The sequence below is a fragment of the Chryseobacterium gambrini genome (genome assembly GCF_900156825.1).
Taxonomy (GTDB): Bacteria; Bacteroidota; Bacteroidia; order Flavobacteriales; family Weeksellaceae; genus Chryseobacterium; species Chryseobacterium gambrini.
The window spans coordinates 288,357-519,042 of record NZ_FTOV01000002.1 but is presented as its reverse complement, the minus strand read 5'-3'; the positions used below and the strand labels follow the sequence as shown (position 1 = coordinate 519,042).

Annotated in this window: 215 protein-coding genes, 2 tRNA genes and 1 pseudogene (2 of these 218 only partly in view); 140 read left to right on the top strand and 78 right to left on the bottom strand. The window is 35.7% G+C overall.

Annotated features, from left to right (window positions below; translation table 11 throughout):
* On the bottom strand, positions 1 to 948 hold the start of the coding sequence (gene katG, locus BW951_RS05940; protein WP_076390941.1) for a catalase/peroxidase HPI. 1,332 nt of this gene lie to the left of the window's left edge; the window shows 948 of its 2,280 coding nt (coding positions 1-948); the start codon lies at positions 946 to 948; the stop codon falls past the left edge of the window.
* Between the two features lie 333 nt (positions 949 to 1,281).
* On the opposite strand from katG, the gene BW951_RS05935 reads away from it, so the two are divergent.
* Positions 1,282 to 1,743: a heme-binding domain-containing protein gene (locus tag BW951_RS05935; RefSeq protein ID WP_076390940.1), complete on the top strand. Its 462-nt coding sequence runs from the start codon at positions 1,282 to 1,284 to the stop codon at positions 1,741 to 1,743.
* A gap of 11 nt (positions 1,744 to 1,754) precedes the next feature.
* Complete coding sequence (locus tag BW951_RS05930) at positions 1,755 to 2,168, top strand: thiol-disulfide oxidoreductase DCC family protein (RefSeq protein ID WP_076390939.1); 414 nt, start codon at positions 1,755 to 1,757, stop codon at positions 2,166 to 2,168.
* Between the two features lie 83 nt (positions 2,169 to 2,251).
* Here BW951_RS05930 and BW951_RS05925 read toward each other — a convergent pair whose 3' ends face one another.
* A complete protein-coding gene (locus BW951_RS05925) occupies positions 2,252 to 3,688 on the bottom strand; it encodes an alpha-amylase (protein WP_076390938.1) in 1,437 nt (478 codons plus the stop codon).
* 191 nt (positions 3,689 to 3,879) lie between these two features.
* On the opposite strand from BW951_RS05925, the gene BW951_RS05920 reads away from it, so the two are divergent.
* Positions 3,880 to 4,548: a DUF4290 domain-containing protein gene (locus tag BW951_RS05920; RefSeq protein WP_076390937.1), complete on the top strand. Its 669-nt coding sequence runs from the start codon at positions 3,880 to 3,882 to the stop codon at positions 4,546 to 4,548.
* A gap of 2 nt (positions 4,549 to 4,550) precedes the next feature.
* On the top strand, positions 4,551 to 5,858 hold the full coding sequence (gene murA / locus BW951_RS05915) for a UDP-N-acetylglucosamine 1-carboxyvinyltransferase (protein WP_076390936.1): 1,308 nt from the start codon (positions 4,551 to 4,553) through the stop codon (positions 5,856 to 5,858).
* Positions 5,859 to 6,228: 370 nt separating this feature from the next.
* Here the strand turns inward: murA and BW951_RS05910 are convergent, their stop codons facing one another.
* The 7 genes from BW951_RS05910 to BW951_RS05880 form a co-directional block, all read right to left on the bottom strand.
* Positions 6,229 to 6,540: an NIL domain-containing protein gene (locus tag BW951_RS05910; protein ID WP_076390935.1), complete on the bottom strand. Its 312-nt coding sequence runs from the start codon at positions 6,538 to 6,540 to the stop codon at positions 6,229 to 6,231.
* 611 nt (positions 6,541 to 7,151) lie between these two features.
* Positions 7,152 to 7,811, bottom strand: a complete 660-nt coding sequence (locus BW951_RS05905) for a YiiX/YebB-like N1pC/P60 family cysteine hydrolase (protein WP_084196362.1) — start codon at positions 7,809 to 7,811, stop codon at positions 7,152 to 7,154.
* Entirely contained in the window at positions 7,786 to 8,244 is a 459-nt protein-coding gene (locus BW951_RS05900) for a DUF1801 domain-containing protein (RefSeq protein WP_076390934.1), read from the bottom strand. Before BW951_RS05900 ends, BW951_RS05905 begins: the two co-directional genes overlap by 26 nt.
* 458 nt (positions 8,245 to 8,702) lie before the next feature.
* The gene (locus tag BW951_RS05895) at positions 8,703 to 9,551 is read right to left on the bottom strand and encodes a GLPGLI family protein (protein WP_076390933.1); all 849 of its coding nucleotides are present in this window, start codon (positions 9,549 to 9,551) and stop codon (positions 8,703 to 8,705) included.
* Between the two features lie 76 nt (positions 9,552 to 9,627).
* Entirely contained in the window at positions 9,628 to 9,900 is a 273-nt protein-coding gene (locus tag BW951_RS05890; RefSeq protein WP_076390932.1) for a hypothetical protein, read from the bottom strand.
* A gap of 1,445 nt (positions 9,901 to 11,345) precedes the next feature.
* Positions 11,346 to 12,770, bottom strand: a complete 1,425-nt coding sequence (locus BW951_RS05885; protein ID WP_076390931.1) for a hypothetical protein — start codon at positions 12,768 to 12,770, stop codon at positions 11,346 to 11,348.
* Positions 12,771 to 12,780: 10 nt separating this feature from the next.
* Positions 12,781 to 13,965: a hypothetical protein gene (locus tag BW951_RS05880; protein WP_076390930.1), complete on the bottom strand. Its 1,185-nt coding sequence runs from the start codon at positions 13,963 to 13,965 to the stop codon at positions 12,781 to 12,783.
* A 199-nt stretch (positions 13,966 to 14,164) separates the two neighbouring features.
* Between BW951_RS05880 and BW951_RS05875 the strand changes: the two genes are divergently transcribed.
* The 4 genes from BW951_RS05875 (at position 14,165) to proC (ending at position 17,832) form a co-directional block, all read left to right on the top strand.
* Entirely contained in the window at positions 14,165 to 15,370 is a 1,206-nt protein-coding gene (locus tag BW951_RS05875; RefSeq protein ID WP_076390929.1) for a pyridoxal phosphate-dependent aminotransferase, read from the top strand.
* Positions 15,371 to 15,386: 16 nt separating this feature from the next.
* Positions 15,387 to 15,866 (top strand): hypothetical protein, encoded by a 480-nt coding sequence (locus BW951_RS05870; RefSeq protein ID WP_076391010.1) that lies wholly within the window; start codon positions 15,387 to 15,389, stop codon positions 15,864 to 15,866.
* A 4-nt stretch (positions 15,867 to 15,870) separates the two neighbouring features.
* Positions 15,871 to 16,884, top strand: coding sequence for a UDP-N-acetylmuramate dehydrogenase (gene murB / locus BW951_RS05865; protein WP_076390928.1), 1,014 nt, complete (start codon positions 15,871 to 15,873; stop codon positions 16,882 to 16,884).
* Positions 16,885 to 17,028: 144 nt separating this feature from the next.
* Positions 17,029 to 17,832: a pyrroline-5-carboxylate reductase gene (gene proC / locus BW951_RS05860; protein WP_076390927.1), complete on the top strand. Its 804-nt coding sequence runs from the start codon at positions 17,029 to 17,031 to the stop codon at positions 17,830 to 17,832.
* Positions 17,833 to 17,963: 131 nt separating this feature from the next.
* Here the strand turns inward: proC and BW951_RS05855 are convergent, their stop codons facing one another.
* On the bottom strand, positions 17,964 to 18,386 hold the full coding sequence (locus BW951_RS05855) for a VanZ family protein (protein WP_076390926.1): 423 nt from the start codon (positions 18,384 to 18,386) through the stop codon (positions 17,964 to 17,966).
* A 55-nt stretch (positions 18,387 to 18,441) separates the two neighbouring features.
* On the opposite strand from BW951_RS05855, the gene lnt reads away from it, so the two are divergent.
* The 6 genes from lnt (at position 18,442) to BW951_RS05825 (ending at position 22,347) form a co-directional block, all read left to right on the top strand.
* Positions 18,442 to 20,076, top strand: coding sequence for an apolipoprotein N-acyltransferase (lnt, locus tag BW951_RS05850; protein WP_076390925.1), 1,635 nt, complete (start codon positions 18,442 to 18,444; stop codon positions 20,074 to 20,076).
* A gap of 192 nt (positions 20,077 to 20,268) precedes the next feature.
* Positions 20,269 to 20,511 carry a 50S ribosomal protein L28 gene (gene rpmB, locus BW951_RS05845; RefSeq protein WP_002976757.1) on the top strand — a complete coding sequence of 81 codons (243 nt, stop codon included), beginning with the start codon at positions 20,269 to 20,271 and terminating at the stop codon, positions 20,509 to 20,511.
* Positions 20,512 to 20,514: 3 nt separating this feature from the next.
* Positions 20,515 to 20,697 (top strand): 50S ribosomal protein L33, encoded by a 183-nt coding sequence (rpmG, locus tag BW951_RS05840; protein WP_027379950.1) that lies wholly within the window; start codon positions 20,515 to 20,517, stop codon positions 20,695 to 20,697.
* A 20-nt stretch (positions 20,698 to 20,717) separates the two neighbouring features.
* A complete protein-coding gene (locus tag BW951_RS05835; protein WP_065722020.1) occupies positions 20,718 to 20,867 on the top strand; it encodes a DUF4295 family protein in 150 nt (49 codons plus the stop codon).
* Between the two features lie 193 nt (positions 20,868 to 21,060).
* The gene (gene ftsY / locus BW951_RS05830) at positions 21,061 to 22,014 is read left to right on the top strand and encodes a signal recognition particle-docking protein FtsY (protein ID WP_076390924.1); all 954 of its coding nucleotides are present in this window, start codon (positions 21,061 to 21,063) and stop codon (positions 22,012 to 22,014) included.
* Positions 22,015 to 22,077: 63 nt separating this feature from the next.
* Complete coding sequence (locus BW951_RS05825; RefSeq protein WP_076390923.1) at positions 22,078 to 22,347, top strand: GlsB/YeaQ/YmgE family stress response membrane protein; 270 nt, start codon at positions 22,078 to 22,080, stop codon at positions 22,345 to 22,347.
* A 78-nt stretch (positions 22,348 to 22,425) separates the two neighbouring features.
* Here BW951_RS05825 and sppA read toward each other — a convergent pair whose 3' ends face one another.
* Positions 22,426 to 24,183 carry a signal peptide peptidase SppA gene (gene sppA / locus BW951_RS05820; protein WP_076390922.1) on the bottom strand — a complete coding sequence of 586 codons (1,758 nt, stop codon included), beginning with the start codon at positions 24,181 to 24,183 and terminating at the stop codon, positions 22,426 to 22,428.
* Positions 24,184 to 24,202: 19 nt separating this feature from the next.
* Between sppA and folK the strand changes: the two genes are divergently transcribed.
* The 5 genes from folK (at position 24,203) to fmt (ending at position 30,331) form a co-directional block, all read left to right on the top strand.
* Complete coding sequence (folK, locus tag BW951_RS05815) at positions 24,203 to 24,622, top strand: 2-amino-4-hydroxy-6-hydroxymethyldihydropteridine diphosphokinase (protein ID WP_076390921.1); 420 nt, start codon at positions 24,203 to 24,205, stop codon at positions 24,620 to 24,622.
* Positions 24,623 to 24,639: 17 nt separating this feature from the next.
* Complete coding sequence (locus tag BW951_RS05810) at positions 24,640 to 25,755, top strand: outer membrane beta-barrel protein (RefSeq protein WP_076390920.1); 1,116 nt, start codon at positions 24,640 to 24,642, stop codon at positions 25,753 to 25,755.
* A 41-nt stretch (positions 25,756 to 25,796) separates the two neighbouring features.
* Positions 25,797 to 27,257, top strand: a complete 1,461-nt coding sequence (locus BW951_RS05805) for an OmpA family protein (RefSeq protein ID WP_076390919.1) — start codon at positions 25,797 to 25,799, stop codon at positions 27,255 to 27,257.
* Between the two features lie 79 nt (positions 27,258 to 27,336).
* Positions 27,337 to 29,238 (top strand): RecQ family ATP-dependent DNA helicase, encoded by a 1,902-nt coding sequence (locus BW951_RS05800; RefSeq protein WP_076390918.1) that lies wholly within the window; start codon positions 27,337 to 27,339, stop codon positions 29,236 to 29,238.
* 145 nt (positions 29,239 to 29,383) lie between these two features.
* Positions 29,384 to 30,331 (top strand): methionyl-tRNA formyltransferase, encoded by a 948-nt coding sequence (gene fmt / locus BW951_RS05795; RefSeq protein WP_076390917.1) that lies wholly within the window; start codon positions 29,384 to 29,386, stop codon positions 30,329 to 30,331.
* Between the two features lie 120 nt (positions 30,332 to 30,451).
* Here the strand turns inward: fmt and ribB are convergent, their stop codons facing one another.
* Both ribB and BW951_RS05785 read right to left on the bottom strand, forming a co-directional pair.
* Complete coding sequence (gene ribB / locus BW951_RS05790; RefSeq protein ID WP_076390916.1) at positions 30,452 to 31,573, bottom strand: 3,4-dihydroxy-2-butanone-4-phosphate synthase; 1,122 nt, start codon at positions 31,571 to 31,573, stop codon at positions 30,452 to 30,454.
* 122 nt (positions 31,574 to 31,695) lie between these two features.
* Positions 31,696 to 32,064: a winged helix-turn-helix transcriptional regulator gene (locus tag BW951_RS05785; protein ID WP_076390915.1), complete on the bottom strand. Its 369-nt coding sequence runs from the start codon at positions 32,062 to 32,064 to the stop codon at positions 31,696 to 31,698.
* A gap of 124 nt (positions 32,065 to 32,188) precedes the next feature.
* Here BW951_RS05785 and BW951_RS05780 point away from each other — a divergent pair, with 124 nt between their 5' ends.
* Together BW951_RS05780 and BW951_RS05775 are read left to right on the top strand one after the other, a co-directional pair.
* Complete coding sequence (locus BW951_RS05780; RefSeq protein WP_076390914.1) at positions 32,189 to 32,983, top strand: SDR family oxidoreductase; 795 nt, start codon at positions 32,189 to 32,191, stop codon at positions 32,981 to 32,983.
* Positions 32,984 to 33,009: 26 nt separating this feature from the next.
* A complete protein-coding gene (locus BW951_RS05775) occupies positions 33,010 to 33,324 on the top strand; it encodes a hypothetical protein (protein WP_076390913.1) in 315 nt (104 codons plus the stop codon).
* Between the two features lie 151 nt (positions 33,325 to 33,475).
* On the opposite strand, the gene BW951_RS05770 is transcribed toward BW951_RS05775, so the two are convergent.
* A complete protein-coding gene (locus BW951_RS05770) occupies positions 33,476 to 34,486 on the bottom strand; it encodes an LLM class flavin-dependent oxidoreductase (RefSeq protein WP_076390912.1) in 1,011 nt (336 codons plus the stop codon).
* A 234-nt stretch (positions 34,487 to 34,720) separates the two neighbouring features.
* Between BW951_RS05770 and BW951_RS05765 the strand changes: the two genes are divergently transcribed.
* From BW951_RS05765 to BW951_RS05745, 5 genes are read left to right on the top strand one after another with little or no spacing between them, the layout of a single operon-like run.
* Positions 34,721 to 35,227: a hypothetical protein gene (locus tag BW951_RS05765; protein ID WP_076390911.1), complete on the top strand. Its 507-nt coding sequence runs from the start codon at positions 34,721 to 34,723 to the stop codon at positions 35,225 to 35,227.
* A 16-nt stretch (positions 35,228 to 35,243) separates the two neighbouring features.
* A complete protein-coding gene (locus BW951_RS05760) occupies positions 35,244 to 35,699 on the top strand; it encodes a hypothetical protein (protein ID WP_076390910.1) in 456 nt (151 codons plus the stop codon).
* A complete protein-coding gene (locus BW951_RS05755; RefSeq protein ID WP_076390909.1) occupies positions 35,696 to 36,388 on the top strand; it encodes an endonuclease/exonuclease/phosphatase family protein in 693 nt (230 codons plus the stop codon). The genes BW951_RS05760 and BW951_RS05755 overlap by 4 nt, the downstream gene beginning before the upstream one ends.
* 60 nt (positions 36,389 to 36,448) lie before the next feature.
* Complete coding sequence (locus tag BW951_RS05750) at positions 36,449 to 37,249, top strand: hypothetical protein (RefSeq protein WP_139326108.1); 801 nt, start codon at positions 36,449 to 36,451, stop codon at positions 37,247 to 37,249.
* A 59-nt stretch (positions 37,250 to 37,308) separates the two neighbouring features.
* Complete coding sequence (locus tag BW951_RS05745) at positions 37,309 to 37,746, top strand: hypothetical protein (protein ID WP_076390907.1); 438 nt, start codon at positions 37,309 to 37,311, stop codon at positions 37,744 to 37,746.
* A 57-nt stretch (positions 37,747 to 37,803) separates the two neighbouring features.
* On the opposite strand, the gene BW951_RS05740 is transcribed toward BW951_RS05745, so the two are convergent.
* Positions 37,804 to 38,175, bottom strand: coding sequence for a hypothetical protein (locus BW951_RS05740; protein ID WP_076390906.1), 372 nt, complete (start codon positions 38,173 to 38,175; stop codon positions 37,804 to 37,806).
* A 130-nt stretch (positions 38,176 to 38,305) separates the two neighbouring features.
* Positions 38,306 to 40,432 (bottom strand): helix-turn-helix domain-containing protein, encoded by a 2,127-nt coding sequence (locus BW951_RS05735; RefSeq protein WP_076390905.1) that lies wholly within the window; start codon positions 40,430 to 40,432, stop codon positions 38,306 to 38,308.
* Between the two features lie 82 nt (positions 40,433 to 40,514).
* On the opposite strand from BW951_RS05735, the gene BW951_RS05730 reads away from it, so the two are divergent.
* The gene (locus tag BW951_RS05730; RefSeq protein ID WP_076390904.1) at positions 40,515 to 40,955 is read left to right on the top strand and encodes a hypothetical protein; all 441 of its coding nucleotides are present in this window, start codon (positions 40,515 to 40,517) and stop codon (positions 40,953 to 40,955) included.
* A gap of 151 nt (positions 40,956 to 41,106) precedes the next feature.
* On the opposite strand, the gene BW951_RS05725 is transcribed toward BW951_RS05730, so the two are convergent.
* Positions 41,107 to 41,643, bottom strand: a complete 537-nt coding sequence (locus tag BW951_RS05725; RefSeq protein WP_076391009.1) for a gamma carbonic anhydrase family protein — start codon at positions 41,641 to 41,643, stop codon at positions 41,107 to 41,109.
* Between the two features lie 153 nt (positions 41,644 to 41,796).
* Here BW951_RS05725 and BW951_RS05720 point away from each other — a divergent pair, with 153 nt between their 5' ends.
* Both BW951_RS05720 and hemH read left to right on the top strand, forming a co-directional pair.
* A complete protein-coding gene (locus BW951_RS05720; RefSeq protein ID WP_076390903.1) occupies positions 41,797 to 42,675 on the top strand; it encodes a NifU family protein in 879 nt (292 codons plus the stop codon).
* A gap of 62 nt (positions 42,676 to 42,737) precedes the next feature.
* On the top strand, positions 42,738 to 43,760 hold the full coding sequence (hemH, locus tag BW951_RS05715) for a ferrochelatase (protein ID WP_076390902.1): 1,023 nt from the start codon (positions 42,738 to 42,740) through the stop codon (positions 43,758 to 43,760).
* Between the two features lie 82 nt (positions 43,761 to 43,842).
* Here hemH and BW951_RS05710 read toward each other — a convergent pair whose 3' ends face one another.
* Positions 43,843 to 45,789 (bottom strand): M4 family metallopeptidase, encoded by a 1,947-nt coding sequence (locus BW951_RS05710; RefSeq protein WP_175608792.1) that lies wholly within the window; start codon positions 45,787 to 45,789, stop codon positions 43,843 to 43,845.
* 461 nt (positions 45,790 to 46,250) lie between these two features.
* On the opposite strand from BW951_RS05710, the gene BW951_RS05705 reads away from it, so the two are divergent.
* Together BW951_RS05705 and BW951_RS05700 are read left to right on the top strand one after the other, a co-directional pair.
* Positions 46,251 to 46,478: a hypothetical protein gene (locus BW951_RS05705; protein ID WP_076390900.1), complete on the top strand. Its 228-nt coding sequence runs from the start codon at positions 46,251 to 46,253 to the stop codon at positions 46,476 to 46,478.
* A 1-nt stretch (position 46,479) separates the two neighbouring features.
* Positions 46,480 to 46,731 (top strand): hypothetical protein, encoded by a 252-nt coding sequence (locus tag BW951_RS05700; protein ID WP_076390899.1) that lies wholly within the window; start codon positions 46,480 to 46,482, stop codon positions 46,729 to 46,731.
* A 65-nt stretch (positions 46,732 to 46,796) separates the two neighbouring features.
* Here BW951_RS05700 and BW951_RS05695 read toward each other — a convergent pair whose 3' ends face one another.
* Together BW951_RS05695 and BW951_RS05690 are read right to left on the bottom strand one after the other, a co-directional pair.
* Positions 46,797 to 47,849, bottom strand: a complete 1,053-nt coding sequence (locus BW951_RS05695; protein ID WP_076390898.1) for a hypothetical protein — start codon at positions 47,847 to 47,849, stop codon at positions 46,797 to 46,799.
* An 8-nt stretch (positions 47,850 to 47,857) separates the two neighbouring features.
* Positions 47,858 to 49,069 carry a type IX secretion system plug protein gene (locus tag BW951_RS05690; protein WP_076390897.1) on the bottom strand — a complete coding sequence of 404 codons (1,212 nt, stop codon included), beginning with the start codon at positions 49,067 to 49,069 and terminating at the stop codon, positions 47,858 to 47,860.
* Between the two features lie 130 nt (positions 49,070 to 49,199).
* On the opposite strand from BW951_RS05690, the gene BW951_RS05685 reads away from it, so the two are divergent.
* The 6 genes from BW951_RS05685 to BW951_RS05660 all read left to right on the top strand — a co-directional run bounded on the left by BW951_RS05685 (position 49,200) and on the right by BW951_RS05660 (position 55,840).
* A complete protein-coding gene (locus BW951_RS05685; RefSeq protein ID WP_076390896.1) occupies positions 49,200 to 49,838 on the top strand; it encodes an MBL fold metallo-hydrolase in 639 nt (212 codons plus the stop codon).
* Positions 49,839 to 49,977: 139 nt separating this feature from the next.
* Positions 49,978 to 50,973 (top strand): phosphotransferase, encoded by a 996-nt coding sequence (locus tag BW951_RS05680; protein WP_076390895.1) that lies wholly within the window; start codon positions 49,978 to 49,980, stop codon positions 50,971 to 50,973.
* A 396-nt stretch (positions 50,974 to 51,369) separates the two neighbouring features.
* Positions 51,370 to 51,702, top strand: a complete 333-nt coding sequence (locus BW951_RS05675; RefSeq protein ID WP_076390894.1) for a hypothetical protein — start codon at positions 51,370 to 51,372, stop codon at positions 51,700 to 51,702.
* 78 nt (positions 51,703 to 51,780) lie between these two features.
* Positions 51,781 to 52,971 (top strand): hypothetical protein, encoded by a 1,191-nt coding sequence (locus tag BW951_RS05670; protein WP_076390893.1) that lies wholly within the window; start codon positions 51,781 to 51,783, stop codon positions 52,969 to 52,971.
* 130 nt (positions 52,972 to 53,101) lie between these two features.
* Positions 53,102 to 53,389 (top strand): hypothetical protein, encoded by a 288-nt coding sequence (locus BW951_RS05665; protein ID WP_139326107.1) that lies wholly within the window; start codon positions 53,102 to 53,104, stop codon positions 53,387 to 53,389.
* Between the two features lie 21 nt (positions 53,390 to 53,410).
* A complete protein-coding gene (locus tag BW951_RS05660; RefSeq protein ID WP_076390891.1) occupies positions 53,411 to 55,840 on the top strand; it encodes a fibrobacter succinogenes major paralogous domain-containing protein in 2,430 nt (809 codons plus the stop codon).
* A gap of 250 nt (positions 55,841 to 56,090) precedes the next feature.
* Here BW951_RS05660 and BW951_RS05655 read toward each other — a convergent pair whose 3' ends face one another.
* From BW951_RS05655 to BW951_RS05645, 3 genes are read right to left on the bottom strand one after another with little or no spacing between them, the layout of a single operon-like run.
* Entirely contained in the window at positions 56,091 to 58,529 is a 2,439-nt protein-coding gene (locus tag BW951_RS05655) for a TonB-dependent receptor (protein ID WP_076390890.1), read from the bottom strand.
* 28 nt (positions 58,530 to 58,557) lie between these two features.
* Positions 58,558 to 60,036 (bottom strand): trehalase family glycosidase, encoded by a 1,479-nt coding sequence (locus BW951_RS05650; RefSeq protein ID WP_076390889.1) that lies wholly within the window; start codon positions 60,034 to 60,036, stop codon positions 58,558 to 58,560.
* Between the two features lies 1 nt (position 60,037).
* On the bottom strand, positions 60,038 to 61,267 hold the full coding sequence (locus BW951_RS05645; RefSeq protein ID WP_076390888.1) for an MFS transporter: 1,230 nt from the start codon (positions 61,265 to 61,267) through the stop codon (positions 60,038 to 60,040).
* A gap of 123 nt (positions 61,268 to 61,390) precedes the next feature.
* On the opposite strand from BW951_RS05645, the gene BW951_RS05640 reads away from it, so the two are divergent.
* Entirely contained in the window at positions 61,391 to 62,296 is a 906-nt protein-coding gene (locus BW951_RS05640) for an AraC family transcriptional regulator (RefSeq protein ID WP_076390887.1), read from the top strand.
* 176 nt (positions 62,297 to 62,472) lie between these two features.
* Here the strand turns inward: BW951_RS05640 and BW951_RS05635 are convergent, their stop codons facing one another.
* Positions 62,473 to 63,027 (bottom strand): thioredoxin family protein, encoded by a 555-nt coding sequence (locus tag BW951_RS05635; RefSeq protein ID WP_076390886.1) that lies wholly within the window; start codon positions 63,025 to 63,027, stop codon positions 62,473 to 62,475.
* A gap of 300 nt (positions 63,028 to 63,327) precedes the next feature.
* Between BW951_RS05635 and BW951_RS05630 the strand changes: the two genes are divergently transcribed.
* The 4 genes from BW951_RS05630 (at position 63,328) to BW951_RS05615 (ending at position 70,547) form a co-directional block, all read left to right on the top strand.
* Positions 63,328 to 63,924: a TetR/AcrR family transcriptional regulator gene (locus BW951_RS05630; RefSeq protein WP_076390885.1), complete on the top strand. Its 597-nt coding sequence runs from the start codon at positions 63,328 to 63,330 to the stop codon at positions 63,922 to 63,924.
* Between the two features lie 359 nt (positions 63,925 to 64,283).
* Complete coding sequence (locus BW951_RS05625) at positions 64,284 to 65,444, top strand: efflux RND transporter periplasmic adaptor subunit (RefSeq protein ID WP_076390884.1); 1,161 nt, start codon at positions 64,284 to 64,286, stop codon at positions 65,442 to 65,444.
* A gap of 214 nt (positions 65,445 to 65,658) precedes the next feature.
* Positions 65,659 to 68,841: an efflux RND transporter permease subunit gene (locus BW951_RS05620; RefSeq protein WP_076390883.1), complete on the top strand. Its 3,183-nt coding sequence runs from the start codon at positions 65,659 to 65,661 to the stop codon at positions 68,839 to 68,841.
* A gap of 293 nt (positions 68,842 to 69,134) precedes the next feature.
* The gene (locus BW951_RS05615; protein WP_076390882.1) at positions 69,135 to 70,547 is read left to right on the top strand and encodes an efflux transporter outer membrane subunit; all 1,413 of its coding nucleotides are present in this window, start codon (positions 69,135 to 69,137) and stop codon (positions 70,545 to 70,547) included.
* Between the two features lie 335 nt (positions 70,548 to 70,882).
* Here the strand turns inward: BW951_RS05615 and miaA are convergent, their stop codons facing one another.
* Entirely contained in the window at positions 70,883 to 71,803 is a 921-nt protein-coding gene (gene miaA, locus BW951_RS05610) for a tRNA (adenosine(37)-N6)-dimethylallyltransferase MiaA (RefSeq protein WP_175608791.1), read from the bottom strand.
* Between the two features lie 185 nt (positions 71,804 to 71,988).
* On the opposite strand from miaA, the gene BW951_RS05605 reads away from it, so the two are divergent.
* The 13 genes from BW951_RS05605 to BW951_RS05545 all read left to right on the top strand — a co-directional run bounded on the left by BW951_RS05605 (position 71,989) and on the right by BW951_RS05545 (position 84,151).
* Positions 71,989 to 72,846, top strand: coding sequence for a YicC family protein (locus tag BW951_RS05605; protein WP_076390880.1), 858 nt, complete (start codon positions 71,989 to 71,991; stop codon positions 72,844 to 72,846).
* A gap of 100 nt (positions 72,847 to 72,946) precedes the next feature.
* On the top strand, positions 72,947 to 73,513 hold the full coding sequence (gmk, locus tag BW951_RS05600; RefSeq protein WP_076390879.1) for a guanylate kinase: 567 nt from the start codon (positions 72,947 to 72,949) through the stop codon (positions 73,511 to 73,513).
* A 106-nt stretch (positions 73,514 to 73,619) separates the two neighbouring features.
* The gene (nadA, locus tag BW951_RS05595) at positions 73,620 to 74,639 is read left to right on the top strand and encodes a quinolinate synthase NadA (protein ID WP_076390878.1); all 1,020 of its coding nucleotides are present in this window, start codon (positions 73,620 to 73,622) and stop codon (positions 74,637 to 74,639) included.
* A 324-nt stretch (positions 74,640 to 74,963) separates the two neighbouring features.
* Positions 74,964 to 77,408 carry a bifunctional aspartate kinase/homoserine dehydrogenase I gene (gene thrA, locus BW951_RS05590; RefSeq protein ID WP_076390877.1) on the top strand — a complete coding sequence of 815 codons (2,445 nt, stop codon included), beginning with the start codon at positions 74,964 to 74,966 and terminating at the stop codon, positions 77,406 to 77,408.
* 10 nt (positions 77,409 to 77,418) lie between these two features.
* Positions 77,419 to 78,342, top strand: coding sequence for a homoserine kinase (locus tag BW951_RS05585; RefSeq protein WP_076390876.1), 924 nt, complete (start codon positions 77,419 to 77,421; stop codon positions 78,340 to 78,342).
* Between the two features lie 10 nt (positions 78,343 to 78,352).
* On the top strand, positions 78,353 to 79,654 hold the full coding sequence (gene thrC, locus BW951_RS05580) for a threonine synthase (RefSeq protein WP_076391008.1): 1,302 nt from the start codon (positions 78,353 to 78,355) through the stop codon (positions 79,652 to 79,654).
* A 5-nt stretch (positions 79,655 to 79,659) separates the two neighbouring features.
* Positions 79,660 to 80,022 carry a dihydroneopterin aldolase gene (gene folB / locus BW951_RS05575; protein ID WP_076390875.1) on the top strand — a complete coding sequence of 121 codons (363 nt, stop codon included), beginning with the start codon at positions 79,660 to 79,662 and terminating at the stop codon, positions 80,020 to 80,022.
* A gap of 32 nt (positions 80,023 to 80,054) precedes the next feature.
* Entirely contained in the window at positions 80,055 to 81,419 is a 1,365-nt protein-coding gene (locus BW951_RS05570) for a DUF4403 family protein (RefSeq protein ID WP_076390874.1), read from the top strand.
* Between the two features lie 21 nt (positions 81,420 to 81,440).
* The gene (locus BW951_RS05565) at positions 81,441 to 81,950 is read left to right on the top strand and encodes an RDD family protein (RefSeq protein ID WP_076390873.1); all 510 of its coding nucleotides are present in this window, start codon (positions 81,441 to 81,443) and stop codon (positions 81,948 to 81,950) included.
* 56 nt (positions 81,951 to 82,006) lie between these two features.
* Positions 82,007 to 82,077, top strand: a tRNA-Cys gene (locus BW951_RS05560).
* Positions 82,078 to 82,233: 156 nt separating this feature from the next.
* Entirely contained in the window at positions 82,234 to 82,743 is a 510-nt protein-coding gene (locus BW951_RS05555; RefSeq protein WP_076390872.1) for a hypothetical protein, read from the top strand.
* 83 nt (positions 82,744 to 82,826) lie between these two features.
* The gene (locus BW951_RS05550; protein WP_076390871.1) at positions 82,827 to 83,327 is read left to right on the top strand and encodes a hypothetical protein; all 501 of its coding nucleotides are present in this window, start codon (positions 82,827 to 82,829) and stop codon (positions 83,325 to 83,327) included.
* Between the two features lie 596 nt (positions 83,328 to 83,923).
* A complete protein-coding gene (locus BW951_RS05545) occupies positions 83,924 to 84,151 on the top strand; it encodes a hypothetical protein (protein ID WP_076390870.1) in 228 nt (75 codons plus the stop codon).
* A gap of 404 nt (positions 84,152 to 84,555) precedes the next feature.
* Here BW951_RS05545 and BW951_RS05540 read toward each other — a convergent pair whose 3' ends face one another.
* Positions 84,556 to 89,019, bottom strand: coding sequence for a GEVED domain-containing protein (locus BW951_RS05540; RefSeq protein WP_076390869.1), 4,464 nt, complete (start codon positions 89,017 to 89,019; stop codon positions 84,556 to 84,558).
* 435 nt (positions 89,020 to 89,454) lie between these two features.
* On the bottom strand, positions 89,455 to 89,889 hold the full coding sequence (locus BW951_RS05535) for a hypothetical protein (protein WP_076390868.1): 435 nt from the start codon (positions 89,887 to 89,889) through the stop codon (positions 89,455 to 89,457).
* A gap of 230 nt (positions 89,890 to 90,119) precedes the next feature.
* On the opposite strand from BW951_RS05535, the gene BW951_RS05530 reads away from it, so the two are divergent.
* The 9 genes from BW951_RS05530 (at position 90,120) to BW951_RS05490 (ending at position 100,283) form a co-directional block, all read left to right on the top strand.
* The gene (locus tag BW951_RS05530) at positions 90,120 to 90,662 is read left to right on the top strand and encodes a YMGG-like glycine zipper-containing protein (RefSeq protein WP_076390867.1); all 543 of its coding nucleotides are present in this window, start codon (positions 90,120 to 90,122) and stop codon (positions 90,660 to 90,662) included.
* Between the two features lie 56 nt (positions 90,663 to 90,718).
* Positions 90,719 to 92,353, top strand: coding sequence for an LIC_10190 family membrane protein (locus BW951_RS05525; protein WP_076390866.1), 1,635 nt, complete (start codon positions 90,719 to 90,721; stop codon positions 92,351 to 92,353).
* Between the two features lie 51 nt (positions 92,354 to 92,404).
* On the top strand, positions 92,405 to 93,475 hold the full coding sequence (gene aroC / locus BW951_RS05520) for a chorismate synthase (protein ID WP_076390865.1): 1,071 nt from the start codon (positions 92,405 to 92,407) through the stop codon (positions 93,473 to 93,475).
* A 17-nt stretch (positions 93,476 to 93,492) separates the two neighbouring features.
* Positions 93,493 to 94,056, top strand: coding sequence for a thioredoxin family protein (locus tag BW951_RS05515; protein WP_076390864.1), 564 nt, complete (start codon positions 93,493 to 93,495; stop codon positions 94,054 to 94,056).
* A gap of 1 nt (position 94,057) precedes the next feature.
* Positions 94,058 to 94,810, top strand: coding sequence for a hypothetical protein (locus BW951_RS05510; RefSeq protein WP_076390863.1), 753 nt, complete (start codon positions 94,058 to 94,060; stop codon positions 94,808 to 94,810).
* A 14-nt stretch (positions 94,811 to 94,824) separates the two neighbouring features.
* Positions 94,825 to 95,364: a TlpA family protein disulfide reductase gene (locus BW951_RS05505; RefSeq protein WP_076390862.1), complete on the top strand. Its 540-nt coding sequence runs from the start codon at positions 94,825 to 94,827 to the stop codon at positions 95,362 to 95,364.
* A gap of 83 nt (positions 95,365 to 95,447) precedes the next feature.
* Positions 95,448 to 95,795, top strand: coding sequence for a YkvA family protein (locus tag BW951_RS05500; protein ID WP_076390861.1), 348 nt, complete (start codon positions 95,448 to 95,450; stop codon positions 95,793 to 95,795).
* A gap of 237 nt (positions 95,796 to 96,032) precedes the next feature.
* Positions 96,033 to 97,412 carry an orotidine-5'-phosphate decarboxylase gene (pyrF, locus tag BW951_RS05495; RefSeq protein ID WP_076390860.1) on the top strand — a complete coding sequence of 460 codons (1,380 nt, stop codon included), beginning with the start codon at positions 96,033 to 96,035 and terminating at the stop codon, positions 97,410 to 97,412.
* Positions 97,413 to 97,466: 54 nt separating this feature from the next.
* Entirely contained in the window at positions 97,467 to 100,283 is a 2,817-nt protein-coding gene (locus BW951_RS05490; RefSeq protein WP_228427504.1) for a gluzincin family metallopeptidase, read from the top strand.
* Positions 100,284 to 100,383: 100 nt separating this feature from the next.
* Here BW951_RS05490 and BW951_RS05485 read toward each other — a convergent pair whose 3' ends face one another.
* Positions 100,384 to 101,247, bottom strand: a complete 864-nt coding sequence (locus BW951_RS05485) for a T9SS type A sorting domain-containing protein (protein ID WP_076390859.1) — start codon at positions 101,245 to 101,247, stop codon at positions 100,384 to 100,386.
* Positions 101,248 to 101,346: 99 nt separating this feature from the next.
* Complete coding sequence (locus tag BW951_RS05480) at positions 101,347 to 102,087, bottom strand: T9SS type A sorting domain-containing protein (protein ID WP_076390858.1); 741 nt, start codon at positions 102,085 to 102,087, stop codon at positions 101,347 to 101,349.
* A gap of 187 nt (positions 102,088 to 102,274) precedes the next feature.
* Here BW951_RS05480 and BW951_RS05475 point away from each other — a divergent pair, with 187 nt between their 5' ends.
* Positions 102,275 to 105,487: a hypothetical protein gene (locus BW951_RS05475; RefSeq protein WP_076391006.1), complete on the top strand. Its 3,213-nt coding sequence runs from the start codon at positions 102,275 to 102,277 to the stop codon at positions 105,485 to 105,487.
* A gap of 186 nt (positions 105,488 to 105,673) precedes the next feature.
* A complete protein-coding gene (dusB, locus tag BW951_RS05470) occupies positions 105,674 to 106,672 on the top strand; it encodes a tRNA dihydrouridine synthase DusB (protein WP_076390857.1) in 999 nt (332 codons plus the stop codon).
* A gap of 64 nt (positions 106,673 to 106,736) precedes the next feature.
* Here the strand turns inward: dusB and deoC are convergent, their stop codons facing one another.
* The 5 genes from deoC to BW951_RS05445 form a co-directional block, all read right to left on the bottom strand.
* A complete protein-coding gene (deoC, locus tag BW951_RS05465) occupies positions 106,737 to 107,480 on the bottom strand; it encodes a deoxyribose-phosphate aldolase (RefSeq protein WP_420866224.1) in 744 nt (247 codons plus the stop codon).
* 6 nt (positions 107,481 to 107,486) lie between these two features.
* Entirely contained in the window at positions 107,487 to 107,957 is a 471-nt protein-coding gene (locus BW951_RS05460) for an Lrp/AsnC ligand binding domain-containing protein (RefSeq protein ID WP_076390855.1), read from the bottom strand.
* Positions 107,958 to 107,989: 32 nt separating this feature from the next.
* Positions 107,990 to 108,925: an endonuclease/exonuclease/phosphatase family protein gene (locus BW951_RS05455; protein ID WP_076390854.1), complete on the bottom strand. Its 936-nt coding sequence runs from the start codon at positions 108,923 to 108,925 to the stop codon at positions 107,990 to 107,992.
* A gap of 375 nt (positions 108,926 to 109,300) precedes the next feature.
* Positions 109,301 to 109,972, bottom strand: a complete 672-nt coding sequence (gene trmD / locus BW951_RS05450) for a tRNA (guanosine(37)-N1)-methyltransferase TrmD (protein ID WP_076390853.1) — start codon at positions 109,970 to 109,972, stop codon at positions 109,301 to 109,303.
* The gene (locus BW951_RS05445; RefSeq protein WP_076390852.1) at positions 109,969 to 111,231 is read right to left on the bottom strand and encodes an NAD(P)/FAD-dependent oxidoreductase; all 1,263 of its coding nucleotides are present in this window, start codon (positions 111,229 to 111,231) and stop codon (positions 109,969 to 109,971) included. The genes trmD and BW951_RS05445 overlap by 4 nt, the downstream gene beginning before the upstream one ends.
* Before the next feature lie 76 nt (positions 111,232 to 111,307).
* On the opposite strand from BW951_RS05445, the gene BW951_RS05440 reads away from it, so the two are divergent.
* Complete coding sequence (locus BW951_RS05440; RefSeq protein ID WP_076390851.1) at positions 111,308 to 112,159, top strand: glycoside hydrolase family 25 protein; 852 nt, start codon at positions 111,308 to 111,310, stop codon at positions 112,157 to 112,159.
* Between the two features lie 143 nt (positions 112,160 to 112,302).
* On the opposite strand, the gene BW951_RS05435 is transcribed toward BW951_RS05440, so the two are convergent.
* Positions 112,303 to 113,433, bottom strand: coding sequence for a peptidogalycan biosysnthesis protein (locus BW951_RS05435; RefSeq protein WP_076390850.1), 1,131 nt, complete (start codon positions 113,431 to 113,433; stop codon positions 112,303 to 112,305).
* A 46-nt stretch (positions 113,434 to 113,479) separates the two neighbouring features.
* Entirely contained in the window at positions 113,480 to 113,995 is a 516-nt protein-coding gene (locus BW951_RS05430; protein ID WP_338076375.1) for a DUF1761 domain-containing protein, read from the bottom strand.
* 271 nt (positions 113,996 to 114,266) lie between these two features.
* Between BW951_RS05430 and BW951_RS05425 the strand changes: the two genes are divergently transcribed.
* A complete protein-coding gene (locus BW951_RS05425) occupies positions 114,267 to 116,162 on the top strand; it encodes an ABC-F family ATP-binding cassette domain-containing protein (RefSeq protein WP_076390849.1) in 1,896 nt (631 codons plus the stop codon).
* Positions 116,163 to 116,367: 205 nt separating this feature from the next.
* On the opposite strand, the gene BW951_RS05420 is transcribed toward BW951_RS05425, so the two are convergent.
* Entirely contained in the window at positions 116,368 to 117,423 is a 1,056-nt protein-coding gene (locus BW951_RS05420; protein ID WP_076390848.1) for a Gfo/Idh/MocA family oxidoreductase, read from the bottom strand.
* A 179-nt stretch (positions 117,424 to 117,602) separates the two neighbouring features.
* On the opposite strand from BW951_RS05420, the gene BW951_RS05415 reads away from it, so the two are divergent.
* The 3 genes from BW951_RS05415 to BW951_RS05405 all read left to right on the top strand — a co-directional run bounded on the left by BW951_RS05415 (position 117,603) and on the right by BW951_RS05405 (position 121,244).
* Entirely contained in the window at positions 117,603 to 119,891 is a 2,289-nt protein-coding gene (locus BW951_RS05415; RefSeq protein WP_076390847.1) for a TonB-dependent siderophore receptor, read from the top strand.
* 89 nt (positions 119,892 to 119,980) lie between these two features.
* Positions 119,981 to 120,496 (top strand): hypothetical protein, encoded by a 516-nt coding sequence (locus BW951_RS05410; protein WP_076390846.1) that lies wholly within the window; start codon positions 119,981 to 119,983, stop codon positions 120,494 to 120,496.
* 157 nt (positions 120,497 to 120,653) lie between these two features.
* On the top strand, positions 120,654 to 121,244 hold the full coding sequence (locus BW951_RS05405; RefSeq protein WP_076390845.1) for a hypothetical protein: 591 nt from the start codon (positions 120,654 to 120,656) through the stop codon (positions 121,242 to 121,244).
* A gap of 113 nt (positions 121,245 to 121,357) precedes the next feature.
* On the opposite strand, the gene BW951_RS05400 is transcribed toward BW951_RS05405, so the two are convergent.
* The gene (locus BW951_RS05400; protein ID WP_076390844.1) at positions 121,358 to 121,993 is read right to left on the bottom strand and encodes a peroxiredoxin; all 636 of its coding nucleotides are present in this window, start codon (positions 121,991 to 121,993) and stop codon (positions 121,358 to 121,360) included.
* A gap of 99 nt (positions 121,994 to 122,092) precedes the next feature.
* Here BW951_RS05400 and BW951_RS05395 point away from each other — a divergent pair, with 99 nt between their 5' ends.
* Positions 122,093 to 122,974, top strand: coding sequence for a mechanosensitive ion channel family protein (locus BW951_RS05395; RefSeq protein ID WP_076390843.1), 882 nt, complete (start codon positions 122,093 to 122,095; stop codon positions 122,972 to 122,974).
* 52 nt (positions 122,975 to 123,026) lie between these two features.
* Here BW951_RS05395 and BW951_RS05390 read toward each other — a convergent pair whose 3' ends face one another.
* The 6 genes from BW951_RS05390 to BW951_RS05365 form a co-directional block, all read right to left on the bottom strand.
* On the bottom strand, positions 123,027 to 125,234 hold the full coding sequence (locus BW951_RS05390) for a reprolysin-like metallopeptidase (RefSeq protein ID WP_076390842.1): 2,208 nt from the start codon (positions 125,232 to 125,234) through the stop codon (positions 123,027 to 123,029).
* A gap of 17 nt (positions 125,235 to 125,251) precedes the next feature.
* The gene (locus BW951_RS05385) at positions 125,252 to 125,629 is read right to left on the bottom strand and encodes a hypothetical protein (protein ID WP_076390841.1); all 378 of its coding nucleotides are present in this window, start codon (positions 125,627 to 125,629) and stop codon (positions 125,252 to 125,254) included.
* Between the two features lie 151 nt (positions 125,630 to 125,780).
* Positions 125,781 to 126,272: a hypothetical protein gene (locus tag BW951_RS05380; RefSeq protein WP_076390840.1), complete on the bottom strand. Its 492-nt coding sequence runs from the start codon at positions 126,270 to 126,272 to the stop codon at positions 125,781 to 125,783.
* Between the two features lie 112 nt (positions 126,273 to 126,384).
* Positions 126,385 to 127,575 carry an ADP-forming succinate--CoA ligase subunit beta gene (gene sucC / locus BW951_RS05375; protein ID WP_076390839.1) on the bottom strand — a complete coding sequence of 397 codons (1,191 nt, stop codon included), beginning with the start codon at positions 127,573 to 127,575 and terminating at the stop codon, positions 126,385 to 126,387.
* A 193-nt stretch (positions 127,576 to 127,768) separates the two neighbouring features.
* Positions 127,769 to 128,719 carry a hypothetical protein gene (locus BW951_RS05370; RefSeq protein ID WP_076390838.1) on the bottom strand — a complete coding sequence of 317 codons (951 nt, stop codon included), beginning with the start codon at positions 128,717 to 128,719 and terminating at the stop codon, positions 127,769 to 127,771.
* Positions 128,720 to 128,809: 90 nt separating this feature from the next.
* Positions 128,810 to 129,733: an alpha/beta hydrolase gene (locus BW951_RS05365; RefSeq protein ID WP_076390837.1), complete on the bottom strand. Its 924-nt coding sequence runs from the start codon at positions 129,731 to 129,733 to the stop codon at positions 128,810 to 128,812.
* 167 nt (positions 129,734 to 129,900) lie between these two features.
* Between BW951_RS05365 and BW951_RS05360 the strand changes: the two genes are divergently transcribed.
* The 4 genes from BW951_RS05360 to BW951_RS05345 all read left to right on the top strand — a co-directional run bounded on the left by BW951_RS05360 (position 129,901) and on the right by BW951_RS05345 (position 135,555).
* A complete protein-coding gene (locus tag BW951_RS05360; RefSeq protein ID WP_076390836.1) occupies positions 129,901 to 130,578 on the top strand; it encodes a TetR/AcrR family transcriptional regulator in 678 nt (225 codons plus the stop codon).
* A gap of 10 nt (positions 130,579 to 130,588) precedes the next feature.
* On the top strand, positions 130,589 to 132,262 hold the full coding sequence (locus BW951_RS05355) for a peptidase domain-containing ABC transporter (RefSeq protein WP_076390835.1): 1,674 nt from the start codon (positions 130,589 to 130,591) through the stop codon (positions 132,260 to 132,262).
* Between the two features lie 5 nt (positions 132,263 to 132,267).
* Positions 132,268 to 133,584, top strand: coding sequence for an HlyD family secretion protein (locus BW951_RS05350; RefSeq protein WP_076390834.1), 1,317 nt, complete (start codon positions 132,268 to 132,270; stop codon positions 133,582 to 133,584).
* Between the two features lie 417 nt (positions 133,585 to 134,001).
* A complete protein-coding gene (locus BW951_RS05345; protein WP_175608789.1) occupies positions 134,002 to 135,555 on the top strand; it encodes a TolC family protein in 1,554 nt (517 codons plus the stop codon).
* A gap of 326 nt (positions 135,556 to 135,881) precedes the next feature.
* On the opposite strand, the gene BW951_RS05340 is transcribed toward BW951_RS05345, so the two are convergent.
* From BW951_RS05340 to BW951_RS05330, 3 genes are read right to left on the bottom strand one after another with little or no spacing between them, the layout of a single operon-like run.
* The gene (locus BW951_RS05340) at positions 135,882 to 136,268 is read right to left on the bottom strand and encodes a DUF423 domain-containing protein (protein ID WP_076390833.1); all 387 of its coding nucleotides are present in this window, start codon (positions 136,266 to 136,268) and stop codon (positions 135,882 to 135,884) included.
* Between the two features lie 27 nt (positions 136,269 to 136,295).
* Complete coding sequence (locus BW951_RS05335; protein WP_076390832.1) at positions 136,296 to 136,958, bottom strand: energy transducer TonB; 663 nt, start codon at positions 136,956 to 136,958, stop codon at positions 136,296 to 136,298.
* 4 nt (positions 136,959 to 136,962) lie between these two features.
* A complete protein-coding gene (locus BW951_RS05330; RefSeq protein ID WP_076390831.1) occupies positions 136,963 to 138,294 on the bottom strand; it encodes a hydroxymethylglutaryl-CoA reductase, degradative in 1,332 nt (443 codons plus the stop codon).
* Between the two features lie 311 nt (positions 138,295 to 138,605).
* Between BW951_RS05330 and BW951_RS05325 the strand changes: the two genes are divergently transcribed.
* The 10 genes from BW951_RS05325 (at position 138,606) to recA (ending at position 147,891) form a co-directional block, all read left to right on the top strand.
* A complete protein-coding gene (locus BW951_RS05325; protein ID WP_076390830.1) occupies positions 138,606 to 139,865 on the top strand; it encodes a putative DNA modification/repair radical SAM protein in 1,260 nt (419 codons plus the stop codon).
* A gap of 101 nt (positions 139,866 to 139,966) precedes the next feature.
* Positions 139,967 to 140,203, top strand: a complete 237-nt coding sequence (locus BW951_RS05320; protein WP_076390829.1) for a type II toxin-antitoxin system ParD family antitoxin — start codon at positions 139,967 to 139,969, stop codon at positions 140,201 to 140,203.
* The gene (locus tag BW951_RS05315; protein WP_076390828.1) at positions 140,196 to 140,495 is read left to right on the top strand and encodes a type II toxin-antitoxin system RelE/ParE family toxin; all 300 of its coding nucleotides are present in this window, start codon (positions 140,196 to 140,198) and stop codon (positions 140,493 to 140,495) included. Before BW951_RS05320 ends, BW951_RS05315 begins: the two co-directional genes overlap by 8 nt.
* Positions 140,496 to 140,572: 77 nt before the next feature.
* A complete protein-coding gene (locus BW951_RS05310) occupies positions 140,573 to 141,331 on the top strand; it encodes a TIGR03915 family putative DNA repair protein (protein WP_076390827.1) in 759 nt (252 codons plus the stop codon).
* 161 nt (positions 141,332 to 141,492) lie between these two features.
* Entirely contained in the window at positions 141,493 to 142,479 is a 987-nt protein-coding gene (pfkA, locus tag BW951_RS05305) for a 6-phosphofructokinase (protein ID WP_076390826.1), read from the top strand.
* Positions 142,480 to 142,507: 28 nt separating this feature from the next.
* The gene (gene gap / locus BW951_RS05300; RefSeq protein ID WP_076390825.1) at positions 142,508 to 143,518 is read left to right on the top strand and encodes a type I glyceraldehyde-3-phosphate dehydrogenase; all 1,011 of its coding nucleotides are present in this window, start codon (positions 142,508 to 142,510) and stop codon (positions 143,516 to 143,518) included.
* Between the two features lie 80 nt (positions 143,519 to 143,598).
* On the top strand, positions 143,599 to 144,222 hold the full coding sequence (locus BW951_RS05295) for a hypothetical protein (protein ID WP_076390824.1): 624 nt from the start codon (positions 143,599 to 143,601) through the stop codon (positions 144,220 to 144,222).
* A 319-nt stretch (positions 144,223 to 144,541) separates the two neighbouring features.
* Positions 144,542 to 145,318, top strand: coding sequence for a response regulator transcription factor (locus BW951_RS05290; protein ID WP_076390823.1), 777 nt, complete (start codon positions 144,542 to 144,544; stop codon positions 145,316 to 145,318).
* Positions 145,319 to 145,434: 116 nt separating this feature from the next.
* Positions 145,435 to 146,619, top strand: coding sequence for an oxygenase MpaB family protein (locus BW951_RS05285; protein WP_228427502.1), 1,185 nt, complete (start codon positions 145,435 to 145,437; stop codon positions 146,617 to 146,619).
* A 270-nt stretch (positions 146,620 to 146,889) separates the two neighbouring features.
* Positions 146,890 to 147,891, top strand: a complete 1,002-nt coding sequence (gene recA / locus BW951_RS05280; protein ID WP_076390821.1) for a recombinase RecA — start codon at positions 146,890 to 146,892, stop codon at positions 147,889 to 147,891.
* Positions 147,892 to 147,957: 66 nt separating this feature from the next.
* On the opposite strand, the gene BW951_RS05275 is transcribed toward recA, so the two are convergent.
* The gene (locus BW951_RS05275) at positions 147,958 to 150,855 is read right to left on the bottom strand and encodes a S9 family peptidase (protein WP_076390820.1); all 2,898 of its coding nucleotides are present in this window, start codon (positions 150,853 to 150,855) and stop codon (positions 147,958 to 147,960) included.
* Positions 150,856 to 151,138: 283 nt separating this feature from the next.
* Between BW951_RS05275 and htpG the strand changes: the two genes are divergently transcribed.
* Complete coding sequence (htpG, locus tag BW951_RS05270; protein WP_076390819.1) at positions 151,139 to 153,031, top strand: molecular chaperone HtpG; 1,893 nt, start codon at positions 151,139 to 151,141, stop codon at positions 153,029 to 153,031.
* Between the two features lie 97 nt (positions 153,032 to 153,128).
* Here htpG and BW951_RS05265 read toward each other — a convergent pair whose 3' ends face one another.
* On the bottom strand, positions 153,129 to 153,932 hold the full coding sequence (locus BW951_RS05265) for an alpha/beta hydrolase family protein (protein WP_076390818.1): 804 nt from the start codon (positions 153,930 to 153,932) through the stop codon (positions 153,129 to 153,131).
* Between the two features lie 102 nt (positions 153,933 to 154,034).
* Entirely contained in the window at positions 154,035 to 154,331 is a 297-nt protein-coding gene (locus tag BW951_RS05260) for an MGMT family protein (RefSeq protein WP_076390817.1), read from the bottom strand.
* 59 nt (positions 154,332 to 154,390) lie between these two features.
* Here BW951_RS05260 and BW951_RS22660 point away from each other — a divergent pair, with 59 nt between their 5' ends.
* Positions 154,391 to 154,537: a hypothetical protein gene (locus tag BW951_RS22660; RefSeq protein WP_175608788.1), complete on the top strand. Its 147-nt coding sequence runs from the start codon at positions 154,391 to 154,393 to the stop codon at positions 154,535 to 154,537.
* Positions 154,538 to 154,550: 13 nt separating this feature from the next.
* Here the strand turns inward: BW951_RS22660 and BW951_RS05250 are convergent, their stop codons facing one another.
* The 3 genes from BW951_RS05250 to BW951_RS05240 form a co-directional block, all read right to left on the bottom strand.
* On the bottom strand, positions 154,551 to 155,642 hold the full coding sequence (locus BW951_RS05250) for an acyltransferase family protein (protein WP_076390815.1): 1,092 nt from the start codon (positions 155,640 to 155,642) through the stop codon (positions 154,551 to 154,553).
* A 265-nt stretch (positions 155,643 to 155,907) separates the two neighbouring features.
* Positions 155,908 to 156,882, bottom strand: a complete 975-nt coding sequence (locus tag BW951_RS05245) for a deoxyhypusine synthase family protein (RefSeq protein WP_029295769.1) — start codon at positions 156,880 to 156,882, stop codon at positions 155,908 to 155,910.
* 27 nt (positions 156,883 to 156,909) lie between these two features.
* Positions 156,910 to 157,554: a hypothetical protein gene (locus tag BW951_RS05240; protein WP_076390814.1), complete on the bottom strand. Its 645-nt coding sequence runs from the start codon at positions 157,552 to 157,554 to the stop codon at positions 156,910 to 156,912.
* 392 nt (positions 157,555 to 157,946) lie between these two features.
* On the opposite strand from BW951_RS05240, the gene BW951_RS05235 reads away from it, so the two are divergent.
* From BW951_RS05235 to BW951_RS05225, 3 genes are read left to right on the top strand one after another with little or no spacing between them, the layout of a single operon-like run.
* On the top strand, positions 157,947 to 158,669 hold the full coding sequence (locus BW951_RS05235; RefSeq protein ID WP_076390813.1) for a hypothetical protein: 723 nt from the start codon (positions 157,947 to 157,949) through the stop codon (positions 158,667 to 158,669).
* A 5-nt stretch (positions 158,670 to 158,674) separates the two neighbouring features.
* Positions 158,675 to 159,430, top strand: a complete 756-nt coding sequence (locus BW951_RS05230) for a hypothetical protein (RefSeq protein ID WP_076390812.1) — start codon at positions 158,675 to 158,677, stop codon at positions 159,428 to 159,430.
* A gap of 8 nt (positions 159,431 to 159,438) precedes the next feature.
* Positions 159,439 to 160,242 (top strand): hypothetical protein, encoded by an 804-nt coding sequence (locus tag BW951_RS05225; RefSeq protein ID WP_076390811.1) that lies wholly within the window; start codon positions 159,439 to 159,441, stop codon positions 160,240 to 160,242.
* A gap of 7 nt (positions 160,243 to 160,249) precedes the next feature.
* On the opposite strand, the gene arfB is transcribed toward BW951_RS05225, so the two are convergent.
* Genes arfB through BW951_RS05210 form a run of 3 tightly spaced genes read right to left on the bottom strand, consistent with a single transcriptional unit; the run spans position 160,250 to position 162,126 of the window.
* Positions 160,250 to 160,642 (bottom strand): alternative ribosome rescue aminoacyl-tRNA hydrolase ArfB, encoded by a 393-nt coding sequence (arfB, locus tag BW951_RS05220; RefSeq protein WP_076390810.1) that lies wholly within the window; start codon positions 160,640 to 160,642, stop codon positions 160,250 to 160,252.
* Positions 160,643 to 161,104: a hypothetical protein gene (locus tag BW951_RS05215; RefSeq protein ID WP_076390809.1), complete on the bottom strand. Its 462-nt coding sequence runs from the start codon at positions 161,102 to 161,104 to the stop codon at positions 160,643 to 160,645.
* Positions 161,101 to 162,126 (bottom strand): AMP-binding protein, encoded by a 1,026-nt coding sequence (locus BW951_RS05210; protein ID WP_076390808.1) that lies wholly within the window; start codon positions 162,124 to 162,126, stop codon positions 161,101 to 161,103. The genes BW951_RS05215 and BW951_RS05210 overlap by 4 nt, the downstream gene beginning before the upstream one ends.
* A gap of 100 nt (positions 162,127 to 162,226) precedes the next feature.
* On the opposite strand from BW951_RS05210, the gene BW951_RS05205 reads away from it, so the two are divergent.
* Positions 162,227 to 162,297 (top strand) — tRNA-Gln (locus BW951_RS05205).
* Between the two features lie 159 nt (positions 162,298 to 162,456).
* On the opposite strand, the gene BW951_RS05200 is transcribed toward BW951_RS05205, so the two are convergent.
* A complete protein-coding gene (locus tag BW951_RS05200) occupies positions 162,457 to 162,747 on the bottom strand; it encodes a helix-turn-helix domain-containing protein (protein ID WP_076390807.1) in 291 nt (96 codons plus the stop codon).
* Between the two features lie 185 nt (positions 162,748 to 162,932).
* Here BW951_RS05200 and ccoN point away from each other — a divergent pair, with 185 nt between their 5' ends.
* The 5 genes from ccoN to BW951_RS05175 all read left to right on the top strand — a co-directional run bounded on the left by ccoN (position 162,933) and on the right by BW951_RS05175 (position 174,719).
* Positions 162,933 to 165,212: a cytochrome-c oxidase, cbb3-type subunit I gene (gene ccoN, locus BW951_RS05195; protein ID WP_076390806.1), complete on the top strand. Its 2,280-nt coding sequence runs from the start codon at positions 162,933 to 162,935 to the stop codon at positions 165,210 to 165,212.
* Positions 165,213 to 165,228: 16 nt separating this feature from the next.
* The gene (locus tag BW951_RS05190; protein WP_076390805.1) at positions 165,229 to 166,116 is read left to right on the top strand and encodes a cbb3-type cytochrome c oxidase N-terminal domain-containing protein; all 888 of its coding nucleotides are present in this window, start codon (positions 165,229 to 165,231) and stop codon (positions 166,114 to 166,116) included.
* Positions 166,117 to 166,412: 296 nt separating this feature from the next.
* Positions 166,413 to 171,443, top strand: a complete 5,031-nt coding sequence (locus BW951_RS05185) for a translocation/assembly module TamB domain-containing protein (RefSeq protein ID WP_084196360.1) — start codon at positions 166,413 to 166,415, stop codon at positions 171,441 to 171,443.
* Positions 171,444 to 173,771: a translocation and assembly module lipoprotein TamL gene (gene tamL / locus BW951_RS05180; protein ID WP_076390804.1), complete on the top strand. Its 2,328-nt coding sequence runs from the start codon at positions 171,444 to 171,446 to the stop codon at positions 173,769 to 173,771.
* A 12-nt stretch (positions 173,772 to 173,783) separates the two neighbouring features.
* Entirely contained in the window at positions 173,784 to 174,719 is a 936-nt protein-coding gene (locus tag BW951_RS05175; protein WP_076390803.1) for a YihY/virulence factor BrkB family protein, read from the top strand.
* Between the two features lie 39 nt (positions 174,720 to 174,758).
* Here BW951_RS05175 and argS read toward each other — a convergent pair whose 3' ends face one another.
* From argS to BW951_RS05150, 5 genes are all read right to left on the bottom strand, one after another.
* Positions 174,759 to 176,873 carry an arginine--tRNA ligase gene (argS, locus tag BW951_RS05170; protein ID WP_076390802.1) on the bottom strand — a complete coding sequence of 705 codons (2,115 nt, stop codon included), beginning with the start codon at positions 176,871 to 176,873 and terminating at the stop codon, positions 174,759 to 174,761.
* A gap of 108 nt (positions 176,874 to 176,981) precedes the next feature.
* Positions 176,982 to 178,355 carry a SusD/RagB family nutrient-binding outer membrane lipoprotein gene (locus BW951_RS05165; RefSeq protein ID WP_076390801.1) on the bottom strand — a complete coding sequence of 458 codons (1,374 nt, stop codon included), beginning with the start codon at positions 178,353 to 178,355 and terminating at the stop codon, positions 176,982 to 176,984.
* A 2-nt stretch (positions 178,356 to 178,357) separates the two neighbouring features.
* Positions 178,358 to 181,273, bottom strand: a complete 2,916-nt coding sequence (locus BW951_RS05160; protein ID WP_076390800.1) for a SusC/RagA family TonB-linked outer membrane protein — start codon at positions 181,271 to 181,273, stop codon at positions 178,358 to 178,360.
* Between the two features lie 404 nt (positions 181,274 to 181,677).
* Positions 181,678 to 183,231, bottom strand: a complete 1,554-nt coding sequence (locus BW951_RS05155; RefSeq protein WP_076390799.1) for a SusD/RagB family nutrient-binding outer membrane lipoprotein — start codon at positions 183,229 to 183,231, stop codon at positions 181,678 to 181,680.
* 26 nt (positions 183,232 to 183,257) lie between these two features.
* Positions 183,258 to 186,278, bottom strand: coding sequence for a SusC/RagA family TonB-linked outer membrane protein (locus tag BW951_RS05150; RefSeq protein ID WP_076390798.1), 3,021 nt, complete (start codon positions 186,276 to 186,278; stop codon positions 183,258 to 183,260).
* 118 nt (positions 186,279 to 186,396) lie between these two features.
* On the opposite strand from BW951_RS05150, the gene BW951_RS05145 reads away from it, so the two are divergent.
* Positions 186,397 to 186,981, top strand: coding sequence for a ribonuclease HII (locus BW951_RS05145; RefSeq protein ID WP_076390797.1), 585 nt, complete (start codon positions 186,397 to 186,399; stop codon positions 186,979 to 186,981).
* 71 nt (positions 186,982 to 187,052) lie between these two features.
* Here the strand turns inward: BW951_RS05145 and yidC are convergent, their stop codons facing one another.
* Both yidC and BW951_RS05135 read right to left on the bottom strand, forming a co-directional pair.
* Positions 187,053 to 188,873, bottom strand: a complete 1,821-nt coding sequence (gene yidC, locus BW951_RS05140; protein WP_076390796.1) for a membrane protein insertase YidC — start codon at positions 188,871 to 188,873, stop codon at positions 187,053 to 187,055.
* A 183-nt stretch (positions 188,874 to 189,056) separates the two neighbouring features.
* Positions 189,057 to 190,664 (bottom strand): CTP synthase, encoded by a 1,608-nt coding sequence (locus BW951_RS05135; RefSeq protein ID WP_076390795.1) that lies wholly within the window; start codon positions 190,662 to 190,664, stop codon positions 189,057 to 189,059.
* A gap of 92 nt (positions 190,665 to 190,756) precedes the next feature.
* On the opposite strand from BW951_RS05135, the gene BW951_RS05130 reads away from it, so the two are divergent.
* Positions 190,757 to 191,185: a hypothetical protein gene (locus BW951_RS05130; RefSeq protein WP_076390794.1), complete on the top strand. Its 429-nt coding sequence runs from the start codon at positions 190,757 to 190,759 to the stop codon at positions 191,183 to 191,185.
* A 64-nt stretch (positions 191,186 to 191,249) separates the two neighbouring features.
* On the opposite strand, the gene BW951_RS05125 is transcribed toward BW951_RS05130, so the two are convergent.
* The gene (locus BW951_RS05125; protein ID WP_076390793.1) at positions 191,250 to 191,819 is read right to left on the bottom strand and encodes a YceI family protein; all 570 of its coding nucleotides are present in this window, start codon (positions 191,817 to 191,819) and stop codon (positions 191,250 to 191,252) included.
* A gap of 55 nt (positions 191,820 to 191,874) precedes the next feature.
* Positions 191,875 to 192,294: a hypothetical protein gene (locus BW951_RS05120; RefSeq protein ID WP_076390792.1), complete on the bottom strand. Its 420-nt coding sequence runs from the start codon at positions 192,292 to 192,294 to the stop codon at positions 191,875 to 191,877.
* Between the two features lie 59 nt (positions 192,295 to 192,353).
* Here BW951_RS05120 and radA point away from each other — a divergent pair, with 59 nt between their 5' ends.
* From radA to BW951_RS05100, 4 genes are read left to right on the top strand one after another with little or no spacing between them, the layout of a single operon-like run.
* Positions 192,354 to 193,706 (top strand): DNA repair protein RadA, encoded by a 1,353-nt coding sequence (radA, locus tag BW951_RS05115; RefSeq protein ID WP_076390791.1) that lies wholly within the window; start codon positions 192,354 to 192,356, stop codon positions 193,704 to 193,706.
* A gap of 23 nt (positions 193,707 to 193,729) precedes the next feature.
* The gene (locus BW951_RS05110; protein WP_228427500.1) at positions 193,730 to 194,398 is read left to right on the top strand and encodes a class I SAM-dependent methyltransferase; all 669 of its coding nucleotides are present in this window, start codon (positions 193,730 to 193,732) and stop codon (positions 194,396 to 194,398) included.
* Positions 194,395 to 195,102: a VanW family protein gene (locus BW951_RS05105; protein ID WP_084196359.1), complete on the top strand. Its 708-nt coding sequence runs from the start codon at positions 194,395 to 194,397 to the stop codon at positions 195,100 to 195,102. Before BW951_RS05110 ends, BW951_RS05105 begins: the two co-directional genes overlap by 4 nt.
* The gene (locus tag BW951_RS05100; RefSeq protein WP_076390789.1) at positions 195,099 to 195,692 is read left to right on the top strand and encodes an acyl carrier protein phosphodiesterase; all 594 of its coding nucleotides are present in this window, start codon (positions 195,099 to 195,101) and stop codon (positions 195,690 to 195,692) included. Before BW951_RS05105 ends, BW951_RS05100 begins: the two co-directional genes overlap by 4 nt.
* 3 nt (positions 195,693 to 195,695) lie before the next feature.
* Here BW951_RS05100 and BW951_RS05095 read toward each other — a convergent pair whose 3' ends face one another.
* The gene (locus BW951_RS05095; RefSeq protein ID WP_076390788.1) at positions 195,696 to 196,196 is read right to left on the bottom strand and encodes a DUF6702 family protein; all 501 of its coding nucleotides are present in this window, start codon (positions 196,194 to 196,196) and stop codon (positions 195,696 to 195,698) included.
* Between the two features lie 164 nt (positions 196,197 to 196,360).
* Complete coding sequence (locus BW951_RS05090; RefSeq protein ID WP_076390787.1) at positions 196,361 to 196,612, bottom strand: hypothetical protein; 252 nt, start codon at positions 196,610 to 196,612, stop codon at positions 196,361 to 196,363.
* 69 nt (positions 196,613 to 196,681) lie between these two features.
* Here BW951_RS05090 and BW951_RS05085 point away from each other — a divergent pair, with 69 nt between their 5' ends.
* The 8 genes from BW951_RS05085 (at position 196,682) to BW951_RS05050 (ending at position 204,132) form a co-directional block, all read left to right on the top strand.
* Complete coding sequence (locus BW951_RS05085) at positions 196,682 to 197,260, top strand: HupE/UreJ family protein (RefSeq protein ID WP_076390786.1); 579 nt, start codon at positions 196,682 to 196,684, stop codon at positions 197,258 to 197,260.
* Between the two features lie 68 nt (positions 197,261 to 197,328).
* Complete coding sequence (locus BW951_RS05080) at positions 197,329 to 199,713, top strand: M1 family metallopeptidase (RefSeq protein ID WP_076390785.1); 2,385 nt, start codon at positions 197,329 to 197,331, stop codon at positions 199,711 to 199,713.
* A 54-nt stretch (positions 199,714 to 199,767) separates the two neighbouring features.
* Positions 199,768 to 200,490 carry a DUF3108 domain-containing protein gene (locus BW951_RS05075; protein ID WP_076390784.1) on the top strand — a complete coding sequence of 241 codons (723 nt, stop codon included), beginning with the start codon at positions 199,768 to 199,770 and terminating at the stop codon, positions 200,488 to 200,490.
* Between the two features lie 148 nt (positions 200,491 to 200,638).
* Positions 200,639 to 200,917 carry a co-chaperone GroES gene (locus BW951_RS05070; RefSeq protein ID WP_029295711.1) on the top strand — a complete coding sequence of 93 codons (279 nt, stop codon included), beginning with the start codon at positions 200,639 to 200,641 and terminating at the stop codon, positions 200,915 to 200,917.
* Positions 200,918 to 200,964: 47 nt separating this feature from the next.
* Positions 200,965 to 201,321, top strand: a complete 357-nt coding sequence (locus BW951_RS05065; RefSeq protein ID WP_076390783.1) for a four helix bundle protein — start codon at positions 200,965 to 200,967, stop codon at positions 201,319 to 201,321.
* Positions 201,322 to 201,395: 74 nt separating this feature from the next.
* Positions 201,396 to 203,021 carry a chaperonin GroEL gene (gene groL, locus BW951_RS05060; RefSeq protein WP_076390782.1) on the top strand — a complete coding sequence of 542 codons (1,626 nt, stop codon included), beginning with the start codon at positions 201,396 to 201,398 and terminating at the stop codon, positions 203,019 to 203,021.
* Between the two features lie 443 nt (positions 203,022 to 203,464).
* Positions 203,465 to 203,809, top strand: coding sequence for a hypothetical protein (locus BW951_RS05055; RefSeq protein ID WP_076390781.1), 345 nt, complete (start codon positions 203,465 to 203,467; stop codon positions 203,807 to 203,809).
* A 14-nt stretch (positions 203,810 to 203,823) separates the two neighbouring features.
* A complete protein-coding gene (locus BW951_RS05050; RefSeq protein ID WP_076390780.1) occupies positions 203,824 to 204,132 on the top strand; it encodes a hypothetical protein in 309 nt (102 codons plus the stop codon).
* A 254-nt stretch (positions 204,133 to 204,386) separates the two neighbouring features.
* Here the strand turns inward: BW951_RS05050 and BW951_RS05045 are convergent, their stop codons facing one another.
* The gene (locus BW951_RS05045) at positions 204,387 to 204,617 is read right to left on the bottom strand and encodes a helix-turn-helix domain-containing protein (protein ID WP_228427498.1); all 231 of its coding nucleotides are present in this window, start codon (positions 204,615 to 204,617) and stop codon (positions 204,387 to 204,389) included.
* Positions 204,618 to 204,920: 303 nt separating this feature from the next.
* Here BW951_RS05045 and BW951_RS05040 point away from each other — a divergent pair, with 303 nt between their 5' ends.
* The 3 genes from BW951_RS05040 (at position 204,921) to BW951_RS05030 (ending at position 206,874) form a co-directional block, all read left to right on the top strand.
* The gene (locus BW951_RS05040) at positions 204,921 to 205,103 is read left to right on the top strand and encodes a SymE family type I addiction module toxin (protein WP_076390779.1); all 183 of its coding nucleotides are present in this window, start codon (positions 204,921 to 204,923) and stop codon (positions 205,101 to 205,103) included.
* 301 nt (positions 205,104 to 205,404) lie between these two features.
* Positions 205,405 to 206,313, top strand: coding sequence for a hypothetical protein (locus BW951_RS05035; protein WP_076390778.1), 909 nt, complete (start codon positions 205,405 to 205,407; stop codon positions 206,311 to 206,313).
* A 105-nt stretch (positions 206,314 to 206,418) separates the two neighbouring features.
* Positions 206,419 to 206,874 (top strand): hypothetical protein, encoded by a 456-nt coding sequence (locus BW951_RS05030; RefSeq protein ID WP_139326104.1) that lies wholly within the window; start codon positions 206,419 to 206,421, stop codon positions 206,872 to 206,874.
* Positions 206,875 to 207,033: 159 nt separating this feature from the next.
* Here BW951_RS05030 and BW951_RS05025 read toward each other — a convergent pair.
* Positions 207,034 to 207,228: pseudogene (locus BW951_RS05025) on the bottom strand (helix-turn-helix domain-containing protein); the annotation flags it as partial.
* Positions 207,229 to 207,297: 69 nt separating this feature from the next.
* A complete protein-coding gene (locus BW951_RS05020; protein WP_076390775.1) occupies positions 207,298 to 207,555 on the bottom strand; it encodes a hypothetical protein in 258 nt (85 codons plus the stop codon).
* A 315-nt stretch (positions 207,556 to 207,870) separates the two neighbouring features.
* On the opposite strand from BW951_RS05020, the gene BW951_RS05015 reads away from it, so the two are divergent.
* The 4 genes from BW951_RS05015 to BW951_RS04995 all read left to right on the top strand — a co-directional run bounded on the left by BW951_RS05015 (position 207,871) and on the right by BW951_RS04995 (position 210,731).
* Positions 207,871 to 208,047: a SymE family type I addiction module toxin gene (locus BW951_RS05015; RefSeq protein ID WP_228427496.1), complete on the top strand. Its 177-nt coding sequence runs from the start codon at positions 207,871 to 207,873 to the stop codon at positions 208,045 to 208,047.
* 558 nt (positions 208,048 to 208,605) lie between these two features.
* On the top strand, positions 208,606 to 209,352 hold the full coding sequence (locus BW951_RS05005) for an SDR family NAD(P)-dependent oxidoreductase (protein WP_076390772.1): 747 nt from the start codon (positions 208,606 to 208,608) through the stop codon (positions 209,350 to 209,352).
* A gap of 70 nt (positions 209,353 to 209,422) precedes the next feature.
* Positions 209,423 to 209,911, top strand: a complete 489-nt coding sequence (locus BW951_RS05000; RefSeq protein ID WP_076390771.1) for a manganese efflux pump — start codon at positions 209,423 to 209,425, stop codon at positions 209,909 to 209,911.
* Positions 209,912 to 209,921: 10 nt separating this feature from the next.
* Entirely contained in the window at positions 209,922 to 210,731 is an 810-nt protein-coding gene (locus BW951_RS04995) for a helix-turn-helix domain-containing protein (RefSeq protein ID WP_076390770.1), read from the top strand.
* A 179-nt stretch (positions 210,732 to 210,910) separates the two neighbouring features.
* Here the strand turns inward: BW951_RS04995 and BW951_RS04990 are convergent, their stop codons facing one another.
* The gene (locus BW951_RS04990; protein WP_076390769.1) at positions 210,911 to 211,753 is read right to left on the bottom strand and encodes a tyrosine-type recombinase/integrase; all 843 of its coding nucleotides are present in this window, start codon (positions 211,751 to 211,753) and stop codon (positions 210,911 to 210,913) included.
* 257 nt (positions 211,754 to 212,010) lie between these two features.
* Here BW951_RS04990 and BW951_RS04985 point away from each other — a divergent pair, with 257 nt between their 5' ends.
* Together BW951_RS04985 and BW951_RS04980 are read left to right on the top strand one after the other, a co-directional pair.
* Positions 212,011 to 212,874, top strand: coding sequence for a hypothetical protein (locus BW951_RS04985; RefSeq protein WP_076390768.1), 864 nt, complete (start codon positions 212,011 to 212,013; stop codon positions 212,872 to 212,874).
* Positions 212,875 to 213,031: 157 nt separating this feature from the next.
* Positions 213,032 to 214,051 carry a hypothetical protein gene (locus tag BW951_RS04980; protein WP_076390767.1) on the top strand — a complete coding sequence of 340 codons (1,020 nt, stop codon included), beginning with the start codon at positions 213,032 to 213,034 and terminating at the stop codon, positions 214,049 to 214,051.
* A gap of 152 nt (positions 214,052 to 214,203) precedes the next feature.
* Here the strand turns inward: BW951_RS04980 and BW951_RS04975 are convergent, their stop codons facing one another.
* The 3 genes from BW951_RS04975 to BW951_RS04965 form a co-directional block, all read right to left on the bottom strand.
* On the bottom strand, positions 214,204 to 214,428 hold the full coding sequence (locus BW951_RS04975) for a helix-turn-helix domain-containing protein (protein ID WP_076390766.1): 225 nt from the start codon (positions 214,426 to 214,428) through the stop codon (positions 214,204 to 214,206).
* 42 nt (positions 214,429 to 214,470) lie between these two features.
* Positions 214,471 to 214,704, bottom strand: a complete 234-nt coding sequence (locus BW951_RS04970) for a helix-turn-helix domain-containing protein (RefSeq protein WP_076390765.1) — start codon at positions 214,702 to 214,704, stop codon at positions 214,471 to 214,473.
* A 431-nt stretch (positions 214,705 to 215,135) separates the two neighbouring features.
* Positions 215,136 to 215,354 carry a helix-turn-helix domain-containing protein gene (locus BW951_RS04965; RefSeq protein ID WP_076390764.1) on the bottom strand — a complete coding sequence of 73 codons (219 nt, stop codon included), beginning with the start codon at positions 215,352 to 215,354 and terminating at the stop codon, positions 215,136 to 215,138.
* Between the two features lie 97 nt (positions 215,355 to 215,451).
* Here BW951_RS04965 and BW951_RS04960 point away from each other — a divergent pair, with 97 nt between their 5' ends.
* The 18 genes from BW951_RS04960 (at position 215,452) to BW951_RS04870 (ending at position 226,986) form a co-directional block, all read left to right on the top strand.
* On the top strand, positions 215,452 to 215,631 hold the full coding sequence (locus BW951_RS04960) for a SymE family type I addiction module toxin (RefSeq protein ID WP_076390763.1): 180 nt from the start codon (positions 215,452 to 215,454) through the stop codon (positions 215,629 to 215,631).
* A gap of 141 nt (positions 215,632 to 215,772) precedes the next feature.
* Positions 215,773 to 216,375, top strand: coding sequence for a short chain dehydrogenase (locus BW951_RS04955; protein WP_076390762.1), 603 nt, complete (start codon positions 215,773 to 215,775; stop codon positions 216,373 to 216,375).
* Between the two features lie 616 nt (positions 216,376 to 216,991).
* On the top strand, positions 216,992 to 217,408 hold the full coding sequence (locus BW951_RS04945; protein WP_139326103.1) for a hypothetical protein: 417 nt from the start codon (positions 216,992 to 216,994) through the stop codon (positions 217,406 to 217,408).
* A 26-nt stretch (positions 217,409 to 217,434) separates the two neighbouring features.
* Complete coding sequence (locus BW951_RS04940) at positions 217,435 to 217,959, top strand: hypothetical protein (RefSeq protein ID WP_076390759.1); 525 nt, start codon at positions 217,435 to 217,437, stop codon at positions 217,957 to 217,959.
* A 43-nt stretch (positions 217,960 to 218,002) separates the two neighbouring features.
* Complete coding sequence (locus BW951_RS04935) at positions 218,003 to 218,233, top strand: hypothetical protein (protein WP_076390758.1); 231 nt, start codon at positions 218,003 to 218,005, stop codon at positions 218,231 to 218,233.
* 545 nt (positions 218,234 to 218,778) lie between these two features.
* Complete coding sequence (locus BW951_RS04930; RefSeq protein ID WP_139326102.1) at positions 218,779 to 219,312, top strand: hypothetical protein; 534 nt, start codon at positions 218,779 to 218,781, stop codon at positions 219,310 to 219,312.
* A 34-nt stretch (positions 219,313 to 219,346) separates the two neighbouring features.
* Positions 219,347 to 220,093 (top strand): hypothetical protein, encoded by a 747-nt coding sequence (locus BW951_RS04925; RefSeq protein WP_076390756.1) that lies wholly within the window; start codon positions 219,347 to 219,349, stop codon positions 220,091 to 220,093.
* A gap of 25 nt (positions 220,094 to 220,118) precedes the next feature.
* Complete coding sequence (locus BW951_RS04920; protein WP_076390755.1) at positions 220,119 to 220,424, top strand: hypothetical protein; 306 nt, start codon at positions 220,119 to 220,121, stop codon at positions 220,422 to 220,424.
* Positions 220,425 to 220,474: 50 nt separating this feature from the next.
* Positions 220,475 to 221,032, top strand: a complete 558-nt coding sequence (locus tag BW951_RS04915) for a hypothetical protein (protein ID WP_076390754.1) — start codon at positions 220,475 to 220,477, stop codon at positions 221,030 to 221,032.
* Between the two features lie 212 nt (positions 221,033 to 221,244).
* Entirely contained in the window at positions 221,245 to 222,090 is an 846-nt protein-coding gene (locus BW951_RS04910) for a metallophosphoesterase family protein (RefSeq protein WP_076390753.1), read from the top strand.
* Between the two features lie 22 nt (positions 222,091 to 222,112).
* Positions 222,113 to 222,460: a hypothetical protein gene (locus tag BW951_RS04905; protein WP_076390752.1), complete on the top strand. Its 348-nt coding sequence runs from the start codon at positions 222,113 to 222,115 to the stop codon at positions 222,458 to 222,460.
* A 16-nt stretch (positions 222,461 to 222,476) separates the two neighbouring features.
* A complete protein-coding gene (locus BW951_RS04900; protein ID WP_076390751.1) occupies positions 222,477 to 222,836 on the top strand; it encodes a hypothetical protein in 360 nt (119 codons plus the stop codon).
* 68 nt (positions 222,837 to 222,904) lie between these two features.
* The gene (locus BW951_RS04895) at positions 222,905 to 223,708 is read left to right on the top strand and encodes a DUF1963 domain-containing protein (RefSeq protein ID WP_076390750.1); all 804 of its coding nucleotides are present in this window, start codon (positions 222,905 to 222,907) and stop codon (positions 223,706 to 223,708) included.
* 56 nt (positions 223,709 to 223,764) lie between these two features.
* The gene (locus BW951_RS04890) at positions 223,765 to 224,316 is read left to right on the top strand and encodes an HD domain-containing protein (protein ID WP_076391000.1); all 552 of its coding nucleotides are present in this window, start codon (positions 223,765 to 223,767) and stop codon (positions 224,314 to 224,316) included.
* Positions 224,313 to 224,720 (top strand): hypothetical protein, encoded by a 408-nt coding sequence (locus BW951_RS04885; RefSeq protein ID WP_076390749.1) that lies wholly within the window; start codon positions 224,313 to 224,315, stop codon positions 224,718 to 224,720. The genes BW951_RS04890 and BW951_RS04885 overlap by 4 nt, the downstream gene beginning before the upstream one ends.
* A gap of 36 nt (positions 224,721 to 224,756) precedes the next feature.
* A complete protein-coding gene (locus BW951_RS04880) occupies positions 224,757 to 225,296 on the top strand; it encodes a hypothetical protein (RefSeq protein ID WP_076390748.1) in 540 nt (179 codons plus the stop codon).
* Positions 225,297 to 225,346: 50 nt separating this feature from the next.
* Entirely contained in the window at positions 225,347 to 226,372 is a 1,026-nt protein-coding gene (locus BW951_RS04875; protein ID WP_076390747.1) for an RNA ligase family protein, read from the top strand.
* Complete coding sequence (locus tag BW951_RS04870; RefSeq protein WP_076390746.1) at positions 226,369 to 226,986, top strand: hypothetical protein; 618 nt, start codon at positions 226,369 to 226,371, stop codon at positions 226,984 to 226,986. The genes BW951_RS04875 and BW951_RS04870 overlap by 4 nt, the downstream gene beginning before the upstream one ends.
* A 95-nt stretch (positions 226,987 to 227,081) precedes the next feature.
* Here the strand turns inward: BW951_RS04870 and BW951_RS04865 are convergent, their stop codons facing one another.
* The 3 genes from BW951_RS04865 to BW951_RS04855 form a co-directional block, all read right to left on the bottom strand.
* Positions 227,082 to 228,194: a hypothetical protein gene (locus BW951_RS04865; RefSeq protein WP_076390745.1), complete on the bottom strand. Its 1,113-nt coding sequence runs from the start codon at positions 228,192 to 228,194 to the stop codon at positions 227,082 to 227,084.
* 84 nt (positions 228,195 to 228,278) lie between these two features.
* Positions 228,279 to 228,635: a hypothetical protein gene (locus BW951_RS04860; RefSeq protein WP_076390744.1), complete on the bottom strand. Its 357-nt coding sequence runs from the start codon at positions 228,633 to 228,635 to the stop codon at positions 228,279 to 228,281.
* Positions 228,599 to 229,036: a recombinase family protein gene (locus tag BW951_RS04855; protein WP_076390743.1), complete on the bottom strand. Its 438-nt coding sequence runs from the start codon at positions 229,034 to 229,036 to the stop codon at positions 228,599 to 228,601. The genes BW951_RS04860 and BW951_RS04855 overlap by 37 nt, the downstream gene beginning before the upstream one ends.
* Before the next feature lie 348 nt (positions 229,037 to 229,384).
* Between BW951_RS04855 and BW951_RS04850 the strand changes: the two genes are divergently transcribed.
* On the top strand, positions 229,385 to 230,395 hold the full coding sequence (locus tag BW951_RS04850) for a helix-turn-helix domain-containing protein (RefSeq protein ID WP_076390742.1): 1,011 nt from the start codon (positions 229,385 to 229,387) through the stop codon (positions 230,393 to 230,395).
* A gap of 85 nt (positions 230,396 to 230,480) precedes the next feature.
* A protein-coding gene (locus tag BW951_RS04845; protein WP_076390741.1) for a T9SS type A sorting domain-containing protein crosses the window boundary here: on the top strand, positions 230,481 to 230,686 show its 5' end (the start). 796 nt of this gene lie beyond the right edge of the window; the window shows 206 of its 1,002 coding nt (coding positions 1-206); it begins with the start codon at positions 230,481 to 230,483; the stop codon falls past the right edge of the window.

Sequence of the window (230,686 nt, the reverse complement as noted above, 5' to 3'; positions counted from 1 at the left end):
CTGTGCTTCAATTCCTGCTGCTTCCGGCTCTTCTCCTACATGATCTGCAGGTCCTGCTCCGTGCGTTTTACCAAATGTGTGACCTCCCGCAATTAAAGCAACGGTTTCTTCATCATTCATTGCCATTCTTCCAAACGTATCGCGAATATCTTTTGCTGCTGCAATAGGATCAGGATTTCCGTCCGGACCTTCAGGATTTACATAAATAAGTCCCATCTGTACCGCAGCCAAAGGTTTTTCTAAATTTCTGGTATGGATATCTCCGTCTGCATTATCATCAGTAGGAAGAACTCCTCTGTTTTCTACCACTCCGTCTGAGCCATGTGCATAGCGAAGATCTCCGCCCAACCATGTTTTCTCTGTTCCCCAATACACATCCTGATCCGGTTCCCAAACATCTTCACGACCTCCTGCAAATCCGAACGTTTTGAATCCCATAGATTCTAAGGCAATATTCCCGGTAAGGATCATTAAGTCTGCCCAGGAAATTTTCTTCCCGTATTTTTGTTTAATGGGCCAAAGAAGTCTTCTCGCTTTATCCAGACTTACGTTGTCCGGCCAACTGTTCAAAGGGGCAAAACGCTGCTGTCCTGCTCCTGCTCCGCCTCGCCCGTCACCTACACGATACGTTCCTGCGCTGTGCCAAGCCATACGGATAAACAAAGGTCCGTAATGTCCGAAATCTGCAGGCCACCAATCCTGAGAATCCGTCATTAGGGCATGAAGATCTTTTTTTACTTCTTCCAGATCCAGACTTTTAAAAGCTTCTGCATAATTGAAATCTTTCTCCATCGGATTAGACAGATCAGAATGCTGACGAAGAATATCTACTCTTAACTGATCCGGCCACCAATCTATATTTTTAGTACCACCTCCTGCTACATTTTCTTTTTTCATCGTTCCGTTGTGAAAAGGGCATTTGCTGATGTCTCCTGAAGTATTTTCCATATTGTTTAAATTTTTATGTTGTTTTACGTTTTACTGAATGAACAATGCAAACTTACCATTGTTATTATATAAATACAATCTATTGAAAATATTTTTACGATAGTTAAAAACAATAATTAAAATCAAAATACTGTTTTGCAGCTATTTACAATTCCAAAAAATTAATCATTCAATTAAGTTAAGCATTTTTTACTTTAATTTAAATAATCTTCAGCCGTTAAAAATCATATTTAGAACAATTCAAGACAGTGGTGAGATTTCCTGAATTTTATCCTTTTTATTTATCTGAAATTTAAGTACCTTTATCTATTCAGAAAACATAAAATTTTAGCAATGAAAAAAATATTGGTTGTAATTCTTGTCGCTTTTATCATCATCCAGTTTTTCCCAATTGATAAAACCAATCCGGCTCCGACTCCCGGAATGGATTTTTTAAAGATCAAAAACACACAGTCCGAAGTGGCACAACTGATTAATAATTCCTGCTACGACTGCCATTCCAACGAGTCCAGATATCCGTGGTATTCTAATATTGCTCCTGCCTCATGGATTCTAAAAAACCATATTGATGAAGGAAGAAAAGAGCTTAATTTCTCTACTTTTGCGACTTATCTTCCCAAACAGCAGGTTCATAAGCTTGATGAATGCATAGAGATGGTCGAAAAGAAAGAAATGCCTCTTGAATCGTATTATATCGGACATCAGGATGCGAAACTTACCGATGCGCAAAGAAAAATATTAGTAGATTACTTCAAAAAAGAAAAAGCGGAAACCGAAAGAAAAATGGCTCTTTAAAACCAAAAATCATGGAGGAAAAATGCATGGGGAAACATATTGTATTTTTTGACGGCGATTGCGGAGTCTGCAATTTCTGGGTACAGTGGATTCTTAAAAGAGATCACAACAACAGATTTCTTTTTGCTTCCCTGCAATCGGATTTCGGGCAACAATTCTTAACCGAAAGAAAACTAAATACGGAAGTCTTCAACACGCTTTATTTGTGGAAACCAAATCATTATTATCTTGAAAAATCCAATGCGGTTCTGCAAATTGCCAATATTTTAGGCGGAATTTATAAACTTTCAGCCATCGGAAAAATCATTCCCGGATTTTTCAGTGATATAATTTATGATCTGATTTCAAAAAACAGAATGAAACTGGCAAATCAGAAATGTTATCTGCCGACTCCGGATGAAAGGAAAAAATTTATTGAAGTTTGATTTGTATTTAAGTTACTTTTCTCACGAATAAACAAAGACTGCCTTTTCAAAAAAGCAGTCTTTTCATTTTAAATTGTCGAATCCTACTGGTTCAAAGACCAGACAGAATAAGACTTCGGAGCGCATTGAATTTTCACCCATTTGTCGCCCTGAGTTGTAGGATACCAGCTTGAACTTCCTGTAAAATCTTTAATCTGCTGACTTGCCCAGTTCGTCTGAATCCATCTTTCCTGCCACGTCGAAGAATTGTTGATGTAAACTACCAATCCCGGATTTCCGTTGTAGCCGTTTCTTCTTGCGATATACTCATCATTATCGGTATAAAGAATAGAAGTTGTACCGGTAGCTTTGTTATTGTGAATCCAGATCAGATTGTTTAATCTTTCTTTGTTCAGCCATTCTTCATAATCTCTGTAGAAAATCGTAGGATATCCTTCATGGGTTAAGATATAAGCATATGCCAACATTTTATTGTAAATGATGTCTGTATCGTGATTGGCAACAAAAGTAACCGCTTTAAAAGGATTTCTTTTCCACATCATATCATCATTCAAAGCATTCAAATTATTATTATCAAATGCTTCATCCATTTTATAATAGGCTGCAAAATCAAAAACCGAACTGTTGGCATTATTTGCCCACCATTCCAGCGTATTTACATTAGAATCCCATAATTCTCCCACAGAAAATCCGCCTACATTCGCATTCCATTTATTCACCACCCATGGTCCGAAACCTTTTACATAATCGAATCTCCATCCGTCAAACTTCATAACGTTTTTGTAATACTTAGCAACAGAATCATCTCTTTCCCAAAGCCAGCTCTGCACATAAGGATTGGCATGGCAAAGATCCGGAAAACCGCCAAAAGCACCTTCATCATTATTACCGTAAGAATTTTTGTAAAAATCGTTGTAATTTCTTGGAAATTTTCCCGATGCTACTCCCGAAAAATTGGTCCAGGTACTGGTTCCTGTGTAAGGATTCGCTTCCGACTGACCACCACTGTTGTGATTGATGACAATATCGGCGTACACCTGCATATTTTCGTCATGAGCTTTTGTAATCAGAGCTTCCAGTTCCGCTCTTGATCCGAAACGTGTTTCCACACTTCCGTTCTGGTTAAAATTTCCGAAATCGTAGTAATCCGTCGGATCGTACCCCATAGAATAGGCTCCGTTCTGGGCTTTTGAAGACGGAGGAAGCCATATCGCTCCAATTCCTGCATTCGACCAGTCGGTTACTTTGGTTTTTACGGTATTCCACCAGTTTCCGCCATCGGGAACATCCCAGTAAAATCCCTGCATAAGGACGCTTCCACCCGGTCCGGCAACAAATTTTGAGGTGGAAGAAACTCCCGCTCCTGTACTGAAAGGGCGCCCGTCATGATTGGTGACATTCACAATTTTATCATGAATCTCTAACTGTTTAGAGTTTTCATTGACGATCTCATCATTGTTCTGGCAAGAACTCAAAATGCCTAAAGCCAGCAATGAGAGTAAAATGTGTGTTTTTTTCATGTTAAAAATTTTAAATTATTAAAGTATCAACTAAAATACAATTTTATTGAAATAAATTCTAAACCAAGTGAAATAATTTTAATATTATCCAACAAATCCCTTCAAATCGTTATTCGGAAGATTCATTAAAAAATCATAAACTTTTAAGATTTTCGGTACAATTTTTCCATTATTCCATATATTTGCAGACTATGGAATACAATACCCAAAAAACTCAGCTTCATTTGCCGGAATACGGCAGAATTATACAACAGTTGGTTGAACGTTGTAAAGAGCTTCCTACAAAAGAAGAGAGAAGCGAAATGGCAATGGCGATCATTGATTTTATGGGTCAGAGAAACCCGCAGCTGCGAGACGAAGAAAATTATAAACATAAACTTTGGGATCATCTCTATATTTTAGCTAATCATGAATTGGATGTAGATTCTCCCTACCCTTTTCCTACGAAAGAAGAACTTGAAGAAAAACCGAAGAGAATGGAATATCCAAAACTTCAGGGTGATTTTAAATTTTACGGGAAAAGTATTCTTCAGTTAATTGAAAAAGCCATCGAACTTGAACAGGGCGACGAAAAAGAAGCTTTGATCGAGGTGATTGCCAACAATATGAAGAAATCTTACAATGTCTATAATAAAGAACACGTAACGGACGATGTAATCTTCCGTCACCTGAAAGAACTTTCGGAAAACAGGCTGGATCTTACCGGAATAGATTCTCTTGAGAAGAGCAAAATCTATTACACGACCAATAATAATAACCGAAATAATAACAATAACAACAGGAATAACAACCGAAACAACCAAAACAACAAAAGAAGGCACAACAACAATAACAACAACAATCATAATAAAAGAAAGTAGACATGAGTGGAACATTTCAAATAAGAGGAGGAAAAAGACTGCAAGGTGAAATTACTCCACAGGGAGCTAAGAACGAAGCTCTTCAGATTCTTTGTGCTGTTTTGTTGACAGATGAGGAAGTCAGAATTAAAAATATTCCCGATATCCACGACGTTAATCGATTAATTGAGATTCTGGGCGACTTTGGTGTACAGGTTACCAAAAACGGACACGGCGATTATACTTTCAAAGCTGATAAAGTAAATTTTGATTATATAAAATCAAACGAGTTTAAAAAAGACGGCGCAAAACTGAGAGGTTCGATCATGTTGATGGGACCAATGTTGGCGAGATACGGTGAAGCGTATATGCCGACTCCGGGAGGCGATAAAATAGGAAGAAGAAGATTAGACACTCACTTTCAGGGACTTGTAGAACTGGGTGCCGAATTTCATTATGATGAGGAAGAATTCTTTTATTCATTAAAAGCGAAAGAACTCAACGGTAAGTTTATTCTGCTTGAAGAGGCTTCTGTAACAGGAACAGCCAACATCGTGATGGCTGCCGCTTTGGCAAAAGGAAAAACCAGAATTTATAACGCGGCGTGCGAACCGTATCTTCAGCAGCTTTGTAAAATGCTGAACAGAATGGGAGCTAATATTTCAGGAATCGGGTCCAACCTGTTAACGATTGAAGGGGTTTCGCATCTACACGGAACGGAGCATACGATGCTTCCGGATATGGTGGAAATCGGTTCATGGATTGGTCTTGCTGCGATGACGAAATCTGAAATTACCATTAAAAACGTAAACTGGAATCAGCTTGGTGTTATTCCGAATACGTTCAGAAAATTAGGCATTCAGCTTGAGCAGAGCAATGACGATATTTTTATTCCAGCTCAGGAAAATTATAAAATTCAAAAATTTATCGACGGATCTATTTTAACGATTTCCGATGCACCTTGGCCAGGATTTACTCCGGATTTGTTATCGATTATTCTGGTGGTAGCAACTCAGGCAAAAGGAAGTCTGCTGGTTCATCAGAAAATGTTTGAATCCAGATTGTTCTTCGTAGATAAACTGATCGATATGGGAGCGCAGATCATTCTTTGCGACCCGCACAGAGCAACGGTAATCGGGCTAAATCAGGAAACTCCGCTGAGAGGAACGACGATGGTTTCTCCTGACATCAGAGCAGGAAATGCACTGTTAATTGCTGCCCTTTCCGCGGAAGGAAAATCTATTATTCACAATATTGAACAGATTGACAGAGGTTATGAAAATATCGACGGAAGACTGAAAGCAATCGGAGCGGATATTGAAAGAATTTAATTTTTATTTTAAAATACAGAGACCACTTTTTGAGTGGTCTTTTTTTAGCTTTAGAAACTGTTTAAATTTGATTAAATATTCAGAAATCATCATTCCTTTTTTAACGAAGATTATATTTACATTACTTGTTATAAAGTGAGCAAAGAGTAATCAACAAGTTGATTTGATCAAACAGCGTTTTCAGGTTTCATGAAGCAAATTTTATTTGCCTTTGCTTTCTGAAAATAAGATGTAAAAAAGTGAATTAAACCCTGCGTCAAAAAATAATTATAAAAATTTAAAAAGGTTCTTAATTTTCAACAAAAAATAAAAACGACCGGTCACAAAAAATGTAATGGTCGTTTGTTGTAATTAAAACTATATGAATCTCTTAAGTATATTTTCTACAGGTATATTCTACCGTGGTACTCAAAAGCTTATTTTTTTCCAGATAAAATTCTAATTGCTTAAAATCTTCTGAGCTTACATTAATATAAAGCTGAACTGCGCCGAAACTTCTTCCGTCTACATATTCTACGTTAGCCGATAACACCTTATGACAGATCCCGAACTGATGATAAATGGTATTCATTAAATGTTCAAATTTCATTTTACCATTCAGCTCTATTTCCAGTATCCATTCTTTTTTGGGCAGGTTTAATTGATTTTGTAAAACCTGTAGTCCCGGATTTGGTGTTACCATAACTCAACATTTTAGGGTTAAACTTTCAGAGAAAACTTTTTTCAGATTTAATATTCTGTTGCTCTGTGCTAATTGTCTGACAAAAATATAAAAAAATATTAGTCTACCAAATTAGTAGGGTAATGTTTTTTTAATTTTAAGCAAATTTTTTCTGTGATGTTTATTTTTCGGTTAAAACCATTTGATTTTTCCAATAACAAAAAAGGCTAAAGCTCTTTTAATTTTAAACATTGCAAAGGCGCAAAATATCATTAAATACTACATCGTCTTAAGACGCAAAGATTTTATCTGCGATAAAATTAAGCATGAATCCTTATTGGAAATCTTTGATTTTCCTGCGCTTTAAAGATTTGAGACGAATAAAAATCCTGCGTCATTGCGTTTTCAGATAAGAATATTTTTATTTACAAAAAAGTTTAAACAAAATTTGGATTTAAATGGATTCAAATGCTTCGTTTTCAAAATAGATCTATAGCAGAAAACAAAGAAAATAGTAATTTGAAATACTATTAAGCCAGACTATGCTAATTCGCTTGTCTAACTAACACAAAAGTTTTCATATAAGGTTTCGCTTCTTATATCCTTATATCAACTTTAATATAATTTATGTTTTATTTAAGTTCCATCACTCTTTCCAGTTTTTGAGAAACAGCCAGACCATTCGGATTGCAGCCTAACTCTCCTTCGGGAACTTTCAGATTTTTCTTTTGATAAAATTCTTCCCAAAAAGCATTTGTTTTTCCTGTTTTCGGATCGATGAAGGTCATTGGTTCCAGCTTAAAAATATGATCTTCCCGAAAAGTTCTTTCTATAAAATCTGAACAGTAATACGAGTTTTCATCCAGAATATAATTGAAGTTATACGGTTTCCCTAACATGGAATTTGCCTTTTCAAGCGCGGAAGGAATCGATTTTTGGTATTCGGATTTCAGACGGTAAACTATAATCCGCTGTCCTTCTTCCGACTGATCTTTCAGGAAATCCTTCATTTCCTGCTTCTGCGAACCGCCTTTTGGAGCGGCGTGAAGTACGAAAATTCCGTCCTTACCTTTTTCCACAATACCGATGTGGTCGAAAGAAGCATTTTCCTGCTTTTGGGTGACATTATTAATGGCTCCTGAAAGTCCCGTTTGTTTTGCGGTCACAAAAAGCAAATCTCCATTCTTCAAACCTGAAATCTGTGAGTTTTTACACCCCATTATCAGGACAAAAAGGGAAAAAGCCGTAAAAACTTTCAGTAAAAAATTATTTCTTTCTAAAATTGGTTTCATAAATATCAATCCATTCTTCAACAGTCATTTTCCGGCTCATTTCTGCCAACAATTCCATCGGAATATCTTCCATTTTTTTGAAGCGCACACAGGATTTGCCCATATCCAGCTTCTTTTTGGAATGTTTCGGAAATTCTTCTACAAACCAGTTCAGCAGTTCGGGTTTCGCATACATTCCCATGTGATACAACGCAACGAAATTTTTCTGGGAAGCAATGCTGATGAAAGGCAAAGGCGATCCGGGTGTACAGTGATAACCGTCGGGATACGTTTCCAGAGGAACTGCCCAACCGATCATTCCGTAGCTTGACCCCTGCGTAAAACCTTCGGGTAAATTATCGTTAATTGTCTGATACATTTTTCTGAATATTTCCTGTCTTTCTTCGGGAATCTGGGAAATATAATCATCAACGGAAACGGATTGAATCTGCATATTTTTCAGTTTTAATAATTCTTCAAATTAACAAAATTTTAGTGGAACAGGATTTTAAATGAATAAGTTTGTTTTAATTTTTTTGATTCGCAGGTTTTAATCATGATGCTTAATTGAACACAAAGCGCACGAAGGATTTTTAATTATGAAACGTTTTTAGGTTCACAAAGCCGTTACACTTAACAATGAATAAGGGAATTTTTTTTAACTTTTGATTCGAAGGTTTTAATCATGTTGCTTAATTGAATACAAAGCTCACGAAGGATTTTTAATTATGAAACGTTTTTAGGTTCATAAAGCCGTTACACTTAACAATGAATAATGGAAAGTTTGTTTTAATTTTTTTGATTCACAGGTTTTAATCTTGATGCTTAATTGAACACAAAGCTGAAGAACGATTTTTAACTGAATAAAGGCTATCATTTTGAATAATAAGACAGGATTCCTGTTTTATTATACTAATTTAATTCTATAGGGTTATCTCCCTTTTTCCTTAACTGCATTTCTTTCTGTCTTTCCATGATGATTTTTCTTTGTTCCGGAGTAACACTTGTTCCAAGACTTTCCAGTATTCCTAATGAATTTTCTCTGAAATTTTGTAACGTTTTTTCTAATTCTGTTTTAGTTGTTTCCGTTGAATTAGTGTATCTGTTTTCGTATATATTTACCAATCTGTCTTTCAATTTAGAATTAGATACAGATCTTACCAGCTCAAAATCATAATCCCCTTTATCATCAGTTATTTTTATGATTAATCCCGGCAATCCACTGAATTTATAAGGACCATAAGGCAATGGAATTTCTGCAGAATACCATGCAGTCCAATTTCTGCCTTTATATGAAACCTTTGCTTTTTTGCAATTAATTGTATTTATTATTTTTGTTTCATCAATAAGTTTCCAATCTTTTATTACCGATTCTTTATATGATAGTAAAGACATGGCAACTCTTTGAAAATACTGTATATTTTCATTGGTTTGTATGATCGTATAAGAAAACTTTGTTTGTGGCATTGACGTCCCTCTGAAATCAAAAACCCCTCCACCATTATTAATTGCTTTTCTTGAAACAATACCGGCTACAGAATCTCTTTTCAAAGAATTAAGACTACTAAAAAATATACGATAATCAGCTACCTGAAGTGAGAATAGTTCTTCATCTGTCTGATTAGGATTTAACGTATTTAATTTAGCTTTCAATAAGTAAATGAACTCTCCTCGCAATGAATCTTTAGTATTCAATTGAGAATAAAATAAAATACTGTAAAATAAAACGAATAGTTGAAATAGTTTTTTATGATAAGACATTGATATTGCTTTTTATTATGAAAAATTGCACATATAAAACCATATGTGCAAATGAAGATTTGTTATTTCTTAACTATTAATAACCGTGTCCACAATAAATTGCTTCAACCATGTTGGCCCAAATTTGTCCTTGTTCGTTAGTCCAGTCCTGAGTAGTGGTAGCAGCTACACCACAAGAAGTATAAGTAACAAAAGTACTCTTGAATTTAGCCGTTTTTTTTGTCTTTTTTACCACTTTAGTACTTACTATTGTTTTTGCAGCCTTAAGATTTAAGTTTTTTACAGGTGTTCCTTTAGCACTAACAAGACCCGTTACACCAAGCATAGCGACAAAAAATACTTTTTTCATAATTGTATATTTTTTTAAAATTGAACAGCAAATATATGGCTATAAATCAAACAAAAGAGAAAAATTTTATTATGTTAACCCCCTGACAGAAGCCGTTTTAAAACATTATTTTATTTTACTGCTAACTTTTTATGAGAAGTTTATCTAACCGCAAAAGTCACAAAAGATGAACTAAATGTTTATTTAAAGTTGGTGATTATAAATAAGAGGATCACAATAGTTTTTAAAAATCTTTGATTTTTATTCTTTTGAGCACTTTGATTATTCTGGAAATTCGCTTTATTATTATCTTTTGCATCTTTTGCGGTTAATTCCGAAATTAATTTAAAGAAGTTCCTAAAATATGCTCACTCTGGCATTTTAGCTTCGGAGGTTTCCGAAATCATATTTCTTTTGGCGAGATGATTTCGGGAGTTCCCGATAGTATGTAACCTTGGGCGGAATACCCTCGGAGAGCTCCGAAAATTTGCTCCTCTTGGCGAGATGGTTTCGGCAGTTCCCGAAAGCGTCCTCCTTTCGGCGGTGGCTCTGGAAAGGCGATTGCTTAATTGAACACAAAGCTCACAAAGGTTTTTTAATTATGAAATCTGTTTACACTTTTTATTTAACCGCAAAAGGTTCAAAAGATTATCTAAATGTTTATTTAAAGCTGGTAATTATAAATAAGAAGATCACAATAGTTTTTAAAAATCTTTGATTTTTATTCTTTTGAGTGCTTTGATTATTCTGGAAATTCGCTTTATTATTATCTTTTGCATCTTTTGCGGTTAATTCCGAAATTACTGTAAACAAGTTTTATTAAACGTTTTTAGGGTCACAAAGCCGTTACACTTAACAAAGAATAAGGGAATTTTTTTTGATTCGCAGGTTTTAATCATGATGCTTAATTGAATACAAAGCTCACGAAGGATTTTTAATTATGAAACGTTTTTAGGTTCACAAAGCCGTTACACTTAACAAAGAATAAGGGAACGTTTGTTTTAATTTTTTTGATTCGCAGGTTTTAATCGTGATGCTTAATTTAACACAAAGCGCACGAAGGATTTTTTAATTATGAAATCTGTTTACACTTTTTATTTAACCGCAAAAGGTTCAAAAGATGAACTAAATGTTTATTTAAAGCTGATGATTATAAATAAGAAGATCACAATAGTTTTTAAAAATCTTTGATTTTTATTCTTTTAAGCGCTTTGATTATTCTGGAAATTCGCTTTATTATTATCTTTTGCATCTTTTGCGGTTAATTCCGAAATTACTGTAAACAAGTTTTATTAAACGTTTTTAGGTTCACAAAGCCGTTACACTTAACAATGAATAAGGGTTTTGAGAATATTCGATTTTATGGTTTTGCAACGATTTCTCATCTTCAAACTGAAACTATTTTAAATCAAAAAAATCAGCCCTAAAAATTTAAGGCTGATTCTTTCAATATTATTTTGATTAAATTATTTTACAAAATTGTAAACGCTGAACATCTGAACGTCTTTCCCGTTTTTGTCCAGAAACAACAATTTATTGTTTGCAGGAACAAACTGTACTAAGTTTCCGTCTGTAAAACCATAATTCTGGAAGAAGTTTCTTCCTTTATAATCGAGTGTAAGTTCTTTCGGAGCCAGACTGCCAAAATCAAAAGATTTCATGGAGAAACCTGTATTCCCGAATGCTCCTTTCGGATAGAATGCGGAAACATACAGATTGTCTCCGGATTCAATCACCTGAACTCTTCTTCCCGAAGGATTGCTTCCAAGCGGTACAAACTGCTTTACTTCTCCTTCTTTATTGAATTTCATTAAAACACCCACATCAAGCTTATATTCAGGATCCGGAAAACGGTTCATTGCAGTCGGCATCGGTCTCGAAATTGTTTCCTGCTGCACCGCCATTAAAACCTCATCTCCTTTTACGATGGTTTTAATTACTTTCACATCGTTCATATCTTTCGCTCCCGCAAGATTGGTACTGCTGATTACTGCTTTTCCGGATTTGATGTCGTAAAACATCACTGTTCCGAAGGTACTTCCGCCCATCGTAACTGCCTGATTTTTTCTTCCGAAAGTTACCAGATAATCGCTGTCGTTTTTGCTGATCGCGTATAATTTTTCAGGAATGTATTTATCATCAAAAGGCAGATCTTTATCTTCCGTGTTGGAAACCATCTCTATTTTATAAGATTCTTTCCAGCCCGCAGCTTTACGAAGCAACACAATTTTTCCGGAGTTGGTTAAGGTTAATGATTTTTCCACATAATCGCTGCTTAAAGAAATTTCTTTGTTCCAAAGCGGCGTTAATGTTCTTAAATCGAGAACCAGAGCATCATTGATGTTGTCTGTTTTTTTCGTGGCATATCGGTCGTTGAAAACGGCTGCATATTTTCCGTTCTCAGAAAAAACTACGTAGGTCGTTCCCGATTTGTTGGTAGATTCAATCGTATATTTTGCGATACTTTTTGTGGTAAACGTTCCCGATTTTTTACTGAAAACGTGCTGAAAAACCTCTTTTCTGTTTTCTTTTCCGAAATATTCTTCCGTAAATGCCACAAAACGGTCTTCATCTATCTGCTGAGAACCCAGATAGTTGTGAAGAACACCGTTGGTTTTATTCGCATAATCCTGAATGTAAGTATCTACAAGACTTCCGTTCTGATCGAGTTTTCTCATCAGCAGTTTTTTATGCGGAAATACGTTTCTCATTAATCCGTCGATATTAATCGCGCTGAACATATAAGAATTGTAATCGTCTGCCAAAACCAGTTTTTCGTCGGTTTCAAGATTGGCATCGGTTGTAAATTTTGTTCCCTCCACCACTTTTACCTGAGCAAATGCGCATACAGAAGCGGTAATCATTACAGAGGCAATAATCTGTTTAATCATATTATTTTCTTTAGTTATTATAAATTTTTTCTTCTAATCTTTTTAATTCGAGGTTGGCATCGTAAGACAGTTTGATGTCTACCAAATGTTCCTGAAGTTCGTTTAAATATTTTTCCGCTTCTGTGTAATTTCCCAAAGCAAGATTCAGCCTTATTAAATTGAAATACAGATACTCTCCTATTTTTTGGTTGTACAGTGCTTTTTTATCGTTGTAATTAACTTTTCCAAGCGCAGCTTTCCACATCTCGATTCCCTTCTGCATATTTTCCATGGCAACTTTATTGGGCGCGTAATCGGATTTTGCCTGAAGTTTCTTAAGATTGGTCGTTACATAGATATATGCTTTTTCCAGATCGTCGTAATCCCCTTTATTTTTTACCGTTTCTAGAGTAACCGATGAATTGATGGTCTGATATCCGAAATGATCATTGATGATATTTCTTGTACGGTCCATTGTTCTCTGCAGATATCTTTTTTCGTGGACATTGAGGTTGATTTCATTTGTGGGTACACTTGCAATTTCGGCAAAGTCTGAAAAATAGGTTTTGTCTAATTTAACCACTCCGTTCTGTTTTCCGACAATTCTCACCGGCTGATTGGCGAATGTTTTCCCCTGATTGTCCTGAAAATTCGTTCTTTCCATTTCAACAAGCACATCAAGATGATTCCCTCCTTTTGAAAATCCGGCAACATCCATCTGAGAAGCGAGAATTTTATTATCGACAATTAGAGCATCTTTAAGGTCGGGCTGTCTGTAAACCGGCATCGGCGGAATATTGAGGACAGGTCTTGAAGGCAGTCTTAAAATTGGCGCTCCGTTTACAGCGGCAATTTTTTCGACAGCAGATAATTTATTGTACTCAGCAGATTCAAGCTTGAATTTTTCCTGAAGCTTTTTTACTTCTGCTTCGTAATCTTTCAGCCTTTCCTGATGTTCGATCTTTGCTGTTTCTACATTGGTCTGATAATTATTTACCTGATTCTGATGCTCTTCTTTAGACATCCTTAAAACATCATCTTTCGTAATATTATAAGGGGATTTTACCGTGATGGTGTAATTTCTGTTGGCAAGATCTGTTGTAAAAACAGGCTCTTTCAGCAACTGAAAACTGATGGTTTCTTTATCAATTCTCTGCCCGAAAACAGACTGAACCGAAAACAAAACAACCGGAAAAAGTAAATTTAATTTCTTCATATATCTATTTAAGTTCCGGGCAAAAGTAAAATAAATTATTAATAAAACACTTTTTGTATCTATTATTAAGGAAATATTCACTTTACAGGAGTTCTTAAAGCAAATCATTCAACTCAATCTGTTAAAATTCTTTCTTTACAAGCTTTATTTTATTATTGAGAAATTATATCTTATTTTTGCCATACAAATTTTTTGAACAATGCCAAATATTTCAAACAGAGCACTCCACATGCCGCCATCGCCGGTAAGAAAATTGGTTCCTTTCGCCCTAAAAGCGAAGCAGAAAGGGACAAAAGTTTATCATCTTAATATCGGGCAACCGGATATTGAAACTCCGGAAACGGCACTTAATGCTTTAAAGAATATTGATTTAAAAGTATTGGAATACGCACTTTCTGAAGGAAATATCGACTACAGAAAAGCACTTACAGAATATTATCACTCTTTGGATTTCACAGATCTTACACCGGATAATTTCATTGTAACCAACGGAGGATCAGAAGCTTTAAATTTCGCCATCTCTACTTTGTGCGATGATGGTGATGAAGTAATTATTCCTGAACCTTATTATGCCAATTATAACGGATTTACAAGTACTTTCAATGTAAATGTAGTGGCAATTCCTTCTACCATCGATACTGGTTTTGCGCTTCCTCCGGTTGAAGAATTTGAGAAAAAAATCACTGAAAAAACAAGAGCTATTGTCATCTGCAACCCCGGAAATCCTACCGGTTATCTTTACACCCGTGAAGAACTTCAGAAATTAGCAGAGATTGCTTTAAAATATGACATCGTTGTTATTTCAGACGAGGTATACAGAGAGTATGTTTACGACGGAAAACAGCAGGTTTCTATGCTGGCTTTTCCTGAGCTGGCAGAAAACTGCATCATTATCGATTCAGAATCAAAACGCTATTCGATGTGCGGCGTAAGAATCGGATGTATGATCACGCGTTCTAAAAAAATCCACGATGCGGCGATGCTTTTCGCACAGGCAAGATTAAGTCCTGTTTTACTGGGACAGATCGCGGCAACGGCGGCTCACCAAAATGACGGCGCTTACATCAGAGCGGTAAGAGAAGAATATACGCACAGAAGAAATGTTCTGGTAGATTTACTGAACGCCATTCCGGGAGTAATCTGCCCAAAACCGAAAGGCGCATTCTACTGCGTTGCGGAACTTCCGGTAGACGATACTGAAAAGTTTGCACAATGGCTTCTGGAAAGCTATTCCCACAATAACGAAACCATTATGGTGGCTCCTGCAGGAGGATTCTACAGCAATCCGGAACTGGGGAAAAAGCAGGTAAGAATTGCTTACGTTCTGAAAGAGGAAGATTTAAGAAGAAGCGCAGCAATCCTTAAAGATGCTCTTGAAAAATACAAATCAGAATTCAGTCTTTAATTTAAACGAACATAATATGTCAGCAATAAAATATCATAGTTTGAAATTGTTCTCACTATTTATTTTATTGCTGATATTTTTTTCATGTAACAGCAAAAAGGAAGAAAATTATCCCGGAAACCCCAACGAAATTATTTCAATAAGCTATTCGGATATCGGCGGAGATCTCGGAAATTACAAAATCGTAAAAATTAACAAGGATTCTGTTTTTGCAGAACAGGGAATTTCAGCAAAGAAAATCCACAAAGAATGGAAATCTGCAATAACACCTCAAATCTGGAAAAGAGTAACAGCGTCTCTTAATGTAAAAACGTTAGACAAAATCGAAAGCTCTCCCAGCAAACAGCCGGTTGACGGTTTTGATGAAACTTTCCAGATCAGAACACCGAAAAAATACCATGTTTATGTAAATTCGTATTCAGATACTATTTATTATCAACAGCTTCAGAAATTAAAAGACCAGATTAACGCCCTCCTTCCAACAGAATATAACTAAAATAATGCACGAAAATTATTCACTAAAGCCATACAATACTTTCGGGGTAGATGTAAAAGCAAGATATTTCACCGAAATACATACCGTTGAAGAACTGAAAGAAGCCATTAGTTTCTCCCGCTCTCATTCGCTTAATACTTTATTTTTAGGAGGCGGAAGCAATGTTCTATTTACAAAAGATTTTGACGGACTGGTGATTAAATTAAACCTGAAAGGAATTTCCGTGCAGCCTGTAAATGAAAACGAAGTTCTGGTTACGGCAAAAGCAGGCGAAAACTGGCACGAATTCGTGATGTTCTGCCTGGATAAGAATTTTGGCGGACTGGAAAATCTTTCCTTAATTCCGGGGAACGTAGGAACATCGCCGATGCAGAATATCGGAGCTTACGGAACTGAAATTAAAGATGTTTTTTATGACTGCAAGGTTTTAAATCTTGAAACGCTGGAAATTGAAACTTTTGATCTTGAAAAATGCAGATTCGGGTACAGAGACTCAATTTTTAAGCAGGAAGGAAAAGGAAAATATGTGATTTTAGAAGTTTCGTTCAGACTTACCTTCCGAAATCATAAAATTAAAACAGAGTACGGCGCAATACAATCCGAACTTGAAAGTTCAGGTATTGAGAATCCTACGATTCAGGATGTTTCCAGAGCGGTTATCAATATCCGGCAAAGCAAATTACCTGATCCGAAAGAAACAGGAAATGCGGGAAGTTTCTTTAAAAATCCGACGATTCCTTTGGCTCAGTTTGAAGCATTACAGCAGAAATTTGAAAATATTCCGGGATATCCGAACGGAAATTCTGTAAAAGTTCCTGCAGGATGGCTGATCGAACAATCCGGCTGGAAAGGAAAACAAATCGGAAACGTTGCCTCTCACAAATTACAGGCTCTTGTTATCGTTAACACAACAGGAAACGCAACCGGAAAGGAAATTTTTGATTTTTCAACAGAAATTATTAATTCCGTGAAAGAAAAATTCGGGATTGAACTGGAAAGGGAGGTGAATATTATTTAAAAATATTTCTAAAATGACCTTTTAATTTGCCATAAGAAATTAATCACAAAAACTATTTAAAATCCAACCTTTTGTGATTTTCGTGATTTTAAACAATTTTACTAACTTTAGAACTAATTATCAGAATAATAAAAACACACAAATATGAAAATAGCGATTCTCGGAGCCGGAAATATGGGCTTATCCTTTTCAAAGTCTTTTTTGAAATACGAACTGATAAAGCCTGAAAACCTTCATTTAATTACAAGAAACCAGTCTAAATTTTCAAAAATCTCGGAAGAATTTCCAAAGTCTAAGATCTCTACTTTCGATGAAGTGAAAGATTTAGATGCAGATTTAATTATCATTGCCGTAAAACCTCAGGATTTTCAGCATGTAGCGGAAAATTTCCGGTTTCAGTTAAAAGAAAACCAGATGGTTTTATCGATTATGGCAGGAATTAAAATCGAGAAAATTCAGAAATTATTAAATCATCCATTGGTTGTAAGAGCCATGCCCAACTCTCCTACTCTTCTCGGAATGGGAATTACAGGCTACACTTCTGCGGAAGGAATTTCTTTCAGCCAGTTAATTAGTATCGAGAGACTATTAAATTCTACCGGAAGATCTGTTTATCTGGAAAATGAAGAACTGTTAGATAGTGTTACGGCGCTTTCGGGAAGCGGACCTGCCTATTTTTACTACATTATCGATGCGATGATAAAAGCAGGGGTAGAAATGGGAATCGAAGAAAATCTTTCCCAGCTTTTTGTGAAACAGACGATGTTGGGAGCGTATCATTTAATCAACAATTCGGATAAAAGTCTGGAAGAACTCATAAAAGATGTGGCTTCCAAAGGCGGAACCACTGAAGCTGCCCTGAAATCATTTAATGAAAATAATTTAAAAGAAATTCTAAAAAGCGGTATCCTGAATGCAGAAAAACGTGCGAAAGAACTGAATGGATAATCAGACTTTTTCAGAGGATAAATAAAAATCGACTTTAGTCAGAATTTATACTAAGTTTTGGCTAAAGCCGATTTTCTTTCTTATTATTAAATTGGGCTAAAACTATTTCCAGTGATGTATTCTTAAATATTTCAGATCATCCAGTTTGGAAATCGTTTTTCGATAAAATTCTTCATCAAAAAGCCTAGAAATACACCAAAAGTATTCAGAATAATATCATCCACTTCAAAAATTCCCATTCTGGAAAAGTACTGAATCGCTTCCACAATGGTAATTGCCGAAATAAACGTAAAAAGGAGATTCTGTAAATCCTGAAGTCTGGGAAAAATCCAGCCGAGAAATCCGAAGGGAATAAACATCACCACATTTCCCGCAACAATAGTCACTATTTCTTTCCATGAAATACATCCTTTAATGAAATTGATGGTAGAAAATATCGGCTCTATGGTTAACAGATTATCTTCCATCTGCGTTCTGCCCATCCCGAAAAACATGAGGTACAGCAAAAACAGCGTATAAGGAACGATAATGATTTTATAAGATTTCTTTAACATCGTTTGCAAATTTATTCATTTCAAAAACATTAAATTTGTATGTTAAATCAATTTAATGAAATACGTTTTACTTACGCTCATTTCAGCGATGCTTTTGTCCGTTTCGTGGCCTACTTACGGCGTTCCGTTTTTTATATTTTTTGCGCTTGTTCCGCTTTTGATGATGGAACACGGCGTCTCCAAATTTTCAGATTACAACAGAAAAAGCTGGGTGGTTTTCGGACTTTCCTACCTCTGTTTTGTGATCTGGAATGTAGTAACAACAGGATGGCTTTATGGTTCAAAAAATCCGGACGGAAGCCATTCTATGATGGCGGTTGTATTTCCGGTATTGGTCAATTCTTTCCTGTATTCATTGGTTTTTCAATGTTATCACTGGTACAAAAATGCACAGGGAACCTATTGGGGTTTAGGATTTCTGATCGCGATCTGGATGAGCTTTGAAAAGTTCCATTTAGGCTGGGAATTAACTTGGCCATGGCTGAATCTGGGAAATGTTTTTTCCGATTATCCTAAACTTATCCAGTGGTACGATACTTTAGGAGCGACCGGTGGAAGTTTCTGGATTTTATTAATTAATGTCCTGATTTTCTACACAATCAGAATCTGGGAAGCAGGGAGAAAAAGAAAAGAACTCATTAAAAATACATCCATTGTTGCAGCTTTAATCATTATTCCGATGGTTATTTCTGTGGTGAAATATAATAATTTTGACGAAAAACCAATCGGAAATGTCAATGTACTGATGCTTCAGCCTGATCTGGATCCGTATGCAGAAAAATACACGCAGGACAGCTTAACGATTGAAAACGATCTTCTAAGCCTTGCAGAAAGAAATTCCAAAACAAAAATAGACTATTACATCGCTCCCGAAACTGCGCTTCCGGGAAGAGGTTCTATTTCGGAAACCGCTTTTGAAAAGAGTGTTATTTTAAACAATCTTAAAGGATTTTTAGCCCAACATCCGGGTTCGGTTTTTGCAACAGGAATTTCTTCGCATCGTTTTTTTACAAATGAAAACAATCTGCCGAAAGAAGCCTACCAGATTCATACGGGACTTTGGGTGGAAAGTTTCAATTCGGCGGTGCAGGTTATTCCGAATCAGAAGGTAGAAGTCTACCACAAAGGAAAGCTGGTTCCGGGCGTGGAAATCTTCCCTTATATGAACTATTTGAAGCCTCTTCTGGGCGATGCAATGATTAATCTGGGCGGAACGGTAGCTTCTTTGGGAACCGACAAAGAAAGGGTTGCTTTTTCAAATCCTTTCAACAAAGGAAAAATGGCTCCGATCATCTGTTATGAAAGTATTTACGGAGAATTTACGGGAGAGTATGTAAAAAAAGGAGCGAACTTTTTAGCCATTATGACGAACGATTCTTGGTGGGGCGTTACAGAAGGACATAAACAGCTTCTTTCCTACGCAAAATTAAGAGCCATTGAAACCCGAAGAGAAATCGCAAGAGCTGCAAACAGCGGAATTTCTGCCCATATTAATGCGAAAGGGGAAATCATGGAAGATACTTTTTACGGCGATAAAACTGCTTTATTTTCTAAAATAAACCTGTATGACGGGATGACTTTTTATACAAGATCAGGAGATCTTCTGTCGAGATTTTCTGTTTTTGCTTTAGGATTTCTGCTGTTTTATTTTTTAATCCGATGGTTTCAGAGAAAGACAAAGAAGGCTTAAAAATTATTATTTCGGGAATATGAAATATATCATTCCTGAAGCCAATGCGTACTGTGAGTGATATTAACATGAAATCTGAATGATTAATGCATAAGTTATTTATAAATAATTTTGTAAAAGATTTGTCTATCTGAAAAATTCTTCGTTATTTTGCACACTCAAATATTATAGTACAAATAAGAACATCGAGATATGTCAAGAATTTGCCAAATAACAGGAAAGCGTGCAATGGTTGGTAACAACGTTTCTCACGCTAATAACAAAACGAAGCGTCGTTTTGAAATTAACTTATTAGAGAAGAAATTTTACCTTCCGGAGCAGGATAAGCACGTAACACTGAAAGTATCAGCTCATGGATTGAGAGTGATTAACAAAATTGGAATCGAGGAAGCTATTGAAAGAGCGACTAGAAACGGATTGATAAAAAAGAACTAAATCATGGCAAAAAAAGGAAACAGAGTTCAAGTAATCCTTGAATGTACAGAGCACAAAGAGAGCGGTATGCCGGGAATGTCAAGATACATTTCTACTAAAAATAAAAAGAACACTACAGAGAGATTGGAATTGAAAAAATACAATCCTGTTCTTAAGAAAGTTACAGTTCACAAAGAAATCAAGTAATTTATAAAATATAATTTACCATGGCAAAGAAAGTAGTAGCAACCCTACAAACCGGGTCTAAAAAAATGACCAAAGTTGTGAAAATGGTGAAGTCTTCTAAATCAGGAGCTTACGTTTTCGAAGAAAAAGTAATGAATGCAGACGAAGTTGATGGTTATTTGAAAAAATAATCTCCACTTTATTTACAATATAAAAAACTACTCATATTTTGGGTAGTTTTTTTGTTATCTTTGCTTTTAATCTAGCTGGAAGGTCAGAAGCCGGATGCTCGAAGTTCGCCATAAAACTTAAAAATCAGGTTTTAAACTTCAGGTCTCCATCTCCTTACTTCCATCATAAACATTAAATTCCATAATTCATAAGATGAGTTGGTTTAAAAATATTTTTAAAAAAGAAGAAAAAGAAACGTTAGATAAAGGATTGGAAAAATCCAGCCAGGGTTTCTTTGAAAAAATGACGAAAGCCGTAGTCGGCAAAAGCAAAGTAGATGATGAAGTTCTTGATGATCTTGAAGAAATCCTGATTGCTTCCGACGTTGGCGCATCTACCACCATCAAAATTATAGAAAGAATTGAAGAGCGCGTTGCAAGAGACAAATACGTCGGCGTAAACGAACTTGATAAAATCCTCCGTGAAGAAATTTCAGGTCTTCTGCTTGAAAATCCTCACGCCGGAACCGGAAACATCGATGCCTCCAAGAAACCTTACGTTATTATGGTTGTCGGCGTAAACGGGGTAGGAAAAACAACCACTATCGGAAAATTGGCGCACCAGTTTACAACGGAAGGAAAGAAAGTGGTTTTAGGCGCTGCAGACACCTTCAGAGCCGCTGCGGTGGATCAACTGGTAATCTGGAGTCAGAGAGTCGGAGTTCCTATCGTAAAGCAGGAGATGGGCTCAGATCCGGCTTCCGTTGCTTTTGATACGGTACAGAGTGCCGTTGCCCAAAATGCAGACGTGGTTATTATTGATACGGCAGGAAGACTTCACAACAAGATCAATTTAATGAATGAGCTTTCTAAAATCAAGAGAGTAATGCAGAAGGTTATTCCGGATGCGCCTCATGAGATTTTACTGGTTCTTGACGGTTCTACCGGACAGAATGCTTTTGAACAGGCAAAACAGTTTACAGCCGCTACGGAAGTTAATGCTTTAGCGGTAACCAAACTCGACGGAACTGCGAAAGGAGGAGTTGTGATCGGGATTTCAGACCAGTTCCAGATTCCTGTGAAATATATAGGTGTCGGAGAAAAGATGCAGGACCTGCAGTTGTTTAATGGTACGGAGTTTGTAGATTCATTTTTCAAAAAAAGATAACAGCTCATATTTTTTTATAAATTAGCTGTATCTATTAACACTAATTTTAAAAAAATAATTATTATGTTCACATTTATTCTTTGGATTATTTTCGGACTGGTTGTAGGTGCTTTGGCTAAAATGATAATGCCTGGCAAACAAAATATGGGTTGGCTAATGACCTGTATTTTAGGAATCATCGGAGCTTTTGTCGGCGGGTTTATTGCCAATGCTATATTTGGCGGCGGCGGAGCAAGCGATGAAAGAATGTTTCACTTTTGGCCCATTATTTTTTCAGTGGGAGGCGCTTTAATCGTTCTGTGGATTTACGGAATGCTTACGAAGAAAAGCTAAGTTTGATTAGCCATAAAAAATTAAAACGGCGGATTTGAAATTCAAATCCGCCGTTTCTTTGTACAATATATAATTTAGTTAGTTGATTTTAATCTGGTAAGGCATTTCCATTTTCACTTCAGACTGTAGTTTTCTTTCTTCCACGATCTGCTCTAAAAGCTCATAATTTGCTTTTCCAATTTTGTTTTTTACCACTCTTGCAGAGATATCCTCTTCATTAAGATCTTTAAAAATCTGCTCGAAAGGCGTCATGCTTTTAGGATAAGAAGAAACTCCGTAAGACTTTAAACCGGCTTTCTGAGCGGCAAATTTCACAGCATCATTCAATGTTCCCAATTCATCTACAAGACCGATTTGTTTGGCTCTGGTTCCGCTCCATACTCTTCCTCCACCTACACTGTCGATCTGTTCAAACGTCTGTTTTCTGTTCTGCGTTACAAAATGCACGAATCTTTTATAAGTACCTTCCACACTTCTGGTAATTAAGCTTACTCCGTAAGGCGTAACTCCGTTTAAAGAAGAATAATATTGAGAATTCGCATTGGTAGAAACAATATCGGAACGGATTCCGTTTTTATTCGCAATATCCTTGAAGTAAGGAATCACTCCGAAAACTCCGATAGAACCAGTAAGCGTGTTTGGCTCAGAATAAATTTTATCTGCCGCCATTGCGATGTAATATCCTCCTGAAGCGGCATAGTCACCAAAAGATACAATTAATGGTTTTTTCTTTTTCAACTGCTGAAGTTCAAATAAAATCTCATCTGAAGCATTTGCGCTTCCTCCCGGAGAATTAATTCTGAAAACAACCGCCTTTACCTTATCGTTATCCTGAAGTTCCTTGATGTATTTAATGTATTTTTCCGAATGGATATCATTATAATCGTCTCCTCCGTTAATGGAACCTGAAGCATACAAAACCGCTACTCTGTCTCCCGATTTTTCATCATCAGAATAAGAAGCAATGTATTTTCCTAAAGAAATTTTATTCAGCTTATCTTCTCCTGCTAAATTTAATTTCGATTTAATTAATTGATCGTATTCTGTTTTCTGAATTAATTTGTCCGCCAGTTTATACTTTAAACTTAAATCAGGAATCATTCCGTACAAACTGTCGACCACCGTTCTGAACTGAGCCGTATCCATCTTCCTGGAAACCGCCATTCTTGAAGAAGTGTTTTTCCAGATATCATTTAAAAGTGTGCTTAGCTGTTCTTTATTTTCCGGAGAAATATCGTTTCTTAAAAAAGGTTCAACCGCAGATTTAAATTTTCCGTGACGGATAACTTCAATCCCGATTCCGTATTTGTCGGCAAAATCTTTATAAAAAGCGACTTCTGTTGCCAAACCTTTAAGCTCGATCATTCCCGAAGGATTAAGATAATACTGATCTGCAACCGATCCTAAATAATAAGCTGCCTGAGAAACCGTATTTCCATAAGCATACACAAATTTTCCGCTCTTTTTAAAATCCTGAATAGCATTTCTGAGATCATCAATCTGTGTAATTCCTGCATTCAAGTAATCGGCTTCAATACTTATTCCTTTAATATTATCATCCGTTTTTGCTTTTTCGATGGCTTCAATGGCATCATAAATCAAAACATTTTTAGTCTGATCGCTAATATTAAAAAGCCCTTTCTGTTCCTCTGTAGGACTGTCTATTATATTGGTTTTTAAATTAATGGTAAGGACAGAATTTTTCTTTACAACCACAGATTTCTCACTTCCCATCGCGCTGAACACCAGCATAATGATGAAAAAGAAGAAAAACACAGCGCCTAAAATGACAATAGCCACTATATTTGCCAGTACATTTTTAAAAAAACTTTTCATAAATCAATCATTTTACGATATGTCGCAACATAAAGTCGTTTTGTTACTCGGAAGTAATCTTGGAGATCAAAAAAAAAATCTGGAAACAGCCATAGAAAAACTGCAAACCGGTGAAAATGAAATATTACAATTAAGTGAATTTTTAATATCTGACCCCGTAGAATTTGCCAGTTCTAATATTTTTTGTAATATTGCACTGATAATGTTTACTCGTCTTTCGCCGATTCAACTGCTTGATTTTGTTAAAAGTATTGAAAAAGAAATGGGAAGAGCTAACGATTCTAAAGCTTCAGGAGGATATTCTGATAGAGTAATAGACATAGATATCGTTACGTACAATGAATTAAAATTTGTCTCAGAAAGATTGGAAATCCCTCACAAAAAGCATCTTTTTGAAAGAGAATTTTCAAAAATATTATTAAGCAATTTTATCAAATAAAACATAAAACATATTGTATGAAATTAGGTTTATTATTATTGGCTACGTTGCCTATTGCTGCTTACGCACAAGATAGTATAGCTGTTACTTCAAATGATAGGTATCCCAATACATTTTCTTCAGGTTCTGCCAATGTTCAACCTTTCGACACAAAAGCTAAAAGATTCAACGACTGGTCTGTATCAGTAGGTGGAGGTGCAGCTTTTATGGTGCATTCTGATCTGAAGTCTATTACAGATAAAAAAATCAACTGGGGATACAATTCATATGTAAGTTTAGACAAACAGATTACCCATGTTGTAGGAATCAGCCTTATCTATCAGAGAGGGGAAACCAATCAGAGAGGACAGCTGGAAGGAGCTGCAGGTGTAGCTGCCGGAGTTGCAGAAGCAAAAACGAAATATAACCAGATTGCTTTAATGGGAGATGTAAACTTTTCTAACCTTTTAAGAAGAGTAGACAATCATTCTCCTTACAGATGGGCACTACATGGTTATGCAGGTGTTGGTTTAATGAATTTCAATACTTCTTTGTATGATAATAATGAATTCAGATGGAGCACTACTCCCGCAAGAATTCCTTTATTCATCAATCAAAAGTTAGACATCAACTCAATCTATTATCAGATTGGTGCAGGTTTGAAATATAAAGTTTCAAAACTTATCGACATAGAAGCAAGAACAATGTATATCATCAGTGGAGACGACGAATTCGACGGTGGCGGTAATGCAGGTCCTGCAGATTATGATGTTACTTCAAAAGTTTCAAAGTATAATATGCTTGATAAAAGAAGATCTGATAACGCATGGACGGTAAACCTGGGAGTTTCTTTCAAATTGGGAAAACACAATTCTCACCTTGCTTGGCATGATCCTTTACAGGAAGCTTATTACAGAACCAATGTTTTGGAAAACAAAAGCACAGAACTTGTAGTATGTGAAAAAGGTGATCTTGATAACGACGGTGTTTGCGACGATTGGGACAGACAGCTTGATACTCCTGCAGGGGCAAGAGTAGACGGAGCCGGAGTTGCTTTAGATATGGATCTGGATGGCGTAATCGATTTATACGATAAGTGTGTAACGGTTCCGGGACCGGTTGAAAACCAAGGTTGTCCTACTACAACTAAATAACGATAACTAAATCATTTAATTAACTAAATAAAAAATACACTATGAAATTAAGTTTAGCAATTGTTGCATTAGCACTTACTGTTCCTACAGTTGCCTTTGCACAGGACTCAACTGCAGTAGTTTCAAACGGACAATATCCAAATACGTTTTCTTCGGGCTCTGCAAATGTTTCCCCGTTTACCAATAAATCTAAAAGATTTAACGATTGGGCAATCTCTTTCGGTGCTGGTGTACCATTAGTTCAATCTGCAGACTTAACATCTATAAAAAGCGGAAACGGTAAAAACCTTTTTGGTTATTCTGCATATGTAAGTATTGATAAAGCCATTACTCATGCTTTCGGTCTTAATTTACAATACGACAGAGGAGAAACAAGACAGGGATGGTTTAATACAAAAGATTCTGCGCCTTCTGACGCTTCAGCGTATCAACGTGTAGCTGCAAGAACGCAATATGATGCAATCTCATTATTAGGAGACATTAACTTCTCAAACCTATTCAGAAGAGTGGATAACCATTCTCCTTACAGATGGGCCTTACATGGATATGCAGGTATCGGAACTTTAGCCTACAGAGCTTATCAGAAAGATGATAAAGGACAAAGATTGGCAACGGAAATAAAGCCGTTCCAACTTGGATCTATGTTTGCTCAGGCAGGTGCCGGTGTGAAATTTAAAGTAAACAGAAGAATCGATATCGAAGGTAGAGTAATGTATGCCGTTACCGGTGATGATGAATTTGACGGTGGAGGAGACAAATACAGCACGATCAACCAACGTGAAGAGCAGGTTTCTGATAACTTCTTCAACGCTACTTTAGGGGTTTCTTTAAAACTTGGAAAACACGAATCTCATTTAATGTGGCACGATCCGCTTCAGGAGATCTATTATAAATTAGATGTTTTGGCTAATAAAAATCAGGATATCGAAGTTTGTAAAAAAGGAGATCTTGATAACGATGGTGTTTGCGACGATTGGGACAGACAGCTTGATACTCCTGCAGGTGCAAGAGTGGACGGTGCGGGTGTAGCTCTTGATACTGATCTTGACGGTGTAATCGATCTATATGATAAGTGTGTAACCGTTCCGGGACCGGTTGAAAACCAAGGTTGCCCTACAACAGCTCCTACTCCGGTTGGACCAGTTGATGAAAAAGAGACAAAATTAGATGGAATTGAATTTGATCTGAATTCAGACAGAATTTTACCTTCTAACACTCCAATTCTTAACAACGCTGTAAATTACATTAATTCTTCTAGTGGATCTTACACTGTAGTTGGAGCAACAGATACGAGAGCTTCTGATGCATACAACCAAAAACTTTCTGAAAGAAGAGCGAACAACGTAAAAGATTATTTAATTAAAAACGGAGTTCAGTCCGGTAAGCTTAACGCAGTAGGTAGAGGTGAAAAAGACCTTAAATATCCTGAATGCGACCCTGCTACTAAATGTCCAGAATGGAAAAACAGAGCAAACAGAAGAGTTTACTTCGAAGCTAAATAATAAAAATTTATTATTAAATATATAAAAGCCATGCATTGCGTGGCTTTTTTTGTCAGAATACTTTTATTACTTTTATCCTATGATTTCTCAGCAAGATTTTCAAGAGCTAAAATTTAAAACCCTGAAACATTTTTGGGGATATGATGGTTTTCGTGATTCTCAGGAAGCGATTATCGATTCTGTTATAAACGAAAAAGATACTCTTGTCCTGTTGCCAACCGGAGCCGGAAAATCTCTTTGTTATCAGCTTCCTGCTTTATTAAAAGAAGGAACCTGTCTGGTTATTTCCCCTTTACTCGCCTTGATGAAAGATCAGGTAAACCAATTGAAATCAAGAGGAATTGAAGCAGAATATCTTTCTTCGGAACTGGATGAGTATGATGCAGAAAATATCTATGACCGATGCAAAGAAGGACTAACAAAAATGCTGTATGTCTCTCCTGAACGAATCACCAACAAGCAGTTTCTCCAGAATATTGAAGAAATTGAGCTGTCTTTCATCGCGGTCGATGAAGCGCACTGTATCTCAGAATGGGGACAGGATTTCCGCCCGAGTTATCAGAATATCAAAGAATTCAGAAAAAATAATCCTAAAATTCCATGTCTGGCTTTAACGGCAACCGCTACGCCAAAAGTTTTGGAGGAAATAAAATTAAAACTGGAATTAAAAAATCCGCAGGTTTTTCAGAAAAGTTTTAAAAGAGACAACATCAAAATTTTCATGGAAGAAGTTTCGGATAAATTTCAGAAAGTATATGATATTTTAAAATTCTCGAATGAAGCAGGAATTGTTTATGTGAGAACAAGAAAAGAAGCCGAACTCCTCAGTGAATTTCTGAAAAAAAATCAGCTTAAAAATGTAGATTATTTTCACGCTGGTTTATCCACGAAAGAAAAAAATACGAAACAGGAAGTATGGAACAGAAGCAATAATCATGTCTTAATTTCCACCAATGCATTTGGGATGGGAATTGATAAAGATAATGTACGCTTTGTACTTCACTACTCTCCTGCTCCTTCCATTGAAAATTATTATCAGGAAATCGGGCGTTCCGGAAGAGACGGAAAAGAAAGTTTCGCATTTTTGCTTTGGAATAAGCAGGAAATTTTAAACTTTGACCAAATTTTAAAAAACCAGATTCCCAATAAAGCCGAGTTTTTAAAGATCGTTACTTACCTCTACTCTATTTTTCAGGTTGCCGAATTTGAGCTTCCGGAAAAAGTTTTTCAACTGAATATCAATGGAATTTATAATTTCACGAAACTTTCGAATGCGAAGATCAGAAATGTTCTCAATTTTCTTCACAATCAGGAAATAATTTATTTCAACGAACATAAAAGTCTTTCATCGCTTCAGTTATTGATGGAAGCCCATGAAATTGATCAGTTGCCCAGAAAAGATGCCTATTTTTTAGAACTGATGCTCCGTACCATTTCCGGGATTACTACTCATAAAGTGATGTTTAGCGAACAGCAGGTAAGTGGAAAAATAGGATCCAGTGTGGAATTGATCAAAGAAAGATTAAAAGAACTTCAACAAAAAGGCTATGTGGAATATATTGACGGTGCTTTATCGAGCATTAAATTTTTAAAACCAAGAGACGAAAGATTAAACGGATCCATTTACTGGAAACTTTTTGAACATATTCAGAAAAATAAAATCCAGAAGTGGGAAGAAATGAAATTTTACATCGAAGATGATAAATACTGTAAAATGAAGCTCATTTTGAACTATTTTGGTGAAAAAAATGCTAAAAACTGCGGGCAATGTTCGGTATGTGAACGAAACAAACAGTCGATTTTCGGGAAAAACATTTCCCAGCAGATCCTCAATTTGCTGAGTAAAAGACCGGCAACGATTGAGGAACTCTCTATTCAGCTCAGCTATCATTCCAAAGAGAATATTCTGGAAAATTTAATTTTTCTGCTGGATACCGGAAAAGTAAAAATGCTGAACTTCAGAACGTATGCTTTGGCGTAAGATCTTTTCTCATCTCTTAAAAATAATGGAATTGGCATTTTAACTGAGATACTTCGTTGAGTTCAGTATAACATTTTTCTGATACCAACTCTCAATTTTAAAACCAAATCTTTCAATCCTTCATCAAAGACCTTATCTTTGCAGTATGAAATCATTGAAAGTTGTATTTTTAGGAACTCCGGAGTTTGCCAAAGCATCTCTGGAAGCGATTCATCGTTCTCATCATGAAGTTGTAGGTGTCGTAACGGTTGCGGATAAAGCGAGCGGACGCGGACAGAAAATCAATCAGTCTCCGGTAAAAGTTTTTGCCGTAGAAAATAATCTTCCTGTTTTTCAGCCTGAAAAACTGAGAAATCCCGAATTTTTAGAGGAATTAAGAAAACTGGAAGCCGATGTTTTTGTGGTGGTCGCTTTCAGAATGATGCCGAAAGTTTTATTTGAAATGCCTAAAATGGGAACATTCAATCTTCATGCTTCCTTACTTCCCGATTACAGAGGAGCAGCGCCGATCAATTACGCAATTATCAATGGAGAAGAAAAATCCGGAGCTACAACGTTTTTTATCAACGAAAAAATAGACGAAGGAAATATTTTATTACAGGAAGAACTTCCCATTTTACCGGATGAAAACGCAGGAAGCTTTCACGACAGACTCATGGAAATGGGCTCTGAACTTGTGGTAAAAACGTTAAACGGATTGGCAGAAAACTCAATCACCGAAAAACCGCAGCCGGAAGTTGAGCATCCGAAAAATGCGTTTAAAATTTTTAAAGAAGATACAAGAATCGACTGGACGAAAAATTCGAAAGAAATTCATCAGTTTATTTTGGGAATGTCTCCTTATCCTGCGGCATTCACCACTTTAAAAATAGGCGAAGAAGAAAAAGGACTTAAAATTTTCGGTGGAAAATTTGAAATTTCAAATCACGGAAAAACTGCCGGAAGTCTGGAAATTTCTAAAAATGAATTTAAAATCTACACCCAAGACGGAGAATATTTTCCATCAGAATTACAACTTGAAGGAAAAAAAAGAATGAATATCAAAGATTTTCTGAACGGTTTCAGAAATTTCGACGAAATAAAAATGGCTTGATTTCTCAAGCCATTTTTATTTCGTCGAAGTGAATTGTCAACAGTGAATTCATTTCATTATCAATTTTAACATTGTAAAAATTCACTTGCAGAGCAAAATTGACCATTCACAATTCACATTTTATAGTTGCACCATTTCCGTTACCTCAACGTCATATCCGCCAACCTGCGGTTTTACATTAGGATTCTGGGTGATTACTTTAAATTTATTAATTCCCAGATTTTTCAGAATCTGAGTTCCGATTCCGTAATCTCTGTAGTTGAATGCCAAAGTCGGATGTTGCTGTTGTCCGTCCTGATAATTCAGGAATTGCTGAAGCTTTCTTAATGTATTTTCAGAGCTTGAAACATTATTAATGAAAACAATGGCTCCTTTTCCAGCTTCGTTAACCATTGAGGTTACTTTTTCCAACTGAGGTTTTTCGCCGTTATTCAATCTCGTTAACACATCAAAATAAGAATCTGATGACTGAACTCTTACCAAAACAGGCTCATCAACCGTCCAGGAACCTTTGGTTAAAGCAAAATGGATCTGATCGTTGGATGTTTCTCTGAAAGCGAAGAAATCGTAATCTCCGTAAGCCGTTTTTACTTTTCTTTCTTCAATTCTCTCAATAAGATTTCCTTTTTTAAGCTGATAATGAATTAGATCTTCAATGGAAACAATTTTCATATCGTGTTTCTGTGCAAAAGCATAAAGCTCCGGCAAACGCGACATCGAACCGTCTTCATTCATGATTTCACAGATTACGCCTCCTTCTTTTAAACCGGCAAGACAAGTTAAATCGATTGCCGCTTCTGTGTGTCCTGCTCTTTTCAGAACACCTCCTTTTTTTGCTCTTAAAGGGAAAATATGACCAGGACGCATGAAATCTGTCGGTTTAGATTTTTCATCCATCAAAGCCAGAATGGTTTTCGCTCTGTCGCTTGCAGAAATTCCTGTGGAAGTTCCGTTTCCTAAAAGGTCTACAGAAACGGTGAAAGCTGTTTCTTTCGGATCGCTGCTTCGGCTTACCATTACTTCAAGACCAAGCTCATCACATCTTTTTTCGGGAAGCGGCATACAGATAAGCCCTCTTCCGTGAAGCGCCATAAAGTTGATAATTTCCGGTGTTGTAAGTTCTGCTGCACAAAGAAAATCGCCTTCGTTTTCTCTGTCTTCATCATCCACTACTATGATTATTTTACCATTTTTAAGGTCTTCTATCGCCTCTGGAATAGTATTTAACTTAATATCAGACATTTTTACTTTTTAAATTTGTGCAAAGATACTCATAAAAATAAGCATCGCCAATAATATAAACTCTTTATTATCTGCCGAACACAGAGTTGTAAATATTTCCGGATTTAAGTTTAAAAAACACACTATTTATTTTCGGAGTTCAAACGCTTTAAAATAACTGATCGTAAATGCTCTTCATTCCTGTCTCCCCAATTTCCCAATGCAGAAATTACAGGAATCAGCGTTTTTCCCAGTTCAGTAAGGCTGTATTCTACTTTGGGCGGTACAACAGGATAAATTTTTCTGGTAATTAATTCGTGCTCTTCGAGTTCTTTTAACTGAATATTCAACACCCTTCTTGTTGCATCGGGTATTTTGCGCTGCAGTTCACTGGGACGCAAATGACCTTCATTAATGAACCACAGCAAACGGATTTTCCATTTGCCGTACAATACTTCGCCAATAAGATCCAAACCACAATTCAGATTGGGTAAAATTTTTCTCTCATACATTACACAAAGTTAAGCCTATGTTCCAAAATGAACAATAGGGGAAAAATTTATCCCTATGTGAATCGTAATTCCGTACTTGTAAGGACTGTACATAAGTCTGAACTTTGTCCTAAAGATTTTAGCAATGAAACAGGATTTTAATTTCAATAACGAATTATCAGGTAAAACGGCCTTGGTAACAGGAGGAACAAAAGGAGCCGGAAAAGCGATTGCAGAACGGCTTTCAAACGCAGGTGCAAAAGTAATTATCACAGCAAGAAACCCACCGGAAATCTCTGATGACAACCACTATTTCATTTCAGCAGATTTAAGTACAGCAACAGGAACCGAAAAAGTGGTGGAAGAAGTTTTAGCAACATTTGGAAGGCTGGATATTCTGGTTAACAATCTGGGTGGTTCCGAAACAAAAGCCGGTGGTTTTGCGGTTCTGAACGATGAAGACTGGGAACTGTCTATTCAAACCAATTTATTGGCTCCCGTCCGTTTAGACAGAGGATTTCTACCGAAAATGCTTGAGCAAAAAAGTGGTGTGATCATTCATATTGCTTCCATACAGGGCAGATTGCCGCTTTACGAGTCTACTTTGCCTTATGCGGCGGCAAAAGCAGGATTAATTAATTACAGCAAAAGTTTATCCAATGAAGTTGCGGCAAAAGGAGTAAGGGTTCTGACCGTTTCACCAGGCTGGATCATGACTAGCGCTTCCGAAAAAATGATGGAACGTATTGCAGAAAGCTCTAACATTACAAAAGAACAGGCAACACAAAGTGTAATGGACGCATTGGGCGGGATACCTTTTGGCAGACCTGCACAACCCGAAGAAATTGCCGAACTGGTTGGGTTCTTAGTTTCACCAAGAGCAGGGTATCTTACAGGAACTGAATTCGTAATTGATGGCGGAACCATTCCTACTATTTAATATAATCATCATAAAAAATAAAAAAAATGAATTTACCAAAAGTAATCACCGATTTAGTAAAAGCACAGGACAATTTTGACAGTATAGCTTATACCAACTGCTTTACCGAAACAGCCGTCGTTTTTGACGAAGGAAAAACATATCACGGGAAAATAGAGATCGAAAACTGGATAGATAAAGCCAACAAAGAATTTCAAGCAACTATGAAACCTTTAGACTATTCAGAAACCAAACAGGAACTGAAAGCCGAAGTCTCGGGCAATTTTCCGGGAAGTCCGATTGTTTTGACTTACCATTACGAGTTTGAGAACGGATTGATTCAATCGCTGAAAATCGTATAAAAGCTACAATAATAAGCTCTTACATAAAACCAAGAGATTGAAAAGATCATCCGTAAGGAATTCAAGAAAAACGATAAAAAAAGTCCGTTCTCATACACTCTGAGACGGACTCTTTTTTATTTTCTGTTAACCTATTGAAGAAGTTTTTATGCTAGTTCGCTTCGACCAATAGAGAATTTTTAGCTTTTCTGAAAATGCTGTACGATTCCAGTCTTTTCTGATGATCGTAAATGTGAGAATTAATCATCAGTTCATCCACATTAAATTTTTCCTGAAAACTTTTCAGCTTTTCTTCGATTTCACTCTGATTTCCGATAAAAGTATATCTCAGTTTCTGCAAAACCATAGATTTTTCCATGGGCGACCAGATGTCATCCATATCGTCAATCGGCGGTGCAAAAGGTTTTCTGTCGTTTCGTATAATATTAATAAAAGCCTGAAACAATGTTGTGGACATTTTATGAGCTTCTTCAGAAGTTTCTGCTGCAACTCCGTTTACACAGGCAATGATGTAAGGTTTGTCTAAGTATTTTGACGGTTCAAAGTGTTCTCTGTAAATATTGAAAGCCATTTCCATCTGCTCCGGCGCAAAATGCCCCGCAAAAGCATAAGGAAGTCCCAATTCTGCTGCCAAAAAAGCACTGTCTGTACTCGAACCTAAAATATACATCGGAATATCCAGTCCTTCTCCCGGAATTGCACGAACCAAAGCATCACGGTTTTCTTCGGAAAAATATTTCTGTAATTCTAAAATCTGTCTTGGAAACTGCTGATTGATCATTGCAGGATTTCTTCCTAAAGCCTGAGCGGTTAAACCATCCGTTCCCGGTGCTCTTCCCAAACCAAGATCAATTCTTCCGGGAAATAGGGATTCAAGGGTTCCGAACTGTTCGGCAATCACTAATGAACTGTGGTTCGGAAGCATAATTCCTCCGGAACCAACTCTTATTTTTTTTGTTCCGTTGGCGATAAAACCAATCAGAACGGAAGTTGCAGAACTGGCAATGCTTTCCATATTGTGGTGTTCGGCAAGCCAGAATCTTTTATAATCTAAATTTTCAGCATGGCTGGCTAAAGATAAGCTGTCCTGAAAAGTATCATGAACAGTTTTTCCCTGCTTTACAGGGGCAAGATCCAATACTGATATTTCAAAATTTTTCATATCGGGATATTCTGTTTAGACAAAAGCATTTCATAAACTTTTGTCGGTTTCATTATTTTAAATTTTTACACAACAAAGATAAGACTAATAAACTGCATTAGTTACTTTTTGTAATCGATAGGATTAATGGTGAGGTTCAGGGAAAAACTATGGGAAATCAGGCTAATATTAAATCGCTTTTTTGAATAATCACTTTTTGTATATTTGGTATTGATTTCAATTCAAAATTTAACCATGAAAAAACTCTTATTTCTTATTATCATTTTAATTTTTACAGGAAAAATATTTTCTCAAAAAAAACTGAATATTCCTACTACATTTCCAACCGAATATGGAATATTTACTTTTCCTTTAGGTTCAAAAATTATTTTAGAACTGAAAGAAAAGGGCAATAAATATGAATACCGCGTTTTGAGCATGGAACCTTATAAAGAATATTATCCTTTAAGTAAGGAGAAGAATATTTTCTCAAAAGATATTAAAGAAAATACGATTGAAGTTTTTTTCACAGGAGCTTACTATAACGAAGGGAAGGAAGATAAAGACTGGAAATCTCTTTTATCTTTAAAAAGCAATGTAAAAACATCTTTAATCTATAAAGCAGATATAAAATATTATTTCAAGGATGAATTTGAAAACACCTCTATTTCAGGAGTTTTTCCCAAGGCGAAAATGAATGAAATATGGGGTCATAAAATTGATTTCATTACTTTATATGACTTTGAGAAATTAAAAAGATAAGATCAATAATTGAAACATGAAATCAAAAATAAGATATATCGAAAACAAATCTTCCGGTCATCACGGATCTGCGTGGATTGGTTTGGTTGAATTTTCAAAATCCGGACAAACGGTATATTTCAATAATAAGGCTCTTAAAAAACTTAAAATTCCCGGCATTTCGGGAAATCATTTTGATATTGAAACAGGCGAAGAATATTGGGTTTCCGGAGTAAAGAAAAATGGACAGGACAGACATCAATTTGGCGGCGGAAAGATTATGATCGACAGAAAATCTGTTCCTGAATATTTAAAACTCGTTGATTTTACTGTTTTAGATGAAAACACATTTACGGTGATTGATTTTGCAAAAACCGATAAGCAAAGATTTAATGAAATAGAAAATGAAGAAATATCTTTCAAAGATACAAGTCGTCATGCAAGTTATTATGACAACAATCAACGGAAATTAATTTTAAACAGAGACTATTGAAAATTGCAACCCTCAACATCGATTGGGCAAGAAAAAAGAAATTTTCAGGAACCGCGGAATTTCTTAATCAGTTTGATTTCGATTTCCTTATTCTCACGGAAGCCGTCAATCTTGATCTTCAAAATTTCCCGTATAAATATCTCTGTTCGTCAATTCCTGAGAACACCGTTTATGAAAATCTTAATTATTCAGAATATTTAAATGGAGAAAAAGCTTTCCGGACAGTTTTATACTCTAAAATTCCCTATTCGAAAAAATATGCTGTGGCGGATGATAAAACCAATCTCGCTTTGGAATTCGAAACAGAATTGGGAAAAATTGTTTTCTATTGTACGATTATCGGAACTTGGTTTAACCGAAAACCTTTTGTGGATACCGAATTGCAGAATACCATCCACGACTGTCGAAAAATTTATGCAGAGAACAAAAATATTTTTATCGTTGGGGATTTTAATACATCATTCAGAAAAGGTGAAGAACGATTTTCAATCAGTTCCAGCATAACAGAAACTTTAAAAAGTCTATTTAAAGAATTAAACTTAATCAATTCTACCTCAGAAATTGAAGAAAATATTGATCATATTTTGATTCCGAAAGGTTTTTCAGACGATACAGAATACGGAATTTTTGTGGATAAAAATGTGGTGAGTGATCATAAAGGCGTTTTTATTTCGGTTGAAAAATTTTAATTCTCTACTATTTAATATATACCTTTTATGTTATATCTTTATTATTCTAAAAACTAAACGGTGAAAAAGAAAAGTGTAATCTTACTGCTTTTATTCATGATAAGCTGTGAAAAAAACAAAATTGTAAAAGAAACAACTGAAAACAGAGATTCACTGACTACAAACACAAATATTTTTTCAAAGATTGCTGAAGATAAACAGAAAAAATATGAAAGTCAAAAAATAAAAAATTTAAATTCAAAATATTATACAAAGTTCGATACTGTACTGATAAATAATGAAAATGATTTTTCATTAAAACTCAGCAAGCAGGATTTCAACAAAATAGTCGATAATCACCCTGAATTTTTCGATGAATTAATCCAAAGTCCAGATATTACTTACCGAAATTTCGGTGCTGATTTTAGCAGTGAAGCCGGACAAGATCAATACTATAATCTGTATGCTTATTTTCTGGCACAAGAGAACGGAGTAGAAAAGAATGCCCGACATCGCAAAAAATTAATAAGAATTTACTCTGCTATCAATTCGATATTTGCTTATCTCGCGAATGGCGGAACTTTTTTCGGGCATCAGCAATCCCGCCTTGTTGCAGATGCTGAATATGCTGTCTATCTTCATTCTGAATCAGATAACAATCAATCCAAAGATGAATATGATGTTTCAAAACAAAAGAAGCTTTACATACAGTCTCTGAGACAAATGATCGACGACGAAGTTAAAATTGACAAAGAATCCACAGAGCAGGAAAAAAAGGAGCGAATTCAGAAGTTAAATGAATTTGTTAACGAAGCTGACCTCTTAATTACAAATCTATTTTATCTTCGATGTGCACAGCATTTTCAATATCATTACTATTAAATTTTCAAAAAATTAAACATAAGAAAATCACATATAACGATTAAAAAAAATAATTTAAAATGAAAAGTATTTATCTACTTCTTTTATCCTTTCTGTTACTAAGCTGTAACTTCAACCAGTTCTACAAAGACCGGGAATCCGACAAAGCCGATGGTGAAAAAGTGCCGCAGAAGTTCTATTGGGAAATCCGATACGGTGGAAATCAGGACGACATTTATAAGCTGTTTGGAGAAAAATTTTTCAGTGTAACGAGTAAAGAAAAACTTATAGAACTTTTAAATGTAACAGGGCAAATAGGTCCGGTTGAGGAGTATAATCTTTCTCACTGGGAAACACTGGTTGTAAAAGGCAGCAATCCCAAAAGTGAATATCTTTTTGTTTACGATGTGAAAAGAGGTACTGAAAAAACACAGGAAACCTTCACTCTGGAAAAAGATGAAAACGGCGATATCAAAATTGTAGGCTATCGTGTAAATCAGGATATGCTGAATAAATAAAAAACGGTCAGTAATTTTATCAATTGCTGACCGTTTTTAGTTCTTCTCAGAAAACTTTTATTTTTCTTCGGTATACCGTTTAAATACCTGTTTTTCTTTACCTTCCATTTTATTCTGAATCACCAAAACATCTTTAGTCAGTTCCTGAATTTCAAATGTTTTTTCTTTTCCCAGTAACGTAATTTTCAGATTTCCTTTGGCTTTTTCAATTTTATAAGGACCAGTCATTCCGCCAATCATTCCGTTGGAAGCCTGATCGATCATTTCAAGACTTGCCGTACTGTCTTTTTTAAAGGTGAATATTCCGGTGGAATTGCTGTTCGCAATGGATTTCTGCGACCATGAACCAATGAGGAGATCGTAATTGAATTTAGAATCGTGATCTGCATTCAGCAAGAATGCAAACAAAAAAGTAAATAGATATTTCATTGTGATGAGGATTTAACACCTAAAAATACAAAAATTCATCAGGAATTTATTCTTCCAAAAAAAAATTATGATAAAAAAACCTCACAGGTTTTAAAAACCTGTGAGGTTGTGATTTATACATCAGCAATATTTATTGATTCTTCTCCTTCAGATAATTAAAATGATTGATCAGAATCCTGATTTCATTAAATTCAAAATCACTCGGGAGAACATTTTTCCACTCCGTTAAAGTTTCTTTGGGATCTTTGTAGAAAATATCTTCAAAGGCTTTTATTTTATCTGAAGTGACCACTCTTGAAATATCGAGCAATCCCTGTTCTGCAAATTTCGCGAGATGACCAATCACGGTTTCTTTCACCAAACCTCTTTCCAGAGCGATTTCCCCGATGGTTTTTCCCTGCTCAAACAACTGGAACGTGAGAACCTGAGACGGAACTTTTGCGACTTTCATAGTCACTTCCTTGTTGTTGATTTCATCCAGAAGCTTGGTTTCCAGCAAGTGAATTTCCTTTAAACTGTTTAAATATTCTTCAATATCTTCCAGCCAAACCCGGAAATCTTCGTTATACTGTTTCAGACCTTTTGTTCCTTTAATTTCAGCATAAAAATCTTTCAGCGGACTGAAAACCTTATCTCTGATTTCAGTAAAAAAGAAATTCACCGCACCTTTGGTTTTGCTTTCAATTTCAGACCATTCTTCTTTCTGCTCAATGAAATTATTCACCTTTTGGGAAATAACCCTTTCCAGTTTTTCGAATATCTTGCCGAGATTAACGATTTCAGGTTTTAACTGGTTATACAATTGCTTTGTTTTAAGATGATCCAGACTTTTCGTTACGATTGAAAGATTGTTCCAGTCTTCAATTTCCTTTAAAAGCCATTGAGAATCGACTGCACGAAGCACTTTCCTGATGCTGTAATCGTATTTTTCGTTATTTAAAATCCCTTCTACCTGATCATTGGCAACTGTATCAGAATGAAAATGAAGGATTCTGTTGTCTTTGAAAATAACTTCAGGCGTAATTTTAGATTTCAGAACAATCCCTTCCAAAGTACGGCAACGCGATAAAGCAACATATACCTGTCCCGCTGTAAAGCTCTTTCCGGCATCAATAATCACACGGTCAAAGGTTAAACCCTGACTTTTATGAATGGTAACCGCCCAGGCAAGTTTTATCGGGAACTGTTCAAAGCTTCCCAAAACTTCCTCCTTGATGTTCTTATCGGTATCCAGAAAATATTTTTTCTGTTCCCAGACTTCACGCTTTACGGTAATTTCCCTTTCGCTTCCGTCGAGAATTACTTTAATTTCGTTTTCGTCCAAAGCAGAAATTTCACCCAGTTTTCCGTTGAAATATCTTTTTTCTCCGGAAATATCATTTCGGATAAACATGATCTGCGCTCCGATTTTCAGGTCTAAAAACTGTTCGTTCGGGAACTGGTTTTCTTTAAATTCACCGAAAAGTTTCGCTTCGTAGGTTTTGGACGTTACTTTTATTTCGTCGAGCTTTTCCTGATTGATATCGTCCGCCATTTTATTGTGCGAACAGAGATAAACATAAGGTTCATCCCCGGAATTAAAATCCGGATCATATCTTTCATTTAGCCTTTCAAAATCTATATTCGCAGTATCTCCGTCTCGGATCGCATTAAGAATGGCAAGAAAATCTTCATCCGACTGACGGTAAACTTTGGTTAACTCTATCGTAATCAACGGAATTTCCTTAATCGCATGACTATCAAAAAAGAAAGGCGAATTGTAGTACATTTTAAGAATATGCTCATCCCTCACAACCGGCGGAAGCTGATACAAATCCCCGATGAACAACATCTGAACCCCTCCAAAACGCTGATTATTTCTACGGATAAACCTCAGAGAAAAATCCATCATATCCAGGACATCGGATCGAAGCATGGAAACCTCATCAATAATAATCACCTCTACTTCCCGCAAAAGTTTAAGCTTATCTTTTCTGTATTTGAAATGAGGCATCAGGTCAGCAATATTATTTGCCAGACTGGTATCAATTCTTTCCGTAGTTGGTAAAAACGTTCTCAGCGGCAGCCCAAACATAGAATGAATGGTTACGCCACCTGCATTAATGGCTGCAATTCCTGTAGGAGCAACAACGATGTGTTTTTTTCGGGTACGTTTTACAAAATCGTTGAGGAAAGTCGTCTTTCCTGTTCCTGCTTTTCCCGTTAAAAATACGCTTCGGTTGGTATGTTCTATTAAGTCAAAAAAATGATTGTTCATCGCTGTCAAAATTACGGAAATGAAACTTAAAATCCTTATCTTGGCATAAGTTTTGAAAATTTTGAAACAGAAAAAAGTTATTATGCTAAAACCTCTTTCTTATATTTCTGCTGTCTTATTCAGTGTTTCGGTAGTATTTGTTTCCTGCGGAACCGCAAAAGAAGCAAATGCAAATCTTCCTCAGGATATCGCAGAAAGACCTGCCGATGAAAGCAGCCAGAAATACGATCAGGCACAGCTCGACAGAATTCGGGTTTCCATTGAATCTGAAGTTACGAAAGAAAAATGTACGGATGCAACTGAATGGGCTTTCGCTCCGATGGGCGCAAAATCCTGCGGCGGACCTCAACTGTACATTGCCTATCCTAAAAAAATGGAGAAAAGTATTCTAAGCAGAATTGATGATTATACTGAAAAAGTAAAAGCATTTAACCAGAAATACGGAATTATGTCTGACTGTATGATGGTGAATCCTCCTACTGCAATTAAATGTATAAAAGGTAAAGCCGAACTGATTTATTAAAAAACTATTATAAAATTCTATCAGGAATTTCACTAAGGATAAAAAAGCATTACTGAAGATTTCAGCAATGCTTTTTATTTTTATGAACTTAAATCTACTGTGAAAAATTTACTTGCGAAGCAAAATTCGCCATTCACCATTGAATTAAAGTTTATCCTTCAACGTTTTTCACGTTTTCTTTATACCATGAAGAATATTTCACGTAATTATCTGCTATTCTGTTCACTTCTCCTTCCAGAAGCTGCGAATTGATATCTTTAATTTTTCTTGCCGGAACACCGCCCCAAACTTCTCCTGATTTCACGTGGGTTCCCTGCGTTACCACAGAACCGGCACCAATGATTGAGTTTTCTTCCACAAGACAGTCGTCCATTACAATTGCTCCCATTCCGATAAGCACATTGTCTTTAATAGTACATCCGTGCACAATCGCATTATGACCTATAGATACATTGTTTCCGATATTCAGAGGATGTTTTTGGTACGTACAGTGTAACATTGCATTGTCCTGAACATTTACCTTGTTCCCCATTTTGATGTAGTGAACATCTCCTCTAATCACCGCATTGTACCAAATGCTGCAGTCTTTTCCCATCGTAACATCTCCGATAATGGTTGCTGTTTCTGCTAAAAATGTATTTTCTCCTATTTGTGGGGCTTTCCCTAAAAGTTCTTTTATAAGTGCCATATTTTTTATTTTGAAAATTTTATAATGCGCCAAGTTGAAAATGATCGATTGAAATCATAGATTGTAAATTACAGTGATAGCAAAAATCTAACTCCCAACTTCCGGCTTCTTAGTTCTAATTGCGTATTTTTGTATCTCAAATTTAAAGAAAAAATGCGTACGATACTTATAGAGCCAACCGAAAACCCGAAAGTGATGAAATTTGTAGCAGATTACAATCTCATTCCGGGATCTTTGGAGTTGGACAGAGATTCAGATATTTCAGAAATTCCTATTGCTCAGGAGCTTTTCAATTATCCGTTTGTGGAAAGAATTTTCATCACAGCAAATTTTGTGGCAGTTGCAAAACAGGATACGGTAGAATGGGAACACGTGGAAGAAAGCCTTAAAAATGTAATTGAGGATGAATTGCTTGCAAACCCGAGAATTTATCTTCAGAAGAAAAAAGAAATGTACCAGATCTATGCGGAAATGACTCCGAACCCGAATGTAATGAAATTTGTTTCGAACAAATTACTGCTTGAAGGTTTTGTAGAGGTAAAATCAAGAGACGCTGCGGAAGGTGTTCCTTTAGCTCAGGCAATTTTCAATGAATTTGATTTTGCGAAGGAAGTTTTTATCTCAGATAATTTTGTGGCAGTTACGAGAGATAATTCTGTAGAATGGCATCAGGTAATGATGACGGTTCGTGCGTTAATCGCAGAATACCTGCAAAACGGAGGCGAAATTTCAAATATTGAAGCCCAGAAGCATGAAAATCCGGTTGAAAAAATCATCAACAGAGAATATACAGACGACGAACAGAAAATTTCAGACATTTTAAATGAATACGTGGCTCCTGCAGTAGAAAACGACGGCGGAAAAATTTCTTTAATGGAATATGACAAAGAAAACAAAACCGCAAAAATGCTTTTACAGGGCGCCTGTTCCGGATGTCCAAGCTCAACAGCTACGCTAAAAGGCGGAATTGAAAATATTTTGAAACAGTTTGTTCCGGATTTAGTAGAAAAAGTAGAAGCTGTAAACGGATAAAAAACATAAGCAATCAGTAATATTTTAATTATTCGTTACCCATTGCTCATTATTTATATTTTATGAAAGGAATTTTATTAGTAAATCTTGGTTCGCCGAAATCTACGGCAGTAAATGATGTAAGAGAATATCTGGATGAATTCCTGATGGATGAAAAAGTGATCGACTACCGCTGGTTCTTCCGCGCGCTTCTGGTACAGGGAATTATCCTGAACACAAGACCGAAAAAATCTGCGGAAGCTTATAAAACGGTTTGGACGGACGAAGGTTCGCCGCTTATCGTGATCACAGAAAAAATTCAGAAGAAACTTCAGAAAGTAGTGGATGTTCCTGTGGAAATAGGGATGAGATATGCACAGCCGAGTATTGAAGCCGGAATTCAGAAACTGGTAGATCAGGGAGTTTCCGAGATTGTACTTTTCCCGCTGTATCCTCAGTATGCGATGAGCACAACAGAAACGGTGGTAGAAAAAGCAGAAGATGTAAGAAAACAGAAGTTTCCGAAGGTAAAGATCAATTATATTCAGCCTTTTTACGATCGTGATATTTACATCAACTGTTTAGCGGAAAGCATCAGAGAAAAACTTCCTGAAAATTTCGACGCTTTGCAGTTTTCTTATCACGGTGTTCCGGAAAGACATATTTATAAAACCGATCCTACGAAAACGTGTAATCTGAATGACTGCTGTTCCAGAGAAAGCAATCCGAGTCATACGTTTTGCTACCGTCACCAATGTTTTAAAACAACCAATCTGGTAATTGAAAAACTGAAACTTCCGAAGGAAAAAACCATTGTTTCTTTCCAGTCGAGATTAGGAAAAGACAAATGGATCGAACCTTACACCGATGAAACGCTTGAAACCATTCCTAAAAAAGGGGTAAAAAACCTAGCCATTGTCTGTCCGGCTTTCGTTTCAGATTGTCTGGAAACACTGGAAGAAATTTCCGTAGAAGGAAAGGAGCAGTTTTTACACGGTGGTGGAGAAAGTTTCCATTACATTCCGTGTCTTAATGATGAAGACCGATGGATTGAAGTGGTAAAAACACTTTGCGAGGAAAAACTTCATGAGTTTTATTTGGTATAGTACCTTTTAAATCTCAAGAACAATAAAGAAGACCACAGAAAAATTTCTGTGGTCTTGCTTTTAAAAATATTATGGTATACTATTATTTTTTAATTAAGTTCCCTGCTTTTTGTCCGTTTACGGTTACTACATAAATTCCCGGAAGCATGTTACCCGGAAGCTGAATTTCCACTCTGTTTGCTCCGTCTGTTAATTTCACTTTCTCGGAAATTTCTCTTTTGCCTGTTAAGCTCATCAGTTCTACCACTCCGCTTCCTTCTTTACCTTCAAATGAAACGGTAAATTTATCTGTTGCCGGATTTGGACTGATGGTGTATAACAATGCATCAGAAACCGCTGTTTTTCCTGCTGCAGAAGTTCCGCCTCCTACACCTACGGCATTCCATGCATTGGTAACCTGAGTAACTTCAGCACTTCCTGCACCGTATAAGTCTGCAGCAGCCTGAAGAGAATATGTTCTTGCATTCAGGAAAGTAGATGAAGAAGATAAATAGGTAGTCAGCGTTCTGTAAGCAATTGCTGCTGCTTTATCCAGACCTATTGCTGTAACGTTGTAAGCAAATCCTTTATCATTGGTTCCGCTTCCTCCGGTTACCAATAAATAATACCAGAAATTAAGAACTCCCGAATTGGTATGAACCCCACAATAGTCATTGGTTTGAGAAGGAGTTACACAACCTGTTGTCGTGGTTGCTTTCCAGTATGTTCCAAGATAGGTATCCGGCTGTCCGTAAGCATTCGGGTTTGCCATATCTCTGATCACGTAGCTGAAATCTTCTCCTAATTTCCAACTATTCTGTGTAGGTCTTGCCCAACGTTCTATTGAATTTCCAAAGATATCGGAGAAACCTTCATTTAATGCTCCGGATTCTCTCTGGTAAGCAAGGTTTGCTGTTTTGGAAGTCATTCCGTGAGCAATCTCATGTCCGCAAACGTCTAACGCTGTAAGAGGTTTTCCTCCATTGGTAGATGAACTTCCGTCACCATAGGTCATTCTGCTTCCGTCCCAGAAGGCATTAAAATAATTGGTAGAGTAATGTACATAAGATTTTATTGCAAAATGATTGTTATCAATACTCTTTCTTCCGAATTTTGTATACAGATAATCCAGCGTCATTTCCGCTCCCCAATGTGCGTCAGTCGCATATTGATCTTTGTTGGTATTAACGTTATTCCATGTGTTATCCGCATCTGTAAAATCTACCGCTGAAGCATAGCTGGTTCCCTTTTTCAGGTTGAAAGTCTGTACAGCAGTTCCGCCATTTCTTCCGGTTTCTCTTAATCGGTAGCTTCCGTTGTAAGAATCTGTTACGATGCTTCTGGTTCCGCTGTACCCTGTAACGGCCGTTCCCGGAGCATTTACATCATGGATGATAGCATCAACCCCCAATACTTTTCCGTCTTTTGCATCTACGAAAACATATTGTCTGCTTAAAGGTTTCTCTGCATAGATATCAAATTTGTAGGCTAACTTTAAGTCGTTCATTTTTTCATCCGATGGATCAGAGTAATAAACAACTTCACCTTTAGGAGCAAAAGAAGCATTGGCATCATTAGATTCTTTTTTAATGAATTCTTCTTCTTCTTTATTCTGCCATTTGTAAGATTCAGCCCCTACAAATGCCATTGCATTCTGTAAAGCGATGTTTTCTGAAATTTTTGCGCTTTTCTCTAAATTTTTCGGAGTTTTAACGATCCATTTTCCGGACTCTCCTACAATCTTGCCGTCTTTTGTCTGTACAGCCATCATTCCGTATTCTACAGGAATACCATCGATGGTCTGCTGAAATCTGTGTGTTTCAAATCCCAACTGATCTTTTTCAAATCCCAACTTACGACCTTGAGCCTGAGAAAGTCTCTGCGAAGCTTCATCAAACAAAACGGGACTGCCCTGAAAAGCAGGTCTGTCTTTTTCGAATCTCATAAAATCTGCATGCAATCCGTCTTTCGCCGGAATTAATTTTGAAGGAACATTTTGCCCGAAAACAAAAGAACATACAGCAACACTTGACACTAGGATAAATTTCATTTTCATAATAAATATTTAATGGTTTTAAATTTAATTAACATAAACTCTACACCAAATTAACGAAATAAATATTAATTATTCAATAGAAAATATTTATCAAAGAAAAAATCATAATTACGATTTTATAACAATTAACATTATTAATGTAAAATTTTATCTCAAAACAGATTTTATGTTAAAATATTTAATATAAATCATGCATTCTTGAATTAAAATTTTTCACTATGTAGTGCATTATAATTCAAAGTTGTTTGAATTATATACAAAAACTTCACTATTCTACAAAAACAAATAATCAATAAAATAAACAAATACCCCTATAAAAAATGCAAAATGATAAAAAAAATATTAAATAAACAAAACACACCCCCTTAAAAATTAAATAAATTTTTAAAATAAAATAATTTTTCATTACCTTTACCCTATCAAATAAAAAGTTCAATCTCTTAAATAAAGAAATGATGAATGCAACTGTAGAAATTCTGAAAAATAAAATTGAGAACTTAAATTCTGAAATGCTGGAAGCTTTTGCACAAATGATAGAAAATTTTGAGACAGAAAGAACAGCAGAAATACCACAATTCTGCATGGATGAAATTCTATACAGAATTCAGTTTCATAAGGAAAACCCCAAAACCAAACTGGATTTCTATGAAAACATTTCTGAGCTGAAAAAGTTTTGTGCTTAAAATGAATATACTGCTCTCTTCTATCGCCAAAAACGACATAAGACTCCTTATGAGAGTTTTTAATGCCGAAAAACAAAATAAAGGCATTGATTTTTTAGAAGAACTAAAAGAATGTGTAAACGCAATTTCAGAAAAAGAGAAAAAAAGATTTCAGGAAACCCTTGTTGAAACAATGCAGGGCTATCCCGTAAACATTCATTATCTTTTTGAAGATGAAAAAAATATTCTGATTACAGCCGTATTCAAAACATAGATTTATGCAACTTCCAGACTATTATTATATGCAAATCTCACGGATTTATCTGTGAGGTTTTTTAATTAATACATTTGCCATTTTTGCTGATTTCCTGCTCGTGTTTCATTTGTAATCTCAGAAATCAACGATTTCAAATCACAAGGATTCATTTCTTTTTCAATTTCTTTTATTAAAGGATCATAAACAGGAGTGTAATGAATTTTAAGAGCTTTCAGAACATACGTTTTGTTAGCAGGAGGCCAGAATCCTTTATTTATATAGGTGTTATTTTGTGCTATATAATTTAGAATTTCCAAAGCCTCTGAATTTTTATAGGCAGCAACAGCTTTTACAAAATAAAGCACATTATTGTCTAAGTTCTTCTTTTCCGAGAGTTTATCTTTAATATTATCTTGAAAATAACTTTTTAATAAAGGAAAAAATACAGCATCCGGAAATATCTCGATACTTTTAAAAATATTCTCCAGACAATAACCATTAATATTTTGCTCAAAAACAGACAGCAAAAGCTTACCATCCTGTTTCTTTCTAAATTTACTTAATGCATAGCATGAAGTTAGCTGATTGCCACAGTCCTTACTTTTAGTTTTTGCCCGTTCTTTAATCAAATGATAATATTTTTTATCAGGATCAATATCCTGAATCATCCAGTTGGAAATATCTAAATAAGAATGCTCTAATAAAACCCTCTCCGTCAATACTTTTTTCTGAATTGGTGACAATCCGTTTTTATCAAAAGCTTCTCTTATCATTACATCTGAAACTGAAAAATAACTTCCTGCATCTTCATAATACCACCATGCTACTTTAGCGGTATCACTTAGATGGTTGATCAGCAGATCAAAATATTCAGGTTCACTTCTGTTGATAATGGCTCTGTAAGCCACCACTCTTAACAGCGGTTTCTTCGCATCCATCAGTTTTATCAATTCTTCTTTAGATGCATTTCTTTCCAGAAATTTTTTTGCAACTGTATCAGAAACAGGGATTGCTTTCTCTTTAGAAAGCCTTTCAAGATAAGGTTTTAAATTTCCACTGAAATCATTAACGTCATATTCTTTTCTACATGATAAAGAAAGAACACAAATGGAAAGTGATAGAAATATTCTTTTCATTGAGAAGATTATCTCACCGGCGTTCTGAATTCACCATATCCCATTAATCCGTCATAATTTCTTCCGAAAGGAGCATAATATAAAAATGCCTGATAAAGATTTTCCGTCTGCCAGAAATTCCCGTTCACTTCACCGAAATTCAGCGTTCCGTCAGGATTTTTTGTTGCCAGAATATAGTTGTAAAAACCTTGCTTCAGATATATTTTTGCTACATATTTTTTTGAAGCTTCATCATACTGCATCTGGTTTTCTTTACTTGGCTTAAAATTATTAAAACCTCCCAAAACAAAAATTTCTTTGTCCGTAGGTTCAGAATCGAGATAAAAATGCACCCATGAATAATCTGCCTCTCTTGTGGCATCTCTTTCTCTTCCCAGATCATTTCTTCGGTAATACCAAGCTCCGTTTACATCCGGCTGATACTGATAGTTCAGCGGAAAAGCCCAGACCGGATGAAGATAAGTCTGGTTGACTCCTTCCAAAAGTTCGGTTGCACGAACCATATCTGCTGCCATATTCATATTTTTATTATCGAAATAATAAAACTCGTTATTCCCGGGAAAAACCAATGACAACTGCTGAAAAAGAAGCTGATTCCCCAATGTGGCACTTGGTTTTAAATTATTTATTGTAACATTAGGATTATTGTTCTGCATTACATTCAGCGTCATGGAATTGACATTTGATGCCAAATCTCCGCCTTTTGGAACGGCTTTCACTTCTACCCTTTGGTTGGCATCAGGTTTTCTGGCATCAGCAAATCTTGAAATCCCCAATGCTAAAGTTGCCGCATCCTCCACCACATAAAATCTTCTTTTAAAAAGAGGCTTCTCTGCAGAATCTTTATAAACGATCAGTTCAAAATTTCCTGAAATTTTTGGCTGCATTTTTTCATTCGGAAAGTTAAGTGTGTAATGGGTGTACGATTGAAGTGTGTTGAAAGAGTACTGAAATTTATCCAGTAAACCGTTTAAACTTCCGTTGGCAAACTCGGTAAAAAACAGATTATCGTCTTCCCAGTTTCTGTTGTAATGCTTTATGGTGTATCTGTAAATTTCACTTGCGTTGGTAAGATCATCGAAACTTAAAACCAACTGCTGATTAAAATTAATAACCGGTGTTTCGTCATTCGTCTGTGGATTGAACAGTTGAATGCTCTGGATGTTCTGTCCAAAAACCAATCCGCCCAGAGAAAGTAAAAGTAGCTGCAATGTTTTCATTATGACGAAGATAACGAAAAATCGTTTTTAAACATACAATATGGGAATCTTTATCAATTAAAAATTTATTAAAACTTTTAAACAAAAACTTTTGTAGCTACCTTTGTTTTAATAAAAAAATATTCAGAATATGCTTCAGATTCAAGGTTTCGTATTCAATTTTGCAAGCGAAAACACTTATATCCTTTATAATGAAAATAAAAAAGCATGGTTATTTGATCCCGGAAATATGAACGGACAGGAAACCAAAGCGATCGAAAATTTCATTTCAGAAAATGAACTGAAAATTGAAAAAATTCTTTTAACGCACGCTCATATTGATCATGTTTTAGGCTTACAATGGGCTTTTGACACGTATAAAGTCCCTGTTCTGATGCACAGAGAAGATAAGGAAGTGTTGGATATGTTCCAGATCAGCGGAATGAGGTTTGGTTTTGAGCTGGATCATATTCATGTGGAAATTCAATATATTAATGAGGGTGACGAACTGGATTTTGACGGAGAAAAGTTTAAAATCTATCATGTTCCGGGGCATTCTCCGGGAAGTGTGGTTTATCATAACGAAAATCAGAAGTTTATTGTTTCCGGAGATGTTCTGTTTGAAGGCAGTATTGGAAGAACCGATCTTTATAAAGGAAACTACGAACAATTAATTGACGGAATTAAGACCAAACTTTTCATTTTGGATAACGACACTCAGGTTTTCTCCGGACATGGAAATCCTACGAAAATCGGGTTTGAGAAGGAGTATAATCCGTTTTTTAAGTAAGAGTGTTTGAGTGTGGATGAGCTAAGAGAGTTTAGAAGCAAACAGTTTTGTTTTAAACTACCTCATTTGCATTTGCTTAAAACAAGATTCTTTCATATAAAGTACTGTTCACTCACGATTAAACAGAAATAAAGAATTAATGACAGAAAAATTCCCTACCATAAACAGTACGCTTGATCCCGTGTATCTCGGATATCTTATTCAACAAAAATACGGACTGAGCGCTAAAACCGAGTGCCACATCTTTCGGCTTGCCATGAATCATTTGTACATGGTTCATGATGAGGAAAAGAAATTTGTTTTCAGGGTGTATACTCATCATTGGCGGACAAAATCTGAAATTGAGGAAGAACTAAAGCTTCTTCTTCATTTAAAAGACGCAAACCGGCAGGTTGCTTTTCCTATTGCAGACAAATTTGGCAACTATATTCAGGAAATTGAAGCACCGGAAGGAAAAAGGTTCGGCGTTTTATTTTCCTATGCGAAAGGCATAAAGACAGCAAAATTTTCACCAGAAACAAGTTTTCTGATCGGACAGGCTTTAGCCAGAGTTCATCAGTCGGCAGAGCATTTTGAACTGAACAGGATTTCTTATGATGCGAAAAATCTGCTTATAAATCCTGTTGAAAAAATAAAAAAATTCTTTAACGATGGTAATTCCGAAGTTATTTTTCTGGAGAAATTATCTGAATTTTTAAGCCTTAAATTCGAAACTTTCGACAGACAAAAAATAAGATACGGAAGCGTACATCTTGATGTCTGGTTTGATAATCTGCATATTGATAATGAAAAGGAAGTTACTTTTTTTGATTTTGATTTCTGCGGAAACGGCTATTTATGTTTTGATATTTCCTACTTCCTGTTTCAGCTTTTGGCAACCAACCTGAACGAGGAAGAATATCGGGTAAAATCAGAAAGTTTTTTACAGGGTTATGAAATGGCAACAGCAATCAGCAACGAAGAAAAAAAGTTCTTATCTTACGCCTGTTTAGCTGTCATGACGTATTACATCAGTGTGCAGTGCGACAGATTTGAATTCTGGACAAATATCTTCCTGAATGAAGATCATCTGAAAAGGATGGTTGGAAATTTAAAACGATGGATGGCTTATCATTCTATTGAAATACATACTTGATCGCGTCAAATATTCTTTTTCTACTCCTTACTAAAAAATACTAGCAGATATTATCTTAGTCATAACCTGCCTAAAAATCACCTTTTCCACAAGAAACTTTTTCAATATATTTTGATATATTATCAAATTAAGCATTAATTTATTTATAACATAATAAAAAAAATAAACTTTTTTTATTATTTTAATAAAAAATAATTAACTTTAATTGCACTTATAAAAACATAATTTTTATTACTTTTTCAACAAATAGGTGATGAAAAATAGAAAATTAAAATATAATTATATCATTTTAGTTACAAAAAATGTTGCGGCTTTTACTACTTGTTACAGCACAACACAGTAGCTTTTTCACTTTTTATTTCATCGCTGAATCATATAAAAACAAATACTTAAATCATGAAACAAATTGTCTTAATTACATTTTTTTTTACAGGTTTGTTGTTACCCGCCCAAGTAGGAATTAACACAACAGATCCTAGAGGCACATTAGACATAGTTGGGGTTGCAAACTCCTTAACAACTATTGACGGGGTTATTGCTCCCAGATTGACTCGAGCACAGCTAACTGCTAAAGGAAACATATTGTATGGTACAAATCAAATAGGTGCAATAATATATGTTACAGATATCTCTGGCGGAGATACATCATCCCAAAGGATCAATATCACACAGATTGGATATTATTACTTTGATGGCGCGCTTTGGCAATTCATACAAGGGGATGATTGACACACTACTGGAAATACAGGTACGAGCTCTGCTACCAATTTTATCGGGACTAAAGATGCACAAGACTTAATATTCAAAATGAATAACGTTAATTCAGGAAGAATCAATACATTCAATACCTATTTTGGCTATGACGGACCAACAGTTGCCAATAACTTTGCCTATAATACAGCTTTCGGTACTTCCGCACTAAAATCTGTTACTACCGGAAACTTAAATACGGCTATAGGCAGGTCAGCCTTAGCTGCATCAACTACCTCTGGGCAAAATACAGCTGTAGGAGCTAATTCATTATCATCATTGGCAACTGGAAGCAGTAATGTAGCAATTGGTTTAGGAACCCTATCCTCTATGACAACAGGATCTGAAAATGTTGCGGTAGGTACCAATGCTTTAAACTCTAACACAACCAGTGGGCCCAATACAGCAATTGGTCATTTAAGTTTAGGAGGAAGTACCACAGGAACAAATAATACGGGAGTAGGACATCAAGCCGGGCAGCAAAATACAGCAGGATCTAACAATGTATATTTAGGTGGTCGGTCCGGTAATAATAATACTTCAGGTTCTAATAACATATTCATTGGATATCAGGCGGGTTATAGGGCAGTATCTACCGCCATGGGTAACAGGAATATTCTGATAGGTACAGTTAACCTTCCCAATGATGCGGGTGACGACCAGCTTAATATTGGTAACCTAATTTATGGAACCGGCATGTCAGCAGCTAGTAATACATCAACTCCATCCGCATCTGGAAAAGTAGGGATAGGAACCAATAATCCACAAACAGCATTTCATGTAATTGGTACTATTAGAAACCCTACTGTACTTACAAATACTTACGCTAATACAGACTCTTTTGTTACCGCAGATGCCACCACTGGAGATTTAAAATCCACTCCATTTATACCAGTAAGGATTGGTCCAGCGTTAACACTTAGCGGGACAACTGATATGTCAGCATTTATCCCTTCACAATTAGCGGATTTTTATTTTGTAGATAGAATACATACACTCACCTTGCCAACACCTACTACCGCTTTTGCCGGAAAATTAATACGTTTTTATCTGTTTGGAGGAAATCCGCCTAATTTTATTATAAATGGAGTTTCTACTGCAGACATGTCAGCCGCAGGTACACTGCCTTCTGGTGTCACTAAACCTACCGGAAGTAATGTGTTAACCATCACCGGAAATAACATGAGATTTCAGTTTATTGATATTATTTGTGATGGCTCAAATTGGTGGCCTAATATGATAGAATAAATTATAATAAATTAAACAACAAAGTATGAAAAACACAAAATTATTTTCGTTAAAGCAAGTGAATGTTAGAAGTATTAACACACATGCTAATCATTGTAATGCTTTTATAAGAAAGCTGATTAATAGGATTTTGTTATTAGCCTTTACTCTTGTAGGTATTGGGACATTTTCCCAGATGGGAATCAATACTCCTACACCAGAAACTACTCTGGATATAAGGGGAACAAATCATCTGGGAGCGGTGACAGCTAAAGACGGCATACTGGTACCCAGAGTAAACGATCTTACTGTTAATGGAACGGTAAACGGACAGCTGGTTTACCTTATTGCAGATGCGGGTTCTTTCTCTAAAGGATTCTACTATTGGAATGGGAGTATTTGGTCTTCTATGGGAGGAGATAAGACAGATGATGCTTGAATAAATGATCCTGGTAATATTTTGGTAAAATTAGGAACCAAATCGGATGGAGCGACAGCAAGAGATGTAGGAACAGATTTTGTCGCAAAAGACAATGGGAATGTTGGAATAGGAACAGATTCCCCTCTTGTTTCTGCTATTCTAGATCTCACCTCTGAAAACAAAGCTTTGCTAATAACCCGTGTTCCCAATACTTCAGCAATTGCAGTTCCTGAAAATGGAATGTTGATCTATGATATTGCTAATAAATGTATAAAAGTCTATCAAAGTAATTCTTGGTCTGATTGTTTAGGAACACTTACTAGTCCCATGATTAGTGGATTAAACTGTGCTTCTGCTACACAGACAGGATCTGTGGTTTCAGGCTCTTCTGTAAATGGGGTATACATATCTGTTCCTTATACAGGAGGTAACGGTATAGCATACAGTAGCCAGCTAATCAACAGTACAGGAGTAACAGGATTAACTGCAGTTCTTAATTCTGGTATTCTTACCAACGGAAATGGCGGAAATTTTATTTTTACAATTTCTGGAACTCCTATTGGCTCTGGAGTAGCTTCTTTTCTCTTTGCTTTTGGCAGCTATAGCTGTACTTTTACGATTAATGTTAACGGTGCAGGTGCAGTATCTGTTTTAGATTGTGCAGGAAGTACTCCGACTGGTACTTTAACGGCAGGTGTTGCTTCTTCCGGTGTTTCCCAAACAGTAAGCTATACCGGTGGTAATGGAGGGGCATATCCTTCTCAAAGTGTTTCATCTTCTGGCGTTTCAGGACTTACAGCGTCTCTTAGTGCTGGTTCTGTGAATAATGGTTCAGGATCAGTCGTTTATATCATCTCTGGAACACCGAGCTCTGCCGGTACTGCTCAATTTGCCATTACACTTGGAGGAAGTAGCTGTAGTTTTACCAGAACGGTAAATTCGCCCTCTGCTACTGTAACTTCTCTTAATTGTTCTTCCGGAAGCTATAGCCCGTCAAGTGCTAACCAGAATGTTGCCTATACTGGTACCGCTACTATCCCTTATACCGGGGGTAATGGAAATTCTTATTCTGCAGGTGCGGGTATATCTTCCACTGGCGTTACTGGGTTAACTGCGACTTTACAGGCAGGTACGCTTAATTCTGGTGCTGGTAACCTTACTTATACTATCTCCGGTACACCTATTGGTAGTGGTACAGCAAACTTTGCTATTACGTTTGGCGGACAGAGTTGTACTTTTTCTCTTCCCGTAACTGCAGCTATTACTATTCCTACATCTATAACATTGGCTCAGAATAGAGTACATCTGATAGCTTCTATATATGATCAGGATTATTTACCATATACTGCGCCTACAGTTCCTGCTTCTACAAATGTACAGGCTGCTGATGGCAGCAATGAGGCCATTACAATAAATGTACAAGGTACTCTGACTACAACAGGTGTTACAGTAAGAATACCGGTAACAGCTACGGCAAGTAATACCTTACCTGCATATTCTACTACAGTAAATGTACCTGCTAATCTTACAGAAGATGGGATAAGCAGAAATGTTACTCTTTCTTGGACATCACAGGCATATACTTCTGCAACCAAATATATTACAGCAACGATAGCATCTGTAGGAGGTGTGCTGAACGCTAAAAAATTAGACCTTAATGCCGGTCTTGGTAATGATACTTTAGGAGTTCTTTTAGCAAGTTTGGTATATCCTTATAACAATGCGTACAATACCACGACTTATCAGGTAAGAGATATTTCTGGAATTCCTGATAAGATGTTTGGTATGGCAGATAATACAGGTAATAGTACTTCGCATAATATGTTATACCTGCCGGTAACAGGAGAAGACGGCAACACTTGGCTTAATAATAATTTAGGAGCTCATTATGCAGATACTAACCACGCAAGCTTTAACCCTGCACAGCAGGCTACAAGCGCTACAGACCATTTGGCTTATGGAAGCTTATTTCAATGGGGTAGAAAACCTGATGGACATGAGTTGATAACAAGAACTTCAGCTACTACGTCAACAACTGTTAACGGAACTACTTTTACTCAAAGTGCTAATCCTACCGATGCTTTATTTATTAAATACGGAGGTGGATCCGGTAATTGGGGGAATGGTGACAGAACAATTTGGACAGGTGTAAATGCAGTTAATAATCCTTGCCCAAGCGGATATAGAGTACCCACCACTACTGAGTGGTCTAATTATGTTACCTCCGCGGGCATTACAAACTTAACTACAGCGGCTAATTCTATTTTGAAAATTTCTGCAGGAGAAAGAAGAGAACCTGATTCGGGGACTATAGGTGTTGTAGGAAGAGGACTGTATGGAACAAGTAATGATAATTTGTCAAATGGATGGGGTTATTACAGATATTTTAGTGATACGGTTTCCCCACTTACACAAACTTTAGATTATTATAAAACCACTGGTACAAGTATGCGCTGTATAAAAAATTAAGAATCTTTTTACTATACCAAAGAAAGTTTTCTTTGGTATAGTATTGCCAAAAGAACTCTTTAAAGAATTATAATAACAAAAAATTATTTACCACAAAAAGAGATAACGAGATATTGGAATTTGAAGGAAAGTGGAGTCATTAGAAAATAGATCAAATTTTTATTCCATGCCTTTGTAAAACGTTCGTAAATAACAAAAAACCGTCAGAAAAATTCCTGACGGTTTTATCAATTATATGAAGAAATAAATTTTAGAAATCCAGCGTAATGGAAGCTCTTACCGCAGCACCCATAATTGGTCTTGCCATAATAATTCCGTCTCCCGATGGAGATCCGGCTCTTGGATCACCTTCTGTAATTCCGATGGTATTAAAGATATTGGTTCCGTCCACCGCAAAACGGATTTTGCCTAACTGATAAGAAGTTCCCGCTCCAAATTCTGAGAAAGAAGGCAGAGTCTGCGCATTTTTCTCATCCTGAAAACGTTTTCCGTAGTAATTCATGCTTACATAAGCTCTCCATTCTTTGGTAAGATTTACCGCAGGAGAAATATTAAAGTAGAATTTCGGCATTCTTCTCACGGTATTTCCGTCATAATTGAATGTAGATCCGTCTGCATTTCTTCCCGTGAAGTCTTTGTATTTCGGACTTTGGATCGTTCCGTTGAATGTTACTTCAAACACGTTGTTGAATAATCTTGCGTATCCTTCCAGCTCAACTCCTAAGTTCGTGGTATTTGCAAATTTGTTCTCTGAGCTTCCGTCTGAATACACATCGGTAAACGAAAGATTTTTCAATGTAGAATAGAACGGAATTACCGCCACATCAAACGTTCTTGAGTAGTACTTATACCCCACTTCCAACTGATTGGTTGTTACCGGCTTTACAACAGATAAATTATTCATATTGTTGTAGTACGCTTCCTCATTCGGCGATCTGAAACCATTGGAGAAACGGGCATACACTGCATTTTCTTTATTGATTTTATAATTCAGCGCCGTTGTGAAAGAAACTTTATTCACATCAAAATTCCAGTACGTGTATTTATTGCCTAAAACAGACATATTTTCGTCCGCAGTGGTTGTTGCAAAACTGTGCGTTCCGTCAGTAGTCAATCCGGAATTGTTAAGATTTCCGCTCGTCGTGTTCACCCCGTAACCTTTATAGAAATCTCGGCTGTAACGAATTCCTCCGTTAAAACTAAGATCATCGGTAATGTTGTAATCCAAATTCAGATAAAGATCATTCAGACTTCCCTGAATCTGAGAATCTCTCAACAGGAACGACATATTGGTAACCCCATTGTACGTTTTAGAATAACCTACACTGTTTGGCGTTAATGAAGTATCCACCAAATTCAGCAATTCCGGTTTGTCTGAAGCGGTAGTTAAAATATTGCTCCAGTTCCAGTATTGATGGGATTTCCAGTTAGATTTGTAGAAACCAGCCGTTACATTCCCTTTATCAAACTTATAACTGAACTGCAAATCGTTCACAAAATTATTCATCTGCTTATCGATTGCCCAGAATCCTAATTTCTGAACGTAGCCCGGATTTACCACCGCTCCGTTGCTTACCATTGAATATTGGAATGTATTTCCTGCAATTCCTGCCCCTTTAGCAAAATCAGCCGCACTTTGAGGTCCGCCTGCAGGGAAAATTCCCGTATAATTCATATTGATATTGGTATATCTTGTCTTGTTTAAAACAGAGAAATTGCTACCAAGATCATATTTGAATTCCGCTCCCAGAACATCAACTTTCGGATGAATTCCATCCTCTAAATTTCTGCTGAAAAATCCTCCGCCTACTTGTGGAATATTCAACTGACTGATGTTTCTGTAACTGTACGTTCCGTAATTGGCATCAAAACCGGAAAACTCTTTCAGATCATTTCCGTTCTGTACCAAAGGAATCGGAAGGAAAAATGTATTTCTGTCATCCAGTTTTTTGTAATAGATTTTGGCATAACCTTTATCGAAAACATATTTCAGATTCATTCTGATCTGTCCGCCCTGATTGGCTTTAAAACCTGTTTTTCTGATTCCGTCATCCGTTCTGTAAAAACCTCCTACATTGAAGAATAATTTATCCTGAACCAAAGCTCCTCCTACATTTACATCAGTACGCATCAAACCATAAGTACTGGTTTCCAGTTTTGCCGTTCCTCTGAAATCGTTTCCGCCTTCTTTGGTAATAAAGTTAATTAAACCTCCCGGAGAATTGTTCGCAAAAATAGAACCTGAACCTCCTCTCAAAGCTTCTAATCTGCTTACCGAATTGTCTACACGGAAGAAATTATCTGCATTCGCAAACTGTAATGCTCCGTCTTCAAACACGGGAAGACCATCTTCCTGAACCTGTACAAATTCATACGCTCCCGCAGAAGGAATACCTCTTGCGAAAAGGTTGTTTCCTACTTCACCACCGGAAGTTTCTACCGCAAAACCGGGAACACGCTGTAGCAAAGCTGCCGCACTGATCGGGTTTTGTTTCTGGATTTCTTTTGCTGTAAAAGTAGAAATCGCCGTACTCGATTCTATTTTCTTCTTCGGGTTAGAGTTACCCGTAATAACCACCTGTTCGATGAAAGCCGATCTCGTGGAATCTTTAGGAGTTTCCTGAGCGTATGCGTTGTTGTAATACAAGGTTGCAATACCGGCAAGTAAAAACATCGATCTTTTTTTCATAGCCTTATTTGATTTTTATTTGTTAGTTTTAATTCTTTTTTAATTTGAGATACACTCCGTTTGTCCATCCGAAACCATCCTGATTAGGATATTCTCCGCCTCCTGCAACGGTTTCGATGTCTAAAGCATTGTATTTTTCCATCAGTTTTCCGGTGTTTTTGTATACCCTTTCCACATTGCTGCACCAGTTGTTTTTAATTTTTTCAGCCAGATCATCAAAACCGTAGTTTTTCATCGACTGATAACCCAACCATTGATACGGCGCCCAAGCGTTTGGAAAATCCCATTGCTGACCTGTGTTTTGAGTAGTCGTTACCAAACCTCCCTGATACAGAAATTTTTCTTCAATATTTTTCGCAACTGCCTTTGCCTGATCTTCACTCGCGATTTTCAGGAATAAAGGATAAAGAGCAGCAATATGTTCAGACGCTGTGTTTGTGTTTTTTTGAATATGATAATCCTTGTACGTTCCGGAAGTTTCGTCCCAGAAATACTGATCTATTATTTGTCTTCGCTTTGCTGCTCTTTCAGAATAATCAATTTCTTTTTCATTTAATTTTTGAAGCGATGAGGATTTTGCGAGTGTTTTTTCCAAATGCCATAAAAGGCAGTTTAGATCAACTTCGGCAAGATTCAACGTTTCAATAGTCTGTATATGTTCTCCGTCTGCAAACCATCTGCTGGAAAAATCCCAACCCGATTCGCAGGCGCTTCTGATGTTTCGGTAAAATTCTTCTCCCGCATTTTCACTGTCTTCAATATCAATTAAATAACTTTCAGGACGCGGTATGTTTTCAGCATCATAATACCTGTTCAATACATCTCCGTGAATTGTTTTCACCACTCTATTTACCGCCGAACCATTTTCCAGTTTTTCAGCTCCGCTCATCCAGAAAGCATATTCCTTTTCTAAAGTGTCATAGTATCTGATGTAGTTATTTTCGTCTTTTGTTGTTTCGAAAAGCAGATCCAGCATCAACGAGAAATAGGGCGGCTGAGAACGGCTTAAGAAATGAGTGCGGCTTGCATTCGGTACAAATCCTAAATTTTGAATAAGATAAGAACAGTTTTCAATAATGTTTTCCATCATTTCCACCCTTCCTGAAACCTGAAGTCCCAACATGATGTAATAACTGTCCCAGTAGAAAAATTCGTTAAAACGCCCTCCCGGAACCACATACGGTTTTGGAAGTTTCAGCAAAGTTCCTTTTTCCTCATAGGCTGTTCTTGTCAGTTCATCCCATAATTTTTCGATGTGTTCCTCAATCGGAAGATGATTCTCCCTCTGAATCGAAATTTTAGCTCCTAAAAAATCGAAATTTGACAGGACAAATTCTTTCAGATCAAAATTTTCCGACTGCTTTTCCGCTTCATATTTTGCATTAATTTCTTCGACCGGAAACAAAGGAACCGCATCCGTCATCATCTTCTGATCTTCAAAAACCTCTGATCTCTGTACATCATCAAAAAGAGCCTGAATTTCATGTATATATAATTGCTTGTTCATTTTATTTTTTAGGATTTATTTTTAATTTGTTCATAATAACTGCTGAAACAATCAACAGTGAAAGCGGTATTAATGAAAGGTAAAATGCCTGCTGTCCGCTGAGTTCCTGAAACACAAAACCTGTAATAATCGATCCGATGGTTCCTCCGATTGCAGAGAAAACCACAATTAAACCCGACATTGCGCTGTGTAAATATTTGGGAATAGATGCTAAAATCACCGAGTTGATACTTGGATAAATCGGAGCCAATAAACCGCCCATCAAAGGAAATAAGTAAACAACCAAAGGAGCATTTAACCAGGTCGTTCCCGCATCAATGCTAATATTGTGAGTTAAAGGTAGAACCAATAAAATACTTATGGCAAAACCTACCACACAAAAAGAAACCACGTAAATCCAACTGAATTTTTTAGAGAAAAAACCCGAAAGAAATCTCCCCAGTGCGAAAGCTCCCGCCAAAACGGCTCCCGCCTGAATACTCATGGAAGTCGGAACTTTTAAAATTTCCTTGTAAAAAGTCGGCGTCCAGGTCTGGAAACTCTGCTCTACCAAAACAAAAAGGAAAGCACACAGTAAAAAGAACAGGACTTTTTTATAGCTGAATAAACTCACGCTGTTTTTCAGATCTCCCAGCAAATCTGTTTTTTCACTTTTCGCTTCGTTTTCATTTAATCTGGTAAAAAACAGGAACAGAAAAGACAGAGCCGAAAGTCCTCCTAAAACCCAATATACATTCAGCCAATGGGTCGATCTCGGATTGTGGTCGTCTATGAATAAGCTGAATAAAACATTTCCCATTAATACGCCGATCATAAAAAAACCTTCCAGATAACCCATAAAACTTGAATGCTCTTTATCTGAATCCGTTACCAAACCAATGGAAGTGAAAACGGAAATTTTAATTAACGCAAAAGAAACCCCGACGATGGTAAACAGCAATTTGAAAAACCAGAATTCGTTGGCAAAAGGCATTACAAAACACATACAGCTTACCAAAAGCAAAGCGATCAGCATCGATCTTTTGATTCCTATTTTGGGTAAGAACGAAGCCAGAATGAATGAGCAGATCGCAATCGGCAGATCTTTAAAACCCTCCAGAACACTTGCTGAAGATTTGGAGATCCCGAAATTTTGCTGCATCTGTAAAATTACTGTTCCCACTGAATTCAGAAGAATCGCGAAAACAAAATAATTTAAAAATAAAACTGCCTTAATATTGAAATTTTTCATTCATATAATTTCTTGTGGGCTAAGATATATTCATTTGCCTTAACATTAATTTAACATCATAAATGAATATTTGAACTATATTAATATAATTATTATTTTAGGCTTCAAAATATGATTAACTAAATGAAAGTCACTTTTGAACGTGTTGTCCCCGATGAAAAGAGCTCTTTTCGCACCATTCACAACAATTCTCCCATCTCGGAATTTAAATGGGAATACCATTATCATCCCGAAATTGAGCTCGTCTGTATAGTTTCCGGGAGCGGAACAAGGCATGTTGGTTATCACAAAAGCAATTATACGAACGGAGATCTTGTGTTAATTGGTTCCAATATCCCCCACTCCGGTTTTGGACTGAATTCTATCGATCCGCATGAAGAAATTGTTTTACAGTTTAAGGAAGAAATCCTGCAGTTTCCACAGCAGGAAGTTGAAGCCAGATCAATCAAAAATCTTCTGGAACTGTCAAAATACGGAATTCATTTTCATGATGAGGTTCATATCAATATGCTTCCGAAACTAAAGCTGATGTTGAAATCTGAAGGCTACAAAAGATATCTTTTATTGCTGGAAATTCTTTTTGAGCTTTCAAAATGTGATGATTACGAACTTCTGAATAAGGAAATCATGCCTTACACGATTATTTCCAAAAACAAAACAAGACTGGAAAATATTTTCACCTACGTGGAACATCATTATGATAAAGAAATTGACATTGAGGACGTCGCCAAACTTGCCAATCTTACTTTACCTGCATTTTGTAATTTTTTCAAAAAAGCAACTCAGATCACTTTCACCGAATTTGTGAACCGGTACCGAATCAATAAAGCCTGTTTACTGATGGCACAGGATAAAAGTATTTCAGAATGCAGCTATAGCTGTGGTTTTAATAACGTAACGTATTTCAACAGAATGTTTAAAAAATATACAGGAAAGACCCCTTCCGAATTCATGAAAAATTTTGCACAGAACAGGGTGAATGTAGATTTAAAAGTTGAAGAAAAAGTAAAAGTGAAAGCCAGTTTTTAGCAAAATAAATTGTGGATAACTCTGTGGATAAAATTGTGGATAACTTTTCTAACTAAAATTAATTAACTCATTTATAAATCATTACAAAACAAAAAAAGCTGTTCAAAAAGAACAGCTTTATGTATTTGAATTGCAAAGCCATCAACTGACAGCCCGCTATTATTATCAGCCAAAAATTACTTCCACTTGATATTGCATCCCATGCTCGGTTTCTGAATTTCTTCCTGAGGTTCTCCCAACAAAAGATTTTCGAAAGCAATAATCAGATCTTCTCCTGTTACTTCTTTGTGATTTCCCGGTCTGGAATCATCCATCTGTCCTCTGTAGATCAGATCCAGTTTTTCATCAAAGAAAAAGAAATCCGGTGTGCAAGCTGCATCATACGCTTTTGCGATTGCCTGACTTTCGTCGTATAAATAAGGGAAATCAAACTTTCTTTCAATCTGGAATTCAATCATCTTTTCAGGAGAATCTGCGGGATATTTTTCCACATCATTCGAGTTGATGGCGATAAATTCAATTCCTCTTTCGTTGTAATCTTCATACAGTTCGGTTAATTTATCAATGACATGAAGAACAAACGGACAGTGGTTGCACATAAAGATCACCAAAGTTCCTTTTTCGCCTTTCAGATCATCCAAAGACTGAATTTCGTTACTTTTTGACGGGTTCGGAAGCTCAAAAAAAGGAGCTTTTGTACCCAGTTCGATCATATTTGAGGGAGTATTCATAACTTTTTTATTTGGTTACAAAGATATAGAATTTCTTGATTATTATAGTATGGAGGATGGATGCGAGAAGATGGAAGTCTCAGAAATTACCATCGATTGAATGGGACTATAAACTATATTAATTTTTACAATAATTAAACAAATATTATCTAGAAATAACCTCCAGCTCACATCCTTCCGGCATCCAGCCAATGTACAGACATCTTCAAAATCTTACTTTAAAAGTTAAAGCGTAAAATTTGTTTGGAAGATATCCTCAAAAGTTTGTAGTTTTGCTAACACTGTTAGTAATTAAAAATCATGGGTCTGCACGAACGTCGGCAAAGAGAGAAAGAAAATATACGCGCCAGTATTCTGGATGCGGCGTTTTCTTTGGCTAAAACCGAAGGATGGGCATCCCTTTCCATGAGAAAAATTGCTGATGCCATAGAATACAGCGCACCGGTGGTTTATGATTATTTTGAAAACAAAGAAGCGATTTTGTACGAAATTTCGCTGAATGGTTTCAACTGTTTACACATAGAATTACTGAAAGCCCAGAGAGAATATGAAGCTCCGGACGAACAACTTAAAGCTATTGTGGATGCTTACTGGAAGTTTGCATTTAAAAACAAAGAGTATTATCAGCTAATGTTCGGATTGGGAATGCAGTGCAGCGGAAAAGGAATGATGAAGGAAGAATTTTCTTCTTTCCAGAATATGCTTTACGAGTGTACATACGAGATTATTAAGAAAAACGGATCCAATCCTGATAACGCCTGTCATATGTCACACGCCTTATTTTCAGCAGTTCATGGCTTGATTTCGATCATGATGATGCGTAATGACGATATTCCTTCTACCATGAACAAAACGACTTTAGATGAAACAGTTTCTGCTTTCATTAAGTCTTTATAAATTTTTTTGAACTAAAAATTAACACCGTTAGGAATATTAACATCCATTAATGTAAATTATTCATTTAAACCGAATTAAAAATTAAAAAAACAATCATGCAGAATGTAAACAATTAATTATTGATCTTTTTTTACTTTAACAATTAACACCGTTAGCAAAAGTAACACACTTCACACCTCATATAAGTCATATCTAACCACATTAAAAATTTCAGCTATGAAAACAACGATCTGAAAGTCGACATTAAGAATTCTATAATTTTTTTTGAACTAAAAATTAACACCGTTAGAAAAAATAACAGAATTCAAATTAAAAACATCACTACTTAATCTAACACTTCATTAAAAATTAAACTCAAAATGAAAATATTTGGAAAAATAAGATTCATTGTACTTCTCTCAGGAATTATCCTTTTACAAAACTGTACAAAGGCTGCAGAAGGAGCCAACGCTGCTCCACCCGCTCCGGAACTGCCCGTTTATACCGTCATTACATCTCCTGCAACAACCTATCAGGAATTTCCTGCCGCTTTGGAAGGAAAAAACAACGTGGAAATAAGATCTCAGGTCGACGGATATTTAGATAAAATCTACGTGGAAGAAGGCGCATACGTAAGAGCCGGACAGCCATTATTTAAAATAGATTCAAGAGCTTACGGAGAGCAGATGAATATGGCAAATGCCAATTTACAGGTTGCCAATGCCAATATCCAGAAAGCTAAAGTGGAAGTTGACAGATTAGAGCCTTTGGTTGCTGCAAAAGTCGTTTCTGAGGTACAATTGAGAACGGCAAAAGCAAATTACGCCGCTGCAGTTGCCGCCGCTTCACAGGCGAAAGCATCAGTTGGAGGAGCAAAAATTAATATCGGATTTACAACCATCACGGCTCCGGTAAGCGGATACATCGGAAGAATTCCTCACAAAAAAGGAAGTCTGATCTCCAGAACAGATGCGAATCCGCTGACTTTACTATCAGACATCAGCGAGATTTACGCCTACTTTTCTTTAAGTGAACTTGATTTTATCGCTTTCCAGAATAAATATGAGGGCGCAAGTTTAGAAGAAAAACTGAAAAATATGCCGATGGTGGATTTAGTGATTGCCGACAACAGTGTTTATCCACAAAAAGGAAAAATGAGCATCGTAGACGGACAGTTCGACAAATCTACAGGAGCAATCAGCGTTCGTGCAGTTTTCCCCAATACCAACGGAACGTTGAGAACAGGAAATACAGGCAGAGTTCGTATGCCTCAATTGATATCGAATGCGGTAGTTATTCCTCAGGAATCTACGTTTGAGATTCAGGATAAAACCTATGTTTATGTGGTGGGCAAAGACCAGAAAGTAACCGGTAAACCTGTAAAAATTTCAGGAAAGACTGAAAACTATTATTTTATTTCCGAAGGAATACAACCGGGAGAAAAAATCGTATTCACCGGAATCGGAATGTTAAAAGATGGTGCTTCGATTAAGCCGAAAGCGATTTCATCCGACAGCTTACTGAAAGCAAAACCATTATAACCGCTTAAACTTCTTTAACCACAAAAGTTTTTAAACACTTAAGTTATTGTAAGTTAAAAAGCAATCGCTTAATAAGTACATATAAGGTTTTGAAAATCTTTGATTTTCAGCTAAAGTGAACTGCATGCAAAGTTTTTAAATAAACTAAAAGCTACTTAAGTGTTTAAAAATTTAAAGCTAAAAAGTTTAAACCACATTAAAAAATAAACTTCTTATGTTAAAACAATTTATAGAAAGACCGGTACTCTCTACCGTGATCTCCATAATACTTTTATTATTGGGGGCGCTCTCCCTCTTTAATTTACCCATTGCCCTCTTTCCGGATATTGCTCCGCCGAGTGTTCAGGTAACGGCATTTTATCCGGGCGCAAATTCGGAGGTTGTTGCACGTTCTGTAGCTACGCCTATCGAAGAAGCAGTGAATGGGGTTGAAAACATGACGTACATGACTTCCAACTCCAGTAACGACGGTACGATGACGCTGAATGTTTTCTTCAAGCAGGGTTCTGATGCAGATAACGCAGCAGTAAACGTACAGAACCGAGTATCGAAAGCAATGAGCCAGCTTCCGCAGGAAGTTGTTCAGGCCGGAGTTTCTACGCAGAAAGTACAAAACAGTATGATCATGTTCATGGGATTATCCAGTAACGATCCTAAACAATATGACGAACTTTTTTTACAGAATTATCTGAAAATTAATATCATTCCCCAGATTCAGCGTATTCCCGGAGTGGCGCAGGCGCAGGTTTTCGGAACGAGAGATTATTCCATGAGACTTTGGCTGAAACCGGACAGATTAGCAGCAAACGGACTTTCGCCACAGGAAGTTCTGAACGCGGTGAAAGATCACAATTTAGAAGCCGCTCCGGGTCGTTTGGGACAGGGAAGCAAGGAAACTTATGAATATATTTTAAAGTATAAAGGGAAATTAAACAAGAACGAAGACTACGAAAACATTGCTATTAAAGCCAATACAGACGGTTCATTTTTAAGATTAAAAGATGTGGCAAGAGTAGAATTCGGATCTTATACCTATACAGCAGCTAACAGAGTGGACGGGAAACCGGTAGCCGGATTTGCGATTATGCAGACTGCCGGTTCCAACGCCAACGAGATCTTAACGGAAATTGAAAAACAGGTAGACCAGTTCAAAACAACGCTTCCAAAAGGAGTGGAACCGATCATCATGTACAATTCTAAAGATTTCCTAGACGCGTCTATTCATCAGGTTGTTGAAACTTTAGTGATCGCATTTATCCTGGTATTTATTGTAGTGTATATTTTCCTTCAGGATTTCAGATCTACTTTAATTCCTGCCATTGCCGTTCCGGTTGCGATTATCGGTACCTTCTTCTTCTTACAGTTATTTGGTTTCAGTATCAATATGCTGACTTTGTTTGCTTTGGTACTCGCCATTGGTATTGTAGTGGATGATGCGATTGTTGTTGTGGAAGCGATTCACTCCAAAATGGAACATACCGGAATGCCTGTGGAACAAGCCACCACAAGTTCGATGAGTGAAATTTCCGGAGCGATTATTTCCATTACTCTGGTGATGTGTGCCGTATTTATTCCGGTTGGTTTCATGCAGGGACCTGCAGGAGTTTTCTACAGACAGTTTGCCTTTACACTGGCAATTGCCATTATGATTTCTGCGGTGAATGCCTTAACATTAAGTCCGGCTCTTTGTGCTCTATTATTAAATGATCCTCAGGGAGAACACGGTGAACATGGGAAAAAAACAGGTTTCGGAGCGAGATTTTTCAATGCTTTCAATACAAGCTTTAATAATTTAACGAAGAAATATATTTACAGTCTTAAATTTTTAATTAAAAACAAATGGGTTGCCGTCGGAGGACTGGTTTTACTAACTGCCGCAAGTGTTTTCTTAATTAAAAAAGCACCGTCAGGATTTATTCCTACCGAAGATCAGGGTTTCATTTTGTATGCAGTGAATACTCCTCCGGGAAGTTCATTGGATAGAACACATAACGCAACAGAGCAGATTGATAAAATCATCAACGGTGAAAAAGCGAAAAAAAATCTCTGGGTTGCAGACGGTCTGAATTTCATCAGTAACGCCAACGCTTCTCCGTATTCCGCAGGTTTCATTAAACTAAAAGACCATGATCAGCGAGGTGAAATCAGCGATCCCGATCAGATTGCAGCAGGATTAACAGGGAAGGTTTCGCAGGTGAAAGATGCCAATGCATTCTTCTTCAACTTCCCTACCGTTCAGGGATTTGGTAACGTTTCCGGTTTTGAATTTATGCTTCAGGACAGAACGAACGGCTCTTTGGAACAATTAGGAACCAATACTCAGGCTTTCATCGGAGAATTAATGAAACGTCCGGAAATTGCCTTCGCGTTTACAACGTATGCAGCAGGAAATCCGCAATTCACGATTGAGGTGGATAATGATAAAGCCAATCAGTTAGGCGTTTCAATTACAGAATTAATGCAGACGATGCAGATCTATTACGGAAGCAGCTTTGTTTCAGATTTCAACCGATTCGGAAAATACTATAGAGTAATGGCTCAGGCAGATATTCCTTACCGTACCGATGCGAATTCTCTGGAGGGAATTTATGTTAAAAATAAATCCGGCGAAATGGTTCCTGTAAAAACATTGGTGACTTTAAAAAGAAGTTTCGGACCTGAAACGGTGACCAGAAACAACCTTTTCAATGCCGTAACAATCAACGGAACACCGAAGCCGGGTTACAGCACCGGAGATGCGATTAAAGCAGTGGAAGAAGTAGCCCAGAAATCACTTCCGAGAGGTTATGGGTACGAATGGACAGGAATCACCCGTGAAGAGATTAAAACAAGCGGACAGACTACTTTTATCTTTATGTTAAGTATTTTGTTTGTCTATTTCTTACTGGCAGCGCAGTACGAAAGTTACATTCTTCCGTTTGCCGTTATTTTAACGATTCCTACAGGTATTTTCGGAGTATTCGCCTTCACGGGACTGGCTGGAATTGATAACAACATTTACGTTCAGGTCGGATTGATCATGCTGGTCGGATTATTGGCGAAAAACGCAATTCTGATCGTAGAATTCGCCGTCCAAAGAAGAAATGCAGGAAGATCATTACTGGAATCTGCACTTCAGGCTTCGAGATTACGTTTGAGACCGATCTTAATGACCTCGTTTGCCTTCATCATCGGGATGCTGCCGTTAGTTTGGACTCAGGGAGCCTCTGCGAAAGGTAACCATTCGATCGGGATGAGTACTGTGGGCGGAATGTTAACAGGAGTTGTATTCGGAGTGTTCATTATTCCTGTGATGTTTGTGATTTTCCAGTATTTACACGAAAAAATGCCGAGCAGAAAAAAGAAAAGACTTCAAAGACAGAAACTGGAGGCAGAACTTTTAACTCCGGCTCATTAATATAATGATTGACAAAACTTTGAGAATTTAAATATAATTTGAACCATTAAGATTTTGATTAAGGAGTTTAGAATATTAAGTGAGCTGCGCTTTAGCAGAATATTTATTAAAAAATCTATTTGATTTTTCTTAATTAATCTTAACTACTTAAATGCTTCTTAATGGTTCAAATAAAAAAATAGAGAAGAAACTATTCAAACTAAAATCATAAAAAGCAAAGTATTTTCTCCTACTAAAGACTGCTTGGAAACAATTTCTCAAAGTTTTGTAATCCATTAAAAATTTAAACCTTTATGAAAAGAATAAAAAATATCATCATCACTTTTGGACTGGCTTTGGTTTCAGTCTCCTGTGTGTCGAAACTGGCATACAAGGAGCCTGAACTGGAGCTTCCCGAAACCTTTAAATATACAGCAACAGCAGATACCGCAAGTGTGGCAAACCTGGAATGGAAACAATTTTTCAGCGATCCGATGCTGCAAAACTTAATCGAAAAAGGAATTAAAAACAATTACGATTTACAGATTGCTTTGAAGCAGGTTGCTTCATCACAGGAAAAACTGAAACAGGCAAAGTATCTTCAATATCCTGATGTTGGTTTCGGAGTTTCCGCACAGATTTCCAAGCCTTCCAAAAACAGCATGAACGGACAAAGTTTGAACTTGTTTTTAGGAAAAAGCTATGTTGAAGATTACAATGCAGCATTCAACCTTTCATGGGAAGCTGATATTTGGGGGAAAATTAAAAATCAGCAGGAAGTTTCTAAAATGCAGTATCTGCAGACTTATGAAGCAACAAAAGCAATTCAGACGCAGGTTGTTGCAGCCATTGCTCAAGGGTATTACAATCTGCTGATGCTGGATAAACAATTGCAGATTGCCCAATCTAATCTGGAACTCAGCAACCGTACGCTTTCTCTTACAGAAAAATTATGGCAAAGCGGTGACACCACTTCTTTAGGCGTTCAGCAAGCAACCGCTCAGAAACAATCAACTGAATTATTGATTACGCAACTGGAGCAAAACATTGCGATTCAGGAAAATGCATTGAGTATTCTGGTGGGTGAAAATCCAAATAAAATCGACAGAACAATTGAAATGTCTGATACTTCTTTACCACAGGATATTTCGGCAGGACTTCCTGCAGCAATGGTAAGCCGTCGTCCTGATGTCCGTCAGCAGGAATTGGTTTTGCTGGAATCCAATTCTATGGTGGGAATTGCGCAGGCAAACATGTACCCTTCCTTAAAAATTACGGCAAATGGCGGTGTCAATTCATTTAAAATTGATAACTGGTTTCAGATTCCGGCTTCATTGTTCGGGTCTGTTTTGGGAGGTCTGACTCAGCCGATTTTCCAGAAAAGACAATTGAAAACAGATTTAAATGTGGCTAAAATTCAGAGAGAGAAAAACGTATTGGCGTTCCGTCAGTCGGTTTTAAATGCAGTGGGAGAAGTTTCTGATGCTTTGGTTTCCAATGAAAGTTTAAAAGTTCAGGAAGAAAAAGCAACGGAACAGGTGGCAACTTTAAAAAACGGAATCAAAAGTGCCGAAATGCTGTACAAAGGCGGAATGGCAAATTATTTAGAAGTGATAACAGCTCAGGGAAATTCGCTGCAGGCCGAACTTAATCTGGCGTCTGTAAAAAGGCAGAGATTAAGCAGTATTGTAGATTTATACCGGGCTTTAGGAGGCGGTTGGAAGTAGTAAATTAAAATTATATTGTTATGGGATGCAGTCTTTAGGGGCTGCATTTTTTTGTTTAAATTAAATTTTTTAACCGCTCGCGTTGTCATTCTGGACATAGACTAAAAATCTACGAACGTAGTTCAGAAATGGAGTGAAGAATCTATAATATCTTCGTAGAGATTCTTCCTTCGTCAGAATGACAATCTGCGAAAATTTTGAACCATTAAGAACATTTAAGGAGTTAAGTTTAATTAAGAAAAATCAAATAGATTTAATAAACATAATATACTAAAAGCGAAGCTCACCTTAATATTCTTCACCTCTTAATTAAAATCTTAATCGTTCAAAAAGATTTATTTTTGAAATTCCTCATTAATATACCCAATCAAACCATCAAAATCCTCCTGCGAATATCCCAGTTGCAGATAATGAATATCATTCGCTTTCCGATACCAAGTCAATTGTCGTTTTGCGTATCTCCGGCTGTTTTTTTTAATTTCGGAAACCGCAAAATCCAGATCCCATTCTCCATCAAAATATTTAAATAATTCTGAATAGCCAACCGTATTCAAAGCGGTAAGATGTTTAAATTTCTTCAAGCTTTTTGCTTCTTCCAGCAAGCCTTTTTCCATCATGATATCCACTCTCCTGTTAATCCGGTCGTACAAGTCTTCTCTCGGTGCTTCAATTCCGATACGGATGGTTTTAAAATCTCTGGAATCCTGCGAAACAGCAATTTGTTCAGAATATTTTTTATTTGTCTGCCAAATCACATCAATGGCTCGTAAAAGTCTTCTGTGATTGTGAAAATCGACTACCGCAAAATATTCGGGATCGAGTTCTTTCAGGATTTCCTGAAGTTTTTCGATTCCTTCTTTTTCGAAAATTTCCTGCAATTTTTTCTGATTGTTTTCATCCGCTTCAGGCAAATCATTCAACCCTTCAATCACCGCTTTTTCATACATCATGCTTCCGCCCACCAAAATAACGGTTTCATATTTTTCAAAAAGTTCATTGAGCTTTTTTAAAGCATCTTCCTCATATTGCCCGATCGAATAATATTCTTCCACCGAAAGGTTTCCGATAAAATGATGAGGTGCTTCGGCAAGTTCTTCAGCAGACGGTGAAGCTGTTCCGATTTTCATTTCCCTGAAAAACTGTCTTGAGTCACACGAAACAATCTCTGTGCTAAAATGTTTTGCCAGATCAATTGCCAGTCTTGTTTTACCAATTCCGGTGGGTCCTACAACAGAAATTAATTTTTTCTTTTTCACCGCGCTAATTTACGAAAATGAGTTTATTTAATTGGCTGGAAGATTGGAAGAACGAAGATGAAAGTTAAAATAGTTATTCAATAATATACACAACAATCTTCCCGCTTCCTTCTTCCCTCTTCCAGCTTTCAACACTAGCAAAACTATAGACTTAAATGTTTATCTTTGTAGGACAATAAAAAACTATGATTTTATCAATGACCGGCTTTGGTAGAGCCGAAGACGTTTTTGAAGGTAAAAAAATTACCATCGATATTAAATCCCTGAACAGCAAGAGCTTCGATTTAAATATCAAAATTCCTTTGAGATATAAAGAAAAGGAATTTGAGGTAAGAAAAATTCTTAACGACAGAATAATCCGTGGAAAAGTAGACTGCTACATCAATATAGAAAATCTTGAGGAGTCCAACGATGTGAAAATCAATAAAAGTTTAATTGATTCTTACATGAAGGAGCTGAAAAACATCGCTTCAGACGGACCCGATTTCGAATATCTGAAAATGGCAGTGAGGCTTCCTGATGCGATAACTTCAAGACCGGACGAATTATCCGAAGGCGAATGGGAAGCTTTGGCAAAAATTGTGAATGCTGCGGTTGACCGTTTTGAAGAATTCAGAAGAACGGAAGGTAAAATTTTACATGAAGAGCTTGAAAGAAATATTCAGAATATTGATAAATACTTAGGTGAAGTTATTCCGTTCGAAGAAGAAAGAATTTCGGCAGTGAAGGAGCGTTATCAGAAAACTTTAAAAGAGTTTGAGAATGTAGATGAAACGCGTTTCTATCAGGAAATGGCTTATTTTACAGAAAAACTGGATATTTCAGAAGAAAAAGTAAGACTTTCCCAGCATCTGAAATATTACAAAGAAGTAATGGACAATGAAGATTTCAACGGTAAGAAACTTGGATTTATTTCTCAGGAAATTGGTCGTGAAATCAATACATTAGGCTCTAAAGCCAATCATTCGGAAATTCAGAAACTTGTGGTGATGATGAAGGATGATTTAGAGAAGATTAAAGAACAAACGTTAAATGTGCTTTAAATTCAACGTTTAATGTTTAAAATTCAATGTAAAAAAAACTTTGGATAAGCATAATAATTTTGAATAATAGATTTTAACTTTAAACCATAAACTAAAAACTTTGAATAATAAAGTTATCATATTTTCAGCGCCTTCTGGAAGCGGAAAAACAACATTGGTAAAGCATTCTCTGGAGGTTTTCAATGAATTGCAGTTTTCGATTTCGTGTACAACGAGACAGCCGAGAGGCAGCGAAGTTCATGCAGTGGATTATCATTTTTTAACGCCCGATGAATTCAGACAGAAGATTGCGGAAGATGCTTTTGTAGAATTTGAAGAAGTGTATACCGACAAATATTACGGAACATTAAAATCTGAAGTAGAAAAGATCTGGAATCAGGGGAAAGTGGTTATTTTTGATGTTGATGTAAAAGGCGGAATTTCCTTAAAGAAGTATTTCGGAGAACAGGCTTTGTCAATTTTCATTGAACCGCCTTCCATCGAAGAATTGGAACGAAGATTGATCTCAAGGAACACAGATGATGCAGAAACCATCAAAACGCGTGTTGCAAAGGCAGAAGAAGAAATGTCTTACGCAAAGGAATTTGATAAAATCGTCATCAACAGCGATCTGAGCGAAGCAAAAAAAGAAATAGAAAGTTTAATAAAAAATTTTATTGGAAGTTAAAGACCGGATGATGGAAACAGGAAGCTTGAGGTTTATTATACAACGTCAAAATTCTAATTTTTAATTCCTATTTTTTAATTTCTGATTCTAAAACATTGAGGTTGATATGAGTACCGAAACATTAGAAAAAGCTAAATCTGCGATCCCTGTAAGAGGATTTCTGGATATAAAAGATATAGCAATTCCTCAAGGAGAAGAGCTTGTACAGGCAATTCTTAAATTGAAAGAAGAAAAAAACGCCGTTATTCTGGCGCATTATTACCAACCCGGAGACATTCAGGATATTGCAGATTTTCTGGGAGATTCTCTGCAACTGGCAAGACAGGCAAAAGATACGGATGCGGACATGATTGTTTTCTGCGGAGTTCATTTCATGGCGGAAGCGGCTAAAATCCTCAACCCGACTAAAAAAGTGGTTCTTCCTGATACAATGGCTGGATGTTCATTGGCAGACGGATGTTCAGGAGAAGGTCTGAGAAAAATGCGCGAACAGCATCCAAATGCTTTGGTGGCAACCTACATCAACTGTAACGCAGAAACGAAAGCTGAAAGTGATATTATTGTTACCAGTTCAAACGCTGAAACAGTAATTGAAGCTTTACCGAAAGACCGACCGATAATTTTCGCACCGGATAAAAACTTAGGAAGATATTTATCTCAGAAAACAGGACGCGATATGATCCTTTGGGACGGAAGCTGCATTGTACATGAAGCTTTTTCTATGGAAAGAATTGCGAAGCAACTGGCTGAGAATCCTGATGCAAAATTAATTGCACACCCTGAAAGCGAAGAAGCTGTTTTAAAGCTGGCTCATTTTATAGGTTCCACTTCTGCCCTGTTGAATTATGTTGAAAAAGACGACTGTCAGAAATTCATCATCGCTACAGAAGAAGGAATTCTTCACGAAATGAAAAAACGCGCTCCTCATAAAGAATTAATTCCTGCTCTGGTTTTTGATGAAAGCTGTAACTGCTCGGAATGTTTCTACATGAAGCGTAATACCATGGAAAAATTATATTTATGTATGAAATATGAGCTTCCTGAAATTATCATCGACGAAGATTTAAGATTAAGAGCGCTGAAACCTATTGAAGCGATGCTTGATCTTTCAAAAAGCATAAAATAAATAAAAGCACTGTTTTTGGCAGTGCTTTTTTGTTCGTCATAATATTGATAAGCATTGTTTATATTAAATTCAAAATAAAAGCTTATTTAATTTCAGATTTAAAAAAAATTTGTACATTTGTTCATACAGCAATGAATTTTTTAATAAACATATCAGATATTTCCACTCCGATTTTCTCTATTTCGGATGTATCTTTTGTTTCTGTTATTGCTACAACAACTACAACTACCCCATAACGGGGTGTATTTTCACATATCATTATAAGCCTACGTACTCTTTTTCCTAAAGAGTAAAATTCAATTTTCTATAATTAAAAAACAAATAATGAAAGTTTTAAAATTCGGGGGCACTTCGGTTGCCCATTCACAAAATATAATGTTGGTAGAAAACATTATTAAAAAAGAATCTCAGAACAACAGAATTATCGTTGTCGTTTCAGCACTTCAAGGGGTTACAGATCAATTGATAAAAGTTGCAGAAGCCGCTTCTCACAACAATGAAAATTATATTCACATCCTTAAAAATCTTGAAGAAAAACATTTAGACCTTGTTAAAGATCTTATTCCTTTTGCAGAACAGAGTTCATGGCTCAGTTTCGTGAAAAAGCATTTTAATGATATTGAGGACATCTGCAACAGCATTTTTATCCTAAAAGAGTTTACAGACAGAATCAAAGATAAAATTACATCGTACGGCGAATTTCTTTCTTCAAATATTATCACAGCAAGACTGAAATCAAATGGTTTGGATGCATTATGGATGGATTCTCACATCGTTACAGACAGCAATTTCACCAATGCAAAAGTAAATTTTGAAGTTACAGAAGATAATCTCAGCCAATTTCTGAATGAAAATAAAAATCAGATCATTATCACTCCCGGATTCATTGCTAAAGATGCAAAAGAAAATGCCACAACATTAGGCAGAGGCGGTTCAGATTATACGGCATCAATCATCGCCTCTATAATCCATGCAGATGAACTTCAAATCTGGACCGATGTAAGCGGAATGATGACTTCAGATCCGCGATTGGTTTCCCATGCGAAACCTATTGCTGAAATTTCATACTCCGAAGCAATGGAACTTTCTCATTTTGGGGCAAAAGTTCTGTATCCTCCCACCATTCAGCCGGTAATGGTGAAAAATATCAACCTGAGAATTAAAAATACTTTCGATCCGGAAGCTCAGGGAACACTAATTTCTCATCATGTAAAAAAATCTCATCTAGAAAATGAACAAATTGCTGTCGGTGTATCCAATATGAGCCACATTGCTCTGCTTACTGTAGAAGGAAGCGGGATGATAGGCATTCCCGGAGTTTCCGCAAAACTATTTCAATGCCTGAGTCAGGAAAAGATTAATGTCATTTTAATTACTCAAAGTTCTTCAGAACACTCTATCACAATTGCGATCAGCGAAAAAGATATTTTCAATGCAAAAAGTACCATTGATTCTGCTTTTGAAGATGATTTAAAGCTCAAAAGAATTGATCCGGTAAAAATTGAAACAGATCTTGCGATTGTTGCTTTGGTGGGAGAAAACATGAAAAGCAGAAGCGGTGTGAGTGCCAAAATGTTCGGTTGTCTGGGAAATAACGGCATCAATATCAGAGCAATTGCTCAGGGATCATCAGAAAAAAATATCAGTATTGTTATTTCAGAAAAAGATATTACAAAAGCGGTTAATGTTTTACATGAAGAATTTTTTGAGTCCGAAATTAAACAGGTACATCTCTACATCTGCGGAACAGGAAATGTGGGAATGAAGTTAATTCAGCAGATCTATAGCCAGAACGACTATCTTAAAGAACACCTTTCAGTTAATTTAAGAATTGCAGGACTGTCCAACAGCCGTAAGATGATTTTCTCAGACAAAGGGATTTCAGAAAATGAATTTACCAACTTCGATCAAAATGGTCAGGAAGCTTCTGCTGAAAAATTTGCGCAGGAAATTATTTCAAGAAATCTAAGAAACTCTGTTTTTGTAGATGTTACCGCGAGTTCCGAAGTTCCGAATATCTATGAGCAACTTCTGAAGAAAAGTGTAAATATTGTTGCTTGTAATAAGATTGCCGCTTCTTCTGATTTTGAAAATTATAAAAATTTAAAAAATACAGCCAGAAACCACAGTTGTCAATTTCTATTTGAAACCAATGTGGGAGCAGGATTGCCGATTATCGGAACAATCAATGATCTTATCCGAAGCGGCGATAAAATTACTTCGATTCAGGCGGTTCTCAGCGGGACTTTAAATTTTGTGTTCAACAATTACGACGGAAGCAGGAAATTTTCTGAAATTGTGGCTCAGGCTCAAAAAGAAGGTTATACAGAACCCGATCCCCGACTCGATTTGGCGGGAACTGATGTTGCCAGAAAAATTCTGATTCTTGCCAGAGAAGCCGGTTATTCCATTGAATTTAACAGTATTGAAAATGAAAGTTTTCTTCCTGCAGAATGTATGAAAGGAAGCGTAAACGACTTTTATGATGCACTTTCCAAGTATGAAGATCATTTCAGGAATCTTTTGGAGGAAGCAAAAAATAAAGGCAAAATTTTAAAATATGTTGCTGAATTTAAAGAGGGAAAAGCAAAAGTAGGACTGAAACATATTGCTCCGGAAAGCGATCTTTTTCATCTGTATGGAAAAGATAATATCGTAATTTTCAAAACGCTGAGATATTATGAACAGCCTCTTGTTGTAAAAGGAGCTGGAGCCGGTGCAGAAGTTACAGCAAGTGGTGTTTTCGCAGATATTCTCCGTTCTGTTTAAAAATTGAGTTATGAAAAAAGTTAAATTAAAAGTTCCTGCTACCATTGCCAATCTGGTTTGCGGATTCGATATTTTAGGAATGGCAATCCATGAACCGTTTGATGTAATGGAACTGAAACTGCTGGAAACCTCTGAAATCATCATCAGACACACAGACGATTTCGGACTGCCGGAAGAAACGTCAAAAAATGTTGCCGGAAAAGTTTTATTGAAAATTCAGGAGGAATTAAACCTTAAAAACGGCTTCGAGGTAATCATTCATAAAAAAATAAAACCCGGAAGCGGATTGGGATCCAGTGCGGCAAGTGCAGCAGGAGCCGCTTTTGGAGCCAACTATTTACTGGGAAACATTCTCTCTAAAGAAGAAATGATTTATTTTGCCATGTTTGGTGAAGAATTAGCTTCAGGGGTGAAACATGCAGACAATATCACGCCCTGTATTTTCGGCGGAATTACTTTAATCAAATCTTCAAATCCTGTTGATATTATTCCACTGAATGCACCGGACTTATTTGTAACGGCTATTCATCCGCAAGTCGAAGTAAAAACTTCCGATGCAAGACAAATCCTGAAGAAAAATATTCTTCTGAAGGACGCCATAGAGCAATGGGGAAATATCGCAGGACTGGTTGCCGGAATCCAGAATAATGATTTCGGACTGATCGGAAGAAGTTTAAAGGATGTGATTGTAGAGCCTGTAAGAAGTATTCTGATTCCTAAATTCGATGAAATTAAAGAAAAAAGTCTCGGTTTAGGCGCTTTGGGCGGAGGAATTTCAGGTTCAGGACCTTCCGTTTTTATGCTTTCCGAAAACGAAAAAATTTCATACGAAATAGCAGAAATGATGAAATCTGTTTACCGTACAATTGACATTGAAAGTTTCGCTTATGTCTCTAAAGTAAACCCTAAAGGAATAGAAATTATTGAAAAATAAAAATCAGCCTATGAAGTATTATAATTTAAAAGATAAAGAAGAAGTTGTTGATTTCAAAACAGCTACCATAAAAGGACAGGGAAAAGAAAAAGGACTGTTTTTCCCAGAATACATCCCATTATTTGAAAAAGATTTTATTGAAAATTTAGACCTTTACAGCGATGTAGAAATTGCCTACCGATGCATGAAAGATTTTGTGGGCGACGAAATTCCTTCGGAGATTTTAAAAGAAATTGTTTCGGAAACCATCAATTTTGAAATTCCGTTGAAAAAAATCAATGAAAACATCTGTTCTTTAGAGCTTTTTCATGGTCCGACTTTAGCCTTTAAAGATGTGGGAGCCCGATTTATGAGCCGCTGCCTCTCCTACTTTCTGAAAAGTGAAAATAAAAAAGTAACGGTTTTGGTTGCTACATCGGGAGATACAGGAGGAGCCGTTGCGAATGGATTCTATAAAACTGAGAATATTAATGTAGTTATTCTCTACCCAAAAAATCGGGTAAGCGAAGTTCAGGAAAAGCAGTTAACCGCACTTGGCGAAAATATTTCTGCTTTAGAAGTTGATGGCAGTTTTGATGATTGCCAGAATTTGGTAAAGCAGGCTTTCTCGGACGCAGAAATTAATTCAAAATTATTTTTAACGTCTGCCAATTCCATTAATGTCGCAAGATGGCTTCCTCAGCAAATTTATTATCTGCTCGCGCTGAAGCAATGGAAAAAAACAGAAAATGGAAAACCTGTTATTGCCGTCCCAAGCGGAAATTTCGGTAATCTGTGTGCCGGAATTCTGGCTTATTTCCGGGGACTTCCTGTAGAACATTTTATTGCTGCGTGTAACGAAAACGATGTTATTCCCAACTATTTAAAAACAGAAAAACTACAGATAAAAGAAACTGTAGCTACGCTTTCTAATGCAATGGACGTAGGAAATCCGAGTAATTTTGTAAGAATTTTAACGCTTTTTGAAAATAAATTTCAGGATTTAGCGGATATGATTTCAGGATATTCTGTGGATGATGAAAAAACATTGGCTGTCATTAAAAATGTGTATGAAAATTACTATCATCTCCTCGATCCTCACGCCGCAGTCGCATACGCTGCCATGGAGAAATATTTTGAAGACAATCCTAAAAAAGGCTTAATTCTGGGAACTGCACATCCCGTAAAATTTCCTCAGGCAGTAGAGAAAGCCATTCATATTTCAGCAGATTTGCCCAAATCTTTAGAATTATTGATGAAAAAAGAGAAAAAAAGTATTGAAATTAGTCCCGATTTTGCAGAATTAAAACGATTTTTGCTTACAGAAATTTAAGAGTTATGAGCAGGATTTATTTAGAAAATGTAAAAATATATGCTTACCACGGTGTTCTTCCGGAAGAAAATATTGTTGGTACCTATTATATTGTAAATGCAGAACTTCATACCGACCTCTGGAATGCAGCAGCTTCTGATGATCTGAAAGATACGATCAGTTACGCAGACATCAATGATATTATTCATGATGAGATGAAAATAAAGTCTAAATTGCTGGAACACGTCGCAGGAAGAATTATCTTTAAAATTCATGAGACATTTCCGCAGGTGGATTATATCAAATTAAAAATAACGAAAACAGCTCCACCGATGAAAGGCGAAATGACAGGAGCAAGTATTGAGCTTGAAAAAAGTTTTAAGCCTTAAATTCTGATATTCATTTATAAAAAATCACACAATTGAAAGTTGTAAAATTAATATTTCTTCTGTTTTGTACGGCTGTTTCCGCACAGACCACGATGAGTTCTGAAGTTCCGAACTATAATTTTCCGAAAGTAAAATCCAGTATTACGATGCCGGTTGCCATTCCGCTTTCAGAGATCAGCAATCTGATTAATGCATCGGTAAAGGATCTGATTTATCAGGACGATTCTTACACGGATAATGACAATGACCAATTTAAAGTAAAAGTCTGGAAAACCGGTCCTATCCGTCTTGCAGGAGGAACCAATCAAAACATACTGATTGAAGTTCCTTTAAAAGTCTGGGCAGAAAAAGGCATCGGAACGCTGGGAATTTACACGTATCAGAACACCACTTTTGAAACGGTGATGTCCTTTAATGCGGTATTAAATTTTCAGAATAACTGGACCATCACAACCAATACAAAACCCAATGGTTTTCGATGGGTAACCAAACCGGTTCTGGATTATGGAAGAATAAAAATCCCGATCACTTCTCTGGTGGAAAAGAGTCTGGTGGAACAACAGCAAAAGTTCTGTAAAACCATCGACAGCCAAATGGCAACCCAGCTCAACTTTCAGCAATACGCCGTAATGGCGTGGAATGTTTTCGCACAGCCTTTTAATATTTCTGAAGAATACAAAACGTGGCTGAAAGTTTCTCCGGTAAAGGTAAACATCACTCCTCTAAAATTTTACGCCAACCAGATTGATACCAACATCGGAATTGATGTATTTTCTGAAACATTTACGGGAAATCAGCCGGGTTCTGCTCCTGCGATAAAATCGGCTCCGGGTTTCACATTTATTCCGACTTTGGGAAATCAGTTTCTGCTTCAGACAACCGCCAATATTCCGTTTACAGAAGCGACCAATATTGCGAGAAATATGTTTTTGAATAAGGAATATGATGTAAGAGGTTCATCCGTAAAAATTAAAGACATTAAAGTATACGGCGTTGATGATAAGGTAATGATAGAAGCGGAAACCGAAGGGTATGTAAACGGAAAAGCTTTCATTTCCGGGATTCCGGTGTATGATGAAGCCAAAAAGAAAATTGTATTGTCTAACACAAAATTCAACCTGAAAACGGCAAATTTCCTTCAAAAAACAGCGACGCTCCTTTTCAAAGGACGAATTGTAAAAATGATCGAGGAAGAATACGGAATTCCTACCCAAGAACTGGAAAACAGTTCAAAGAAAAGCATCGAAGAAGCATTCAATAAAGAATATTATAAAGGCTTAAAAATGAACGGAAAAGTATTCAGCCTCAAACCCAGCAAAATCCTCCTCAATCCTTATGGAATTACTGCCGTGATTGATACTAACGCCACTTTAAAATTAACACTAACAGGAATTTAAAATTATTAAAAACTAATACACATGAGAAAGTACCTTAAAATTGTGGATATCCACAGAGCAACGAAATGGCAAAGATTTGCAAATCTTTTTATTGATAAACTGGTGATGAATCTGTTCTTCTTCCTTCTCGGTATTGCTTTAGTTTTTATTGATAATGTTTTTGGAATGTATTATTTCACTCCAATGATTTATAAACTATCCGGAATTGGGCGTCTTGCCGATATTATCCTTACTTCGGTTGTATATTTTCTATATACTTTTCTTATGGAATATTTTACAAAAGGAAAAACAGTAGGCAAATACATTACAGGAACGAAAGTTATTATGACAGACGGTACATCTCCTACTTTACAGGATTATTTTATACGGAATATTTCAAGACTTGTTCCTTTTGATGTACTTTCTTTTCTTGGCGAAAACGGGTGGCACGACAGCTGGAGTGATACAAGGGTAATTCATACCAAAAATTATGAGACTGAAAGACAGGCAAAAAGCGAAATAGAGAGCATTGGCACGAAAGAAATTGCTTAAAAATTTTTGTTCGAAAATAAATTTTACTATATTTGCACACCTCAAAAATGGTAAATGGTACTTTGGCCGAGCGGCTAGGCAGTGGTCTGCAACACCATCTACAGCGGTTCGAATCCGCTAGGTACCTCTTTAAAATCCCTAAATTGCTGTTTAAGCGTTTAGGGATTTTTTTATTTATCTTTTCTCCCCAACTTTTGGCTATGATCCGATCCCTTTTCTTCTGTTGAGGCTTTCCGTAATAGAAAATTACAAAGATTTTATATATTGCGGAAAATTTTTAACTATGAAAAAAACACTATTCACTTTAACAATATTATTATTGTTTTCTTGCGGAAAAAAGCAAGAATACTCTCCGGAAATTGAAGCTAAAGCAGGTAAAATAGTTGATAGCATTATGGCTTCAAATCAACAAAAAGCAAATTTAGATACAAAAGAAAGTTTTTTAGATAAAGAGTTAACTAAAAATTCCCCTGTTCAAGTTTTAAAATACAGATTTGTAGAAAAAGAATATTCTACCTATAAAGACGTTGCATTAACATATAAAAACGTCTCTGACAAAACAATTTCAGCAATTCGGTTTGAATGGTACGGAGAAAATTCATTTGGTGAGCCTGCTGATATGGGAGTTTCAACTGGTACAGGTGGAGGCTTTACTGATGACGCACTAAAGCCAGGCAAAACTGATTCTGGACAATGGGATATATTAAGTAGAGATGGAAAAAAGCTTATTGGTGCAAGAGCCTATGAAGTCGCTTTTGAAGATGGGACAAAGTGGAAATTAAATAATAATTAGAAAAAATGAGAAAATTAATAATTTTTGTTTTGTTTTCGAATTTAGCTCTTAGTCAGAATATTATAAAATATAGCTCCTACTCAATGGAAAATCCTAAAAAGAGTTATAATATTATGCTTGACTATGATAATGACCCTATTGTAGAAAATATATTAATTGATGTTGAATCAGATGATCCTATTTTTAAAAAATCATCATTTATATTAACCAGACACGAGTTTTATGTCTTCTTAGACTATCTGAAATATATAGCTGAAAAGAAAAATGAATGGCATAAAATAAATATAGCCAATAAAATCACTTCAGTTGATAAAAAAATTGAATGGTATAATAAGAATTTAAAAGGCAGCTGCGTTTATTTGAATGGTCCAATAATTTCACAAACTCCTTTTTATGCAGATTATTATTATAGAAAAGGAAAAAGTTATATCATTATTAAAAGTAACAGAAGTGACGAAGTCGATTATTCATTTATCTTATTCCCTTCTTCAAAACACCTAGAAATGTTAATTGAAAAATTAAATATTGACAAATTTAATCTACTAATAGAAGAAGATATTAAAAAGAAAAATTTATTAAAATAACAAACCTCCAAACAGGACTTTGTTATTGTTTTATTTGTTTACTACAAAAACAACTAAAAACGTCAAAAAGACACGAAATAAACAGATGATAACTCCATCAAATATTTAAATAGCTTCATAAAAGCATTTAGCATTAAAGCATTTAGCATTTTTGTTTACTTTTCCCGACTTTTTCCTGACAATTCATTATTTAGACTTTCACATTCGAAAACAAAAAACTTCCCAGAAAAACTGAGAAGTTTCTAAAACTGTTTAAAAACGAATGGAAATTGAAGTTTTAAAGCTACAATAAAACCATTCTTTACCGTATGATCTGAGTCATAATAAAAAACCTCTCACGAATGAGAGGCAAACTTACTGAGATATTAAAACATTTAAATGTTATATATTAAATTTAGTTATAACTATTTCTATATTTTATGACCTAAATCATAGAAATAATTCTATTAAAAATGAAAATACAAATTATTAAATTAATGATAATCAATATTTTATATATTTATTTTCGAAAAAAACTAAATATTGCATACAAAATTTCTTCATTAGAGTGCTGTTTTTTTCACTTAATAATGATTAAATTTGCATAAACTAAAATCATGACATTTAACGAAGCATTAAAACACAAGAAGAACATTTTAAAAAATTCCAGCGAGTTTACAAAAACGCTGTATGATTACATTATTATTCCAAGTATAGACGAAGAAGGTCTTAAGTACATTGAAGAGTTTAAAAAATCTCCTGATTTGTTTATGGATGAAAGCTGTAAAAGATACAGCAGTAATGACAGGTTTAAAGTGTTCTTATTTGCGAAAAACCAAAATTAAAGCTTCTATTCTTCTTTCTCTCTTGCTATTTTTTCTTTGTACAATAAAAAATCCCCGTATTTCTACGAGGATAAAAACTAATAACCATGAAAACTCAAATTAAACATGAGTGACTGCAAATTTATGAAATGTTAGTTTTAGATACATCTATATGAAATATTAATTTCATCAATTAACAATTTTTATCAAAGATTAAAAAACTGTTAATTTCATTATAACAGGATATATTTTCTTTTTTATACCTGCTAACTTTCTTTTATTGCTGTAATTACCGGCATATGACAAATTAAACATTCTATTATCGTCGAATTTTTTCTATAATTCACATTTTAACATTTATTAAGAAAACAAAAAAAATAAGCCTCCATTTCTGAAGGCTTATTTGGTGTAAATTATTAATTATTTTATTCTTTAATGAACTTTTTCTGTACAGTTCCTTTAGAATCTTCAATATCGATTACATAAACGCCGTTTATTAATGTATGAACATCAATTTTGTTGTTTAAGATAATACCGCTTGATACCACCTGTCCGGCTGAATTATAGATCTTATAATTCCCTCTCGGACTGATGTTCTTAACATTTAATACTGTGCTAACCGGATTCGGATAGATCAATATATCAGACTGATTGATCGAGTTAGGAACCGGAAGCTTAGAAATTCTTACCGTGTAATCTTCTACTTCTCCATCTGGGAAGTTGGTACAATTTACCGGAATAATATCTTTGCCCATTGCCACTCTCATCACTACATATTTGTAGTCTACCAGACTGATGAACGCATCTGCAGGCACTGTAAACGTTGTACTTGCTGTAGGATTCGTATTTGGTCCGTCCGCAAGGATTCTTTCGTTGATATCGAAATATCCGTTTCTGTTGAAATCGATCCATACTGCAACACCCGCTTTATTGTTTCCTGCTAATTTTTTATCGATCACGATCTTGTTGTCCGTAGATCCCTGAATCAGGTCGATAAATTTAGTTGTAACTCCTGTATAATCTGTATAGTTAGATCCTACGGAAGTATTCGTCATCTGAGGTTTGCCATTTGGCGTTACCGTTACTTTAGAAATATATTCTGAAGTTATAGCCCCTGTAGATGCCATCTGACAATACACAATAGTTGGCGTTGTGAAGAAATAAGGCAGTGTATACGTTCCCGGAGTTCCGCTACAAACGTTTGCTACCTGCATTTCATATTTAGTCAGCTCCAATAAACCTGTAAGGGTAATCGTATTGGTATTAGACGGTACCATTGTCCAGCTCGGAATTCCTACTTTTCTGTATCTTAAGATATAAGTAGCTCCCGGAAAAGGATCCCATGTTACTTGTGCCGTAGTCGGTGTAATCGCTGTAATGGTAAGTCCCGGAGGAGGTAACTGACAAGTTCTTTCCGTAGTAAATACTTTAGGATTAGACCAAGTGTTAACAGTCGTTTCACCGTTACAGATATTTGCCACCTGTACTTCATATGTAGTATACGGAGTTAATCCGGTAATTGAATATGTATTTAAAGGAGGTGCAGTGATATTCACAGTAGTCCATGTTCCTGTACCTACAATTCTATATCTGATTACATAAGTAGCACTCGCCACAATAGGAGCCCAAGTTACGATTGCAGAGTTTGTAGTAATATTACTTATGGTTACATTCGGAGGGGTTGGATCACATCTTGTAGTAAACACAGCCGGTGTAGCAGTACCTTCAGTATTGTTACAAACAGCAACTACCATTACATCATATTTTGTAGCAGGATCTAAACCTGTATTGATTGTATACGCTGTTGCCGGCGGCGTTAATACAACTGATGAATTTACCCATGGTGTTGTTCCGTTCTTTCTCCAGTATACTTTGTAACCAAGGTTATCAGGAGAAGGAGTCCAGTGTACAGTCGCTGCATTATGAGCAATTGCATCCACATATACATTCGTAGGTGCTGTTGTAGAACATGGCTTAATGATAAATGTAAAATCTACATAATTACCATAAGGAGCCGGTCCGCAAGGAGTTACCGTACCGATATAAGACGCTGCAAATCTTGCTCTATAAGAACCTGAAGGACGACCTACAGAACTTATCGGAGCGTTAGCAACAGAATTTATATAACCTCCGGAATAATACACCTGCTCAGTAGCCGGATCAAATACTAAATCATTATTCCAGTCGATCCAGATATAATAGTAATATGTACTTGTTCCTGCATTCATCGAAACGTTAGCAATTCCTCCAGGCAATACAGAGAAACTTGTTGCCGAATTATTTACATACGCACTGTAAGTTGTAGCAGTGTAATTCAGATTCGTAAACCCGTTTGTTGATGTAATCGTTTTTAAATAATTGGTTGTCGATGATGAACCACCTGTAGGAAGACAATAATTGGTGTAAACCGTACGAGGTCCGGACCAATAACTAATATCTGAACTGCTACATCTTGCTCTTACCCAGAAATAGTACGTTGTGCTTGAAGCTAATCCCGATACCAGTTGGCTAGGTCCCGGAACTCCAGTGAACTGAGGAACAGTTGCTGCTGTAGGAGCAACTCCAGTAGTATTGTAATAAACATCATAACCATTTGCCGGTGGTGTCGCCGGAACCGTCCACTGTATTGTTGCACTTGACGTTGTCGCATTTGCAATCACAAGACCAGTCGGAGGAAGACACGTCGGAGGCGCTACCACAGATAAGGTAAAATCTACATAGTTTCCATATGCAGCAGGTCCGCAAGCCGTATTTGCACCAATAAATGATGATGAAGTACGAACCCTGTAGTTCCCTATCGGCTGTCCCGCAGGAATCGCAATATTTGCTGTTGCCGTTGCAGTATAAGTAGTCGTTGCTAAAATAGTTTCTCCCGGATCGTTAAAGTCAAGATCATTATTCCAGTCTACCCATACATAATAAAAATAGGTACTTCCACCGGATGTCGCCAAGTTGGTCGTTACTGTAAATCCTGGAGAACTCAAAACAACACTAGGAGAATTTACATATGCCTGATACGAAGAAGCAGTATAAGCTAAATTGGTCCATCCACCTGTAGTTGTAATATTATTCAGATAATAAGTTGTTGAAGATGAACCTCCCGTAGGAACACAGTAATTTGTGTAAACCGTACGAGGTCCGGACCAATAACTAATATCTGTACTGCTGCATTTCGCTCTTACCCAAACATAATACGTTGTACTTGTAGCCAAACCGGTAATCAACTGGCTAGGTCCCGTTACACCGCTATATTGAGGAACTGTTGCCGCTGTAGGAGCAACTCCTGTAGTATTATAATAAACATCATATCCATTTGCCGGTGGTGTTGCAGGAACTGTCCACTGTATTGTAGCACTTGATGTTGTTGCCGTAGTGATCGTAAGACCAGTAGGAGGCAGACACGTTGGAGGAGCTACAACAGATAAAGTGAAATCCACAAAATTTCCATACGGAGATGGTCCGCACGAAGTATTTGCACCAATAAATGATGATGATGTACGTACTCTGTAGTTTCCTACCGCCTGTCCTGCAGGAATAGCAATATTTGCCGTTGCAGTTCCTGTATAACTAGTCGTTGCTAAAATAGTTTCTCCCGGATCATTAAAATCAAGATCATTATTCCAGTCTACCCATACATAATAATAATAAGTACTTCCGCCCGATGTCGCTAAGTTGGTTGTTACAGTAAATCCCGGAGAGCTTAACACCACTCCCGGAGAGTTTACATAAGCCTGATAGGAAGTAGCTGTATATGCAAGGTTAGTCCATCCACCTGTAGTTGTAATATTATTCAAATAGTAGGTTGTAGAAGACGTACCGCCTGTAGGCGTACAATATCCTGTATAAACAGTAATAGGTCCTATTAAAGAACTTTGAGCGGTTGAACTACATTTTGACCTGATCCAAACATAATAAGTTGTATTGGCAGCTAAACCAGGAATTGTATAACTTGTAGCCGTTCCCGCAATACCCGTGATTTGAGGTGTAGCAGGAGCCGTAGTCGTTGTACTGTAATATATTTCATACCCGTTCGCCGGAGGTGTTGATGCTGCAGCCCATGTAACAGTAGCACTGTTGGCCGTAACCCCTGAAGAAGCAAAACCTGAAGCACCAAAACAAGATGGCGGAGTCCATGTATAGATAAGACCATCTGAAGGCATTCCCGGAGTTGCAGCGGTTGTATTGAAAGATTGAGTGCTGCTGTTCGCTGTTGCCAAAGTAGAAGCCGTAAACAAAGCAGTGGTAGCATTCAGCCTGTGATTAAAATCGGCATTCGTAGCCCCTCTTAATCCCGCCTGAATCGTTCCGCTTACAGACGTAGTACCCGCAAGGTAACTTCCTCCCTTATAAACTACGGCAATCGTATTTGTAGTTTCTCTAAGTCTTATCTGAAAAGAAAAAGTATAAACACTCGTTGTAGAAGTAGAATAAGAAGGTCTGAAGTCTGACCACTGTACTACAATCTCTCTGTTAGGCGCTGTTCCTACAACAGCCCAACTGATGCTTCCTGTTTTAGAAGCAATATTAAAAACAGAATTTAAATCCCTACCCCATGCAGAAACAGCCCCTGCATAAGTTTCCGTACTGGAAATCGGGCTGTAGGTAGCAGTTCCCGGAGCGGTTGCTCCGAAAGTAATAAATCCGTTTGTTGAAACATTGATGGAAGAATAATTACTTCCGTTAAATGAAACCGGAAAAGGAAGAGTAACCGGATAAACAACATTATCTAATGATGCCGCTCCTGTGTTCCCTGTTGCAGTTGCCAAGACCGTTGCCGTACTTGGCAAAGCTGTATAGCTTCCCGTAGATTGTGAAAAACTATAAGAATTTACCTGTGCACTCAGTATATACGAAAGTGCCAAGAAAAAAAACAATAGATATTTTTTCATATTAATAAATATTAGATCCTCTTAGGATATGAAAGTTATAAATTTTGCTTAAGAAATTATATCTCGAATAAGGATTATCCAAGATATTGAGTTTGTGATAAAATTGAAAAAAAGTAAAATAATTCACCATAGGCTAGAAATTTGTTGTTGTACTGCAAATCTAACTCGTTTTTTGATAATATATAGTATAAATTACAATCTTTTTGCAGAAAATGCATTAAATTTTAACTATATAAATCATTAACGTAGCCAAATTTGTGTTTTTTAATAACGTCATCTTTTCTGTTTTATTATAAACGATTTTATCAAATTGTAAACTCAGGCATCCCTATCATAAATTCGATCTGTAAAAAAACAACGCGTTATTGCTTTAAATAAAAAAGCCCCCTTACTCAGGAGGCTTAAAAGACAGGCTAATTTGTAAATAAGTTTAAATTATTCTTCCCAGGCAATAGGAACATACACCGTAACATAACCATCTGCATCCACTTTCGCCTCAGAAACTTCTGCCGTCACAGAACCGTAGCCTACCCATCCTCCCTGTCCCTGTGTGGCAGTGAAGGTATAATTTCCCTCAGGAAGACCATCAAAATACTGAGGCAAAGACTGCATTCCGCTTCCGCCATACGTTTCAAAAGTTTCTCCGGTTACGGTATTTGTTGCTACAAAATTTCCAAGATCATAACTTCCTGAAAGTGTTTTAGAACCATTCTGATTCTGTAGTCCAAAACGGATTTGATAGGTTTCTGTCTGAGAAATGTTTTTAGATGGTGAATATTTTTTTTCAGAATCACCTTTAATTGCCGAAAAAGAACTTACGACAGCAATTACGCCTGTAAAAAGCATAATTTTTACAATTGATTTTTTCATAATACTGTAATTTGGTAATCCAAAGATAAAGAATTCATATTAATTAGATTTTAAGTAAAAATCAACAATTTTTAACACCTTAAAACCATTTATGAATAAAGGATTTACATCATAATTTTAAGATTCATTTAAAAAATTTAACATTGCTTAACTGAATTTTGGCTTCATAATTGGAAACAGAATTAACATCGAAGTTGGATTGACTTAAAATCCTTATAAAAATTTGAGTTATGAAAAGTATAGTATTAACAGGACTGATGTCGGTATTTTTACTGACCGCCTGTAAAAAAGACGATCAGATAGCCCAGCAATCTTTGGAACAGCAGAAAATGGAGTTCCAGATGAGACAGTTGGAAATTGAAAAACAAAAATTAGCCATCGAGAAAGAAAAAATGGCTTATGAAGCACAGAAAAAAGCGGATAGTGTAGCTGAAGTACAAAAAGCGAAAACAGCAGCAGCAAACGCGAGACCGCAAGTGATAAGAGAAACACGTACCGTTTATAGAGACAGACCAAGCCAAAGCTCAGGTTCCAGCAACGGAACTTATGCCAACAATGGAAGTTCTTCGCAGACAACCGCCAAGAAAAAAGGGATGAGCGAAGCGGCTAAAGGTACCATCATCGGTGCTGTAGGTGGAGCGGCTTTAGGAGCTATTGTTAATAAGAAAAGTCCGGGAGCCGGTGCAGCCATTGGGGGTGTAATCGGGGGTGCGACAGGATATACTTTGGGTAGAGCGCAGGACAGAAAAAGCGGTAGAGTACAGCCAAGATAAAATTATATTTTCATCATAAAAGAGAAAGATTGCTTATTTTTAGGCAATCTTTTTTTATGATTCTACTTTTGCTTTCCACACTTTTACTCATTCCTGTTTTAATGGGAACAGGGAAAATTGTAGAAAATTTTTCAGGAAAATTAATTGAAGGAATATCCAGAAAAATTCTTTTAGGAATTCTTGGAATAAGCTTGTCGTGGACAATTCTTGCATTTTTTATTCCTTTAAACCGTTATGTAGAATTTTCTACTATTGCAATAGGACTGGTTTATTTTTTTAAGGATAAACTTTATAAAGATTTTACAGCCTTTTCAAAAAAAGATTTTTCGCTGATCTGCTTAGTTTCATTAATTATTTTATTCAGCGGATCTTTTTATCCCTATATTTTAGACCATTTCGGATATTATGTTCCCACTATAAAATGGCTGAAAGAATTGGGTTTGGTAAAAGGAATATCCAACCTCGATCTCACGTTAGGACAAATGTCGGTTTGGCATATTTTTCAGGCCGGATTTTCCAATTTTTCCGATCCGTTTTTAAGAATTAATTCAGTTGTACTGATTATTTATACCTTATATATAATAGAAAAGAAAAGCTGGATTCAACTTTGTTTTATTCCGGTTTTACTATTGTTCTGCCAGTCACCAAGTCCGGATTTGCCTGTTATTGTTTTTTCACTCATCATTTTAAATGAAATTTTAAAACAAAATAAACAAACCTCTCTCCTGTTCGCTTTTTCAGTTTTTGTTTTTATCATCAAACCTACTATGATCTGGCTGCCGGTTTTGAGCTTTCTCTACTCTGTTTTTATTTTGAAATCAGCCTTAAAAAATTTAATCTTCGGAATTTTAATCGGTTTCCTGTTTTTCATTAAAAATATTTACACATTCGGATATCCCGTTTTCCCTGTTTCAATAATAGATTTAGGAGTAAGCTGGAAACCCAATCCTGAAGTTTTAAAAATATCTTCTCAGTTTGCCATTCAGAAAACATATGATATGCAGTATTCGTATGAAGAAATTCAGAAATTTTCTGCCATTGATTACATCAGAAACTGGCTTTTTCTCAATGGAATCAAAGCAAAAATAAATCTTCTTTTTATTGTAAGTCTGATCATTTTCGTTGTTTTTACCTTCATCAAAAAAAACAGAATTATTACTTTCATCTGTATCTCGCTTATCATTAAAAGTGTTTTGGTTCTTCTTTTTTCAGCGCAGTACAGATTTTTTATGGATGTCTTTTTCGTGATCTTCTTTATCCTTTTCAGAGATTATTTTAACCAGAAGAAATCGGTTGCGGCATTTTCTGTTTTAAGCATCATTTTTATCGGATTTTTAACTTTCCCAAATATTTTGCAGACGTATTTCCCAAGTTTCAATCCGGGAAGTTTTATGGGAAAACTTGAAAAAGAACAATTGTACAAACCTTCGGTCTATGAAAGCACAAAGTTTGATTCTTTCAGGGTTGGTAATTTAAAATTTAATGTTTCGGAAAATTATCCTTTTAATTACGATTCTAAACTACCCGCTATTTCCGCAGGCTACGTTTCACAGGATGAAAAACTCGGGATATTTCCTCAATTAATTGATGATAAAAACCTGAAAAAAGGATTCGTCTGGAAAAAATTAAACAATCAGGAAAGAAAACAGGCAAAATCTGTTATTTATACTATCAATCCTCTCGGTAAATAGATCATATTTCGGGAGCCTTTTTATCTGAAGAAAAAGCCTTAAATTTGTAGTATGTTAAATACTTTAGGTAATCTTCTCAGTCTTACAACATTTGGAGAAAGTCACGGTCTGGCTTATGGTGGAATCATCAATAATTTTCCGGCAGGTTTAACGGTAGATTTCGATAAAATTCAGTACGAATTGGATCGCAGAAAACCGGGACAGTCTGCCATCGTAACCCAAAGAAAAGAAAGTGATACAGTGAAATTTCTTTCAGGAATTTTCGAAGGAAAAACAACCGGAACTCCGATTGGCTTCATTATCGAAAACGAAAATCAGAAATCAAAAGATTATGATCATATTGCAGAATCTTATCGTCCGAGCCACGCAGATTTTACTTATGATCAGAAATACGGATTGAGGGATTATCGCGGCGGCGGAAAATCTTCTGCAAGAGAAACCATCAACTGGGTGGTTGCCGGAGCTTTAGCAAAACAGTTTTTATCAGATATCGAGATCAACGCATACGTTTCTTCCGTAGGCGAAATTTTCTGTGAAAAACCTTATCAGGCTTTGGATTTTTCGAAAACCGAAAGCAATGAAGTGCGTTGTCCGGATGCGGAAACGGCAGAAAAAATGATCGAAAGAATCAAAGAAATCAAAAAAGAAGGAAACACGATTGGCGGAACGATTACCTGCGTGATTAAAAATGTTCCTGTAGGAATCGGCGAACCTGTTTTCTCAAAACTTCAGGCGGAACTAGGCAAAGCCATGCTCAACATTAATGCAGCAAAAGGTTTTGAATACGGAAGCGGTTTCTGCGGTGCTAAAATGACGGGGAAAGAACACAATGATCTTTTTAACGAAGATTTTACCACAAAATCAAATCTTTCAGGAGGAATTCAGGGCGGAATTTCCAACGGAATGGATATTTATTTCCGTGTGGCTTTCAAACCTGTGGCAACGATTTTAAGACCTCAGGAAAGTGTGGATAAATACGGAAATCCGGCAATTGTAGAAGGAAAAGGACGTCACGATCCGTGCGTTCTTCCAAGAGCAGTTCCTGTGGTGGAAAGTCTGGCGGCGTTTGTTCTCGCAGATTTATTCCTCATCAACAAAACAAGAAACATCAATAATTTTTAAACATCATAATTTTAGCAGTGAAAAATTACTGGGAAAAAGGCATCTCTTTCGAAGAGTATGTGGAAATCGGAAAACAGAGATTAGAAAACCCTTCCAATCAGCAGGAGGCAGATTATAAACCTTATTACGAACTTGGACTTCAGAGAATTGACAGAACGTTAAAGAAGTATGTGGCGGATGAAGAACAGCTAAAACAGTTAGAATCTAAAAATTTTGACGGTAAGATTTTAATTATTTCTGAGGTTTGGTGTGGTGATGCAAGTGCAACCGTTCCTGCTTTGGTTAAATTTTTCGAAGGTAAAAATGAGGTTCGTATTTTCCTGAGAGACAGCGACAAAAGTTTAATCAGTCAGTTTTTAACGAACGGAACCGAATCCATCCCGAAAGTGATTATTCTGGATAAAGATTTTAACGTTAAAAATTCATGGGGACCGCGTCCGAAATTCGGAACAGAACTTCTGATGAAATACAAAGCTGATCCTGAAGTATATACAAAAGATCATTTCTATAACGATCTTCAGGTGTATTATGCGAAGAACAGAGGAAAAGATGCCGTTCAGGAAATTTTAGAATTGTTGTAATATGTCGAAATTTTTCAGATTTTTTGTTGCAATTCTATGCATTTCGAATTTTTTGAATGCTCAAAATTCAAAGCTTGAAAATAAAGAACTATTTTTCTCAAAAGAATATGAAAAATTTTCTCAGAATGACGACTATGATGTTAAAGAATCTCAGTCTTTACATTTTTCTGCAGAATTCAAGAAATTCATTTCCGAAAATCCTGAAACGCTGTTGTATAACTTTAAAAATTTAAATAACAAAGTAAGCATTATTACCTCCGAAGATAAAAAACTCAGATTTTATGTTTGGGATACAGAACTGGGAGGAACAATGAAAAGTTTTGATCAGATCATTCAATACTCCTCAAATGGAAAAGTAAAAACCATTTATAATAAAGAACAGTCTGATACTCCTTATTTTATTTCTGAAATTGTAAAAGTTCCTCTTAATAATCAGATGTATTATCTTGTTATTTCTAACGGGATTTTCTCTACGAAAGATATGGCTCAGGCAATTCAGGCATTTACAATCCGAAAAGATCAGTTAATTGATTCTGATAAGATTTTTAAAACAAAAACAACAACTCTCAATAAAATTCAGGTTGATTTTGACTTTTTCAGCGTTGTTGACAGACCGGAACGTCCGCTGAAACTGATTACATTTGATAAAGACAAATTGTATATTCCAATTGTTGATAAAGACGGTGTTGTTTCAAAAAAATTTCTGATTTATCAGCTTAATAATAATTACTTTCAATATATTGGGACAAAATAAATAATATAGATTTAATGAAAAAAAATATAATTTACATTGTACTGATCGCAGTTATTGCCGTTATCGCATTTATTCCGGGAGTGAAGGAAAAACTGCAGGAAGCATTTTTTCCGGTAGCCACCATTGAAAACGCGGTACACATCAGCGAAGAAGATTATGATATCGATCTGAAGGGAATTAATGTTCCGAGTACCAATCTTAAAGCTTTTAAAGGAAAGGCGGTTTTCCTTAATTTCTGGGGAACATGGTGTCCTCCGTGCCGAAAAGAATGGCCTTCGATCCAGAAACTGTATGATACCAGAAAAGATCATGTAAATTTTGTTTTAATCGCCATGGAAGATAAAGAGGATGCGGTAAGAAAATTTCTGAAAGAGAATAATTACAACGTTCCTGTATACATTGCGCAAAGTCCGATCTCGGAGAAAATCCTTCCGAAAGTGTTTCCTACAACCTATTTGCTGGATAAAGACGGAAGAATTTTAATCAAGGAAGATGCTTCAAGAGACTGGAACACAGAATCTACCCATCAGTTTATAGATAATATTATTAAATAATTTTAACTAAATTTTGTAAATTATTGGTACAGAATTTGCGAAATTTACAGAGTTAAAAAAAATTATTTAAACCTAAACACAAAATGAAGTATTCTAAACTGAATCTGGCAAAAGAAGCGATAAACCACAAAGGTTTCGTAAAAAAAATCCCTGATATTTTCAGAATGATAAAAATGTGGAGAAAAGGAGAATATCCTATGAGATCCATCGATATTATTCTGCCGTTGTTAGGATTGTTATACGTGATCTCCCCGATAGATCTTCTGCCGGAAGTTGCCGTCCCTGTAATTGGCGTTTTGGATGATCTTGCTGTTTTATCACTTGCAATTCCAAAGCTGATAAAAGAGGTAGATAAATTTCTTCTCTGGGAAACCGAGCAAAAATATAATTCAGGCACCACGAAAGTAATTGATGCCGAAATTGTAAAATAATTTGAAAATAATATTTATAAGCCATTCGTCGTACGAGTGGTTTTTTTATGGAGAAATGCTAAAGGTGAATCCTAATTTTTAATCTCGCAGATTTTATTGATTTCGCAGATTAATTTTGTGTTATCCGTGAAAACATTCGTGTCATTCGTGTCATTCGTGTTTGAAAAAAAACGGAGTAAAATTCACAATTGACATTTAACATCATTTCCTTAAATTTGCAACATCTAATAAAAAATAATGGAAAGTAAAAAAGAATTCTTTTTGGAGTGCTACAAACTGGGCATCATTAAATTCGGAAGATTTACCCTGAAAAGCGGAATCGAAAGCCCTTTTTATGTAGATTTAAGACCTTTGGCTTCAGATCCGAAAATTTTAAAAAATTTAGCCAATTATTTACTGGATATGCTTCCTCTGGATAATTTTGATCTGATCTGCGGAGTTCCTTATGCAGCACTTCCGATGGCTACAGCGATGTCTCTGGAAAGCTATATTCCGTTAATTATTAAAAGAAAGGAAGCGAAAAACTACGGAACTAAAAAACTGATCGAAGGAATTTACCAGAAAGGACAAAACTGTCTTTTGGTGGAAGACGTCATTACCTCCGGAAAATCTTTAATTGAAACCATTGCAGAAGTTGAGCAGGAAGACATCAAAGTTGCAGATATTGTTGTGGTTTTAGACAGAGAACAGGGCGGAAAAGAGCTTCTGGAAAGCCGTGGTTACAGAGTTCACACCCTATTCAATATTTCTGAAGTCTGTACCATTCTTCGTGAAAATGGCGAACTTACCGATGATGAAGTAAAGAGAATTCAGGATTTTTTACAGGGAAACCATATTCAGTTTGAAGAAAAAATAAGACCTTCTTACGAACAGAAATTAGAGACCGCACAACATTCCGTTTCCAAAAAATTACTGGAAACTGCTTTAGCAAAACAGTCTAATTTAATCGCTTCAGCAGATGTTACCACCACTCAGGAATTATTAGATTTAGCTGAAAAAGTGGGGCCACACGTTATTGCTTTAAAAACTCACATCGATATTATTTCGGATTTTGAATACGAAAAAACCATTACTCCGTTAAAAGCTCTTGCTGCAAAACACAATTTCCTTTTAATGGAAGACAGAAAATTTGCAGACATCGGAAACACGCAGGAACTTCAGTTTACAAGCGGTGTTTTTAAAATTACAGACTGGGCAGATTTTGTGACTTCACAGGTGATCGGAGGTTTTGAATCTTTAGACTGCTTCAAAAATGTAGGCGTTGTAGCCATCATCGGAATGTCTTCGAAAGGAGCGTTAACAACAAGTGCGTATCGTGAAGAAGCGTTAAAAATAGCTTCATCGCACCCGAATGTTATCGGAGGTGTTTCTCAGAATATGCTTCCTGAGGAAATGTTATTATTCACGCCGGGTGTAAATTTAGCCGATTCAGGAGACGGAAAAGGACAGCAGTACAATACTCCGGAACACGTATTCAAAACACTTCATACAGATTTCATTATTGTAGGAAGAGGAATTTATAAAGCTGAAAATGCAGAGCAGGCAGCTCAGACTTATAAAAGCGAAGGCTGGAAAGCATATTTGAATTCTTTAGAAAAAAAAGAAGTTCAGCACTAAAATCTTTGCGGAATCTCTGCAAAATAAGTTATATTTGATACTTTATCAGGAATTTTGAAAAGAATCAGTATTTGTCTTATTTTGTTTTTGGGTGTTGCAGAAGTTTCTGCACAGAAAGATAGTATTTATATCGGAGCTAAATTATCTCAGGATAAAAAGATGCTTGATGTAATCGAAGAAATTGTGTATTTCAACAATTCGGAGAAAGATCTCAACACCATTAAGCTTTTGAATTGGGTCGCCGCTTACAACAGGCGCGGAACTTCTCTGGTCTACCGAAAACTGGAAGACAGAAATACCGATCTTCATTTTGCTAAAAAAAATGAATTGGGTAAGCTGCTGAATTTACAGGTTAAAAATTCAGGCGAAGAAATTCCTGTAGCAGAAACTTCTCAGGAAAATATTTTTCTTCCTTTGAAAGAAACTCTGAAACCCGGAGAAAAAGTAAAACTTCAGCTGCAATATCAGATTCAGCTTCCTGATAAGAAATTTACAGGATACGGAACTTCTGATACCAACGTAGCGTTAAAATATTTCTTTATTGTTCCGGATCGCTTTGATCCGGACAATATTTCCAAAAGAGATTATGCCGATATCGAAGAAACCGTAAGTTACAATACGTTCTGGAGGGTAAACTTTGATCTTCCGGTTAATTATTTTGTAGAAAGTAACCTTTTACAAACGCAGATCAATTCTTTCAACGGTTATCTGGATTCTGATCCTGAGTTTCTGATTTCACAAAATGAATATACTTCCATTAATATCAATACCAACGATATTCATACGGAAATTAAATTCGGTTACAATTTAAAGCCTGAAGAAAAAGAAAGTCTGGAATTTTATCTTCCGTTACATTTAAAATTCATCAAAGAAAGGATCGGTTCTGTTCCTGAAAGAATTTTCATTTCAGATAAATTCAGAAATAAAGAAGATTTTTTCGGAAATAATGATATTGCTTTCTGGAAATTCAGATTCCAGCTTTTTACCGATGCCGAAAAAACAGATCTTGACTATTTCGGAATTGTTGCCAAAAAAGTTTTAGATGAAATCACCATTACCGATAAACAGGATCATCACTGGTTCCGAAACGGACTGAAATCTTATCTGGAAATTCAGTACCTCAAAAAATTCTACGCAGATACTAAATTGCTGGGAAATTTACCTGAAACGAAAATTTTCGGGGTAAAACCTTTAAAATTATTTCATGCTTCGGATGTAAAACTAACCGAAAGATACGGTTTGGCGTATCAATACATCATGTCTCAGAATCTGGATCAGAAAATTGATGAAAATTATTCTGACCTGAGTAATTTTAATGACATGGCGATCAGTAATTTTGAAACTGGAACGCTTTTCAATTATTCTGCCGACAAAATGGGTTACGGAAATTTTGAAGCTCTTGTAAAAGATTTTATTGCCAAAAATACCGACAAAGAGATTGATCCTGCTGATTTTTTAAAAGAATTAGCAGAAAAAGATAAAAGAACATCTTACCTTCCTGAATTTCTTGAACATAAAAACAGGGTAAATTTCAGACTGAGAAAATTTAAAAGAGAAGGCGATTCTCTGAATGTAACCATCCAGAAAAATACTTTTGCAAACATTCCGGTAAAATTACAGACGACGTCAAAAAACGGAGAAATCACAGAATATTGGGTTGAAACAGACGAAAATAAAAAGGAAAAAAAAATCTCAATTCCGGCTTTAGATACCTATAAAATAACGCTGAATGACGATTACATTTTCCCGGAAGACAATTACAGAGATAATTTTTTGTATGCAAAAGGTTTCTTTTCCAATATGCGGAAAATAAAGCTTAAACTGATTAAAGATATTCCGAATCCTGAGTTCAATGAAATATACATCAATCCGAGGGTACGTTTCAGCAATACGTATGATAAATTTCTGATCGGATTTAACTTTAAAAATCAGTCGTTTTTCGATCAGAAGTTTCTGTATTCCATTACTCCGACTTACAGTACCGGAACAGGAAAGCTTACGGGTTCAGGAGCGATTGCCTATTCTTTCCTTCCTGCTGAAAGCATCATCCGAAGTCTTACTTTCGGAGTTTCAGGCTCTTATTTTCACTATGATTATGATCTCGCCTACCGAAAAGCTTCCATTTATTCGAATTTAAATTTCCGAAAAAACCCGAGAAGTACGGTAAGCAGAAGCTTAGGTGTTTCTTATAACTATTTTGAAAGAGACCTTAATGCGTTGATGATTGCCAATAACGACTATGACCGGTATAATCTATGGAGCGTTGGATATGGATATAACGACAGCCAGAGTATTCACGAAAAAAGTCTGGGTGTAAGTACACAGTGGATGGAAGATTTTCATAAAGTAACCGCAGAAGGATTTTACCGATGGGAATTTGCGCCAAGACAAAAACTGAGTGTACGTTTATTTGCAGGATATTTTATTAAAAACAATACAAGAAACAATACCTTCAATTACGGAATTTCCAGAGTTTCAGACTACTCTTTTTCCTATAATTTATTGGGACAGAGCGCAACAGGCGGAATTCTTTCCCAGCAGTATGTTTTGGCAGACGGAGGATTTAAATCGTTCATTCCCGGAAGTGTAAATAAATGGATTACTTCAGTAAACGTAGATACAAGTGTATGGAAAATTTTCCACGTCTATGCAGATGCAGGAGTTTATGACAACAAAAACCAATCGACGAAATTTATCTGGGACAGTGGCGTAAAAGTGAGAATCATCCCCGATTTTCTTGAAATCTATCTTCCGGTGCAATCTTCTTTAGGTTTCGAACCCGGCTTTAAAGATTACGGAAAAAGAATACGATATACTTTAATTCTTAATCTGAGTTCTATTATTAATGCGGCAAGAAGAGGTTGGTATTAAAACTGACAAAAAAAATGACTATAAAAAAAGCCTCAGATTTCACATCTGAGGCTTTAATATTATGTATTAATTCTTTATTACAGAACCAAATTATTAATCTTTAGTCTTTCAGGATTTTTTGAGAAACCGGCTTATTGTTTACTGTACCAGTTACGATATAATTTCCTTTTTGTAATTCAGCAACGCTTACAGACTCATTTTCTTTTACAGAAGCTGTTTTAACGATCTGTCCTAGCATGTTGTACACTTTTATATCTTTAGCATCAGCTCCGAAAGTAATCTCATCATTTTTAACAAAAGTATTTTTAACGAAGTTACCTCCTTTTACAGTAGATAAATCAGTAACAGCTAAGGTTCCTGATGTAGAATTTTGTGGAGTTGGTGCACCCGCAGCAAAATCAGTATTATTATTATTCGTATCTCCTGAAATTCTTGCTACAGAGTTTGTATTTGAGGGAGCCGGAGCGGGTCCTGAACCTTCATACTGGCTTGCTGTTGTTCCAAATCCAACAAAATCAAGCACATTACCATCAGTAGGCGAAGTAACCTGTGTTGCATTACTTGCCAAAGCAACTTTTCCTGCCGTTGCTGACATTGCAAAACCAGCAGTAGTATTAGTTCCTGTTCCGAAATTTGTAGGAATAGGAGCAATATAATCGGGAGTTGGAAGGTTTGTTGTTCCTGCGTTACCCAACGCTTCCTGAACAAGATAAGTTTTACCAGGTGCTAAAGTAATATCGGGTAAAGTATGATACTGCGCAATAGCATTAGCAGCCGATCCATACTGTAAAGTTGCACCGCTTAATGTTACAGTTGTTGATCCAATATTCTTTAATTCAATAAAATCATTCTTATAAGTAGAGCCACTATTTCCTCCACCACCGTAGATTTCATTAATTACAATCTGGGCGTTCGCTAAAGCTGTTATCCCAATAATACTCAAAAAAGTAAAGATCTTTTTCATTGTTTTAAAACTTTAATTATTAATATTTTATACGAACAAATTTACAAAAAAACCACCATTTAAATTAAATGGTGGTGAGTATTTAACAAATTATTAAAATTATTTTTTAATAATTTTCTCAGAAACTTTTTTACCGTTTAGTATTCCCGTTACAATATAGTTCCCTTCTTTTAGTTCAGAAACATTTACAGATTGATTCTCTTTTACTGAAACAGACTTTATCATTTGTCCATTCATTGTATAAATTTTCACCTCTTTAGAGTCTGCTCCGAAAACAATTTCATTATTTGTTATTAAAGAGTTTTTAACAAAAGTCTCTTTTGCTTTAGATAAATCGTTAGCAGATAATGTTCCTCCCAATTGCGTCCATGAAACATCATCTAAAACAATCTGTCTACTTCCTGTTGATCTAAATTCTATAACAACATCTCCAGGAGTATTTACGGTTACAGATCTTGTATAATTCGTATCCATTGCTGCTAATGAATAATTATCTACCTGAATATTATTAACATACACAGCCATCGTTCTGTTAGCACCAGTTCCTGCAGTAAAATAAGATCTTACAGTATAAGTAATTGTACCCACTCCGTTTGCTCCTGAATTGGCTTTTACATTTCTTGTTCCACTTGAGTCAAACCCAACGGAAGTTCCTGTAACGTTATCTGTAGAGGTAACTTTTCTTGCTCCTGAATATGTCCAAGTAACTCCATTATCTCCAGAATAACTTCCCCCGACATATGAACTTGCTGATGCATTTAAATTTGTAAATGATTCAGACCCTTGTGCAAAAGTTAATCCTGAAAAGCCAATTAAGGCTAAGAAATAAAGTTTTTTCATGACTTAAAAAATTTAATTATTAATAATTTACAGGCCAAAAGTACACCATTTTTTTTTAGTAATGCAATAATTGGGTTAATTTTCTGTTAATAATACTAAAACCCTTTCCATAAAGTATTTTTAAGTATTTTTACGCTTTATTTTTAGAGATTTGCGAAATTTTATTCTGATATTCGTGTTGTTGTTCGTGGGCATATTTTCAGGAAATGCTCAGGTATTTACATGGAAAAATCCCAATCTTCCGCAAGACACTCTTAAGAATGACAGTCTTAAGCAGGACAGCATTCTCGCAGCCAGATTTGAGCAGGATATTTTCGCAAAAGATACCCTCGATTTTGTTAAAACTAACAACCGCATCATTGTAGATGAAGGAGTTTTGGCTAAAAATGATAAAAAAAGATTTTTAGGGGAATTAAATTCCAAAGGATCCATCATTCGCGGGATTACGTTTGGTAACAATCAGGGGCAGTCTGTACAAAGTTCAATGGATTTACAAATTTCCGGAAGACTTTCAAAAGACGTAACCATTCTTGCAAGTATTTCGGATCATAATCTCCCGATTCAGGCAGATGGATATACACAAACGCTTGAGGAATTCGACAAAATTTATATGCAGCTTAATATCAAAGATAAATCGATATTGAGAGCGGGACATCTGGATTTGGTGGAAGCTAAAAATTATTTCGCTAAATATCAGCGAAGAAGCATGGGACTCGAATTTCAGACGGAATTCGGGAAAGAGAACAAAACCTTTGTGGATGTTTCGATGGGGGTTGCACGAAGTGAATTTCACAGAATCCGTTTTCAGGGAGTGGAAGGAAATCAGGGTCCTTACCGTTTAACCGGAAAAAACGGCGAACAGTTTATCACTTTAATTTCAGGTTCTGAACAGGTTTTCATCGACGGAATCTTGATGAAGCGTGGTGAAAATCAGGATTATATCATCAATTACAATACCGGAGAAGTTACTTTTACCAGTTTCCGACCGATTTTCCAGCAGAATTTCATTACGATATCTTATAATTATACCAACAGAAATTATTCCAGATATTTATTTACCGGAAAAGTTGAGCATAAAAGAGAGAAACTGAAGCTCGGACTGAACTGGTTTATGGAAAACGACAATAAAAATGCACCGCTTTCTTTAAATCTTTCACAGGAAGATCAGCAGATTCTTGCAGATGCCGGAAACAATCCGAATTTAATGTATGCTCCATCAGGTGTGGTTACAGAATATGATGTCAATAAAATCTTATACAAACTGGTTCAAAGTTCGGGAGGAAATTATTATGAGTTTTCAACCGATGCCACACAAACATTGTACAGCGTTTCTTATACGTATTTCGGGGCTAATTTAGGAGATTACAAAATTACGCAGACTACGAATAACGGTCGTGTTTTCGCATACGTTGGTCCCAATATGGGAGATTATCGTGCCGTAAGGAAACTTCCTTCACCGGAAAAATCTCAGGTATATTCTGTAAATTCAGAATATTTATTGAAAGACGGAAAAATTGGAGCGGATATTTCTTTGAGCAATTATGATGTCAATTTATTTTCATCAAAAGATTCTCAGCAAAATATTGGATATGCATGGAGAGTTTTCGGAAACAAAACCTTCACCAAAAACAACTGGAAAGGAACTCCGAATTTCGAATATCAATACATAGACAAGCAGTTTCATATTTTAGACCGAATTAATGATGTGGAATTCTCAAGAGATTTCAATCTGGCGCAGGAATTCAGCGGAAGAACGCAGAACAGATTTATTTTCAGCTTTTTGAATAAATGGAATAATAAATCAACATTAAATTACCGAATCAACTATCTTGATGAGCAGGAAACATATAAAGGAATAAAGAATGATCTGGATTTTGGGTGGATCAGCGGTAAATTTTTCACAAAAGGAAATTTATCCTATCTGAATACCAATGCTGTACTTCAGGACACCAAATTCATCAGAGGCGGGGTTTCCACTGAGTTTACCGGCAAAAAGGGAAGCTGGGCGATTGGCGGAAGCATGGAACACAACGAAAAGAAGTACAACGATACTCAGCTTATGGATGTTACCAGTTTCAGCTGGAAAGAAATTTTTGTTCAGAAAAAAATCGGAGACAGTACAAGAACCAAACTTTTGGCAAAGGTTTATATGCGAGATAATGATTCTGTGCGGGACAACCGACTTCAGAACATGAATAATATTTTGGGAATTATGGCAGAAAGCCAGATCATCAAAACAGAAAAAACAACGTTAAATGCCCTACTCCACTACAGAAAGTTCTTTTATCAGAATCAGGATGTGGATCTTTCGAGAAACAATGACTTCGTTGTCGGAAATATTCTTTATAATCAGCAGCTTTTCAAGAACGGAATGCGTTTGCAGGCTTTCTATGAACTTGGGAACGGACAGGAAGCACAAAGAGAGTTTCAGTATATTAAAGTAACGGACGGACAGGGAATTTACAAATGGACGGATTACAACGGAGACGGTGTTCAGCAGCTTGATGAATTTGAAATTGCCGAATATTCCGATTTGGCGCAGTACATTAGAATCTACACGAATTCCGTACGTTATATACCTTCCAACAAAAATAAAATTCAGCTCGCGTTATTTGTGAATCCATCGATTGTTTTTAATTCTGAAAATAAATTTTTAAAACGCTGGAATTTCAATATTTCATTAAACTCACAAAATTCATTCTTCAAAAAAGACAAAGTTCTGGTTTTGAATCCTTTTGAGAAGAGTGATGACATGATTCTTAAAAATCAGAATATTCTGGCTTCCGCACAGTTCAGTCCGACCGACAAATCCGGCTGGAACGGAAATTACCGTTTCATCTCCAATGATAACCTCATCAATGCGAATTTCAGTAATGAGGAGCGCGAACAGGTTTCGCATTTCCTGAATATCGGCTATTGGTTTAATAAAGAATTCCGTATCGACTGGGAAAATTCGGTTCATGATATTCAAAATTCTTCACAGTTATTTTCTACAAGAGATTACCGTCTGAATAATTTTGAAACAAAACCAAAGGCAACCTATAAGTTTACCGATGCCATTCAGGCTGAACTTTCTTCGGCATTCCGCCAGAAACAGAGAGTGGATGGAGAAGAATTGCTGAAAGCTTTTGACGTTACGGGAACGATTCAGTGGGAACGAAGAAAAACGTCCATCAGAGGAAATTTCTCGTTCATCAATAATAATTTTAACGGTAACAATTTCAGTATTGTCGGAAACCAGATGTTGGATGGTTTAAAACCGGGGAAAAATCAGGTTTGGAGTGTTTTCATTCAGCAGGCGATTAATTCTTTCCTTCAGCTAAATTTAAATTACGAAGGCAGAAACTCCGGAGACCGCACGATTCATATCGGAAGTATGCAGGTGAAGGCCAGTTTTTAGAGTCGGAGGATTTTTGAGTTGGAGAGTTTTTGAATCGGAGAGTTGGAGGGTTTGAGGGTTTTAAATTTCTTGCTTAGTATTATAATTTACCTGAGATTTTCGTTTTTTACACTGCTTATTTGACAGCAATTACATTAATAGAAATTATCAAATTCTGAAATGCTCAGAAATTCGTAAATTTGCACCATGATAAAAATTGGCAATATAGAACTGCCGGAATTTCCGCTTTTGCTTGCACCGATGGAAGATGTGAGTGATCCGCCGTTCAGAAGACTTTGCAAAATGCACGGAGCAGATTTAATGTATTCGGAGTTTATCTCTTCGGAAGGATTAATTCGTGATGCCATCAAGAGCAGAAAAAAGCTTGATATTTTCGATTATGAAAGACCTGTCGGAATTCAGATTTTTGGAGGTGACGAAGAAGCGATGGCAATGTCTGCAAGAATTGTGGAAACGGTAAATCCGGATCTGGTTGATATCAATTTCGGATGTCCTGTAAAAAAAGTGGTCTGTAAAGGAGCAGGAGCAGGAGTTTTGAAGGATATTGATCTTATGGTTCGTCTTACCAAAGCCGTAGTGCGTTCTACAAGCCTTCCTGTAACGGTAAAAACGCGTTTGGGTTGGGACAGTACTTCCATTAATATTGATGAAGTGGCAGAACGTCTTCAGGAAACAGGCATCAAAGCATTAACCATTCACGCGAGAACCCGCGCGCAGATGTACAAAGGGGAAGCTGACTGGGAACATATTTCAAGAATTAAACAAAATCCTAATATAGAAATTCCGATTTTCGGGAACGGTGATATCGATTCTCCTGAAAAAGCATTGGAGTACAAACAAAAATATGCGTGCGACGGTATTATGATCGGTCGTGCAGCGATTGGTTATCCCTGGATTTTTAACGAAATCAAGCATTTCTTTAAAACCGGAGAACATTTGCCGGCTCCTACAATCGAAGACCGATTACTGGCTGTTCGTCAACACGCAGAATGGAGCGCAGAATGGAAAGGCGAAAGATTAGGACTGGTGGAAATGAGACAGCATTACAGCAATTATTTCCGTGGAGTTCCTCATTTTAAAGATTTCAGAAAGAAATTTTTAGAAGTGTTTACTTTAGCAGAAATGGATGCGCTGATTAAAGAAACGCAGGAGTTTTATACTGAATATTTAGCGCAACAGGCATAAAAAATAAACCATCAATAGTAAGTTGATGGTTTTTTATTTTCACTGTTAGTTTTTTTCCTTTCCCTTAGTATCCTTCCGAAGCTGATTGATTTTTAATTAACGCCAATGCAGATGAAGTTCCTATTCTTTTTACACCAAGACTGATCATTTTTTCGGCATCTTCCGGAGTTCTTACTCCTCCTGCTGCTTTTACAGGAAGTTTTCCGGCGTTTTCCAGCATGATTTTAATTCCTTCAAATGTTGCTCCGTTGGGTTTTCTTCCTTCTGTCTCATAGAAACCTGTGGAAGACTTTACGAAAATTTTGGATAAATCGTTTTCAGAAAAATTTTCTTCTGCCCAACCTGAAATGTTTTTGGTAAGATCAGCAATTTGCCCATCGTTTAAAGCGGCAATTTCGATGATCCATTTTGCAATTTTATGATGTTCCAGACAAAGCTTTGTACATTGTACAAACTCCTCTTTTACGAGTTCAAGATCACCTTTCAGATAAGCACTGTAATTGGTCACAAAATCCAGTTCATCTGCTCCGTCAGCAATTGCTTTTTCAGCCTCTGCAAGTTTTTCGTCTACAGAATAGGTTCCTTCATGAAACCCGATCACCGTTCCTACCACAACATCTGCATTCTTTTCCTGAATATACTTTTTAATTTCAGATACATAATCCGGACGGATCATTACAGCAAAAATACCATGATCTATCGCTTCCTGCGTGAGTTCTATATCTTTCTGTAAAGTTTCTTCTTGTGACAGCCCCGACTGTGCAGGTGTTTTCAAATATGTTGAATCCAGATATTGTGCAATATTCATAATTTATTATACTTTCAGTTGTCTGTAAATACCCTGTTCCAAAGATATGAAAGTTTCTGTTCTTATCACCCCTTTTAGCTGCTGAAGCTTACTCAGAATCTGCATAAGATGGTCATTATCTTTACAAAGAACTTTCAGGAAAATGGTATAATTCCCTGTTGTGTAATGTGCTTCCACCACCTCATTAATATCCTTAAGCGATTTTACCATGTCCGGATAATGACTTGGCTGATCCAGAAATACCCCGATGTAGGAAATCACTTTATACCCTATCTTTTTAGGATTAAGAAAGGAAATAGAATTTTCGATTACTCCCGCCTGTTCCAGTTTTTTAATTCTCTGGTGAACTGCCGTTGTGGAGATCCCTACATTCTTAGAAATATGAGCTAAAGAGGATTTGGCATTATCCATCAACATATAGATAATTTCCTTATCGATTGAATCTAACTGATAACTCGTGTTGTTTGAATTTTTCATTCTTTCTACTTTATTTATGTTTTTTACGTCTGTTACAAATTCCTGAATTTTATAAAAACCGGAAAATGATCGCTGTAGCCTCCCAGATACCTCGTTCCTGCGTAGGTTCTGTAGGGTCTGCCTGCAAATTTTCTGTCACGGCTGCTGAGTTTTTCAGAATTAAATATTTTTGCCTCCTGAAATTTCAGACCACGGTCATCATTAAAGAAAGGCTTCGATAAAATGATCTGGTCATACAGCAATCCCGATTTATAATGAAAAGTAGAATAATTTCTCGTGGAAAACAGACGCTGGAAAGGATTTTCCAATACTTTTATTCCTGCATCATCAAAAAGAATTTTTACTAAATTTTCATCATCTGGGTTTTCATTAAAATCACCGCACAGCAATACGTTTTCTTTATCATTATGTACAAGCTTCAGAATTCTTTCCCGAATTTCAGAAAGGATAAAGTCTCTTTTGGGCTTATTAACATCTTTTTCGCGTTTAGAGGGAAGATGCGCGATAAAAACATTAATAATTTCGTCTTTATATCTTACTTTCGAGTAAAGAATATCTCTTGTTGTATCGTAATTTCCTGTGCTTCTGTTTATAATTTCAAAGAAGAAGGTAATGGTTTCTGAATCTATTACTTCCACTTTGTTTTTATCATATAATAAGGCTACATCTACCCTTCTTTCGTCCATAGAATTGTAGTGTACAATTCCGTATTGCGAATTGAAAGGTTCCATCTCCACAAGATCTTCCAGAACTTTCCTTCCGGAAACTTCAGAAAGGCCGATCATAAAAGGCAGAACACCATTCTCCTCCTTCATCAGTCTGAAAACATGTGCAATTTTGGAAAGCTTATTCCGGTATCTTCCTTCATCCCAATTTCTGAGTCCTGATATCGTAGGATCTAATTTATGCTTTGGTTTCGGATCCGGTAAAAATAGATTTTCAACGTTGTAAAAACTAAACAGCTCCATTACCACACTTTTCTGATTTCAAACAATTCCTTTTTTTTAATTGATTATGTAAATTTATTATTTTATTTAATATATCGTCAATAATTTTAACAAATTTCGATAATTAATTTTATCACTCAAATATAGATAATTAAAAGAATATTTTAAATCAAATAGATAAATTTAATTAAAAATATTATGCATTATACAATATTTACCTTTAAGCTCAAATAAAATCAGTTTTTTAAATTTAGATTTTTGTTAGAAAAAATTCTATGAACAGTTAGGTAATAGGAATTTTTTCAATCATTTTTACAACAACAGCTATGATTTGCTATTGTCAAAATTTCAATAAAATTTGCCGATTATTTACAACTCTGATTGTTTTTATCTATTTTAAAGCAAGTCCGGACGCTTTTCTGTGGTTATCCTTACAGCTTCATCATGCCTCCATTCTTCAATTTTGGCAAAATTTCCGCTCAGCAAGACTTTAGGAACTTCTAAACCTTTGTAAACTTCCGGCCTTGTATAGATCGGAGGAGATAAAAGATCGTCCTGAAAACTGTCCGTCAAAGCACTTTGCTCGTCGTTCAGAACACCCGGAAGCAGACGGATGACAGAGTCTGCAAGAACGCAGGCTGCCAATTCTCCGCCGGTAAGAACATAATCTCCGATCGAAATTTCTCTGGTAATATGCAGATCTCTCACACGCTGGTCGATTCCTTTATAATGACCACATAGGAAAATGAGATTATTTTTAATAGAAAGTGTATTCGCAATTTTCTGGTTTAACGTAACTCCATCCGGCGTAAGATAAATCACCTCATCATACTCTCTCTGGGATTTTAATTCTGAAATGCAGTTATCCAGCGGTTCCACCATCATTACCATTCCTGCGCCGCCGCCGTAAGGTTCATCATCAATCTGTTTTTTTTTGTTGATTCCCCAATCTCTTAAATGATGGAAATGCACTTCTGCCAAACCTTTATCAATCGCTCTTCTTAAAATAGAAGTTTTAAACGGACTTTCCATCAGTTCCGGAAGCACGCTTATTATATCAATTCTCATTGTACTGTTTCGTTTTTCTTATTTGGCAAAATTATCAATCTTAAAGAAGAATCTTTATTAAAATAGCTCCACATCCAGTTAAAGAACACGGCAAGCTTGTTTCTTACACTTAAAATAAGCATTAAATGTAAAAACATCCAGAAATACCACGCCAGAAATCCCTGAAATTTAACAAATGGTAAATCTACGACCGCTCTGTGTTTTCCGATGGTAGCCAAAGAACCTTTGTCGTCGTACTCATACTCCACCCATTCACCTCCATTCTTCTTTAAGAGATTCCTTCCTAAATTTTTTGCCTGATTAATTGCTACGTTTGCCACCTGCGGATGACCCTGCGGATATTTCGGAGTTTCCATATACGCAATATCTCCGATTGCAAAGACATTATCGTAGCCTTTTATTTTATTGTATCGGTCTGTAATGTATCTGTTTTTTATTAATTTTTCGGCAGGAAAACCATCTACAACATTTCCTGTAACTCCGGCTGCCCAGATTACATTATTGGACGGAATGGTTTTTCCGCTTTTCATATACACTTTATCGCCGTCATAATCTGTAACGTATTCCTGACTTAAAAATGTAACGCCTAAATCTTTTAAATATTTTTCAGATTTTTGCTGAGCTTCCGGGCTCATTACCGCCAAAGGTTTCTCTGTAGAACTCACCAGAATAATCTTCAGATGATCGAAATTCATGTATGGATAATCGCGCGGAAGAATTTCTTTTTTCATCTCCGAAAAAGCTCCGGCTAATTCTACTCCGGTCGGTCCGCTTCCTACGATTACGATATTCCAATTTCCGTCGTCGCTTCGGCTCTTTTCTAGAATCAGCTTTTCGAAAGTCATTAAAACATGATTCCGGATACTGATCGCTTCCTGAGTATTTTTCATTCCGAAAGCTTTTCCTGCAAGATCATTATTGCCAAAAAAATTGGTTTTACATCCTGTTGCTATGATGAGTTTATCGTAGGTAAATTCCGCTTCGTCGGTGATGACTTTATTATTTGCGGTATCAATTTCCTTAACCTCCGTTAAACGAAACTGGGTATTTCTGGAACGCTGAAAAATTTTTCTGAAAGGAAAAGAGATATTGGAAGGTTCTATCCTTCCGCATGCGACCTGATAGAAAAGCGGCTGAAACATATGATGGTTTACCCGATCCAGAACAATAACCTTTTTGTTCTTGTTATTCAACGTTTTCGCAAGCTGCAGCCCCGCAAAACCTCCTCCAATGATGATGATCTTTTCGCGTGTTTCCATAGTACACAAATTTACTGATTTTATTTAGCATTTAGAAGTGAAAAAAGTTAGTTTTGTAAATCTTTATTCACAAACGATGTACAGCAAAAAAACCGCCAAAAAGATCCATCAGAACCGTCGGAAAAAATATCTTTTCCGCAGAAAAATTGTGCTGGGAATTTTAATTGTTGCGCTTATCGGAACAGGATTGTATTTAAGGCAGTCCATAAGTTACTATTACGCTTTATATTTCAATAAATTTACTCACAGAAAGCTTCACAACAGTGAAACGGAAACGCTGAGAATTCAAAAAATCCTGTCCAATAATTTAGATAAAACTTATGGGTTTGATATTTCACATTATCAGAATAAAGAAGACATCAAATGGGACAGCCTTACTATCGGAAACAAAACCATTCCGCTGGAGTTTGTGGTGATGCGTGCAACGATGGGAAACCGAAATGCCGACAAACATTTTTCTGATTTCTGGGAACAGGCAAAAAAACAGAATTTAATCCGCGGAGCGTATCATTTTTATAGAGCAGATGAAGATCCTGTGATTCAGGCAAATAATTTCCTGGAAAATGTAAAGCTCGAAAGCGGTGATCTTCCGCCGATTTTGGATATTGAGAAAATCCCGAAACGCAAAACGAATAAAAAACTGGTTGAAGACCTTAAAGTGTGGTGCAAAATTGTAGAGGAAACTTACGGCGAAAAACCCATTATTTATACGTATTATCATTATTACAAAGATTTTCTGAAGGGCGAATTTGATGATTATCCGCTCTGGTTAGCTAATTACAATGATGTTCCGGCTCCCTCATCCGATGCAGAGTGGGATTTCTGGCAGTTTACAGAAAACGGAATCGTGCACGGAATTAATACAAAAGTAGATCTGGATATTTACAACGGAAGTTCGTGGTCTTTGAAGAGGCTGACTTTGAATTGATTTTCTTTCCGGTGATTTTGCAAATTTTAAACATCTGAGACTTTGGCTGAAGCCAATCGAAAAACCTTATATTGTTAACGGGCTGAAGCCCGTTTCTATTGATGAAAATATCAAACTAAAACCTGTGTGAATTCTGTATAAAACTATTTAAACGGCTTTCTTTGAATCCATTCTGTTTTGGGAGAAATGGAAGGAAAAATAGTTTTCAGGAAAGGATTAATCATGAAATTATTATGCTTAATTAAACCAAAAATTTCAGTCGGCTCTGCTCCGATCGTTGATTTGATCTCTAAAGCTGTTCTTCCGAAAATAATTCTTTCAAAACGATGATGAATTCCAATTTCCACCATATCGAAAAGCATATTGAGATAGATCTGCTTTTGTTTCTGACATTCTTTTTCGTAGCCTAAAAAGTACGTATCAATATCTTTGTTATTGAGGATCATGGTATAAAAACCGATCAGTTTTTCATTCGAAAAATATCCGAAAAGTCTGAAATTACCTCCAAGATTTTCTTTCATGCTTTCAAAATGATTTTCTCTGAGAAAAAAGGTATTGAAAGGGGCATTTTCTGCGACATTCTGATAAAGAACATTCATTTCAGACTGATATTTTCTGATCATGTCTAATTGGAGTTCTTTTTTAATGATTCCTTCCAGTTTCTTTTTGGCAGTTTTGACTCTCGCCCTGTATTTCTTCGAAAAATCATTGATATAATCATCAAAATTATTCCAGTTTTCTCTTATCCGAAGAATCATGTTCGGCTGAACGGAAAATCTGAAATATTTCCGATGCTTTTCTCCGTCAAAGTATTTCACAAAATTCGACTGGTAATCTTTATATATAATTAAGGATGTTTTTCTTATTTCCTTCTGCATTTTATAAACGGCTTCTTCCAGAAGCGGAATCACTTCTTCGGAAGTAATTTTTGAAGCATCAAAATAAAATCCGTTCTGTCCGGTAAGCATATTGTTTCCGAGAATCATCACATCTTTACTCAATTGTCTTGCCACAAAATTTCTGATGGTACAGAACACTTCATTTTTCTGAAATGTTGTATGCTGAATAAAATTTAGATACTGAAACAAAGCACCGCCAATCAGATCATTTTCTTTGAAAAAACCGACAAAGTAGCATTCCATGTTTTGCGGTCTGGAATTTTCTAATGCACGAAAATATTCTCCGGAAAGCAGGATATTGTGATTTCCGATCACAACATTCCATTCTTCCGGCAAATCGGCAGCTGACTGAAAAATTCTTAAAGTATATGACATAAAAAAGGCTACGCAAAAGTAGCCTTAACTTTTTAAAACATTACATTTATTTTTGTGTTGCCCAGTGAAAACCGTCCGGAGCATACCAACCGCAGATAATTCCGCCCATAATGGTAATGCAGACCGTCCAAAAAGCAGCGTTAATTAATGTATATTTCCACGATTTTCTTTCGAACATCGCATTGATGGCAATCATGGGAAGCACGAATAAAAATCCCATCATGGAAGAATGCAGTGCGCCGTGACCAAAGGATCTGTAAGCCATTCCGTAGTCTTTCATGAAGGCATGATAAGACGGATTGGCGTTCATTTCATCTCCGCCGACCATTCCGAGCGCGCCAAACTGATGAATCGTTACAAATTGTAAGAACAAAGCCATTAAAGCTGATAACATGATGGAAAAAATAAAAACTCCGATCATGGAACCCTTCATTTTCTCTTCGGTTAAACCGACTTCTTTCATCCATGCTTTTCCGAAAACTTTAGGATGATACCAGATAAATCCCATTATTAAAGGGACAAGTGCGGCTGCAAAAACAGCCCAGTAGTTGATTTGCATCATAGTTTTAATTTTAATAATGTTAGGAATATAAATCTACATCAAAAATCTATTAAACAATACATTAAATTTAATAAATATTTAATTTTAACTAAAATATTATAATCAAATAAAACAAAAAGTAAATACAATTCAATACATAAGACAATCCATTATTGTTTTAATATTGAAAAAAACATGTGTAAGGCTTCGGGATTGTATTTCTGCTTTTTCTGATACATTTTCGTACTTTTGCGGCTCAGTTTAAGTTTCAAAATCTAACCATCAAACTATAATGAATTACGTTTCTGCCGAAAATCTTACCAAATCCTACGGAATAAAAGTTTTATTTGAAAATATTACTTTTCATGTAAACGAAGGAGATAAAATTGCCATTGTTGCCAAAAACGGAAGCGGAAAATCTACCCTTCTGAAAATCCTGATGGGAAAAGAAATTGCAGATAGCGGAACGGTAATCATCAATAAAGACATTCAGGTGGTTCTGTTTGATCAGGAAATAGATTTTGACCCGACTATTACGATTGATGAGTTTATGATGACTCTGGATTCGGCTCCGATTATGGCTCTGAAAAATTATCATCAGTCTCTGCATTCCACAGACAATGATTTTATTGAAAAAGCTCTTCTTGAAATGGAAGCGCATAAAGCATGGGATCTGGAAAACGAAATGAAGCAGATTCTTTCGCAGCTAAAAATCACCGATCTGGAAGCTAAAATGGGAACACTTTCCGGTGGACAGATCAAACGTGTTGCTTTGGCAAAACTGTTAACGGAAACAAGAGCTGAACACCGCCATACTTTATTAATTATGGATGAGCCGACCAACCACCTCGACGTTGAAATGGTGGAATGGCTGGAAAGTTATCTGAGTAAGGCAAAAATTACTTTATTACTGGTAACGCACGACCGGTATTTCCTCGACAGTGTTTGCGATACGATCTGGGAAATGGAAGATAAGAATCTTTACGTTCATAACGGTTCTTACGCCACATATCTTGAAAATAAGATGATTCGCGAGGACAACACGAATGCTACAATTGATAAAGCCAACAACCTTTATAGAAAGGAACTGGAATGGATGAGAAGACAGCCGAAAGCAAGAACTACAAAATCCAAATCCAGAATTGATGCATTTTATGAAACGGAAAAAGTAGCCAAAACAGACACGAGAAAACAGGGATTAGAGCTTGATTTTGAAATGAAAAGGCTTGGAAATAAAATTCTTGAGCTTAAAAATATTGACAAAAGTTTTGGAAGTAAATTGTTGCTGAGAGATTTCAGCTATTCTTTCCAGAGAGGTGAAAAAGTAGGAATTGTAGGGAAAAACGGAGCGGGAAAATCTACTTTGTTAAATATTATTCAGGGGTTTGAAAAAGCGGATAAAGGAGAGATTGAAACCGGAGAAACCATCCATTTCGGATATTTCTCGCAAAAAGGTCTTACTTACAAAGAAGATGAAAGAGTAATTGACTTCATTAAAGAAGTTGCTGAATTTTACCCTTTAGCCAACGGAAAAAGTCTTTCTGCCTCCCAGTTTTTAAGATTGTTTTTATTTGACGATCAGACGCAGTACTCTCCTATTTCCAAACTTTCGGGTGGTGAAAAAAGAAGACTTCATCTGATGTATATTTTATACCAGAATCCGAACTTTTTAATTTTTGATGAGCCTACGAATGATCTTGATCTTCCGACTTTAACGGTTCTTGAAAACTTTTTACAGCAGTTTCAGGGTTCATTAATCATTGTGTCGCACGACAGGTATTTTATGGACAGAATCGTAGATCATATTCTTGCTTTTGAAGGAGAAGGTAAAATCCGTGATTTTACAGGTAATTTCTCCGAATACCGCGAAGCGAAAAGCAAGGAGGATGCTTTGGAAAAGTCTGTTTCCGTAAAATCTGAGCCTGTAAAAGAAACCGTTCCGGCTGCGAACAATACAAACATTAAGAAGAAAAGACTTTCCTTTAAAGAACAGCGTGAACTCGAAACCATTGAGAAAGAAATGCCGGAATTAGAGGAAAAAAGAGCAAAAATATTAGACCAGCTTAATAATGAAGCAGATTACGAGAAAATATCCAAACTTTCTGCCGATCTGGAATCTATCTCTGAAACTTTGGAAAACCATGAAATGAGATGGCTTGAACTTCAGGAAATTTTGGGTGAAGCGTAGTTGAGTTTGAGGGTGTGAGAGTTTGAGTGTATTAGGGTGAGAGAGTCTGAGAGTTTTAGAGCGTTATATTTTAATTGATATTAAATTTTCTTACTTTAAAAATCTTGCTCTAAGAGTTCTAACTCTAACCTCACTAAAACTCTCAGACTCTAAAACTCTAAAACTCCCAAACCCTAAAACTCTCACACCCTACAACTCCAAGACTCTACAAGTAAATCACTTTCTCCTGTTTGGAACTTTCTGCTGCCGCATCGATAATTTTCATATTTTTGATGATTTCTTCCGCAGGTGAAGGCAATGCGTATCCGAAAACGATAAATTCATAAATCTGCTGATAGTAATTCATGTAATTTCCCGGTTCGCTTGAAGTGAGGATTCTTTCAGTTTCTTTATTTTCATTTAGATAATTCAGAATCCCATCGGTTTCTGTTAAAGGCTTTGTCCATTCTTCGCCATATTCCGGAACAGCTCCTGTAACGAGTTCATTTTCCTGATTATCGGTTCTTTCCTGCAAAAAGCTTCCTTTTTCTCCGTGAACGGCATAAGCAAAATGCGCTTCTTTGGTGAATACTGAAGATTTCAGCCTTACTCTTAAATCATTTGGATAAAACAAAATAATTTCAAAATAATCGTTGGCAAATTCTTTTCCTTTCATGGAAAAAACATCGGCAAACAGTTTTTCGGGAAACCCAAAATACTGAACCGCCTGATCCACCAGATGAGATCCTAAATCATGCAGTGAACCCGAACCTACCGCTTCAGGATTTTCTTTATGTGCTTTTCCACTCGGCTCAGTTCTGAACCTATCGAAACGGATTTCCACCTCCTTGATATTTCCAAGTTTTCCTTCGTTGATGATTTTCTGTACCTGAAGATAATCACGGTCAAATCTTCTGTTCTGATAAACGCTAACAAATAATTTTTTCTCTTCCGCAAGTTTTGCCAGCTCTTCTGCTTCAGCAACATTTACGGTGAAAGGTTTTTCAACTACTACATTTTTCCCTGCTTCCAGTGCCATTTTTGCATATTCAAAATGTGTCTGTACCGGAGTATTCACAACCACGAGTTCGATATCGGCATTTTCCAGCATTTCTTCTACGGAACGGTAAATTTGTGCTTCAGGATATTTTTCTTTAGATTCTTCTTTACTTCTTTCCACAATTGCGGAAATAAAAAATCCCGGATGTTCTTTCAAAAACGGGGTATGAAAAACTTTTCCGCTCATTCCGAACGCACAAAGTCCGACTTTTACTAACTGCATAGATTTATTTTTTAACAAAGATATTTAATCTAAAGTTCTCATCCCTACTAAAATAAGGGAAAACACAATTTCTAAATTAAAGATTAATGATAAAAATCAGTTTATAATTTTTATTAATTCTAAATAATAATATACATTTGCACTTTATTTAAAACCACTCTAAATAACAATAGACTATCATGAAAAAGCAGCTAGCCACAATAGGATTAGTATTCGCAGCCCTTTCTTTGGACGCGCAGATGAAATACGTTGAAGCTGATACCATTAGAATCCAGACTATTGAAGACGTTAATCTTCATAAAACCGGAAATCCCAACAAGGCAAGACCATTATCTACCAAGTCTAATCTTACGATGATGGAAACTCCTCAGCCGATTGCCATCGTTACTCACGAAATTATTGAGCAGCAACAGGCAAAACAACTGAGTGATGTTCTGCAGAACGTTAACGGAATCTATGTAACTTCTTCCAGAGGAAATTCTCAGGACAGTTTCGGAGGACGTGGTTTCATTCTGGGAAATGATAATATTTTCAAGAACGGTTCCCGAGTTAACAGCGGCGTTTTCCCGGAAGTCAGCGGACTGGAAAGAGTGGAAGTTCTTAAAGGTGCGAATGCAATGCTGTACGGAAATACGGCTGCAGGTGGTGTTATTAATATGATTACTAAAAAGCCTAAATTCAACTTTGGCGGAAGCGTGGGAATGAATGCGGGAAGCTGGAATTCTTATAAACCAACAGTAGATCTTTATGGTCCGCTTTCAAAAAATATCGCTTTCCGTGTGAACGGAGCGTATGAATATGCGGAAAGTTTCAGAGATGTGGTGCAGTCTGAAAAGTATTATTTCAATCCTTCGTTTTTATTTAATTTAAGCGACAGATCACAGATCATTGTTGAGGCAGATTATCTTAAAAATGATTTTACTCCAGATTTCGGAATCGGATCTATCACGCAGCGTGACGGATATACTTACCAGATGAATAATCTTCTTCCGAGAAATGCTTTTTTAGGAACAGACTGGCAATATCAGAATATAGAGCAGGTTACTACCAATGTTACCTTCAATCATCAGTTCAATGAAAGATGGTCTTTAAATGCTACTGCTTCTTATCAGAATTATACTAGGGATTATTTTTCTACGGAAAGAGTTCAGTGGGGATACGAAAAATCAACCGACAGACTTTTCTGGAAACGTCCTTTAAACAGAACCTATAACGAACAGAACTATACTTCTGCACAGATTAATTTAAATGGTGAATTCAATACAGGAAAAATAAGCCATAAAGTGTTATTCGGAGCTGATGCCGATTATGGAGTTGCAGATGCTTATACTTACTATAATCCGACCAACAGACTGGCTTACGGAAACAGCTATCTGTATGGAACTAACGGAAACAGCAATGGTCTTCTTTATCTGGACAATCCTGAATCGTGGGCAAGCGGAAGTATTCCGGCTGCGGAAATGTTGGAGAAAAACAGAATTAATACAAGAAGAATCGGAGTGTATGCTCAGGATTTCATCAGTCTTACAAAAGAATTCAAAGTTATTGCAGGGTTGCGTTGGTCTTACATTGAAAATATGCCTACGATCAACACAAAATTTAAAACGGTTACAAGCGGTTTGGTGAATCTGAATTCCACAACAGGAAAATCACTGGTTAATAATTCATCGTCATCCGATCAGGCAATATCTCCGAAATTAGGTTTTGTTTATATGCCAAACGATAATTTTTCAGCATTTGCAACCTATACAAACTCTTTTGTTGCCAACGTAGGAAGATTAAGAGACGGAGAGGCTTTAACGCCTACGAATATCGATCAGTATGAAGTGGGTGCCAAAAAGAATTTCTGGAACAATGCTTTGGCTGTTAATGTAACGGTTTACCAGATTTTATACAGAAATTATTATCAGAATGCATTAGATGATAAAGGCAACCAGATAGATCCTGCTGGGCTTACCAAAGATTTTGCTGGAAAAATGAGAAGCCGTGGCGTTGAACTTGATATCACAGGAAATCCAACAGAAAATTTATCCATTATCGGAGGTTTTTCTTATAACAATTCTGTGTATTTAGATACTCCGGAAGCTTTTGGATATGTAGAAAACCAAAGATTGGTAAGAACTCCCGCAACAACAGCAAATGCATCGGTATTCTATAAATTCACAAAATTGGTTCCGGGCTTAAAAGTAGGAGCCGGAGTATATTATATCGGAGACAGACTTGCAGGATGGAATGATACTAAAACAGGAGCCAACAGTTTGCAGCAGAGAAATGGGGTAAGCAGAATTTTCGAATTAAAAGATTATACTACGGTTTCTTTATCAGCAGGATATGATTGGAAGAAATTTTCGATTCAGGGGAAAGTCGGAAACCTGTTTGATGTAGAGAATTACACTGTTCATGAAAATTATTCCGTGAACCCGATTACGCCGAGAAACTACTATGTTACGTTAACGTATAAGCTGTAAAAAAGAATCACAATAATTTCTTCATGTAAAGTGGGAATTGCAATTTTGCAGTTTCCACTTTTGAAATTTTAAAAACAAAAACAATATATATGGATAAGATTAAAGACACAAGAAGTTTTATGAGAATCACGCACCGTTATCTGGGCTATTTCCTTGCCGGAATAATGGCTGTTTATGCAGTAAGTGGTGTTTTGCTAATTTACAGAGACACCGATTTTCTGAAAAAAGAAAAAAAGTACGATAAAGTTGTAGAAAAAAATCTTGATGAGAAAGCATTGGGAAAAGAATTGAGAATTAAAGGTCTTGAAGTGGAAAAAACAGAAGGAACTGTTCTTACCTTTAAGCAGGGAACTTACGATGCAGCAACGGGACAGGCAAAATACACCAAAAAAGAACTGCCATTTGTGCTGGATAAAATGACAAAACTTCACAAAGCACAGTCTAAAGACAGACTTTCTCCGTTAAATGCCTTTTTCGGGATTTCTTTGTTCTTTTTTGTAATCTCAAGTTTCTGGATGTTCAATCCTAAAACGAAGGCTTTCAAAAGAGGAATGGTTTTCACGATTGCAGGTCTTGTAGTGTCGGTTATTTTGCTTTTATTATAATCTGAACCTGAAAAAAATTCCTTCCCATCGGCATTTCATAAGAATTATACATACTTTATTATTATCATGATTTCACCACGTATTGATTAGAATGGCACATTTATTGATTTTCTGAAATCACAAATGATATAACATTAAAATATTAAAATAATAAATTATGAAAAAGCTAATTTTTACAGGAATAATGGCAGTAGCTGGTTTGGCTGGAACAATGAATGCACAAATCCAGAAAGGAAACTGGTTAGTTGGTAGTAGTTTAATATCAAGTAATTTCGGTTTAAATACTGGTGGTGGTTATAACATTGCTATTCAGCCTAAAGGAGCATACTTCATTGAAGACAACTTAGCTGTCGGTGGTTATGTAGATTTAGGATTCAACAAGGTAACTAATGGTTCTCCTACAGAATTTACGTATGGAGTGGGTGCTTTAGGACGTTATTTTCTTTCTCCGGGAGAAAAAGGAGTAGATAACTTACTAAACCACGGACGTTGGTTCTTAGAAGGAAATGCAGGGATCGGAGGAAGATCTGTAGAAAATGCAGACTCTACAACAGGTTTCGATTTCGGAGTAGGTCCTGGTTATTCTTACTTCATTACTCCAAACATCGGTCTTGAAGGTTTAGTAAAGTACAGAGGAAGAGCAGGATTTGGTAGCGAAGGTTTAAATTCGAATATTACATTCAATTTAGGTTTCAGCATCTACCTTCCTACATCTAAAGCAAAACAAATCGCAAATGATGTAAAGTAAGATTACGATCCAATCACTTCACATTCACATATACACTACAATTGAAATCGCCTCGAAGTTTTTCGAGGCGATTTTCGTACAAATTAAAACTAAACTATAAAAAATCAAATAAATCATGTATTCGGTTGTGGCGTATATCTCAGATACGGCTTTATTTCTGTTACTCCTTTCGGGAAAATTTTTCTGGCATCTTCCGTAGAAATTGAAGGCGGAACAATTACGTCATCTCCGTCTTTCCAGTTAACAGGAGTCGCGATTTTATGAGAATCTACCAGTTGAAGAGAATCCAGAACCCTCAGAATTTCATTAAAATTTCTTCCTGTGGAAGCAGGATAAGTAATAATAAGCCTTACTTTCTTTTCCGGATCGATAATTAATAAAGAACGAACGGTTGCCGTTGCAGAAGCGTTTGGATGAATAAAATCATACAATTCAGAAATTTTTCTGTCTTTGTCTGCGATAATCGGGAACTGAACTTCCGTATTCTGTGTTTCATTAATATCTTTAATCCAGTTCTGATGGTCTTCTACTCCATCCACACTCAGGGCAATTACTTTGGTTCCTCTTTTATCAAATTCTTCTTTCAGTTTTGAAGTATACCCAAGTTCTGTGGTGCAAACCGGAGTATAATCTGCGGGATGCGAAAACAAGATTCCCCAGGAATTTCCTAAATATTCGTAAAAATTAATATCCCCTGCAGAAGTTTCTGCCTGAAAATCGGGTGCGGTGTCTCCTAGTTTAATTGACATAATATTTTGCTCTTATTAGTCTACAAATTTAGTAGAGTTTTTGGAACTGGCAAAATTTTTGTTGAAAAATTATATCTTTAATCAAAAAAATTTTTATTCATGGAGAATAGTGGTTTAGGCTATATTGATGTTGTATATAATGTAATACAGAACTGGTATGTAAAATTTGCAGAAATTACCCCAAAACTTATTGTAGGGATTCTGGTATTTTCTTTCTTTCTGTTTACCAGTAAATATTTAAGTCAGGGTGCCGTAAAACTTTTTCATAAATTCTTTCCAAAAAGCAAAAAAGAAAGTTCTTTGGTAACCTTAATCAGCGTTTTCAGGTTTTTGATCATGGTGATGGGAACGTTTATTGCGCTGGAAATTATGGGCTTCAGCAGTTTCCTTTGGAAATTCATCGGGAGTTTGGGAGTTGCAGGGGTTATTGCAGGGGTTGCCCTGAAAGATCTGGTTTCCAGTATATTCTCAGGAATGCTGATCGGAATTGATAAAGCATTTAAAGTCGGAGATTATATTACGATAGGAACGCACTCCGGAACGGTACAGGAAATTGGTTTTTTAACAACAAAAATCATTACGGACGACGGTAAGAAAGCTTATATCCCGAATCAGGTGGTTTTTAATGCTCCGTTTTACAATATTACCGCATCCCCTCAGCGAAGAATTATTTTGAATTTCGAAATTCCTGCCGATGAAGATATTTCAAAAGCACAGAAAGGTATGCTCGACATCATCAAAAATCTCGAAAATGTAGACAAACTCGATACCTCAGAAGTTATTTTTACAGATCTGAAACAGGGCGTTTTCAATATTCAGGCTAAATTCTGGATGAAGGTGGGCGCGAATATGGTTCAGCTTAAAAGTGAGGCTTATTTGAAGATCAAACAACGGCTTGACAAGGACGGTGTTCAGCTTGTAACGCCTACAAGCATCAATATTACGAACGGAGATCATTTAATCAACGAAAATCAGGACTAAATAAAAAAGCAACCAATGAATGGTTGCTTTTCTGTTTTTATGAATCAGTAATTTATTTTTTGATGATTAATTTTTCTGTGATCTTTTCTCCATTTTCCAAAACCAGAGAGATCAGATAATTTCCATTCATCAGATCATTAACTTTTACCTGAGTTTCACCTTTGAAACTGCCTTCTTTAATTAATCTTCCTGATGCATCATACAAAGTATAATCTGCTTTCTGAGAAGAATTTTTAAGCCTGATATTTACAACATCATGAGAAGGATTCGGATAAATCGAGAAGTTTTTCACATTGGCTTCTGCCGTTGCGAGAACAACCTGAGTAATTGAGAAACTTGTTGTATTAAGTGCATAGTAAATATTTCCTACCGCTTTCACCATAATTCTTGCAGACGAAACATTTTCATTAGGCAGCGTAACATTGGCTGAACCATTGTTCGGAACACTTGCCGCCAAAACAGTAGGGAACGTTAATCCTCCGTCTTTAGACAGCAAAATAGATACATTCTGAGTGTTGATGGTTCCTGTATTGGTTCCTGCAACATTCCATGTTACCGGAACGGAGGTATTTCCGTTATAGTTTGTTCCTGTTGTTGCCTGTGAAGTTACCGTGAAAGGTCCGTCGTTGGTAATCGTTACCACCATTGCATCTCTTGCTGCCTGATTTCCGGTTGCTTTATTATCATTTACCAAAAGAGAAAAATTCAAAGTTCTGGCAACACTTGGGGTAACTTCCCATTTCGGAATAAGATTATTCGCCACAACAGAACTCAGCACCGGAAAATATCTGGACGGAGAAACCGTTGGAATTAAAGAACGGTAAACCGGCCCCACTGTTCCGGTAGAAACCGGAGGCTGTGTATTGCTTGTATTATCATATTGTTCCCAAAGATATGTTAAAGCATCTCCATTCGGATCTGTTCCCGTTCCTGTTAAAACAAAAGCGGTACTTTTCGGAATATTGTAATCGGCTCCTGCATCTGCGGTAGGAACTCCGTTATTGTTGTTAATTTTGGCAGCACAATCTGTCCCTCTCTGCAAAACAGCATACATTTCAATTACACTTGCTGCATGAAAGTAGGGATCACTGTTATTCTGCACATTATTGGTTGCTCCGCAAATTCCCGCATAAGCCATAATCGTAGATCCGCTTCCCGGTTCGTAAGCTGTTGCGTTATTGAAGTTACCGGCACATGAAGAGGTTGCCGCTCTGAAGGTATGATTTGCTCCAAACTGATGTCCTATTTCGTGCGCAACATAATCAATGTCAAAAGGATCTCCAACCGGAGCTCCGGAACCTGTAACACCTCTTGCTTTACTTCCTGAAACACATACCACTCCTAATCCTGCCAAACCACCACTGTTTGTTCCAAAAACGTGACCAATATCGTAGTTTGCAGATCCGATAACCGCAGTTGTGTTGGTCTGATTCTCATTGATCATGCTTCCCGGAGTTCCGTTGGTAAAGGGATCCGTTGAAGAATTGGTATACACAAGCAGATTATTATTGGCAATCATAACCATGGTTGTGGAAATTGTTTTTTCATAAATTCCGTTTACTCTGGTCATCGTTGTCGCCATTGCAGCCATTGCCAGAGAAAGTGTTCCGCCATGAAAAGAAGTATATTCTCCTGTCGCAGAAAGAGCCAGTCTGTAGGTTCGGAACTGTCCGTCCGAAACCAAAGGGGCTTTATTCGCTGTACCGTTATTTTTTAAGTTATCCAGTTCGCTCTCGACATGACATTCAAAAAGTCGGTCGTTTTTCGGGAGGTCTTTTCTTTTGTATAAGATAAATGCCGAGTTGTCTTTTGTATAACTGTCGAGATAGCTGACTTCCCAATTATCGAAATACATCACACTGATTCCGGTAGAAGGAGTCACACTAAAACGGATTGAATTTTCCGGATGACTTTTCTGCCAACCGATGTAGGAACGGATTTCAGGAAATTTTGCCTGTAATTGCGGCTCCATTACAGAAGCTTCCTGAACGATGTAATCTCTTATTTTCCCATCAGAATCAGGAAATTTAACAACAAGGCTTTCATCTCCCGAAAAACGTTGTGGTGCCTTTTTAAGATCAGCTTTAATTTTTTCCAGATCAGCCTGATATAAAGAAAAATTATTGGGAGTCGTCCATCTCGGATTGAGATTTTCCCGTTCTATTTTTATTTCTTTTAGTTTTGACCAGTAGTTCTGCTGACCAAAAACCTGTGCCGATACAATCAACAGGCACGAGACGATAAAGGTTTTAGTTTTCATAACAGTAATTTTATATATTAGTATTGAATGGTTACTTTTTTAATAAGCAAATTTTCGTTGAGTTTTAATAAAATATCGGGCGGAATTCTGCTTTTCTCATTAAAATCCGGATTGTTGAATTCTTTGACTTTTATATAAAGTGTATTTTTATCGAAAGTAATCGCCTCAATTGAAACATCATTAGAGTTTTTCAGGCGGGGTTTTACAATAATATATGTTTCGTTTTCTGTAAGAGCAGGAATTGGAGAAAATCTGTTTCCTTTATTTTTTTGATGAATGATTTTAAAAATTTCATCCATCTTTTGCTGAGAATTGATAAGGAGAAAATCTTTACGGATTAAAGTAAATGGATAATGATTTTTGTCTTCAAACTGAATTTCTTTTCTTGGAGACATTACTTTATTGCTGGCAATTTGAGATTGACAAGTAAGAAATAAAAAGAGAAAAAAGAATAAATACAATCTCATTTTAAACCTTTCTTGTAAAGATAATGATTTTATAATGAATAACTTATTTAATTATATCACTTTCTTTATATTAATTTGTTTATTTTTTTGAACCTGCATCTTTGGTAATAACACTGTCTTTTTCAGAGATTTTCACAAAGGAATCGCTTTCATCTATTTCAGCCTTGCCGATGACGTAATTTTTATTTTCAGGAATAGAATCTTCTTCAATCATCACAAGACCTGTGGTTGCAAAAGATTCTTCCTTCGGTTTTGAGCAACCGGTTAAAAATAAAATAACGGAAAAAACGGTTAATACAATTCTGCTATTTTGAAAGTGAACAGGAATATATTTAAAGAATTGAGTTCTTACCTTTTCAGATTTATTATCGGTATTTAACTGATGATCATAAAATCTTCCGCAGATTTCATCATCCTGTTTTTCATCAAAGATTTGTAGAATTTCGTTGGGTTGTTTCTGTGTAAAATCAATTACACATTTATTGCAAACAGAACAGAATCGTCCTTTTTCCTGTGGAGACATCATTTCCCAGTTTTCTGAACACGGATTCGGAATGTGTATGTTTTTCATGGCATATTAAGTTTTTCAGCTACAAATTACAAAAGATTTTTAATTTGATGAAAAAAAGAAAAAACCGTTCCAAAAAATGAAACGGTTTTAATGTATTTTAAAAATTTCAGTCTTATGCTAAAACTTCTTTTACTTTGTTTGCAGCTTCTTCCAAAGTAATTGCAGAGTGAACCGGAAGACCAGACTCGTCAATTAATTTTTTAGCTTCAACCGCGTTAGTTCCCTGTAATCTTACGATCAATGGAACCGGAAGGCTGCCCATTGCTTTGTAAGCGTCTACAACTCCCTGAGCAACTCTGTCGCATCTTACGATACCTCCGAAGATATTGATTAAGATTGCTTTTACGTTCGGATCTCTCAAGATGATTCCGAAAGCCGTCTGTACTCTCTGTGCATCTGCAGTTCCACCTACGTCTAGGAAGTTGGCAGGATTACCACCGGATAATTTGATGATATCCATTGTTGCCATTGCAAGACCTGCTCCGTTTACCATACAAGCAACGTTACCGTCTAGTTTTACGAAGTTAAGACCCGCTTCACCAGCTTCTACATCCATCGGATCTTCTTCTCTTGTATCTCTAAGCTCAGCTAGATCTTTGTGACGGAACAATGAGTTATCGTCCAAAGTTACTTTAGCATCTACTGCGATAATTTTGTTATCAGAAGTTTTCAACACAGGGTTGATTTCGAAAAGAGATGCATCAATTCCTGTATACGCATTGTATAGAGAACCGATGAATTTTACGAATTCTTTGAAAGCATTCCCTTCAAGACCTAAGTTGAAAGCAATTTTTCTAGCCTGGAATCCCTGAAGACCTAAAGCAGGATCAATGATTTCTTTGTGGATCAAATGAGGTGTTACTTCAGCAACGTGCTCAATATCCATACCACCTTCAGTAGAATATACGATTGTATTTTTACCTTCAGCTCTGTCTAAAAGAATAGAAACATAAAATTCTTTAGTTTCCGTTTCTCCCGGATAATATACATCCTCTGCAACCAAAACAGAATTTACTTTTTTACCTTCAGCAGAAGTTTGTGGAGTTACCAACTGCATTCCGATGATGTTCTGAGCGTTTTCTTTAAGTTTATCCATGTTTGGAGAGAACTTTACACCACCCCCTTTACCACGGCCACCTGCGTGGATCTGAGCTTTTACAACCCATCCCTGCGCGCCTGTTTCAGCAGTTAGTTTTTCAGCAGCAGCTACAGCTTCATCTACGTTGTTTGCAACGAAACCACGTTGGATAGCTACTCCATACTTTGATAAAATCTCTTTTGATTGATACTCGTGAAGATTCATATTATTTTTATTATTTTATTTTAATAGTTAAAGGTTGACAAATTTAATAAAAACAGATGAATTATCAACTTTTATTTTAAAGAAAGCAATGTCTGTAAGGATGCTTTTTATCAGTTTAATAAAATCTAAATTACCCCAAAATTATATTGTAAATTTGCCCTTCCTAAAATGGTGTAACCAAAGGCAACTGTACTTATTTTCCGAAAATATTTTTAAAAAATTTACCGAAAAAACCTTCCTTCTTTGTTGTGGCATTCTTAACAGGTTCTTTTACATCAGGCGAAAAATCAATTTTTATTTCATTAAAAATCTGCGCTCTGTAACTCACTCTGGCAACACTTTGAAACTTTTCTCTGGAAATACTGGAAACCGAATCTTTCTCTCCGTTTTCAAAATTATCTATTTCTATATAATACTCCAATCCCTGCAATGCTTCGTTTAAAAGGTTTTTTACGCTATTAATTGTTTCTGCACTGTTATCAAATAATCTTCCCAATACTTTAATTCTTTCCCTTCCCAGATTCATCAGGTAAAGTTCAAACTTATCTTTAAGAAGAATCTGCATTTCATTTTCTGCCGCGTTAAATTCAAAGTCCGGGTTGTGTTCTACTTCCATATTAAAAGCCATCAGAACCGCCAGAAAAGTAAAATTGAGGATTTCACCGTTGATGCCGCCTTTATCAGTAAAAAAAGTTCTTGTAAAAGGATAAAAGTGCCAAGAATCATATTGATAATCAATCGCATGAAGCAGTTTCATGTGTGCGGAATGAAAAACATCTTCATTTTTGGTTTTCACACCGTTCTGTACGACAAAACCATTTGAAGCACATCTTCCTCCGAAACAGTCGACTTCAATATAAACAACTTCCAGATCTCCGTTCTTCTTAGAAAATTCAACCGCATGATTTTCAGATTCAGAATAATAGTCTTCAACCTCATCCTGATTCCTGAAAAACTGATCCGGAAACTGTTCAAAAGAATATTCCTTAAATTTGTTATTCGCCTGACAGACAATCCCTCTAAAAGGTGTAAAAAATTCCCTGATATTGTAAAACTTAAAATTTTCAGTCAACCTATTTTTCAGATCTTCTTTCTCAGATTCCTCATTAATTTTGATAATAATATTGTATGTTCTGTAACTCATGTGTTATTAATTTCATTTAAATCTCAAAGATGCATTGATTTTTTTAACAATCAAAATTCAAGAATACTGATTATTGAAAATACTGCTTATCTAAAATTCTCTTCCAAGAAGAAACTCCAAAGGTTTCGAAAGTCTTTTTGCCCATGCTTCCTCGCTGTGATTTTCGCCGGGAAAGTATAACGTTTTCCAGTTCTTTTCAGAATATCCGTGTTTTCTGATAATTGCATCTGCCTTTTTCTGAATTTCAGGATACAGCGCATCCAGAGTCTGATCTCCGCAGTCGAAATAGATTTTGTGGTTTTTAGGATCTGGTAAATTTTTATCTAAATAGCGTAAGACAGACGCCGGAAAAGGATTATTTTCATTGGTAAAAGTTCCGGTCCAGTGCGTGGAAAGACAGGCAGCTCCGCCGAAAATCTGAGGATATTCACAGATCGCATACATCGAAATCAAACCGCCCATGCTGCTTCCTGCAATAAAAGTATGAGATCTGTCTTTAAAGGTTGAATATTTTTTGTCAATCAAAGGCTTCAGTTCCTTCACCAAAAACTTTAAATAATTGTCTGAATTGGGAGAAAACTTTTCATTCGCTCTTCCTGCTTTTTTCAATTGATGATTAACGGTATCTTTTTCCACTGTGGATAAACTTTCAAAAGGTTTTTGCGGAAAATAATCAAAATGCCTCATCTTGGAATCGTTCCACACTCCTACAACAATGGTATTCTGAATTTTTTTGGATTTCATCAGTTCAGAAACAGTTTCATCCACATTCCAGGATTGTTTGTTCCACGTAAGATCAGGATCGTAAAGCATTTGTCCGTCCTGCATATACAGAACAGCATATTTTTTAGATGTTGAATAATTTTCAGGAAGCCATACATCGATGTTTCTCGGTGTTACAAACTGAGATTTAAAATCTGATATTCTTTCAATCTTTCCGCTGCTCACTTTCGGAATCTGCGCCTCAACTACGGAAAATAGAGCAACCACAACAATTAGCAAAAATCTGTACATCGTTTATAATTTATCACAAAGATAATTTTTAGCTTAAAAAAACAGTCTTTTTATATTGGAACATTGTTCATAGAAAATTCAAAACAATAGTATTACTATTATAAATAATAATAAAACATTTTTCGGTATATATTTTGCTATCAAAAAATATAGTTATTTAATACATCATGGAATTTCAGGTAAAATTTAAAGTCAACGAACACCTTTATCTTAAAGATCCCGAAAACAGCGAGATCGGACGTGCCATTGTAAAAAATTCAATAGAACTGATCTACGAGACCGGTTTTGAAAGTTTTACTTTTAAAAAATTAGCTCAAAAGATCAACTCAACAGAGGCAACGGTTTATCGGTATTTTTCTTCAAAACATAAACTTCTTACTTATATTCTCAACTGGTACTGGTCTTACATTGAATTCATTTCCAAACTGAGGCTTCAGGAAATTAAAGAACCTCAGCAAAAAATGGAAAAGATCCTCGAAATCATTACGCATAATGATGAAACCGATGATAAAATAGAAGATTATGATCTTACAAAACTTCACAACATCGTTATTGCAGAAAGCAGCAAAGCTTATCTTGTAAAAGAAGTGGACGAGATTAATAAAGAAATGGTTTTCAGCCCTTTGAAAAGTCTCTGCGCATTTATCGGAGACATCATTGCAGAAGCAAAAACAGATTTCCCTTATCCGAAATCATTTGCGAGTACTTTACTGGAAACCGCTCACGATCAGCAGTTTTTCAGCGAACATCTTCCGAAACTTACCGACAATCATATCAATAAAATAGATCACAAAAAGTATGTTTTGGATTATCTGCGTTTTATCACCTTCAACCTTATAAAATAATAAGACTCAAATGGAAACTTCTCCTAAACAGCACGGTTACAATCTTTTCAAATACGTCACGAAGGAAAAGAAAGATGTCACCAACATTTATTTTTACGCCATCCTGAATGGTCTTGTTCAGCTGAGTGTTCCGTTGGGAATACAGTCTATCGTCAGTTTTGTAATGGGAGCTACGATGGCAACTTCTATTTATATTCTGATCGCTTTTGTGGTTCTGGGAACCTGGCTTGTCGGCTATTTCAGACTGAAAGTAATGCAGATCATTGAAAAGATTCAGCAGAAAATTTTTGTCGAATTTTCCCTTGCTTTTGCCGAAAAACTTCCGAAAGTGAATCTTTCAGCGACACGAAAATATTATCTTCCAGAACTGGTTAATCGTTTTTTCGATACCCAGAATCTCCAGAAAGGAATTTCTAAAATCTTACTGGAAATTCCGACTGCGCTCATCCAGATTTTATTCGGAATCCTTCTTCTTTCCTTTTACCATCCGTGGTTTTTGGTGTTCGGAGCTTTGGTGGTGATCTGCGTAATCATTATTTTCAGATTTACCATGGAAAGCGGAATTAAATCCAGCATTGAAGAAAGCGACAAAAAATACGAAGTAGCTTCGTGGATTGAAGACATTGCGGCTTCCATTAAAACATTTAAGCTGAATTCCAAAACAGAAGCACATCTTTCAGGAACCGATGAAAGAGTGGTAAAATACCTTGACGACCGAACTTCTCATTTCCGTGTTCTGGTTTTCCAGTACAAAACCATTATCGCATTTAAAGTCATCATTACTTTGGTGATGCTTGTGATCGGAACCTATCTTTTAGTGAATCAACAACTTAACATCGGAGCATTTATCGCTACGGAAATCGTTGTTCTGAGCATTATGGCGGCCGTGGAAAAACTCATCATCAGTCTGGAAAGCTATTACGACGTTATTGCAGCTTTGGCAAAACTGAATAAAGTAACCACGCTTCAGGAAGAAAAATTCGGGGAAATTACTTTCGATCAGAATAATGACGGTTTTGAAGTTGAATTTAAAGACGTAAATTTTGCATTCAACGATCATCACAGGATTCTGGAAAATATCAATTTTAAAATTCCGGAAAATAGTTTAACCATTATTTCAGGGCAGCTCGGCGCAGGAAAATCTTTACTGCTGAATATGATGACCGGATTTTATGATCCGACTTCCGGAAGTATCCTGTTCGATAAAATTCCATTAAAAAACATTGATAAAATATCGCTCAGAAGCCAGATCGGGATGTATCTTGAAGATATGACGATCATTAAAGGAACGGTTTACGAAAACATTATTCTCGGGCAGCATGAAACCTCCGCAGAACAGATTCTGGAAATTGCCGAAGAAATAGGCATCGAAGATTTCTCCAGCCAGTTCAGCAACGGATTCTTTACGAACATCAGCGAGACCGACACTGAAATTTCGTTCAGCTCCAAAAAGAAAATCCTTCTCCTGAGAGCTTTGGTAGGGGAAAGAAGATTATTGATCCTTGAAGATCCGTTAGACGGAATGAATGATGAATTTAAAGCAAAAATGATGGAATATCTTTTAAAACTAAAAGCTAAAACCACCATTATTATTGTTTCAGAAGACAAAAATCTTATTTTGGAAGCTGATCAGCATCTTCAGGTAGAAGACGGAAATGTGAAAAAATTATTTAACAAAAACTAAAAGAGATGGAACTGCAGTCAGTCAATAAAATATACCACATCCACAAAAAATCAAGGGTTAAAAGATGGTTTCTTTTCATCCTTATTGGCGGAATTATCACTTTATTTTTGCCGTGGACACAGAATATCAAGGTAATGGGAAATGTGAGTACGCTTTATCAGGAACAGCGTCCGCAACAACTCAATTCTCCAATTCCCGGAAGAATCATCAAATGGTATGTGAAAAACGGTGATTATGTAAAAAAAGGCGATACGCTTCTTCAGCTTTCCGAAGTAAAAGAAGATTATCTGGATCCGCTTTTGGTGAAAAGAACCGAAATGCAGGTAGAAGCCAAAAAAGGCGTTAGAGATTATTACGAAGCCAAAGTTGGAACTACAAACAGTCAGATTCAGGCTTTAAATTCCGCAAGAGATTTAAAACTAAATCAGCTTAAAGTAAAAATCAGCCAGCTCAACAATAAACTGGCAGGAGAAGAAGCCGAACTGGAAGCTGCAAAAAACGAGCTGAGAATGACTTCCGACCAGTACGAAAGACAGAAGAAAATGTACGATGAAGGTTTGGTTTCGCTTACCCAATTTCAGCAGAGAAGTGTCTCTTATCAGAATGCTTTAGCCAAAAAAACGGCAACTGAAAATAAACTGGCGCAAACCCGACAGGAAATCGTGAATGTAAGCATCGAACAAAACGCTACCATTCAGGATTACAATGAAAAGCTTAGCAAAACGGAAGGTGACCGTTTCCAGAGTATGGGACAAATTGAAGGAAGTGACGGCGATATTGCAAAACTCGAAAATCAGGTTGCCAATTACAAAGCTAGACAGGGTTTGTATTTCGTGATCGCTTCTCAGGACGGACAGGTTGTGCAGATCAACAAAGCCGGAATCGGGGAAATACTGAAAGACGGTGAAAGCATCGGAATTATTGTTCCTGAAAAAGTAGATTATGCTGTTGAAATTTACATTAAACCCGTCGATTTGCCTCTGGTAAAAGAAGGACAGCGCGTGATGTGTATTTTCGATGGTTTTCCGGCAATTGTCTTTTCAGGTTGGCCGAACTCCAGCTACGGAACTTTTGCAGGAAAGGTAATTGCGGTAGAAAACAACATCAGCGCAAACGGAATGTTCAAAGCCTTGGTAATTCAGGATAAAAATGAAAAACAATGGCCTCCGAAAATCAAAATGGGAACCGGAGTTCAGGGAATTGCGATTCTTAATGACGTTCCGATCTGGTACGAATTATGGCGAAACATCAACGGATTCCCGCCGGATTATTATGAAGTAAAAACCGAAAAATCTGCAAAAGATGAAAAGTCTAAAAAATAATCTGACTTATCGTTACAGGCAATATTCAGAAATCAATAAATGGAGTTTATACAAGTTATTATTTTTTATCAATAGCGTGGGGCTTTAGCCCGATATCAACAGAGGCGTTTTACACAGGCTTTAGCCGAAATTTAAAATAGGCTTTAGCTAAAGCCAACTAAATCGTTTTATTTGTGAATGGGCTAAAGCCCAATCCTATTGATAATTTCAAATTTTACTAATTTGTATAAACTCTAACAGTAGAGGAAGTTTAGTTCATAGATCCTTCGACAAGCTCAGGATGACATTTCTGATACTAACTGATTTAATTTAAATACCGTCAGGATGAGCTTAGTTTATCCTGAGCCTGGCGAAGGAAAGCCTTTCTTATTAAAAATAAAATTAAAAAAAACGCAAACTCATAATAAAACTTTGTTTATGAATTACTTACAATTTATTTTTGAGTATTTTTTCCACTATACTGGTGCAGCCCGACCTGAGTGGAGCTCTTTTGTGAGGAGGAACGACGAGCAAAAAGCGGGAACGGAGGGCGGAATAGCTGCCCAAATAAATAGAAATATGAATGTTGATTATGCTAAAAAAACATTTACCACATTTCTCATTCTGCTATGTGTTCAGTTTTCTTTTGCGCAGGATTCGCTGAAACTTTCGCATCAGGAATTTCTGAATATTGTAAAAAATTATCATCCTTTAGCTTTTAAATATCAGCTTCAGAATAAAATTGCCAATGCTGAAATTACCAAAGCGAGAGGGAATTTTGATCCGGTAATCGCAGGAAAACTGGGTGAGAAAAATATTGACGGAACAAAATATTACGAACAGCGAAATGTAGAACTCGGCATTCCAACCTGGTACGGAATCGATATTACCGGAAGCTACAATTATCTGGATGGCGAAAAACTGAACAGCAGCGAAACAAAAGGAGGATTATATCAGTTTGGAATTACAATTCCTTTGGCAAAAAATCTTCTGTATGATAAAAGACGAGCAATGCTGGATCAGGCAAAATTCGGATTGAAAATGACGGAAGCCGAACAGACTGTTCTTACCAACGAACTTCTTCTGGATGCTGAAAATACGTATTGGGAATGGGTGAAAAACTATGAAATCTACAAATTGCAGAAATCTGCGGTAGCAATTAACCGAAAAAGGCTTAATCTTACCAAAAAAACGTATGAATTCGGGGAAAGACCGGCAATTGATACAGTAGAAGCCTCATCGCAATTGCAGAGTTTTGAGCTTCAGGAAAGAGACGCTTATTTAAGTTTTGTGAAAAGTACGCAGGAACTTCAGATGTATCTCTGGAAAGAAAATCAGGAGTTTTATGAAATTTCAAAGCTTATTTTCCCGTCTTCGAATCTTGACGAGCATTCCGGATACACCGATTATGAATTTCTGGTGCAGAATTTAGAATCGAAACAGCTACAGAATCACGCTTCGCTGGAATATTATTTTCAGAAGCAGAATATCCTCGAAAGTGAAAAAAGACTGAAGTGGCAAAGCTTCCTTCCGAAACTGGATTTTACGTATAATTTTTTCAATAAAGAAAATTACCGTGCCGATTTTCTGCCTTTGTTTGATAACAACTTTCAATACGGACTGAAACTGGAGATTCCCATATTTCAAAGACAGGCAAGAGCAGATTATGAAATTGCTAAGCTGAAGATTTCTCAAAACCAGCAGGATTCTCAGCTTAAAACCCGTGAACTGAGTACGAAAATTGAAACCTATAAAAATGAAGTGAATAATTATTTCACCCAGATTGATATTTCTACCAAGAATCTGAATAATTATCAAAGGCTTCTGAATGCGGAAGAAACGAGATTCAGCAATGGGGAAAGTTCTTTGTTCCTGATCAATTCCAGAGAAAATAAATTATTGGATGCGAGAGAAAAAAACATTGAACTGAAAGCTAAATTCCTGAAAAGCTACAATAAGCTGAAATGGCTGAATGAAAATTTTTTGAGGTAGTAAAAGAGGTAATAAAAGAGGTAAAAAAAAGGAATTCTGTGGTCAGAATTCCTTTTTTAATTTATTTTTAAGATAAAATGATTTCTATGTTTTTGATTGATTGTGTTTATTAATTTGCCGCAAATGAATACAAAGAAATTTCATTTTTTGGAATTATTTTAACAAAAACAAAGGCACTTCGTTTAGTAATGAAATACAAAGTTTTGTATTTCTTTGATAAGTTTTACGCCTTCGTTTAACTTAAATATCTGAAAAATGAAGAATTAAACCCCTTGTCTAACCTTGCGATTCATTACATTTTATCCCAAACTGAAGTTTCTTTATTTTTAAACTTTCATCTTCACGAAGTAAAAGATCAGCAACGTCCAGCTCAGAATCATCAGTAATCCTCCAAGCGGAGTGATCGGTCCGAGAAATTTCAGATTCATCCCGAAATAATCCTGCATACTCAATCCGTAAATACTGAAAGAAAAAATCATTGTTCCGAAAATCATCAACCAAGAAATCCAGTTTTCGGTTTTGGTTTCAAATTTTAAAATGTAACCTGCAATTAATAGAAAAAATGCAGCATACATTTGATATCTCACGCCTGTTTCAAAACTTTCCAGTCTTTCCACAGATAATATTTTCTTTAAAGCGTGTGCTCCGAAAGCGCCTAAAATTACAGATAACATTCCGTAGACAGCTCCGAAGACTAAAGTGATTGTTTTCATTTTATAATGCTTTAATATTTGCTAAATTTATTCTGTTGCCATAAAAGTTAAGGGCATAGTGTATGGTGATCGTACAGGCTTTCCATCTGATAACTTAGGTTGAAAAACCTCTGTAATCGAATAAAAACTCAAAGTTGTAAACAGTATAATCTCCTCATTATCTGTTCCCGTGATCTTAACTTCTTTCATCAAACCATCTATATCCAAAACAAAACTAAGCCTAAGTTGTAAATTGACATCAAGACCTTCAAAAAGATCATGTCCTGCAAGCATATTGACCATTTTTTTGCGAATGATATCTTGAGAAAAAGGTTGCAGAGTAGATTGAAGTATATTTTTTGATGGGATATATTCTTTTTTATTTTCTTCTTCAACCTTTGCCAATAAAGCTTTTAGCTTTTCAATTTTTATGGATTGATTTTTAGTTACACATTGATTATATGAAATTTTTAATGCATCAAATTGCTTAGAATACTCGTTTATATCAGCTTGTGACAGCTTTCTTTCTGGAGATTTTTTTTCGATTGCTTCATATTTTACATTCAGTAAATCTAAATCTTTACCACATTCATCTCGTATGTCAGTATATATTTTATTGACTGTTTTTTGTAAAGTAGACCTTGTATTTTGAGCGAATGATGTTACAGAAATAATTGTTGCAAAAGCAATCAGGTATTTTTTAAATTTCATTATATTAGTTTTTATCTCTTAATCTATTAAACTCATTAATTACTTCATGATGTGTCACCGTTTTATCTTTAAAATAAGTTACGAAATGCTGTTTTTCTTCCTCGGTTGCGTTAAACTGATTCAGAATATTGAAAAGATGCATTTTCATATGCCCTTTCTGAATTCCGGTTGTCACCAAAGAACGTAATGCTCCAAAATTCTGAGCTAATCCTGAAACCGCCAAAATACTCATAAGTTCCTGAGCAGAAGGTTTTCCGAGAAGTGCTAAAGAGAATTTTACCAACGGATGAAGATTCGTTAAACCGCCAACAACCCCTACCGAAATCGGAAGATCGATCCAGAATCTGAAAATACCGTTGTCTGTTGTACAGTGGGTCAGAGAAGAATATCTTCCGTTTCTCGCTGCGTAGGCATGAGCACAGGCTTCTGTTGCACGGAAATCGTTTCCTGTTGCAATTACAACCGCATCTACTCCATTCATAATTCCTTTATTGTGAGTGGTCGCACGGAAAGGCTCAATTTCAGCAATCGTTACCGCCTGTTTGAATTTCCATGCAAATTCTTCATTGGAAATTCCACTGTCGTCTTTCAGATCTTCGATTTTGCAGGAAACCTCAGCTCTTACGATACAATCCGGAGTAAAATTGGACAGAATATTCATTACGATCTGTAAAGAATTCTTTTCTTCCTGAGAAAAATCTTCACTTGTAGCCACTTCCTGCTTCAATGTTTTTCCGAACTGTTCCAGACAGGAATTGATAAAGTTGGCCCCCATCGAATCTACGGTGTCGAAACTTGCTTTCAATTGATAATAATTCGGCATTTCAGATGTTTTATCAACCAATTTGATGTCTAAAATTCCACCACCGCGCTTTCTCATATTCGCTGTGATATCTTCAGTAGCTTCCAGTAATTTTTTCTTCAGTTTAAAATTAAAAAAATGAAGCAGCTTATGAGATTCAACATTAAAAATAAAGTGGGTATGCCCTAGTTTTTCGTTGTTGATGATCGTTGTTTTAAAACCACCTTTATCGATCCAGAATTTTGCTGCCTTGGAAGCTGCTGCCACTACAGAACTTTCTTCCACTGCCATCGGAAGCGCAAACAGTTTTCCGTCGATGAGAAAATTCGGAGCAATTCCGTAAGGCATATAGAAATTGGAAATGGTATTTTCAGAAAATTCGTCGTGAAGCTTCTGCAAATCAGCATTTTCGTTCCAGTATTGGTTTAATATATTTTGATATTCTTCGTTTCCTTCAAGATACTCGTTTACGAGCCAGTCGATTTTCCCCTGTTTTGTTAATTTGGAAAAACCTTCAACGGGTTTATGATTCATAACATAAATTTAATGAGCGTAAATATACTAAATTTGTCACTTTAAACTGTTGATAACTTCTATCAAAAAAGATTGACATTTATCAATTTTGGAATTAAATTTGAACGGAAAATATAAAATTTTAAACTTAATTAAAATTGATTTTTTAACCCATAAGTTATATTAGAATTAAATAATTCAAAAAATAAGAACACTTTAGTTTTTAAAATCTTTGATTTTCTTTCTTATGAGATCTAAATATTTTCAAAGTATTTTGTTAGAAGCTGATGTGAATTATGTGTTAATAAAAAAATGGTAAAAAAAGAATAAAAATGAATTTTGACCGCCTGAAAGAAAAACTTGAAATCCTTGCCGATGCAGCGAAATATGATGTTTCCTGCTCATCAAGCGGTGGTTCGAGAAAGAACAAAAAAGGGGCTTTGGGAGACAGTTCCGCAAGCGGAATCTGCCATACCTATACGGAAGACGGACGATGTGTTTCTCTTCTCAAAATTTTATTGACAAATCACTGCATTTACGATTGCGCTTACTGTGTTTCCAGAAGTTCAAATGATATTAAAAGAGCTGCTTTTACCGTTGAGGAAGTGGTAGATTTAACGATCAATTTTTACCGCAGAAATTATATTGAAGGCTTGTTTTTAAGCTCAGGAATCTTTAAAAATGCAGATACGACCATGGAACGTCTGGTTCGTGTCGCGAAAAAATTACGTCTGGAAGAAAATTTCAACGGTTACATTCATTTAAAATCGATTCCCGGAGCAAGTGATGAACTCATGCAGGAAGCAGCTTTGTACGCCGACCGTTTATCTGTAAATCTTGAAATCCCAACCGAAAGCGGACTGAAATTGCTGGCTCCTGAAAAAAACAGGCAGGATATGCTTAATCCGATGAAATATATCCAGAACGGGATTGCACAATATAAAGATGAGAAAAAACTTTTCCGGAAAACACCAAAATTTGCTCCTGCAGGACAATCTACCCAAATGATTGTCGGTGCTACGAATGAAAATGATTTACAGATCATTAAAGTTGCCGATCATTTTTATAAAAATTTCAGTCTGAAAAGAGTGTATTATTCCGGTTATGTTCCTGTTTTGGAAGATAAAAGATTACCTGCTCTTACGACTGAAGTTCCGATGCTTCGTGAAAACCGTTTGTATCAGTCGGATTGGCTGATGCGTTTTTATGGTTTTAAAGCAGAAGAAATACTGGATCCGAATATGCCTTTTTTAGATCTTGAAGTCGATCCCAAATTAAGCTGGGCTTTGCGACATTTAGATCAGTTTCCTGTTAATCTTCAAACTGCGGATTATCAGATGATTTTGAGAATTCCGGGAATTGGAGTAAAAACAGCACAGAAAATTGTAAGTGCAAGACGTTTTCAGGTTCTGAATATGGATCATCTTAAAAAGTTGGGAGCGGCAGTAAACCGCGCAAAATATTTCATTGATTTTAACGCAGGAAACTCCTTTTTAAAATATCTAACGAATCAAAATCTTAAGAAATTGCTGATTGGCGGAAGTTCTTCGAAATTTCATAATCAGTTTTCGCAGCAATTGACATTGTTTTAAATTCAATCCTTTGATCTTATCTTAAAACGGAGAAAATAATTTTCAATATCCATATTTGCTAAATTTGGATATAATTTATAACTTCGAAGAAAGAATTTATTATGAATGTCAGTTTCACAAAAAAGCAGGAAGAATATATTTCAAAGCAAATAGAATCCGGTGATTTTCAGAATGCCAGTGAAGTTGTACGTGATGCATTGCGGCTTCATGAAGTTTATCGGCACCGTGTGATTCAGGATTTAAAAGCTGAAATAGAAAAAGGTTGGAATGATGTTGAAAGCTCTCGTTCTGTAAAAGATATTATTCAGGCTAAAAAGAATACAATCAGCAATGTCTAAGAAAACCTATATCTTATCGGAAATTGCGGATAAAGATCTGGAAGATATTTTTGATTATACTTTGAATGAATTTGGATTTAATCAAACAGAAACATATCTTTTGGAAATTGAAGAAATTTTTCAAAATTTATTTTTAAATCCACATTTAGGCAAAAAGCGAGATGAAATAAAAAAAGGTTTATATAGCTTTCCGAAAGACAATCACGTTATTTTTTACAGGATTTTAGATCATCATATCAGAATTGTGAGAGTTTTGCACGGAAGCAGAGATATTCCGAAATTTTTCCTGTAGCAAAATATTATAAATAATGAAATAACATCAACATAATAACACAAGATTACAAACTAAACACTCCCTTCCAAATTCAAATGACTACCCTACTCTACGACGGCAGTTTCGACGGACTTTTAACCGCTGTATTCGAAGTTTTCGAGTATAAGTATAAGGATGTGGAAATTGTAAGCAGGGAAAGATTTCATCAGGAAAATATCTTTGCGGAAATTCATGAGGTTATTACTCAAAATGATAAATCTGAAAGGGTTTTAAACAAATTAGAACAGAATATTGAAAAAGCAGGAATTCACGAACTTCTGAAGGTTTATTTATCTGAAGATCCTGAACTGGAACAGCTTATTTTGTCTGCCGTAAAGCAATCTGTAAAACATCCTGATGAAAATATTCTGAAAAATTACGCAGACAATGACATTCTGAAGATTTCTAAAATCTGTAAATCCGTCAGTCGGGAAAGACACAGAATGACGGCTTTTGTACGATTCGAAAAAATGCAGGACGGTGTTTTCTTCGCTAAAATAGATCCGGATTTTAATGTACTGCCTTTAATCCGGAAACATTTTAAAGACCGTTATCAGGATCAGAAATGGATGATTTATGATTTGAGAAGAAATTACGGAATTCTGTACGACTTGGAAACCTGCGATTTTTTCTATCCCGATGAAAAAATAGATCTGAACCGCTATCAGCAGAAGTTTCACGATGAAGAAAAAAATTATCAGACGCTTTGGCAAAGGTATTTCACAAAAACCAATATTGTGGAGAGAAAAAATATGAAGCTTCATATTCAGCACGTTCCGAGAAGATACTGGAAATATCTTACCGAAAAGCATTAAATTAATTTTCATCTCGATAATTTTCATTCAAAAACATTGATATTTTTTTGTAAACCGATAAATTTTATTCAGGTTTAATCATTTATATGCAAAACTCTTCTTAAGTTACTACGATTATCTGAACTTGTTTTTGTAAATTTGTGTTCGAAATTTTTTACTAGATGAAAGAGAGTGCTGTAAAAAAAATTGCAGTTCTTACTTCAGGAGGAGATTCTCCGGGTATGAATGCAGCATTAAGGGCGGTAGTAAGAACCGCAAATTATTATAAAATAGAATGTTACGGAGTAAGAGAAGGTTATAATGGCTTGATCAACGATGATTTCCTTAAAATGGGACCTCGTTCCGTAAAAAATATAATCAATCAGGGCGGAACTATTCTGAAATCTGCCAGATCCCAGGAATTTAGAACCAAAGAAGGTCGTCAAAAAGCCTATGACAATTGTGTAAAATATGGCATTGACGGTTTGGTCTGTATTGGGGGAGACGGAACTTTCACAGGAGCGAAAATCTTCAACGAAGAATTCGGCATCCGTGTAATCGGTGTTCCGGGAACGATTGATAATGATATTTTCGGGACGGATAACACCATTGGTTATGACACGGCTTTGAATACTGCAATGGAAGCGATTGATAAAATCCGCGATACGGCAACTTCCCACAACAGGGTTTTCTTTGTGGAAGTAATGGGTCGTGATGCAGGTTTTATCGCTTTGAACAGTGGACTGGCAACCGGTGCTCTGGATATTTTGATTCCCGAGAAAAAAGACAGCATCGATGAACTTTTTGCCAATTTCAGAAGTGCAGAAAAAACAGGAAAAGCTTCAAGCATAGTTGTCGTTGCAGAGGGTGAGAAATTAGCCAACGTGTATGAACTTGCGGAAAAAACAAAGAAGGAATTCCCGGACTATGATATTCGTGTCGCAATATTGGGACACATGCAAAGAGGAGGTTCTCCAAGCTGTGCAGACAGAGTGTTAGCAAGCAGACTGGGCTTTGGAGCCGTAACAGGATTAATGGAAGGGCAAACCAACGTAATGGCAGGAATGCGTTCCAATGATTTGGTATACACTCCGATTGAAGAGGCCATTAAAAAACACAACGAAATTAATAAAGATCTTTTACTGATTTCAGAAATTTTAGCAATCTAATATTTAATATAATTTAAAACAAACTATTATGTCAACAATTAAAGTAGGTATCAACGGGTTTGGTAGAATTGGACGTCTTGTTTTCAGAGCAATGACTGAAAGAGATAACATCGAAGTAGTAGGAATTAACGACCTTATCGATGCTACATACATGGCTTATATGCTTAAATATGATTCTGTACACGGAGTTTTTCCGGGTGAGGTTTCTGTAGAAGGTAATGACCTTGTAGTAAACGGAAAAAGAATCAGAGTTACTGCTGAGAAAGATCCAAGCAATTTGAAATGGAACGAAGTAGGTGCAGATTACGTTGTAGAATCTACAGGTTTATTTTTAGATAAAGACAGTGCTGCAAAACACATTGCTGCAGGTGCAAAGAAAGTAATTCTTTCTGCTCCTTCTAAAGATGATACGCCAATGTTTGTAATGGGTGTAAACCACACAGAACTTACAGATGATATCAAAATCTTATCAAACGCTTCTTGTACAACCAACTGTCTGGCTCCATTAGCAAAAGTGATCCACGATAACTTCGGAATCGTAGAAGGTTTAATGACTACGGTACACGCTACAACGGCTACTCAGAAAACGGTTGACGGTCCTTCAATGAAAGACTGGAGAGGTGGTAGAGCTGCTTTAAACAACATCATCCCTTCTTCTACAGGTGCTGCAAAAGCAGTAGGAAAAGTAATCCCTTCATTGAACGGAAAATTAACAGGGATGTCTTTCAGAGTACCCACTGTTGACGTTTCTGTAGTTGACCTTACTGTAAGATTAGAAAAAGCTACTTCTTACGATGAAATCTGTGCTGCTATTAAAGCTGCTTCTGAAGGTGAATTGAAAGGTATTCTTGGATACACTGAAGATGCTGTAGTTTCTCAGGATTTCGTAGGAGATAAGAGAACTTCAATCTTCGATAAAGATGCAGGAATTATGCTTTCTCCAAACTTCGTAAAACTTGTTTCTTGGTATGACAACGAAATGGGGTATTCTAACAAGTTAGTAGATATGCTGATCCACGCTGCTTCTTTATCTAACTAATAAAGTATCAGCTTAAAATATGAAAACCTTCCGGATCGGAAGGTTTTTTTGGTTAAATTAACCGCTTAAAATTAGTAAACATGCTGGATGAACTTATTGAAAGATATTCTAAATATTCCGATTCGGAGCTTATGAATGTCTATCTGAATTCAAACGGATATACCGAAGACGCGAAAAAAGCGCTTGAAATAGTGGTAGAAGAAAGAGGCGGCTTCAGCTCTCTGAAGGAAAGATATTATAAACTGGTTGAAAAAGAAGAAGAAAAGCAACGAGTTTATGATAAAATAAATCAGCTCTATAAAAAAGGAAATACTAAAAATGATATTAATTCAATCATACATTCTGAAATACTGTCCACAGAAGAAATTCAGGAAATTACAGACCTTGTGAGCAGCAGAATAGAAGCTGAGAAAAAAGACGTAGAAATAAAAACAAGTACATACATCGGAAGTATTCTCGGGGGATTTATTGGCGGAACTATTGGGGGTATTCTATGGGGGTTACAACTTATCTATTCAGGGCATATATTCTATCTTTTCGCAGTCGGATTGGGAATAATATCGTATGGATTTATTAAATTTTTTACCAAACAAACCAAAAATAACATTGTTGTTCTTATTCTTACAGTTGCTTCAGTATTTTACGCCCTTATTTTGGGTTTTTATATTTATGAATTGTTCGGTTATCGCGGACCGGACAGATAAACTCCGGTAATTAAATTTTTTCAGAAAAAATCTTTACACTAAAATAATGAATCCTCTGCAAAATTACAGAGGATTCCAGTTTATCATTTTCAAACAGCTAACAGAAAATTCTAAACTATTTCTGACATATTAGTGATATTGTATAAAGTTTTGTCATGAACAAATAGGAAAACATAAGTCCGAAAAGCGGAACATTTTTAGAATGAGTTTTCATGATTAATGGTATGCGCAAATTTTCAAATTTTATTGATATAAAAAAATCCCCCTTTTGAGGTATTTTAAAGAAAACTTTAACTATTTTTAGTTACAAATCTTTTTTATGGATCATTCGGAGAAAAAACATCCTTTGGTAGAGGTTTGGAACTCTTATTCGGGGGTAGGAAGAAAAGAGAAGCACATCTCTAATATTCCTCCTATTGAACGCATCATCGGCGAAATGTTTGCCATCGGGGAATTTTATTATTATGTGTTAAACCTCACCAACAGTGCCATTTCTAACCATCATCCTGATATCCTGAAGATTCATGGTTTAAAGGAATATCCGCAGAATTTAAAAGACGTAATAGATCTGGTTCATCCCGATGATATTGAGTTTATTACCAAAGCGGAACAGAAAGTCGTGGAAATTTTAATGAAAATCGGAAAGGAACATCAGCTTTTTCTTAAACCCAGCTATTGTTTCAGAATGAAAACCGCTTCAGGAAATTACGAGCTTTTTCATCATCAGGCGGTTCTTACGTGGGAAGATGAGGATAAAAATCTGGTTCAGTCTATTAATATCCATACCAATATCCATCATATCACAAAACAGAATCCGCATACTGTTCTGATTACGGGAATTGGTCACCGGAACGATTTCATTCAGATTAAAATTGAAAATCCTGCCTTAAAAAACGACTCGGAAATTAATTTAACCAAAAGAGAAACCGAAATTCTTTCACTTATCGCTAAAGGACATTCCGGACCGGAAATTTCAAAAATGCTGATTTTATCGGAACATACGGTTCGTACTCACCGGAAGAATATTTTAGCCAAAACAAGCTCCAGAAACAGTAAAGAACTGTTAAAAAAGGCTTTTGAATGGGGATTGATATAATGTCAAAAGTGAATGATGAATGGTGAATTGTAAATTATGAATTGTATTTCCCTGATAAATCTCACTCTGGAATTGCGGCGCAAAACTTGTACCTTTAGCCTTCAATGGATAGAGTAATGTTACAGCCACGCTTTAAAGATTCGCAGCATTTTAAAGATTTCTGGACGAAAGGCAACGGAAAGCAGCTTCTTGATTTTTCTGGAGCAGAAGTCGGTTTTAAAGATTTTGAAAAGTTTTCATCTTATTTTTATGATGTGGATGAAGTCGGCGATCAGGTTGTAAAAGACGTTTATCTCACTCAAAAATTTCATGAAGCTTCGAGAGAAATTGAAGGCTACATCCGAAATGGCGTTTCGGAGAACGATGATGTTCCGGAAAGTGTAAAACAGCTTTTCCTGCAGACTCAGAAAATTCCTGACTGGCTGGATTATGATCTGATTAAAAGCGGTGCAGAACTCTGCATGAGAAGCAATGTGGATTCTCTGATCTCTCTTCGCGATTACTGCCTGATCGGAGGTTATGATTATGCTTACCTCAACAAACCCCTTATTGCAACGGAAGCCTTAAAGAAAGGTGCTGTAAAAAGACTTTCTGAAACGCTTGATTTCTGGGTAAATGTTACCCGATATGATGCTTTGGAAGTTCATAAAAAAGGATATGAATTTGCCATAAAAACCCGGCTTATCCATTCTTACGCAAGAGTTTCCATTAAAAAATATTATAAAGAATGGGACACGGAAAACTGGGGAGAACCCATTAATTCGTGGGATATGATGGCAACATATATTGGTTTCAGTCTTGTTTTTATGCACAGTCTGCATAAACTGGGAAACACGTTCTCTGAAGAGGAAGAAAAAGGGCTTTTCCACCTTTGGAAATATGTTGGCTATCTTTTAGGAATTCCTGAGGATCTTTTACCGAATGATAAAGTACAGGCAACACAGTATTTTTATCTGTGGACTTCGGTTCAGCCTTCTGCGGATGAAGATTCTGTTTTGCTGGCTCATTCTCTTCTGAACGAATCGCTGGAAAACCCGATCCTGAAATACAGTTTCCAGAGAAAAAATCTCCGTTATCTCCACATCTGCTGTACATGGTTTTTGCTGGATGATGAAGTGTGCAAAAGACTGAAGATTCCGGAAGTTTCCAACAGAAAGGCTTTTCCGGTGACGAAAAGAATGATTACCAAAATTGTTGACCGACTCGTAAGCCGTAAAGCCAGAATAAAAAAAGGTAACAAAGATCAGATGAAAGTCTTGAGCGATTATCTCAGCATCACCCAAAATTCTAATTTCCATTAAAAATCTACTGCAAAGACTGCAATTTATTTGATGGCTTCTATCCTAGCCGAGATTGCAGCGAAAATCCTTTTTTGAAAAAAAAGATTGCAGCGGAAAGCGCGAAAAAGCTCCTGAAAAAGGATAAAACAAAAGTTTTAAAGATTCCGTTTTTCTTTTTGATACGCATCTGAATTTTATGTTTTTTTAACTATAAAAACAACTTTTAATGGTATAAAAGATTAGTTTTTGAGCGTAAATTTTTGTATTTTTGATAAATTATTTAAACATCAGATGAGTAACATAGACGATAAGAAAAAAGCACTGGCTCTGGTGCTGGACAAACTAGATAAAACATACGGAAAAGGAACTGTGATGACGTTGGGAGACAGTTCTGTAGACAACACAATTGAGGTGATTCCTTCAGGATCTTTAGGATTGGACATCGCTCTTGGAGTGGGTGGTTATCCGAGAGGAAGAATCATTGAGATCTACGGTCCCGAATCTTCCGGTAAAACAACTTTAACGCTTCACGCGATTGCAGAAGCTCAGAAAGCCGGAGGTATTGCTGCATTTATTGATGCTGAGCACGCTTTCGACAGAGGATATGCAGGAAAATTAGGAATTGATCTTGAAAACCTTATTATTTCTCAGCCGGACAACGGAGAACAGGCATTGGAAATTGCTGATAACCTGATCCGTTCGGGAGCTATTGATATTGTGGTGATCGACTCGGTTGCTGCGCTTACGCCAAAAGCGGAGATCGAAGGAGAAATGGGAGATTCTAAAATGGGGCTTCATGCAAGATTGATGTCTCAGGCTTTAAGAAAGTTAACAGCAACCATTTCAAGAACAAAATGTACGGTTATTTTCATCAACCAGTTGAGAGAGAAAATCGGAGTAATGTTCGGAAATCCTGAAACTACAACGGGTGGTAATGCACTGAAATTCTATGCTTCGGTAAGAGTGGACATCAGAAAGGCAAGTGCGCCAATCAAGCAGGGAGATGAAGCGATCGGAAGCCGTGTGAAAGTGAAAATTGTTAAGAACAAAGTTGCTCCGCCTTTCAAACAGGCAGAATTCGACATCATGTACGGTGAAGGGGTTTCCAAAACAGGAGAAATTCTGGATCAGGCTGTAGAACAGGGAATTGTAAAGAAAAGCGGTTCATGGTTCAGCTACGAAGAAACGAAGCTTGGACAAGGTCGTGATGCAGTAAAGGATGTTTTAAAAGACAATCCTGAACTTGCGGAAGAACTGGAAAACAAAATTAAAGAGGAACTTAAGAATAAATAAGTTTTTTGATAACGCGATAAAAAACCTCGGCGGAGCTTTCAGCTCCGCCGAGGTTTTGTTTATACACTAAGGTTTTTCATCGGTTAATTCAAATCCCCAGTCTTTTCCCTTTTGGGTTGCAGGAATTCCTTTCGTCATCCAGACCGGTGCTTTCGAATCTTTAAGATAATAATCGAAAAACTGCTGTTCGCGGATCTGAATATCTTTTCGGTTCTGGCGTTTTATAAGATTATGGTCGTCACCATTATAATTTAACAGCCAAGCCGGTTTTCCTAAACGGCGCAGTGCGGTAAACATTTCAATTCCCTGATACCACGGAACAGCTCCGTCTCTGTCGTTACTCATAATTACCACCGGAGTTTTCACTTGATCAATGGTAAAAAGCGGTGAATTTTTAATATACAGTTCTGGCGCTTCCCAGAGGTTTTTCCCTAACCTGCTTTGTGATTTTTCGTACTGAAACTGTCGGTTCATTCCTGAAGACCATCTTATTCCGCCGTATGCAGAAGTCATGTTCACGACAGGAGCACCACTCCATGCTGCGGCGTACATATCGGTATGTGCAATGAGATACGCAACCTGATAACCACCCCAGCTTTGTCCCTGAATTCCTATTTTTGAACCATTCACCCATGAATTTTCTTTCAGTTTTTCAACACCGGAATTGATATATTCCATTGCAGATTCTCCCGGAAAACCATCGACATATGAAATATCAGGTGTAAAAACAAGATATCCGTTGCTTACAAAATACGAAATATTTAATCTTGAAGGAGTTGGAGACGGTGCTACGTAACGGTTCAGATTATCCGAAAGTTTTTCGTAGAAATAAACAATCATTGGATATTTTTTGTTAGGATCAAAATTTTCAGGTTTGTAGAGAACACCTGTCGACGAATTTCCTTTCGGAGTTTTCCAATTGACCAATTCACTTGTCCCCCAATTGTAAAGACTTTGCTGAGGATTCGTGCTGCTTAATTTTTCCTGATTTTTAAAATCGGAAGTCGTAAAAATATTCGGAGAATCGGTATAGGATTCTTTTACTAAAATATAATCTTCTGCATTCTTCGCTTTCTGAAGACTGCGATATCCCCAGACATTTTCCATTTGAATTTTTACAGGATCGGAATCTGACTGAATGGTCGTTTTAAAAATCCCATTGGCTTTGGAAACATTATCAAATGCTGATAAATAGATCGTTTTTTTACGGTTTACACTTTTAATGTCTTTGTCTAAATCGTACGTATCAAAAGTAATCTTGTTGTTGCGCCCGAATCCGTTGGTGATGTTTCTGGGCTTTTTAGAGCCTTCCGGAAAAAACTCCCAAAGATCGTATCGCTCTTTGATGATAACGGATTCATCATTATCCGTCCAAGATGCGATTCCATATGCGCTAGGAAAATCCGGCATGTCGAATTCTTCATCCACAAAAGAAACGGACAAATCTTTATTGAGCGGTACTGTCTGTTTTGTTTTTACATTATAACTCAGCCATTGTCCTTTTTCTCTGTCGAAAATCACAACAAATTTTCCCAACGGAGAAACGGCAACTGAGCCATTCAGGTTTTTAATGATTTCTGTTCTTTCGCCTGTTTTATTGTCGATAATAAAATAGGTTTTCTTTTCAGAACCTTCCCATTGTGACGGAATGCGATTGTTTACACTTGTAATTCCCAATACAAACTCTGCATTTCCTTCATTCACCAGCCGTAAAGTATCGAGATCTTCTCCGTCGATATTGGTAAAAAATTCCGGTTTGTCGGTCTGCATTACGGCAGCATAAGATTTTTTAAGATCATTTCTCAATTCTTTTAACTGAACCGTTTGAAGATAATCATCTTTATAATTCCAGATATCAACCACAGCATGATCGTTTGCAATCAATGTAGTGTCTTTTGCAACAGGTTTCGGAGCCACCCCGAAATACAACTGTTTTCCGTTTTTACTGAATATCGGTAAACGGTTTTCAGAAATTACCCAGTTTTTCTTCATTTGAGAATGATCGTTGGTTACCGTTTTATTTTTATTTCCTTTAAAATTAAAATAATACAATTGGTAAAGTTTAACCAGATCATTCTGTGCAGAAGAGGTTCCAACAAAAGCTAACTGATTTCCTTCTTCATCAAATGCAAGCTGTGAGAAATCTCCCTCCATTTCTGAGATTTTATTAGCGTTTCCTGTTTTAAGATCAACAACCTGAACGGTCTGAAGCGTATATTTCTTAGGTTTGGATTTATCCGTATCTTTTTTAGCCAAAGATTTATCTTCCAATGAATCTTTTTTCTCTTCCTTCCCTTTTTTAGGTTTTTCTTCCGGTTTTTTTGTAACAAAAACAAGCTGTTTTCCATTTTTGCTGAACTGATAGCGAACTACATTGTCATACGTTGTACTTTTTCCGTCTAAAAGATTTCTGATCACCAACTGTAATGGTTTTGCCTTAGTATCATCATCTTTGTTTTCGTCGTCATCATCTTTGTCTGAAGCACTGTCGGAAGATTTATCTTTCATATTTTCTAACAGATAAGCCACGAAAGAACCTCCCTTTTCCGGAATTTTGAATCCTTTTACATTAGGAATTTTCTCTGTCGTTCCTTTAGTGAAATCAAAAACAGCGAGGGTGTCTTTGGTCAGTTTGTTCTGTTTTAATTTTTTATCTTTTACGGCTTTTATATCCTTGTAAAAAGGACGGATCTGGAAAACTGCAAATCTGGAATCGTTGGTAAATTCCATTTTTGTAGCTCTCGGAAATTTCTTTGTGTTTTTATTTTTCACCGAATGCAAATACAGATCGGGATTTCCTTCCTGCACATCTACCGAATATCCTACCCATTTTCCGTCATTGGATATTTTTCTGGCTCCGATATTCTGCCAATTATCATAAACCGAATGATCCAATGGTTTTTTCTGCCCATAGACATACGAAGCCATGAGAAGCAGAAGCAAAACTGCACTTTTCAAATTCATTATTAAATATTTTAAGAACTAAAAATAAGGCTTTTTGCGGATAAATCTTCATTGCAGAGGTATTTTCAGGATAAACTATTTAACCACAAAATGGCAAAAGATTCTATCTGTTCTGCTTAAAAGTCTAAATATTCCAATAAATGCTTTACAAATTGTCTTTATGATTTTTGTAGTTGAATTTAAATTCACTTAAAAGAAATTCTGAAAAAATGTCAAAATGTCACTTTCCTGAAAACGGTATTTTTTTTGAGAAAGTATAGAAAATTAAAAAACCAAAATTATTATGACTAAAGGAAATATTAATGTATCTGTGGAAAATATTTTCCCGCTTATTAAAAAATTTCTTTACAGTGACCACGAAATATTCTTAAGAGAGTTAATTTCCAACGCAACGGATGCTACGTTAAAGCTAAAACATTTAACAGGCATTGGTGAAGCAAAAGTGGAATACGGAAATCCGAAGATTGAAGTAAAAGTAGATAAAGAAAACAAAAAACTTCACATCATCGATCAGGGAATCGGGATGACGGGTGAAGAAGTTGAAAAATACATCAATCAGGTTGCTTTTTCGGGTGCTGAAGAATTTCTGGAAAAATACAAAGACACCGCAAAAGATTCAGGAATTATCGGACATTTCGGACTCGGATTTTACTCTGCCTTTATGGTTGCAGAAAAAGTAGAAATTCTTACCAAATCTTACAAAGATGAACCTGCAGTTCGTTGGATCTGCGACGGAAGCCCTGAATTTACTTTAGAAGAAACTACGGATAAAACAGACAGAGGAACTGAAATTATTCTTCACATTGCAGAAGATTCTACAGAGTTTCTGGAAGAAGGAAAGATCCGTGAACTGTTGTTGAAGTATAACAAATTTATGCCTGTTCCAATTAAATTCGGGACAAAAACACATACACTTCCTTTACCGGAAGATGCTCCTGAAGATGCGGTTGCAGAAACAGAAGAAGTTGACAATATTATCAACAATCCGACTCCGGCATGGACTATTGCACCAAGCGAACTGACGAATGAAGATTATATGAAGTTCTACCACGAATTGTATCCCATGCAGTTTGAGGAACCTTTGTTTAACATTCACCTCAATGTAGATTATCCGTTCAATTTAACGGGGATTTTATTCTTCCCGAAACTGAACAATAATTTAAATATTGAAAAAGATAAGATTCAGTTATACCAGAATCAGGTTTTCGTAACCGATGAAGTGAAAGGAATCGTACCGGATTTCTTAATGCTTCTGCGCGGCGTGATCGATTCTCCGGATATTCCACTGAACGTTTCCCGTTCTTATCTTCAGGCTGATGGAGCCGTGAAGAAAATTTCATCATACATCACGAAAAAAGTTGCCGACAAAATGGCATCTTTAATTAACGAAAACCGTGAAGATTATGAGAAAAAATGGAACGACATTAAAGTAGTGATCGAATACGGAATCGTTACCGAAGAAAAATTTGCAGAAAAAGCTGATAAATTCACTCTTTATCCAACCACTGACGGAAAATATTTCCTTTGGAATGAACTGGAAGAAAAGATCAAGCCTACTCAAACGGATAAAGACGGAAAACTGGTCGTTCTTTATGCTTCTAATGCAGATGAACAGCACTCTTACATCCAGTCTGCAAAAGATAAAGGATACGAAGTTCTTCTTTTAGATTCTCCGATTATTCCTCACGTTATCCAAAAACTGGAAACATCCAAAGATAAAATTTCTTTTGCAAGAGTAGACGCAGATCACATCAATAATCTGATTAAAAAAGATGAACCTGTTATTTCAAAATTAACGGAGACTGAAAAGGAATCGTTAAAGAAAAACGTTGAAGAATCTATTAATGATACTAAATTTACCGTTCAGCTTGAAGATTTAGACAGCAGTGATGCGCCTTTTACCATTACTCAACCTGAATTTATGAGAAGAATGAAAGATATGCAGGCAACCGGAGGCGGCGGAATGTTCGGAATGGGAGGATTCCCGGAAATGTATAATCTGGTGGTAAATTCCAACAGCGAACTTGCGGGTCAGATTTTAAAAACGGAAAATACAGAGGAAAAGTCAGATCTGATTAAATATGCTCTGGATCTTGCCAAACTTTCGCAGAATTTATTGAAAGGAAAAGAGCTTACCGACTTCATCCAGAGAAGTTATAAGCAACTGGAAAAGTAAATTGACTATTTTTTTATGGAATCCGGCGGAGCTTTGCTCCGCCGGATTCTTTGTTCGGTTTCGGTTTCGGCGGCTTCGCCGCCGAAACCGAAAACTCTTATTTATTCAGCATCTTATCAATAGCCGAAACAATTTTTTCAGCCTGAGTATTCATGGCTTCCAGATGATTTCCGGAATATTCCAAAAACTCTTTTGGCAAAGAAGCCTTGATATAATTCTCAAATCCTTCCGAATAAGGAACCTCTTTATCTTCTTTACTGTGGATAAAAAGTTTGGGAAGTCCTTCTGTATCCTGTAAATCTTCTTTGGCAGAATACGGCGAAACAACGTATTGGGAAATCACTTCCTTAAGTTCAGGTTTGTAATACATCGCAATATCTGTGAAAGAAGAAAGGCTTCCGTCCATCACCAGTCCTGCAATTTTAGTTTTATTATTTCGGGCTAAATGGGCAGCAATCTGCGATCCCATGGAAGCTCCGTACAGAATAATTTTTGTATTGGCAATGTCGGGTCTTTGAATCATCGCATTAAAGAAAATCTGCCCATCTGATGCGATATTAACGTGAGTCGGTTTCCCTGTTGATTTTCCATACCCACGGAAATCTACCATGACCACCTGAAAATTATTTTCAACCAAAGGTTTCGTCATGAATAAATAGGTCGTAACATTTCCTCCTGCTCCGTGAAAGAATAAAACCGTCCCTTTTGCTTTTCCCGATTTTGGCTTTAAAATAATTCCTGTAATCGTATCGTTTTTTACAGGAAGAGAAAAATTTTCATATGTGAGGTCTTCTACAGGGCGAAGTACCTTACTTGGCTGATAAAAATTATCATCCATCTGCGCTTTGGAAAAGCAAACTGTTAATAAGAAAAGTGCGGAAAGTAAAATTTTTGTTTTCATTGTTTAATTTTTATGAAGCAAAACTAAACGTTAAACATATTTTACCCTAAAAAAACAGACTCAGCCGTAATTTTTCTCTGCTGAATAGTAATTATTCTCTTCTTACAGCTCTTCCAGAGGATTCCAGAACAGGTTTTTGAAATTTTTAATCCGGAAATTTTCCACAGTAATCCCTTCTGCTTCCAGTCTTTCCTGAAATTCCGGAACTGATAAACTTCCTGAACTTGAAATCACACGATGCGCAGGAACATCTTTAGGACAACCTCCCATTGCTTTTCCAACGTGGCGGGAATGATTGGGATAGCCCACTGCTTTGGCAATTGCTCCGTAACTCGTCACTCTGCCTTTCGGAACTAACTTAGTGATTTCCCAAACCTGCTTTTTAAATATTTCGTCCATTTTTGTTTTGCATTATTTTTGAATTGACCATTGAAATTCAATCTGTAAAATATAAAGTTATGAAAAAATCGTTTTTCCGCTTTTTGAATACAATAAATAAGGCAATTTTACCCAAATTAAGTGATAAAGATCCAAGCAAACTGACAAAAATTCAGAAAGGAATTCTTGCCTACCGTTATTTTGTACTGATAAATTCGATGGATTAGACCGAGAAAAGTTTTATTTAATTTTAGCAATTAATTTTCTGCATTTTTCATAGAGAGGTTTCTCAATCAGCAGATAAATAATGATTGAACAAATCCACAACAGGACAAAATTTCTGTCGGGAAGATAAATGTAGGATTTGAGTTTCATATTGAAATAACTCAAATGGATCAGGTAAAACACAAATGAGGCATTTCCCAGAAGAATCAATAGTTTTGAAGAAAGAAACTTTGAAATCCATGTTTTTTCAGACATCAGTCCCCAAAAGAAAATAATGATCGCGATTGGAAGCAAAAATTCGTGAATCAGTCTTCCTTCCCATCGCTCTACTCCATGAACAAAGTTATTCCGGGCAAAAAATGCAATGGCAATAGTTAAAAGAATAATTGAAACACCGCCCATTAAAGTAGACCGTTTTAATTTTTTTAAAAACTGAATACCTTTCTCTTTCTTCATTAAATAAGCCAGCAACATTCCGAAGAAAAACTCAGAACTTCTTCCGAAAAACGTGCTTCCTGTCATGAATTTCAGAGGATATAAAAAGCCTTCTGGATTTCCATTATATTCATGCAGACCATAACCGATTCCCCAACCTACAAGAAAAAATCCGGCTAAAAAAAGAATACAGTAGCTCCAGTTTTTTTTAAGCAAAAGAAATAAAAACGGAGCGAGAAGATAAAAGAAAAATTCTACCGTAAGCGACCAAGCCTGAACGATTCCTGAGACAGAGTATTTTTCAAATAAAGAGTAAAAAAGCGAATACTGTAAGAAATATGTATCTACATCTTTAGAATATTTTACATCCAGAAAAAAAGCGCTCAGTAAAATCCAGTACAGCGGAAAAATTCTGGCGATCCGCAGTAAAATGTATTTTAAATAAGATTTTTTGGATTCCAGAGGTTTTTCTTCGTAACGGTAAGCGAGTAAAAAGCCACTAAGAACAAAGAAAACGGTTACTCCAATGTGCCACTCGCTGATGAAACGCATGATTTCAAACGGCAGATCATTACGCCAGTATTTACGGTTATGATATACAAATACCATAATCGCTGCAACAGCGCGCATTCCTGTTAAAGCATCGAATTTATTTTTCTGAAAAGCTTCCAATTAGAATAAATATATTTTAGTGTATCGATTTTCTGAACACGAAGTTCACAGAGTTTTTATTTTTATCTATAACTATTTTTGTTTCACAAATCCGCTTCGCTTATAAAAAGATGAAAAGATCTTAAACCAAAACTCTTTGATCTTAATAGAAGAGTGTTTCTGTGAATTTTAAAAATGTATTTCTAAAAAAATTATGAGTTATGTTTACTTAAAAAAATAAAAGGCTTACAAAATAAGCCTTTTATGTAAATTTATATTATTCTGATTAAGAATTTTCTAAAATATAAGAGAACATTAATGGTGCACAAATGGTTGCATCACTTTCAACGATAAATTTCGGTGTAGTAATATCCAGTTTACCCCAGGTAATTTTCTCGTTCGGAACTGCTCCCGAATAAGAACCGTAAGAAGTCGTTGAATCTGAAATCTGACAGAAGTAAGACCAGAACGGAATGTCATGCATTTCCATATCCTGATACAGCATCGGAACCACACAGATCGGGAAATCTCCGGCAATACCTCCTCCAATCTGAAAGAATCCCACTCCTTTTCCTGATGAATTTTTAGTGTACCAGTCTGCTAAATAAGCCATATATTCGATCCCTGATTTCATCGTAGAGAATTTAAGTTCTCCTTTGATGCAGTAAGATGCGAAAATATTACCCATTGTAGAATCTTCCCATCCCGGAACTACAATCGGCAAATTTTTCTCCGCCGCTGCGATCATCCATGAGTTTTCTCTCGGAATTTCATAATACTGTTCCAAAACTCCGGAAAGGATCATTTTGTACATGTATTCGTGCGGGAAATATCTTTCTCCTTTATTATCTGCATCTTTCCAGATTTCATAGATATGTTTCTGTAATCTTCTGAAAGCTTCTTCTTCAGGAATACACGTATCTGTAACCCTGTTCAGACCTCTTTCCAAAAGATCCCACTCTTCCTGTGGCGTAAGATCTCTGTAGTGAGGAACTCTTTCATAGTGAGAATGCGCTACAAGATTCATTAAATCTTCTTCAAGGTTTGCCCCTGTACAAGAAATGAAATCTACTTTATCCTGACGGATCATCTCTGCAAGAATTTTCCCCAACTCCGCAGTAGACATTGCTCCGGCAAGAGTAATCATCATTTTTCCGCCATCCTTAAGATGTGCAACATATCCCTTAGAAGCATCCACCAATGCAGCTGCGTTGAAGTGCAGGTAGTATTTTTCTATGAACTCAGTTATCGGTTTGCTCATTTTTTATAATTTTTGCAAAGATAAAACTTAAAAACGGAATGTAGCGGCTGCACTTAAAGAAAGTCTCGTTAAACCTTCTTTTTGGTCTTCTCCGAATTCTACCGACTGTCCGTTAAAGCTCATTTTGCTAAGGGTTCCTCCGGAAAGTCCGATTTTCGGACCGATTAAAAAGTTCTTGCTTACTTCATACTGATAGGCAAGATCCAGTTCCGCCCCGAATGTTGTTCCTTTTCCTTTTACCGTTCCTGTTTTTGTCGTATAAGTCATTGCTCCTAAAGCGACATCCATAAACAGTTTGTGCTTTGTTTCGTGAGCATCATTGGTTAGGGTAAGTTCAGGACCATAAAAATTAATCTGGTCTTTTGTACTTACATTTGCCGAAACAATATTTCCCGTATTGTCTGCCACACTTAATCTTCCGCTTGTAGAAGCACTGTAGTTGGAATATTTAAAACCGATAAGAAGTCCTCTTTTCACTTCGTAGCGCAATGCAACGTCGAAATTAAGACCGCTTTTAATTCCTTTAATGTATTCTTTCTGATCTCTTGGAATGTTGTCCGGAGTTTTTGCCAGTCGCCACGCATAACCTACCGATGGAGAAATAGAAACTTTTTGTGCAAAAGAGAATACTGATATTGAGAATAATCCCAATGCGAATAGTTTTTTGATCATTAGTTTAAAAAATTATTTAATATTTAAAAATTGGAGATCTCTAAATTACTTTCTGAAAATTTGCCGCAATATATAAAGAAAACCACAAACCTAAAAGGTTATAAAATGAAATATCTTTCTTTTTAATTCTATGCATTGAATATTAAAAATTTGCAAAAAAAACCAATGCCACTGTACTATTACAAGAATTATGAATATTTCTACAATAATTGAAAAAACAAAATAAATCATCTATCATAAAAATTTATTTAACAATTTTTCAATAAAATAATCATTATTATCAATTTTTTAACTTAATTTTGAACGGTTCAATTAACAACGAACTAAAATAATTTAATACCGTTATCCGTTACCATTTGAAATTTTGTATAAAATTTTAAAAACTAATAAGAATGAAAAAAAACATACTTTCAGGATGTGTTGCCTTGTTTTTTTCTTTGCCGTTCTATGCGCAAGTAGGCATCAATACAAAAAACCCTGCAGCCACACTGCATATAGAAGCTTCTTCTTCAGCAAGTCCTACAGGCAAAGACGGAATTATAGTACCCAAAGTACAAAATCTTCCTTCCGTAAATCCTTCAAGACTGGGACAATTTATTTTTTTAGAAAACAATGCTACACTTGCCGACGGATTTTATTACTGGGATGGCTCCAGTTGGGTTTCATTTCCCGAATCCATCGACAGAAACGCAGACAATACCATATATTCTTTTGACGGACAAGGCTATACAGGAACGGCATTATCAAGAAATATTAATTTTTCGAGGTATATAAAAGCCACTACAGACGGGTTTACATTAAACAACAATACGATTACAGTGGGAAAAGCGGGATTGTATCTTATTTCTTTTACAGGAAACAGTAAGAAACCTTCCGGAGCGGAAGAGCATGCCAATTTTACTTTTTCAGTTCTGGTAAACGGAGTTCAGGCGTCTTCTGTTCAGACTTCGATGGCTGCAGAATCCACAGCTTCCGTAAGTACTGCTTTTTCATTTTTAAGAAGATTAAATGTGGGGGATAATTTAACAGCCACCGTAACAAAGTCGAACGAAGGCCCCAATAATTATCAGGCATTCGGAATTAATAATCTGACTTTATTTTTTATACAAAACTAAGAATCATGAAAAAAACACTGCTTCAATCTCTTTTTCTTTTTGCCGGAATATTTATAAAATCGCAGATAGGAATCAATAACACCAATCCTAAAGCTAGTTTACATCTTGATGCTAAAAATAAAATACTACCTGAGTCTACAGTTGGTTTGGGAGTTCCGGTAGTAGATAAGTTTCCCACGGCATCGCCTTCCTCCAACCAGGACGGAATGTTAATCTATCTTCGAAATACAACAGATTCTAATTTGGAGGGATTTTATTATTGGGATCATGCGAAAAGCAATTGGGAATATATCATGGATCTTAAAGCTGCCGGACTGGATGTTTCCAAAACTATTGCTTCCGGAAGTTCTTTTTCTCCGAATAATATGAGCGGAAACGGTGTGCAGTCCAGAACAATTCCTCTGACCACAATCAACAGTCTGGATCCCAGTTTCAGTCTTAGCAACGGAGGTCTGAAAATCGGGAAAACAGCAAGTTATTATATTTTTCTTACAGGAGGCGTTTATAAAGATGCTGTAAATAATGTGAATGAATACATCACAGAGATTTTAATTAACGGAGTTTCCAATACGCAGCTTACCTCAACCAATACAGCTCCGGGAGGAGATACCGTTGGAAGATCTTCTACTTTTTATATTGCAACCATTTTTCCTTTAAATAAGGATGATGTTTTAACTGTAAAAACAACAAGAACTACAACTGCCGCCAATACTGTAAGTGTTGATACTCCATATACTTTAACCATCATTAATTTAAACTAAGCAACACCATGAATAAGCTCTCCATATTTTTTTTCGCCCTTGCATTTTTATGTACAGGTAAAGTAACGGCTCAGATAGGAATCAATAATCTGGCTCCCAAATCCACACTGGATGTTAAGCCCGACAATCAGGCAAATCCTTCGGGTATTTCCGGTGTTATTATCCCGAGAGTAAATGCCTTAAATACAACGGATGTTAAAGAAAAAGGTCTTATGGTTTTTCTGAATTCTGCCGACACTGCCCAAAAAGGATTTTACTGGTGGAACGGAACAGAATGGAAACGATTTTTGTCTTTAAGCAGGGTTTCCAGCAACAAATCTATTTTGTATGCCACAACAAAAAATACCTTCAAAGAAGGAAATATGAACGAGTTGGGTTCTTCCAACGACAGAACTTTAGATTTTGAAGATTTCACCACCAATGATGCTTCTAATTTTGAGATTAACACTTCCGGAGAACTTGTGGTAAAAAAAGCAGGATATTATCATATACAGGCAGCTTCGTTCATCAAAAAAAACAATGGAAACGATCTTAAAAGAGAACAGCTTGATATGAAAATCTATGTAAACGGAGTAACTGCATCCGCCAATAATCCCGTAAATTTTGATCTTGAAGGAACAAAAAGTTTTCCGATTGGCTTATATTCCATTGCGATAAATGCTACCGGTGTTTTGAAACTGAATGCGAACGACCGTTTATCAATGAAAATCATCAGAACGTACAGAGACACCGATCAGACAGGGAATCTGGTGATCATCCCGGATCAGAATACGAAATCCAATGTTACTTTACGATATATGGGAAATTTTTAGAACTGAATTAATATTTAAACTTCCGATTCTCTTTTTTATCTGATAATTTCTTTTTTGTGTCTAATCTTTTTTGCTTCTGTGCTTTTGAAGGTTTTGTAGCAAGACGTTTTTTGGGTACAACCAAAGCTTTATTCACGATTTCAAGGATCTTATCCATCGCTTTATTTTTATTGGCAAGCTGCGTTCTGCTTTCTGAAACAGTTAAAAATAAAAATCCTTCTGCGTTAATTCTGTTCTTCAGTTTTTCCTGAATAAGATTTTTCTGAAATTCATTGAAAAATCCTGATTCCTGAACATTCCAAAGAACCGTTACGGAAGTTTCCACCTTATTCACATTCTGTCCTCCTGCGCCGCTGCTGCGGGAAGTCTTATAGCTTAATTCTTTGTTAAAATCTTTCATTTAAAATTTTAATTTTGAATGTTCTTTTATATAATTGAGCTCTCTGTCCACAAAAGACAAATCGCTTCTTAAATTATTCACCGTATCTTTTTTAATAATCAAAAAACTTCTTTTATTGGAGTCTATAATTATTGAATCTCCACGTTCCACATCATGCACACAAGCCCAAGAATATATTTCACAATTCCTGCCATTAATTGCATAGGGATAAGTATTTTTCCTGAAAGGATTAAAATAATGTGCTGTACTTTTAAAACTTTTCAGATAAATGATATTAAAACAATGATTACCAGAATCGCTTATATCATCAATTATTCCTTTTATAACAATATTATTTTGGAATAAAGGCTCTTCATACTGATCCTGTTTTTCAGCTTCTCTCACACTCCATTGAAAATAAAACATCGAACCGGTAAGAAAAATGACAAAAATAACAGCAATTTTTATCAATTGTCTCTTCATAAAATCAATTTTAAAAGTTCTTTTCTCGATATTTTTCCATTGGGCGTTCTCGGAATTTTTTCAACAAAAATAATTTCTTTCGGTTTGTGAAAACTTTTTTCAAACTGAATTTCTCTTACTTTTTTAATTAAATCGTCCGATTTTTCGCCTTCAAGTACTGCAATTAATTTCTGTCCCAGACTTACATCATCAATTCCTAAGAAAACCACTTCATTCGGAATTTCTTTTTTTACCAGAGCTTCCAGTTGTTCAGGGAAAATTTTTGCACCTCCTGAATTTATCACATTGTCAATTCTCCCGAGAAATTTAAACTGTTTTCCATTTTTAATTTCAACTAAATCATTCGTTTGAAGGATGTCGGGATTTAATTTTGGAGCATAAATTGTCAGGCAGTTTCTTTCGTCCAAAGATATTTCTACATTTTCAAAAACCATAAAATACTCTTCAGATTCAGGTAAAATCTGTTTTAATCCAATGTGAGAAAGGGTCTCAGACATTCCGTAGGTTTCGAAAATATAGGTTTCAGAGTCTGAAGTTTTCAGAGCTTCCTGCATTTTCTTTTTCAGATCTTCAGAAACGGCAGCTCCGCCAATGATGAGATTTTTAATCAGGTACAGTTTATCTAAAGAATTTTCCACCTGAAGCGGAGTCATCGCACAGAAATCGATTTTCCGGTCTAACGTTTCTACAGGTTTTACAGAAGGATCAGCAACAATTAATTTTAATTTCCTCATCATCGAACGAACGACCATCATTTTCCCTGAAATATATTCGACCGGAAGACAGATTAACGCCGTATCTCCTTCTTTCAATCCCAAAAAATCGCAGGTCATCTCTGCGGAATTCATCATTCTGCTTTTTTCAATATCAAAAACTTTGGGAGTTCCTGTAGAACCGGAAGTCTGTACTTTTACCGTATCAGAATCTGAAAACCATTCGTTCAGAAAATTCTTCACCCTGATTTCGAATTCCGTTTCAAAGGATAATTGATTAATATTGAGATTCTTGAAGTCTATCAGCATAATTTCCGTGAATAAAATATACAGTAAATTTAAAAAAAAGTTTAAAATTTTCTTGTATGTAATAAAAAAAGCTGTAAATTTGCACCACTAAAACAAACAGAGACTCATGGTGTAGCGGTAACACTACTGATTTTGGTTCAGTCATCTGGGGTTCGAATCCCTGTGAGTCTACAAAAACCATCCTTTTTAAGGGTGGTTTTTTGTTTCTTTTTTTCAGAATTTCAGCTTCGTTATTTTTAATAAATTTTTATTTTCTCCGTTTTTAATTTATTTAAAAATAAAAGACTGCCTCAAAAAAAGCAGCCTTTCCGATTTTATATCTAACAATATTTATAAATATTCTTTAGGAACTTCAATTCCGTTCTTTTTCATATATTCTACCAGATCATTATACTTATCCTCAAAACCATTACCGCATTTATCTGAAATACTGCAAATATCAGAAGGTTTAATTTCTAAAATATCAGAAATTTTGGTAAGGATTTCCAGATTAATCTTCACTTTGGAATTTTCGATATCAGAATAGGCTTTTTGAGAAATTCCCATCTCAAAAGCCATATATTCCTGAGTAAAATCTTTACTTCGTCTTATTTTCCTGATATTTTGTCCGCATATTTTCATCTCTCTTGGTTTTAGTAGTTTTCGGTATATTTTAGAAGTATATCTATTAGACTTACACAAAGTTAGTAAATACCTTTGTCAAAACATTATTACACTACATGATATTTAAATATTACCTTAAAATTTGTTTGTAGAATTAGGCTTTAATAGAAAAATATCAACTTCAGTACAACACAATAGGAATTATGGAGACGCAAAAATTTAATTATGACAATAATATTGTCAGAGCATTCCTCTATGCTACAATCGCATTCGGTTTGGTGGGTTTTTTACTCGGGCTTACTGCTGCGCTGATGCTTTTTTATCCTGAGCTTCCGGAATTTTTATTCGGAACCGATGATACAACGATTAAAAGTTTAGTATCTGGAAATATTCAGGGACTTATTAATACTCAGGGAGCTTTAGGTTTCGGGAGAATCAGAATGCTGCATACGAGTGCTGTAATTTTCGCTTTCGTCTGTAATTCCTTTTTCTGCGGTGCATATTACAGTATGCAGAGACTTCTTAAAACAAGAATGTACAGCGACACTTTATCATGGATTCATTTCTGGACATGGCAGATCATGATTGTTTCTGTGGTTATTACTTTCCTTATGGGAATCAATACCTCAAAAGAATATGCAGAACACGAATGGCCGATTGATATTTTAATTACCATTTCATGGGTTATTTTCGGGATCAATATGTTCGGAACCATTGCCAAAAGAAGGGTGCGACACCTTTATGTAGCCATCTGGTTTTACATGGGAACTTGGCTTGCCGTAGCAATGCTTCATATCTTCAATAATCTTGAAGTTCCGTTGTCTTTCACTACATGGAAATCTTATTCCATCTACGCAGGAGCTAAAGATGCTTTGGTTCAGTGGTGGTACGGTCATAATGCGGTAGCGTTCGTACTCACAACTCCGGTTCTTGGTTTAATGTATTATTTCTTACCGAAAGCGGCAGACCGACCTGTATTTTCATACAAATTATCCATTATTCACTTCTGGTCTCTGATCTTCGTTTACCTTTGGGCAGGACCACACCATTTACAATATACTGCGCTTCCGGCTTGGGCACAGGCGGTGGGAACAGGTTTCTCCATCATGCTGATCGCTCCGTCTTGGGGAGGAATGCTGAACGGATTGCTGACTTTGAGAGGAGCTTGGGACAAAGTAAGAGAAAATCCTATCTTAAAATTCTTCGTTGTTGCGGTAACATGCTACGGTATGGCAACCTTTGAAGGTCCGCTTTTAGCAACAAAATCTTTAAATAAAATTGGTCACTATACAGACTGGGTAATCGGTCACGTACACATCGGAGCATTAGGATGGAATGGTTTCATGGCTTTCGGTATCGTTTATTATCTGATTCCGGTGATGTGGAGAACACAGCTTTGGTCCAGAAAACTAGCCAACTGGCATTTCTGGCTGGGAACTTTAGGAATTATTTTCTACGCCGTTCCGATGTATATTTCAGGATTTACACAGGGATTAATGTGGAAACAGTTCAATCCGGACGGAACTTTAGTTTGGAAAAACTGGCTGGATACCGTAACTGCAATTATTCCTTACTATAAAATGAGATTCTTAGGAGGTCTGTTCTATATTTCAGGAGCTGTTTTAATGGTGGTGAATGTTATTAAAACCGTCAGAGCAGGATCTTTCCAGAAAAACGTTCCGGCAGAAGCTCCGGCACTGGCAAATATCGGATCTGCAAGAAAAGAAGGCGAAGGAATCCACTTATGGATCGAAAGAACCCCGAGAGTTATGGCAATATTGGCTTTCATTACCGTAGCCATAGGAGGTTTGGTAGAAATTATTCCGACATTAACCTTAAAACAGAGTGTTCCTACCATTACCGCAGTAAAACCTTACTCACCATTGGAACTGGAAGGAAGAGATTTATACATCCGCGAAGGCTGTAACGCCTGTCACTCACAGATGATCCGCCCTTTCCGTGATGAAATTGTAAGATTTGAAGGCAAAAACGGACAGTATTCCAAAGCAGGAGAATTTGTTTACGACAGACCATTCCTTTGGGGATCTAAAAGAACAGGACCGGATCTGCAGAGAGAAGGTGGAAGAAACCCGGATTCATGGCATTTCAAACATATGTATAATCCAAGAATTACCTCAGCGGGTTCTATAATGCCGCGTTTCCCTTGGCTGATTAGCAATACACTGGACAGAACAAAGACGGTAGACAAGATGAAATTAATGAAAAATTACTTTGACGTTCCTTATTCAAAAGCAGAAATAGATTCCGCAAACCAATGGGCAGACAATCAGGCAAATGGTATTGTGAAAAGAATTTATTCTGAAGCGAAAGACGTGAAAGATCAGGTGGAAAAAGACCGTGCTGCAAAAGGAGCTTCATTCGTTCCGCTGGAAAAAAGAGAAATCGTAGCCATGATTGCTTATCTGCAAAGATTAGGAACAGACATCAAAACCACTCAGATTCAAACTGCAAGTGCAGAATAATTTAAATTAAATTGACATGAAAACAAGAACCCCGATTTCAATCTACATTCTCGTAACAGTAGGTTTAACGATTATGGCGTTCGAAATGTTCGCGCACGATTCAGGATATTTTTCTTCACCTTTTTTCTGGGGATTAATGCTTATTGCCATTATTCTTCTTCTCATCATGAATTCCATCGGAGATTTAATTGAAGGTGAAAATTTTAAGAAATTATCTGACGAAGAAAAAGCAGCCTATATTAAAGATAAAAATACACCTTACTTTCAGAAACTCTGGAATTCGGCATTCAAAAAGCAGTCTGCAACAGAGGAAAAAGATATTCTTATCGATCACGGATTCGACGGAATTACGGAGCTAGACAATTCTCTTCCAAAATGGTGGATCGGCTTATTCTACTTCGGTTGTATTTTCTGTGCGGTATATCTAATTGCCTTTACCTTCACAGATTATGCGCATCCGGATGCAGAACTGAATGCAGAAACCAAAACAATGCTTGCTTCTATTGCCGAGTTTGAAAAAACCGCACCACAGGTAACACTGGAAACTGCAAAATACAGTGCAGACAACATCGCGGAAGGTCAGGAATTATTTAAAACAAACTGCGTAACCTGCCACGGAGAAAACGGAAAAGGCGGAATTGGTCCTAACCTTACAGACACACACTGGATTAATGTACAACAGAAAAGCCTGTTTAAAAACGTAATCTGGATGCTGGAAAACGGTTCACCTAATAATCCTACGATGAGACCTCTGATTAAAGAAGGAACCATTACAGGAAGAGATGCCGAAAAAATCGCAGCCTATATTTATCATATCAATCAGGAAACCCCTCCTATTACTCCGGCTCAGGGCGGTGCTGCCCCACAAGGCGAACAGGTAAAATGGGAGAACGGAAACGAATAAAAAATAATTATCTCAACACTTAAACCATGCCAAGCCCCCTATCCATACACTAACTAAACATTTTGAATTTTCATTTTTGCTAAACCTTTTCAACAGAAAAAATGATTTAAAAGGGGGCTTTTTAAACAATTCAAACCTTTGCCTTGACTGCCATTTTCAACTATTCACTTGACAATAAACTAAACTAAATTCCATAATTGGCAGTCGAGGCAGGGTTTTTGTATTAAGAAAAAGTGTACCACAACATAGTAACAGTACGGTAAGTATTGTTATATTTGTTATAAACCCGATCACTTTTGAAACTGAAAATCAATAAAAGAAAACTCTTAAAGCGTTTTGCAATTACCATTATATCCATACTGGTATTTTTTTCGTTATTAGTACTTAGTTTAAGACTTCCTGTTGTTCAGAACTTTATCAAAGACAAACTGGTTGTTTATCTGGAGAAAAAAATCAAAACAAAAGTTAGTCTCGAAAGAGTCTACGTCGGCTTTCCCAACAGTCTCGTGATGGAAAACCTTTATCTGAAAGGTCAGGATATCGACACCCTTTTGGCAGTAAAAAAACTGGATGTAGGTTTAAATATGCTTAAACTCATCAACTCCACCGCAGATATTACCTCTGTAGATCTGGAAGGAGCAAGAGCCAATGTAGTGAGAAAACCCGACGGAAAATTTAACTTCGATTATATTCTGGATGCTTTTGCAACAAGCGATAAGGAAGAAAGTGCCTCCAAACCGTTCATTATTTCTTTAGATAAAATCAATCTGAAAGACATCGGTGTTACCTTCAACGATCAGCAATCCAGAAATGATATTCAGCTTTACTTTAAATCTTTTGATACAAGGGTAAAAACATTTGATCTTCAGAAGAATTCTTATGCCGTAAACGACATCAATTTAGACGGCTTAAAACTGAAACTGAAGCAGGATCTTGTAGAAGAGGTCTCCAAAAAAGTAGAGAGAAAAGTCGATTCTCTTAATAATAAAAAGCCGATGCAGATTGGTTTAAGAGGAATTAAACTCACCAATTTCAACATCGATTACGGAGATGACAATACCAAAACTTTCGCTAAAGTTTTATTTAAAGAATTAAGCACGAAAGTGAATAAACTCGATCTGGAAAACAACGCTTACAATGTGGATAATGTGTTTCTTTCCGGAGCCGATATTAACGCCAATTTATATCTTCCTGCGAAAAATGCCAATCCGAAAACGGAGCCGGAAGCTTCAAAACCTTCGGAGAAAGAAAAAGCACTCAGTCTTCTTTTAGGAAAATTTGTTTTAAATGATGTAAAAGTCGCCTACAACAATACCGCAATTGCTCCTACCAAACAGGGAATGGATTTCAATCATCTGAATTTTTCCAAACTCAATCTTGAAGTCAGAAGTTTCAAAATGCAGAACAATACTTTTGCAGGAAACGTAAATTCCGCAGAAATTCAGGAAGCAAGAGGACTGGATATTCAGAAATTCAATACAGATTTTGTGTATAATGATAAACAGGCTTATTTAAAAGATCTTTATCTGCAGACCCCAAAAACCATTTTGCGCGATGAGGTCGTATTAAATTACAATTCAATAGAACAGTTAAGCTCAAATTTAGGAGCCGTACAGATTTCAGCCAACATCAAAGATTCAAAGATCGGATTTTCGGATATTCTGAATATTGTTCCGACTTTAAGAAATACCACACCTTTCAACAAATATCCCAATGCGTTTTTAAATGTTAATGCCAATGTAAAAGGAAGTGTCAATGATTTATTGATTAATAATCTGAAAATTTCAGGTCTCGATCAGCTACGGGTTGCCGCATCCGGAAGAGTGAAAAATGCAATGAATCCGGATCAGTTGTATTACGATCTGAAAATTGCGGAATTATCTTCATCAGCAAAAACCATTTACAATCTGGTTCCCAAAAATACAATTCCGAAAAATATTTCGCTGCCTTCCAATTTCAGCATCAAAGGAATTGCAAAAGGAACTACGAAAGTAGTTGCAACAGACCTTAACCTCTACTCTACGCTTGGAAATGCCTCCGTTAAGGCAAATGTGGATATGCGCAGAAAAAACAGAGAGCTGTATGATGTAAAAGCAAATCTTCAGGGACTTCAGTTGGGGAAAATCATCCAGAATAAAGAAATCGGAGCCATTTCTGCACAAATTTACGCGAAAGGAGAAAGTTTCGATTTTAAAAATGCCAATGCCGATCTTAAAGGTCATGTTGCTTCGGCTGTTTACAAAGGATACCGTTATCAGAACATGAACCTTACCGGAAAAATCCGCCGCGGAGTGTATAACGTTGTTTTAAATTCAAAAGATCCGAATGCGAACATGATGTTAACCGCTTCCGGAGTGTACAACGAAAAAAATCCGACGGTAAAAGTAAACGGAGAAGTCATAAAATTAGACCTCAACAAACTGGGATTCTATAAAGATCCCATGATTCTTGCCGGAAAAATAGACGGAGATTTTTCTAATCTCGATCCCGACAATCTGAACGGTTATCTGAATTTAAAGGACTTTGCCTTTTCGGATACCAAAGAAGTGTACCCGATTCAGGAAGTGAATTTAAAAGCGTCTTCAACTGCAGATTCCACTAATATTATTTTCAATTCCCAGATTGCAGATGTCGAATTAAAAGGAAAATATAAACTGACGCAGATTTTCGGAGCTTTATCGAATACAGTCAACCAATATTATCAGTTTCAAAAACCCGGAAAAGCACAGAAAATTCAGGCAGGACAGTTTTTCACCTTCAATGCAAAAATTAAAAATGATGATCTGATCAGAAAATTTGTCCCGGATCTTAAAAGTTTTGAAACGATTAATGTAAACGGAAATTACGACGCAGATTCTCAGAAAATTGAGATCGACGGACAGATTCCGCAGGTTCTTTACGGTGAAAATTCTATTGAAGATGCCACCATAAAAGTAACGAACGAAAATCAGGCTTTACAATACAATCTTTATGTTGCAGGATTAAAAAGCTCCAGTTTCGCACTGAATAAAGTAGGAATTACAGGAGATGTTGCCAATAATATCATCAATTATAACATCACCACAAAAGACCAGAAAGAGGTTACCCAGTTCCTGATTGCCGGAAATGCAAAATCACTGAACGACATCACGGAAATTTCTTTAAATCCGAATGGTTTAAAATTAAATTATTCTGACTGGACGGTTTCTGAAGGAAATAAAATACAGATCAGCAAAAACGGAATTCTCGCAGATAATTTCAGACTTTCCAACGCGGGAAGCGAAATTGCCTTACAATCTGAAAGCCAGACTCCGAATGCTCCACTGAATGTTTCTCTGAAGGATTTTAAGATTGAAACCATCACCGAATTAATTAAAAAAGATACGGTTTTGGCAAGAGGAACCATCAACGGAACGGCTCAGCTTAAAAATATTACGAAAAACATGACCTTCACTTCAGATCTCAATGTATCTGATCTGATTGTCTACGGAAATCCGGTAGGAAATCTTGCCATAAAAGTCAATAATAATGCTCCGAATCTACTGAATGCGAATATTGCACTTTCCGGAAATAACAACGATGTGAAAATTCTGGGAGATTACAATATTTCTTCCAGCACATTCGATATGAATATGGCGATCAATCAGCTTCAGATGAAATCTGTACAGGGATTCTCGATGAATGCGATAAACAATACAGAAGGGTATCTTTCCGGAAATCTGAAGATTACAGGAACAGCATCCAAACCGAATATTTTAGGTAAAGTAAAATTCAATGATGTAGGACTGGAAATTGCCAAAACAGGAAGTGATTTCAGAAAACTGAATGACGAAATCAGCTTTACCAACCGCGGAATTGAGTTTGATAATTTTAAAATTAAAGATAAAGACGGAAACGCGCTTAGAGTGGACGGACAGGTTCTTACGCAGACATACAGAGATTTTGCCTTTAATCTTGATGTAGATGCACAGAATTTCAAAGTAGTAAATTCTGAAAAATCCAACGATGCCATTATGTACGGCGTTCTCTCTATTGATGCAGGATTACACATCCGCGGAAATTTAGATTTGCCGAAGGTGGACGGAAGACTGGCTGTTGCAGATAACACCGACTTTACTTTTGTGCTTCCGCAGTCTTCTCCTACGCTTCAGGAAAGAGACGGAATTGTAGAATTTATCGATCAGGATCAGGTTGTTTTAAACAAAACCGTGAAGGCAGATTCTTTAAATGCCCAGAGTAAAATTAAGGGAATGGACGTAAGTGTGAATATTGAAATCAGTAAGAAAGCAAAAATGTCTTTGCTGATTGACAAAGCCAACGGAGATTTTGTGAAACTTCAGGGGGAAGCGGAATTAACAGGCGGAGTCGATCCATCGGGAAAAACCACGCTTGTCGGAGTCTATGAAGTGGAATCCGGAAGTTATGAAATGACGGTAAGTGTTCTGAAACGTAAATTTGATATTCAGAAAGGAAGTACGATTACATGGACCGGAGAACCGACAACGGCAAATCTGGATATTACTGCCGTCTATAAAACCGAAGCCGCCCCAATTGATCTTGTGGAACAGCAGATCAGCGGAGAACAGGCTTCTACACTCAATCAGTTTAAGCAGAGAATTCCTTTCAGCACGTTACTGAAAATGAAAGGTGAACTGCTGAAACCTGTAATTACTTTTGATATTACCACAGACGAAAAAAATAACGCGGTTTCTTCCACGGTTACAGATATTGTAGATCAGAAGCTTGCCCAGTTGAGAACTCAGGAATCTGAAATGAACAAACAGGTTTTTGCCCTTCTTCTTCTCAACAGATTTATCGGGGAAAATCCTTTTGAATCCGGAGCGGGACTTTCGGGAGAAATGCTGGCAAGACAGAGTGTGAGTAAAATTCTTTCCCAACAGTTAAATAATCTTGCCTCGGATCTTATTAAAGGAGTGGATCTTAATTTTGATCTTGAATCTTCTGAAGATTATTCTACAGGATCTAAAAATACGAGAACAGACCTGAATGTAGGGTTAAGTAAAAAATTACTGAACGACCGTCTGAAAGTTTCTGTGGGAAGTAATTTTGCACTGGAAGGAGAAGCGCGGCAAAATGAAAACATGACGAATATCGCAGGAGACGTAACAGTGGATTACAGCCTTTCCAGAGACGGAAGATACATGCTTCGCGCATACCGCAAGAACGAATATCAGGTTGCGCTTCAGGGGCAGATCGTAGAAACAGGCGTAGGATTTATCATCACTTTGGACTATGACAAGTTCCGCGATATTTTCCAGAAATCTAAAAACAGAAAGCAGAAGGAATCCAGAAAAAACCAACAAAACCAAGTTGTAGAATTTAAGTAAATGAAAAAAAGTTATCAGACCTATTTTAAATTTTTAATCACCTGCGGAATGGCTTCTGCAACGCTTTCCTGCAGCAATACAAGATTTCTTAAGGAAGGACAGATGCTTTACACAGGAGCGGAAGTGAAGATTGAAAACGACACTTTGCCGAAAAAGGAAAAGAAAGATCTTCAAAGCGCGCTTCAGGATAAGCTGACTCCTAAACCGAACTCTTCATTTTTAGGATTAAGACCTAAACTGTATTTTTATAATATTGCCAAAGAGCCGAAAAAAGAAAAAGGCTTCAACTACTGGCTGAAATATAAAGTGGGAGAAAAACCTGTTTTGCTGGGTGATGTAGACCGCGAATTCAATAAAGACATCATTGTGAATTATTCTGAAAACAAAGGATATTTCAATGCAAGAGCTACCTATGATACGGTTGCCAAAAATAAAAAAGCCAAAGTAATTTACACTTTAAAACCGGGAGCAAGATATCTGATCAGCAATGTAAAATTCCAGAAAGATTCTTCACTGGTGAATCAGGAAATCCAGAATCTGAAAGACAACACGCTTTTGAAGCAGGGAAATCCTTTCGATCTGGATGTTATAAAATCTGAAAGAGAAAGAATAGATAACCGACTGAAAGAAAGAGGGTTTTATTATTTTCATCCCGACAATCTTATTGTTCAGGCAGACAGTACGGTAAGCAAAAACCACAAGGTGGAACTGAATGTGAAGCTGAAGGATAATACTCCGGATCTGTCTACGCAACAATTCAGCATTGATAAAGTAATTGTTTTCCCGAATTATAGTATTCAGGATGTGAAACAGGGAAAATATTCGATCCCGATGAACACAGATTCGCTTCAGAAATATGAACACGGCGACATTTATGTTATTGATCCTCAGAATAAATTTAAACCAAAAATTTTCGACAGAGCATTATATTTTAAAAAAGGGGATCTGTACAACAGAACCAATCATAATCTTACGCTGAACAGGCTCATCAGTCTTGGTGTTTTCAAATTTGTGAAAAATGAATTCATTGTTTCTGATTCTTTACAGCATAAATTTGACACGTATTATCTTCTGACTCCGAGAGAGCTTCAGTCGCTTCGTCTCGAAGCTTTGGGAAGAACCAATTCTGCAAATTACGCCGGAAGTGAAGTGAATCTTAACTGGACTCACCGTAATTTTTTCCGCGGCGCCGAACAGTTTAAAGCTTCTGTGTACGGTGCTTTCGATTTCCAGATCGGAGGTCCAGAAAATGCGAAAAATATTTTCAGAATGGGAGCGAATGCTCAGCTTTCGATTCCTAGAATTGTTGCACCTTTCAGGTTTAATTCTTCGAGCGCGTTTGTTCCGAGAACCAATATTTCGGTTGGCTATGAATTCCAGAACAGAACAGAATATTATTCCCTCAATACGTTTACGGGATCTTTCGGGTACAATTGGAAAGAAAACGCACGAAAAGAACATGATCTGAAGATTTTTGACATCACGTATGTTTCTCCGGCTAATATTACTCCTCTTTACGATTCAATTTCTCAAAATAACGATGCTTTAGAAAGAGTGGTAAAACCTCAGTTGATATTCGGACCGATTTATTCCTATACGTATACAAACACGATGCTCCAAAAGCCAAATACTTTTTATTATAAAGGAACTTTGGATCTTGCAGGAAATTTAACCGGTTTGATTACCGGAGCGAATGTTGAAAAAGATAAAGAAAGAAAAATTTTCGGTGTTCCGTTCAGTCAGTTTGCCAAAATTGAGAATGATTTCAGGTTTTATCATAAATTCAATGAAAAAACTTCTTTGGCGACAAGAGCTATTGCGGGAGTTGCTTATCCTTACGGAAATTCGGAGTATATTCCTTTTTCCAGACAGTTTTTCTCCGGAGGAAGCAACAGTGTGAGAGCCTTCCGCGCAAGAACTTTAGGACCGGGAAGTTTTGATCCGAGAACCATTAAACCCGGCTATTATTTTGATCAGTCGGGAGACGTAAAACTGGAACTGAATGCGGAATACAGAGCCAATCTCTATAAATTTTTAAATGTTGCCTTGTTTGCCGATGCCGGAAATGTATGGCTGATTAATGAAGATTCCCAAAGACCGGGAGCGAAATTTTCCAAAGAATTTTTAAGCGAAATAGCTGTAGGCGCAGGTTTTGGTCTGAGACTTGATTTCTCTATCCTGATCCTGAGACTGGATCTTGCCATGCCATTGCGTGTTCCTTATTATGAAAGGGGTGAAAGATGGACATTTGATAAAATTAATTTTGGAGATTCGAGCTGGAGAAAAGATAATCTAATCCTGAATATCGCCATCGGATATCCTTTCTAAACCAAACCATCAATGATCGAACAATTAAAATTTTTCTGGGAAACATTAAAAGAATCATTCAGACAATGGAATAACTCTTCGGCTTCAAGTGATGCCGCAAGTCTTGCCTATTACGCTATTTTTTCAATTCCCGGGCTTTTAATTATCATCATCTGGATTGCAGGATATTTCTTTGGAGAGGAAGCCATTCGCGGAGAAATCACGAATCAGATCAGCGGAATCATGGGAAAAGATGTTGCAAAAAGTATTCAGGACATGATTGCAGGGGCTTTAATTGACAGAGAAAATATTTTTATGAAAGCTGTAGGAGTCGGTTCATTAGTTTTCGGTTCCACTACTCTTTTCTTTCAGCTTCAGCACTCGCTTAATAATTTGTGGGATGTTCAGGCAACTCCTCAGAAAGCATTCGTTAAATTTTTAATGGACAGAGCCAACTCTTTAGGAATGATCCTGATTATCGGTTTTTTGCTGATGATTACAATGGTGCTTTCTTCAATGATCAGCATTCTGAATAACTGGATTACGAATTATTTTGGACTGGAAACTTATCTTATTGTTCAGCTTGTGAATTTCGGAATCGGTTTTGCCATTGTCATGTTGCTTTTTGCATTGATGTTTAAAATTCTTCCTGATGTAAGAATGCGTTGGAAACCGGTTTGGAACGGAGCTTTTCTAACGGCAATATTGTTTACTCTGGGTAAATTTTTACTGAGTCTTTATTTCGGAACCACGAAACCTACTTCCGCTTTCGGAGCTGCAGGAACCGTGATCCTGATCATGATGTGGATTAATTATTCCTGTATGCTGATTTTCTTTGGCGCAGAATACACGAAAGTTTACGCCTATAAAAAAGGATATACCATTTTACCATCGAAACACGCAAAATGGAGCGATGCGAAATTGTATGAAGACAGTTTAAAAGAGAAAATGAATGCTGAAAAAGCTTAAAATAAAAAACCTTCAGAGCGTTCTGAAGGTTTTTTATTTTTACATTCTGTTTACGGTTTTTATTCCGAGTAAGCCTAATGATTTTTTTATGGTTTTTGCTGTGAGATCTGATAAATTCAATCGGAACTGTTTCAGATTTTCGTCTTCCTGACTGATAATCGGATTGCTCTGATAGAACGAATTGTAAGCTTTTACCAAATCATACACATAATTGGCTAAGAATGCCGGACTTAATAATTCTGCTGCTTTCTCTACCGTACCTTTGTAATTGGACAAAAGCATAATAAGTTCTTTTTCATATTGATTCAAAGCCAGATCTGAAGTCGTTTTAAATTCAAAATTAGCTTTAGATAATACCGATTGAATACGTGCGTAAGTATATAAAACGAAAGGTCCTGTATTTCCTGCAAATTCTACACTTTCATCCGGATTGAACAGCATTTTTTTCTTAGGATCAACTTTCAGCATGAAATATTTTAACGCAGCCTGCCCGATAATTTCGTAAGAAGCTTCTTTTTCTTCGTCGGTAAGACCTTCCAGTTTTCCTAGTTCAGTGGTAATTGCTTTTGCTTCCTTATACATTTCCTGCATTAAATCATCTGCATCTACTACGGTTCCTTCACGCGATTTCATTTTTCCGTTCGGAAGTTCTACCATTCCGTAAGACAAATGATACAACTGATCTGCCCAGGAATATCCTAATTTTCCTAAAATTTTAAACAAAACCTGGAAATGGTAATCCTGCTCGTTTCCAACGGTATAAATCAGTTTCTGAATATCATTCTGCTTGAAACGCTCTACCGCAGTTCCCAAATCCTGCGTCATATACACGGAAGTTCCGTCCGAACGAAGCAGTAATTTCTGATCCAGACCTTCATCGGTAAGATCGCACCATACCGAGCCATCTTCTTTCTGATAAAGCACTCCTTTCTCCAGACCTTCCTGAATCAAATCTTTTCCTAAAATATACGTATTGCTTTCATACTGAACCTGATCGAAATCTACGCCCAATCTGTTGTATGTTTCGTTGAATCCTTTGTAAACCCAAGAGTTCATCTCGTTCCAAAGGTTTCTTACTTTTTCGTCACCGTTTTCCCAGTCCAGAAGCATCTGTTGCGCTTCTTTCATGATTTCAGTCACCGGTTTACAGATCTCTTTCAGATTGGACTTTTCAGCTTCGAGCTTGCCTTCAGCTTCCAATACTTCTTTAAAAATACTCTGAAAAACTTTGGTCTGAGATTTAATGGTTTCCAGTTCTTTTTCGTCAGAAATATTTTCTTCCTTATTCTTTCTGGAAATGATTTCCTCAACTTTTTTAGGAACAGCAGAAATCAAAGAATCATTATTTAAAGCTTCTTTGAACTGTTTTTCGAACTCTTCATGCAATGCAGAAAGTTCAGAAATATCTACTGTCTGAAGCAATTCTTTTTTCTTAGCTTCAAGAGTATTTATTTTTTCATTTAATGTTTTAACTTCCTCTTTTTTAGGAGTGTCAAACTGATCAAATTTATTTACTCTGAAATCATTGAAGATAGTATTGGTCTGATTTTTCAATTCCTTATCAAATTCCACATAATATTTTCCGACGAAATGATCTCCTTTTGTACTGGTAGATTCCGGAGTTTCGTTTTTTCCGAACTTTTCCCAAGCCAACATGGATTTACAGATATGAATTCCTCTGTCGTTGATGATCTGCGTTTTAATGACATCATATCCCGCTTCTTTCAAGATCTGAGCAACGGAAAAACCTAATAAGTTATTTCTTACGTGACCTAAGTGTAGCGGCTTATTGGTATTTGGAGAAGAATATTCTACCATAACCGTAGCATTTTTCTTTTCTATAGTATCGAAACCATTATAAACAGATGTAAAATTGTCTACGAAAAACTGATTTCTGATTTTAATATTAAGGAAGCCTTTTACGACATTAAAACTTTCCAGTAAATCGGTCTGCTCTGTTAAAGCTTCTCCCAGTTCTACACCGATACTTTCCGGATTTTTCTTCAACTGCTTTACCAAAGGGAAAGTAACAATCGTAAAATCTCCTTCAAATTCTGTTTTATTTTCCTGAACTTCCAGATTAATGTCTTTCAACTGAAACACATTTAAAATAACCTCCGAAAGTTTTTCTTCTATTATATTTTTAATATTCATTGTCTGTTATTTAAAAAACGAATGAGTCTTTTTCTGCTCTGCAAATATACGGAAATAAAAAAACCGCCCGAAGGCGGAATAAATATGAAGAAAATTAAAATTATTGTTTTAATTATCCCACCAGACAGGAGCATATAAATCTCCTACAACTGTAGCGTTAGTGTTTAAAGTCCGCTCAGATTTTGGAGTAATTAATCTAAGAGGAATTTTCTTTGACTGACTATTTTGATTAGGTGTCAAAGCAGGAAAGCCTGTTCTTCTCCAATCGTTATATGGCTCTATAGTCGTAAACAATGCAATATACTTCTGAGTAATGATATTTTGTAAAGTGACAGCTGCTGATGCTGTATTTGCAAATATTGGATTATCTGATCCTGTAACGTCTACTAAAGAAGCGCTTACAGCAGCTTTCAATGCCGCCTGAGCTGACGTTGCATTTCCTAATCTGAACTGAGCTTCTGCTTCAATAAATTTAATCTCACTGTAACTAAAAATTATATTAGATGTACTTGCACTTCCTGCAAAAAAACTTCCAAACGGAGAAGCATCAGTATCAGCATCTTCTGGAGCAGAACCTGAATAACCTGAAGGATTATGACTATCTAATCCTACAAAATATGTAAGTCTTGGATCATTGTTATTTTTAAGAATATCTACAAAATATTTTCCCATCGACATATACCCTGATCTTTGATTACTAAATCCATACCAGAGATTCTGATTATTCCCTCCATCAAAAGTTGCAACTAAATTATCGCTGCTAGAAGTAAATGAATTTTGAAGATAGTTTAATGCTTTCTGAGCAGCAGCGCTTCCATCTCTTTGTGTTAATCTTAAAGCATATCTCGCTTTTAATGCATATGCAAGCTTTCTCCATTTACTTATATCTCCTCCATAAAAAATATCATTGGAAGAAGGTATATTCTTATTAGCGCTTACAGGTTTTGAAAAATCTGTAATTGCCGTATCTAAATATGTCTGAATTTGAGAAATTACCTGCTCTTGGCTATCGTATTTGGGACTTAGACCGTTGATCCCCTGAAAAGCCTGGGAAAAAGGAACATCTCCCCAAACATCTGTAGCATAACCAATATTAATCGCCATTAAAACTCTTGCAATTCCATCATAATAAGGATCTTGAGTTCCGAACTGCTTAATGATTTGATTTAGATTTACCCCTGCTTGGTAAATATTTGCCCAATCTGTTTCAACATCTGTTTCTGTTAGAAAATAATTGGTATAATCCAATGACTGAAACTGATTTCCATTTGTATGTTGGGTAAATAAGCTTAAGGTTCTGGGAAGATTACCTGTGGAATTCATTATAGTTCCTATTTCGCCTCCTGTTAATAAGGTTGTAGGAGTTGAGACCTCAGTAGGGCTATTAGGATTCTCATTAAAAGTATCCAATTCGTGCTGACAGGAAGTAAGACCGAGTAGAATCGTGGATACAAAACTTACTATATATAAATGCTTTCTCATAATTAAAATCCGAATTTAAATGTTAAATAATAACTTCTGGTATTTGGGTTGTTGAAATAATCAAACCCTTGTGTATTAGATGATGAACCTGCAAATGAGTTTTCTGGATCTATTCCTTTATAGTTTGTAATTAGAAATAAATTTCTTGCACTTAAGCTCAACTCTGCATTTTTAACAAATGATAATCCCATTGACTGGGAAATTACTTTACTAAAATTGTAACTAAGAGTTACATCTCTTAATCTCAGCCAATTTATATCCTTTTCAATAGCTGTTTCATTTGCACTTCCTGAGCCATCACCCAGATAGCTGACATAGTAAGTTTTATTTGATATTGCAATATTGTTGGGAGAACCATCTTCCAGTACACCAGGAATTACATATGTTCCGCTCCTATTCTCGGCAGAAGCCTGCGTCATTCCTAATCTGTTTAATCGAGCCAACGTTCCATTCCAAATATCTCCGCCTTTTCTAAAATCTAATAAGAAGCTTAACGATAAGTTCTTATATCTTAAATTATTTCTGAAACCTCCGGTCCAGTCTGGATTAGGATTTCCAATTAATCGAGATTCAGAACTTAAAATAGGAAGACCGTCTGAACCAATAATCAAATTTCCTGAATTATCCCTTCTGTAGGCAGAACCATAAAAAACACCTAATGGTTGTCCTAGAGATATTGTAGGAGTAAGATTACCACTAAAATAATCACTACCCATCGCAGAATTGTCGGGCACACCGTTTAAATCTACCACTTTATTTCTATTCATTGCCCAATTAAGAGTAAAATCCCAGCTAAAATTTTCCTTTTTGAAAATATCATATCCTAAACTTACTTCTAATCCTTTGTTTTCTACTGAAGGTCCGTTTGTATAATATGTGCTATAGCCAGAAGACGGTGCAATAGGAAGTGTTATCAACAAATCGTAATTTGTTGATTTGTAAGCACTCGCATTAAGATGAAGACGTTTAAACATTTCCAGTTCCAGTCCAATTTCAAATTCTTTATTATGTTCTGGTTTTAAATTTGAATTTCTTAATATTGTGGAGAAACCGTAAGCACCAACACTATTGTATGGAGATGTTAGTTGTGGACCAAATGAATCCGTAAAAAGAGGCGTTATATATGGTGTAATTACATTATAAGAAAGTGGTGCAGCATATGTACTTGCATACGAGGCTCTAATTTTTCCTAAATTTACCCAACTTGGTAAACCTAATGTTTTATTGAACAACCAAGATGCAGAAATAGATGGATAGAAATAAGAATTATTTTGCTTAGGTAATGCAGAATTCCAATCATTTCTCCCCGTAAGTGTAAGATAAACCTGATCATAGAAACCAAACTCTAATGATCCAAAAATCCCTCTCCTGATTTGTTTATAATCTGCGTTCTGGGCTTTGTAGTTCGAAAAATTACTTAAATTATATTGGTTTATCTCCAACATTGTAGACCCTACACTATACTGATCATTAAAAAAAGTGGAATTAATCTGCCCTCCAATATTATAATTTAGATTGATATTATCTGTTATATCAAAAATACCATTAAAAATTAAATCTAAGTTGTAAAGACTTTTTGTAAAAGTATCCAATATGACCTGACCTGTACCATCTGCTGTTGAATTACCGTTACTTGAGAATGAATAATTTTGCTGTGCATGAGTAGTATAAGTATCTACTCCTGCTCTAACGATTGCATTTAAGGATTTACTGTAATTATAATTAATATGCCCATTAAAAATTACGCGATTAGTTTCATCGGTATATGGGTTATTGTAAACTGTGTAAAAAGGATTATCATAGGCAGAAAAATAATTCTTATTATATCCCTGTGCAGTTTGATAATCTCTTACATCATAAGTTGAAGGCATACGTAATAACGAAAGCATAATCCCTGAAACATTACTTCCCTTTTGTGCTCTTATTCCTGTTGTATTACTATACAAGAAATCACCCCCAACTTTTAATTGCTCAGTAAATTTATATTCGCTATTAATGTTAAAGGATGTCTTTTTTAGACTTGTATTAGGAACAATACCTGTTTGATTTAGATGACCGAAAGAAGCTCTAAAATTACCATTTTCTCCTCCTCCAGAAAGTGCTAAGTTATAATTATTTGTAACACCTGTTTGATAAAAATTCTTAACATTATCATAGGCTTTTAATCCTGATACACTGGAAATCAAAGGTCCCCAGGATTGGTTTGTTCCTCCGGTGAGAGGGAAACCATCTGAACCATATTGTGCGGGATCAATATAAGTGACACCATTAGTTCCTGCTGCATAGGTCTTTTGCAAATTAATCATATTGCTTAGCATATCATAACCTACAGTAGTAGAAAAATCAATACCTATCCCTTTTCTCTTACGTCCTTTTTTAGAAACGTATATAATTACGCCATTTCTTGCACCCTCGCCATATAAAGCTGCTGCAGCACCTCCTTTTAATACATTCACACTCTCAATATCATCAGGATTAATATCAACTGCTCTGTTAGAATCATCAACACCTCCAATATTAGTTCCGGATCCAGCATTATTATTGTATGAGTTATCTATAATCTGCCCATCCAGCACAATTAGAGGCTGACTGCTAAGTTCTATTGATTTCTGCCCTCTGATAACAATTTTACTTGATGCACCAGGAGTGCCTGCCGTTCCGGTTACCTGTACACCTGCAACTTTTCCTGCTAAACCTTGAATTACATTTGTTTCACCAGATTTTTGCAAATCTCCACCTCCAACTTGAGAGGTTGCATATCCTAAAGCTTTTTTTTCTCTTTTAATACCAAGCGCAGTAACAACAACACCCTCAATTTCTTGTGTTCTTACTGTATCATTTTTCTTTTGCTGAGCATTAGCAATAGCTAGGGATGAGGACAATACCAGTGTGAGTATTCCCGTTGTTAATTTCTTCATATAAATTATATTTGCTATCACAAATATGTGAAATTTTATATTTAGCACAAAATAAAATCGGCTAAATTTAACATTTAGTCAAATAATCTCATTAATAAATCAAAATACTTTAATAAAAAAAGTTAAAACAAATCAAATTAACAAATATTACCAACAATAATTACATCAAATTTTATTATTTGCTAAAAAAGAAGTGACATTAAGTAAATAAAAAAAACTATACGAACAAATATCTTTAATCACTGATAGTGAATTATTTAGAGTCTTAATTAAAAAATTATCTATCAAAACAAAATGAAGATATAATGCATGACATATATTTTGTTTTTTAGAAAAATAAATTTTAACACTTGGAAATAAAAAAAACCGCCCGAAGGCGGTTTTTAGATATTATTTTCAATAGATTAGTTTCTATTCCAGAAAGGAGTAAATTGATTTTTAACAAATACATCTGCCTGGTTTACCACCGGTACATTTGCACTGTTTGTATTGTATTCTCTAGAAGGATATACTAATCTCCACGGCTTGTTCGGCTGAGTAGCCGTAAGAGCTAAAGGAGTTACAGGATAACCTGTTTTTAAATAGTTGATGTAAGTTTCCTGTGGTTTGATGAAGTGTAAAGCAACCATTCTTTGATATTGAATTGCTGCAATATGTCCATCAGATCCATTCCACCCATAAGGTTTCGTAGATAAAGAAGTCGTATAAGCAGTTGCCTGCGCAGCTGTTAAACCAAAAAATCTAAATGATGATGCAATTGCCTGATTATAATGACCAACTGCATTTGTAAAGATTGCCGGATACAATTCTGCTGCTTCAGCTTGCAATAATTCAGATTCTGCTACACTCATTACAGTTCCGTTGATACCAGAATTATCAACAAAAGCAGTACCCTGAGCGTTAATCTCACGGAATCTCCATCCCAATCTTGAAAAAGAAGCTTCTGTTGTTCCAGGAATCTGACCATCACCTTGAGTAATACCTCTAATAGTACCACCAACAGCTCGGTACATACTTCCACGACGAGTATCAGTAGTTCCAGTAGTTTTAGCATTAGCTCCATTTAATAGACCAGCAAAGTGACTAGAAATATCAATTAGTCTATATCCTTGGATATTCTCAGTTTGCTGATCAAAATTTAAATAAGCATAATTTCTGATTAATGGATTTTGCTGTGCAGCAGTACCACTACCATAACCTGGATTAATTGTAGCATCTCCATCAGTTTCAGATAAGAATTGTGCTCCTTGTAAAGACTGAAGTTGAGCCGTTACAAAAGCTTTTATAGTAGCATCTGTAACTTTTGACTGTCTAAGTAATAATCTCAGCTTAATTGTATTAGCTAGTTTTACCCATTTAGTCATATTACCAGCAAAAATTTCATCTTCGGTACCTACTGCAAATTGAGGATTACCAGTATTAATGCTAGTGATCGCATCGTTGATCATCAATACTAAATTCTTGTAAATATCCTCACCTTTATCATACTTTGGTGTAAGATTCGCATCACGCTTGAATGCATCAGAAAATGGAGCATCTCCAAAAAAATCTACAATATACTGCATTTCATTTGCCATCAAAATCTTCGCAATCGCAGCGTGATTAGAGTACTGAGCAGCTTGTGGGTTATTATAAATATTTGCGTATCTACTCATTGCCAGATAACTGTTATTCCAAAAGTTATTTCCTCTGGTAAATGCTGAAGTTACCTGTAACTGATATTCAGCACTATAAGGAGAGGCAAAATAATAAATATTTCCAGCCCAGTTATTCATCCACACGTTGGATAATTCGAAAATATCTCCGACTTGTACATTATAGTTAGAAGTTTGAGCTGCACTTAAATATAAATTTGGAGTTACAGCCTCAACGCTAGGGTCGTTTGGCGAAATGTTATCATCAAGCTTACAAGAAGCAACTGATAATGCTGCTAACGCTATAAAAATATATTTTTTCATTGTAATAAAATTAATTAGTGAGTGAATTAGAAAGTGATACTGATATTACCTCCATAAGTTCTTAGATTAGGATACTGTGTAGCTGCATTTCCAATAAAACCAGCATAAGCCCCATTTCCATCAAATCCTGTTTCAGGATCATCATAATTTCTGTTTTCTTTTGCAAATTTAATGAATGGATTTCTAGCCTGGAATCCAATAGTAAGCTCATTAATTTTAGAATTCCCTAATATTTTTTTATCAAATGTATAAGAAATAGCAATTTCACGAACTTTAAACGCTGTAGCATCCATTACAAAATTTTCACCTACAGAATTATAAGTAGCTCCTCCATAATGTTCTGATAAAGCCAATGTAGGATTATAATTAGCACTATTAGGATTATTATAAGTAGTTGCAAAAATAGGAACACTTGTGTTCGCAACGTAAGCACCATTCTGTAAGTATACCGAGTTAGGTATTACATAAGGTTTTGTTCTATCAAAATTTGCAGATTCTTCAAGCTGTCCAGAGAATGCCATCGAGTTTTTAGTACCAGAATAGAATACATGTCCTGTACGGTAATCAGCTGTTGCAGATAATGTAAAGCCCTTTACTTTTAATGACGTTGTAAGACCTAAAATATATTTAGGTGTATTTCTTCCCAAAACGCTAAGCTGAGAATTAACCTGAGGTAAACCTGTAGCAGCATTTACAACGATTCTTCCTTGATCATCTCTAACGTAAGTTGTTCCTTTAATTACTCCGAATTTCTCACCTTCAACAGCAAAGATACCTACGGAAGAAGAAGAAAGCAGAGCAATCTCTTTTGCACCATCAGCCAATTTAGTAACTTTACTATAGCCACTTGTAAAGTTAGCTCCGATATCCCAACGAATATTTTTATTTTTGATTGGAACAAAATTAATATTCATTTCAATACCTCTTCCTTCCATATCTCCAACATTTCTCCACTGTCCAGTTAAACCTGTTGCACTAGATGTTGTTTGAAGAGTAATTAAGTCATCTGTTTTACTTTTATACACAGCTCCATCAAACGTAATTCTATCATTGAATAGACCAAATGATAAACCTACTTCGGCTCTAGTAGTAAATTCAGGATTTAATGATCGATCTGTTACAGTTGTTTGTGGTTGGTAGCTTATATATCCACTACCAGCATATGGATATCCACCACCTACAATAGCAACTGGATATAACTGATAATTCCCAATAGCTGAAATACCTCCTGTTCTTTCTAATGCAGCATTAACCTTCAAATAATTCAAAACTTTGCCTCCAAAATCAAATGCTTTTGTCGGAATAAATGAAAGTGAAGCCGATGGGAAGAAATAAGAGAAATCATTACTTACAGATAATTGTTTTAAACTTGAATTCATCTCATATCTTCCTGCCGCATTGAAGAATAGATATTTTTTATATGATAAATCGATATTTCCTAAAAATGCATGAACATTAGTGTGGAATTTTCTATTATTTAATGTACTTGGCTGTGCCGGATTAGATAAATTTGGAATAGTATATAATCCCGGAATCAATAAACCTGTACCTCCAGCTTGGCTGTTTGTAGTTCTTCTATCCTGATAGTTATGACCTACTGTAACATCTAAATTTAAATCCGTTGCAATATCATAATTTAAATTTAAAGTTAAATCTCCATAATAGTTCTGTTGATTTACATTTGATTGAAAATAACTCGACTGAACATTAGGGAAAATTCCATCGTAAATTGGAGCTACTACATAACCATCATTATAATTACTGCTTTCAGCATTATTAAAGCTCATGTTACCACGATATGACAAATTAATATGATCGTCAAACTTATAAGCAGCAGCACCAATTAGATTAAAATAGTTCTGAATGGAATTAGATCTTATGTGTTTTTGTCTAAAATACGGGCTGGTGTAATAAATATTCCAACCATATGCATTGTCTGAATAATCTTTAAACTTCTCAATTGGAATATCTGAAGCACTCTGAAGCAAATCGTGATAAATAGTTGCATCAGCCTGAGAAGTTTTCGTTCTGATATAATTAATCTGACCGTCAAAAGACCATTTATTGATCTTTGTACCTCCTTTCATTAAAACTGAGTATCTGCTTAATTTATCATCAGCTACGATAAATTCTTTCTCTAAACTTCCAAGAGTTAATCCGAAATATCCATTGCTATTACCAGTAGATACTGATAAAGTATTTTGGAAAATTGTACCTGTCTGGAAAAAATCTTTAACATTATCTTTCCCATAAGGAGCAAAAGTTGACATAATTGAAGCTCCTTCATCTCCGGTAGGAGCATTATCATTTGGATTAACAGTAATAAAACCATCTCCATCAAAATCATATAAAGGAACACCATATGGCTGCATTGTTCCAGCATATGCAGGATCATTGAATGCTGGTCCCCATGCTCCATTTTCTACGTTAACTTTTTTACCAAACCATCCTTGTCCATAGCTTCTTTGTCTTTTTGGTAAGAAAGCGACTGTTTCGAAATCTACAGAAGAGTTATAATTAATTCTTAATCCTCCGCTCGCAGTACCTCTTTTCGTAGTCACTACTACTACCCCATTAATACCTTGAGAACCATATATTGCTGCTCCACCGGCACCTTTTATAATATTTACAGACTCTATCAAATCAGGAGGTAGCTGAGCCAAAATGTTAGCACTAGAAATAACGTTATCGATAACAACTAAAGCTTCTTGGCTACCAGTAATTGTCGTAGGAGTTCTGATTACAATACTTTGAGATGAATTTACACTACTGTTTGTCTGATTGATTCTTACACCAGAAGCCTTACCTGCAATAGCACTGATTGCATTCGGGTTATTAGCAGCTTTTAACTGCTGATTGCTAATAATTTGCTGAGCTGTAGTAACTTCATCTTTTACTTTCAATCTTCCAGTTACTGGCTGAACGAAAACAACTTCTTCAATGTCTGTCGTTCTAGGAATTGTATCATTTCCTTTCTTTTGAGCGTTGACAACCGCAAAAGAAGATGATAAAACTACCAGTAGAACACTTGCTGTTAATTTCTTCATATTTAAATTGATTATTTTTTATTATTTGCAAATATGTAAAACTTTCTTAAAGTAACCAAATATTTTGTTAAAAATCTTTAATATTGCATGATTTTACCTTGGTGAAATAGCGGAAATTATGGATTTAATAAAAAAATGGTCGATTTTTTATGTTGAAGCAGGTTGCGATGAAGTGGGTCGAGGCTGTTTATCCGGACCTGTGGTAGCTGCTGCAGTGATTTTGGATGAAAATTTTAACCAAAATTTGGTTAACGATTCCAAAAAGTTAAATTTTAAGACAAGAATGGATCTTGACAGCTACATCAAAGATAATGTTAAAGATTACGCAGTTGCAGAACTTTCTCCCGCATTTATAGATCAGCATAATATACTGAATGCAAGCATCCATGCCATGCATCAGGCTTTGGATAAATTAATAATAAGACCTGAATTGATTTTAGTAGACGGAAACAGATTTCATCCTTACAATTTTATTCCTCATGAATGTATTATCAAAGGAGATTCTAAAGTCTTGTCTATTGCTGCTGCTTCTATTTTAGCAAAAAATTACAGAGACAAATTAATGATCGAACTTCATGAAGAGCATCCCGAATATGGCTGGAACACAAATTTTGGCTATGCTACTAAGAAACATCAGGAAGCGCTGATAAAATTCGGACCGACTAAATATCACAGACAGTCTTTCAGGTTGAAATATGACTAATATTGAATATTTGAAGTAAAAAAGAGAGGCAAAATTAAATTTACCTCTCTTTTTTTGTATTATAGAAAATGTTATTTTTTCTTTCTCTGTTGCTGTTGCACGTTTTGCTGCTCCTGAGCTTTCTCCATCATCTCTCTCATACGCTTCTGGAATTTCCCTTCCGTTTTAGGCTTTTCTTTATTTGCCTGAATCTGCGCATGGATTTTCTTCTCATCCAGAATTACATATTTAATCACCAATATAATTAAGATGTTAATTGCATTCGATACGAAATAATACCAGGAAAGACCGGATGCCGAAGTATTCAGGAAGAATAAGAAGGTAACCGGGAAGATGTACATTAAGACCTTCATATTAGGCATTCCTTCTTGTTGTGGCTGCTGCATATTTCCTGAAGTCATTACGGTGTAAATTAAGATCACCACGGTACAAGCCAAAGCGAAAACACTTAAATGGTCTCCAAGGAAAGGAACTTTAAAAGGCAATTTTATCAAATCATCATAAGCCGTTAAATCTTTTGCAAACCAGAATCCTTTACCTCTAAGATCAATAAAGTTCGGGAAGAAACGGAATAATGCATAGAAAATAGGAATCTGTACCAACGCCGGCAAACATCCCGCCATCTGATTAACTCCCGCTTTTCGATAAACCTCCATCGTAGCCTGCTGCTTTTTCATCGGATCTGCATCCTTGAATTTGGCATTTACCTCATCAATTTCCGGACGGATCACTCTCATCATCGCGCTTAATTTGTGCTGTTTATACATAATTGGCGATAAGATTAGTTTCACAATAATTGTCATTAAGAAAATTACCCAACCTGCAGATAATCCCCATCCAGCAATTACACTGTAAAGCCACATAAAGAAATAACGGTTCATCCATCCGATGAAAGACCAACCTAAAGGAAGAATTTCATCAAAGTTTTTATCATACGTTTTTAATAATGGTAAATCCAAAGGCATAAAGTACCACGTGAAATCCTGATTCAGTTCACTTCCGGTCATCTGAACAAAACCTTCATAGCTTAATTTTTTCAGATACTCCCCTTCTTCGATGGCTTCCTGATTTCCTTTACTTTGGGTAAATCCTGTTTTAGATTCAATTACAGAAGCGAAGAACTGCTGTTTAACCCCGATCCAGTTAAGCGTTTCTTTGTCTTCCTCCATCGTTGTTCTTCCATCGTAATCATAATCTTTATAATTATTGAAAGCATAAGAGAATTCTGAGTGAGACTGTTCCTGCGCTCTACCTTTTTCAAGGTTTCTTACGCTGTAATCCCAGATAAAATCTGCTTTATTATCAGACGTAATTTTTGCCAGTCCCTGTGTTCTTACTTTAAAATCCAGAGCATACTGATCTTTCAGTTCTGCTTTTGGATTATTGTTTAATGAATATACAAACTGAATGGTTGCACCATTATAATTGGCTGTTAGCGTAGCAACATTTCCATTGACAACAGGAGCAAAAACTAACTCTTTAGTATTGATAATTTTTCCCGTTTTATCTTTAAACTGAAAACCGTAGTTGGAGTTATTTTTCGTGATCAGGTAAAGCGGAAGATCTGCATTATCTGTTTTATGATCGTATGCTTTGTATTTTGCAAGTTCCACTTTAGAAACCTGCCCTCCTAAACTGTTGAATTCAATTTTCAATTCATTATTCGCCAGAGTTGCCGTCTGAATTGAGCCGGGAGTTACATTTGGATTGATATTGGTTGCCTGAGTCTGTTTTACGGCATTTTTAGCCTGTTCAGTTTTCTGCTGCTGAGCTTTTACTGCATCTTCTTTCGATTGTTTGTTTTGGAAATAAAACATGAAACCGAAAAGAACTAAGCATAAAACCGCAAAACTAATAATCTGACTTTTATCGAGTCCGTTGTTCTGTTGCATTTTATCTTTAATTAAAATTTTTACCTATTAAATAATATATAGTAAACGCTATACATTTTCGAGTCGACAAAAATACTGTTTTTTTATCAAAACTCTATTCTTTAATGCATTACTATATAATAAACTCAGGCTGAGAATAATCAGTCTGAGTTTATTTATGACGTTTGTAATTTTTAAATTACTTTATTTTGAAGTACATGCTTTAATAAAAGCTCTGAATAAAGGATGCGGTGTTGCAACCGTACTTTTGTATTCAGGGTGATACTGAACGCCTACATAGAAAGGGTGATCCGGCATTTCCAACGCTTCAACTAATCCTGTTTCAGGGTTTGTTCCCGTTGCTAAGAAACCATTTTTCTCGAATTCACCAATGTAATCGCTGTTGAATTCATATCTGTGACGGTGTCTTTCCGTAATATTTTTTGCTCCGTAGATTTCATTTAATTTAGAACCGTTTTTCAAAGAACATTTCCATGCTCCAAGACGCATTGTTCCTCCTTTATCTACTACATTTTTCTGTTCTTCCATTAAAGAAATTACAGGATGCTCCGTAGAAGTATCGAATTCCATAGAGTTCGCTTTAGTGTACCCTAAAACATTTCTAGCGAATTCAATCGTCATAATCTGCATTCCCAAACAAATTCCCAACATCGGAATTTTATTTTCTCTTGCATATTGAGCCGTAAGAACTTTTCCTTCAATCCCTCTGTCTCCGAATCCCGGTGCAACCAAAATTCCGCTTACTCCGGATAAAGTTTCTTTAATATTTTCAGAAGTTAAATCTCCACTATAAACCCATCTTACCTTCACTTCCGTTTCAAGATCTGCTCCGGCATGTTTGAAAGCCTCTGCAATTGAGATGTATGAATCCTGAAGAGAAACATATTTTCCAACCAACGCAATTTCGACCGATTTTTTAGGATTCTGGAATTTCTTTAAGAACGATTTCCAGTCTTTAAGATCCGCTTCTTTATCACTTTTCAGATCCAATTCTTTAAGAACCACATCGTCGAAATTTTGTTTCTGAAGGTACATTGGAACCTCATAGATTGTATCTAAATCTTTACATTCAATTACATTATCTAAAGGAACGTTACAGAACTGAGCCAGTTTCGCTCTCTGATCTTTCGGGATCTTATGCTCCGTACGGCAAACCAAAACATCCGCCATAATTCCGCTCTCCATCAACTGACGAACAGAATGCTGAGAAGGTTTTGTTTTTAACTCTCCGCTTGAAGCCAGATAAGGCAACAAAGTAAGATGAATTACCATAGAATTTTTCTCACCCAACTCCCACTTCAACTGACGAACTGTTTCGATGTAAGGTAAAGATTCGATATCCCCCACAGTTCCGCCGATTTCTGTAATGATGATATCGTAGTTCTGTTTGGATAAGATTTTAATTCTGCGTTTGATTTCGTTGGTAATATGAGGAATTACCTGAACCGTTTTTCCAAGGAAATCTCCTTTTCTTTCCTTTTCGATTACCGTCTGGTAGATTTTTCCTGTCGTAACGTTATTGTTTTGGGAAGTAGGAGCATCAAGGTAACGCTCGTAGTGACCTAAATCCAGATCCGTCTCCGCACCATCTTCGGTTACATAGCATTCTCCGTGTTCGTAAGGATTCAAAGTTCCCGGATCGATATTGATATAAGGATCAAGCTTTTGAATAGTTACATTGAAGCCACGCGATTTTAGTAGAAGTCCAAGAGAAGCTGAAACGATTCCCTTTCCCAAAGATGAAGTTACACCTCCTGTCACAAAGATGTACTTTGTATTCTTTTTACTCATTAGATTAGGTTTGTGCAAAGTTAGGGGAAAAAGAAATACAAAGCAATTTTGTATCTAAATTTGATTATGTATTTTAGTCTGTTAAATTTTTAATGATGAAAATTATCAATCAATTAGTCTATTTAAAACAGGTTGAACTTATTCCCGAAAATGGTCTGTTATTAAAATTCGACAATTTGCAGATTTGGGGAATCAATAGTCTCAACAGTTATTTTTCAGATCGCTTTCAGGATTATTACGACGGAATATTTGTTTACTTCAAAGAAAACGTTCTAAATTACCATTTACTATTTAAAAGTCACATTGGAGAACAACTGTACATTGAAATTTCAAATCAAAATTTAAATGTATGGTATGCAGAATATTTTGATCATATTGATGATAGAAATACGGTGGATAATCTTGAAGAAATAGAAATCTTAGATTTTAAGTTTGAAAGAATAGAAAAAACAGCTCAGGATTGGAAAGAAGAATACCAAGAATTAGAAAAAACCTATCTTGATTTGCTGTCAAAAAAATAATCAAAAATTAAAAAAGGCTCTCAACATCTGAAAACCTTTCTTAATCAATATTACTGTGTAAAAACTATATTTTGGTCATTTCAAAATACAGATTAACATCTACTTCTTTAGCAACTCCAGTTCCTGTAGGATCATATTTAATATCGTAATCCAAACGGTTTACGGTAAAACTTGTTTGGAAACCCATCACTTCTTTTCCTTGTTTGTTTTTCGCTATTCCACCGAAAGTTACGGGAACAGAGATATCTCTGGTTACGTCTTTTATGGTTAATTTCCCTTTTAGAGTGTAGGTATTATTTTTATCCTTCTTCATAGACGTCGTTACGAAACTCATCGTCGGATATTTTTCTGCACTGAAAAAGTCTTCGCTTTTCAAATGCTTATCTCTCATTTCAACCCCCGTATTAATGGTGTTTACCTCAACCGTAAAATTAAGGTCTGCATTTTCTAAAGTATTGCCTTTTGTGGAAGCCTTCCCGTCAAACTTATCAAATCTTCCCTGCACAAAGCTGATTCCCATATGTTTGATGTTGAAATTAACAGAAGAATGCATCGGATCTACCGCCCAGTCTGTCTGCGCAAAACTGAAAACACTTAGTAATGTAAATACAAAGGTTAAAAGTAATTTTTTCATTGTATAATATTTTGAATTAATTGTTGTACAAAGGTAAGCTACTTATAACAACGAACTATTGATCTATGTTATTTTTTGATTTTGCTAAATTTATTTTTGAATATAATCTATCTATTAAAAACATCATCAGTAAAACAAAAAAAGAATTCAGATACAATAAAAAATCTAAAAACAGAATTTCTTCACCCCCCGTAAAATAAGCGAAAGGATTTGCTCCGCTAATAATTAATGTAAATAGATAAATAATTTCAAATAAAAATGCATTCTTCAGAATCGTATTGTAAGTTTTATTGAAAATCAAAACCGTTAAAAATCCTATCGCAGAAACCATTAAACCGCTTAGTAAGACCGCAATCGGAGCCATTGCGATTCCGCCTGATTTTCCATCTGTAAAAACTAAAGACCAATCTGTAAACTGAGCATTCAGAAGACTCATCACCACAAAAACCATCAAACTCAGGAAAATATTTTTCATGGTTGAAAATTAATTAAAATTCGAAAGAAAAATTCAAAAAAAATTTTGAACTTCGCAGTATGGCAAAACTCAAAACAGCATATTTCTGTCAGAACTGCGGAACCCAGTATTCCCAATGGATGGGACAATGCAAAAACTGCGGACAATGGAATACCTTGGTGGAAGAAGTGGTGGAAAAAACAACTTCACACAAAACGCCGCCTTTTTCAAAGACCAAACAGCACGTCATCAATATCGTAGAAGTTGAAACCAATGAAGAACCGAGAATAAAAACACCTTCCGAAGAACTCAACAGGGTTTTGGGAGGCGGAATTGTCTTAGGATCTGTCACCCTGATCGGTGGAGAACCGGGAATCGGTAAGTCTACCCTGCTCCTTCAATTGGCTTTGAAAATGAAGAAAAAAGTTTTCTATGTTTCGGGGGAAGAAAGTGCTTCTCAAATTAAAATGAGAGCCGACCGTCTGACTGATATCCAAAATCCCAACTGTTTTCTTTTTACAGAAACCAATCTGGAAAAAATTCTCCATGAAGCTAAAAAACTGGAGCCCGACTTTGTGATTATCGATTCCATTCAGACATTGCAGTCACAGCTCATTGAAAGTTCGCCGGGAACGGTTTCCCAGATCCGCGAATGCTCCAATGAGATTATTAAATACGCCAAAGAAAACAACGTTCCTGTGTTTTTGGTAGGTCACATCACCAAAGACGGACAAATTGCCGGTCCGAAAGTTCTGGAACACATGGTGGATGTGGTTTTAAATTTCGATGGCGACAGAAATCATCTTTTCAGATTATTGAGAGCCAACAAAAACCGTTTCGGATCGACTTCCGAGATCGGGATTTATGAAATGATTTCTCAGGGTTTAAAGGAAATTAAAAATCCATCGGAAATTTTAATCACCAAAAAATTTGAAGAACTTTCCGGAAATTCGGTGGCGGTAACTTTGGAAGGAAACCGTCCGATGCTGTTGGAAATTCAGGCTTTGGTAAGTACCGCAGTTTACGGAACACCGCAGAGAAGTTCCACAGGTTTTGATGCCAAAAGATTAAATATGCTTCTCGCGGTTCTCGAAAAAAGAGCAGGTTTTCAACTCGGAGCAAAAGACGTTTTCTTAAATATTACCGGAGGAATAAAAACCGATGATCCGGCTTTAGATTTAGCGGTTGTCGCTTCCATTCTTTCATCGAATGAAGATATTGCCATTTCCGAGCATTACTGTTTTGCGGGAGAAATTGGTTTAAGTGGCGAAATCCGTCCGATTGCACAGGCGGAACAGAGAATTACCGAAGCGGAGAAATTGGGCTACGAAAAGATTTTCATTTCTAATCTGAACAAATTACCGAAGAAAAAATTCGGGATTAAAATAGAAGAGGTAAGCAAAATTGAGGATTTTCATGAAAGATTATTTTAATTAAAAACACAAAATATTAAATGATGAAAACCAGCATCCTCAATTACTATAATCATCTTGCAAAAACCTATGACGAAAACCGTTTCGGGAATTCCTACGGAAAATACATCGATGATCAGGAAAGAGCATTTTTAAATTCCTTTTTTAGAAATAAAAGTTATTCAAAAGTTCTGGATTTAGGTTGCGGAACAGGAAGATTGCTGAATTTTGCCACTCACGGCGCAGATTTCAGTGAAGAAATGCTGAATATTGCCCGAAAAAAATATCCTGAAAAAATTTTAACGAAAGGAGAAATTTCAAAAATCCCTTTTGTGGATGAATTTGACTGTATTTTCTGTTTCCACGTCATCATGCATCAAAACAGAAAGGAAACGGAAGCTTTTTTAGATGAATGCTTTTCGAAATTAACCAAAAACGGAACTTTAATTTTCGATTATCCTACGAAAAACAGACGAAAAGTTGTTTCTCCACAGGAAGATTGGCACGCTGGAAACAGTTTTACACCAAAAGAAATTTCTGAATTATCCGGAAAACGATGGAAAATTAAAAATACAGCCGGAGTTTTACTGTTCCCCATTCACAGAATTCCGAAAAAACTGAGAAGATATTTTCTGTCTCTGGATATTTTTCTGTGTAAAACCGTTCTGAAAAACTGGGCTTCCTATCAAATTGCTGTTTTAGAAAAACGATGAAACAAAAGATAAAAAAATGGATTCCCCATCATTGGAAATTGCAGTTGAAATTATTGCAGCGGTATTTCGGTGAACGAAAAACAAAATATGTTTATTCAAAAGACTACAGTTCCGAAAACATCGGAGAATATAAAATTGAGCTTCGGCAGGTCATAAAAAAAGGAGAATTTTATGAGAACAAACTTCATAATCTGAAAATTGTCGGAGAAAAAATCAACCATCTGATTATTTATCCCAACGAAGTTTTTTCTTTCTGGAAACTGATCGGAAAACCGAATGAGAAAAATAATTTTAAAGAAGGAAGAAATTTAATTAAAAACAATATTTCGAGTGATTTTGGAGGCGGAATTTGTCAGTTTTCTTCAATTTTATACTTTTTGGCATTACAGTCAGGCTTAAAAATCATTGAAAGATTTCCTCATTCCATAGACATTTATAAAGATCATGAGCGTTTTACGCCTTTAGGTTCAGATTGTACCGTGGTTTACGGCTACAAAGATTTACAGTTTCAGAATACGCTTTCGTTTCCGGTTCAGTTGCAATGTTTTGTGAATGATGAAGAACTTTATGTCTGTTTTCTTTCACCGGAAGAAATCGTTTTGAATACAATCAATTTCAATTATTCTGAAACAGAAAACGGAGTGTGGGTTGAAACTTTACAGAACGGTAAAGTTTTACTTAAAAATTTCTATATTCGTTTATGAATTATTTGGCGCATTCCTTTCTTACTTTTACAGACGGACAGATTGTCGGTCAGTTTTTGGAAGATTTCATTAAAAACAGAGACCGCTATTCTTTTCCGAAAGATATTCAGGACGGGATCACTTTACACCGCGCTATTGATACTTTTACAGACGGTCATCCTGCCATTCATGAAGCAAAAAAAGTCTTTGCACCTTTGGTAAGATTGTATGCCGGAGCTTTTGTGGATGTTTCTATGGATTATTTTGTAGCCAATGATTTAAGTCTGAATTCTCTGGAAGGCTGGAAAAATCATTCCCGAAAAGTTTACCGTGTTTTGAATGAAAACTATGAATTTCTTCCCGAAAACTTCAGGATAATGCTTGAAAAAATGGAAGAAGGCGACTGGCTCTACAATTACCGTTTCGAGAAAAACATCGGTTACAGTATGAGAAACGTTCTGAACAAGGCAAAATATTTAAACATTGATATTCCCGTTCACGAAGCTTTTTTAAAGAATAAAGATTTTCTTCAGGAATGTTATAATGATTTTTTTCCTGATTTATCAGAACACGCCAAAGGAATCAATGCACTTTTACAGCTCGAAAATTAATTTTTAAAACTGCTGAAATAAATAACGGTTCGGATAGGTTAATTTTTCGCTTTTCCGGTTTCCGTTAACGATGATGTGGACGATATTGATCTGATCGTCAAACAAATTATACAGGAAACTTACCGCTGCTTCTACTTTTTTAGGGTTATCTATTTTTTCAGATTCGAGGTAAATATTTACCGATTCGTGATCTTCTTCGTAGCCTACATAATTAACGTTCAGAAATTTATTATTGCCTTTTAACTTAAAATATTCTGCAGAATAATTTTTAAGAGATTCGTTGAGCTGTGCTTTGAATTTCGGATCGTTGAAATGAAGTGATTTGCTGTATTTATTGTTCAGTCCGTTTTCCAGATCATCCAGAAAAAACCGTCCTGTAATTTCAAACGTTTTGGATTTCTGATTGTAATTAATTTCTAAAGAACCTACATGATAAGGATGTTTTGCCTTTGTAAAAGAGAAAAATATAATTAAGACGGTAAAGAAGAAAAACAGTTTTTTCATTGTAATAAATCAAGGATTTTTTGTGGATCTTGTCGCATATCGAAGAACAGAAGAACTTTAATTTTAGTCTCGCTTTCTTTTCGGAAGAACATTCTTACGTGTTTTTTGCCGATTAAAACACACTCTCTTAAGAAATTCGATATTCTCGGCTAAAGTGTTTTTTTCTATTTCTGAGAATTCAATCTGCATATTTCTTCATCAATAAACTTAAAGAAATCTTTTTTCGAGATCATATCTTTTTCCTCAAGGCTGTCTGCATAATCTGCCAGTTTATCAATAAACCATTTCGGTGTTCCGTCTTCATAAAATTCTTCCTCTTCTTTTACACAAACAGATTTCACTCCTTTTATTTTTTCTAAAAGTTGTTTGATAAAGACAAAATCTTCAGCATTTTCTAATTCTATGTTAACAAGCATACCATTGAATTTTATAACAAAGTTAAAATAAATTTTGTATCATCGCGTTTCAAAAATAATATTGGAAAAATGCAGGATTTTTTATTCTATCTGAACCTCGGCTGGGAACACATTATTTCTTTGGATGCACTCGATCATCAGCTTTTTGTTCTGGCTTTAATTGCAGTGTATTCTTTTAGCGATCTAAAGAAAGTTTTAATTCTTGTCACCGCTTTCACCATCGGACATTCCATTACTTTGGCATTAAGCACTTTTGATATCATAAGAATCAATTCGGATTGGGTGGAGTTTCTGATTCCGCTAACGATTGTTTTAACTTCGCTGAATAATATTCTTATTCGGAATAAAAAACAGTCTCAAAATAACGCCAATTATTATTTAGCCTTAATTTTCGGACTGATCCACGGAATGGGCTTTGCGAATACTGCAAGAGTGATGATTGCCAAAAGCCAGAGTATTGCCTTTCCTCTTTTAGGGTTTAATATCGGTTTGGAATTGGGACAGATCGCTATTGTTTTCGGGATTCTAATACTGCTCTTTATTTTGCTTAAACTATTCAAAGTAAACCAGAAAGACTGGATTCTTTTTGTCTCTTCCGGCGTATTTGCTTTATCCTTAAAAATGACATTAGAAAGAATTCCTTTTTAACGCTGAAACATTTTCAAATTTTCAGCTACTTATTATTATATTTGAAAATCTTTAAAACAATTTCGGTTATGAAACTAAAAGTTGCCATACTTTCACTTTCTGTATTTGCGTATACAGGTTTCACCGCACAGAATATTCAGAATAATCCGGGAAGCAACCACGGAAATAAATTCGAACAGTTAGGAACCATTCTTCCTACGCCTAATATCTACAGAACCGCTTCCGGAGCTCCCGGTCACGGCTATTGGCAAAACAGAGCCGATTACGAGATCAATGCTTACCTTGATGAAGACAAAAGAAATTTAAAAGGTTCTGAAACCATTACGTATTACAATAATTCTCCGGACGATCTTGATTATATCTGGCTTCAGCTTGATGAGAATCAACAGTCAACGGTAAAGAAAGCGGACTTCCCTTTCTCTTCTACCCTTCCGAAAGCGACAACAGACCAACAGTTGAAAGCTTCTGAAGTTCCGGCAATCGATAATGGTTACGGAGTAAATCTTGAAAAAGTAACAGATGCTTCAGGAAATCCTTTGAAATATACCGTCAATAAAACCATGATGCGTATTGATCTTCCTAAAGTTCTGAAAAAAGGAGAAAAACTGGTTTTCAAAGTAGACTGGAACTACAATATCCCGAACCGAATGAAAATGGGTGGTCGTGGCGGTTACGAAAACTTCCCTGAAGAAGGAAACGATCTTTACACCATGACGCAATGGTATCCGAGAATGTGCGTATACAGCGATTTCCACGGATGGCAGAATCATCAGTTTACGGGAAGAGGAGAATTTGCGCTGGTTTTCGGAAATTTTAAAGTTTCGATGAATGTTCCCGCAGATCATGTTGTGGGTGGAACAGGAGAATGTAAAAACTATGATCAGGTTTTAACATCTGAGCAGTTGGCAAGATATAACAAGTCTAAAACTTCTACTGAACCTGTAGAAATCGTGACTCTGGATGAAGCTAAAAAAGCGGAGAAAAATCATTCCAAGCAGAGAAAAACATGGACTTTTGAAGCAAATGACGTGAGAGATTTCGCATGGACTTCATCAAGAAAATTTGTGTGGGACGGAATGGGCGTTACCATTCCTGAAAACAACAATAAAGTAATGGCAATGAGCTTTTATCCTAAAGAAGCTTATGGATTATACAGAAAATATTCTACAAAAGCAGTTGCGCATACAATCAAAACCTACTCAGAATTTACGATTCCTTATCCGTATCCTGTTGCACAGTCTGTGGAAGCAGCAAACGGAATGGAATATCCGATGATCTGCTTCAATTACGGAAGAACGGAAAAAGACGGAACCTATTCAGAAGGAATTAAAAACGGAATGTTGGGCGTTGTGATCCACGAGGTGGGACATAATTTCTTCCCGATGATCATTAATTCGGACGAAAGACAGTGGAGCTGGATGGACGAAGGTTTAAATACTTTCGTGGAATACCTTACAGAAGAAAAATGGGATAATAAGTTCCCTTCAAAAAGAGGTCCGGCGTGGACGATTGTGGATTACATGAAACTTCCGAAAGATCAACTGGAGCCGATTATGAGCAATTCTGAAAACATTATTCAGTTTGGGCCGAATGCGTATTCCAAACCGGCAACCGGATTGAATATTCTTCGTGAAACGATCATGGGAAGAGAACTTTTTGATAAAGCTTTTAAAACCTATGCGAAAAGATGGGCTTTCAGACATCCTGAACCTGCAGATTTTTTTAGAACGATGGAAGACGCAAGCGGTGAAGATCTTGACTGGTTCTGGAGAGGATGGTTCTACGGAACGGATCCTGTAGATATCACGATTGATAAAGTGACGATTGCAACTCCGGATCTGAATACTGCTCCAAGAGAAGCCAAAGAAAATAAATATAAAGTTGATAAACCTGCCCTGAACGAATTTGAAGACATTTCAAAAATCAGAAACAGAGAAGACAAAAACATTACGTTCTACGTAGACAAAGACAAGGAAGCACAGGATTTCTATTACAGATACGACAGAGGTCAGGAAAAAGTGGATAACAATAAGGAGTACGTTTCCAAATTCGACGGAACCGAACCTTTAACGCAGAAAGAAAAAGATAAATTTAAAAATCTTACCGCTTATCAAATTGATTTCGTGAACAAAGGAGGTTTGGTAATGCCGATTATTTTAGAATTTACTTTTGAAGACGGAACAAAACTTACCGACAAATCTTCTGCACAGATCTGGAGAATGAACGAGCAGAAAGTTTCTAAAACGTATTATTTTGAAAAGAAATTAAAATCTGTTCAGCTAGATCCGATGAGAGAAACTGCCGATATTGATACTTCCAATAATTTCTGGAGCAACGACGGCGGAACAGCACAGATTTCCAAATTCGATCTCTTTAAGCAGAAAGAAGCAGGAAATGCAAGAGGCGCTTCCAACGGAAAAGTAAACCCGATGCAGGCTGCAGGGAAAAAATAAGCCGAAAAGTTCTGTAACTTTTACATAAAGGGCACTACTTATTGTTAAAAAATCATGAGACTATTTCTGATCCTTTTAATAATGAGCAGTGCCCAATTTTTTGCTCAGAAAACCATTGTTCCAAGTAATGTAAAACTGGAATCCCAATACATTAAAGATGAAATATCCGATGCAGTATGGTACGCTGCAAAAGGTGACCAGAAAATAGAAATCGGGAAAATAACCTCTGAGGTAAAAAAATTAGACAAAAACAGACTTCTTCTTAAAACTACGGTAAAGATGAATCAGGCTCCGGATAAACCATGGACGGATTCTACGGTGGTTAGAATTTCAGATTTTCAGCCGATGTATCATTCTTCCTACAATATGATGAGAGACATGGTGATTAAGTTTGAAAAAAATAAAGCAACAGGATATTATTTCGATAAAAAAGCACAGAAAAAAGACATTATCAACGAAAAAATTTCTACTGAATATTTTGACAGCAATGCGTATCCCGCAATCATAAGATTTATGCCTCTAAAAGAAAATTTATCTGTGGAAATTCCGATTTTCGATTATAATCCGGCTGCTAAAAAAGGCGTTATAAAAGCCTATGTGGAAAATGTAATCCGAGGAGATCTTAATGGTAAGAAAGTTTGGATCGTAAAAACAACAGATGACATTCAAGACAGAAAGTCCGTTGTTACTTACTACATCGATACTTCAACAAGAAAAGTTTTGAAACAGGAAATAGATTCCGACGGAAGAAAAATAGTTATGGAATCTGTGAAATAATTCATTAAAAGTTTGTCTAACGGCAAGCTTTTTTTTCTGCCAAAATTTCCGCTCGGCAAAAATTAGTCTGCCAAAATTTTCTTTTGTCTCTGTTGGCATACAATTAGAGAATTACAACACAGAAATAATTAAAAAAATTAAATATATTATGTCAGTAAACTTTAAACCATTAGCAGACAGAGTTTTGATCGAGCCGATCGCTGCAGAAACTAAAACAGCTTCAGGTATTATTATTCCGGACACCGCAAAAGAAAAACCTCAGGAAGGTACTGTTGTGGCAGTTGGCCCGGGCAAAAAAGATGAGCCTACAACTGTAAAAGTGGGTGACAAAGTTCTTTACGGGAAATATTCAGGTTCTGAATTGAAATTGGAAGGAAAGGATTATTTAATTGTAAAAGAAGGAGATTTACTAGGAATAATTGGCTAATAGCTTTTTGCTTCTGGCAGATGGCTTTCCAGCATTGAAAATAGTAAATGAGAGATTTCAAAAAATTTGAAGTTTGGCAATTAAGCCATCAACTGACTTTAAAAATTTATACCTCAACCAAAAATTTTCCAAAGGAAGAAATGTTTGGGTTGACCTCTCAAATCAGGAGATCATTTGCTTCTATCGGATATAATATTTCGGAAGGAAGCGGAAGAAATTCAGATAAAGAGTTTGCTAATTTCATCAATATTGCGCTGGGATCATCCAACGAAGCAGAAAACCAATTAATTCTTGCTAAAGATTTAGATTACATTAATGAAAATGAATACCAAAATCTTTCAGAAGAATTAACCCTGCTAAAAAAGAAGCTTGTCACGCTTTGGAACAGGCTTAACGGAAATTAAAATCAAATTATAAAAAATAAACCGCGAATTGCTAAAGCCAAAAGCTAAAAGCAAATCGCCAAAAGCTTAAAACAATGGCAAAAGAAATAAAATTCGATATCGAATCAAGAGACGCTTTAAAAAGAGGTGTTGATGCATTGGCTAATGCAGTAAAAGTAACTTTAGGACCAAAAGGAAGAAACGTGGTAATCGAAAAATCTTTCGGTGCGCCTCACGTTACCAAAGACGGAGTTTCAGTTGCAAAAGAAATCGAACTTGAAGACAGAGTAGAAAACATGGGAGCGCAAATGGTAAAAGAAGTGGCTTCCAAAACCAATGATATCGCAGGAGACGGTACTACTACCGCTACTGTTCTGGCACAGGCTATCGTAAGAGAAGGTCTTAAAAACGTAGCTGCAGGTGCAAACCCAATGGATTTGAAAAGAGGGATCGACAAAGCGGTTGCAACAGTGGTTGAAAACCTGAAAGCTCAGTCTCAGGAAGTTGGAGATTCTACAGATAAAGTAAAGCAGGTAGCTTCTGTTTCTGCTAACAACGACGAAACAATCGGTGCTTTAATCGCTGAAGCGTTCGGAAAAGTAGGTAAAGAAGGAGTTATTACAGTAGAAGAAGCTAAAGGAATCGATACAACGGTAGACGTTGTAGAAGGTATGCAGTTCGACAGAGGGTATCAGTCGCCGTATTTCGTGACGAATCCTGAAAAAATGTTGGCTGAACTTGAAAATCCATACATCCTTTTGGTTGAGAAAAAAATCTCTTCCATGAAAGAATTGCTTCCTGTTCTTGAACCAATTGCTCAGGGAGGAAAATCTTTATTAATTATCTCTGAAGAAGTTGAAGGAGAAGCTTTGGCAACTTTAGTGGTAAACAAATTGAGAGGTTCTCTTAAAATTGCTGCGGTAAAAGCGCCTGGATTCGGAGACAGAAGAAAAGCAATGTTGGAAGATATCGCGATCTTAACAGGAGGACAAGTTATTTCTGAAGAGCAAGGTTTCACAATGGAAAACATCTCTTTAGATATGTTGGGAACTGCTGAAAAAGTTTCTATCGATAAAGACAACACAACGATCGTAAACGGTGGTGGTGACGACAGCAAAATCAAAGGAAGAGTTGCACAGATCAAAGCTCAGATGGAAACGACTACTTCTGACTACGACAGAGAGAAACTTCAGGAAAGACTGGCTAAATTAGCAGGAGGTGTTGCTGTACTTTACGTAGGTGCTGCTTCTGAAGTGGAAATGAAGGAGAAAAAAGACAGAGTGGACGATGCGCTTCACGCAACAAGAGCTGCTGTAGAAGAAGGTATTGTTGCAGGTGGTGGTGTTGCTTTGGTAAGAGCAATCGCTTCTCTTGAAAGCCTTTCCGGTGCAAATGCAGACGAAAATACAGGAATCAAGATCGTAAAAAGAGCGATCGAAGAGCCATTGAGACAAATCGTTGCCAACGCAGGAGGAGAAGGTTCTGTAATCGTTGCTAAAGTAGCAGAAGGAAGCGGAGATTTCGGGTACAATGCTAAAACAGACGAGTATGTAAACATGCTAGAAGCAGGGATCATCGATCCTACAAAAGTAACAAGAGTTGCCCTTGAAAACGCAGCTTCTGTTTCAGGAATGCTTTTAACAACTGAATGTGTAATCACAGAAGTGAAAAAAGACGAACCAGCAATGCCAATGGGTGGCGGAATGCCGGGAATGATGTAACGGTCAGCGACCGAGGCAAATATATATATAAACCGTTCAGATTTTTCTGGGCGGTTTTGATTTCTAAGCAAATATATAATTAACTGGATGTAAATTTCACCATTTTGTCACAATCAATAAATATTCGACTTTAATGATTATGTTTTTATATATAAAGCATAAAATTTAAATCAAAATTATTGATTGTCCGTTTATTAACCTAAAGCTTCGACAGGCTCAGCTTGACATCGCTAAAAATCAAGCGTTTAGTATTAGAGGTGTCACACTGAGCTTGTCGAAGTGCCTATTATAAATGATTGATTTTCATATCAATGCATAGTAATAGGTTGTTTAACGGATATTCAATCAAAATTAGAAAGTTATGAACACATATTATATAGATAAATTTAACGCAATGCGTAAATTTAATTTAAAAGTTATGTGAAACTCAAAAACCAAACAATATGTATATCGAATTAATTAGAGAAAAAATCGCTGAAAAACTAAATAACTCTGTAGACTTTTGGAGTCATTGCTTAACCGACACTAACCCTGGAAATTATGGTATAAATGAGTGGGAGGTGAATGCAATCAAGCAAAATATTCAGGTTGATATACCAAATAGAAACTTTACATTCAAAAAAGTAAAATTCAACTTTGACATTAGACTAGACTCAAGTGGTAAAGATGGGTTTAATAAAAGTTTTTCCGTTTTAGTAGATGGTGAAGGAGAATTTGATTTTCTTGAAAACGAAATAATAAATTTAAAACAATTAAAATTAACTACAAATTTGGACTTATACTCTTAATATAAAATTTAGATATGAAAGATATTTACAATCAAATAATCGAAAATACAAAGAAAATTTCGGTTGAACAAGAATACTTTAGCCTACCTGAAATTGAAAATGCTGAAGTTAAAATAGAAGATTTAGAAGCAACTGGTTCAACTCTTCTAAAAAGAAGATACATTATTGAAAATGAAGATGGAAAAATCGAAATAATGTATGAGTCGAAAGATAAATGTAGAGTACATCAAATCAATCCAGATTGGAATAAAGTAGAGATTATATTTACTGACAAGAATGGCAAGATAGAGAGTTTTACCGATGGCTGGTCCGATAAAATGTAAAAACTTTTCCCCATTTGGTGCGAACTTCTCGCTCATATCAATAAATATAAAAACCACTCAACTGCAAGAGTGGTTTTTCATTTTATAACAACCTCGATATAGCAGATTTCCAATCCACAATTTTTCCCTACCCGATGTCGCGGATTTACAATCCGTGACATTCCCTACCTAAGAACCTCATTCAAAAAATTTCCAATCAACGCTTATACAATATAAAAATTTAAATCACGGATTGCAAATCTGCGATATCGAGTTTACTCATCAATTTTATATTTTTCTATATCAAAGTCAAAATCGAATAGTTCTTTTGGCGGAATTTTAAAGGCTGAAGCCATTTTAAGAATAGTTTCAATGGTTGGATTTCCTTTACCGTTTTCAAACTTATTATAATTACTGGAATCGAAAACGGAATTTTGAGCAACAGCGTCCATAGAATTGTATTTCTCCTTCCTAATCTCCTTGAGATGTTCAGAAAAACTCTTCATATACATCTTTAAAACGTCTTTGCTATCCATTATTTCTATAATTAATAGCAATTTTGGAAATTCAATCAAATATTTCATGGTAATATATTACCATTATTAAAAATTATATTATATTTGTTGAATAAAAGCAATAAAGCTCAATATAAAATCAATTACTTATTTAGAGATAGAAAAACACAATTTATCATATACCCTTGGTTTGTATAGGCAGGAAGTTCAGGCATTTTTACAACTTCCTCCTGTACAGCCAGAAAAATTTAAAAACAAATAACCAAAACCAAATTTATCATTTAACAACACATCATGATGAATTCAAGAAAACTTAAAATTTATTCAAGATTTCAGAAAAGCAGCAACAAACTCATCATCGTTCCGGAAATCCGCCTCAGAGGAAAATGGCTTGATGAAATAGGCTTCGGAGAAGGAAAAATGGTGAATATTCAGCAGAAGAAAAACAAGATTATCATTACGGTGGATGAATTGTAAATAAAATTCAATTTGAAAAAATAATCTTTATGCTTCTTGGAACTAAATTTTGCTTTTTGAAAATTAAAATTCTTATATTCGGCTCCTTATATTTAAAAACTAAATACGAATGAAAATCGAATTAGAAACCCTACTTTCATTTGAACATGAAAATTTCCCAAAATTCTTGATATAGATATTGATGAAAATTGCTATCAATTCCCAAAGACTGCTGAAAAGAATTAGGTTCTCAATTGATAATTTTTCATAAAGAAAATTTTGCCTCCACAATATTAAAAAAAACTAATAAAATTACAAAACCATGAGTTTTTATTTCACTATCCAATCAGAAAAAGAAATCACGTACAGACAATTAATCAACGAGCTGCCTCTCGAAAATATAGAATTTGGTCACTTAGAAGACATTGATGATTATATTGGGGAAAATAATTACAAAGCTTTTATTAAAAATAAATCTACACGCGGCGTAAATTTAAGCTATCGCGAACAAAATTATTCCGTAAGCCTGAATGTAATTGCCAGTGAAGCCGATTTTGAAATTGCATTACATATTGTTGAAGCCCTCTCCAAACTTACAGAAGCTGAAATATTACCAGAAGACAGAGAAACTCCTATTGACATAGTTACCTTTAGAAAGAATTATGACAAGAACTGGATAGAAGAAGAAAAATATCTGGGAGTAAGTATTTTCTTAGACAAAATAGGTAATGAAGGAGATACTTTAGAAATAGGATGCTGTTATATGAGTTATCTGGTCGGTCCCGATATTCATAAAAAGCTGGATGCAGGTTCCGAGAAATCTTATTACGAAGGATTAGTAGGCTATATCAGCAGCACACAATTTTGGGACAGAGAAAAATACCATATTCCAAGTGTTATAAGATTTACAGATAAAGATACGGATGAAGATAAGGAGCTTATTCTTTTATACCAAAATGGAAATCAGTTTCTAAGCAAAGCAGATGAAGTAGTTTTATCAGACGGAGAATCCAGAATTAAAATTCCGTATGATAAAATAAAATTACTGGCAACTGAAAAATTTCATTTAGTAGATGAGAAACAATATGTAGTGGATGAATTAACAGATGAAGAGTATAAAAATATTTATCTGAAGGCAGTGGAAATTTCTTCTGTAAATAAGTCTGAAAATACAACAAAGCCAGAATCTGAAATCAGAACCCAAAAGAAATGGTGGAAATTTTGGAAGTAATAACGGGTTGAAATGAAACATTTGTGAAAATTGCTTTATATTTTAGTAAAAACAAAAAACAAGACCATGAATTTCAGGCAAATTTTATCAAAACCAGAAAAGAAAATGAAAGTAATTTTAACTTATAGGATTGACGAATCTGATATAAGAAATTCTGAATTTGCTAATTTTAAAATTGTGGATTTTTCTGACGTTCTTCAAAAAAATAATTATGATCCTTCAAAAGATTCAGAGCTTAATAAACTTGAATACCTTTCTAAAGTGATCATTAGTTCGGAAGATAATATTGTAATTTACAACACAGGATCGAATCTGGAAGATTTTGATACCCTGTCTGAAATGTTAAAGCCGTACAAATTAATCATCGACAATATTTTGGTACCCAACGAATCCAAAAGAAAACAACAACTTATTTATGGACAAAAAGCGTATAGAGAGCATAATCGCTGGCTGAATTTTTACCCCGGAGAAATTGAAGAGAATCATAAGTACTTTGAACAGATAATTAACACTTTAAAAGAAAAGTATCGAAGTACTGAAACAAAAATATCAGAGATATAAAAATCTGAATCCTGATAATCTACTTTAGACATTCCTGAATGTTTAGAGAAAAAAAAATCCGATAGCGAATTTGTAATCTATGCTTTTACAATATGAAAATTAAAATCACGGATTGCAAATCCGCTATATCGAGGATGAAAAGTTACAATCTCTAATATATCATTTTAAATCCACCAGTTCTGAAAGAGAAATATCCAAAGCAATAGCCAATTCCAGTAAAGTATAAAGTGTAGGATTTACTTTTCCGTTTTCCAATTTTTCAATTGCCTGTCGGTCTTTATTACAGGCACGAGCAAAATCCGACTGGCTCCACCCTTTCTGTTTGCGAAGCCTAATAATTCTTTTACCCAATTCTGTCTTTAGGCTGTTCTCTGGTAATAATCCGCGACATCATGTTTTATAGTAAAGAACCTTACCATTTAGTTATTTATCCAGTCCAGAATAATACTCTTCAAAATCAAAAACAATATCAAATAATTCTTTTGGATGTATTCTTAATCCAGTAGCAATTTCAATGAAAGTACTGAGTTGACAATCGATTTTGTTATTGGCAACATCACTAATTCTTGCCGCTGTAACATTGCATTTTTCAGAAATCTTAGAATAAGGAACCTCTCCTTTTATTTCTTTTATTTTTTCTGAAACCAGTTTTTTGATTTCATCGGTTTTAAACTCGTTCATAATTGCACTCTTTTGTGCAAATTGAAATTATTAGCATAAATTATCATTACCGAATTCGGTAATGATAAAATATTTTTACTACATTTGCCGAACAATTAATTGATTAGAATAAGTTTATTACGGTTGATGAAATATAAAATCATTAAATGTCGTAATAAATTGCCTATTTAGAGATAAAAAAACACAATTTATCATATACCCTTGGTTTGTATAGGCAGGAAGTTCAGGTATTTTTATAACTTCCTCCTGTACAGCCAGAAAAATGTAAAAACAAATAACCAAAACCAAATTTATCAGATAACAAAAAACACCATGATGAATTCAAGAAAACTTAAAATCCATTCAAGATTTCAGAAAAGCAGCAATCAACTCATCATCGTTCCGGAAATAAGGCTCAGAGGAAAATGGCTTGATGAACTGGGTTTCGGAAAAGGAAAAACTATACACATCCAGCAAAAGAAAAAGAAGCTCACCATTACTGTTACGAACTAGCAAAATCTGAAAATGCATTTCGTTTCCCGCAGACTGCGCGAGACTTCCGGCGTTTGCAGGAAATGTAAAACAACCTTGTTTGGAATCTCCTGCAACTGCATTTGGTTTCCCGCAAGTTGCGCAAGATCTCCGGAGTACTCCGGAAGTTTAAAACAACCTTGTTTGGAATCTCCTGCAACTGTATTTGGTTTCCCGCAGATTGCGCAAGACTTCCGTAGTACTCCGGAAGTATAAAACAACCTTGTTTGTAATCTCCTGCAACTGCATTTGATTTCCCACAAACTGCGCAAGACCTCCGGAGTACTCCGGAAGTGTAAAACAACCATGTTTGGAACTAACGGAGAACACGATAGCGCAGATTTGCAAGCAAATTAAAGTCACGGATTGCAAATCCGCGACATCGGTATTTGACGCAATACGTAAATTTAGACGTTAGTTGTAATTTTACCGAAACACTGTTCCAAATCAAACCTCACAGAAAAACAATTTGAACTTTACGGAAAAACAATATCATTGAAGCTGTTTTAATTTTGTTAAATAATTTTAAAATAGAATAAAATGGCAAAGACAGTAATTATCACAGGTGGAACAACAGGTATTGGCAAAGCAACGGCTTTACATTTTGCAAAAAATGGATACAATGTTGTTATTACAAGTAGAAATGCGAACAAAGAAACGGAAGTTTTGGAAGAATTTAAAAAAGAAGGTGCAGAGGTAACTTTCTTTCCTTTGGACGTAACGCAGGAAGAACAAGTTAAAAACGTAATCGATAAAACGGTAGAAAAATTTGGAAAATTAGATTCTATCGTGAATAATTCAGGAGTTTCTTTAGGAAATGCTTTATTGGCTGATACAGAATCGGACGAACTGAAACAAATGCTGGAAACTAATGTAATGGGTGTTTATTACGGAATGAAACACGCCATTAATGCAATGTTGAAAACAGGTGGCGGAACTATCGTAAACCTTGCTTCCATAGCAGGTTTGAACGGATTAGTAAGCACAGCTCAATATAACGCTTCTAAACACGCCGTTGTGGGTTTAACCAAAGGAGGAGCATTGGATTATGCTACCAAAAATATTCGTATAAATGCAGTTGCACCGGGAGCAATTAAAACCGATATTTTGAAAAATGCAATTGCTTCGGGAACTTATGATGTTTCGGGAATTGAAGCATTGCACCCGATGAAACGTTTAGGGGAACCGGAAGATATTGCAAAAGGAATTTTCTTTTTGGCATCAGACGAAAATCCTTTTATGACAGGAACTGTATTGAGTATTGACGGTGGTTATAATGCAAAATAATCAAAATAAATAAAGTCCTAAATTGGCTGTCTGAAAAGAGACAGCCGTTTCTATTTAAAAAATAATAAAAATGGATATAATGCAAAACACGATAAATTGGTATAACGGAGAAATATTTGAGAGAAAATTTATCCTCGCATTTGGAATATTTTTAATCTTAACAGCTTCATTATTTTACTTTTTAGGGAATACGCCAACTGCAAAAGCATTGCTGATTCCAATGTTGGTTATAGGTATATTTTTTTCTATAACAGGTGCAAATATGATTCGTTCCAACGGAAAACAAAAGCAAGAAGTTGCGAAAAAATATGAGCAAAACCCAAAAGAATTTATAAATGCCGAAATTAAACGGGTAGATGATTTTCAATATTTATACCCAATGTCTATCGCTATTAGTTTGGCTTGTTTTCTCATAGCCATTGCCTTGCTTTACTTTACACAAAATGTAAATTTAAAAGCAATCGCTATTTCGTTAATCTTATTTGGGATGGCTTTTGCCGTAATCGATTATTTTTCAAAAGAAAGAGCGACAATTTATTATGAACAATTAAAATCATAATTCTGAAATAATGATTGAAGATAGAACCCGAATTAATATTTTGTTTTCTTGCACATCGCAAGAGAAAAAAAATTTTGAACCTTTTGTTCAAGACCACGCTTTGGTTTGTATTTTAAATGGAAAAATGATAATTAACGACGGAATAGAAATCTATCAGTATAACAAAGGCGATATTGGTTTTGTATCAAAAAATCAATTAGTAAAAACCCAAAAAATCCCTCAAGACAATAAACCCTTTATGAGTATCAGCATTTTTTTACCCAAAGAAACGTTGTATAATTATTCAAAAGAACACCATATTTTACCAAAAGGAAATTATTTAGGAAAACCTAATTTTATATTTCAACCCGACCCATTTTTAAAAGGGTTTTTCGATTCTATGCTTCCTTATTTTGAAAATCAAGAGGCACTCACCAATAATTTAGCGACTATTAAAACCTTTGAGATTATTGAACTTTTGCTTCGGTATACCACAATTCAAAATTTACTTTTCAATTTTGAAGACGATTTTAAAATTGAGTTGGAAGCGTATATGAACAAAAATTATATGCACAATATTCCGTTGGCGCAATTTGCAAAACTCACCGGTAGAAGTATTTCAACATTTAAAAGAGATTTCCAGGAAATTTTCAACCAGACCCCTAACAAATGGCTTATTAAAAAACGATTAGATTTAGCCCATTTTTTAATATCAAAACAAGGCAAAAAGCCCAATGAAATTTATGACGATGTTGGCTTCGTAAATTTTTCACATTTTTCAAGAAGTTTCAAAGCAGAATTTGGAATAAATCCTTCAGAAATAGAAAAAGACCACAGCTAACAAGAACCCCATAACGCGGATTTGCAAATCTGTGACATCGGAAAAGGAAAAACAGTCAATATTCAGCAGAAGAAAAAGAAACTGATCATTACCGTTCATGAATTGTAAATAATCGCGAAACACAGAACTCAGCTATTATTTTAATCAGTGAGAATTATTCTTCTTTTGTGAAGCGTTTTTTACAAGTAATCTAAAGGACTTTTGACTTTACTTTTAGAAATATCTGTAATATGGGTGTAAATTTCTGTGGTTTTAATATCATTATGCCCTAAAAGTTCTTTAATTATTCTTATATCTGTACCGTTTTCTAAAAGATGTGTTGCGTAAGAATGGCGCAGTGTATGAACGGTTGCGGGAGAACTGATGTTTGCCTTTTTCAATGAGTTTTTAAATACCTGCTGCACACTTCTTTTTGAGTATTGTTCTGTATTTTGACCTTCAAACAAATACGTTTTTGGCTGATACATTTTAAAATACACTTTCAATAATTCCAGCAACTTCGGAGAGAGGTTTACAATTCTGTCATTCTTCCCTTTTCCCTGCCTGATTAAAAGAACAGATTCCTGAGATTTTATATCCGATATTTTCAGTTCCAGAACTTCACTTAATCTTAGACCGCACGAATAAATTGTAGTAAGGAGAGCTTTATGCTTTATATTTTCGGTACATTCAAGAATCTTTTTTACTTCGTTGCGGGTAAGAAATTTAGGCAGCTTTGCTTCTCTTCTTTTAGGATACAGATGTTTAAGATTGATATCCTTACTAAATAATAATTTGTAAAATTTAGCAATACTCGAAAGAATAATGCTTTGATGCGATGCAGAAATATGGTGTTTATTAATTTTCCAAAAGATAAATTTTTCAACATCTTCTAAAGAAATATCAAGCGGATCTGTATACTTTTGAGAAGCCATACTCAAAAAATTCTGAAGAGCACTTGAATAGTTTTTCACAGACGATGAACTGTATCTTTGAATAATTAATTTCTCTTTGTAAGAATCTACAAGTGAAATAATTTCCATGGTTAAGTTTTCATCAAATATATAAAACTTCACCCATACAAAAAAAATAAAACCTCAAAAAAACAAACTTTAAAAGCTTTAAATCAGCGATTTAATCAATATTATTGAGTTGATTATAAAATGAATGGACGCATGTTATAAATTTAAATTTGATGTAATGCGTAAATTAGAAAATTAGTAATAATTTTCAGACAAAACAAAAAATAGGGAAGCCGAAAACTTTTTAGAGTAGGCATAAATCATATAAATAAAAAAATATGGCAACAATTGTAACAGCTCTAATGTATTCAGGAAAACCGAATCCAACGTGGGAATTGACAGACGAGCAAACAAAAGAATTGAAAGAGCTTCTTAAAGAAGAAAAGGAACTAACGTTTGAAATGTCGGCATTATCTGTTGGTATTTTAGGCTATAAAGGATTCATTGTAGAATCACTTAACGAATCAACTGTACCATTGAAGACTTTCTGTTTTGATGGTATAATCGACTTTGCCGAGCAAACTGAAGCAAACTATATCGACAAAGACAGTAAACTAGAAAGTTTTTTACTTGAGACAGGTTCAAATTCGTTAACTAAACTTGAACAATCCTACATCGAAAGTGAGTTATCAAAAAACGTGAAAGGCGGAGCGGCTTCAATAAATAAATCTTTTAAGGGAACAATGGAAATTTTGGTGGTTCCTCCTTATAACCCCGGCAAGTGGAACATTCCATCTGTACAACGATACAATAATTGTTACAACTACGCAAATGACAAGATAACAAACACTTTTGCACAACCAGGTAGAGGAAGTGGTTCAATGATAACGGATATACTTTGTAATACTGTTAGTGCTGCGGCTATAAGAGATGGACAAATCTCAGTTGCTTCAGCTGCAAGTACTCCAGCAGAAGGACATTTTATTGCTTTAGTAAGTGCAAACATTCCCACATTCCAAGACTATCATTGGTATCGACTAGACTCAAATACTTTGTGGTCACACAAACCCGGACAAACTCCTGCTAAAAACACAGACAATTCAGGTAGATTAATAAGCGACCCAAGGACTGCTGACCGTGGACCATATGGTGATTTTTGTGGTTTTTTTCATTGTATCCCAAGTAGAACAACAATTCGATAAAACTAACACTAACATCGTATTGGCAATAGTAGAGCTGACAATTGTAAACTGAACAGTTGTAATTCTATTGGGTATTTGTGCAAATGTTGGGCTGACGTTTTTCAAATTCCCCCACCATCTCCAATACCCAAACCGTTAGCCACAATTATAAAAAACTATGAACGAAAAATACTTTGACTATATTGAAGAACAGAGAATGAATGAATCCGAAAGGAATGAATTCTTGAGAAGAAGAGCCGAATACGAGTATCTTAAAAACAGAAGATTTACACTTTATGGAATTATGTTTTCCGTGATTGGATTGGTTTTTATACTTACTAAAGACTTAGCTTACAATTATTTTGACAAACAATTTTCATTTATATTTATCATAACTGGGGCGATTACTTTAGCTTTTGGTGTAGGTTTTATATTGTTTCGCTATCTTCAAAATGGATCGTTCAGTAAATTCTCTGAATCTGATATTTCAAATCAGAACTTACGCTCTGAAATTCAAGATTTAAGATTTGAACTAATAAAGCTTAGGAAAAAAAGTGGTGAAACTACTGACTATGAAAATATCTCTAAAACAATAAATAATGCTATTGATAGTACGATAACAGAAGATTTTATCAAATCAAAAATTGACTCATTTTACAGCGACAAGGCAATTTCAGAAGCTAAGAGAAAAGATATTTTAAATGAGTTTGAAAATTTAGGCTATAGAATAAATGGCGAATTAACAAGACTCCGAAAAAGTGCAAACCTAAATTTAGTTATTGGTACATTGACAACTATTTGTGCAATTTTTGCTTTAGGGTATGAAGTCTTTAATAATGAAATAGAATTTAATAACACAACCAAATTACTTTCACACTACATACCAAGACTTTCAATCGTAGTATTTGTTGAAATTTTCGCTTTTTTCTTTTTAAAACTATATAAAGCAACTTTGTCAGACATAAAATATTTCAATAATGAAAAAACGAATATTGACTTTAAAATCATTTCGTTAAAAGCAGCATTGAATATTGGAGATGATAAAGTAATCCAAATAATGCTAGAAGAATTGATAAAGACAGAACGAAATTTTAAGTTAAGTAAAGACGAATCTACTGTTGAACTGGAAAAAGCTAAGAATGACACAAATAACAATCAAATTCTAGTGCAATTATTGGAAAAATTGTATAAAAAATAACTGTGGCTAACAGCAGTTTGGCAAAATGGCGGGCTGAGTGCTAAATTGAACATTTGGAATTCTAACAAACATTTGTACTGAATTGAAAATTTGTACTTCTTAATCCGTCACTTCGCCAAGCTGCAAAACGTTATTCCATTAGCTAAAAACCTCTACCCCACTTCAAAATCAAACAATTCTTTCGGATGTACTTCTAAACCTTTCGCTAATTCCTGTATGGTAGAAATTCTAACATCAACTTCTCCTTTTTCAATTTTGCTGATATTACTATGGTCGACATCACATTTTTGAGCTAATTCCCGATAGCTTAATCCCAATTCTTTTCTAAATTTTTCAATTCTTTTCCCAAAAGCTATCCGAAATTCAATTCTATCCATTGTAAATGTTGACGTAGTTATTCAGAAAGTTTCTAACTTTTTTTAATCAAAATTAATATTCAATAAATCTTTAGGCGATACATTTAGACCTTTAGCAAGATCAATTAATGTAGTAAATGCAAAATTTCTTTTTCCATTTTCTATATCACTTATTGTAGCTTTAGTAATTTTGGAGCTGTTAAGAACAACATCATCTTGCGTAAGTCCAGATTTAAGTCTTAAATCTTTAACGTGTTCTCCAAATTTTTTTAGTATTTCATCTTGTAAAACGTCCATTTGTAAGCAGTTTACACAAAGGGCGTAATTTTTTTTATAAATTTTGTTACAAGAACTTATAACAAACGGTAAATTTCGTATATTTGAAAAAGAATATTATTCAGAATACTAAAAAAGATTCTGATATAGAATTGTCAAAATTTAATAAACAATCAATTGCCTATTTAGAGATAAAAAACACAATTTATCATATACCCTTGGTTTGTATAGGCAGGAAGTTCAGGTATTTTTATAACTTCCTCCTGTACAGCCAGAAAAATTTAAAAACAAATAACCAAAAACAAATTTAACCAGATGTCGCGGATTTGCAATCCGTGACATTTACTTACCTACCAAGAACATCTTTAGCAAAAAATTTGTAACCTATACTTTCAGAATATGAAAATTAAAATCACGGATTACAAATCCGCGACATTGTGTGAAATAATATATCATTTTAAATCCACCAGTTCAGACAAAGAAACTTCCAAAGCAATAGCCAATTCCAGTAAAGTATAAAGTGTAGGATTTACTTTTCCGTTTTCCAATTTTTCAATTGCCTGTCGGTCTTTATTACAGGCACGGGCAAAATCCGACTGGCTCCACCCTTTCTGTTCGCGAAGCCTAATAATTCTTTTACCCAATTCTGTCTTTAGCTGTTCTCTCGTCATATTTCAAATGTCAGCTAATTCGCTTACAAAATTGTCATACAAAAAGTTGACAAATTGAATTTTTTTTATACATTTGTCATATAAAAATACGACAATAATGAATTCAAGAAAACTTAAAATTTATTCAAGATTTCAGAAAAGCAAAAACAAACTCATCATCGTTCCGGAAATCCGCCTCAGAGGAAAATGGCTTGATGAAATAGGCTTCGGAGAAGGAAAAATGGTGAATATTCAGCAGAAGAAAAATAAACTGATTATTACCGTTGATGACTTATAAATACAGTACGATGTATTTGTTATTCGCAACATTTAATGATGAAATTCAATTATAAAAAACTCAAATTTTGCACTCTTTTTGGTAAAATACTTTCCGTACCTTTGATTATATCTGAAAATCATCAATAATAAACATCACAGAATGAAAATACTCATCATTGGCGGTAACGGAACCATCGGAAAAACAGTAGCAGCACATTTTAAAGAGAACAACGAAGTTGTAATTGCCGGAAGAAACTCCGGAGATGTAACGGTGGATATTGCAGACAGCCATTCCATTAAAGAAATGTTCGAAAAAACCGGAAAACTGGATGCCATCATCTGTATTGCCGGTGAAGCAAAATGGGCAGATTTTAACGACCTTACCGAAGAAGATTATTATATCGGACTGAAAAGCAAACTGATGGGGCAGGTTAATCTCGTCCGTATCGGAAAAGATTATCTGAATTCCAATGGTTCTATTACTTTATCTACAGGAATTTTAGCGGACGACCCTGTTGTACAGACCGCAAGTGCTGCAATGGTGAACGGCGGAATACACAGCTTTGTACAGGCGGCAGCGCTGGAACTGGAAAACGGAATCAGACTCAACGTGGTATCTTCCGGAATGGTGGAAGACGCTTACGAAAAATACAGAGATTATTTTCCGGGACACAATCCTATTCCGATGAAAAAAGTAATCAATGGTTACGTAAGAAGCGTAAACGGAAAAGGAAACGGCGAAGTTATCAGAATTTATAACTAAAAACATAAGGTTGAATGATGAATAAACTGCCGAAATATTTAAATAATCTCGAAGAAAAAATCTCAACGCATACTATTTCCAATCCTGAAATTTCGAAATCCAATGTAGGATGGCAAATCGAACATATTCTGCTGACAATTAATGCTATCATTGAAAACATAGAAAAATCTGATCCCCAAAATTATCGGTGTCGCTTTTCACTATCGAAAACAATGGTTTTTGCGTTGAATAAAATTCCCCCGTGGCCGTGCAAAATCGCCAAAAGTAGTCACTCCGGAACACTACGATGAGCAGACTTTAGAACATCATTTACAATTCACCAAAACGAAAATCAGGCAACTGGAAAATATTGATCCCAATAAATATTTCAACCATCCTTTTTTCGGAGATTTAAAACTGAAAAAGGCAGTGAAATTTATGGAAATACATACCAATCATCATGTGGAAATCATCAATGATATTTTGAAGAGTAAAAATATATAAGTTTATAAAAATTTTGTCCTTACTAAGGAACAAAAATAATATGTACTAATAAAAGCTAAAATTCATGAAGCTGAAATTCATTTTCATTGTAATTGTATTATTTCTTTTTTCGTGTAAAAAAGAAAATAAAAATATGGAAATTAAAATACAGAGTAATATACACTCTGAAATTTCAACTGACATCAATTCTCTTCAGAAATTAATGAATTTATCTAAATTCAGACCAGAGAAAGTGAAATTTAAATATACTTATATTGATAATTCAGAAGGAAGAGTGCTGGGTCCTTCCGATTCCTTTTTGGAAGCAATTCTATATTTTGATGAACAAACAATGAAAAAAATATGGGATCTGGATAAAAACACAAATTTTGTATTTCCTAATTATACGAAAAAGGATTTTGAATTTGACTGGCTGGACGAAAAGATTATAAATGAACTTAAACAATCCGACGGTATGAAAGCGGCTCATCCTGATTTTATTTTTGACACTTATAATGGAAAATGTTGGTATCTGAAAAACAAAATTTTATTCATTAAAACAGTAAATTAATTTAAAATAATGATTAAACTGTATTGATGACGAACGATAATCAACTCTTCCACATCATCTGGACAACCTATAACGAATATCCTGTCTGGGATAAAAATGGGCGTTGGAAAAAACTTACTGATACTTACTCGAAATTACGCCTGCAAAATATAAGCTACACTTTGTCCCATGAGTTATCCGATGAATATGTAAATAAAAATCCACAAAACAATAGGATTCTTTTACAGGAAAAATCTATAAACCAATTGAGAATTGATATTCATGAATTTTGCAGGGAGAACAGCGACAGGATAATTGACGGACTTGAAATTAAAGCGCTTAATATTAACGAATCAAAAGTTGAAATACTTGTGCTCTCGAATATAAAAGTACTGAATCAGAAAATTTCAAGACTGAAAAGCAAAACCTCTTCTGCCTTATTACGTTCAAAATATACCGAAGAATTTTCCGGAAAAAGAATCTGGGGAAAAGGATTTTGGTATTCAACGATTTTAAATAAAGAAGAACTGGCGATTTCAATAATTCAGGATGATTTTTCTAAAGAATTTTGAGGAATAATAAAGATCAGTCAGCCACCATTTAGAACAAAACAAGATGCAGAAACCAGATAAAATAATCGACTTAATTTTCAACAACAGAGCATACAAAGTTGAAATTACAGGAAACGTAGATAAATCGGACGGATTTATTTATTACACGTTTAAATTTGATGAAGAAAATTTCATTGTCATTTCAAAATTTGATGGCGACCAATGGAAAATCGCAAATATAACCGATGATTCTATTGCTGAAAAACTGGGCAAGTGGATTGAAGCGTTGGATTGAGAATCTGAAACATTCAACTTTACAAATTGAACTTCAAAATGCTGAAAAAGAATTAATGATATTATAATCAACAAAAATAGATGATTTGCAGATACAGATACCACATTATCAAACTATAAAAATAAAAATAACGGTTTAGTTAATGGAACCATAAAATTAGGCAAGGAAGAAGAAGCCTACCACATCCAGAAACTTATCGAACTGAAAATGAATGAGGAAGCTATCTTTAAAAATTATAAAATTAAATTGTGAAGCATTAATTTAATTTTCCTTCATTCATTAAATTTGCGGATTTGTAAAGTAAATTCTATATTTGCCAAAATTAAAAACTAAAAACCGTTGAAATATTTAAATTATACCACAAAAATTACTTTTTATTTGTAAAAGTGTTATTCTATATTTTAACACTTAAAGACACAAGAAAAATTCCATTTAAAATCTACCGCTTACAGTCATAATCTTTTTTAAAAAATCCGTTAAAAGATTAAAAAACACAAAGCCAGAATTTTAAATCCTTAAAAAAACCAACATTTAAATAAAACATAATGACCAAACAATTAAAGTTTGCAGTTGTATTATTACTAACAGTTGCAAGCATGAATGCAAATGCTCAGACAAAAGCACCTGCAAAAGCTACAAAACCTGCCACAGAAAGCAAATCTTCAAAACCAAGCAAGCAGGAAACAATGGATTGGATAGCCGGAAAGATGAAGGAAAACCTAGGACCATACAGAACATTTGTTTCTTATTCCGACGGAAAATTTGTCTATAAAAAGCCATATGAAAGAGAAACAAACTTCTGCACAACAACGATCGACCTTAATAAAATCACAGGAATGAATTCTGAATATTCAGACGATTTTTATGTAACAGGAAAAGGCTGCATGTCAACAATTTGCGATAATGAAACTAAAGCAAGTAGTTATCAGACATTCTCCATGAGCGGTTCTAACTATAATGATTATTCAGCTCCGTTCAATTTTACCCCGGATCAGATTTTGGTAGAAAGATTAAAAAAAGCGGTTACGACTCTAATTGAATACAACGGATCAAAGAAAGAAGAAGGAGAAGCCTTTTAAAATATCATAAACAAATATTCTTAAAATTAATAACATGAAAAATAAATCAATTTTAGCAGCATCTTTTTTTGCTGTTTCCTTAACGCTTATCTCTTGTGGAGAAAAACCTCAAAACATAGAAATGGGAAAAGAATTCAAAGTGTATGAAAATCCCATTACCGTTTTAAAAGTAGAAGAAAGCAAAATTCTCAGAAACGACAAAGATTCTACCCTTTTGATTGCTCCCAATGGAAAAAAATACGTCTATGCAGAAGTGAAAAATCCTAAAAATGAAATGATCTTCATAAAAGCTTTCAGTAAAGATTCGGAGGTAAAATATGATGACGATTTATCTTTGTCAGATTACAAACATGATATCGACAAAGGATTTACCGATGATTATTTCCTTGTTGATGACAACAGCTCGATTGATAAATTAGTGATTACAGATCCATCAGAATCGCAATTTGTTTTGACGAATCCAAAAATTACAAAATCTACTACTGCAATTTCTCCCGAAGCTCAGAAAATAGTAGACTCTTTCGCTAAAGAAATAAATCTTTTAAATGCTTTTGCTCCATATGTAAAAGATGGTAAAGACGTTCTTTCGATCACGAAAGACGAGGGAGATTTACCTGTTAACCGTTTGAGCATGAAAGCTGAAGTAAATTACTTTTCACCGGATGGAAAGCTGTATATCTTTAAAGTAACTGATATTATTAAAAACATAGCAAAAGTGTATACAACCTGGGAAAATGGGAAAATTACAAGCATTGTAGTAAAGCCTCATTACAGACAATAAAACAAATATTATCAAAAAATAGAGTATGAAATTAGGAAGATTATTTGGAATTCTTGCTATTCTGGGCGGAGGTTATGTTACTTACATGGGATATGAAATGATGCAAACCACAGGATCTGTTTTTAAGTTTGTAATAGCAGCACCGGTTTTTGTTTTAATTGGAATTGCCATGTTATTTTTCCCCGGTGGGGACATTACAACAGCCGAAAGCAGGAATAAGACTAAAGATCCAAAAGCATGGATAAATGAAGCTCCGAAAAGTCACAAAATAGTCTGGCTGGTTGCAGGAGTTGTAGGATTTATCATTTCCATGAACCTCTTTAAAATTTAAACAATAAAATTTTTAACAAATTGTTGTTGAAATTCTACAAAACTTATACAATGAAAAAATTTAATTTACTTTTACTGATTTTCGGATTTTCGTTTACGATGTTTCAGGCACAAACTTCTAAAAAAAGCATCAATGAAAATCATTTTAAAACATCAGATCTTGTAGACCTTGATTTAAGCAGCAAAGGATATAATGTGATCACAAAAGCGCCAAAAGGAGCCAGAATAATTCAGGATGGAAAAGACATTGCTGTTTATGGAGGGAAATTTTTCAAAATGACTTTTTCTAAACAAGATTTTTCAAACCCATTTAATGAAGATGAAAAATACAGCAATATTGCCGAGAAAGTGGCAGATATTAAAACATTAGCAAGCGATAAAGAAATGAATCCTGGCTTTGTAAAATTTGAAGCAGAAGATAAAAACGGTTTCCTGAACAGAAGTACAGCAAGCGGTCTATCATTTACTTATGGAGTAAAAGCCGGAGATAATGCCATTATGATCTCGGATGGTATTACTTATGATATATCACCCGATAAATTTACAAAGTATACCGATGAAGATATAAGAGTGATGTATGAAGCTGCAAAAGCAACGGTAGCAAAATAATTATAAAAGTTCTACAAAGAGTATTTTCATCAGCTCTTAGTTCTGTGAAAGTTCCAGAGTAAACAATACAGAATCCCGGACTTCAGATCCGGGATTTTTATTTCTGTATACTTAACGTTTTTCCTTTAATTGTTTTCGATATATTTGTTTTTCAGATTAGCTTTCTGAAAGACTAAAACTGATACCCGAAAATAAAATAACCAAACTCAAATATGAAAATTGCGCTCTTTTCAGACATTCACGGTAAAATCCTGCTTCCTTTCAAACTTGTTGATCTTTATCAGAAAGAAACAGGCAGCAAAATTGATTTCATCTTGCAGTGTGGAGATTTGGGAGCCTATCCAAATATCGAAAATCTTGATAAAGCAACGATAAAACACGCACAATACGACAGAGACGAGCTCGGTTTTCATGATGATTTCACGAAAGAAAATCCCGAGATTAAAGTATTTTTGAATGAGCTGAATATTAATATGATCTGCGTCCGCGGAAATCATGAAGACCACGATTTTTTAGATGAACTTGAAAAAGAAAATCCTGACCAAAGCATATTTCCTATCGATATCTACGGAAGAGTTTTTGTCTGCAGATCGGGCTTGGAACAAACATTGGAAACGGAAGATGAGGTTTTACATTTTGTAGGAATCGGCAGAATCGGAGACCGGAAAGGCAGATCAGAAAAGCGTTTTATTCAGGATTACGAAAGATTTGAAATTAAAAAACTGCTGAAAACAAACAATACTTTTGATGTCCTGATTACTCACGACAAAGACGACAGCCAAAGCGGTTACGGAATGACTGAGATAAGAGAAGTACTGGACAATGTAATTTTCCAATATCACTTTTACGGACATACCGGAGAACCGTTTAGAGAAGAAACGGATGTTAACGGCATTACACAATCTATAAAAGTAAGAGAACTGGAATTCAATGAAAACGGAATGCTGGAAAAAGGTGGCATGATTATTCTCACAAAAGAAAACGGTGAACTGAACATTGAAATTGTCGACGAGAATTTCACGAATAAAATGACAAAATTTAACTGGAAAACTCAGTAACCAGACTAAAATACTATACAAAATGGAAGAAAAGCTTACCCATCTTATCATCAACTGGATTGAGGTAGATCATCACATGATTTTGGTTGGAGCAACCGACAATATACACTGGAACCTGGAAAAAGAATTTGGAGGTTCCGGAGCAGATGCAAAATCTTCTGTCTGGGTAACTTTAAAGGAAAATGGGAAAGGCAGGAGTGTTTCTGAAGAAGCTCATTTTTTCTGTTTTCCCGGAGATCCTGCCCGATCTCTCGCAATGTCTCACGTATTCGATTTGTTTGAAACTGCGTGGAGCATTAAAAATCAAAATATGAATCTCGATGAAGCCAGAGAAAAGTTCTTCGGAAAAATTATTGAGGCAGTTGCTTAAATAAAAACCTTATTAAATGAAAAACATACAACTAATTGATCTGGATAAACACAGTAATTCTAAATATGAAATAGCTGAAGATAAAATCTATAAAAATACAGAAGAGGACATCTATGTTTTTGCAGTAAATTTTGATATGGAAGAAGAGGAAGATTCCCAATACCCGCTTGAAGATGTATTGGATAAATTCTACCTGCACGTTTCTGATTTTATTGATGAAGATGCTTTTTACAGCTCAAAAAACATCAGTCTCGAATTGGCAGGAGCATTAGCAGACGTTCAGAACGCCATTCAATCAATTATCGGAAAGAGAGTTTATAATTCCGAATATATCGGAGAAGATGGAATTACTTATGTGAAACTGGTGATAGAATAAAATTTAATTTGAAAAATTGAGTCTTATCACCACAAAATCTATTAATTATCATAATCTGTAAATAAAAAATGATCCCAAAAATTTTAGAAAAATATAAATCCGAATTAGAAAGTCATAGAAGAGATTCAATTATCATTAGTGAAAATGAGCTCAATCTTTTAAGTCCAGATCCTTTAGATTTTAAAATCAGTAAATATCTGGGTTATCCTTTTATTCCTTTAACGATGGAATATCCTAAGGATAAAAACGGGAACGTCTTAGTCCCTACAGTTCAGATTAATTTTGCTGAAATTCCAAAATCTGATCTTTTTCCGGAAAAAGGAATTTTGCAGATTTTTCTTAATCAGCACTTCAATTTTGGAAAGGAAGACTGCTTTGTACAATATATTACAGAAGAACAACTTGAATTACCCTGCATTGAAGATTTTTCTTTCTTAAAAGATGAGTTTTATTCAAATAATCCGTTTAAAAGTATTTATACATTAAATTTTGGAAAAAGCTTTTCGTGGGCAAGTGTTACGGACAGCCAGTATCAATTTCAATGCGAAGAGTTTGATGATCTGTCTATTGAAGAATATATGTGGGAATTACTAGATGAAGATGAGGATTCTTATGATGAATTCAGTGAGTTTTTCACCGGAGAAAGTATGGGCAGTAAACTCGGCGGATATGGATATTTTATACACGGAGATTTTAGAAAAATTGAAAATCGTATAAAAGATTATATTTTGCTTTTACAAATTGACGGAAGTGATGAAGCTGTCTATAACGGAGAACAATACGTTTACTTACATCTGTTTATTTCAAAAGAAGATTTAAGTAATTTAGATTTTAGCAACGTTTATGTGGATTGGGAAGTAAGTGATAATTGACAGAAAACATTGAGCAAAAAAAGAACATTTATTATTTCAAACTTAAATCACAAAAAATGAACAACAATTTTACAATAGACGATTTACAGGACATATGGCAGAAAGTAAGCATTCTGCACAACGGACAAACGTACGGCGGACAAAACAAAAACCAAAAAATAGAATACATCAACCACATCGGAAGCGTTGTATTTGAAATCATCAATGCTTCTAAAAATACTCCTGATTTTAATTTTGATCTCGCCATCAAATGTGCGTTTTTGCACGATACCATAGAAGATACAGATTACCCAATTGAAGATCTCGAAAAAGAATATGGTAAAGACGTGAAAGAAGGTGTTCTTGCCCTCACAAAAAATACAGAGCTTGAAAAGGAACACCAAATTAAGGATAGCTTACACCGAATAAAGCAACAGCCCAAAGAAGTCTGGGCGGTTAAAATGGCTGACAGAATCTGTAATTTATATGCTCCACCCTATTTTTGGAAAGAAGCGAAGAAAGAAAAATATCTTGAGGAAGCAAAAATTATTTACGAACATTTAAAAGATGGTAATGATTATTTAGCCAAAAGATTATCCGAAAAAATTGAAGCTTATAAAAACAAATGATCAAGATTGAAATACATACTCTCGCAGGACAATTTGATATTGAAATCAAAAAAAACGAAGATTTTTATATCCTTTTAGTTATTTTATCCAAATCGCAATATTTCCAAGAAGATGGCAGAGTTTGGAGTGGAAAAATTGAGGAAACTGAAAAGCTTTTTGAAATTGTAAACCTTATAAAAGAGTGTTACATAAAACCATCTGTCCCCACAAGAATAACGATTAATGATGGAAGATTAATAAAAATCAATCTGAAAGATGACGAATCGCAAATTACATTGCGACTGGTAGATATTGATGAAAATACGAACGAATCTGAACTGATACAAAAAATTAAAGAGCTTACAAACGATATAATTGATCATAACGCAATGCTAAAGGATTATTTAGATATTTTTATGGATTAGTCTGCTTAAATTAATACAAATACATTTTATTAAATTATGACATACAACGAATTTTACAATAGCTTCAATCTCAGTAATAATATAAAAAAAAGAGATTTAAAGACTTATCTTCTTGCTTTACTTAAGCTTGTGGAACAGGTAAGACAAAAGCCTTTAACTTCCGATTTACTATCGAAAATTCTAAAGGATGCCTATACTTCGGAGCCGACAAAATTTGATAATGAATGGCTGAAAATTGTAAAAGTACCTGACCCAAAAGCAATTTACAGCATCTTTGAAGGTAAAGCAAAATATGCTTCAGAAGATCTTGGAATTTATTATACCCTTGCCGTTATAAAATTTCAGATTGCAGAGCTGCACAAAATGAAAGGAAAGCAGTTGGAAGATGAATGGCGTTATTTTGGAATCGATTCTGAAACAGGCAACCGATGGTACAATTTTGATCCGGATTCTATTTTGGAATGTGGTATGAGATGTTACTTAGATCATGGCGATGACGAAAGTAATAATGAAGAGTTTGAAGTAAGTTGGCAAACTTTGGGTGATCTTTTGGAAATGGGCAGAATTTACGAGTAAAAAAACAGGTTAATTCTACAAAATTAAGAAACTTCTTATAAGATAAAACAATGAGTGAATTTTCGGGGTATGAAAAAATGCCCAACAACTTAAAAAAATTAGGTCTTAGCGAAAGCGATTTTTCCAAGATGGAAAAACTGAAATGGGTGGTTACAGAAAAAGTACACGGCGCCAACTTCAGCTTTGTCTATGAAAACGGCAGTCTGAAATTTGCCAAAAGAAAAGAATACCTCAACTGGACCGACGATTTTTTCGGCTTTCAGCTCGTGGTCAGTAAACTGGAAAATAATATTCTCCCTCTTTTTGAAAAACTGAGCAGCAACATTGCCGCCGAAAAATACATTATCTACGGAGAGCTTTTCGGAGGAAAATATCCACATCCGGAAGTAGAATCTGTAAAAGATATTCATGCCATACAAACAGGAGTATATTATACGCCCGATATTGAATTTTGTGCTTTTGATATTGCCATTGAAACCGATGGTTCAGATTCTAAATATTATCTGGATTACGAAAGTTCCGTTGCTTATTTTGATGAATTTAAAATATTTTATGCAAAACCTTTGCTGATAGGAAAGTTTAATGAAGCGATGAATTTCAATATCAGGATCAATTCTGCTGTTCCCAAAGAATTTAATCTTCCGGAACTGAACGATAATTTAATTGAAGGCGTCGTGATAAAGCCTTTTAATCAATTGGATAACAATGATTTTCAAAGACCTATTATCAAATTGAAAAACCCTGAATTCGATGAAGAGGAAAAATTCCATGAAGCTGAAAAATGGTCGTTCATTCCAAATGTTTCTTCCAAAACGGAGGAACTCTCCTTTATTGTAGACGAACTGAGAAACTACGTCACCCAAAACAGACTGAAAAGTGCTGTTTCTAAAATCGGGACTTTAGATTTAAATAATCATTCAAGAGTTTCCGAAATTAAAAAGGAATTTCTGGAAGATGTGATCACCGATTTTAATGAAAACAACGACAACCTTTTAAACGATTTATCTCCCGAAGATAAAACGTGGATTGCGGAGAGAATTAATGCTGAGATTAATAAAATGATTACGGCAATATGATCGACCTGAATTTTGCTCAACAAATCATTGAAAAGGAAATAAGCCCCGATTTTAAAATTGCCGAATACTTTGATACGGAAGAAATGATCATATTTTTCTGGACACATAAAATATATGATCCGGATGATGAAAGAGGTCACATTATCGGTTCCGGTCCTTTAGTGTATGATAAAACTACAAAGGAATATCGAGTTATGGGTTCAGGAGAATGGTTCAGCGAGGAAATCTGCAAACTTTTTGAAACGGAGGAAAGAAAAGAAAGAACACATGATCATGATTACGTAATGAAGTTATTTGAAAATCTACCGGAAGATACAGCGTACACCAATTCACTGATTGAAAAAATCAAATCAAATATCCTTCGTAGAAATTACGTTAATTCTGATGATGTTGATCTCCTTTCAATTTTAACAGGAGCCAGAAGAATAGACAAAGAATATGATCTTATTTTCAGACGTGAATGGAAACATGAAGAACACATCATAGTAGTTTCAGACGACAGTAAAGCGAAAGAAAAATTAATTGCCATTTGGAAGGAAATTGGGTATGAATACAAAATATTATCGGACAATGAATTATTGCTGTTTCGTTTAAAATCTCTCACTCAGTATTAAATTTAAAATAAAGTTTGTGACAACTTCTTATATAAAAAGATGGCTGTCATTACAACAGCCTTTCTCATTACGATTACTTATAATAAACATTTGTGTTACACTATTACAACCTGCAGCGAAATCCATCGGGTTCCGTCACTTATGATTTTCCACTGCGAATTATTTTGCCCCGTTGAAATTTCATAGTTGCTTAAAGCACTTCTGGAGCTAAAACTGTTTGTATCAGTAAGTGCAGAATGCATTGCATAATTGGTATAAACATTTTCAGCCGTTGAAGAACCTACTTTATCACTGTCATTAATAAAATGCAAAACTCTTCCCGGACAGGTTGTAGGATCCGGAAGCTGCAAATTCGCAGCATTGTTAAGATATGGACTTGTAGTGCTTACGTTTGCAGAAGCATTTCCTCCGGTAGAAGCCGTGCTGTATCTTAAAATCAAAATATAATCGTCCGGTTGTACTACATAAGGTGTGGTAGGAGTGTAAGTTCCTGTAATAATTTTAAAACCTTCCACCACTCCGGAAGATGAATTTCGGATATTATACCATCTGCTGGTAGGAGCATCATAAAAATACAATCCTACGGAAGTAACGTTAGATACTTTGTTTATTGCAGATCCGTCCAGAGTTGTGACAAAAACAAGAGTTCCATTCTGATTGTTTCCGTAAGACGCATCTTTTGCTGAAAGCTGTGCTCTCGTTAATCTCGGAGGTGTAAATCCGTCGGGAACCGCAGAAGAAGCCGCCTGTCCTTCGATCTGTACTGTAACTTTCGGATCATTTGTGCCTATTCCTACTCTTCCTGCATCAGTTGCAACAAAATCTGTATTGCTGCTTCTCGCAGAGCCGTCAGACTTTGTCCCGATTTTTATCATCGTTCCCGCAGAATCATTGGTCCATGCATCATTAGTAGCATCCAGAGCTGTCCAGGCAGTTCCGTTCCAGTAATGAAATCCTTTAAAAAAACCACCGGCATCCGCAATAAGATAAACCAATTGTCCGTTTACCGATCCGTTTACAGAAAGAGCATTAACTCTGGGTACTAATACTCCATCTCCCGATGTTACGGCTCCCGGAGAAGATCCTGAATGGTTTTTTGCACGAATATCAAGGCTTGCATCAGGAGAAGTGGTATTAATACCAACTTGCCCATGTAAAACTGAGGTGAACACATAAGCTGTAAAAAAAGCTGTAAATAATTTTTTCATTTTGTTTATTATTAATTGTTGTTTGTTGAAATTATTTGAGAATAAATCTGTAAGAATACGATCTGAATACTTTTACCCCGAAATTCAGATTTCAGGAAATAATTTCTTCCACTTCGCTATCGAATTTCTGCTTATCTTAAAATGATTTGAAATATCTGTATTGGTCATCTTATTCTTTTTCTGATAGGTCAGAATCTGCAAAATTGATTCATCATCGTATGCCCGAAATTTTCCGTTCTCTTTTTCATCAGGAACACCATTGGTTTCAAAAATTATTTTTTCAAGTTCGAAAATATCCATGACCGAGAGTTTTGCCTTACTAAGCACAGTTTCACATTTTCTTCTTTTATCCACATATTTCATTTCAATCATATCGGTATAAATTTTCCTGTAATCCGGAGCATTTATTCGGAATTTCGACTGTTGTATTTTTCTATCCATTTGTAAAGTGTTGTCTTAGGAATTTTATATTCTTCTGTGATCTCGGTTTTGGTTTTTAGCCCGCTATTGAGGAGTTCCAGAACAAAATTTATAATTTCTTTGGTATACACATTCTTTCTGTAAGACGGCAGTTTCTGTGTTTCCTGTGCTTCAGTTTTGCTTTTTTCAGAGGGAGAAAAAAGAATAATGTGCTGCACATAAATTCTGAAAAAATCATATTTAAGCAGTTTACTCCATCTTAAGAGAATTTCGGTATCAATGCTTGGTTTTTGGTACATAGAAAAAATTTCTTCTTCACTGCATTTCAAAAACTTCTCTATCCGGTACATATCGATTCCTTTTTCATTTACTTTCTGATGGATAAGTTTTCCAATATGGATTTTTTTTACATTGTAAGACATAACTCATAATTTTTTTATCTTATTTTTTGTGTTATTGATTATTATATTTTTTCCGTAATCCATATTTCATATCCCAACTTGACATCAACATTATCGTATCTACAGACATTTCAAATGCTTTTTGATGATACAAATATAGATTCCCAGGTAAACTGATTGATAAAAATTTTAACGTTTTAAGATCTGGTTTAAACAATCTCAAATATTTAATAATCAATGTATTAAATAAACTATTTTAGAAATTAACTTATTAGAATTATTGTATTCTATTAATTATTATCTTAGTACTGAAATTTTCAAACTTTGTAAAGTAAAAAAGGAACAGTTTCAGACAAACACAATTAACTCATGAAAACTAATTTTTACCAAAATACAAAACCGGACGGAACTCCTGGAGAACATCTGATTAAAATGTTCTTTTTCCATTACAATTTGATGCTGATGGTTATTTTATTTATTCATACCCTCATTTTCTATTTTGAAGGGAATGAAAATATTGTAGTTTTCTTTTTTGCAACGGTTTTGCTTTTAGGATTGGTAACAACCGTTAATTACCGGTTGGAATACCAAATCCTGAAATATTTTCTTGATTATTACCTTGTTGCAAAAATCACATTGCTATTTGTATTACTTTTTACGTTCTGGAAAATCGCTCCCGAAACCATTTTATTTTTTGCCCTTCTTCCTTTAGGACTATACAATCTTTACAGTTTCAGAACCGTGCTGTTGGTGACATCTCTTATCACACTGCTTCTTGTTATTATGGTAAATCTTCCATTATCCTACTTTCCCGATATTATCGTCAACAAAAACGCTCATCTAAGCAAAGTAAAAGTTTTATTAACATTTCTGCCAATCTCTTTATTTCTGATATTTTATAACATAAAGATTTTTGAAAAAAAACATCAGTACAAAGATTCAAAAGCTGCCCCCGAAAACGAAGACACTGCATCTGAAAAAAGCACAGCAAAAGAAAGTGATGAAGAAAATCTTCAGATGTATACCGAAATTTATCACCGTATTAAAGAATATCTGGAATCTGAAACTCCATGGAAAAATCCGGAATTTGGCATTCAGGATCTTGCACATAAATTCGGGATCAATACCACCTATCTCTCTAAAGCGATCAGTCAGAATTCTGATACTAATTTTAAAAACCTCATCAATACCTATCGTATTAATTATATTAAGGATGAAATGAAAGTAAATTATCCAAAATATACTTTAATGCATATCTATATTTCTGCAGGCTTTAAGCATCAGTCTACATTTAACAGAGCCTTTAAGCAGATTGAAAATAAAACACCTTCAGAATATATGAGATCAATTGGGATAGATGCATATGCAATTTCTGAGTGATATGATTTTTAAACATCAAAAAAATTTAAAATAAAAAATACATTCTGAACGTAACTTTTTGATTATCTTTAGTAAAAAATCGAAAATGAAAAAAATTTTACTATTGATGTTGTCATTTTATGGAGTGTGCAACGCGCAGACTACCGTTACCAAAACCTTTAATGATCCTGTTTCCGGAGATAATCCCAATTATCTTCTTGCCACCGGAACTCCCAATAATTCCGGGACGGGAGCGAATATCACGTTTAACAATTCTTCATTGGTATTAAGCGGTTCCGCACCCGCAGTCTA

What these genes read in the sequence shown, in the direction of transcription:
- BW951_RS05935 (WP_076390940.1), top strand. Translation starts at nt 1,282, where the DNA reads ATGAAAAAAATATTGGTTGTAATTCTTGTCGCTTTTATCATCATCCAG.
- BW951_RS05930 (WP_076390939.1), top strand. Translation starts at nt 1,755, where the DNA reads ATGGAGGAAAAATGCATGGGGAAACATATTGTATTTTTTGACGGCGAT.
- BW951_RS05925 (WP_076390938.1), bottom strand. Translation starts at nt 3,688, where the DNA reads ATGAAAAAAACACACATTTTACTCTCATTGCTGGCTTTAGGCATTTTG.
- BW951_RS05920 (WP_076390937.1), top strand. Translation starts at nt 3,880, where the DNA reads ATGGAATACAATACCCAAAAAACTCAGCTTCATTTGCCGGAATACGGC.
- murA (WP_076390936.1), top strand. Translation starts at nt 4,551, where the DNA reads ATGAGTGGAACATTTCAAATAAGAGGAGGAAAAAGACTGCAAGGTGAA.
- BW951_RS05910 (WP_076390935.1), bottom strand. Translation starts at nt 6,540, where the DNA reads ATGGTAACACCAAATCCGGGACTACAGGTTTTACAAAATCAATTAAAC.
- BW951_RS05905 (WP_084196362.1), bottom strand. Translation starts at nt 7,811, where the DNA reads ATGAAACCAATTTTAGAAAGAAATAATTTTTTACTGAAAGTTTTTACG.
- BW951_RS05900 (WP_076390934.1), bottom strand. Translation starts at nt 8,244, where the DNA reads ATGCAGATTCAATCCGTTTCCGTTGATGATTATATTTCCCAGATTCCC.
- BW951_RS05895 (WP_076390933.1), bottom strand. Translation starts at nt 9,551, where the DNA reads ATGTCTTATCATAAAAAACTATTTCAACTATTCGTTTTATTTTACAGT.
- BW951_RS05890 (WP_076390932.1), bottom strand. Translation starts at nt 9,900, where the DNA reads ATGAAAAAAGTATTTTTTGTCGCTATGCTTGGTGTAACGGGTCTTGTT.
- BW951_RS05885 (WP_076390931.1), bottom strand. Translation starts at nt 12,770, where the DNA reads ATGATTAAACAGATTATTGCCTCTGTAATGATTACCGCTTCTGTATGC.
- BW951_RS05880 (WP_076390930.1), bottom strand. Translation starts at nt 13,965, where the DNA reads ATGAAGAAATTAAATTTACTTTTTCCGGTTGTTTTGTTTTCGGTTCAG.
- BW951_RS05875 (WP_076390929.1), top strand. Translation starts at nt 14,165, where the DNA reads ATGCCAAATATTTCAAACAGAGCACTCCACATGCCGCCATCGCCGGTA.
- BW951_RS05870 (WP_076391010.1), top strand. Translation starts at nt 15,387, where the DNA reads ATGTCAGCAATAAAATATCATAGTTTGAAATTGTTCTCACTATTTATT.
- murB (WP_076390928.1), top strand. Translation starts at nt 15,871, where the DNA reads ATGCACGAAAATTATTCACTAAAGCCATACAATACTTTCGGGGTAGAT.
- proC (WP_076390927.1), top strand. Translation starts at nt 17,029, where the DNA reads ATGAAAATAGCGATTCTCGGAGCCGGAAATATGGGCTTATCCTTTTCA.
- BW951_RS05855 (WP_076390926.1), bottom strand. Translation starts at nt 18,386, where the DNA reads ATGTTAAAGAAATCTTATAAAATCATTATCGTTCCTTATACGCTGTTT.
- lnt (WP_076390925.1), top strand. Translation starts at nt 18,442, where the DNA reads ATGAAATACGTTTTACTTACGCTCATTTCAGCGATGCTTTTGTCCGTT.
- rpmB (WP_002976757.1), top strand. Translation starts at nt 20,269, where the DNA reads ATGTCAAGAATTTGCCAAATAACAGGAAAGCGTGCAATGGTTGGTAAC.
- rpmG (WP_027379950.1), top strand. Translation starts at nt 20,515, where the DNA reads ATGGCAAAAAAAGGAAACAGAGTTCAAGTAATCCTTGAATGTACAGAG.
- BW951_RS05835 (WP_065722020.1), top strand. Translation starts at nt 20,718, where the DNA reads ATGGCAAAGAAAGTAGTAGCAACCCTACAAACCGGGTCTAAAAAAATG.
- ftsY (WP_076390924.1), top strand. Translation starts at nt 21,061, where the DNA reads ATGAGTTGGTTTAAAAATATTTTTAAAAAAGAAGAAAAAGAAACGTTA.
- BW951_RS05825 (WP_076390923.1), top strand. Translation starts at nt 22,078, where the DNA reads ATGTTCACATTTATTCTTTGGATTATTTTCGGACTGGTTGTAGGTGCT.
- sppA (WP_076390922.1), bottom strand. Translation starts at nt 24,183, where the DNA reads ATGAAAAGTTTTTTTAAAAATGTACTGGCAAATATAGTGGCTATTGTC.
- folK (WP_076390921.1), top strand. Translation starts at nt 24,203, where the DNA reads ATGTCGCAACATAAAGTCGTTTTGTTACTCGGAAGTAATCTTGGAGAT.
- BW951_RS05810 (WP_076390920.1), top strand. Translation starts at nt 24,640, where the DNA reads ATGAAATTAGGTTTATTATTATTGGCTACGTTGCCTATTGCTGCTTAC.
- BW951_RS05805 (WP_076390919.1), top strand. Translation starts at nt 25,797, where the DNA reads ATGAAATTAAGTTTAGCAATTGTTGCATTAGCACTTACTGTTCCTACA.
- BW951_RS05800 (WP_076390918.1), top strand. Translation starts at nt 27,337, where the DNA reads ATGATTTCTCAGCAAGATTTTCAAGAGCTAAAATTTAAAACCCTGAAA.
- fmt (WP_076390917.1), top strand. Translation starts at nt 29,384, where the DNA reads ATGAAATCATTGAAAGTTGTATTTTTAGGAACTCCGGAGTTTGCCAAA.
- ribB (WP_076390916.1), bottom strand. Translation starts at nt 31,573, where the DNA reads ATGTCTGATATTAAGTTAAATACTATTCCAGAGGCGATAGAAGACCTT.
- BW951_RS05785 (WP_076390915.1), bottom strand. Translation starts at nt 32,064, where the DNA reads ATGTATGAGAGAAAAATTTTACCCAATCTGAATTGTGGTTTGGATCTT.
- BW951_RS05780 (WP_076390914.1), top strand. Translation starts at nt 32,189, where the DNA reads ATGAAACAGGATTTTAATTTCAATAACGAATTATCAGGTAAAACGGCC.
- BW951_RS05775 (WP_076390913.1), top strand. Translation starts at nt 33,010, where the DNA reads ATGAATTTACCAAAAGTAATCACCGATTTAGTAAAAGCACAGGACAAT.
- BW951_RS05770 (WP_076390912.1), bottom strand. Translation starts at nt 34,486, where the DNA reads ATGAAAAATTTTGAAATATCAGTATTGGATCTTGCCCCTGTAAAGCAG.
- BW951_RS05765 (WP_076390911.1), top strand. Translation starts at nt 34,721, where the DNA reads ATGAAAAAACTCTTATTTCTTATTATCATTTTAATTTTTACAGGAAAA.
- BW951_RS05760 (WP_076390910.1), top strand. Translation starts at nt 35,244, where the DNA reads ATGAAATCAAAAATAAGATATATCGAAAACAAATCTTCCGGTCATCAC.
- BW951_RS05745 (WP_076390907.1), top strand. Translation starts at nt 37,309, where the DNA reads ATGAAAAGTATTTATCTACTTCTTTTATCCTTTCTGTTACTAAGCTGT.
- BW951_RS05740 (WP_076390906.1), bottom strand. Translation starts at nt 38,175, where the DNA reads ATGAAATATCTATTTACTTTTTTGTTTGCATTCTTGCTGAATGCAGAT.
- BW951_RS05735 (WP_076390905.1), bottom strand. Translation starts at nt 40,432, where the DNA reads ATGAACAATCATTTTTTTGACTTAATAGAACATACCAACCGAAGCGTA.
- BW951_RS05730 (WP_076390904.1), top strand. Translation starts at nt 40,515, where the DNA reads ATGCTAAAACCTCTTTCTTATATTTCTGCTGTCTTATTCAGTGTTTCG.
- BW951_RS05725 (WP_076391009.1), bottom strand. Translation starts at nt 41,643, where the DNA reads ATGGCACTTATAAAAGAACTTTTAGGGAAAGCCCCACAAATAGGAGAA.
- BW951_RS05720 (WP_076390903.1), top strand. Translation starts at nt 41,797, where the DNA reads ATGCGTACGATACTTATAGAGCCAACCGAAAACCCGAAAGTGATGAAA.
- hemH (WP_076390902.1), top strand. Translation starts at nt 42,738, where the DNA reads ATGAAAGGAATTTTATTAGTAAATCTTGGTTCGCCGAAATCTACGGCA.
- BW951_RS05710 (WP_175608792.1), bottom strand. Translation starts at nt 45,789, where the DNA reads ATGAAATTTATCCTAGTGTCAAGTGTTGCTGTATGTTCTTTTGTTTTC.
- BW951_RS05705 (WP_076390900.1), top strand. Translation starts at nt 46,251, where the DNA reads ATGAATGCAACTGTAGAAATTCTGAAAAATAAAATTGAGAACTTAAAT.
- BW951_RS05700 (WP_076390899.1), top strand. Translation starts at nt 46,480, where the DNA reads ATGAATATACTGCTCTCTTCTATCGCCAAAAACGACATAAGACTCCTT.
- BW951_RS05695 (WP_076390898.1), bottom strand. Translation starts at nt 47,849, where the DNA reads ATGAAAAGAATATTTCTATCACTTTCCATTTGTGTTCTTTCTTTATCA.
- BW951_RS05690 (WP_076390897.1), bottom strand. Translation starts at nt 49,069, where the DNA reads ATGAAAACATTGCAGCTACTTTTACTTTCTCTGGGCGGATTGGTTTTT.
- BW951_RS05685 (WP_076390896.1), top strand. Translation starts at nt 49,200, where the DNA reads ATGCTTCAGATTCAAGGTTTCGTATTCAATTTTGCAAGCGAAAACACT.
- BW951_RS05680 (WP_076390895.1), top strand. Translation starts at nt 49,978, where the DNA reads ATGACAGAAAAATTCCCTACCATAAACAGTACGCTTGATCCCGTGTAT.
- BW951_RS05675 (WP_076390894.1), top strand. Translation starts at nt 51,370, where the DNA reads ATGAAACAAATTGTCTTAATTACATTTTTTTTTACAGGTTTGTTGTTA.
- BW951_RS05670 (WP_076390893.1), top strand. Translation starts at nt 51,781, where the DNA reads ATGAATAACGTTAATTCAGGAAGAATCAATACATTCAATACCTATTTT.
- BW951_RS05655 (WP_076390890.1), bottom strand. Translation starts at nt 58,529, where the DNA reads ATGAAAAAAAGATCGATGTTTTTACTTGCCGGTATTGCAACCTTGTAT.
- BW951_RS05650 (WP_076390889.1), bottom strand. Translation starts at nt 60,036, where the DNA reads ATGAACAAGCAATTATATATACATGAAATTCAGGCTCTTTTTGATGAT.
- BW951_RS05645 (WP_076390888.1), bottom strand. Translation starts at nt 61,267, where the DNA reads ATGAAAAATTTCAATATTAAGGCAGTTTTATTTTTAAATTATTTTGTT.
- BW951_RS05640 (WP_076390887.1), top strand. Translation starts at nt 61,391, where the DNA reads ATGAAAGTCACTTTTGAACGTGTTGTCCCCGATGAAAAGAGCTCTTTT.
- BW951_RS05635 (WP_076390886.1), bottom strand. Translation starts at nt 63,027, where the DNA reads ATGAATACTCCCTCAAATATGATCGAACTGGGTACAAAAGCTCCTTTT.
- BW951_RS05630 (WP_076390885.1), top strand. Translation starts at nt 63,328, where the DNA reads ATGGGTCTGCACGAACGTCGGCAAAGAGAGAAAGAAAATATACGCGCC.
- BW951_RS05625 (WP_076390884.1), top strand. Translation starts at nt 64,284, where the DNA reads ATGAAAATATTTGGAAAAATAAGATTCATTGTACTTCTCTCAGGAATT.
- BW951_RS05620 (WP_076390883.1), top strand. Translation starts at nt 65,659, where the DNA reads ATGTTAAAACAATTTATAGAAAGACCGGTACTCTCTACCGTGATCTCC.
- BW951_RS05615 (WP_076390882.1), top strand. Translation starts at nt 69,135, where the DNA reads ATGAAAAGAATAAAAAATATCATCATCACTTTTGGACTGGCTTTGGTT.
- BW951_RS05605 (WP_076390880.1), top strand. Translation starts at nt 71,989, where the DNA reads ATGATTTTATCAATGACCGGCTTTGGTAGAGCCGAAGACGTTTTTGAA.
- nadA (WP_076390878.1), top strand. Translation starts at nt 73,620, where the DNA reads ATGAGTACCGAAACATTAGAAAAAGCTAAATCTGCGATCCCTGTAAGA.
- thrA (WP_076390877.1), top strand. Translation starts at nt 74,964, where the DNA reads ATGAAAGTTTTAAAATTCGGGGGCACTTCGGTTGCCCATTCACAAAAT.
- BW951_RS05585 (WP_076390876.1), top strand. Translation starts at nt 77,419, where the DNA reads ATGAAAAAAGTTAAATTAAAAGTTCCTGCTACCATTGCCAATCTGGTT.
- thrC (WP_076391008.1), top strand. Translation starts at nt 78,353, where the DNA reads ATGAAGTATTATAATTTAAAAGATAAAGAAGAAGTTGTTGATTTCAAA.
- folB (WP_076390875.1), top strand. Translation starts at nt 79,660, where the DNA reads ATGAGCAGGATTTATTTAGAAAATGTAAAAATATATGCTTACCACGGT.
- BW951_RS05565 (WP_076390873.1), top strand. Translation starts at nt 81,441, where the DNA reads ATGAGAAAGTACCTTAAAATTGTGGATATCCACAGAGCAACGAAATGG.
- BW951_RS05555 (WP_076390872.1), top strand. Translation starts at nt 82,234, where the DNA reads ATGAAAAAAACACTATTCACTTTAACAATATTATTATTGTTTTCTTGC.
- BW951_RS05550 (WP_076390871.1), top strand. Translation starts at nt 82,827, where the DNA reads ATGGAAAATCCTAAAAAGAGTTATAATATTATGCTTGACTATGATAAT.
- BW951_RS05545 (WP_076390870.1), top strand. Translation starts at nt 83,924, where the DNA reads ATGACATTTAACGAAGCATTAAAACACAAGAAGAACATTTTAAAAAAT.
- BW951_RS05540 (WP_076390869.1), bottom strand. Translation starts at nt 89,019, where the DNA reads ATGAAAAAATATCTATTGTTTTTTTTCTTGGCACTTTCGTATATACTG.
- BW951_RS05535 (WP_076390868.1), bottom strand. Translation starts at nt 89,889, where the DNA reads ATGAAAAAATCAATTGTAAAAATTATGCTTTTTACAGGCGTAATTGCT.
- BW951_RS05530 (WP_076390867.1), top strand. Translation starts at nt 90,120, where the DNA reads ATGAAAAGTATAGTATTAACAGGACTGATGTCGGTATTTTTACTGACC.
- BW951_RS05525 (WP_076390866.1), top strand. Translation starts at nt 90,719, where the DNA reads ATGATTCTACTTTTGCTTTCCACACTTTTACTCATTCCTGTTTTAATG.
- aroC (WP_076390865.1), top strand. Translation starts at nt 92,405, where the DNA reads ATGTTAAATACTTTAGGTAATCTTCTCAGTCTTACAACATTTGGAGAA.
- BW951_RS05510 (WP_076390863.1), top strand. Translation starts at nt 94,058, where the DNA reads ATGTCGAAATTTTTCAGATTTTTTGTTGCAATTCTATGCATTTCGAAT.
- BW951_RS05505 (WP_076390862.1), top strand. Translation starts at nt 94,825, where the DNA reads ATGAAAAAAAATATAATTTACATTGTACTGATCGCAGTTATTGCCGTT.
- BW951_RS05500 (WP_076390861.1), top strand. Translation starts at nt 95,448, where the DNA reads ATGAAGTATTCTAAACTGAATCTGGCAAAAGAAGCGATAAACCACAAA.
- pyrF (WP_076390860.1), top strand. Translation starts at nt 96,033, where the DNA reads ATGGAAAGTAAAAAAGAATTCTTTTTGGAGTGCTACAAACTGGGCATC.
- BW951_RS05485 (WP_076390859.1), bottom strand. Translation starts at nt 101,247, where the DNA reads ATGAAAAAGATCTTTACTTTTTTGAGTATTATTGGGATAACAGCTTTA.
- BW951_RS05480 (WP_076390858.1), bottom strand. Translation starts at nt 102,087, where the DNA reads ATGAAAAAACTTTATTTCTTAGCCTTAATTGGCTTTTCAGGATTAACT.
- dusB (WP_076390857.1), top strand. Translation starts at nt 105,674, where the DNA reads ATGATAAAAATTGGCAATATAGAACTGCCGGAATTTCCGCTTTTGCTT.
- deoC (WP_420866224.1), bottom strand. Translation starts at nt 107,480, where the DNA reads ATGAATATTGCACAATATCTGGATTCAACATATTTGAAAACACCTGCA.
- BW951_RS05460 (WP_076390855.1), bottom strand. Translation starts at nt 107,957, where the DNA reads ATGAAAAATTCAAACAACACGAGTTATCAGTTAGATTCAATCGATAAG.
- BW951_RS05455 (WP_076390854.1), bottom strand. Translation starts at nt 108,925, where the DNA reads ATGGAGCTGTTTAGTTTTTACAACGTTGAAAATCTATTTTTACCGGAT.
- trmD (WP_076390853.1), bottom strand. Translation starts at nt 109,972, where the DNA reads ATGAGAATTGATATAATAAGCGTGCTTCCGGAACTGATGGAAAGTCCG.
- BW951_RS05445 (WP_076390852.1), bottom strand. Translation starts at nt 111,231, where the DNA reads ATGGAAACACGCGAAAAGATCATCATCATTGGAGGAGGTTTTGCGGGG.
- BW951_RS05440 (WP_076390851.1), top strand. Translation starts at nt 111,308, where the DNA reads ATGTACAGCAAAAAAACCGCCAAAAAGATCCATCAGAACCGTCGGAAA.
- BW951_RS05435 (WP_076390850.1), bottom strand. Translation starts at nt 113,433, where the DNA reads ATGTCATATACTTTAAGAATTTTTCAGTCAGCTGCCGATTTGCCGGAA.
- BW951_RS05430 (WP_338076375.1), bottom strand. Translation starts at nt 113,995, where the DNA reads ATGATGCAAATCAACTACTGGGCTGTTTTTGCAGCCGCACTTGTCCCT.
- BW951_RS05425 (WP_076390849.1), top strand. Translation starts at nt 114,267, where the DNA reads ATGAATTACGTTTCTGCCGAAAATCTTACCAAATCCTACGGAATAAAA.
- BW951_RS05420 (WP_076390848.1), bottom strand. Translation starts at nt 117,423, where the DNA reads ATGCAGTTAGTAAAAGTCGGACTTTGTGCGTTCGGAATGAGCGGAAAA.
- BW951_RS05415 (WP_076390847.1), top strand. Translation starts at nt 117,603, where the DNA reads ATGAAAAAGCAGCTAGCCACAATAGGATTAGTATTCGCAGCCCTTTCT.
- BW951_RS05410 (WP_076390846.1), top strand. Translation starts at nt 119,981, where the DNA reads ATGGATAAGATTAAAGACACAAGAAGTTTTATGAGAATCACGCACCGT.
- BW951_RS05405 (WP_076390845.1), top strand. Translation starts at nt 120,654, where the DNA reads ATGAAAAAGCTAATTTTTACAGGAATAATGGCAGTAGCTGGTTTGGCT.
- BW951_RS05400 (WP_076390844.1), bottom strand. Translation starts at nt 121,993, where the DNA reads ATGTCAATTAAACTAGGAGACACCGCACCCGATTTTCAGGCAGAAACT.
- BW951_RS05395 (WP_076390843.1), top strand. Translation starts at nt 122,093, where the DNA reads ATGGAGAATAGTGGTTTAGGCTATATTGATGTTGTATATAATGTAATA.
- BW951_RS05390 (WP_076390842.1), bottom strand. Translation starts at nt 125,234, where the DNA reads ATGAAAACTAAAACCTTTATCGTCTCGTGCCTGTTGATTGTATCGGCA.
- BW951_RS05385 (WP_076390841.1), bottom strand. Translation starts at nt 125,629, where the DNA reads ATGTCTCCAAGAAAAGAAATTCAGTTTGAAGACAAAAATCATTATCCA.
- BW951_RS05380 (WP_076390840.1), bottom strand. Translation starts at nt 126,272, where the DNA reads ATGAAAAACATACACATTCCGAATCCGTGTTCAGAAAACTGGGAAATG.
- sucC (WP_076390839.1), bottom strand. Translation starts at nt 127,575, where the DNA reads ATGAATCTTCACGAGTATCAATCAAAAGAGATTTTATCAAAGTATGGA.
- BW951_RS05370 (WP_076390838.1), bottom strand. Translation starts at nt 128,719, where the DNA reads ATGAGTTACAGAACATACAATATTATTATCAAAATTAATGAGGAATCT.
- BW951_RS05365 (WP_076390837.1), bottom strand. Translation starts at nt 129,733, where the DNA reads ATGTACAGATTTTTGCTAATTGTTGTGGTTGCTCTATTTTCCGTAGTT.
- BW951_RS05360 (WP_076390836.1), top strand. Translation starts at nt 129,901, where the DNA reads ATGGAATTTCAGGTAAAATTTAAAGTCAACGAACACCTTTATCTTAAA.
- BW951_RS05355 (WP_076390835.1), top strand. Translation starts at nt 130,589, where the DNA reads ATGGAAACTTCTCCTAAACAGCACGGTTACAATCTTTTCAAATACGTC.
- BW951_RS05350 (WP_076390834.1), top strand. Translation starts at nt 132,268, where the DNA reads ATGGAACTGCAGTCAGTCAATAAAATATACCACATCCACAAAAAATCA.
- BW951_RS05345 (WP_175608789.1), top strand. Translation starts at nt 134,002, where the DNA reads ATGAATTACTTACAATTTATTTTTGAGTATTTTTTCCACTATACTGGT.
- BW951_RS05340 (WP_076390833.1), bottom strand. Translation starts at nt 136,268, where the DNA reads ATGAAAACAATCACTTTAGTCTTCGGAGCTGTCTACGGAATGTTATCT.
- BW951_RS05335 (WP_076390832.1), bottom strand. Translation starts at nt 136,958, where the DNA reads ATGAAATTTAAAAAATACCTGATTGCTTTTGCAACAATTATTTCTGTA.
- BW951_RS05330 (WP_076390831.1), bottom strand. Translation starts at nt 138,294, where the DNA reads ATGAATCATAAACCCGTTGAAGGTTTTTCCAAATTAACAAAACAGGGG.
- BW951_RS05325 (WP_076390830.1), top strand. Translation starts at nt 138,606, where the DNA reads ATGAATTTTGACCGCCTGAAAGAAAAACTTGAAATCCTTGCCGATGCA.
- BW951_RS05320 (WP_076390829.1), top strand. Translation starts at nt 139,967, where the DNA reads ATGAATGTCAGTTTCACAAAAAAGCAGGAAGAATATATTTCAAAGCAA.
- BW951_RS05315 (WP_076390828.1), top strand. Translation starts at nt 140,196, where the DNA reads ATGTCTAAGAAAACCTATATCTTATCGGAAATTGCGGATAAAGATCTG.
- BW951_RS05310 (WP_076390827.1), top strand. Translation starts at nt 140,573, where the DNA reads ATGACTACCCTACTCTACGACGGCAGTTTCGACGGACTTTTAACCGCT.
- pfkA (WP_076390826.1), top strand. Translation starts at nt 141,493, where the DNA reads ATGAAAGAGAGTGCTGTAAAAAAAATTGCAGTTCTTACTTCAGGAGGA.
- gap (WP_076390825.1), top strand. Translation starts at nt 142,508, where the DNA reads ATGTCAACAATTAAAGTAGGTATCAACGGGTTTGGTAGAATTGGACGT.
- BW951_RS05295 (WP_076390824.1), top strand. Translation starts at nt 143,599, where the DNA reads ATGCTGGATGAACTTATTGAAAGATATTCTAAATATTCCGATTCGGAG.
- BW951_RS05290 (WP_076390823.1), top strand. Translation starts at nt 144,542, where the DNA reads ATGGATCATTCGGAGAAAAAACATCCTTTGGTAGAGGTTTGGAACTCT.
- BW951_RS05285 (WP_228427502.1), top strand. Translation starts at nt 145,435, where the DNA reads ATGTTACAGCCACGCTTTAAAGATTCGCAGCATTTTAAAGATTTCTGG.
- recA (WP_076390821.1), top strand. Translation starts at nt 146,890, where the DNA reads ATGAGTAACATAGACGATAAGAAAAAAGCACTGGCTCTGGTGCTGGAC.
- BW951_RS05275 (WP_076390820.1), bottom strand. Translation starts at nt 150,855, where the DNA reads ATGAATTTGAAAAGTGCAGTTTTGCTTCTGCTTCTCATGGCTTCGTAT.
- htpG (WP_076390819.1), top strand. Translation starts at nt 151,139, where the DNA reads ATGACTAAAGGAAATATTAATGTATCTGTGGAAAATATTTTCCCGCTT.
- BW951_RS05265 (WP_076390818.1), bottom strand. Translation starts at nt 153,932, where the DNA reads ATGAAAACAAAAATTTTACTTTCCGCACTTTTCTTATTAACAGTTTGC.
- BW951_RS05260 (WP_076390817.1), bottom strand. Translation starts at nt 154,331, where the DNA reads ATGGACGAAATATTTAAAAAGCAGGTTTGGGAAATCACTAAGTTAGTT.
- BW951_RS22660 (WP_175608788.1), top strand. Translation starts at nt 154,391, where the DNA reads ATGAAAAAATCGTTTTTCCGCTTTTTGAATACAATAAATAAGGCAATT.
- BW951_RS05245 (WP_029295769.1), bottom strand. Translation starts at nt 156,882, where the DNA reads ATGAGCAAACCGATAACTGAGTTCATAGAAAAATACTACCTGCACTTC.
- BW951_RS05240 (WP_076390814.1), bottom strand. Translation starts at nt 157,554, where the DNA reads ATGATCAAAAAACTATTCGCATTGGGATTATTCTCAATATCAGTATTC.
- BW951_RS05235 (WP_076390813.1), top strand. Translation starts at nt 157,947, where the DNA reads ATGAAAAAAAACATACTTTCAGGATGTGTTGCCTTGTTTTTTTCTTTG.
- BW951_RS05230 (WP_076390812.1), top strand. Translation starts at nt 158,675, where the DNA reads ATGAAAAAAACACTGCTTCAATCTCTTTTTCTTTTTGCCGGAATATTT.
- BW951_RS05225 (WP_076390811.1), top strand. Translation starts at nt 159,439, where the DNA reads ATGAATAAGCTCTCCATATTTTTTTTCGCCCTTGCATTTTTATGTACA.
- arfB (WP_076390810.1), bottom strand. Translation starts at nt 160,642, where the DNA reads ATGAAAGATTTTAACAAAGAATTAAGCTATAAGACTTCCCGCAGCAGC.
- BW951_RS05215 (WP_076390809.1), bottom strand. Translation starts at nt 161,104, where the DNA reads ATGAAGAGACAATTGATAAAAATTGCTGTTATTTTTGTCATTTTTCTT.
- BW951_RS05210 (WP_076390808.1), bottom strand. Translation starts at nt 162,126, where the DNA reads ATGCTGATAGACTTCAAGAATCTCAATATTAATCAATTATCCTTTGAA.
- BW951_RS05200 (WP_076390807.1), bottom strand. Translation starts at nt 162,747, where the DNA reads ATGAAAATATGCGGACAAAATATCAGGAAAATAAGACGAAGTAAAGAT.
- ccoN (WP_076390806.1), top strand. Translation starts at nt 162,933, where the DNA reads ATGGAGACGCAAAAATTTAATTATGACAATAATATTGTCAGAGCATTC.
- BW951_RS05190 (WP_076390805.1), top strand. Translation starts at nt 165,229, where the DNA reads ATGAAAACAAGAACCCCGATTTCAATCTACATTCTCGTAACAGTAGGT.
- tamL (WP_076390804.1), top strand. Translation starts at nt 171,444, where the DNA reads ATGAAAAAAAGTTATCAGACCTATTTTAAATTTTTAATCACCTGCGGA.
- BW951_RS05175 (WP_076390803.1), top strand. Translation starts at nt 173,784, where the DNA reads ATGATCGAACAATTAAAATTTTTCTGGGAAACATTAAAAGAATCATTC.
- argS (WP_076390802.1), bottom strand. Translation starts at nt 176,873, where the DNA reads ATGAATATTAAAAATATAATAGAAGAAAAACTTTCGGAGGTTATTTTA.
- BW951_RS05165 (WP_076390801.1), bottom strand. Translation starts at nt 178,355, where the DNA reads ATGAGAAAGCATTTATATATAGTAAGTTTTGTATCCACGATTCTACTC.
- BW951_RS05160 (WP_076390800.1), bottom strand. Translation starts at nt 181,273, where the DNA reads ATGAAGAAATTAACAACGGGAATACTCACACTGGTATTGTCCTCATCC.
- BW951_RS05155 (WP_076390799.1), bottom strand. Translation starts at nt 183,231, where the DNA reads ATGAAAAAATATATTTTTATAGCGTTAGCAGCATTATCAGTTGCTTCT.
- BW951_RS05150 (WP_076390798.1), bottom strand. Translation starts at nt 186,278, where the DNA reads ATGAAGAAATTAACAGCAAGTGTTCTACTGGTAGTTTTATCATCTTCT.
- BW951_RS05145 (WP_076390797.1), top strand. Translation starts at nt 186,397, where the DNA reads ATGGATTTAATAAAAAAATGGTCGATTTTTTATGTTGAAGCAGGTTGC.
- yidC (WP_076390796.1), bottom strand. Translation starts at nt 188,873, where the DNA reads ATGCAACAGAACAACGGACTCGATAAAAGTCAGATTATTAGTTTTGCG.
- BW951_RS05135 (WP_076390795.1), bottom strand. Translation starts at nt 190,664, where the DNA reads ATGAGTAAAAAGAATACAAAGTACATCTTTGTGACAGGAGGTGTAACT.
- BW951_RS05130 (WP_076390794.1), top strand. Translation starts at nt 190,757, where the DNA reads ATGATGAAAATTATCAATCAATTAGTCTATTTAAAACAGGTTGAACTT.
- BW951_RS05125 (WP_076390793.1), bottom strand. Translation starts at nt 191,819, where the DNA reads ATGAAAAAATTACTTTTAACCTTTGTATTTACATTACTAAGTGTTTTC.
- BW951_RS05120 (WP_076390792.1), bottom strand. Translation starts at nt 192,294, where the DNA reads ATGAAAAATATTTTCCTGAGTTTGATGGTTTTTGTGGTGATGAGTCTT.
- radA (WP_076390791.1), top strand. Translation starts at nt 192,354, where the DNA reads ATGGCAAAACTCAAAACAGCATATTTCTGTCAGAACTGCGGAACCCAG.
- BW951_RS05110 (WP_228427500.1), top strand. Translation starts at nt 193,730, where the DNA reads ATGAAAACCAGCATCCTCAATTACTATAATCATCTTGCAAAAACCTAT.
- BW951_RS05105 (WP_084196359.1), top strand. Translation starts at nt 194,395, where the DNA reads ATGAAACAAAAGATAAAAAAATGGATTCCCCATCATTGGAAATTGCAG.
- BW951_RS05100 (WP_076390789.1), top strand. Translation starts at nt 195,099, where the DNA reads ATGAATTATTTGGCGCATTCCTTTCTTACTTTTACAGACGGACAGATT.
- BW951_RS05095 (WP_076390788.1), bottom strand. Translation starts at nt 196,196, where the DNA reads ATGAAAAAACTGTTTTTCTTCTTTACCGTCTTAATTATATTTTTCTCT.
- BW951_RS05090 (WP_076390787.1), bottom strand. Translation starts at nt 196,612, where the DNA reads ATGCTTGTTAACATAGAATTAGAAAATGCTGAAGATTTTGTCTTTATC.
- BW951_RS05085 (WP_076390786.1), top strand. Translation starts at nt 196,682, where the DNA reads ATGCAGGATTTTTTATTCTATCTGAACCTCGGCTGGGAACACATTATT.
- BW951_RS05080 (WP_076390785.1), top strand. Translation starts at nt 197,329, where the DNA reads ATGAAACTAAAAGTTGCCATACTTTCACTTTCTGTATTTGCGTATACA.
- BW951_RS05075 (WP_076390784.1), top strand. Translation starts at nt 199,768, where the DNA reads ATGAGACTATTTCTGATCCTTTTAATAATGAGCAGTGCCCAATTTTTT.
- BW951_RS05070 (WP_029295711.1), top strand. Translation starts at nt 200,639, where the DNA reads ATGTCAGTAAACTTTAAACCATTAGCAGACAGAGTTTTGATCGAGCCG.
- BW951_RS05065 (WP_076390783.1), top strand. Translation starts at nt 200,965, where the DNA reads ATGAGAGATTTCAAAAAATTTGAAGTTTGGCAATTAAGCCATCAACTG.
- groL (WP_076390782.1), top strand. Translation starts at nt 201,396, where the DNA reads ATGGCAAAAGAAATAAAATTCGATATCGAATCAAGAGACGCTTTAAAA.
- BW951_RS05055 (WP_076390781.1), top strand. Translation starts at nt 203,465, where the DNA reads ATGTATATCGAATTAATTAGAGAAAAAATCGCTGAAAAACTAAATAAC.
- BW951_RS05050 (WP_076390780.1), top strand. Translation starts at nt 203,824, where the DNA reads ATGAAAGATATTTACAATCAAATAATCGAAAATACAAAGAAAATTTCG.
- BW951_RS05045 (WP_228427498.1), bottom strand. Translation starts at nt 204,617, where the DNA reads ATGAAGAGTTTTTCTGAACATCTCAAGGAGATTAGGAAGGAGAAATAC.
- BW951_RS05040 (WP_076390779.1), top strand. Translation starts at nt 204,921, where the DNA reads ATGATGAATTCAAGAAAACTTAAAATTTATTCAAGATTTCAGAAAAGC.
- BW951_RS05035 (WP_076390778.1), top strand. Translation starts at nt 205,405, where the DNA reads ATGAGTTTTTATTTCACTATCCAATCAGAAAAAGAAATCACGTACAGA.
- BW951_RS05030 (WP_139326104.1), top strand. Translation starts at nt 206,419, where the DNA reads ATGAAAGTAATTTTAACTTATAGGATTGACGAATCTGATATAAGAAAT.
- BW951_RS05020 (WP_076390775.1), bottom strand. Translation starts at nt 207,555, where the DNA reads ATGAACGAGTTTAAAACCGATGAAATCAAAAAACTGGTTTCAGAAAAA.
- BW951_RS05015 (WP_228427496.1), top strand. Translation starts at nt 207,871, where the DNA reads ATGAATTCAAGAAAACTTAAAATCCATTCAAGATTTCAGAAAAGCAGC.
- BW951_RS05005 (WP_076390772.1), top strand. Translation starts at nt 208,606, where the DNA reads ATGGCAAAGACAGTAATTATCACAGGTGGAACAACAGGTATTGGCAAA.
- BW951_RS05000 (WP_076390771.1), top strand. Translation starts at nt 209,423, where the DNA reads ATGGATATAATGCAAAACACGATAAATTGGTATAACGGAGAAATATTT.
- BW951_RS04995 (WP_076390770.1), top strand. Translation starts at nt 209,922, where the DNA reads ATGATTGAAGATAGAACCCGAATTAATATTTTGTTTTCTTGCACATCG.
- BW951_RS04990 (WP_076390769.1), bottom strand. Translation starts at nt 211,753, where the DNA reads ATGGAAATTATTTCACTTGTAGATTCTTACAAAGAGAAATTAATTATT.
- BW951_RS04985 (WP_076390768.1), top strand. Translation starts at nt 212,011, where the DNA reads ATGGCAACAATTGTAACAGCTCTAATGTATTCAGGAAAACCGAATCCA.
- BW951_RS04980 (WP_076390767.1), top strand. Translation starts at nt 213,032, where the DNA reads ATGAACGAAAAATACTTTGACTATATTGAAGAACAGAGAATGAATGAA.
- BW951_RS04975 (WP_076390766.1), bottom strand. Translation starts at nt 214,428, where the DNA reads ATGGATAGAATTGAATTTCGGATAGCTTTTGGGAAAAGAATTGAAAAA.
- BW951_RS04970 (WP_076390765.1), bottom strand. Translation starts at nt 214,704, where the DNA reads ATGGACGTTTTACAAGATGAAATACTAAAAAAATTTGGAGAACACGTT.
- BW951_RS04965 (WP_076390764.1), bottom strand. Translation starts at nt 215,354, where the DNA reads ATGACGAGAGAACAGCTAAAGACAGAATTGGGTAAAAGAATTATTAGG.
- BW951_RS04960 (WP_076390763.1), top strand. Translation starts at nt 215,452, where the DNA reads ATGAATTCAAGAAAACTTAAAATTTATTCAAGATTTCAGAAAAGCAAA.
- BW951_RS04955 (WP_076390762.1), top strand. Translation starts at nt 215,773, where the DNA reads ATGAAAATACTCATCATTGGCGGTAACGGAACCATCGGAAAAACAGTA.
- BW951_RS04945 (WP_139326103.1), top strand. Translation starts at nt 216,992, where the DNA reads ATGGAAATTAAAATACAGAGTAATATACACTCTGAAATTTCAACTGAC.
- BW951_RS04940 (WP_076390759.1), top strand. Translation starts at nt 217,435, where the DNA reads ATGACGAACGATAATCAACTCTTCCACATCATCTGGACAACCTATAAC.
- BW951_RS04935 (WP_076390758.1), top strand. Translation starts at nt 218,003, where the DNA reads ATGCAGAAACCAGATAAAATAATCGACTTAATTTTCAACAACAGAGCA.
- BW951_RS04930 (WP_139326102.1), top strand. Translation starts at nt 218,779, where the DNA reads ATGACCAAACAATTAAAGTTTGCAGTTGTATTATTACTAACAGTTGCA.
- BW951_RS04925 (WP_076390756.1), top strand. Translation starts at nt 219,347, where the DNA reads ATGAAAAATAAATCAATTTTAGCAGCATCTTTTTTTGCTGTTTCCTTA.
- BW951_RS04920 (WP_076390755.1), top strand. Translation starts at nt 220,119, where the DNA reads ATGAAATTAGGAAGATTATTTGGAATTCTTGCTATTCTGGGCGGAGGT.
- BW951_RS04915 (WP_076390754.1), top strand. Translation starts at nt 220,475, where the DNA reads ATGAAAAAATTTAATTTACTTTTACTGATTTTCGGATTTTCGTTTACG.
- BW951_RS04910 (WP_076390753.1), top strand. Translation starts at nt 221,245, where the DNA reads ATGAAAATTGCGCTCTTTTCAGACATTCACGGTAAAATCCTGCTTCCT.
- BW951_RS04905 (WP_076390752.1), top strand. Translation starts at nt 222,113, where the DNA reads ATGGAAGAAAAGCTTACCCATCTTATCATCAACTGGATTGAGGTAGAT.
- BW951_RS04900 (WP_076390751.1), top strand. Translation starts at nt 222,477, where the DNA reads ATGAAAAACATACAACTAATTGATCTGGATAAACACAGTAATTCTAAA.
- BW951_RS04895 (WP_076390750.1), top strand. Translation starts at nt 222,905, where the DNA reads ATGATCCCAAAAATTTTAGAAAAATATAAATCCGAATTAGAAAGTCAT.
- BW951_RS04890 (WP_076391000.1), top strand. Translation starts at nt 223,765, where the DNA reads ATGAACAACAATTTTACAATAGACGATTTACAGGACATATGGCAGAAA.
- BW951_RS04885 (WP_076390749.1), top strand. Translation starts at nt 224,313, where the DNA reads ATGATCAAGATTGAAATACATACTCTCGCAGGACAATTTGATATTGAA.
- BW951_RS04880 (WP_076390748.1), top strand. Translation starts at nt 224,757, where the DNA reads ATGACATACAACGAATTTTACAATAGCTTCAATCTCAGTAATAATATA.
- BW951_RS04875 (WP_076390747.1), top strand. Translation starts at nt 225,347, where the DNA reads ATGAGTGAATTTTCGGGGTATGAAAAAATGCCCAACAACTTAAAAAAA.
- BW951_RS04870 (WP_076390746.1), top strand. Translation starts at nt 226,369, where the DNA reads ATGATCGACCTGAATTTTGCTCAACAAATCATTGAAAAGGAAATAAGC.
- BW951_RS04865 (WP_076390745.1), bottom strand. Translation starts at nt 228,194, where the DNA reads ATGAAAAAATTATTTACAGCTTTTTTTACAGCTTATGTGTTCACCTCA.
- BW951_RS04860 (WP_076390744.1), bottom strand. Translation starts at nt 228,635, where the DNA reads ATGGATAGAAAAATACAACAGTCGAAATTCCGAATAAATGCTCCGGAT.
- BW951_RS04855 (WP_076390743.1), bottom strand. Translation starts at nt 229,036, where the DNA reads ATGTCTTACAATGTAAAAAAAATCCATATTGGAAAACTTATCCATCAG.
- BW951_RS04850 (WP_076390742.1), top strand. Translation starts at nt 229,385, where the DNA reads ATGAAAACTAATTTTTACCAAAATACAAAACCGGACGGAACTCCTGGA.